The organism is Lactococcus sp. LG1074 (genome assembly GCF_017309525.1).
Classification (GTDB): domain Bacteria; phylum Bacillota; class Bacilli; order Lactobacillales; family Streptococcaceae; genus Lactococcus; species Lactococcus petauri.
Genome location: NZ_CP071293.1, coordinates 1,784,833 through 1,996,656 on the forward strand (window position 1 = coordinate 1,784,833; position 211,824 = coordinate 1,996,656).

The 211,824-nt window shown below is 39.0% G+C and carries 180 protein-coding genes, 24 tRNA genes, 12 rRNA genes, 5 pseudogenes, 1 riboswitch and 1 other annotated feature (1 of these 223 only partly in view); of the genes and pseudogenes, 37 read left to right on the forward strand and 184 right to left on the reverse strand.

The features are described 5' to 3' along the window. Window positions 1-780, reverse strand: a pseudogene (locus tag J0J36_RS08910) (PTS mannose/fructose/sorbose/N-acetylgalactosamine transporter subunit IIC) (it extends 63 nt beyond the left edge of the window). Window positions 781-928: 148 nt separating this feature from the next. Here J0J36_RS08910 and J0J36_RS08915 point away from each other — a divergent pair. Beyond that, entirely contained in the window at window positions 929-1,702 is a 774-nt protein-coding gene (locus tag J0J36_RS08915) for a sulfite exporter TauE/SafE family protein (RefSeq protein ID WP_019291824.1), read from the forward strand. Between the two features lie 210 nt (window positions 1,703-1,912). On the opposite strand, the gene rpsD is transcribed toward J0J36_RS08915, so the two are convergent. The 3 genes from rpsD to J0J36_RS10620 all read right to left on the reverse strand — a co-directional run bounded on the left by rpsD (window position 1,913) and on the right by J0J36_RS10620 (window position 5,013). Further along, complete coding sequence (rpsD, locus tag J0J36_RS08920) at window positions 1,913-2,524, reverse strand: 30S ribosomal protein S4 (protein ID WP_003133217.1); 612 nt, start codon at window positions 2,522-2,524, stop codon at window positions 1,913-1,915. A gap of 492 nt (window positions 2,525-3,016) precedes the next feature. Then, window positions 3,017-4,336 carry an ISLre2 family transposase gene (locus J0J36_RS08925; protein WP_153925421.1) on the reverse strand — a complete coding sequence of 440 codons (1,320 nt, stop codon included), beginning with the start codon at window positions 4,334-4,336 and terminating at the stop codon, window positions 3,017-3,019. A 284-nt stretch (window positions 4,337-4,620) separates the two neighbouring features. Next, entirely contained in the window at window positions 4,621-5,013 is a 393-nt protein-coding gene (locus J0J36_RS10620; protein ID WP_242520618.1) for an ArsC/Spx/MgsR family protein, read from the reverse strand. Between the two features lie 82 nt (window positions 5,014-5,095). Between J0J36_RS10620 and J0J36_RS08935 the strand changes: the two are divergent. Further along, window positions 5,096-6,253 (forward strand): annotated as a pseudogene (locus tag J0J36_RS08935) (IS3 family transposase). A 10-nt stretch (window positions 6,254-6,263) separates the two neighbouring features. On the opposite strand, the gene J0J36_RS08940 reads toward J0J36_RS08935, so the two are convergent. From J0J36_RS08940 to J0J36_RS09020, 17 genes are all read right to left on the reverse strand, one after another. Beyond that, window positions 6,264-7,343, reverse strand: coding sequence for a hypothetical protein (locus J0J36_RS08940; protein WP_242520619.1), 1,080 nt, complete (start codon window positions 7,341-7,343; stop codon window positions 6,264-6,266). A 403-nt stretch (window positions 7,344-7,746) separates the two neighbouring features. Beyond that, window positions 7,747-7,820: transfer RNA gene (locus tag J0J36_RS08945), tRNA-Pro, on the reverse strand. A gap of 54 nt (window positions 7,821-7,874) precedes the next feature. Continuing rightward, a tRNA-Arg gene (locus tag J0J36_RS08950) sits at window positions 7,875-7,948 on the reverse strand. Window positions 7,949-8,068: 120 nt separating this feature from the next. Next, on the reverse strand, window positions 8,069-8,872 hold the full coding sequence (locus J0J36_RS08955; protein ID WP_019292582.1) for an energy-coupling factor transporter transmembrane protein EcfT: 804 nt from the start codon (window positions 8,870-8,872) through the stop codon (window positions 8,069-8,071). A 1-nt stretch (window position 8,873) separates the two neighbouring features. After that, the gene (locus J0J36_RS08960; RefSeq protein WP_019292583.1) at window positions 8,874-9,719 is read right to left on the reverse strand and encodes an energy-coupling factor ABC transporter ATP-binding protein; all 846 of its coding nucleotides are present in this window, start codon (window positions 9,717-9,719) and stop codon (window positions 8,874-8,876) included. Then, window positions 9,716-10,549, reverse strand: a complete 834-nt coding sequence (locus J0J36_RS08965) for an energy-coupling factor ABC transporter ATP-binding protein (RefSeq protein ID WP_019292584.1) — start codon at window positions 10,547-10,549, stop codon at window positions 9,716-9,718. The genes J0J36_RS08960 and J0J36_RS08965 overlap by 4 nt, the downstream gene beginning before the upstream one ends. A 65-nt stretch (window positions 10,550-10,614) precedes the next feature. Next, entirely contained in the window at window positions 10,615-11,109 is a 495-nt protein-coding gene (locus tag J0J36_RS08970; protein ID WP_019292585.1) for a DUF2325 domain-containing protein, read from the reverse strand. Then, a complete protein-coding gene (nrdG, locus tag J0J36_RS08975) occupies window positions 11,106-11,705 on the reverse strand; it encodes an anaerobic ribonucleoside-triphosphate reductase activating protein (RefSeq protein ID WP_019292586.1) in 600 nt (199 codons plus the stop codon). The genes J0J36_RS08970 and nrdG overlap by 4 nt, the downstream gene beginning before the upstream one ends. 190 nt (window positions 11,706-11,895) lie before the next feature. Beyond that, on the reverse strand, window positions 11,896-13,341 hold the full coding sequence (locus J0J36_RS08980) for an APC family permease (protein WP_019292588.1): 1,446 nt from the start codon (window positions 13,339-13,341) through the stop codon (window positions 11,896-11,898). Between the two features lie 213 nt (window positions 13,342-13,554). Then, entirely contained in the window at window positions 13,555-15,795 is a 2,241-nt protein-coding gene (nrdD, locus tag J0J36_RS08985; protein ID WP_019292589.1) for an anaerobic ribonucleoside-triphosphate reductase, read from the reverse strand. Between the two features lie 160 nt (window positions 15,796-15,955). Beyond that, complete coding sequence (locus J0J36_RS08990) at window positions 15,956-16,468, reverse strand: cysteine hydrolase family protein (RefSeq protein ID WP_019292590.1); 513 nt, start codon at window positions 16,466-16,468, stop codon at window positions 15,956-15,958. A 104-nt stretch (window positions 16,469-16,572) separates the two neighbouring features. Next, complete coding sequence (locus J0J36_RS08995; RefSeq protein ID WP_153925424.1) at window positions 16,573-17,934, reverse strand: APC family permease; 1,362 nt, start codon at window positions 17,932-17,934, stop codon at window positions 16,573-16,575. Window positions 17,935-18,081: 147 nt separating this feature from the next. Continuing rightward, window positions 18,082-19,035 (reverse strand): L-threonine 3-dehydrogenase, encoded by a 954-nt coding sequence (locus J0J36_RS09000; protein ID WP_019291514.1) that lies wholly within the window; start codon window positions 19,033-19,035, stop codon window positions 18,082-18,084. Window positions 19,036-19,101: 66 nt separating this feature from the next. Then, complete coding sequence (locus J0J36_RS09005; protein ID WP_014025448.1) at window positions 19,102-20,292, reverse strand: glycine C-acetyltransferase; 1,191 nt, start codon at window positions 20,290-20,292, stop codon at window positions 19,102-19,104. Window positions 20,293-20,519: 227 nt separating this feature from the next. Further along, window positions 20,520-21,527 carry a bifunctional threonine ammonia-lyase/L-serine ammonia-lyase TdcB gene (gene tdcB / locus J0J36_RS09010; RefSeq protein WP_003133199.1) on the reverse strand — a complete coding sequence of 336 codons (1,008 nt, stop codon included), beginning with the start codon at window positions 21,525-21,527 and terminating at the stop codon, window positions 20,520-20,522. 24 nt (window positions 21,528-21,551) lie between these two features. Further along, window positions 21,552-22,646, reverse strand: coding sequence for an alanine dehydrogenase (locus J0J36_RS09015; protein WP_019291512.1), 1,095 nt, complete (start codon window positions 22,644-22,646; stop codon window positions 21,552-21,554). Window positions 22,647-22,824: 178 nt separating this feature from the next. Then, window positions 22,825-23,670: an aldo/keto reductase gene (locus J0J36_RS09020; protein ID WP_019291511.1), complete on the reverse strand. Its 846-nt coding sequence runs from the start codon at window positions 23,668-23,670 to the stop codon at window positions 22,825-22,827. Between the two features lie 119 nt (window positions 23,671-23,789). On the opposite strand from J0J36_RS09020, the gene J0J36_RS09025 reads away from it, so the two are divergent. The 7 genes from J0J36_RS09025 to J0J36_RS09055 all read left to right on the forward strand — a co-directional run bounded on the left by J0J36_RS09025 (window position 23,790) and on the right by J0J36_RS09055 (window position 29,412). Next, the gene (locus J0J36_RS09025; RefSeq protein WP_003133193.1) at window positions 23,790-24,269 is read left to right on the forward strand and encodes an S-ribosylhomocysteine lyase; all 480 of its coding nucleotides are present in this window, start codon (window positions 23,790-23,792) and stop codon (window positions 24,267-24,269) included. A 14-nt stretch (window positions 24,270-24,283) separates the two neighbouring features. Continuing rightward, the gene (locus J0J36_RS09030; protein WP_014025452.1) at window positions 24,284-24,433 is read left to right on the forward strand and encodes a hypothetical protein; all 150 of its coding nucleotides are present in this window, start codon (window positions 24,284-24,286) and stop codon (window positions 24,431-24,433) included. Next, a complete protein-coding gene (locus tag J0J36_RS09035; RefSeq protein ID WP_040087054.1) occupies window positions 24,430-25,443 on the forward strand; it encodes a Gfo/Idh/MocA family oxidoreductase in 1,014 nt (337 codons plus the stop codon). Before J0J36_RS09030 ends, J0J36_RS09035 begins: the two co-directional genes overlap by 4 nt. Before the next feature lie 97 nt (window positions 25,444-25,540). Further along, on the forward strand, window positions 25,541-26,383 hold the full coding sequence (locus J0J36_RS09040; RefSeq protein ID WP_153925427.1) for an ABC transporter ATP-binding protein: 843 nt from the start codon (window positions 25,541-25,543) through the stop codon (window positions 26,381-26,383). Beyond that, the gene (locus J0J36_RS09045; RefSeq protein ID WP_019291508.1) at window positions 26,376-27,878 is read left to right on the forward strand and encodes an ABC transporter permease/substrate-binding protein; all 1,503 of its coding nucleotides are present in this window, start codon (window positions 26,376-26,378) and stop codon (window positions 27,876-27,878) included. The genes J0J36_RS09040 and J0J36_RS09045 overlap by 8 nt, the downstream gene beginning before the upstream one ends. Before the next feature lie 96 nt (window positions 27,879-27,974). Then, a complete protein-coding gene (locus J0J36_RS09050) occupies window positions 27,975-29,243 on the forward strand; it encodes an NAD(P)/FAD-dependent oxidoreductase (protein ID WP_019291507.1) in 1,269 nt (422 codons plus the stop codon). Between the two features lie 83 nt (window positions 29,244-29,326). Next, a tRNA-Leu gene (locus J0J36_RS09055) sits at window positions 29,327-29,412 on the forward strand. 270 nt (window positions 29,413-29,682) lie between these two features. Here the strand turns inward: J0J36_RS09055 and J0J36_RS09060 are convergent. Together J0J36_RS09060 and J0J36_RS09065 are read right to left on the reverse strand one after the other, a co-directional pair. Continuing rightward, a complete protein-coding gene (locus J0J36_RS09060) occupies window positions 29,683-29,886 on the reverse strand; it encodes a hypothetical protein (RefSeq protein WP_019291506.1) in 204 nt (67 codons plus the stop codon). 213 nt (window positions 29,887-30,099) lie between these two features. Further along, window positions 30,100-31,197, reverse strand: a complete 1,098-nt coding sequence (locus J0J36_RS09065) for a glycosyltransferase (protein WP_019336046.1) — start codon at window positions 31,195-31,197, stop codon at window positions 30,100-30,102. A 257-nt stretch (window positions 31,198-31,454) separates the two neighbouring features. Between J0J36_RS09065 and J0J36_RS09070 the strand changes: the two genes are divergently transcribed. Further along, window positions 31,455-32,489 carry a YdcF family protein gene (locus J0J36_RS09070; protein ID WP_165719071.1) on the forward strand — a complete coding sequence of 345 codons (1,035 nt, stop codon included), beginning with the start codon at window positions 31,455-31,457 and terminating at the stop codon, window positions 32,487-32,489. Between the two features lie 34 nt (window positions 32,490-32,523). On the opposite strand, the gene J0J36_RS09075 is transcribed toward J0J36_RS09070, so the two are convergent. The 25 genes and pseudogenes from J0J36_RS09075 to rlmH form a co-directional block, all read right to left on the reverse strand. After that, the gene (locus J0J36_RS09075; RefSeq protein ID WP_019291504.1) at window positions 32,524-33,318 is read right to left on the reverse strand and encodes a TraX family protein; all 795 of its coding nucleotides are present in this window, start codon (window positions 33,316-33,318) and stop codon (window positions 32,524-32,526) included. Window positions 33,319-33,533: 215 nt separating this feature from the next. Beyond that, a complete protein-coding gene (locus J0J36_RS09080) occupies window positions 33,534-34,703 on the reverse strand; it encodes a class I SAM-dependent rRNA methyltransferase (protein ID WP_019291503.1) in 1,170 nt (389 codons plus the stop codon). Window positions 34,704-34,751: 48 nt separating this feature from the next. After that, complete coding sequence (gene pgk / locus J0J36_RS09085; protein WP_019336047.1) at window positions 34,752-35,948, reverse strand: phosphoglycerate kinase; 1,197 nt, start codon at window positions 35,946-35,948, stop codon at window positions 34,752-34,754. 92 nt (window positions 35,949-36,040) lie between these two features. After that, the gene (locus tag J0J36_RS09090; RefSeq protein ID WP_029343540.1) at window positions 36,041-36,526 is read right to left on the reverse strand and encodes a hypothetical protein; all 486 of its coding nucleotides are present in this window, start codon (window positions 36,524-36,526) and stop codon (window positions 36,041-36,043) included. Between the two features lie 385 nt (window positions 36,527-36,911). Next, window positions 36,912-36,997 (reverse strand) — tRNA-Leu (locus tag J0J36_RS09095). Between the two features lie 39 nt (window positions 36,998-37,036). Next, window positions 37,037-37,108: transfer RNA gene (locus tag J0J36_RS09100), tRNA-Gly, on the reverse strand. A gap of 70 nt (window positions 37,109-37,178) precedes the next feature. Continuing rightward, a tRNA-Thr gene (locus J0J36_RS09105) sits at window positions 37,179-37,251 on the reverse strand. Window positions 37,252-37,262: 11 nt separating this feature from the next. Then, a tRNA-Leu gene (locus tag J0J36_RS09110) sits at window positions 37,263-37,344 on the reverse strand. 46 nt (window positions 37,345-37,390) lie between these two features. Next, window positions 37,391-37,463 (reverse strand) — tRNA-Lys (locus J0J36_RS09115). A 38-nt stretch (window positions 37,464-37,501) separates the two neighbouring features. After that, a tRNA-Asp gene (locus J0J36_RS09120) sits at window positions 37,502-37,574 on the reverse strand. A 2-nt stretch (window positions 37,575-37,576) separates the two neighbouring features. After that, window positions 37,577-37,649: transfer RNA gene (locus J0J36_RS09125), tRNA-Val, on the reverse strand. Between the two features lie 4 nt (window positions 37,650-37,653). Continuing rightward, window positions 37,654-37,769: ribosomal RNA gene (gene rrf / locus J0J36_RS09130) — 5S ribosomal RNA — on the reverse strand. 84 nt (window positions 37,770-37,853) lie between these two features. Continuing rightward, window positions 37,854-40,753 (reverse strand): 23S ribosomal RNA (locus tag J0J36_RS09135). A 166-nt stretch (window positions 40,754-40,919) separates the two neighbouring features. Next, window positions 40,920-40,992, reverse strand: a tRNA-Ala gene (locus J0J36_RS09140). Between the two features lie 110 nt (window positions 40,993-41,102). Beyond that, window positions 41,103-42,651, reverse strand: a 16S ribosomal RNA gene (locus J0J36_RS09145). Together the 16S, 23S and 5S rRNA genes with 8 tRNA genes alongside form the textbook arrangement of a ribosomal RNA operon. Window positions 42,652-42,957: 306 nt before the next feature. Beyond that, window positions 42,958-46,794: pseudogene (locus tag J0J36_RS09150) on the reverse strand (PolC-type DNA polymerase III); the annotation flags it as partial. 438 nt (window positions 46,795-47,232) lie between these two features. After that, window positions 47,233-47,880 (reverse strand): annotated as a pseudogene (locus tag J0J36_RS10745) (PolC-type DNA polymerase III N-terminal domain-containing protein); the annotation flags it as partial. Between the two features lie 105 nt (window positions 47,881-47,985). Next, complete coding sequence (locus tag J0J36_RS09155; protein WP_019291560.1) at window positions 47,986-48,360, reverse strand: hypothetical protein; 375 nt, start codon at window positions 48,358-48,360, stop codon at window positions 47,986-47,988. Between the two features lie 467 nt (window positions 48,361-48,827). Beyond that, window positions 48,828-50,678 carry a proline--tRNA ligase gene (locus J0J36_RS09160; protein ID WP_153925430.1) on the reverse strand — a complete coding sequence of 617 codons (1,851 nt, stop codon included), beginning with the start codon at window positions 50,676-50,678 and terminating at the stop codon, window positions 48,828-48,830. A 26-nt stretch (window positions 50,679-50,704) separates the two neighbouring features. Then, window positions 50,705-51,952 carry an RIP metalloprotease RseP gene (gene rseP / locus J0J36_RS09165; RefSeq protein WP_153925433.1) on the reverse strand — a complete coding sequence of 416 codons (1,248 nt, stop codon included), beginning with the start codon at window positions 51,950-51,952 and terminating at the stop codon, window positions 50,705-50,707. A gap of 176 nt (window positions 51,953-52,128) precedes the next feature. Next, window positions 52,129-52,923 carry a phosphatidate cytidylyltransferase gene (locus J0J36_RS09170; protein ID WP_019291563.1) on the reverse strand — a complete coding sequence of 265 codons (795 nt, stop codon included), beginning with the start codon at window positions 52,921-52,923 and terminating at the stop codon, window positions 52,129-52,131. Further along, window positions 52,920-53,657, reverse strand: coding sequence for an isoprenyl transferase (locus J0J36_RS09175; protein WP_019291564.1), 738 nt, complete (start codon window positions 53,655-53,657; stop codon window positions 52,920-52,922). Before J0J36_RS09175 ends, J0J36_RS09170 begins: the two co-directional genes overlap by 4 nt. A gap of 199 nt (window positions 53,658-53,856) precedes the next feature. Continuing rightward, window positions 53,857-54,192 carry a preprotein translocase subunit YajC gene (gene yajC / locus J0J36_RS09180; protein ID WP_014025468.1) on the reverse strand — a complete coding sequence of 112 codons (336 nt, stop codon included), beginning with the start codon at window positions 54,190-54,192 and terminating at the stop codon, window positions 53,857-53,859. A gap of 74 nt (window positions 54,193-54,266) precedes the next feature. Further along, on the reverse strand, window positions 54,267-54,914 hold the full coding sequence (locus J0J36_RS09185) for a DNA alkylation repair protein (RefSeq protein WP_153925436.1): 648 nt from the start codon (window positions 54,912-54,914) through the stop codon (window positions 54,267-54,269). Beyond that, window positions 54,911-55,390, reverse strand: coding sequence for a 23S rRNA (pseudouridine(1915)-N(3))-methyltransferase RlmH (gene rlmH, locus J0J36_RS09190; RefSeq protein ID WP_153925439.1), 480 nt, complete (start codon window positions 55,388-55,390; stop codon window positions 54,911-54,913). Before rlmH ends, J0J36_RS09185 begins: the two co-directional genes overlap by 4 nt. 303 nt (window positions 55,391-55,693) lie before the next feature. On the opposite strand from rlmH, the gene J0J36_RS09195 reads away from it, so the two are divergent. The 4 genes from J0J36_RS09195 (at window position 55,694) to J0J36_RS09210 (ending at window position 59,628) form a co-directional block, all read left to right on the forward strand. Beyond that, window positions 55,694-56,911, forward strand: coding sequence for a S1C family serine protease (locus J0J36_RS09195; RefSeq protein ID WP_019291567.1), 1,218 nt, complete (start codon window positions 55,694-55,696; stop codon window positions 56,909-56,911). A 96-nt stretch (window positions 56,912-57,007) separates the two neighbouring features. After that, on the forward strand, window positions 57,008-58,006 hold the full coding sequence (locus J0J36_RS09200) for a glycosyltransferase family 4 protein (RefSeq protein ID WP_206886708.1): 999 nt from the start codon (window positions 57,008-57,010) through the stop codon (window positions 58,004-58,006). Window positions 58,007-58,018: 12 nt separating this feature from the next. Next, the gene (locus J0J36_RS09205; protein ID WP_019291569.1) at window positions 58,019-59,353 is read left to right on the forward strand and encodes a glycosyltransferase family 4 protein; all 1,335 of its coding nucleotides are present in this window, start codon (window positions 58,019-58,021) and stop codon (window positions 59,351-59,353) included. Between the two features lie 50 nt (window positions 59,354-59,403). Next, entirely contained in the window at window positions 59,404-59,628 is a 225-nt protein-coding gene (locus J0J36_RS09210) for a DUF1797 family protein (protein WP_003133519.1), read from the forward strand. A gap of 28 nt (window positions 59,629-59,656) precedes the next feature. Here J0J36_RS09210 and J0J36_RS09215 read toward each other — a convergent pair whose 3' ends face one another. The 4 genes from J0J36_RS09215 to tgt all read right to left on the reverse strand — a co-directional run bounded on the left by J0J36_RS09215 (window position 59,657) and on the right by tgt (window position 64,921). Next, window positions 59,657-60,706, reverse strand: a complete 1,050-nt coding sequence (locus tag J0J36_RS09215; RefSeq protein ID WP_153925442.1) for a BMP family protein — start codon at window positions 60,704-60,706, stop codon at window positions 59,657-59,659. A gap of 158 nt (window positions 60,707-60,864) precedes the next feature. Next, on the reverse strand, window positions 60,865-61,614 hold the full coding sequence (locus J0J36_RS09220; RefSeq protein ID WP_153925445.1) for a tRNA1(Val) (adenine(37)-N6)-methyltransferase: 750 nt from the start codon (window positions 61,612-61,614) through the stop codon (window positions 60,865-60,867). Between the two features lie 84 nt (window positions 61,615-61,698). Then, window positions 61,699-63,666 (reverse strand): alpha-amylase family glycosyl hydrolase, encoded by a 1,968-nt coding sequence (locus J0J36_RS09225; RefSeq protein WP_165719072.1) that lies wholly within the window; start codon window positions 63,664-63,666, stop codon window positions 61,699-61,701. A 106-nt stretch (window positions 63,667-63,772) separates the two neighbouring features. Then, window positions 63,773-64,921, reverse strand: a complete 1,149-nt coding sequence (gene tgt / locus J0J36_RS09230; RefSeq protein ID WP_003133524.1) for a tRNA guanosine(34) transglycosylase Tgt — start codon at window positions 64,919-64,921, stop codon at window positions 63,773-63,775. A 134-nt stretch (window positions 64,922-65,055) separates the two neighbouring features. Between tgt and J0J36_RS09235 the strand changes: the two genes are divergently transcribed. Continuing rightward, entirely contained in the window at window positions 65,056-65,790 is a 735-nt protein-coding gene (locus tag J0J36_RS09235) for a DUF975 family protein (protein ID WP_019291574.1), read from the forward strand. Window positions 65,791-65,800: 10 nt separating this feature from the next. Here J0J36_RS09235 and J0J36_RS09240 read toward each other — a convergent pair whose 3' ends face one another. The 40 genes from J0J36_RS09240 to J0J36_RS09435 all read right to left on the reverse strand — a co-directional run bounded on the left by J0J36_RS09240 (window position 65,801) and on the right by J0J36_RS09435 (window position 105,839). After that, window positions 65,801-66,979 (reverse strand): MFS transporter, encoded by a 1,179-nt coding sequence (locus tag J0J36_RS09240; protein ID WP_153925450.1) that lies wholly within the window; start codon window positions 66,977-66,979, stop codon window positions 65,801-65,803. 548 nt (window positions 66,980-67,527) lie between these two features. After that, the gene (polA, locus tag J0J36_RS09245; protein ID WP_019335280.1) at window positions 67,528-70,143 is read right to left on the reverse strand and encodes a DNA polymerase I; all 2,616 of its coding nucleotides are present in this window, start codon (window positions 70,141-70,143) and stop codon (window positions 67,528-67,530) included. A gap of 56 nt (window positions 70,144-70,199) precedes the next feature. Continuing rightward, window positions 70,200-70,315: ribosomal RNA gene (gene rrf, locus J0J36_RS09250) — 5S ribosomal RNA — on the reverse strand. A gap of 84 nt (window positions 70,316-70,399) precedes the next feature. Next, window positions 70,400-73,299, reverse strand: a 23S ribosomal RNA gene (locus tag J0J36_RS09255). 166 nt (window positions 73,300-73,465) lie between these two features. Beyond that, window positions 73,466-73,538 (reverse strand) — tRNA-Ala (locus J0J36_RS09260). 110 nt (window positions 73,539-73,648) lie between these two features. Further along, window positions 73,649-75,197: ribosomal RNA gene (locus J0J36_RS09265) — 16S ribosomal RNA — on the reverse strand. 346 nt (window positions 75,198-75,543) lie between these two features. Further along, the gene (locus tag J0J36_RS09270; RefSeq protein WP_017369493.1) at window positions 75,544-76,257 is read right to left on the reverse strand and encodes a YebC/PmpR family DNA-binding transcriptional regulator; all 714 of its coding nucleotides are present in this window, start codon (window positions 76,255-76,257) and stop codon (window positions 75,544-75,546) included. A gap of 39 nt (window positions 76,258-76,296) precedes the next feature. Next, window positions 76,297-77,382, reverse strand: coding sequence for a nucleotidyltransferase (locus tag J0J36_RS09275; protein WP_153925453.1), 1,086 nt, complete (start codon window positions 77,380-77,382; stop codon window positions 76,297-76,299). Continuing rightward, on the reverse strand, window positions 77,370-78,101 hold the full coding sequence (locus J0J36_RS09280; protein ID WP_019291521.1) for a class I SAM-dependent methyltransferase: 732 nt from the start codon (window positions 78,099-78,101) through the stop codon (window positions 77,370-77,372). The genes J0J36_RS09275 and J0J36_RS09280 overlap by 13 nt, the downstream gene beginning before the upstream one ends. Next, window positions 78,102-78,461: a ribosome silencing factor gene (gene rsfS / locus J0J36_RS09285; RefSeq protein ID WP_019291522.1), complete on the reverse strand. Its 360-nt coding sequence runs from the start codon at window positions 78,459-78,461 to the stop codon at window positions 78,102-78,104. Between the two features lie 26 nt (window positions 78,462-78,487). After that, on the reverse strand, window positions 78,488-79,081 hold the full coding sequence (gene yqeK, locus J0J36_RS09290) for a bis(5'-nucleosyl)-tetraphosphatase (symmetrical) YqeK (protein WP_019291523.1): 594 nt from the start codon (window positions 79,079-79,081) through the stop codon (window positions 78,488-78,490). Continuing rightward, window positions 79,074-79,667, reverse strand: coding sequence for a nicotinate-nicotinamide nucleotide adenylyltransferase (locus tag J0J36_RS09295; protein WP_153925455.1), 594 nt, complete (start codon window positions 79,665-79,667; stop codon window positions 79,074-79,076). Before J0J36_RS09295 ends, yqeK begins: the two co-directional genes overlap by 8 nt. 3 nt (window positions 79,668-79,670) lie before the next feature. Next, window positions 79,671-79,979 carry a ribosome assembly RNA-binding protein YhbY gene (yhbY, locus tag J0J36_RS09300; RefSeq protein WP_017369498.1) on the reverse strand — a complete coding sequence of 103 codons (309 nt, stop codon included), beginning with the start codon at window positions 79,977-79,979 and terminating at the stop codon, window positions 79,671-79,673. Window positions 79,980-79,993: 14 nt separating this feature from the next. Continuing rightward, entirely contained in the window at window positions 79,994-81,229 is a 1,236-nt protein-coding gene (gene hflX, locus J0J36_RS09305; protein WP_153925458.1) for a GTPase HflX, read from the reverse strand. 2 nt (window positions 81,230-81,231) lie between these two features. Then, a complete protein-coding gene (gene yqeH / locus J0J36_RS09310; RefSeq protein ID WP_029346086.1) occupies window positions 81,232-82,338 on the reverse strand; it encodes a ribosome biogenesis GTPase YqeH in 1,107 nt (368 codons plus the stop codon). Window positions 82,339-82,518: 180 nt separating this feature from the next. Beyond that, complete coding sequence (locus tag J0J36_RS09315; RefSeq protein ID WP_206886709.1) at window positions 82,519-83,643, reverse strand: site-specific integrase; 1,125 nt, start codon at window positions 83,641-83,643, stop codon at window positions 82,519-82,521. Window positions 83,644-83,686: 43 nt separating this feature from the next. Then, a complete protein-coding gene (locus tag J0J36_RS09320) occupies window positions 83,687-83,893 on the reverse strand; it encodes a hypothetical protein (protein ID WP_017371010.1) in 207 nt (68 codons plus the stop codon). Window positions 83,894-84,201: 308 nt separating this feature from the next. Further along, window positions 84,202-84,450, reverse strand: coding sequence for a hypothetical protein (locus J0J36_RS09325; protein ID WP_206886710.1), 249 nt, complete (start codon window positions 84,448-84,450; stop codon window positions 84,202-84,204). Window positions 84,451-84,461: 11 nt separating this feature from the next. Continuing rightward, window positions 84,462-84,971, reverse strand: a complete 510-nt coding sequence (locus J0J36_RS09330; protein WP_206886711.1) for a hypothetical protein — start codon at window positions 84,969-84,971, stop codon at window positions 84,462-84,464. Window positions 84,972-84,987: 16 nt separating this feature from the next. Next, window positions 84,988-85,236 carry a hypothetical protein gene (locus tag J0J36_RS09335; RefSeq protein ID WP_206886712.1) on the reverse strand — a complete coding sequence of 83 codons (249 nt, stop codon included), beginning with the start codon at window positions 85,234-85,236 and terminating at the stop codon, window positions 84,988-84,990. A 110-nt stretch (window positions 85,237-85,346) separates the two neighbouring features. Beyond that, window positions 85,347-86,390: a phage tail tip lysozyme gene (locus J0J36_RS09340; RefSeq protein WP_206886713.1), complete on the reverse strand. Its 1,044-nt coding sequence runs from the start codon at window positions 86,388-86,390 to the stop codon at window positions 85,347-85,349. Next, window positions 86,391-88,418 (reverse strand): hypothetical protein, encoded by a 2,028-nt coding sequence (locus J0J36_RS09345; protein WP_206886714.1) that lies wholly within the window; start codon window positions 88,416-88,418, stop codon window positions 86,391-86,393. Next, window positions 88,418-90,976: an ATP-binding protein gene (locus J0J36_RS09350; protein ID WP_206886715.1), complete on the reverse strand. Its 2,559-nt coding sequence runs from the start codon at window positions 90,974-90,976 to the stop codon at window positions 88,418-88,420. The genes J0J36_RS09345 and J0J36_RS09350 overlap by 1 nt, the downstream gene beginning before the upstream one ends. After that, window positions 90,969-91,337, reverse strand: a complete 369-nt coding sequence (locus tag J0J36_RS09355; RefSeq protein WP_019299226.1) for a hypothetical protein — start codon at window positions 91,335-91,337, stop codon at window positions 90,969-90,971. The genes J0J36_RS09350 and J0J36_RS09355 overlap by 8 nt, the downstream gene beginning before the upstream one ends. A 9-nt stretch (window positions 91,338-91,346) precedes the next feature. Further along, on the reverse strand, window positions 91,347-91,577 hold the full coding sequence (locus J0J36_RS09360; protein WP_019299225.1) for a TcpD family membrane protein: 231 nt from the start codon (window positions 91,575-91,577) through the stop codon (window positions 91,347-91,349). 28 nt (window positions 91,578-91,605) lie between these two features. After that, window positions 91,606-92,898: a conjugal transfer protein gene (locus J0J36_RS09365; RefSeq protein WP_206886716.1), complete on the reverse strand. Its 1,293-nt coding sequence runs from the start codon at window positions 92,896-92,898 to the stop codon at window positions 91,606-91,608. A 65-nt stretch (window positions 92,899-92,963) separates the two neighbouring features. Then, entirely contained in the window at window positions 92,964-96,185 is a 3,222-nt protein-coding gene (locus J0J36_RS09370; protein WP_206886717.1) for a VaFE repeat-containing surface-anchored protein, read from the reverse strand. A 191-nt stretch (window positions 96,186-96,376) separates the two neighbouring features. Next, complete coding sequence (locus J0J36_RS09375; RefSeq protein ID WP_206886718.1) at window positions 96,377-97,384, reverse strand: hypothetical protein; 1,008 nt, start codon at window positions 97,382-97,384, stop codon at window positions 96,377-96,379. A 23-nt stretch (window positions 97,385-97,407) separates the two neighbouring features. Continuing rightward, the gene (locus J0J36_RS09380) at window positions 97,408-97,707 is read right to left on the reverse strand and encodes a helix-turn-helix transcriptional regulator (RefSeq protein ID WP_017368496.1); all 300 of its coding nucleotides are present in this window, start codon (window positions 97,705-97,707) and stop codon (window positions 97,408-97,410) included. Between the two features lie 72 nt (window positions 97,708-97,779). Continuing rightward, window positions 97,780-97,959 (reverse strand): hypothetical protein, encoded by a 180-nt coding sequence (locus J0J36_RS09385; RefSeq protein WP_206886719.1) that lies wholly within the window; start codon window positions 97,957-97,959, stop codon window positions 97,780-97,782. A gap of 125 nt (window positions 97,960-98,084) precedes the next feature. Then, entirely contained in the window at window positions 98,085-98,345 is a 261-nt protein-coding gene (locus tag J0J36_RS09390) for a hypothetical protein (protein ID WP_017368494.1), read from the reverse strand. A 288-nt stretch (window positions 98,346-98,633) separates the two neighbouring features. Then, the gene (locus J0J36_RS09395; RefSeq protein ID WP_206886720.1) at window positions 98,634-99,938 is read right to left on the reverse strand and encodes a replication initiation factor domain-containing protein; all 1,305 of its coding nucleotides are present in this window, start codon (window positions 99,936-99,938) and stop codon (window positions 98,634-98,636) included. A gap of 351 nt (window positions 99,939-100,289) precedes the next feature. Next, the gene (locus J0J36_RS09400) at window positions 100,290-101,906 is read right to left on the reverse strand and encodes an FtsK/SpoIIIE domain-containing protein (RefSeq protein ID WP_206886721.1); all 1,617 of its coding nucleotides are present in this window, start codon (window positions 101,904-101,906) and stop codon (window positions 100,290-100,292) included. 16 nt (window positions 101,907-101,922) lie between these two features. Further along, window positions 101,923-102,429, reverse strand: coding sequence for a hypothetical protein (locus tag J0J36_RS09405; RefSeq protein WP_206886722.1), 507 nt, complete (start codon window positions 102,427-102,429; stop codon window positions 101,923-101,925). Window positions 102,430-102,431: 2 nt separating this feature from the next. After that, window positions 102,432-102,773 carry a hypothetical protein gene (locus J0J36_RS09410; protein ID WP_206886723.1) on the reverse strand — a complete coding sequence of 114 codons (342 nt, stop codon included), beginning with the start codon at window positions 102,771-102,773 and terminating at the stop codon, window positions 102,432-102,434. Between the two features lie 195 nt (window positions 102,774-102,968). Then, entirely contained in the window at window positions 102,969-104,384 is a 1,416-nt protein-coding gene (locus J0J36_RS09415) for a polysaccharide deacetylase family protein (RefSeq protein WP_206886724.1), read from the reverse strand. A 123-nt stretch (window positions 104,385-104,507) separates the two neighbouring features. Beyond that, a complete protein-coding gene (locus J0J36_RS09420; RefSeq protein ID WP_206886725.1) occupies window positions 104,508-104,807 on the reverse strand; it encodes a helix-turn-helix domain-containing protein in 300 nt (99 codons plus the stop codon). A gap of 224 nt (window positions 104,808-105,031) precedes the next feature. After that, a complete protein-coding gene (locus tag J0J36_RS09425) occupies window positions 105,032-105,403 on the reverse strand; it encodes a DUF86 domain-containing protein (RefSeq protein ID WP_019299211.1) in 372 nt (123 codons plus the stop codon). Then, entirely contained in the window at window positions 105,393-105,713 is a 321-nt protein-coding gene (locus J0J36_RS09430) for a nucleotidyltransferase family protein (RefSeq protein ID WP_017370970.1), read from the reverse strand. The genes J0J36_RS09425 and J0J36_RS09430 overlap by 11 nt, the downstream gene beginning before the upstream one ends. Window positions 105,714-105,767: 54 nt before the next feature. Further along, window positions 105,768-105,839: transfer RNA gene (locus J0J36_RS09435), tRNA-Trp, on the reverse strand. Window positions 105,840-106,592: 753 nt separating this feature from the next. Here J0J36_RS09435 and J0J36_RS09440 point away from each other — a divergent pair. Next, entirely contained in the window at window positions 106,593-106,919 is a 327-nt protein-coding gene (locus J0J36_RS09440; protein ID WP_206886726.1) for a helix-turn-helix transcriptional regulator, read from the forward strand. A gap of 4 nt (window positions 106,920-106,923) precedes the next feature. Beyond that, a complete protein-coding gene (locus tag J0J36_RS09445) occupies window positions 106,924-107,322 on the forward strand; it encodes a hypothetical protein (RefSeq protein ID WP_206886727.1) in 399 nt (132 codons plus the stop codon). 44 nt (window positions 107,323-107,366) lie between these two features. Here J0J36_RS09445 and J0J36_RS09450 read toward each other — a convergent pair whose 3' ends face one another. The 6 genes from J0J36_RS09450 to rpsB form a co-directional block, all read right to left on the reverse strand. After that, complete coding sequence (locus tag J0J36_RS09450; protein ID WP_242520620.1) at window positions 107,367-108,119, reverse strand: DnaJ domain-containing protein; 753 nt, start codon at window positions 108,117-108,119, stop codon at window positions 107,367-107,369. 191 nt (window positions 108,120-108,310) lie between these two features. Further along, window positions 108,311-108,688: a type II toxin-antitoxin system RnlB family antitoxin gene (locus tag J0J36_RS09455; RefSeq protein ID WP_206886728.1), complete on the reverse strand. Its 378-nt coding sequence runs from the start codon at window positions 108,686-108,688 to the stop codon at window positions 108,311-108,313. Window positions 108,689-108,709: 21 nt separating this feature from the next. Continuing rightward, window positions 108,710-110,095, reverse strand: a complete 1,386-nt coding sequence (locus J0J36_RS09460; protein ID WP_206886729.1) for a viroplasmin family protein — start codon at window positions 110,093-110,095, stop codon at window positions 108,710-108,712. Window positions 110,096-110,535: 440 nt separating this feature from the next. Continuing rightward, window positions 110,536-112,266: a septation ring formation regulator EzrA gene (gene ezrA, locus J0J36_RS09465; protein WP_017369501.1), complete on the reverse strand. Its 1,731-nt coding sequence runs from the start codon at window positions 112,264-112,266 to the stop codon at window positions 110,536-110,538. A gap of 215 nt (window positions 112,267-112,481) precedes the next feature. Beyond that, complete coding sequence (tsf, locus tag J0J36_RS09470) at window positions 112,482-113,510, reverse strand: translation elongation factor Ts (RefSeq protein WP_003133160.1); 1,029 nt, start codon at window positions 113,508-113,510, stop codon at window positions 112,482-112,484. Window positions 113,511-113,586: 76 nt separating this feature from the next. After that, the gene (gene rpsB / locus J0J36_RS09475; RefSeq protein ID WP_003133158.1) at window positions 113,587-114,360 is read right to left on the reverse strand and encodes a 30S ribosomal protein S2; all 774 of its coding nucleotides are present in this window, start codon (window positions 114,358-114,360) and stop codon (window positions 113,587-113,589) included. A gap of 272 nt (window positions 114,361-114,632) precedes the next feature. On the opposite strand from rpsB, the gene J0J36_RS09480 reads away from it, so the two are divergent. Further along, complete coding sequence (locus tag J0J36_RS09480; protein ID WP_019291938.1) at window positions 114,633-115,673, forward strand: lactonase family protein; 1,041 nt, start codon at window positions 114,633-114,635, stop codon at window positions 115,671-115,673. 155 nt (window positions 115,674-115,828) lie between these two features. Then, window positions 115,829-118,522 carry a bifunctional acetaldehyde-CoA/alcohol dehydrogenase gene (gene adhE / locus J0J36_RS09485; protein WP_019291939.1) on the forward strand — a complete coding sequence of 898 codons (2,694 nt, stop codon included), beginning with the start codon at window positions 115,829-115,831 and terminating at the stop codon, window positions 118,520-118,522. A 31-nt stretch (window positions 118,523-118,553) separates the two neighbouring features. On the opposite strand, the gene J0J36_RS09490 is transcribed toward adhE, so the two are convergent. The 12 genes from J0J36_RS09490 to J0J36_RS09545 all read right to left on the reverse strand — a co-directional run bounded on the left by J0J36_RS09490 (window position 118,554) and on the right by J0J36_RS09545 (window position 129,424). Further along, a complete protein-coding gene (locus J0J36_RS09490; RefSeq protein WP_153925461.1) occupies window positions 118,554-119,597 on the reverse strand; it encodes a SepM family pheromone-processing serine protease in 1,044 nt (347 codons plus the stop codon). Continuing rightward, window positions 119,587-120,084 (reverse strand): pantetheine-phosphate adenylyltransferase, encoded by a 498-nt coding sequence (coaD, locus tag J0J36_RS09495; RefSeq protein WP_019291941.1) that lies wholly within the window; start codon window positions 120,082-120,084, stop codon window positions 119,587-119,589. Before coaD ends, J0J36_RS09490 begins: the two co-directional genes overlap by 11 nt. Further along, a complete protein-coding gene (gene rsmD, locus J0J36_RS09500) occupies window positions 120,074-120,613 on the reverse strand; it encodes a 16S rRNA (guanine(966)-N(2))-methyltransferase RsmD (RefSeq protein ID WP_019293304.1) in 540 nt (179 codons plus the stop codon). The genes coaD and rsmD overlap by 11 nt, the downstream gene beginning before the upstream one ends. 98 nt (window positions 120,614-120,711) lie before the next feature. Next, on the reverse strand, window positions 120,712-122,058 hold the full coding sequence (locus J0J36_RS09505) for a glucose-6-phosphate isomerase (RefSeq protein ID WP_003133148.1): 1,347 nt from the start codon (window positions 122,056-122,058) through the stop codon (window positions 120,712-120,714). Window positions 122,059-122,206: 148 nt separating this feature from the next. Then, window positions 122,207-124,849, reverse strand: a complete 2,643-nt coding sequence (locus J0J36_RS09510; RefSeq protein WP_019291943.1) for a valine--tRNA ligase — start codon at window positions 124,847-124,849, stop codon at window positions 122,207-122,209. A 91-nt stretch (window positions 124,850-124,940) separates the two neighbouring features. Continuing rightward, window positions 124,941-125,111, reverse strand: a binding site (T-box leader). 33 nt (window positions 125,112-125,144) lie between these two features. Next, window positions 125,145-125,759 (reverse strand): FusB/FusC family EF-G-binding protein, encoded by a 615-nt coding sequence (locus J0J36_RS09515; RefSeq protein ID WP_019291944.1) that lies wholly within the window; start codon window positions 125,757-125,759, stop codon window positions 125,145-125,147. A gap of 124 nt (window positions 125,760-125,883) precedes the next feature. Continuing rightward, a complete protein-coding gene (locus tag J0J36_RS09520; RefSeq protein ID WP_003133144.1) occupies window positions 125,884-126,132 on the reverse strand; it encodes a DUF1912 family protein in 249 nt (82 codons plus the stop codon). Window positions 126,133-126,188: 56 nt separating this feature from the next. Then, complete coding sequence (locus tag J0J36_RS09525) at window positions 126,189-126,482, reverse strand: MmcQ/YjbR family DNA-binding protein (protein ID WP_050810940.1); 294 nt, start codon at window positions 126,480-126,482, stop codon at window positions 126,189-126,191. 1 nt (window position 126,483) lies between these two features. Then, entirely contained in the window at window positions 126,484-126,993 is a 510-nt protein-coding gene (locus J0J36_RS09530; protein ID WP_019291945.1) for a GNAT family N-acetyltransferase, read from the reverse strand. A 39-nt stretch (window positions 126,994-127,032) separates the two neighbouring features. Beyond that, window positions 127,033-128,538, reverse strand: coding sequence for a 23S rRNA (uracil(1939)-C(5))-methyltransferase RlmD (gene rlmD, locus J0J36_RS09535; RefSeq protein WP_153925464.1), 1,506 nt, complete (start codon window positions 128,536-128,538; stop codon window positions 127,033-127,035). Window positions 128,539-128,638: 100 nt separating this feature from the next. Then, window positions 128,639-129,031, reverse strand: coding sequence for a VOC family protein (locus J0J36_RS09540; RefSeq protein WP_019291947.1), 393 nt, complete (start codon window positions 129,029-129,031; stop codon window positions 128,639-128,641). A 27-nt stretch (window positions 129,032-129,058) separates the two neighbouring features. Beyond that, complete coding sequence (locus J0J36_RS09545) at window positions 129,059-129,424, reverse strand: helix-turn-helix domain-containing protein (protein ID WP_019293310.1); 366 nt, start codon at window positions 129,422-129,424, stop codon at window positions 129,059-129,061. A 140-nt stretch (window positions 129,425-129,564) separates the two neighbouring features. On the opposite strand from J0J36_RS09545, the gene J0J36_RS09550 reads away from it, so the two are divergent. The 5 genes from J0J36_RS09550 (at window position 129,565) to J0J36_RS09570 (ending at window position 133,809) form a co-directional block, all read left to right on the forward strand. Continuing rightward, a complete protein-coding gene (locus J0J36_RS09550) occupies window positions 129,565-130,383 on the forward strand; it encodes an aldo/keto reductase (RefSeq protein ID WP_019291949.1) in 819 nt (272 codons plus the stop codon). Between the two features lie 16 nt (window positions 130,384-130,399). Continuing rightward, window positions 130,400-131,581, forward strand: a complete 1,182-nt coding sequence (locus J0J36_RS09555; RefSeq protein WP_153925467.1) for an MFS transporter — start codon at window positions 130,400-130,402, stop codon at window positions 131,579-131,581. Window positions 131,582-131,704: 123 nt separating this feature from the next. Further along, window positions 131,705-132,538, forward strand: coding sequence for a recombination regulator RecX (recX, locus tag J0J36_RS09560; protein ID WP_019293313.1), 834 nt, complete (start codon window positions 131,705-131,707; stop codon window positions 132,536-132,538). A gap of 82 nt (window positions 132,539-132,620) precedes the next feature. Next, window positions 132,621-133,469 (forward strand): MurR/RpiR family transcriptional regulator, encoded by an 849-nt coding sequence (locus tag J0J36_RS09565; protein ID WP_019291952.1) that lies wholly within the window; start codon window positions 132,621-132,623, stop codon window positions 133,467-133,469. 31 nt (window positions 133,470-133,500) lie between these two features. Next, window positions 133,501-133,809 (forward strand): DUF960 domain-containing protein, encoded by a 309-nt coding sequence (locus J0J36_RS09570; protein ID WP_019291953.1) that lies wholly within the window; start codon window positions 133,501-133,503, stop codon window positions 133,807-133,809. A gap of 33 nt (window positions 133,810-133,842) precedes the next feature. Here the strand turns inward: J0J36_RS09570 and J0J36_RS09575 are convergent, their stop codons facing one another. From J0J36_RS09575 to J0J36_RS09595, 5 genes are all read right to left on the reverse strand, one after another. After that, on the reverse strand, window positions 133,843-134,610 hold the full coding sequence (locus tag J0J36_RS09575) for a metallophosphoesterase (RefSeq protein ID WP_040087034.1): 768 nt from the start codon (window positions 134,608-134,610) through the stop codon (window positions 133,843-133,845). 108 nt (window positions 134,611-134,718) lie between these two features. Further along, entirely contained in the window at window positions 134,719-134,964 is a 246-nt protein-coding gene (gene rpsR, locus J0J36_RS09580; protein ID WP_003133134.1) for a 30S ribosomal protein S18, read from the reverse strand. A 119-nt stretch (window positions 134,965-135,083) separates the two neighbouring features. After that, complete coding sequence (gene ssb, locus J0J36_RS09585; protein WP_017369521.1) at window positions 135,084-135,578, reverse strand: single-stranded DNA-binding protein; 495 nt, start codon at window positions 135,576-135,578, stop codon at window positions 135,084-135,086. Between the two features lie 37 nt (window positions 135,579-135,615). After that, window positions 135,616-135,909, reverse strand: a complete 294-nt coding sequence (gene rpsF, locus J0J36_RS09590) for a 30S ribosomal protein S6 (RefSeq protein ID WP_003133129.1) — start codon at window positions 135,907-135,909, stop codon at window positions 135,616-135,618. Between the two features lie 185 nt (window positions 135,910-136,094). Then, the gene (locus J0J36_RS09595; protein ID WP_019291955.1) at window positions 136,095-136,307 is read right to left on the reverse strand and encodes a hypothetical protein; all 213 of its coding nucleotides are present in this window, start codon (window positions 136,305-136,307) and stop codon (window positions 136,095-136,097) included. 214 nt (window positions 136,308-136,521) lie between these two features. Continuing rightward, window positions 136,522-136,698, forward strand: a riboswitch (Lysine riboswitch). 75 nt (window positions 136,699-136,773) lie between these two features. Here J0J36_RS09595 and J0J36_RS09600 point away from each other — a divergent pair. Continuing rightward, a complete protein-coding gene (locus tag J0J36_RS09600; RefSeq protein WP_019291956.1) occupies window positions 136,774-138,237 on the forward strand; it encodes an amino acid permease in 1,464 nt (487 codons plus the stop codon). Between the two features lie 31 nt (window positions 138,238-138,268). Here J0J36_RS09600 and dnaX read toward each other — a convergent pair whose 3' ends face one another. Genes dnaX through J0J36_RS09625 form a run of 5 tightly spaced genes read right to left on the reverse strand, consistent with a single transcriptional unit; the run spans window position 138,269 to window position 141,670 of the window. Beyond that, the gene (dnaX, locus tag J0J36_RS09605) at window positions 138,269-139,927 is read right to left on the reverse strand and encodes a DNA polymerase III subunit gamma/tau (protein ID WP_019291957.1); all 1,659 of its coding nucleotides are present in this window, start codon (window positions 139,925-139,927) and stop codon (window positions 138,269-138,271) included. Window positions 139,928-139,939: 12 nt separating this feature from the next. Next, complete coding sequence (locus tag J0J36_RS09610; RefSeq protein WP_003133126.1) at window positions 139,940-140,560, reverse strand: hypothetical protein; 621 nt, start codon at window positions 140,558-140,560, stop codon at window positions 139,940-139,942. A 12-nt stretch (window positions 140,561-140,572) separates the two neighbouring features. Next, on the reverse strand, window positions 140,573-141,052 hold the full coding sequence (locus J0J36_RS09615; protein WP_003133125.1) for a GAF domain-containing protein: 480 nt from the start codon (window positions 141,050-141,052) through the stop codon (window positions 140,573-140,575). Window positions 141,053-141,108: 56 nt separating this feature from the next. Beyond that, the gene (locus tag J0J36_RS09620) at window positions 141,109-141,402 is read right to left on the reverse strand and encodes a hypothetical protein (protein WP_019291958.1); all 294 of its coding nucleotides are present in this window, start codon (window positions 141,400-141,402) and stop codon (window positions 141,109-141,111) included. Between the two features lies 1 nt (window position 141,403). After that, window positions 141,404-141,670 (reverse strand): DUF2089 family protein, encoded by a 267-nt coding sequence (locus J0J36_RS09625; protein ID WP_019291959.1) that lies wholly within the window; start codon window positions 141,668-141,670, stop codon window positions 141,404-141,406. Between the two features lie 139 nt (window positions 141,671-141,809). Here J0J36_RS09625 and J0J36_RS09630 point away from each other — a divergent pair, with 139 nt between their 5' ends. Further along, window positions 141,810-142,079 (forward strand): chorismate mutase, encoded by a 270-nt coding sequence (locus J0J36_RS09630; protein WP_019291960.1) that lies wholly within the window; start codon window positions 141,810-141,812, stop codon window positions 142,077-142,079. Here the strand turns inward: J0J36_RS09630 and J0J36_RS09635 are convergent. The 12 genes from J0J36_RS09635 to argR form a co-directional block, all read right to left on the reverse strand. Then, on the reverse strand, window positions 142,072-142,503 hold the full coding sequence (locus J0J36_RS09635; protein WP_019291961.1) for a hypothetical protein: 432 nt from the start codon (window positions 142,501-142,503) through the stop codon (window positions 142,072-142,074). The two genes, J0J36_RS09630 and J0J36_RS09635, sit on opposite strands and share 8 nt — an antisense overlap. A 64-nt stretch (window positions 142,504-142,567) precedes the next feature. Continuing rightward, window positions 142,568-143,908, reverse strand: coding sequence for a type I glutamate--ammonia ligase (gene glnA, locus J0J36_RS09640; RefSeq protein ID WP_019291962.1), 1,341 nt, complete (start codon window positions 143,906-143,908; stop codon window positions 142,568-142,570). A gap of 56 nt (window positions 143,909-143,964) precedes the next feature. Continuing rightward, the gene (locus J0J36_RS09645) at window positions 143,965-144,330 is read right to left on the reverse strand and encodes a MerR family transcriptional regulator (RefSeq protein WP_153925471.1); all 366 of its coding nucleotides are present in this window, start codon (window positions 144,328-144,330) and stop codon (window positions 143,965-143,967) included. An 86-nt stretch (window positions 144,331-144,416) separates the two neighbouring features. Further along, window positions 144,417-144,851, reverse strand: coding sequence for a low molecular weight protein-tyrosine-phosphatase (locus tag J0J36_RS09650; RefSeq protein ID WP_019291963.1), 435 nt, complete (start codon window positions 144,849-144,851; stop codon window positions 144,417-144,419). A 96-nt stretch (window positions 144,852-144,947) separates the two neighbouring features. Further along, window positions 144,948-145,946 (reverse strand): Holliday junction branch migration DNA helicase RuvB, encoded by a 999-nt coding sequence (ruvB, locus tag J0J36_RS09655; RefSeq protein WP_019291964.1) that lies wholly within the window; start codon window positions 145,944-145,946, stop codon window positions 144,948-144,950. A 37-nt stretch (window positions 145,947-145,983) separates the two neighbouring features. After that, window positions 145,984-146,574 carry a Holliday junction branch migration protein RuvA gene (gene ruvA, locus J0J36_RS09660; protein WP_019291965.1) on the reverse strand — a complete coding sequence of 197 codons (591 nt, stop codon included), beginning with the start codon at window positions 146,572-146,574 and terminating at the stop codon, window positions 145,984-145,986. Beyond that, a complete protein-coding gene (locus J0J36_RS09665) occupies window positions 146,574-147,536 on the reverse strand; it encodes a glycosyltransferase (RefSeq protein ID WP_019291966.1) in 963 nt (320 codons plus the stop codon). The genes ruvA and J0J36_RS09665 overlap by 1 nt, the downstream gene beginning before the upstream one ends. 19 nt (window positions 147,537-147,555) lie before the next feature. Continuing rightward, a complete protein-coding gene (mutL, locus tag J0J36_RS09670; RefSeq protein WP_153925475.1) occupies window positions 147,556-149,442 on the reverse strand; it encodes a DNA mismatch repair endonuclease MutL in 1,887 nt (628 codons plus the stop codon). A gap of 170 nt (window positions 149,443-149,612) precedes the next feature. Then, window positions 149,613-150,278 (reverse strand): hypothetical protein, encoded by a 666-nt coding sequence (locus J0J36_RS09675; RefSeq protein ID WP_153925478.1) that lies wholly within the window; start codon window positions 150,276-150,278, stop codon window positions 149,613-149,615. 69 nt (window positions 150,279-150,347) lie between these two features. Next, on the reverse strand, window positions 150,348-152,855 hold the full coding sequence (mutS, locus tag J0J36_RS09680) for a DNA mismatch repair protein MutS (protein WP_153925481.1): 2,508 nt from the start codon (window positions 152,853-152,855) through the stop codon (window positions 150,348-150,350). A 109-nt stretch (window positions 152,856-152,964) separates the two neighbouring features. Beyond that, complete coding sequence (locus J0J36_RS09685) at window positions 152,965-153,306, reverse strand: YlbF family regulator (RefSeq protein ID WP_019291970.1); 342 nt, start codon at window positions 153,304-153,306, stop codon at window positions 152,965-152,967. Further along, window positions 153,296-153,742: an arginine repressor gene (gene argR / locus J0J36_RS09690; RefSeq protein WP_019291971.1), complete on the reverse strand. Its 447-nt coding sequence runs from the start codon at window positions 153,740-153,742 to the stop codon at window positions 153,296-153,298. Before argR ends, J0J36_RS09685 begins: the two co-directional genes overlap by 11 nt. Before the next feature lie 374 nt (window positions 153,743-154,116). On the opposite strand from argR, the gene argS reads away from it, so the two are divergent. Then, window positions 154,117-155,805, forward strand: coding sequence for an arginine--tRNA ligase (gene argS / locus J0J36_RS09695; RefSeq protein WP_019291972.1), 1,689 nt, complete (start codon window positions 154,117-154,119; stop codon window positions 155,803-155,805). A gap of 38 nt (window positions 155,806-155,843) precedes the next feature. On the opposite strand, the gene J0J36_RS09700 is transcribed toward argS, so the two are convergent. From J0J36_RS09700 to J0J36_RS09720, 5 genes are all read right to left on the reverse strand, one after another. Next, entirely contained in the window at window positions 155,844-156,728 is an 885-nt protein-coding gene (locus J0J36_RS09700) for an NAD(P)-dependent oxidoreductase (RefSeq protein WP_040086946.1), read from the reverse strand. Between the two features lie 10 nt (window positions 156,729-156,738). Continuing rightward, window positions 156,739-156,945 (reverse strand): hypothetical protein, encoded by a 207-nt coding sequence (locus J0J36_RS09705; protein WP_019291485.1) that lies wholly within the window; start codon window positions 156,943-156,945, stop codon window positions 156,739-156,741. A gap of 52 nt (window positions 156,946-156,997) precedes the next feature. After that, window positions 156,998-157,080: transfer RNA gene (locus tag J0J36_RS09710), tRNA-Leu, on the reverse strand. A gap of 47 nt (window positions 157,081-157,127) precedes the next feature. Continuing rightward, window positions 157,128-157,496 (reverse strand): DUF1634 domain-containing protein, encoded by a 369-nt coding sequence (locus J0J36_RS09715; RefSeq protein WP_019291484.1) that lies wholly within the window; start codon window positions 157,494-157,496, stop codon window positions 157,128-157,130. After that, window positions 157,493-158,338, reverse strand: a complete 846-nt coding sequence (locus J0J36_RS09720) for a sulfite exporter TauE/SafE family protein (RefSeq protein ID WP_019291483.1) — start codon at window positions 158,336-158,338, stop codon at window positions 157,493-157,495. Before J0J36_RS09720 ends, J0J36_RS09715 begins: the two co-directional genes overlap by 4 nt. Before the next feature lie 109 nt (window positions 158,339-158,447). Between J0J36_RS09720 and J0J36_RS09725 the strand changes: the two genes are divergently transcribed. Together J0J36_RS09725 and zwf are read left to right on the forward strand one after the other, a co-directional pair. Continuing rightward, on the forward strand, window positions 158,448-158,627 hold the full coding sequence (locus J0J36_RS09725) for a hypothetical protein (protein ID WP_019291482.1): 180 nt from the start codon (window positions 158,448-158,450) through the stop codon (window positions 158,625-158,627). A gap of 23 nt (window positions 158,628-158,650) precedes the next feature. Next, window positions 158,651-160,138 carry a glucose-6-phosphate dehydrogenase gene (gene zwf / locus J0J36_RS09730; protein ID WP_153925484.1) on the forward strand — a complete coding sequence of 496 codons (1,488 nt, stop codon included), beginning with the start codon at window positions 158,651-158,653 and terminating at the stop codon, window positions 160,136-160,138. Between the two features lie 174 nt (window positions 160,139-160,312). On the opposite strand, the gene J0J36_RS09735 is transcribed toward zwf, so the two are convergent. From J0J36_RS09735 to mreC, 6 genes are all read right to left on the reverse strand, one after another. Continuing rightward, window positions 160,313-160,840, reverse strand: a complete 528-nt coding sequence (locus tag J0J36_RS09735; protein WP_019291480.1) for a YqeG family HAD IIIA-type phosphatase — start codon at window positions 160,838-160,840, stop codon at window positions 160,313-160,315. A gap of 71 nt (window positions 160,841-160,911) precedes the next feature. Then, window positions 160,912-162,042: a molecular chaperone DnaJ gene (gene dnaJ / locus J0J36_RS09740; RefSeq protein WP_029343495.1), complete on the reverse strand. Its 1,131-nt coding sequence runs from the start codon at window positions 162,040-162,042 to the stop codon at window positions 160,912-160,914. 211 nt (window positions 162,043-162,253) lie between these two features. Beyond that, complete coding sequence (locus tag J0J36_RS09745) at window positions 162,254-163,489, reverse strand: CHAP domain-containing protein (RefSeq protein WP_019291478.1); 1,236 nt, start codon at window positions 163,487-163,489, stop codon at window positions 162,254-162,256. A 179-nt stretch (window positions 163,490-163,668) separates the two neighbouring features. Then, window positions 163,669-165,039, reverse strand: a complete 1,371-nt coding sequence (locus tag J0J36_RS09750; protein WP_019291477.1) for a CHAP domain-containing protein — start codon at window positions 165,037-165,039, stop codon at window positions 163,669-163,671. A 141-nt stretch (window positions 165,040-165,180) separates the two neighbouring features. Then, window positions 165,181-165,687 carry a rod shape-determining protein MreD gene (mreD, locus tag J0J36_RS09755; RefSeq protein ID WP_019291476.1) on the reverse strand — a complete coding sequence of 169 codons (507 nt, stop codon included), beginning with the start codon at window positions 165,685-165,687 and terminating at the stop codon, window positions 165,181-165,183. Between the two features lie 2 nt (window positions 165,688-165,689). Further along, complete coding sequence (mreC, locus tag J0J36_RS09760) at window positions 165,690-166,547, reverse strand: rod shape-determining protein MreC (RefSeq protein ID WP_019291475.1); 858 nt, start codon at window positions 166,545-166,547, stop codon at window positions 165,690-165,692. 119 nt (window positions 166,548-166,666) lie between these two features. Here mreC and J0J36_RS09765 point away from each other — a divergent pair, with 119 nt between their 5' ends. Continuing rightward, complete coding sequence (locus tag J0J36_RS09765) at window positions 166,667-167,119, forward strand: NUDIX domain-containing protein (protein ID WP_019291474.1); 453 nt, start codon at window positions 166,667-166,669, stop codon at window positions 167,117-167,119. A 24-nt stretch (window positions 167,120-167,143) separates the two neighbouring features. Here J0J36_RS09765 and rpiA read toward each other — a convergent pair whose 3' ends face one another. The 4 genes from rpiA to J0J36_RS09785 all read right to left on the reverse strand — a co-directional run bounded on the left by rpiA (window position 167,144) and on the right by J0J36_RS09785 (window position 170,402). Next, entirely contained in the window at window positions 167,144-167,815 is a 672-nt protein-coding gene (rpiA, locus tag J0J36_RS09770) for a ribose-5-phosphate isomerase RpiA (protein WP_019291473.1), read from the reverse strand. 76 nt (window positions 167,816-167,891) lie between these two features. Then, complete coding sequence (locus tag J0J36_RS09775; RefSeq protein ID WP_029346083.1) at window positions 167,892-168,983, reverse strand: ABC transporter permease; 1,092 nt, start codon at window positions 168,981-168,983, stop codon at window positions 167,892-167,894. After that, window positions 168,973-169,689 carry an ABC transporter ATP-binding protein gene (locus J0J36_RS09780; RefSeq protein ID WP_019291471.1) on the reverse strand — a complete coding sequence of 239 codons (717 nt, stop codon included), beginning with the start codon at window positions 169,687-169,689 and terminating at the stop codon, window positions 168,973-168,975. The genes J0J36_RS09775 and J0J36_RS09780 overlap by 11 nt, the downstream gene beginning before the upstream one ends. A 2-nt stretch (window positions 169,690-169,691) precedes the next feature. Further along, the gene (locus J0J36_RS09785; RefSeq protein ID WP_019291470.1) at window positions 169,692-170,402 is read right to left on the reverse strand and encodes a pseudouridine synthase; all 711 of its coding nucleotides are present in this window, start codon (window positions 170,400-170,402) and stop codon (window positions 169,692-169,694) included. A 130-nt stretch (window positions 170,403-170,532) separates the two neighbouring features. Between J0J36_RS09785 and mnmE the strand changes: the two genes are divergently transcribed. After that, window positions 170,533-171,897 (forward strand): tRNA uridine-5-carboxymethylaminomethyl(34) synthesis GTPase MnmE, encoded by a 1,365-nt coding sequence (gene mnmE / locus J0J36_RS09790; protein ID WP_019291469.1) that lies wholly within the window; start codon window positions 170,533-170,535, stop codon window positions 171,895-171,897. Window positions 171,898-171,937: 40 nt separating this feature from the next. On the opposite strand, the gene J0J36_RS09795 is transcribed toward mnmE, so the two are convergent. The 6 genes from J0J36_RS09795 to J0J36_RS09820 form a co-directional block, all read right to left on the reverse strand. Beyond that, complete coding sequence (locus J0J36_RS09795; protein WP_019335734.1) at window positions 171,938-172,192, reverse strand: hypothetical protein; 255 nt, start codon at window positions 172,190-172,192, stop codon at window positions 171,938-171,940. A gap of 34 nt (window positions 172,193-172,226) precedes the next feature. Then, window positions 172,227-174,233 (reverse strand): ATP-dependent DNA helicase RecG, encoded by a 2,007-nt coding sequence (gene recG, locus J0J36_RS09800; RefSeq protein ID WP_019291467.1) that lies wholly within the window; start codon window positions 174,231-174,233, stop codon window positions 172,227-172,229. A gap of 88 nt (window positions 174,234-174,321) precedes the next feature. Beyond that, window positions 174,322-174,663: a zinc ribbon domain-containing protein YjdM gene (locus tag J0J36_RS09805; RefSeq protein ID WP_003133078.1), complete on the reverse strand. Its 342-nt coding sequence runs from the start codon at window positions 174,661-174,663 to the stop codon at window positions 174,322-174,324. A gap of 48 nt (window positions 174,664-174,711) precedes the next feature. After that, window positions 174,712-175,665, reverse strand: a complete 954-nt coding sequence (locus tag J0J36_RS09810) for a DUF6287 domain-containing protein (RefSeq protein WP_019291466.1) — start codon at window positions 175,663-175,665, stop codon at window positions 174,712-174,714. A gap of 141 nt (window positions 175,666-175,806) precedes the next feature. Beyond that, window positions 175,807-176,817 carry a type I glyceraldehyde-3-phosphate dehydrogenase gene (gene gap, locus J0J36_RS09815; RefSeq protein ID WP_003133076.1) on the reverse strand — a complete coding sequence of 337 codons (1,011 nt, stop codon included), beginning with the start codon at window positions 176,815-176,817 and terminating at the stop codon, window positions 175,807-175,809. 217 nt (window positions 176,818-177,034) lie between these two features. Beyond that, complete coding sequence (locus J0J36_RS09820; protein ID WP_019291465.1) at window positions 177,035-177,511, reverse strand: DUF536 domain-containing protein; 477 nt, start codon at window positions 177,509-177,511, stop codon at window positions 177,035-177,037. A 128-nt stretch (window positions 177,512-177,639) separates the two neighbouring features. Between J0J36_RS09820 and J0J36_RS09825 the strand changes: the two genes are divergently transcribed. Beyond that, on the forward strand, window positions 177,640-180,246 hold the full coding sequence (locus J0J36_RS09825) for a cation-translocating P-type ATPase (protein ID WP_153925486.1): 2,607 nt from the start codon (window positions 177,640-177,642) through the stop codon (window positions 180,244-180,246). A gap of 92 nt (window positions 180,247-180,338) precedes the next feature. Here J0J36_RS09825 and J0J36_RS09830 read toward each other — a convergent pair. From J0J36_RS09830 to cls, 11 genes are all read right to left on the reverse strand, one after another. Then, window positions 180,339-180,422, reverse strand: a tRNA-Leu gene (locus tag J0J36_RS09830). Between the two features lie 30 nt (window positions 180,423-180,452). Beyond that, window positions 180,453-180,524 (reverse strand) — tRNA-Gln (locus J0J36_RS09835). Between the two features lie 7 nt (window positions 180,525-180,531). Then, window positions 180,532-180,604: transfer RNA gene (locus J0J36_RS09840), tRNA-His, on the reverse strand. 11 nt (window positions 180,605-180,615) lie between these two features. Further along, window positions 180,616-180,686 (reverse strand) — tRNA-Trp (locus J0J36_RS09845). Window positions 180,687-180,693: 7 nt separating this feature from the next. Next, a tRNA-Tyr gene (locus tag J0J36_RS09850) sits at window positions 180,694-180,774 on the reverse strand. A gap of 39 nt (window positions 180,775-180,813) precedes the next feature. Further along, window positions 180,814-180,886: transfer RNA gene (locus tag J0J36_RS09855), tRNA-Val, on the reverse strand. A gap of 4 nt (window positions 180,887-180,890) precedes the next feature. Then, window positions 180,891-181,006, reverse strand: a 5S ribosomal RNA gene (rrf, locus tag J0J36_RS09860). Window positions 181,007-181,090: 84 nt separating this feature from the next. After that, window positions 181,091-183,990 (reverse strand): 23S ribosomal RNA (locus tag J0J36_RS09865). Between the two features lie 166 nt (window positions 183,991-184,156). After that, window positions 184,157-184,229: transfer RNA gene (locus J0J36_RS09870), tRNA-Ala, on the reverse strand. A gap of 110 nt (window positions 184,230-184,339) precedes the next feature. After that, window positions 184,340-185,888, reverse strand: a 16S ribosomal RNA gene (locus tag J0J36_RS09875). A gap of 300 nt (window positions 185,889-186,188) precedes the next feature. Beyond that, the gene (gene cls / locus J0J36_RS09880; RefSeq protein ID WP_019291487.1) at window positions 186,189-187,637 is read right to left on the reverse strand and encodes a cardiolipin synthase; all 1,449 of its coding nucleotides are present in this window, start codon (window positions 187,635-187,637) and stop codon (window positions 186,189-186,191) included. 260 nt (window positions 187,638-187,897) lie between these two features. On the opposite strand from cls, the pseudogene J0J36_RS09885 reads away from it, so the two are divergent. Further along, window positions 187,898-188,568 (forward strand): annotated as a pseudogene (locus J0J36_RS09885) (MgtC/SapB family protein). A 238-nt stretch (window positions 188,569-188,806) separates the two neighbouring features. Here the strand turns inward: J0J36_RS09885 and rpsI are convergent. Together rpsI and rplM are read right to left on the reverse strand one after the other, a co-directional pair. Continuing rightward, a complete protein-coding gene (gene rpsI, locus J0J36_RS09890) occupies window positions 188,807-189,199 on the reverse strand; it encodes a 30S ribosomal protein S9 (RefSeq protein WP_003133537.1) in 393 nt (130 codons plus the stop codon). A 16-nt stretch (window positions 189,200-189,215) separates the two neighbouring features. Then, window positions 189,216-189,662 carry a 50S ribosomal protein L13 gene (gene rplM, locus J0J36_RS09895; protein WP_003133539.1) on the reverse strand — a complete coding sequence of 149 codons (447 nt, stop codon included), beginning with the start codon at window positions 189,660-189,662 and terminating at the stop codon, window positions 189,216-189,218. 180 nt (window positions 189,663-189,842) lie between these two features. Here rplM and rnhC point away from each other — a divergent pair, with 180 nt between their 5' ends. Together rnhC and lepB are read left to right on the forward strand one after the other, a co-directional pair. After that, window positions 189,843-190,721 carry a ribonuclease HIII gene (gene rnhC / locus J0J36_RS09900; RefSeq protein WP_019291500.1) on the forward strand — a complete coding sequence of 293 codons (879 nt, stop codon included), beginning with the start codon at window positions 189,843-189,845 and terminating at the stop codon, window positions 190,719-190,721. Window positions 190,722-190,731: 10 nt separating this feature from the next. After that, entirely contained in the window at window positions 190,732-191,406 is a 675-nt protein-coding gene (gene lepB / locus J0J36_RS09905) for a signal peptidase I (protein ID WP_153925488.1), read from the forward strand. 14 nt (window positions 191,407-191,420) lie between these two features. On the opposite strand, the gene J0J36_RS09910 is transcribed toward lepB, so the two are convergent. The 8 genes from J0J36_RS09910 to J0J36_RS09945 all read right to left on the reverse strand — a co-directional run bounded on the left by J0J36_RS09910 (window position 191,421) and on the right by J0J36_RS09945 (window position 199,508). Beyond that, window positions 191,421-191,912, reverse strand: a complete 492-nt coding sequence (locus J0J36_RS09910; protein WP_046401282.1) for a DUF2127 domain-containing protein — start codon at window positions 191,910-191,912, stop codon at window positions 191,421-191,423. Continuing rightward, on the reverse strand, window positions 191,899-192,714 hold the full coding sequence (gene purR, locus J0J36_RS09915) for a pur operon repressor (RefSeq protein WP_019292793.1): 816 nt from the start codon (window positions 192,712-192,714) through the stop codon (window positions 191,899-191,901). Before purR ends, J0J36_RS09910 begins: the two co-directional genes overlap by 14 nt. Before the next feature lie 180 nt (window positions 192,715-192,894). Next, window positions 192,895-194,985: an elongation factor G gene (gene fusA / locus J0J36_RS09920; protein ID WP_019292792.1), complete on the reverse strand. Its 2,091-nt coding sequence runs from the start codon at window positions 194,983-194,985 to the stop codon at window positions 192,895-192,897. A 169-nt stretch (window positions 194,986-195,154) separates the two neighbouring features. Then, window positions 195,155-195,526, reverse strand: a complete 372-nt coding sequence (locus tag J0J36_RS09925; protein ID WP_003133546.1) for a PqqD family protein — start codon at window positions 195,524-195,526, stop codon at window positions 195,155-195,157. Next, a complete protein-coding gene (locus J0J36_RS09930; RefSeq protein ID WP_003133548.1) occupies window positions 195,519-197,459 on the reverse strand; it encodes an OPT/YSL family transporter in 1,941 nt (646 codons plus the stop codon). Before J0J36_RS09930 ends, J0J36_RS09925 begins: the two co-directional genes overlap by 8 nt. A 214-nt stretch (window positions 197,460-197,673) precedes the next feature. Beyond that, on the reverse strand, window positions 197,674-198,141 hold the full coding sequence (rpsG, locus tag J0J36_RS09935; RefSeq protein WP_003133550.1) for a 30S ribosomal protein S7: 468 nt from the start codon (window positions 198,139-198,141) through the stop codon (window positions 197,674-197,676). A 19-nt stretch (window positions 198,142-198,160) separates the two neighbouring features. Beyond that, window positions 198,161-198,574, reverse strand: coding sequence for a 30S ribosomal protein S12 (rpsL, locus tag J0J36_RS09940; RefSeq protein WP_003133552.1), 414 nt, complete (start codon window positions 198,572-198,574; stop codon window positions 198,161-198,163). A 313-nt stretch (window positions 198,575-198,887) separates the two neighbouring features. After that, entirely contained in the window at window positions 198,888-199,508 is a 621-nt protein-coding gene (locus tag J0J36_RS09945; protein WP_019292791.1) for a helix-turn-helix domain-containing protein, read from the reverse strand. Between the two features lie 297 nt (window positions 199,509-199,805). On the opposite strand from J0J36_RS09945, the gene J0J36_RS09950 reads away from it, so the two are divergent. Beyond that, entirely contained in the window at window positions 199,806-201,092 is a 1,287-nt protein-coding gene (locus J0J36_RS09950; RefSeq protein WP_153925491.1) for a serine hydrolase, read from the forward strand. 29 nt (window positions 201,093-201,121) lie between these two features. Here the strand turns inward: J0J36_RS09950 and J0J36_RS09955 are convergent, their stop codons facing one another. The 10 genes from J0J36_RS09955 to J0J36_RS10000 form a co-directional block, all read right to left on the reverse strand. Continuing rightward, window positions 201,122-202,510, reverse strand: coding sequence for an APC family permease (locus tag J0J36_RS09955; RefSeq protein ID WP_019292789.1), 1,389 nt, complete (start codon window positions 202,508-202,510; stop codon window positions 201,122-201,124). A 41-nt stretch (window positions 202,511-202,551) separates the two neighbouring features. Further along, the gene (locus J0J36_RS09960; protein WP_019292788.1) at window positions 202,552-203,448 is read right to left on the reverse strand and encodes a GRP family sugar transporter; all 897 of its coding nucleotides are present in this window, start codon (window positions 203,446-203,448) and stop codon (window positions 202,552-202,554) included. Between the two features lie 280 nt (window positions 203,449-203,728). Further along, window positions 203,729-204,268: a class I SAM-dependent methyltransferase gene (locus tag J0J36_RS09965; protein ID WP_019292787.1), complete on the reverse strand. Its 540-nt coding sequence runs from the start codon at window positions 204,266-204,268 to the stop codon at window positions 203,729-203,731. Next, the gene (locus tag J0J36_RS09970; RefSeq protein WP_153925494.1) at window positions 204,261-205,205 is read right to left on the reverse strand and encodes a TIGR01212 family radical SAM protein; all 945 of its coding nucleotides are present in this window, start codon (window positions 205,203-205,205) and stop codon (window positions 204,261-204,263) included. Before J0J36_RS09970 ends, J0J36_RS09965 begins: the two co-directional genes overlap by 8 nt. Window positions 205,206-205,277: 72 nt before the next feature. Beyond that, window positions 205,278-205,350: transfer RNA gene (locus tag J0J36_RS09975), tRNA-Asn, on the reverse strand. A gap of 38 nt (window positions 205,351-205,388) precedes the next feature. Then, window positions 205,389-205,460, reverse strand: a tRNA-Glu gene (locus J0J36_RS09980). A gap of 6 nt (window positions 205,461-205,466) precedes the next feature. Continuing rightward, window positions 205,467-205,582 (reverse strand): 5S ribosomal RNA (rrf, locus tag J0J36_RS09985). Window positions 205,583-205,666: 84 nt separating this feature from the next. Next, window positions 205,667-208,566: ribosomal RNA gene (locus J0J36_RS09990) — 23S ribosomal RNA — on the reverse strand. Window positions 208,567-208,732: 166 nt separating this feature from the next. Further along, window positions 208,733-208,805, reverse strand: a tRNA-Ala gene (locus J0J36_RS09995). A 110-nt stretch (window positions 208,806-208,915) separates the two neighbouring features. Further along, a 16S ribosomal RNA gene (locus J0J36_RS10000) occupies window positions 208,916-210,464 on the reverse strand. Window positions 210,465-210,781: 317 nt separating this feature from the next. Here J0J36_RS10000 and J0J36_RS10005 point away from each other — a divergent pair. Further along, a complete protein-coding gene (locus J0J36_RS10005) occupies window positions 210,782-211,570 on the forward strand; it encodes a ParB/RepB/Spo0J family partition protein (RefSeq protein WP_019292465.1) in 789 nt (262 codons plus the stop codon). The last annotated feature ends 254 nt before the right edge of the window (window positions 211,571-211,824 follow it).

Consider the following 211,824-nt stretch of genomic DNA (forward strand, 5'->3'; position numbering starts at 1 on the left):
TGTAGCAGCTACAGGTTGTGGTGCTGCAGCTTCTTTCACTTTATTTTGTTGATTAATTACCGCGATACCAGCAAGTGCAAGTCCAATAAGGGCGACTCCAAGTACTGAAAAAGTCTCAGAAAAGTAAGCCATTAAGGCAAAACCGATGATAAAATAAGACCAATATTTTTTAATCGGGAGATAGTGAAGCAAAATTGCAATACCCATAGCAGGAAGGATTGCTCCTGCCGCTTTTAGTCCATTCATTACCCAAACAGGTATTGCTTCATTAATAAGATTAACGACATGATCACCGAAATAAAGACCAATAAATACTGGAATCATCCGTGATAATGTCCACGAAAATATTCCAAATACGTTGCTCATTTCCACACCACGAGCATTGCCGACTTCAGCAAATTTGGCTGCTCGCTTTTGCCAGAATAAATTAACCATACGACCCAAAATATCCATTTGTGTGAGCAAAAGTCCAATCGGAATAGCGATACCAATGCCGTATTCTACACCTTTACCTGAAAGAATGGCATAGGCTGTTCCCATAATAGCTCCGCTTAAAAAATCAGGAACAGTAGCCCCACCATAAGTTGCGACGCCAAGTGTCATCAACTGTAGCGTTGCACCGACCAGAAGTCCTGTTGTAAGATCTCCCATAACAACCCCTGTAAATGCAGCTGCAAAAAGTGGCGTGTAAGGACCGATTTAAATAGAAATCTGATCTAGTACACCAATGGCTGTATAGACCAGAAGAACAATGATGATTCCAATGGAAAGTGTATCCATATTTCCTCCTCCGCCTTCTTTTGAAAGCGTTTTTATATTTTAGATAATCCTATTGTAGCGAAAACGAAAATATTTGTCAATTATTTTAAAATAAAACACCAAACGAAATTAATTTTCGTTTGGTGTTTTTTTATGTTATACTGTTCGTATGAATATTTTACAATTTTTTCTCTATCCTTTTATCATTATCATAGCAAATGTGATTGGAGCAATCAGTGGCATGGGTGGTGGATTAATCATCAAACCCCTGCTGTCCCTACTTGGATTTCACTCACTGCCTGAAATCGTATTTTATTCTAGCGTGGCTGTCCTTGTTATGGCACTTTCTTCAACAGCGCGCCAAATTAAAAACGGCATCAAAATTAACGCTCGAAATGTTACTTTTTTGTCTATCGGTTCCGTGTTAGGCGGAATGCTCGGACAGCGGGTTTTGCAATTTTCTTTTAAAATTATTGGAAATGAAAATACAGGTCAACTCCAAGCTTTCCTACTAATTATTTTATTATCTGGCGTTTTACTCTTAGGACGATTAAACATTCAGTTTAATAAACAACTCAATACTCTTTATTTCTTATGTGGACTGTCTCTTGGAACCATATCTGTATTTCTAGGAATTGGGGGAGGTCCTTTCAATGTCGCTCTTCTTTTACTGATTTTCCCTCTAAAAATCAAAGAAGCAACGACCTACTCTATCGTTTCTATTTTGTTCTCACAAGTTTCAAATTTAGCTACAACTTTAATTTTTTCGAATGTATTTGCATATGATTTAAACATCTTATGGGTAATCATTCCTGCTGCATTTATTGGAGGACATCTTGGCGCATTACTTAGTGGAAAACTTAGTGATCGGAGTATTAACAGACTCTTTAATATCGTAGTTATCATGATAATGCTTATTACTCTAATACCAGTATTGTTTTAATAGCTCTATCAATTTCAGTATAATTAGGAATACTATTTCATAGCTAGACTAATTTAATTTTTCCTTTCCATATCAGTTCGATAAAAACACTGACAAACAGTGTTTTTTATTTTCATTAAGTATAACTGAACCTAAAGTTTATGAAGTAAATCTTAAACAAAAAAACTCTAAGTCAATCTGACTTAGAGTTATAACTCGTGTGAAACGAGATTACATCATTTTGTTGTAGAATTCGACGATAAGTGCTTCGTTGATTTCTGTGTTGATTTCATCGCGTTCTGGAAGACGAACGAGTGAACCTTCAAGTTTATCAGCATCGAATGATACGAAGTTTGGACGTCCTTTAGTTGCTTCAACAGCTTCAAGGATTGCAGGAACTTTCATAGATTTTTCACGAACTGAAATAACTTGACCAGGTGCTACGCGGTATGATGGAATATCAACGCGTTTACCATCAACGAGGATGTGACCGTGGTTTACGAATTGACGTGCTTGACGACGTGTAGTTGCAAGACCAAGACGGAATACAACGTTATCCAAACGTTGTTCAAGCAAAGTCATGAAGTTGAAACCAAGAGTTCCTTCTTTAACACGTGTAGCTGCTACAAACAAGTTACGGAATTGACGTTCAGAAACACCGTAAGTGAAACGGAGTTTTTGTTTTTCAGCCAATTGCAAACCGTATTCAGAAAGTTTTGAACGGTTGTTAGGGCCGTGTTGACCAGGTACGTAGTTACGACGTGCAAGTTCTTTACCAGAACCTGTAAGTGAGATGCCGAGACGGCGTGATTGTTTCCAAGATGGACCAGTATAACGTGACATGTTAATGTCTCCTTCAAATTTTTTTGAAGAATATTGACAGCCTCGAATTCGTGCATTTCACTTTCGCCTTACAGCTTCGGTTACTTCGTAACAAGGGAAATGTTGACGAGTTTTCTAGCTGACTGCTATATTCAACTTTACTATTTTAGCAAAATTATTAAAAACTGTCAACATGACAAGTGAATCAGTACGTGTCTATATTTTTCGTGCTCAAAAAAATATCAAAGTTTCTCTAACTAGAACAGAAAAAGACTGAAATCTGCTTTCTCCCTCGCAAATTTCAGCCTTGATTTTTTACTTCTTTTGGTGTAAAATAATCAAAGTCGATTATCGCAAGTGCAGTTTGCTTTAATCACGTGCCTCGAGTTGTCCGCTCGGGGCTTTTTTTCTTGATTTATTCTATACCTTAATTATACTAAAGTGCACACAAAAATGCAACCTTTTTAAGTACAAAGGCTGTTTTTTTATTACTTTTTTCTCTTTATGGATCGCTTAAAAATACCTTGCTCGTCCTGATTTATTGGCTTGCTTCACCTGTCTTATTCCAGATGAGCGATCTCCCCTTTTGAGAAAGTGTTGAACACTTAAACGTTCTAAATCTTTATATTTTTTATACTTTTCTCGCCAGTCTCCAAAGAAAAGATCATGAAGTTTACCTTCCGCTTTATCAAGAATCATTTGTCCCATGATAAGTGCACCCTCCACGGACCAATGTCGTGCTTGTTTTTTCATACGATATGACAGTTTCGTATGGTTACTTTCCATGATACCAATACCGGCAGAAGACAAACCACGGCTTTCTGGAGATTTCGTATAGGCAAAATTTCTTAATAACTTTCGAGAAAATGTCACAAAACTTTCCCCAAAGGATTCCTCTTTTTCAGGAATAAGTGCAGAGGCTCTATTCAATATCTCTTTTACGGCTTTCTTATCATGTTGTGCGATAGCCTGAAAAAGCCCTTCCTCAAAAGTTAAAGGAAAAGGTTTCATCATTTTTGAAATTTCTTTTCGAAGATGGTATTTGTCCCAAAAATGAACATGTTGGCAAGAAAAGGTTTTAACGATTTCATCAAACACATAAGGAGTATAGCCATGTCCCATATCTGAATTGGTAATGAGGAGTGTATCCTTTGTGATTTCATAATGATTGTACAGATAATCCATCACTTTTTCTCTGGCCGCTTTATTGCTGGTTGACCATATTTCATGGTGATGAACCGTTTTCTGACGCTTCCCATATTCTTTTTCAAGTCCCTCATGGATAAGAAAGTGTGAAAAATCTGTTTTCTTTTTCTTATCATTGGCTTCTGGGGTACTTAAAAGAAGACCGTCACCTTCTATATAAAGTACTTTAACCTCCTTCTTGATAAATTCTTCTTCGTCAAAAAAGCGATAATCTTCACGTTCTTTATAAAGTTGAGTCGCTAGTTTACGAGCCTTACACACCGTATCTTTACTGATATCCAGCTGAAGAAGTTCTTTGAAATGCGCAGCGGCTTTTCTACACGTTAAATCAACAGCTGTAACAGCTATTTTGTAAAGGAGTTCTTTAGAGTATCGGCTATAAGGCTCTAAACCAAGATATTCATCCACAGGATAACGGCGTTTTCCTTTTTTAACATAGCACCTTCTCACAAGGACAACTTCTCCAAAAGTGAACATGACACGCCGCTCTGCCGTTTCCTTATAAAACCAACCTTCTTTTTCTAATAGAGCCCCCTGTTCACGATCAACTTGTTTCATCTTTTTGATAAACTTTTGAATATACAGTTCTCTTATTTCTATTTGAAAAGTTTCTTCGCTAAATGACATTGTAATTCTCATTTCTAAAAATAATATCCCTATTATTATAGGCAGGAGATTTTTTTCATCAAAAAATTTTTGTTTCGCTTTTAATTTTTCATCTCTTCTTATAAGTTTTTATTTTTGTTAGTGTTTTTATTTTAGTAAAGGACAGATTTCCGACCGCTGGAAAACCCGAAGAGCGGAATTTCAGTCCTTCGGGTACCGAAAAACGGATTTCCGTTCTTCGGACAACAAAAAAGCAAAGTGCAGATTTTTGACCCACACTTTGCTTTTTTATCATCAAATACAAATTATTCCAATAGTACACTTTTCAATTTCATTCTGCGATAGCTTTGGGGAATAAATTGGCGTATCTCGTCGTCATTAAATCCTATCATTAATCTATGCGTATCAAAAATAAGGGGAAGTCGTAATAATTCTCGATGTTCTAAAAGAAAGGAAAGAGCTTCATTAAAACTCAATGCCTTACATTTTCTCAACAACTCCTCAGTCTGAGTATTCATTCTGATATTATTTTTCAAAATATCTGAAAAACCCTTTTCAGATAGAGACAGAATTTGAGAAAGGTCTTCTTTAGACAACTCTTTTATTTTTTTCATCTGGACTTCAATTCCAGTTTCTTCAAACCATCTCTTCGCTCGTTTACTCGATATATCACTTGTTCCATAATACAGAGTAATCATGACTTGGAGCTATACTATAAAAGTGGACAGAAAATTGTGTGTTATAATCTGTCTATTAAGACACAAAAATGAAAGGACTTTTATGTCAGGTTTTAAACGTTACGACGAGGAATTTAAGCAATCTCTCGTTAATCTCTACCAAACAGGTAAAACTCAATCCGAACTCTGTAAAGACTATGGTGTCTCCCCTTCTGCACTTGCAAAATGGATCAAGCAGTACTCTCAAGTTCGTCTTGAAGATAATACGGTCTTGACTGCTAAACAGATTCAAGAATTACAAAAAAGGAATGCCCAACTCGAAGAAGAAAATCTTATCTTAAAAAAAGCAAGTGCCATATTCATGCAAAACTCCAAGTGAGATTAAAAGCAGTCTATAGACTCCGATTTGAACACACGACAGTTATGCTCTGTCGTGTTTTACATGTCAATCGTTCCACCTACTATAACTTCATAAACAAGAAGCCCTCAAAACGTGAAATAGAAAATCAACGCTTGAGAAAATTACTCCTTGAGATTTATATGAAAGCCAAGAAAAGAATTGGAACGAGAGCTTTTAAAATCATTCTCCTGCGTGATTATGGCGTTAATATTTCTGAGGGGCGTATCTTAAGACTTCTCAAGTCTATGACACTCCCTAAAATGTCAACGATTAAACCTAGAGTTAAATCAAAACACTCTCCTGCATTTTCTTCTGATAATCTCCTTAAACAAGAATTTAATCCTAAGTCCCCGAATCAAGTATGGACAACTGATTTCACTTATATTTCTATAGGACATAGACGGCATGTTTATCTCTGCGCCATCCTTGACCTCTACTCTAGAAAATGTATTGCTTGGAAAGTAAGTGACAGGATTGATGCTAAACTTGCCTGTGACACATTAGGGATGGCTATAAATAAGAGGAAGCCTAAGGAACCAATCATTTTTCATTCGGATCAAGGTAGCCAATTTAAATCAGCTTCCTTTAGAAAAATATTAGATGAGCATCAATTGCTTGCTTCTTACTCCAAACCTGGATATCCTTATGATAATGCTGTCACTGAGGCCTTTTTCAAGTACCTCAAACAACGGGAAATAAACAGAAGAACTTATCACTCCATTCAAGAAGTTCAACTCTCTTGCTTTGAATACATCGAACAGTTTTATAACAACTATAATCCTCATTCCGCAAACAATGGTTTAACTCCAAATCAGAAAGAAGAAAACTATTTTAAGAAAATATAGCTCATTTTGTGTCTAAATATTTGACATTAGTCCAAGTTATCTTCACTTATTTTTTTAGGCACTTCACTATTAAAGGTGATATTGGAGGCTTGATACATAATCCTTGCTAAATCTAGGTGTATTACGACTAACATCATCAGAAAAATAAGTTTTATCGCTGTTGGCAATATGTTGATAAATAACTTTTCTCCTTTATTTTTACTCTCTTTTTTTCTCCGACCTAACTTTTCCACGACATAAACCAGCATCATCAACCAAATATAACTAAAGGATAGGAGTAGTCCAACATTTATCATAAAATTAACACAATAGATGCGTGAAATGCTTCCTAATAAATAGGTAAGTAAAGCAATGGATACAAAAATACAAGTTGCATACCCCTTGCCGATAAAGTTATTTATACTCGCTACGATAGAATAGCCATTTTGTCGTAAAATATGAATTTTTTTATGAACTGAAAAAATCCAAAAACTCAACATCACCGTAAAAAAGGTTATGCCAATCTTTAAATAGCTTGAAATATTGTAAATGTCCCTACCCGATGATAATTCATAACTTTCACTTTTTTCAAAATCTGCAAAATCTTTGTAAGTATAGTTCTCATCAAAAGCTTTGTTATAAGTATTTTTAATCTGCTCTACCGTATCTTTATATTTGTTTTTATCCTCTGTTTTTATAAAAACTTGCCACTCAAATTCATTTTTATTTTTTAAATTATCTATACCGTCTATAGTTAAGACTGATTTACTCAATGGAGGGCTGTACACGCTTTTTTGATGCGTCTGAGGTACATACAAGGTTATCTCTGCTTTTTCTAGGAACTTAAAATTGATCCCTTCTTTGATAAAGTACCCTTGGTCTACAACTTTATAGAGTGTAAATAATCCCTCCTGTTTTGAAATTTTTTCTATAATATCAATCGCGCTGTCGTTCTCTTTTTTATTCGTTATTTTTTTAGGTTTTTTTACAGGAGAATAACTATCCGTATATCTAAAAAAGTCTGTCACTTTATCTCTTGAATATTGCTCTACCTGAAAAATAAACATTCCAAATAAAATGCTGAGTAGAAGAATAGCAAGATTAAATTTTAAAATTCTTTTTTTCAAAAAAGCCTCATTTCAGTTAGTACTTTTATTCTCAAGGTCTGTTTTCTACTATTTTTTGATCTGTTCTGCAATGTTGACTTCACATCCTCCTATTCACAATAAATTTTATTCATGGCACACTATTATCCGTAAAAAAATATGAAATATAACAAAAAAAATCAAAAAAACTTTTTAACTGCTACTTCTAGAATTGCAATACTTCTTGATATCTCCTATTTGCTTTATTCTATATAGCACGCCCTGATACTAGAGTGACAATATTAATACCAAATCAAAGCAAAACAAAAAATAGACTCTAAAGAATCTATTCTTTAACTCACTAACTCCAACCACAATACAGGCTCAGTTTTCATTTCCAACAAAAAAACTCATCTACGAAAGATGAGTTAGGGTTAGTCGGTAATCGGGAAGACAGGATTCGAACCTGCGACACCTTGGTCCCAAACCAAGTACTCTACCAAGCTGAGCTACTTCCCGAAGGTATGAAAATTTTTTACAATAATAAAACGGGCAAGCCCGAATTAATTATTATGCACCCGGCAGGATTCGAACCTGCAACCGCCTGATTCGTAGTCAGGTACTCTATCCAGTTGAGCCACGGGTGCGTTTTTTAACTACTTGATTATTATAGCAAATCAAATTTGCGAATGCAAGAATAAACTCATAATTAAACAAAAAAAAACCGAAATTATTCAGTTTTTTTATTCTAAAAGTAGCTGTGCGAATTAACGACTAAAGGTATTCCATGACAGTAAGAGAGCAGCCAATATAAAAATACTCAGTAATAAAATAAAATCATTTTTCGACCATTTGAGCTGACGATATTTACTGCGCCCATCGCCTCCTTGATAGCCTCGTGACTCCATGGCAACTGCTAAATCTTCTGCACGGCGGAAGCTCGAAACAAAGAGCGGAATCAATATCGGGATAATCGAGCGGACTTTTTGCAAGAGATTCCCTTCACCAAAATCCATACCTCTTGCCTTTTGGGCATTCATAATCATGGTTGTATCGTCCATCAATGTTGGAATAAAGCGAAGTGAAATCGAAAGCATAAGTCCTAATTCATGTACCGGTACCTTGATTTTCTTCAAAGGTGCTAAACCAGTTTCAATACCATCTGCCAAGGTTAGCGGCGGCGTGGTCAATGTGAGTACTGTTGACATAAAGATAATTAACACAAAGCGGAAGAAAATATAGAGTGCGTTAATTAAGCTCTCTGTTGATATTTTCAATATCCAAAATTGAAAAATAATATGTTCTCCAGGTGTAAACAGCATCTGAAAAATAACTGTAAATAAAATCAAGCCAATCATCGGTCTTAGACCTTTAAGGAAATAAGAAATAGAAATTCCTGATAAAAGGACACCAGCAAAAGTGTAAAGAATTAAGAGTAAATAGCCTAACCAGTCATGTGCAAAGAAAATCACGATAACAAAAATAAACATGACTAAAAGTTTGCTTCGAGGATCCAGACGATGAATCAGCGAATTTCCAGGGATGTAACGTCCCATAAGCATATTTTGCATTCTACTTTTTCGCCTCCTTCAGCATTTGAATCAACTCTTGACGTTTGATAGGCAAGCGGTCAAAGACCACACCTCGCTGCTCTAACTTGACAGCAAATTCTGTTGTTTTAGGTACACCAAGCTCATGCTGCATCAAAAATTCAACATTTTGAAAAACGTCTTGAGGACTACCTGATGAAATAACACGTCCTTTTTCTAAGAGATATACCTTGTCTGCATATTCGGCCACGTCATCCATATTATGTGTGACCAAAACAACTGTCTGTCCTTCTTGATGCAGGTGACTAAAGAGCTCCATCATCTCGATACGGGCTTTGGGATCCAATCCAGCAGTGGGTTCATCAAGAACTAAAACTTTAGGTTCCATTGCTAAAATTCCCGCAATGGCAACACGGCGCATTTGTCCACCTGATAATTCAAAAGGCGATTTTTCAAAGTTTTTTTCTGCTAGACCGACAAGCTCGAGCTTTTCACGCGCAATTTTAAGCGCCTCTTCTTGCGAAACACCAAAGTTTTGTGGACCAAAAGCAACATCTTTCAAAACCGTTTCTTCAAAAAGCTGACTTTCTGGAAACTGGAAAACAACCCCCACCTTTTTACGTGCTGGCTTGATTTCTTTTTGTTTACTGCTGGCCTGAATGACAATATCATCAATATTGACCTTACCTTCTGTAGGTTGCAACAGGCCATTAAGATGTTGTAATAGTGTTGATTTCCCTGAACCTGTATGGCCAATAAGGGCAGTATAACTTCCTTCTGCCACCTCTAAATTGATGTCAAAGAGCGCTCGACTCGCAAAGGGAGTATTCGGTTGGTAAGTGAAATTTACCTTATCAAATTTAATCATTTTCTCAGTCTTTCTGCTAAGAGTTCTGCCAGTTCTTCTTCATTTAAATATTTTTCTGGCAAGTTAAAGTCCGCTCGTAAATCCTCGGCTAAGTTCGATGTGAAAGGCATATCTAAACCAATATTAATCATATCCTCACCAGAACCAAAAAGTTCCTCTGGCTTGGCGGATTTGATAATTTTACCCGCACGCATGACCAATACACGATCAGACAGGGTAGCTTCATCAAGGTCATGAGTAATCGAGAGCACTGTAAGATTATATTCTGCCTTAATTTCACGGATAACGCGCATGATTTCAGCACGTCCTGTCGGATCAAGCATGGAAGTTGCCTCATCAAGAATAATAATTTCTGGACGCAATGCGATAATCCCTGCAATAGCAACACGCTGTTTTTGTCCACCAGATAATCGTGCAGGTTCCTTGCCTTTAAACTCTAGCATATTGACTTGTTTTAAAGCCTGGTCCACACGCAAAATCATCTCTTCACGAGGAATACCCTGATTTTCCATTCCAAATGCGACGTCGTCCTCAACAGTTGCTCCAACAAATTGATTGTCAGGGTTTTGGAAAACCATTCCTATTTTTTGACGAAGTGCCCAAACGTTCTCCGAACTTAAAATTTGTCCGTCAATTTTTATATTTCCAGATACATTTTCAAGTAAACCGTCAATAGCACGAGCTGTGGTTGACTTTCCTGAACCATTTTGACCAATGATAGAAACCCACTCTCCTGCTTGGACAGCAAAAGATACCCCATCTAAAGTGGGCGCTTCTTGATCTTCTTCATATTTGAAAGTTAGATTTTCTACTTCGAGGATTTTATTCATAAAACTAATTATACCAAATGACTTGCATTTTCGCTATCTCTCATTTTTGCAAAAAAGCCCTGATGTCAGGGCTTAAACATTTTTGCAAAATCAACTTCCTCTTCAGTAACTTTGAAGTCCTTCAGAGCCGATTTTAAGGCAAGATTTTTTGCTTTCTTGGGTAGCTGGTACTTTTCTTCAGAATTGTTCGTAGAAGGATTAGCCAACTTTTGTTGCGGACTTTTTTTTCTTGGCATTTTTGGCTTCATAGTTTTTTCGGACAACTTTATTTCCGGAAAGGCAAGCTTAAGCTTTTCAATAATCTTTTCTACACCGAAATTACTGCCTATCCAGAAAGGTGTATCACTCGCTTTTGCTGCTTCTTTTGCAAATCGAACTGAAGCATGAGCGACATTGAGGTTCCGAATCATCACAAAGTCAGCTTGCGCCACTAATTGGTCAATTTCGGAACGCCTAGGTTTTTTCTTGTCAAAACCGAGAAAGCCAATTTCTACAGCTGCTAGTCCTTCACGTAAGTCATGCCAATAGCCTGATTCACAAATTACTAACACAGTTTTCATATTAGCTTTTCCTTATGAATTTGTTCTACAGCTGCTTTACCGTCATTAAGTTTTTCCCAGATGACTACTCGATGCTCAGCGAGGGATTTTTTCACATCAATAATTCGTTGATTTGAAGAGCCTCTAAATTGGAGCAATAAGTTTTTCTTACTGAGTTTAAAGCGACCGTCAACAAGTATATCAATATTTCGCAAAAGCTCAAGTTTGGTTTCATCCTCTTGTAGAAGCTCTTCCCAAGTATAACCCGTCCAAGACCAAATATCCTTTTCAGGAAGTTCTGCGCGTATACGTTTGACCAGCGGTAAAGCAACGCCAGTATTGAGGAAAGGCTCACCACCAAGTAATGTCAATCCCTGAACATAAGACTGGCTCAAGTCAGCCATGATTCTTTCTTCTAATTCTTTTGTATATGGACTACCGTAACGGAAATTCCAAGTTGCTTGATTATAGCATCCTTCGCAGTGGAATTTACAGCCGGATAAGTAAAGCGAGCAACGTACACCTTCACCATCAACAAAATTGAAAGGCTTATAATCTGAAACATAGCCCTGTTCCAAATCCGCAGCAAGCCACTCTTGTGGTTTTGGATTATTCATCTGCCATTACTCCTATCTCTATTTTATCTAAAATTTCACAATTCATCCTCTTAATCACAATGAAGAGGATATCATGCAGACAAGCCTGATAAAGCTTGACGTTCCTCATTAGACCCTTTAGGGCAATGAGAGTAGCGTATCAAAAAATGAGCAATTTCTTCCGAAACTACTCATTCTATTATACTACTTTTTAGACTAAATCATTTGATTTTTTTTGCTCACGACGCGCAATAAATGGAAGGAGCATCCCTAAAAGAATCAAGACAACTGGTGTCAAAATGTTCGAAGTCAATTGGAACCACCAAGCCGAAGGGTCGGCAGCAAAATCTACTTTTGGTACCATACCAAGGACACATGCTACTAAAGTGAACAAGAAACACCAGATACCAGCAAACATCGCCAAGCGTTTTTGCTTGATAAATTTGTATTCAGAAGTAAAGTGTTTAATCGCACGATTAAGCATGATAAAGGCGAAGAATACCCACATGTAGCGCATTGGCATCACCACTGAGTTTAAGTTTGTCAGCCATTTGACCAATTCGTTCATGTTTCCTATTCCAAGCAAAGGCATCAAAATAACGATACTTACCAAAATTCCTGTCAATACGAAACCATTGATCAGTGTTCCTTTGGCAGTCGTTTTACGTAGCCAAGCTGGAACAAATTGTGCATCTGCATCCGCAAGCAAAATACGCAATGGCGCATCTATTGAAAAGGCAAGCGCAGCAATTTGACCGATACCTTGTGTAAAGGCATAAACATACATCAGGCTATTGCCAATACCATAGTGTTCGCCAAGCATTTGAAAGGCAGCATAGGCACCATTGGCCATGAGGTCATCAGGCAAGTTACCACTTGTAAAGAGCATACCCATCGCAACTGAGCCAAGAACGGCACAGACACCGACCATTGCAGCAAGCATAAACATTGCTTTTGGAAACTCACGTGCAGGACTCTTCATTTGGTTGACATAAGGTGAAATTTTTTCTGCCCCACCAACCGCAAAGACTAGCATAGAGATTGTTGTGAAGTAACTGAAGTCAAATTTAGGGATATACGTGTTGATATTTCCCATATCTGGTGTTGCGATTGCAAAGTCTTTTGCAATAAAAGGAACGCTGACAGCCATCACGATAAAGAGCAAGCTCATGACAAACATTGCTGTTCCTGCAAGTCCCCCAATAACTTTAAGCGTGTTTAAACCTTTTGTTGCAAGCCAGAGGAAGAGAAGGAAAATAATCAATGAAATGATGGCAACCATCGGAACAGACATCAAACTTACAAGCTGTCCATCTCCACGACCAATCCAACCAAAGGCAATCAAAATTGCTTGAGGTTTTTGGGCCAGATAAGGGATATGCACAACCCAATATGTCCAGGCTGCATAGTAGGCAAGACGTTTTGTTGAAGTTTGTTCAACCCACGAACTTACGCCTCCTTTACTGTCTTTAAAAGTTGAGCCTAACTGCCCAACAATAAGTGCATAAGGTACAAAGTAAAGCGCCAAAATCAAAATCCATGAGGTAACAACTGTGATCCCTTGCTGGGCGAAGTTATTGACCACATTTCCCATGCCCCAAACCATGTTGAAGGCGATAAATGCGACGGTAAACCATCTAATTTTTTTAGTGTCCATATTACTCCTTAAAATTTTTTATCACTCTGCGGACAAGACAAAGTAATTTTTTACGCGCCTTTTACAAATGTAAAAAAGCGGTTGCATTAAAATTATAAAATAAAACTTAAACACTGTCAATATTATTCTTGAATTTTCACTAAAATTTTAAATTTGTCCCTGCTTTTTTATCTTTTCATAAAAAAAAATGAATCCTAAGATTCACTTTTTACTTTATTTTACAAACTTGCTCTTTGCATGATCTACAGCTTCACTGTCAATGCTCTCGCCATCTTCAAGAACACCTACAGAGCCATTCATATGTTTGACACGCGCTGATATTTCTTTATGACGGCCATGAACCATAGGGCGAGCTTGAGGGTTACCTAGGTACCCACATGTTCGTTTTACCACATCACATGTTTGTGGGTTAGCATTGTCACATTGGGGACATTTAAAGCCACGCTCAGTCGCAGTAAAGTCTCCTTCGAAACCACACTCATAACAATGGTCAATCGGTGCATTTGTTCCCAAATAGCCGATACGATCATAAGCAAAGTCCCAAACGGCTTCAAGTGCACGAGGATTTTGTTGAATCATTGGATATTCCGCATAGTGGATAAAACCTCCGTTGGCATAAACGGGATAATCTTTTTCAAATTCCAATTTTTCAAATGGAGTTGGATTTTTACGCACATCATAATGGAAGCTGTTCGTATAGTAATCTTTATCGGTGATATCCGCAACAGAACCAAATTTCTCCTTATCCATACGACAGAAACGGTCTGTCAGACTTTCACTTGGTGTAGAGTAAACAGAAAAATGATAACCGGTTTCTTTACTCCAGTCTTTACAATCTTGGTTCATACGTTTTACGATTTCCAAAGTAAAGTCTTTTGCTTCCTTGTTATTTTCCCACGTTGGTCCATAGAAACTTGTTGCAACTTCATAAAGGCCGATATAGCCAAGGGAAACTGTTGCACGTTCATTTTTATAAAGCTCATCGACTGAATCTTCAGCTTTCAAGCGACCCAAGGCCCCATTCATAAAGAGTATAGGGGCATTTTTGGGTTGGGCTTCTTTTGTACGGTTAACACGGAAAACCAAAGCATCCTTAGCAATGGCAATGCGTTCATTAAAAATTTCCCAGAACTTTTCTTTATCGCCTGCCGCTTCAAGTGCAATACGTGGAAGGTTTACCGTTACTACTCCGAGGTTATTACGGCCCGCAGTTACTTCGTTGCCCTTTTCATCTTTCCAACCATGAAGGAAGCTACGGCATCCCATACTTGCTTTAAATGAACCTGTTAACTCGACAATCTTGTCATAAGACAAGATATCTGGATACATACGCTTTGTGGCACACTCTAGTGCCAAGTTTTTAATGTCATAGTTTGGCGTACCGACTTCAAGATTCAAACCACGCTTCAAGGTGAAAATTAATTTAGGGAAAATAGCTGTACGATGCTCTTTTCCTAAACCTCCGATACGGACTTTCAGGATAGCTTTTTGGATTTCACGTGCATACCAGTCTTCTCCTAAACCAAAACCAACTGTAACAAAAGGTGTTTGCCCATTTGAAGTAAAAAGCGTATTGATTTCATATTCCAAAGATTGCATCGCATCATAGATATCTTTTTTAGTTTTTGCTTGAGCATAGGCTTCACGTTTTTCCGGTTGCTCAATCCACTCTTCCGCATCTTTTAAATGCTTCGCATAGTTTAATTTTGCATAAGGTGCTAAAATTTCATCAGCACGGTCAAATGAACAGCCGCCGTATTGTGAGCTAGCTACATTTGCAATAATTTGTGAAGCTTGAGCAGTTGCTGTTTGAATGGACTTAGGTGAATCTACTTGAGCATTCCCTAATTTAAAGCCATTTTCAAACATATTTTTAAAGTCAATCAAACAACAATTTGACATCGTTGTGAAGGGAGAATAATCTAAGTCATGATAATGAATTTCCCCTTTTTGGTGGGCATTCGCTACATGAGGAGGGAGCATCTTTAAACCAATGGCTTTAGAAACAGCACCTGCAGTTAAATCACGCTGTGTATTGAAAACATCGCTATCCTTGTTGGCATTCTCATTGACAACCGTTTGGTCCTTGTTGATCAATTTTTCGATGGTAAAGTTAATGTCTGTTGCCTTACTTCTTTCAAGATCACGTTGTGTGCGATAAGTTGTGTAAACTTCCGCCCACTTTGTTTCACCAAGTTCCATCAACAGATGTTCCACAATACTTTGAATTTCATAAATCTTAACATTATCCGTAAAACGTGTGAATATTTCGTGCACTACACGATCGCAGATTTCTGCTATACGCTCCTCTGAAGCCGGAGGTACTATTTCGTCCCCAGCTTTTTGCAACGCCTCAAAAATTTTGCTGCTGTCAAACTTTACGGAGCGACCATCACGCTTAATCACACTGATTTCTCGATCTGTTACAACAGTGCTTTCCTCAACCATTTTCATTGTTTCGTTCCCCCATTTTTTAATTCCTTGTGCTTCTATTCTATCAAATAAATTTTCCTTTTTCCACTATATCTAGTATCATTTTTTATGAAAACAAAAGAAAGCACACTATATATAGTGTTGAGGCCAAAAAATAAAAAAAGAGCTATTTTTGCTCTTTTTAGTCATTAATCACATTAATTTGACAAGATTTCATTGTTTCTAAAGCTGCACGATGACTTTCTGGAGTTACACCCGCACAACATGAGGCATCAACAGTAATTTTTACTTCTGGAGCAAATGACTTAATCAATAAAGCATTTGAAACCACACATATATCCGTACAGATACCAATGAGTTCCACTTGCTCCACATTCTCATTGCGGATATATTCTGCAAGCTCTACTGAACCAAAGATATTTTTTTCGAACACACGTTGAAAGCCAACTTGTGCTTCCTTACGTATTTCCCAACCCTGAGTACCTTTTTGACAGTGAATTACTGGCAAGTTTTGTCCTTCTTGAGTTGTTAGGTAATCTTCAAAGTGTGTATCTTGTGTAGCAAGTCGTTCATTTTCAGCGTAAGACACCAACTTCTCGATAACCTTTGGAACAATGGCTTGCGCTTCTTTTGTGCCCAAAGAACCATCTATAAAATCATTTTGAAAGTCAATCAATACCAGTAATTTTTTCATAAGCAAATTATAGCAAATTTACTTTAAAAAGCAAATGCTGATAAAAAATAAGCTCTCCTTCCAGCTCCAAAAGAAAAACTCCGTACTCGGAGTTTTTTTCTATATTAACGATGGTACTTCTTGTCTAGATGGTTGTATACAGGAAGACCAATTAAAGTAAAGACAACACCAACCAAGGCTGGAACTTGGTTACTCATATAGTCTGAACTAATCAAGGTCATGACTAAGATGAAGACACCACCAATGATTGCAATAATTGGAATAACTGGATAAAGTGGTACTTTATATGGACGGACTAATTCTGGTTCGCGCTTACGTAAGATAAAGACCGTTATGAAAACCATAGTGTAGAAAATCCAAATTACAAAGACCAACATATTTGTTAAGAAGTCAAAAGCATCGCTTGAAAGCATTGTTACAACTAACATGATTGCTGCAATTGCAACTTGCAGAATACCTGAGTTTACGGGCACGCCGCTCGCTGAAAGCTTTTTAAACGTTCTCCAGAAAGGGAAAGATTTCTCTGTTGCCAAAGCGTATGATGCACGCATTCCTGTCATTGAATAACCATTAATTGTACCGTAAACAGAAATTAAGATACCAATTGTGACAAGTTTACCTCCCATACCACCAAAAATTGTATTGGCAACAATAGCAGGGAGATTCGGATCATTTTCCATCAAGGTTGGAATACCTAAAGTACGAATATAAGCTGCATTGATAAAGACATATACAAACATGATAGCAACAATACCAAGAATAATCGCACGAGGCAAATGTTTAGCAGGGTTTTTCATTTCACCGGCAATATTACCAGCATAAATCCAACCGTCATAGGCAAACATAGTTGCTAAAAGACCTGAACCAATTGCAGACGCCAAGGATAAGTTTTCTCCTGCTGTAATAGGAAACAATTGGAAATCAACACCACCAGGACGAAGTAACCCAACAACAACAATCAAGGCAATCGGAATTAACTTAATCACTGTTGTAACGGACTGAAGGCCTCCCGCAGCTTTAGAACTAATGAAGTTAATTAAGGTAACTGTAATTGCTGCAATTACACCGACTATTGCAGTGTTAGCTGCGCTCACATTCATCCCAAACAAATTTAAAAATTGTGTACCAAATACAACAGAGAGTGCTGCAATATTTGCAGGGAAATAGATAATAGACTGTGCCCAACCTAAGAGAAATGACCAACGTTTACCAAAACCACGTTGAATATAGCGAATCATCCCACCTGTTTCAGGGATAGCAGCAGCAAGTTCTGCAGCAGTTAATCCCCCACAAATTGAAATGATACCACCAAGTATCCAAACCAATATGTGCAATCCTGGTTGGCCTGTGAGTTCCGCAACTCGTCCAGCCTTGAAGAATACACCTGCACCAATAACCGTACCCATTACTGTTGTAAGGGCAGGGAAGAAACCAAGCGTTCGCTTCATTTCATTTTTTTGTTCCATAAGAGCTCCTCTTTCAAAGATAAATTTTTGATAAGATTAATAATAACAATGCTGACTCCTAACATCAGCATTAGAGAGTAATCTTGTAACCGATTACTCTCTTATTTTAACATAATTTTAGATTTTGTGATGGGATGAACTTAGTTTTTAGCCTTTTAATTTTTCTGTAAGTTTTTCAAGCATTTCTTTCGTCATTGCATCTAAATCATATTTAGGATTGAAGCCCCATTCTTCTTTGGCACAAGTTGCATCGATAGAGTTTGGCCAGCTGTCTGCAATACCTTGACGGACTGGATCTACATCATAATCCATTGTAAAGTCTGGCATGAATTTTTTGATTGACGCAGCAATTTCTTCAGGCTCAAAACTCATCGCAGTAATATTAAAAGCGTTACGGTTTACTAATTTGTCTGCAGGGGCATTCATCAAGTCAACAATAGCATCGATAGCATCAGGCATGTACATCATATCCATCTTTGTTCCTTCAGCGATAAAGCTTGAGTAATGACCATTTTTAATTGCCTCGTAATAAATATCTACAGCATAGTCTGTCGTTCCTCCACCAGGCAATGTTTTATAAGAAATCAAACCTGGGAAACGTACACCACGTGTATCAACACCAAATTTAGTGTAGTAGTAATCACAAAGCAATTCCATAGAAACTTTAGTCACACCGTACATTGTATTCGGACGTTGAATAGTTACTTGAGGTGTGTTGTCCATTGGAGTGCTTGGTCCAAAGGCAGCAATAGATGATGGTGAGAAGTATTGGAGGTTAAGTTCACGCGCTGTTTCTAAGGCATTAACCAAACCACCCATATTCAAATTCCAAGCAAATTGTGGCTTTGCTTCTGCAACAGCTGAAAGAAGTGAAGCCAAGTGGATAATTGTATCCACACCATTATCTTTAGCAATTGCCATCATTTTGTCACGGTCCATGACGTCCAAAATTTCAAAATGTCCGTCAGTCACAACTGGATTACCTTCAACTTCACGTACATCTGTTGCGATAACATTATCAACCCCAAGATCTTTACGAAGACGTTCTGTTAATTCTGATCCGATTTGTCCGAGTGCGCCTGTGATGAGTACTTTTTTCATTATATTTTCTCCAATATATTTGTTGTATGCTTACTTGTAATAGAAAGTTTTTATTGCCCCAAGAAATTAAATCAAGCCGATCTCTTTACCTACTTTGGCAAAAACAGCAACAGCTTCATCTAACATTTCTTTCGTATGCGCTGCTGTAGGCATCGCACGTACACGTCCTGTTCCAAGTGGTACAGTTGGGAATACGATAGGTTTAACATAGACGCCATTTTCAATCAATTTCTTAGAAAACTCTTGTGTTTTTGCTTCATCTCCAAGAATCACTGGTGTGATTGGTGTTTCAGATACACCTGTATCAAAGCCGGCTTTTTGTAATTCTTCTTTGAAGTATTTTGCGTTGTCCCAAAGTGTTTCGACATATTCTGGATGATCATGCATTAAGACAAAGGCTTCTTTTGCTGCTGCAGCTGCACCCGGTGTCAATGAAGTTGAGAAAAGGAAAGGACGTCCTTGTGATTTAAGCCAGTCAACCAAAAGTTTTGAGCCCGCTACATAGCCACCTACTACACCAATCGCTTTTGAAAGAGTACCGATTTGGAAGTCAATCTTATCTTGCAAGCCAAAATGTTTTACTGTACCGGCTCCGCCGCCCATAACACCAGAACCATGCGCATCATCAACATAAGTAATCAAATCATATTTTTCAGCGATTTCAACAATTTCTGGCAATTTAGCAACGTCCCCATCCATTGAGAACACACCGTCTGTGATGTACATTACTTTATTGTATTCACCAGACTCAGTCGCTTCTTTTGCTTTTGCTTCAAGGTCAGCCATATCTTGATGCTTAACACGGATAATTTTAGCACCTGAAAGACGACATCCGTCAATAATTGAGGCATGATTTAGTTCATCTGAAAGAATCGCATCACCTTTTTTCATTACGGCGCTAATCGCTCCCATATTACAATTGAAACCTGATTGAAACGCAATCGCGGCTTCTGTGCCTTTAAATTCAGCGATTGTTTTTTCCAATTCAATGTGTATATCTAAAGTGCCGTTGATAGTACGTACTGCACCAGCACCAGCTCCATATTTATCTGTTGCATCTTTTGTTGCTTGAATTAATTCAGGACGTGTCGCAAATCCCAAATAGTTATTTGAAGCAAGGTTAATCATCTTGTTGCCCGCAACTGTAATCTCAGGACCATTAGCGCTATCTAAAACGTCAATTGTGTTGAGCAAACCCTTTTGTTTAAGGTCTCCAAGCCCATTTTCGAGGAACTGTGTTAAAACTTTTGAAGTCATTCTATAACCTTCTTTCAATTTTTAGTTACACTTTTTGTAACCGTTTACAGTAAGTTTAACACTTTTTTTTTACTCATGCAAGAATTTTTTGCACTTTGATTAAATTTTAATTTAAATTACATGTCTTTGTGAATTTCGTGATATCAGAGTAAATTATCTCACGATTAAAAAAAGACTGAACTATACAAAAAAGGACTTTGAAATTCAAAGTCCTTTTGTTTTAAGAATTATTGATCATTGTCATTGGCAATGAGAAAATGATCCACAACATCTTCAATACGGGCCAAGTCAACATTCCCTCCTGAAACGATAGAAACAACTTTTTTGCCTTTCACATAATCATCAACTTTACCTGAAAGAATAGCTGCTGTTGCAAGAGCGCCAGCACCTTCCACCACAATTTTCGTACGTTGAATCAAATCTTTAATGGCTAATTCGATTTCTGCTTCCGTTACAAGAACCATATTATCAACGATTTGATTGACTACTTCAAAAGTCAATTCACCTGGATAAGCCACATGACAGCCATCTGCAATCGTTGGTGCTTCATCATGGTGCACTTTCTTACGTTCTCTAAAAGATGCAGTCATACCATGGCAATTTTCAGCTTGCACACCAATAACTTGGATATTAGGGTTAAAAGATTTCAAGGCAACCGCAACACCTGAAATCAAACCACCACCGCCTACTGGCACCAATACTGTGTCAACATCCCACAGATGATCTAAGATTTCTAGACCGATTGTTCCTTGTCCAGCCATTACTTCTGCATCATCATATGGAGGAATATACGTAATATTATTTTCCTTAGCGTAAGCTTCACAAAAGGCCTTTGAGTCATCAAACTGTTCACCTTCAAGCATTACTTCTGCACCATAGCCACGTGTGGCATCAACCTTAGCTTGAGGTGCACCTTTTGGCATAACAATGATACTCTTGATACCGAGAAGTTTGGAAGTTAAAGCCACACCTTGAGCATGATTCCCAGCTGAACACGCAATTACTCCACGATCTTTCTCTTCTTGAGATAATTGAGCAATCTTATTGAAAGCGCCACGGAACTTGAATGAGCCTGTTAATTGCATATTTTCAAGTTTCAAGTAAACTTCGCCACCTGTTTTAGCAGTCAAAAACATTGACTGAATCAAGGGTGTTTCACGTGCATATTGTTTAACAGTGTTTTGAGCTTTTTTAATATCTTTAATTGTAATTGGCAGATTTGCTAAATTTGGCATAATTCTTTTTCCTTAGATTTCTTTTTAGAGTTCCGTATAAGTGACATCAATTGAATCAGCAAGTGCTTTAGAAACAACTTTTCCTTTATAAACACTCAACCCAGATAAGAGTTCTTTTGATTTCAGCGCCTCATCTAAGCCTTTGACTGAAATATCCTTAAGGAAAGAGATATTGCCCTGAGCCAAAGCAATTGTCGCTGTACGAGGTGTTGCTCCTGGCATATTTGGCACAGCGTAATGAATTATGCCGTGTTTGATGAAGACTGGATCCGCATGGTTTGTTGCATGATCGATTGTTTCAACAGTTCCTCCTTGGTCAATAGCGATGTCCACGATAACAGAACCTGGTTTCATAGATTTAACCATATATTCTTTGACTAATTTTGGTGGTTTAGCGCCAGGGATTAAGATTGTTGAGATAAAGACATCTGCAAGTTTAATATTTTCTTCCAATGCTTCTGTTGTTGATTTAACGATTTCAACTGTTTTTCCTGCATAGCGTTCTTTAAGTTGGGCGATACGCGCATCACCAAGTTCAATGATAATAACCTTACATCCCAAAGCAACAGCCATATCGGCAGCATTTTCTGCAGCATTACCTCCACCGAAGATAACAACTGTACCAGCCTCGATACCTTCAATACCAGGAAGAAGAATTCCTTCCCCTTCATGTTGTTTTTCAAGATAATATTGCCCAATATTAACTGCACGACGTCCCGCAATAGCTGACATTGGTTTAAGCAACTCAAGCACACCATTGATTGAGATATTTTCACCGGAAATAGCTGTTACTCCGACTTCCATCATTTTTTCCACACAAGCTTTATTGGCTGCCAAGTGTAAGAATCCCCAAATAATTTGGCCTGGTTTGAAGTATTTATATTCAGATTCCATTGGTTCTTTGACTTTAACAATCAACTCTGCTTCCCAAGCAGTTTCTGTATCAACGATTTGTCCCCCAGCCGCTTCATAAAGGTCATTTGTAAAACCACAACCTGCACCAGCATTACTATCGACAAGTACTTCATTACCTGCTTCAACGAGAATTTTTACGTTTTCTGGAGTCATCCCTACACGCGCTTCACCTTGTTTTGGGTCTTTAATTACACCAATTTTCATTTTGTTTCTCCTTTGTGAATTCTTTATCAATTAAATGATAGCACTTTCATATCCATTTAGCAATTATAATTGTGAAATAAAACACTTTTTTAACGTTTTATTATTCTTCCTGTCTATATTCTGTCAATTATAAAAAAAGACACTCAAATCTTACAATTTGAATGTCCTTAAATTTATTTTAGTGGTCCACTTCGTCTGGATTGCGTGCCAGACCTGCTTTCCCATGAAGACTGTCAATAAAGGCGATATCTTCTTCGGTCAAATCAAAATCAAAAATATCCGCATTTTCTTTAATACGGCTTGCCGTCACAGACTTAGGTAAAGGAAGATAGCCTTTGTGTAAACTCCAACGTAAAACGACTTGGGCAACTGTTTTACCATATTTATCTGCAATATCCGTCAATTCAGTAACCGCAAAGATTTTACCTGTGCCAAGTGGGCTATAAGCTTCTGTCAAAATATCGTGTGCTTTATTGAAAGCTACAACCTCTTCTTGCTGATCCGAAGGATTAACCATAATTTGGTTGACAACAGGTTTAATTTCAGCAACTTCCAGTAAAGGTTCTAAGTGACGTGGATGGAAGTTAGACACCCCGATAGCTCGAACTTTTTTGTCCCATACGCCTTCTTCCATTGCTTTCCAAACCGCAGCATTGCGCTCGGCAAAGTTTGGTCGAAATGCTTTTGGATTTGGCCAGTGAATAAGATAAAGGTCCACGTAGTCTAAACCTAGTTTTTCCAAGCTTTCATCTAGTGCTGCTCGGGCATCTTCTGTTGTACCAACAGCCCAAAGCTTCGTTGTAATAAACAAGTCTTCGCGAGCAATTCCACTGTCTTTAATCGCGCGTCCCACCGACTCTTCATTGCCATAGACAGCTGCTGTATCAATATGACGATAGCCAACTTCTAAGGCCGTTTTTACAGCTTGATATGCTTCTTCACCATTTTTAGATTGCCATGTTCCAAAACCAACTTTTGGAATTGTCATACCATTTGCGAGAGTGTAAGTTTCTGTAAGTGACATAATTTCTCCTTTTCTTTACTTTCTAGCTTCATTCTATCACTTTACGAGGTCAGACAAAAAAATTTTGGTTCAAAAAATGGTAAAATAGAAGAATACTAAGAATACTGGAGGTAGAAAATATGGCTGAAGTAGAATCATTCCAGCTCGATCACACAAAAGTTTTAGCACCTTACGTGCGCCTAATTGGGACAGAGACTGGTCCTAAAGGTGACATCATCACCAACTTTGATGTCCGTTTTGTGCAACCTAATCACGGTGAAATCCCGACAAGTGGGCTACATACTATCGAACACTCAATGGCAAGTTTGATTCGTGACCGTATTGATGGCATGATTGACTTTTCTCCTTTTGGATGTCGTACTGGCTTCCATATGATTATGTGGGGCGAACCAACTGCTGAGGAGATTGCTAAAGTGATCACTTCATCTTTGGAAGAGCTCGCAGGAGACAGTTTCACTTGGGATAATGTCCCAGGGGTTGCCGAAAAAGAATGTGGAAATTATCGCGATCACTCATTATTTTCAGCAAAAGAATGGGCGAAGAAAATTTTAAGTGAAGGTATCTCCTCGGATGCTTTCGAACGTCGCCTTGTAAAATAGAGAGAAAGAGAACCATGGGAAAGTATCAATTAGATTATAAAGGGCAAGCCTCTGTCCAAAAATTCCACGAAAAAAATTCAAATAAAAAGACAGATAAATTGTCAAAAATCGAAGAATTAAAAAAACAACACCAAGCGAAAAAGAAAAAAGAGAAGAAAGCATGAAAAAGTTAAACATTGCTTATGTTGGTTTTGGGAAGTCCACCAATCGCTATCATATTCCTTATGTTAAAATCCGTGAGCACTTCAACATTGCGCGCGTTGTCAACCGTAGCCTAGGCAAACGTCCTGAGCAAGCTATTCTTGAGGCTGAAGGAACTATTTTTTCAACAGACATCAATGATATTATTCAAGATGATTCAATTGATTTAGTCATTGTCGTCACTCCAGGTGCTGCACACTATGAAACCAGTAAAAAGCTTTTACTGGGTGGAAAAAACGTTATCTGTGACAAACCGTTAGTAGAAACGTTAGAACAAGCCGAAGAATTAGTTGGTATCGCTCAAGAAAAGAAGCTCTTCTTTATGCCTTTCCAAAACCGTCGTTTTGACAGTGATTTTTTGACAATCAAAAAAGTTTTGGATACGGGTTACCTAGGAGATTTGCTTGACATTACTGTCACTATGGATCACTATCGTCCAGCAGATGCAACTGCTGGTAAAAACTTTGATGGCGCCTGGTATGGCCATGGTGTACACATGGTTGACCAAATGGTTTCACTCTTTGGACAGCCAAAAGATGTACAATACGATATTCGTTCAACACGCGATTCAAATGCTGTAGATGATTACTTCTCTGTAAACTTGCTTTACACCGATTTCCGAGCAACAGTTCAAGCCACTGAACTGGCTGCACTCAAACGTCCCAAATGGGTGCTTTATGGTTCTAGAGGAACTTTAATTAAAGAAAACGTTGACCAACAGGAAAATGATTTGAAGGTGGGAATCTTCCCGGGAAGTGACGGTTTTGGGGCCGATGCACCGCAAGATTTTGCTCAATTGACATACTACAATCAAAATGGCGATCGCATTGAAAAGTCAATTCCTACGGTTTCAGGCGATTATGGTCGTGTCTATGATGCAGCTTATGAGTCACTCGTGAATGGAGCTGAAAAACTCGTTTCGGATGAGCAAATTTTGACAGTTATTGAAACTTTAGAAAATGGCTTTAAATAAAAAGTCCTCTTTGAGGGCTTTTTCTATACCCTTCCATCCATAAAAATAGCAATCCATTTCCTGAAAGAACTGAAAGATAAAATGTTAAAATGACACTATGACTATTACATTTAAAAATGTCACTAAAAAATACGGAGACAAAGCCGTACTTTCAGATATCAACTTATCCATTGAAAGTCACGAGTTTTTTGTTCTCGCAGGCTCTTCTGGTGGCGGAAAAACAACATTACTCAAGATGGTTAACCGGCTCATCGAACCCAATAAAGGGCAGGTCCTCATTGATGATCAAGATATTCAAACAATTAACTTAAGAGACTTGCGTCTTCAAATAGGATATGTGCTTCAACAAATTGCGCTCTTTCCTAACATGACCGTTTTAGAAAATATTGGTATCATCCCGACAATGAAAGGTTGGAGCAAAAGAGAAACGCGTGAGCGCGTACTCGAACTCCTTCCTTTAGTGGGTCTAGATGCTGAAAAGTACCTTAACCGATACCCTCATGAACTTTCTGGAGGTGAAGCACAACGGATTGGTATTTTGCGTGCTATCGCCTGTAAACCAAAGATTATTTTAATGGACGAACCTTTCTCCGCTCTGGATCCTATCTCCCGTAAACAGCTACAGGAACTGGTCAAAGATTTGCAGAAAACCTTAAAAATCACAACGGTTTTTGTTACCCACGATATGTCTGAAGGAATGGCGATGGCTGACCGTATCGCAATTCTCAAAGACGGCGAACTTCAACAGGTGGGACGTCCCCAAGAAATTTTAAATGCCCCAGCAAATACTTTTGTGGCGGACTTCTTCACTGATTATCAGCAAGACTTGTCTCAATATAAATTAAAAAATCTTGAACAAGTCCTTGCAACTCATGATTTTTCGGAAGAAATGCCTTTGGGGGAAATCTTAAATAGTCTGGAGGACGATGCTCATGAATAATTTGATTTCTACCTTTCAACAGCAAGAGCACCAGTTTTGGCTTGCTCTTCTAGAGCATATCCAAATTTCCTTGGTTTCTCTTTTTATCGCTATTTTAATCGCTCTTCCCCTTGCTTTACTTTTAAGACGTTACCCCAAAATTGCTGAGCCCGTACTGCAACTTACCGGAATTTTCCAAACGATTCCAAGTTTGGCCTTGCTTGGATTATTGATTCCTTTTATTGGGATTGGTTCTTTGCCAGCTATTGTCGCATTAGTTGTCTATGCTCTTTTTCCTATTATTCAAAACACCTACACCGGTCTTCAGCAAATTGATCAGTCTTTAATTGAAGCAGCAACTGCTTTTGGGATGAACCGACGGGAGCGCTTGATGAAGTTTGAGCTGATACTTGCTCTTCCCTTTATTATGGCTGGTATTCGTACAAGTGCTGTCATGATTATTGGAACAGCAACTTTAGCTGCACTTATTGGAGCAGGCGGACTCGGAAATTTCATCCTCTTGGGCATTAACTCCAATGATGTTAACCTTATCCTGATTGGAGCGATTTCTTCTGCTTTATTGGCCGTTATTTTCTCAACCTTACTCCGCTTCTTGGAAAAAGCAAAAATTCGGACCATTCTGATTAGTTTCTTTGCTGGTCTTTTACTCTTGCTAGGGTCGTATTATCAACCTCAATCCAATACTCATCCACAGATTACCATTGCTGGAAAGCTCGGAGCTGAGCCGACACTTTTGATAAATATGTACAAGGAAGTCATTGAAAAGAACAGTGATATCGAAGTCACACTCAAGTCCAACTTTGGAGATACAACTTTCCTTTACAATGCTTTAAAATCCAATAAAATTGATATTTATCCTGAATTTTCTGGAACAGTCTTAACGACATTCTTGAAAAAAAACACAACCTCCACCGATCCCAAAAAAGTTTACGAAGAAGCACGCACAGGTATTGCTAAACTTGATAACTTTGCCTATCTTACACCTATGGAATTTCAGGATACTTATGCTTTAGCTGTGAAAAATAGCTACGCCCAGAAACATCACCTTAAAAATATTTCTGATCTCCAAGGGCTTCCTTCAGTTAAAGCTGGCTTTGACTTAGAATTCGCACACCGCCAAGATGGCTATATTGGCATTCAAAGTTTATATGGACTAAATTTTGATGTGAAGACAATGCAAACAAGTTTGATCTACAATGCCTTGAATAGTGATAGCATTGATTTAGCCCAAGTTTATTCCACAGACAGTCAAATCAAACAATATGAACTGACCGTCCTGAATGATGATAAAAATCTTTTCCCACCATATCAAGCAGCTCCTTTGATGAATAAAAATCTCCTTAAGAAATACCCCCAATTGGAGCAAATTTTAAACCGACTTTCAGGAAAAATTACCAATCAGGAAATGATTGATATGAATTACGCCGTCAATGTTGAGCAAAAAGATCCTGCTGCCGTGGCACATGACTTTTTAGTGAAACACAGTTTGATTTAAAGGTTGAGCTTAAGAACTCTTACATAAGGGTTCTTTTTATATATTTCATAAGCGAGCGCAAGAAATCAGCACCTGAAACTATGCTATAATGAAGTTATGAAAAAATATGATGTAATCGTTGTTGGAGCCGGACCTTCGGGTATGATGGCAGCAATAGCTGCTGCAGAAAATGGTGCACATACAGCTTTAATTGATAAGAACAAAAAAGTAGGAAAAAAACTGTTGATGACGGGAGGCGGACGATGTAACGTTACCAACAGCCATTCGGTGGACGAAATTATCACCCATGTCCCTGGAAATGGCCGCTTCTTGCACAGTGCTTTTGCTCAATTTTCAAACTTAGATATTATTGACTTCTTTGAAAAAAATGGTATTCCACTCAAGGAGGAAGACCATGGTCGAATGTTTCCTGTAACCGATAAATCTCGAACAATTGTTGAGGGCCTTTTCAGTAAAATAGAGGAGCTTCATGTGGACTATTTTCCAAACGCTGCTGTAACTGAACTCAATATAGAACATGGTGCTATTACAGGACTTGAAACAGAAACAGATAGCTTCACAGCCTCCTGTGTTGTCTTATCTACTGGCGGACGCGCCTATCCCTCGACAGGTTCCACTGGTGACGGTTATAAATTAACACGAAGTGCTGGTCATACAATCACAACACTTTATCCGACAGAATCCCCATTAATTTCTTCTGAAACATTTATTAGTGAGAAAACTTTACAAGGTATCTCTCTTCGAGATATCCGATTAAGTGTACTTAATGCTAAAGGGAAAATCATCATTGAACATCAAATGGACATGCTCTTCACGCACTTTGGTCTCAGTGGCCCTGCAGCACTTCGCTGTTCTAGCTTTATCAACCAAGAACTAGCTAAAGGCGCAGAAAGTGTGACTGTCCAGCTGGACAGCTTCCCTGACATATCTGTAGCACAACTCTTAAACGACTTGAAAAATACTGCGCGTGACAATGGCAAGGCTGTTAAAAATGCTTTTGCAGCGCTCACGCAGGAACGCTATTTACTTTTCTTACTGGATAAAGTTCAAATCGACGCAGATATACCTGCAAAGCAATTGACCGAAAAACAGTTGGAGAAATTTTCTCATATCCTTAAAGCATTTCCAATCCAAATCGATAAAACTTTTCCGATTGAAAAATCTTTTGTCACTGGTGGAGGCGTTCAACTTAAAGAAATTAATCCAAAGACAATGGAAAGTAAATTAACAGCCGGTCTATATATGACTGGGGAATTGCTCGACATTAACGGTTATACGGGTGGCTATAATATCACTTGTGCTTTTGTGACTGGTCATGTAGCAGGTACCCATGCCGCAGAAATGGCCTCTTATATGAAATACTGAACATACTTTATAAAAACATCTAAAAGTTAAGTTCATTCTTGCATTCTTTCTCGTGAAATGGTATTATATTAAAGTACCAATTCGCGGAAGTGGCGGAATTGGCAGACGCGCAGGATTAAGGATCCTGTGGCCTATCTTGGCTGTGCGGGTTCAAGTCCCGCCTTCCGCATCTATATAAGAATTTAAGCACCAGTCTTGTAAGACTGGTGCTTTTCTTTTTTTATTACTAAGTACGCTACAGTGGACAATGGATAAAAATATAGATACAAAAATAAACCACAACCTTGATTAGGTTGTGGTTTTAAAATAGAAATTAAAAAAATTTTCATATTTTTTCTTCGAAAAAGAAGCCTCTTAATCTTGAACAATTGCTGTATACACCTAAATTTTGTCATTCAAATTTGATTACCTCTGAGTATTGCAAGATAATGCAATCTAATTAATATGAAGGTTTTTCTGTAATCGTTGCTGCCAATTCTACCAATGCTAACACTGGTTTACCTCTAAGCGTAAGGTAGAGCTTTCTTGTGCCTTTTTCATCATTAATGAGGAAATGTAAACCAACGCCTGATACAAATTTCAGAATATGGAAGACGATACCAATATTAATGAAATAAGAAACGATAATCAAGAAGTTTTGCATATTATTTCCTCACTTTTATTGTTTTTGTTTATCTGCGTAATTTATTATATATAAAAGCAATATAGATTACAAAAGATATGCAAATCTTTTTAAACATTTCTTTTGCATTACTTGGAAATAACTAAAAAACGCTAAACTATGACTAGTTTATGCGTTAATATTTAGATAATTTGTAACAAATCAGCTGTGGCCTGTCGTTTCCCCCCCTCTTTTTTAAGTGTGCTTCCATTTCATATCTTTACCTGTCAGGAAAGACCATAGAGCCGCGGCATAGAAAATCAAGAGAAAGATGGCATAGACAATTTCGGGGAAATAACTGAGTGCCACAAGGCGACATTTCCAGCCTTGATCCCAAACGGTAGTCACTTGAACGAAGAGATAAAGTATGAGAAGTACGATAGAAGTTATTCTAGACCATCCCAAAACCGCTCCCTCACTAAGCACTACCTGAATCAAATAAATCGTAAAGGCAAAAAGAACAATCGGAGTGATAGCAAGCGCCATATACAGCCCGATTTGTTGCACCCAATAAATCATCCGCATCCAAGGTGGCATTTTTCTGCCATATTCTTTAATATTTTGTAAAGCACCAATATACCAGCGTTTACGCTGATGGTAAAGCGAGTTATAATCTTCCATAACATCAGTTATGGACTTCACACCTACATGAGGTACTGAAAAGCCTAAAACGAGGATAGCCAAAGTCAGCTCATTATCCTCTGTCATGCTATCGACATCATAGTAGCTTCCCCCCTCTGGTAATAGCTTACCTTCTAAACGTGCTCCCTTAATTTCTTTGAGAACATCCCAACTAATCAAGCTAGCTGTTCCTGACAAAACATAAACTTCAGCTCTTTTGTGAACTAAGCGGGCAAAGCGAGCAAATTCCATTTGTTGTAAAATCCCAAGTAAGTTGGTTGAATTACGTCCAACAAAGATAGAACTGACCCCACCCACACGCGCTTCTTCTATCATTTTTTTCTCAGCTTTTTCGATGAAATCAGGCTCTATCATCGTATCCGCATCCATAACTAAAACAGCAGAGCGTTGAGCATCTAATGTCGGAGAAAGTTTTTCTAGTGCCCAGTTAAGTGCACCTGCTTTTTTCTTCTCATTTTTCCCTGGCATAACCAAAACTTCTGCCCCAGCGGCCATAGCTTCTACAGAGGTCAAATCCGTTGTGTTATTGGGTACGACAAAGATGCGATCAGGTAATCTCGTTTGTTCATAAATGCTGCTTACCGCTTCTCCTATACTCCCCGCTTCATTCCATGCGGGAATCATTACAACGATATATAGCGTTTCCTCCATAAGAAAAAGTCCCTTCATTCTGTACGATCTGTTTGAACAATTATAAACATTACTTTTAAGTAACTAAGATAACAAACATATATCCATTGTAATATTTTTCTTAGTAAATTCAAAACATCTTCCCAGCATATGGACTTTTCTTAGGCAATTTTAAGTTTTTGTTTCTCACAGTAGTCCTTAGCGTCAGCGAGTAATACAAAATACTAGTTTACCAAGGCGCGAACATGGTATACTAATTTTATCTATTGGAGGACTTTATGCTATATCTACTCTTTTTTCTCGCTATTTCTGGGATAGGCTATTTGCTAATAAAATTTAAAGATCGCAGTATCTTGGGCGGGCTGCTTTTTGCTGCTGGGTTGATTCTCTCATTTTTCACCCTTTTAATCCTTGGACTCGTTTTCCTTGATAAAACCTCCTCTCATGGTTCAATGCTTGCTTTAGCAATTTTTTATTTACTTCTCCCTCTCATCTTTTTAGCTGTATGCATCTATCTCATTTTCAATTCACAAACGATGCGTACTAAAGAAGGAAAAAGTTTAACTGCAAAGCTCTCCGCTGCCATGGGCTTAAATTTAATCATCAGTTTCCCTCTTTTTCTATTTTTAATCACGGGTATGTTCAAACTACCACTTTTTCTGGATATAATTTTGTTATTTATCCTCTTACTTGATTTAATACTGTCCTTCATCTTTATTGCTTACCTCTTTTATTCTTGGATGTACCAGATGCTGCCGCTTAAAAAGCATATTGACTATATTATTGTACTTGGGTCTGGTATTTCTAGTGAATACGTTCCACCGCTTCTTAAAAGCCGCTTGGACAAAGGGATTGAATATTTCTACAAAAATCCGAATGCGAAATTTGTTGTGAGTGGTGGGCAAGGTGCTGATGAGCCTGTTTCTGAAGCTTATGCTATGCGTAAATACCTCCTCTCTCAGCATATTCCTGAAAATATGATTATTTTAGAAGATCAATCAACTACAACTTATGAAAATATGCTTTTTTCAAAACAGCTTATTGAAGAAGATTGGCTCACAAGATTTGAGGGTGGCCACCCAGCGCCAAGTATTATCTTTTCAACCAATAATTATCATGTGCTCCGTGCACGTTTATATGCCCGTAGAGTGCATCTTAAGGATGAAGGGGTTGGTGCACCAACAGCACTTTATTTCTTACCCACAGCCCTCATACGTGAATACGTGGCCCTCTTATCACACAATAAAATATGGGTTATGAGCCTCATTGGTTTTGTTTTCTTCGCTTTATTATATAGCTTTTTACCAATATAAAAACACACGGTTAATGAATGACCGTGTGTTTTTGTTATACTACACCTACCAAGGCATAACGTAAGATGTACAGAATAAGCAAATGTGCGGGATAAAAATAATAGAAAAGATCTCTTTGCCACTGTGCGCCATTGCCACCACGTTGACCATTGTAGAGATAAATGAAAGGTAAAACAGTAATAATCATAAATTCATTTGAAAAACTGAGTACCTGGTAAAGCGTACCTGCTGCACTGCCTGTAAAATAGCCCACCAAACTCCATATAAGCAAAAGAAGACTAAAAGTAATAATCCCTGCTGAAATTTTTGCCCATCTTCTTCGGAAAAAATAGAAAATGAGGACCAATACAAGCTCATATGGGCCACCCTCACTCAACAGGATAAGGGGCAAAAGTAATATAATGACTAAACTATATGAAAAGCACTTAAGCTTCGTCCCTTGATTTTTACGAATAATATCAATTGCCCAGATTAAAGCAAATAAGAGCGCCAGCGTCATGAAAATATTTTGACCTGCAAGAAGTAAAAATATATCAAATTGCCCATATGGGTCCTCAAAACTGCTCCGTGTCAGCAAGTTGAAGCTAATATTGATGGCATACATTAGTAGACCACCACCTAGAAGCCTTAAAAAATATTTTTTTCGACTTCTTGTATAATGAAAGCCTTCGACCATCATAAAGACAAATAGAGGTGCGACAAATCTCCCTAAAAAGCCTATCCAGGTAGGTAAGCCCAAATAACTTCCAAGATAAATGTTAATATGGTCGATAACCATAAATACTATACCTATAATTTTTAAATCATAGCTAGAAAAAATTTTTTTCATACTCTGTTCTCCCTTATTTGTGAAACAGATTTTCTAGAAGAAACCAGCCTAGATGAAGATAGTTAAGAATCAAGAGAACTACTTTTACTGAGACGGCTTTTTAAAAAAAAACTGATACCTTTTTATTATAAAGGAGAATTGTACATCCTCTCTTACATTTCAGTAATTTATGGCTTATTAAAAAACTGCTGGAGCAACTTTCCAACAGTTTTTTCTTATTTTTTGATTTGAATAAACAAGACTTTCAAATAATCACCTTCCGGGAAAGAAGAAGCCACCTTGAAGTCGGCAGGCAAGTGCTCTTCCTGAAAAATATCAAATTTAACTTTTTTATTTTTCAGAGCCTGTTCTACCATTGTACGGAATTTCTCACGGCTAACATTAGCAGCATTTGTAGACGCAATCAAAAGTCCTTCTTTATTTAAAATATCGATTGATTCTTGAACGAGTTCCCCATAATTCTTTGCCACCGAAAAAGTTTTCTTCTTGTTGCGAGCAAAGCTTGGTGGATCTAAAACTACAACATCATAACTTAATTCTTTTTTCTTGGCATAATTAAAATAGCCAAAAACATCCATAACATAGATACGTTGACTCTCTGAATCAATGCCATTCATTGTAAATTGTTCTCGCGTTTTATCCAAAGAACGTTTGGCCAAATCTACTGAGGTTGTCTGACTTGCTCCTCCAAACGCTGCTGCAACCGAAAAAGCGCCTGTATAACTAAACATATTAAGAAGAGTCTTACCGGCCACTAAACCACTTGCTAAAGTACCACGCACTTCTTTCTGATCTAAGAAAATCCCTGTCATCAGCCCTTCATTCATATATGTTGCATAGGTCACACCATTTTCCATAACGGCCAATGGTTCTGGGGCAATTTCACCGCCTATATGTCGCGTTTCAAAACTTAGTCCATCAAAACGAATTTTTTCATAAATTCCTTTGATTTCAGGATAAACAGAGCGAAAGGCAGCTATAATGTCTGTACTTTGCGTATAGATAAAAGGATTGTACCAGCTAAAAACAGCATAATCAGCATAATAATCAACAGTTATACCGCCTAAGCCATCGCCTTCACCATTAAAAATCCGGAAAGCTGTTGTTAGGTCATCTTGGAAAAAAGAAAGACGTGCGCGCTTAGCTTCCTCAAACTTCTTTTCATAGAAACGCTGATTTATATCCTCTGGGATTTGACTTAAAAGCCAACCAGCGCCTTTATTTTGCTTCGATAAATAGCCTCTTCCTAAAAAGTTTTCTTTTTCATCAACAAAGTCAATAAACCCATCTTCCTGTGGAGTAGACTTTAAATCTTCGGTAACAATTAAGGGAAAAGCGCGACGAAGCTTAAGTGCAGCCTGCTTTTTTACTGTGATTTTCTTCATAGTATTATTGTATCAAAAAAAACAGACCATGGTCTGTTTTTTATTGCATTATTTTTCTGTAAGAGCATCAAGTCCTGGAAGAACTTTACCTTCGAGAAGTTCCATAGAAGCACCACCACCTGTAGAGATCCATGAGAATTTATCTGCACGGCCAAGGTTGATTGCTGCAGCTGCTGAGTCACCACCACCGATGATTGATTTTACACCTGGTTGAGAAATGATAGCATCCATAACACCAATAGTACCTGCTTGGAAATCAGGGTTTTCAAAGACACCCATAGGACCGTTCCAAACAACTGTTTTAGCACCTTCAAGCTCTTTAGCAAAACGTTCAACTGATTTAGGACCAGCATCAAGGCCAAGGAAACCTGCATCGACTGCTTCACCTTCAGTATCTTTCACTTCAGTGTAACCAGCAAAAGCATTTGCTTCTTTTGAGTCTACTGGCAAGATAAGTTTACCGTCTGCTTTTTCAAGCAATTCTTTTGCCAAGTCAAGTTTGTCTTCTTCAACCAAAGAATCACCGATTTCGATACCTTGTGCTTTGAAGAATGTGTACGCCATACCACCACCGATGATAACTTTGTCTGCTTTACCAAGCAAGTTTTCAATAACACCGATTTTATCTGAAACTTTTGAACCACCAAGGATCGCTACGAATGGGCGAACTGGGTTTTCAACAGCTTCTTGGATGTAAGCAATTTCGTTTTCAAGCAAGAAACCAGCTACTGCTTTATCCACGTTAGCAGAAATACCTACGTTTGAAGCGTGCGCACGGTGAGCAGTACCAAATGCATCATTTACGAAGATACCATCTCCAAGTGAAGCCCAGTATTTACCAAGTTCAGGATCATTTTTAGATTCTTTTTTACCATCAACATCTTCAAAACGAGTGTTTTCAACAAGCAAGATATCGCCATCTTTTAATTCAGCAATAGCAGCTTCCAATTCAGCACCACGTGTAGTTCCTGGGAAGACCACTTCTTTGCCCAATTTTTCGCCCAAAGCTGCTGCTACTGGAGCAAGAGATTTACCAGCTTTATCTGCTTCTTCTTTAACACGACCAAGGTGAGAGAAGAGAATTGCACGTCCGCCTTGTTCAAGTACATACTTGATTGTTGGAAGAGCTGCAGTAATACGGTTATCATTAGTAATTACACCATCTTTAAGTGGGACATTGAAGTCCACACGAATAAGAACTTTTTTTCCTTTAAGATCTACATCTTTAACAGTCAATTTTGCCATTTTCTGGAAATCTCCTATAAATTTTTATTTAGTAATAAAGTAATTATATCACAATTTAGGCAAAACTTTCTCTCCAAGCATTATCAATAAACTCACTGCTGATCATACAATATTTTCGTTATTTTTTCTTTCAAACGATACTTTTCCATACGATGCAATTCATCGCCCGCGAGATAACTTTTCAGGAGCCGTCGGTAACGTAAACTTAAGTTTTCAAAAACTTCTTCTAGTAAACTTCCAGAAATCAGCGTATGTTCTGGACTGGCCGCTTTACCTTTTAAAGCATCCGAATATTCGTATATGTCTAAGCCAGTCCCACAATCAAAACCCCTTTTAAAAGCCCGCTCCCTTCTTTTAATATCAATAAGTCTCTGCTTATAGCGCACCTTAAAATGGCAAAATAAATTTCTTTGTGTCACACCGTCGCTAAGCAAGTCATATAATACCAAGCGCCCTTCCTGCTGATAGTCATCAATCGTCCAAAAATTTATCGGAATTAAACGACTGCTTTTCCACACAATATGTTGGACAGAATGAAATATTTCTTCCAGCTGCTCCATATCTAAATTATGCTCCATCCTTATATTTTTTCTCCCCTCTAGAATAACTTCCAACTTATCGTAATTTATTATGTTCCCCCTTCCTTTTGTGATATGCCCTACTCCTATATAGTAGAATACCATAGCTTCAATTAAATACAATTATCAAATTATTTTTATTTTTTAAATTTCTAAAACATAATCGAAATTATGGACATTTTTTAAGTTACAGAATATAAATTGACATTTTATCAAAAAAACTAGAATATTAGCACGTATCTTTTCATCTTAGAGTAATAAATAACAATTCTCTGATATTTAACAAACAAACTTATTCGTCAATAAAATAACTAGGTCACTAACCTAGTTATTAATAAAAATTATATAAAAAAACCAAGAGTCATAAAACTCTTGGTTTGACTGATGCCGAGGACCGGTTTCGAACCGGTACGAAGGTTACCCTTCGCAGGATTTTAAGTCCTGTGCGTCTGCCAGTTCCGCCACCCCGGCAAAATATGGAAAATCCCCCAACTAAGGGAGAACTAACAAAGCGAACGACGAGATTCGAACTCGCGACCCCAACCATGGCAAGGTTGTGTTCTACCCCTGAACTACGTTCGCAACGCTTAAAGAAAGAAAAACTTTCTAAATACCTCTAGCTGCACTACACTAGGTCCAACAGTTAAAGGAATGCCGACTACATGATTCGAACACGCGACCCTCTGATTACAAATCAGATGCTCTACCAACTGAGCTAAGTCGGCTATAAAAGAAATGCGGATGAAGGGACTTGAACCCCCACGCCCTAAAGCACTAGAACCTAAATCTAGCGTGTCTGCCAATTTCACCACATCCGCTTGACAAGTTCTTTTACGCTTTATACCTCAACCTATTGTTAAAGTATGACCCGTGCTGGGCTCGAACCAGCGACCCTTTGATTAAAAGTCAAATGCTCTACCAACTGAGCTAACGAGTCTATTTCTTTTATTACCTTTCAAGTCTATCAACTTGAAACGGTTCCGACGGGAATCGAACCCGCGATCTTCGCCGTGACAGGGCGACGTGATAACCGCTACACTACGGAACCTATGGGAGTTAACGGGATCGAACCGCTGACCCTCTGCTTGTAAGGCAGATGCTCTCCCAGCTGAGCTAAACTCCCAATCACTTGGCATTTACCCTATCTCGCAGGGGGCAACCCCCAACTACTTCCGGCGTAATAGGACTTAACTTCTGTGTTCGACATGGGAACAGGTGTATCTCCTATGCAATGAATACCAAATCATGGTCTGAATGTATTGAACACTCAAAACTAAATAACAATCTCTTGATAAATAAGTAAAGCTGAACTCATATGTTCTATTACTTGGTAAAGTCCTCGAGCTATTAGTACTGGTCCGCTCCATCCCTCGCAGGACTTCCACTTCCAGCCTATCAACCTGATCATCTCTCAGGGCTCTTAATTCATAAAGAATGGGAAATCTCATCTTGAGGTGGGCTTCGCACTTAGATGCTTTCAGCGCTTATCCCTTCCCTACATAGCTACCCAGCGGTGCTCCTGGCGGAACAACTGGTACACCAGCGGTAAGTCCACCCCGGTCCTCTCGTACTAAGGGCAGATCCTCTCAAATTTCCTACGCCCGCGACGGATAGGGACCGAACTGTCTCACGACGTTCTGAACCCAGCTCGCGTGCCGCTTTAATGGGCGAACAGCCCAACCCTTGGGACCGACTACAGCCCCAGGATGCGACGAGCCGACATCGAGGTGCCAAACCTCCCCGTCGATGTGAACTCTTGGGGGAGATAAGCCTGTTATCCCCAGGGTAGCTTTTATCCGTTGAGCGATGGCCCTTCCATGCGGTACCACCGGATCACTAAGCCCTAGTTTCCTACCTGCTCGAGTTGTAGCTCTCGCAGTCAAGCTCCCTTATACCTTTACACTCTACACATGATTTCCAACCATGTTGAGGGAACCTTTGGGCGCCTCCGTTACTCTTTAGGAGGCGACCGCCCCAGTCAAACTGCCCGACAGACACTGTCTCCCACGCCGATTATGCGTGTGGGTTAGAGCAACCATGAAGCAAGGGTAGTATCCCAACAGCGACTCACTTGAAACTAGCGTCCCAAGGTCAAAGTCTCCTACCTATCCTGTACATGCTTCACAGGTACTCAATATCAATCTGCAGTAAAGCTCCATGGGGTCTTTCCGTCCTGTCGCGGGTAACCTGCATCTTCACAGGTACTAAAATTTCACCGAGTCTCTCGTTGAGACAGTATCCAAATCATTACGCCTTTCGTGCGGGTCGGAACTTACCCGACAAGGAATTTCGCTACCTTAGGACCGTTATAGTTACGGCCGCCGTTTACTGGGGCTTCAATTCAGAGCTTCGCCTAAGCTAACCCCTCCTCTTAACCTTCCAGCACCGGGCAGGCGTCACCCCCTATACATCACCTTGCGGTTTAGCAGAGAGCTGTGTTTTTGATAAACAGTTGCTTGGATCTTTTCACTGCGGCTGTATTTCTACAGCACCCCTTCTCCCGAAGTTACGGGGTCATTTTGCCGAGTTCCTTAACGAGAGTTCTCTCGATCACCTGAGGCTACTCGCCTCGACTACCTGTGTCGGTTTGCGGTACGGGTAGTATTGAATTAAACGCTAGAAGATTTTCTTGGCAGTGTGACATCAAGGGCTTCGCAACCGTAGTTGCTTCCCCATCACAGCTCAATGTTAAAGGAAAATGCATTTGACACATTCCACACCTCACTGCTTAGACCAGAATCCATTAACTGGCTCCCTTTAGCCTACTGCGTCCCTCCATCACTAACAATACTAGTACAGGAATATCAACCTGTTGTCCATCGACTACGCCTTTCGGCCTCGCCTTAGGTCCCGACTAACCCAGGGCGGACGAGCCTTCCCCTGGAAACCTTAGTCTTACGGTGGATAAGATTCTCACTTATCTTGCGCTACTCATACCGGCATTCTCACTTGTAATCGCTCCAGCACCCCTCACGGTATACCTTCATCGCTGATTACAACGCTCTCCTACCATTTAATTAATATTAAATCCACAGCTTCGGTAATATGTTTAGCCCCGGTACATTTTCGGCGCAGGGTCACTCGACTAGTGAGCTATTACGCACTCTTTGAATGATAGCTGCTTCTGAGCTAACATCCTAGTTGTCTGTGCAACCCCACATCCTTTTCCACTTAACATATATTTTGGGACCTTAGCTGGTGGTCTGGGCTGTTTCCCTTTCGACTACGGATCTTAGCACTCGCAGTCTGACTGCCGCACATGTGTATTAGCATTCGGAGTTTATCTGAAATTGGTAACCCGAGATGGGCCCCTCATCCAAACAGTGCTCTACCTCCAATACACTTAAATTGCGACGCTAGCCCTAAAGCTATTTCGGAGAGAACCAGCTATCTCCCAGTTCGTTTGGAATTTCTCCGCTATCCACAAGTCATCCAAACACTTTTCAACGTGTCCTGGTTCGGTCCTCCAGTGCGTCTTACCGCACCTTCAACCTGCTCATGGATAGGTCACTAGGTTTCGGGTCTACATCATGATACTAAAGCGCCCTATTCAGACTCGCTTTCGCTACGGCTCCGCCTCTTCAGCTTAACCTCGCATCATAACGTAACTCGCCGGTTCATTCTACAAAAGGCACGCTCTCACCCATTGACGGGCTCGAACTTCTTGTAGGCACACGGTTTCAGGTGCTATTTCACTCCCCTCCCGGGGTTCTTTTCACCTTTCCCTCACGGTACTGGTTCACTATCGGTCATTAAGGAGTATTTAGGCTTGGGAGATGGTCCTCCCGGATTCAAACTGGATTTCGCGTGTCCAGCCCTACTCAGGATACTGCTAGGTATAAAGTCTATTTCAAATACGAGGCTATTACTCTCTTTGGCTTACCTTCCCAGGTAATTCTTCTATAGACTTTAAGTCCACGTTGCAGTCCTACAACCCCAAGAAGCAAGCTTCTTGGTTTGGCCTGTTTCCCGTTCGCTCGCCGCTACTTAGGAAATCGTTTTTACTTTCTCTTCCTGCAGGTACTTAGATGTTTCAGTTCTCTGCGTTACCTTCTCGTAAGCTATGTATTCACTTACGGATACTATGCATAACATAGTGGGTTTCCCCATTCGGAGACCTAGGGATCAATGCGTACTTACTGCTCCCCCTAGAATATCGTCGTTAGTCACGTCCTTCTTCGGCTCTTAATGCCAAGGCATCCACCGTGCGCCCTTATTAACTTTGCCATTAAAACAAGTATAAGTTTTTTCGAACTATTTAAAATAATTCGCAGCTTTACAGAAATGTTTTACCATTTCTCGGTTTATTTATCGTTATAAGATATTGTTATTTAGTTTTCAATGATCAATTCCTATTTTAACGTCTTCGTTGACAAGATACTGTCGTATCTTATGGAGCCTAGCGGGATCGAACCGCTGACCTCCTGCGTGCAAAGCAGGCGCTCTCCCAGCTGAGCTAAGGCCCCTTCTCTCAACGCAATCTTCTCTATCTTGCATCAAAAGACTGCTTGTTTGGTCTTTATAGACCCCTCAAAACTGAATAAAGTAGAACAACATCTTTTTTTATATTCCTTAGAAAGGAGGTGATCCAGCCGCACCTTCCGATACGGCTACCTTGTTACGACTTCACCCCAGTCATCGGTCTTACCTTAGGAAGCGCCCTCCTTGCGGTTAGGCAACCTACTTTGGGTACTCCCAACTTCCGTGGTGTGACGGGCGGTGTGTACAAGGCCCGGGAACGTATTCACCGCGGCGTGCTGATCCGCGATTACTAGCGATTCCGACTTCATGCAGGCGAGTTGCAGCCTGCAATCCGAACTGAGAATGGTTTTAAGAGATTAGCGCACCCTCGCGGGTTGGCGACTCGTTGTACCATCCATTGTAGCACGTGTGTAGCCCAGGTCATAAGGGGCATGATGATTTGACGTCATCCCCACCTTCCTCCGGTTTATCACCGGCAGTCTCACTAGAGTGCCCAACTTAATGATGGCAACTAGTAATAAGGGTTGCGCTCGTTGCGGGACTTAACCCAACATCTCACGACACGAGCTGACGACAACCATGCACCACCTGTATCCCGTGTCCCGAAGGAACTCCTTATCTCTAAGGATAGCACGAGTATGTCAAGACCTGGTAAGGTTCTTCGCGTTGCTTCGAATTAAACCACATGCTCCACCGCTTGTGCGGGCCCCCGTCAATTCCTTTGAGTTTCAACCTTGCGGTCGTACTCCCCAGGCGGAGTGCTTAATGCGTTAGCTGCGCTACAGAGAACTTATAGCTCCCTACAGCTAGCACTCATCGTTTACGGCGTGGACTACCAGGGTATCTAATCCTGTTTGCTCCCCACGCTTTCGAGCCTCAGTGTCAGTTACAGGCCAGAGAGCCGCTTTCGCCTCCGGTGTTCCTCCATATATCTACGCATTTCACCGCTACACATGGAATTCCACTCTCCTCTCCTGCACTCAAGTCTCCCAGTTTCCAATGCACACAATGGTTGAGCCACTGCCTTTTACATCAGACTTAAGAAACCACCTGCGCTCGCTTTACGCCCAATAAATCCGGACAACGCTTGGGACCTACGTATTACCGCGGCTGCTGGCACGTAGTTAGCCGTCCCTTTCTGGTTAGATACCGTCACTTAAGTAATTTTCCACTCTACTTAACGTTCTTCTCTAACAACAGAGTTTTACGATCCGAAAACCTTCTTCACTCACGCGGCGTTGCTCGGTCAGGGTTGCCCCCATTGCCGAAGATTCCCTACTGCTGCCTCCCGTAGGAGTCTGGGCCGTGTCTCAGTCCCAGTGTGGCCGATCACCCTCTCAGGTCGGCTATGTATCATCGCCTTGGTAGTCCTTTACACTACCAACTAGCTAATACAACGCGGGATCATCAAGTAGTGAAGCAATTGCTTCTTTCAAATAAGAATCATGCGATTCTCATTGTTATGCGGTATTAGCGTTCGTTTCCAAACGTTGTCCCCCGCTACTCGGCAGATTTCCCACGCGTTACTCACCCGTTCGCCGCTCTTCATAAAAATAGCAAGCTATCTTTAATCATCGCTCGACTTGCATGTATTAGGCACGCCGCCAGCGTTCGTCCTGAGCCAGGATCAAACTCTCATTTAAATTTAGTTCATCAAATGAACTGGCTGTTGTTTTGTCTTTCATTATTGAATTGACAGTTGGTATACAAGAAGTTAACTTCTCGCATATAGTCATTCTACTTTATTCAGTTTTCAAAGGTCTATCGCTCTCGTAAGAGATACGCTCTCTCGCGACAACTATTATATTCTATCAAACTCACTTTGTTCTGTCAAGAATAAACTGTGATTTTTCTCCCTTTTTTTTACACTCGTTCGGAAAACCCCGCCGTTGTCACGTTTAAAGACTATAAAAAAACAGACACCATTGTGTCTGGTTTCCTGTTTTTTATTAAAAGAGGTCTTCAAAGAGACTTAATTGATTATCTTCTGGCATTCCTTGGAGGATTCCCATAGATTTCATATTGTCAACAACTGTTTGTGACACGCCTCCTCGTTTACGAAGTTCCATAATACTCAAGAACTCTCCTTCTTTACGGGCTTCAACAAGTTGTTTTGCAACGTTTTCGCCCAAGCTATCCATTGTGATAAATGGTGGAATCAATGTATCGCCATCGATAACAAATTCTGTAGCTTCACTGCGGTAAAGGTCAATTTTACCAAATTTATAGCCGCGTTCAAGCATTTCGTTACAAAGCTCAAGCGTTGTCATTAAAGAGACCTCAGTGTTGGTTGCATCGAAACCTTTATCACGAATCTCCTTCATCTTCGCCTTGACTGCATCTAAACCTGCTCCCATCGTTGCAACATCAAATGTTGTTGCACGAATAGAAAACCATGCACAATAGTAAAGAATTGGCTTATGTACCTTGAAATAAGCAACACGAAGAGCCATCATAATATAGGCAGCAGCATGGGCTTTCGGGAACATATATTTGATTTTCGAACAAGATTCAATATACCAATCTGGGACACCATGCTCACGCATCGCATTAACATAGGTTTCTCTTTCTTCTGCCCCAATCTTGCTCCACATCCCTTTACGCACTCGTTCCATAATATTAAAGGCCATGGATTCGTCTAAACCAGCATGTATCAAGTAAACCATAATATCATCCCGACAACCGATAACGCTGGACAAGTCAGCAATTCCTGAGCGTATTAATTCTTGGGCATTACCTGCCCATACGTCCGTACCATGTGAAAGTCCTGAAATTTGCAATAAATCTGCAAAAGTTTTAGGTTTAGCTTCAGCAATCATGTTCATTGAAGTGAAGGTCCCCATCTCAGGAATACCTAGCGTACCAAGTTTTGCGCCTAGTTGTTCCTCCGTAATTCCCAACGATTCTGTACCTGTAAAGAGTTTCATTACTTCCTCATCGTCCATGGGAATATCTTGTGGGACAATCCCCGATAAACTTTGGAGTTTTCGAATCATCGTCGGATCATCATGTCCAAGAATATCAAGTTTTAAGATGTTATCATGAATCGCATGGAAATCAAAGTGGGTAGTTTGCCATTCCGCACGCACATCATCAGCTGGATATTGTACAGGTGTAAAATCATAGACATCCATATAGTTTGGAATAACGATAATCCCGCCCGGGTGTTGTCCAGTTGTACGTTTAACACCTGTTGAAGTCATGGCTAAACGATCAATTTCAGCATTGCTATAAAACTGATTGTAATCTCGTTCATAACCTTTGACAAAACCAAAGGCTGTTTTTTCGGCTACCGTACCAATTGTTCCCGCACGAAAAGCATAGTCTTCTCCAAAAATATCACGGACATCCAAATGGGCCAAAGGCTGATCATCCCCCGAGAAGTTCAAGTCAATATCGGGTACTTTGTCACCTTTGAAACCAAGGAAAGTTTCAAAGGGAATATCATGACCATCTTTTACCAACTTATGTCCGCATTTTGGACATTTTTTATCAGGCATATCATAACCTGAGCCGTAGCTCCCATCATCATAACATTCAAAATATTGACATTCCGGGCAGCGATAATGCGGTGCAAGAGGATTAACCTCGGTAATACCAATCATTGTAGCTACAAGTGATGAACCCACTGATCCACGAGAACCTACTATATAACCACGTTCATTTGAACGCCGTACAAGTTCTTGCGAAATAATATAAACCACGGAGAAACCATTCCCTATAATAGAACGTAACTCTTTTTCCAAACGCGCATCTACAATATCTGGCAAAGGATTGCCATACCACTCGTGCGCTTTCTCATAAGTCAAACGCGTGATGCGCTCCTCAGAACTTTCTCCACCTTCAAAGGTCATTTTCGGTGTATAAAGATCATCTCTTACAGGTGTTAATTCTTCAAACCGCTCTGCCATTTCTTGCGTATTGGTGATGACAATTTCACGCGCTGTGGCTTCGTCTAAGAAGCTAAATTCGTCCAACATTTCATCTGTCGTACGGAAATGCGCTTCGGGTAAAGGTAGAGGTTTTGCATGCTCCCCTCTTCCTTGATTCCAGTTGATTTCTGCCCCTTGACCCAGCGAACGTATAATAATCTCACGATTTATCGCATCTTCTGGGTTAAGGTAATGAGCATCACCAGTAGCTAAGACCGGTTTGCCTAACTTCTTGCCGAGCTTAATCAAGTCTTTCAGCGTTTGTTGCAGCTCTTTCTCACTCTTAAAATTACCCCCGACAACAAGAGATTGATACAGCGCTGGCGGCATAACTTCAATAAAGTCATAAAACTTGGCAATTTCTAAAGCTTCTTCAAAGGTTTTATTGGTTATTGCATCGAAAACTTCGCCTGATTTGCAGGCTGAGCCAACAATGATGCCTTCTCTATGTTCTTGCAAAACGGAACGCGGAATACGTGGTACACCAGCAAGATACTTAACATTAGAATAACTTACAAGTTTAAATAAATTCTTCAAACCTGCTTGTGTTTGAGCATAAAGTGTAACGTGTTTTGGACGGACTTTCTTATAAGAATCTTCCGCTACGAGTTTGTCGTTCAAGTCAAGCAGTGATGTCCAGCCAAAACGATCGCGAACTTCATTAAGGAAGACAAACAATAAACGTCCCGTCGCTTCCGCATCATAATTGGCCATGTGGTGATGCTCTAAACCAATCTGAAACTTTTTCGTCAATTGTCCCAAACCAAAACGCTTCATCTCTGGGTACAGATTACGAGCGAATTCTAAAGTATCCACTACAGGTTGCTTAATGATAGGTAAGCCATTTCGCTGATAATTCATATTCATAAAGCCTACGTCAAAAGTAGCATTATGGGCTACCAAGATACTGCCTTGACAAAATTCTTGAAAGGCTTTTAAAACATCATATAGAGGCTTCGCATTTTTTAAATGATCCTGTGTAATACCTGTTAATTCTGTTGTAAAATCACTAATGGCATAACCAGGGTTAATAAACTCATCAAACTCGCCGATGGGATTTCCCTTATGCATCTTCGTTCCGGCAATTTGAATCAAGTCATTATGGACAGCAGATAGTCCTGTCGTTTCCACGTCAAAGACAACATAAGTTGACTCATACATGTTGACATCTTCTTCATTGAACACAATAGGGATCTTGTCTTCTACCAGATTTGCCTCTACGCCATAGATAATTTTTACACCATGTTTTTTCCCGGCTTGATGGGCTTCAGGATAAGCTTGAAGACCCGCATGGTCTGTAATGGCAATTGCTTTATGACCAAATTTCGCAGCTTGAGCAACAAGCTTACTTGCAGGAGGCATCGCATCCATGGTTGACATATTCGTATGGCTATGGAATTCCACACGTTTATCTCCTTCAGCTGCCTTATCTTTCCGCACTCTTTGTGTCGGTATTTCTTGTAAGTCACTCATCTGTAGAACAAGATCTTTTTTATAGTCATCATGCTGCACTGTGCCGCGTACCCGCGCCCAAATGCCTGTAAGCTGCTTAGCCACAGCAATTTCTTCATCTCCACGAACCCATTTTGAGATATAAAAGCTGGATGTATAGTCAGTCATTTCAATCTCTAACAGATGGCTAATATTTCCTGTCTTGCGTGATTTAATCTCGCGCAGCTCACTCTTGAAGATATAACCTTCAAACACCAAAGAGCCATGAGTAGAAAATTCACTGACCGAACGCATCGGTGTGATTGGCTCAGAATTCTTAATTTCGCGCCCTATCTGAATTTTATCTGATTTTACAGCACTAATTTGTGCCGCAACTCGGCTACAATCTTCTTTTTTAGCAATCTCAACGACATCATTTGCGGTCATGACTAGATCGTCTTTATAAACATCATGTGCAATATTTCCACGCACACGCAGCCAAATGCCTTGTTCAAATTGAATCGAGCCATCTTCACTTGTATTGGCCGCTTTGACTTTCTCAACGATGGTGTTAAATTGAGCTATTTCATTGTCTTTGCGCCCCCATTTAACAACTTGGAAGATGGAAGTTTCATCCGCAATCTTCATCTCCAAAACATGATTGACTTTTCCTGTACCATTGCTGGCAAACTCACGATGATGCGCATCAAAGACGTAACCTTCAAAAACAACGCCACTTCCCTCGCCAGCGATAAAGCTCATCGAAGTCACGGGGCTTGTGCCGTTAATTTTACGTCCAAATGAAATTCCTTCTGACAAGGCTGTATCAATTTTTTCAGGAGCTTTTTCAGTTTTGGCACTAGCTTCATCTGTGCGTTGCTTTTTGAGTTCACTTATCTGCTGTTGCGAGGCTGACTCTGCAGCCAGCATGTTATGCACTTTACGCTCATGTGCTTCTCGTTTTTCCAAGGTTAACTTTTCGTCAACAACAGGGCGAATAGTAAGTGCTCCAAAGCCAAAATCCTTTAACTTTTCTTCTAAGATAGGGAAGTCTTTTTTTACAAAATGATCCAACTGAGGATTATCTTCGACCAAAAGATTGATCTGAACGCCTCGTTGCTCTATCTGATATTTTTTAAAGATATTCGCAAAAGCTGTATCTGCTAAGTCTGGTAAAGTCAATGCAAGCTGATAATAATCGTTAAGCATCGCCTCATCAAATTCAGGTTGGTCCACTGTTATCGAAAGTTCCGTCTCAGCGATAGTTGAAAAAGCAGACTCAATCAATCCAGACAAAACCTTCCACTGTTCAACTGGCAAGATTTTCTCAAATTTTAATTGGAATTTCCAAAGCTTCCGTTCCGTATGTACTTCGACATTTTCAATTTCTCCACTGGAAAAAAGAGCCGATTCGCGAATTTGGTTTGGCATTTTTATTTGATCCATCAGTTTTTCAAAAAGATTTTCCATTTTTTCTCCGCATATCTCTATTTTTTCTGTATCCTCCATTATAACAAAAAAGCAACATCTGTGCTTTTTATCGGAAATTATTATGAAGTTAAAAAGGCTGAAAGTGATGTCAGCCTTTTTAATTTTAGAAAAAACACGTAAATTTCACTTAAAAACATCAGCCTTTCGCCCTAGGATAGCAAAAAGTATTCCAAAGATAAGAGCGGGGAGAGCAAAACTTAACAAGTCTATAGCTAGAGTGTCAGGAAAATCAAAACCAGACACAAGCATGTGATTGAAAAGCTGACTGAAAAAATGGGTGAGCAATAAAAATGATAAAAAAATTAACTTTAGGATGTCAATTTTCCGAGGTCCAAGCATAAAAACTGCTAATAAGAAAAGACCTGAAATGGCTAGACTTAATAATTCTGTCGTCAGATTGAGGGGAAATTCGAGGAAAGCCACAAGCCCCCATTGCACAAATCTCCTCAAAAAATTGGTGCCTAGCATAAATGCTAAACCCCAAAAAAATAATTTCATAATATTACACCTCACCTTTGGGATATTATAAGTTCTTTTAAAGAGTTTATAAAGGATAATTAACAGCAAAATAATAAAGCCGATCGTTACTATTAAGCCATAAAGTTGTTATTTTATTTAATTTCATCAACTTAATACACCTAATAGTAAATTCATTTTTTAGTACAAATATACCAGATATAGGCCAGAATTATTTTAGGTATTTTACATCGCTTTGCAAGCCTTTCAGTATTAACTTTATTTTTTCCCATGATAATCTTTGCTTAATTTCTTAATAGAATAAGAGGAACTTCCTCTAAATATATTTTTGCTCTTAATATTTTATTAAATTATTTAAAGAAATTGTAACATAATCTTTTCCTTTCAAGAAAAGATATAAAAAAGATTGAGACAATTCCAATCTCAATCTTTTCATTTATACTTTAAAAACTTACCAGATAAGTTTTAGAGGCTTAATCTGTGATATCTTATTTCGTCAAAATCTCAATCGTATTGACAAGTTCTTCTTTATTGATTTCAACAACTTCACCTGTTGCACGAATTTTAACTTCAACGATACCTTCACTTGCTTTTTTACCGATTGTTACACGAACAGGTAAGCCAATCAAATCACTGTCTGCGAATTTAACTCCTGCACGTTCATTGCGGTCATCCACAAGAACTTGATAGCCTTTACCACGAAGGGCCGTTTCTAGTTCAGCTGTTACAGCCATCGCTTCTTCATCTTTTGTATTGACAGGTACCAAGTGAATATCAAATGGTGCAAGCTCTTTAGGGAAGTTGATTGCCCAGCTGAATTTGTACTCTTCACGTGGTGTTTTCTCTACGTAAATGCGGGCAAATTGTTCAAGAATTGCTGAAAGCAAACGGCTCACGCCGATACCATAACAACCCATAACGATCGGCACTGCCTTACCATTTTTGTCAAGAACGTTAGCGCCCATTGAATCTGAGTAGCGTGTGCCTAATTTAAAGATGTGTCCAATCTCAATACCACGCGCAAACTTAAGTGTGCCACGACCGTCAGGAGACATTTCGCCTTCGTTAACCGTACGTAAATCAACAAATTCGTCTACTTCAAAGTCACGACCAAAATTAGCATTACGATAGTGGAAACCATCTTCATTTGCTCCGATGATAGCATTCTTAACCGCTTGAACTTCACGGTCAGCAATAATCTTAACGTCTTTCAAATCGATAGGACCAAGTGAACCAAAGTGAGCTCCAGCTAAGTTTTCAACATCTGCTTCTGTAGCAGGTTCAACAAAACTTGCACCTAAGTAGTTTTGGAGTTTAACTTCATTCAACTCATCATTACCGTGCATCAGTACTACAACCAACTCTTCATCAGCACGGAAAACAAGTGTTTTAATCGTTTCAGCAACGTCAGCTTCTAAAAAGGCAGCAACTTCATCGATTGTCTTCGCGTCAGGTGTTGCAACTTTTTCAAGCTCTAAAGTTTCCGTATAGCTAGCGATATTTTCAAACTTGTTTGTTGCCATTTCCAAGTTAGCAGAATAGTCACCACCGTCAGCATAAACGACTGTGTCTTCACCTGCAACAAGCCATTTGGCAAGTTCTTCTTGGATTTGCTCAATGACTGTGTTTGGAATTTCGTCAATTGATTCAATAGAATTTCCAAGAACCAACCATTTTTCCAGATCCGTGCGATCAGCTGTGATAGCCATAAACTCTTGACTATCTTTACCGCCCATTGCACCACCGTCACCAATGATTGCTTTGAAATCAAGACCCGCACGACTAAAGATTTTTTCATAAGCACGCTTGTAGTCGTTGTAAGTTTCATCAAGACTTTCATAGTCCGCATGGAAACTATAACCGTCTTTCATGATGAATTCACGACCGCGGAGCAACCCATAACGTGGACGTTTTTCATCACGATATTTCGATTGAATTTGGTAAACGTTTAAAGGAAGTTTTTTATATGAAGTAACTTCATCACGTACCAGGGCCGTCATTGTTTCTTCATGTGTAGGACCTAGGATAAAGTCGGAATGATCGCGGTTTTTCAACTTGTAGAGATCTTCCCCATAAGTATCGTAACGTCCTGATTCACGCCAGAGATCTGCTGTCAAAAGTGCAGGAGCCAAGAGTTCTACTGCACCGATTTCTTCAAATTCTTCGCGCATGATTGTTTTAAGTTTTTCAAGCACACGATTTGCCAATGGCAAGTAAGCGTAAATACCTGCAGAGATTTGACGGACATATCCCGCACGAACTAAAAGAGCATGTGAGATAACTTGTGCATCGCTTGGCATTTCGCGAAGCGTTGGTATAAGCATTTTTGATTGTTTCATATTTTATTCCTTAAATTTTTCGTTTCTTATCTAATAAAGGCTCGGAGGATATCATTCCAAGTCACAGCAATCATCAAGACCACCATAAAGACAAGACCAACAAGTGTTAAGATTCCTTCTTTTTCTTGTGAAAGTGGTTTGCCTCGTAGGGCCTCAACAATATTGAGGACAATTTTCCCTCCGTCAAGGACGGGGATTGGGATTAAATTTACGATTCCCAGATTAATTGAGAGCATGGCAAGTAAAGCGATAACAGATACTAGACCTTCTCGGGCTGCTTGCCCACTTAAATCATAAATGGCAACGGGTCCACCAAGTTTATCAAGACTTGGCTGTGCAATGAGGTTACCTAAAGCTTTAAATATCAACGTTGTTGCGTTAGCAGCCTGAGTAAAGCCACCCGTTAGCTTATCTAAAAAGCCAGTTTTGATTGTTTGAGTGATACCAATGCGGTATCTTCCGTCAATTTTTTCTGGCTTGAGCTCCAGTGTCTTCGTCGCACCTGCACGTTCGATATCCAGCTTGATTTCACTGCCATCATTTGCACCGATCCTTTGGACAACTTCTTCCCAGTTATTGGTTTTTTCACCATTGACTGCTTGGATTTTATCCTTTGACTGTAAACCTGCCGAATAAGCAGGGGTGCCAGATTGGACTTGTCCGATTTGATTTGTATTAGAAGGTACACCACCTTGCATAAAAGTGATGATAATAAAAGCTATAATCCCTAAAATAAAGTTATTTAAAGGACCAGCAAAATTTGTTAAAATCTTGCCGAGAACGCTGGCACTTTGATATTGTACGTCGCGTGGAGCGATACGAAGTTCCGTGCCATCCGCTTCGATAATTGTTGCATCATGGTCAACTGAATAACGTTTTGTTTCACCAAAAACTTCTCCTTCGATGAAAAGTGCTTCTTCAAAATCGTATTCAGTGACCAGCATGGGGACACTATTTTCCAAAGTCACCCGCTCAGAAAGATTAATTTTAACCACCTGATTTTCAACAATCATCAAAGATGCCGGGGTTCCTTTTTTTATTTCCGTTGTATCATCGCCCCAGCCCGCCATGCGGATATAACCTCCAAGAGGAAGTATACGAATGCTATAAAACGTGCCATCTTTGGCTTGATGTGCAAAAATTTTGGGGCCCATTCCAATGGAAAACTCGCGGACTAAAATCCCCGCGCGCTTAGCAAAGAATAGATGACCATACTCATGTACAACAACAATAATACCAAAGACAATGATAAATGTTACCAATGTTTGAATCAATAAAGATCCTCCCTTAATCTTCTAGCTTTTCATCAGCTTGTGAGCGAATAACTTTAAAGGTGTATTTATTTCTTATTTTCTTTGAAATAAAACCCTCCTTAACACTCTATTTTACCTAAAGCGTAATAAAATGTGAAGTGAGAGTATTTTTATTTCGTATTATTTTACCTCAAGGCTTAGAACAAGCCTAATAAATGCATAATTGGGAAGACAAAGATTAAATTATCAAAGCGATCAAGCACGCCTCCATGTCCCGGTAAAAGTTTCCCTGAATCTTTTACCCCATAATGACGTTTGATGCTTGACTCTACCAAGTCACCAATTTGTCCTACGATAGAAAAGACAATAGTAAAGAGAACAAGTTTTACGAAGCCGATTTGAGGCAAGTCATTTTTATAAAAAATAAACATCAAAATTGCAACGACTACTGCAGATAAGATACCTCCAATAGAACCTTCTACCGTCTTATTTGGTGAAACATCGGGGATTAATTTTCGTTTCCCAATTGATTTCCCGACAAAGTATGCCCCAATATCTGTAGACCAAACAATAAATAAAGCCAAGAAGACGACAGCTAATCCACTTTCACGTGCCAAGAGTAAGCTTTGAAAGCCAATACCTACATAAAAGGCTGAGAGAAAAGGAAAGCCAATATCTTCGAAACTATATGAACCTTTGGAAAAAACCATAGCGGTCAACATGCCAAATAAACAAAGCATGAAGAGAAGAGTACTTCCTTCAACATCCATGCCAAAGAAATATTTTCCAATCGGCAAAGCCAAGCATAAGGCCGCCATAGTTGATAATATTCCTTCAAAAGACATCAATTGTAGTTTGTGCATCTTGAACAGTTCATTCATCGCTATAATAACCAACAATGCTATTAAAATTTGAAAATAGGCACCGCCTGCCAACATTAGGCCAATAAAAACGGCTCCTCCGATAATAGCAGTGATTATACGCTTTATCATTTTACTCCTCCATATCTGCGATCACGTTTTTGAAACTCTAAAATAGCAGCATCTAAAGCTGCTTCATCAAAATCTGGCCAAGCTACGTCTGTAAAATAAAGCTCACTGTAGGCAGCCTGCCAAGGTAAAAAGTTAGACAAACGTAATTCCCCTGATGTTCGGACAATCAAATCAGGATCCCGTAAATCTTCAGGTAAAATTGCTGTCTGTAAATGAGCAGAAAGTTCTTCTTCTGTAATTTCCGCCAAATCTTTGCCACTTTTTGCCAACTCTTGAACAGCCAAAAGGATATCCCGACGTCCGCCATAATTCATGGCAAAGTTAAGAGTCATTCCTGTATTATTGGCTGTTTCAGCAGCTGCACGGTCAATTGAATTTAAAGTTGCTTTCGGTAAACCTTCGCGCTCACCAATCATCCGAATTTGGATATTTTCTTCATTAAGAATTGGAAGATATTTACTATAAAAATCAATGGGCAAACTCATGATAAACTTGACCTCATCCATAGGACGAGACCAGTTTTCTGTCGAAAAAGCATAAACAGTCATTACCTTTACACCACGTCTTTGTCCGTGGATAGCTGCCGTCTTTAGGGCATCCATTCCGGCCTTATGCCCAAAAATTCTTGGTTTCCCTTGACTTTTAGCCCAACGGCCATTTCCATCCATAATTATTCCAATATGCCGTGGCACTGGAATTTGCTCTTGCGAGTTATTTTTTAAGTTATTAAACATAGCACCTCACAGTTAGTACTCCCATTTTATCATATTTTGGATAAAAACACAGGTAAATTCGATACATTTTGCTCTGAAGTCACTGCAGCAATGGCTCTCTAAAGAGAAAAAGACCTGTTTTTTACAATACAATCATGGTGTTTTCGAAAAACAAAAAACCTATCACGAGTGATAGGCTTTTAAACTTATCTTTTACTGCTTATTCTTCGATTGGGTTATCTTCTTTTTTAGTTTCTTCAACAACTGTTGTTTCAGAAACTGTTGGTGCTGCAGCAGTATTGTTTTTTACTGTTTTAACAGCTGCACGATCAAAAGTTAAAATAACGCCTTCACAATCTAATTCAATCGTTGCATCAGCTTCATTCATACCACTCAAGACACCGTGTAAACCACCAATAGTTACGATTTCTGCGCCAATAACCATTGAGTTCAATTGTTCTTGACGTTGTTGTTGAGCTTTCTTTTGGCTACGGTTCATGAAGAACATCATCCCACCTACAACAACAACCATAAAGATCAAAGACATAACATTCATTTATTAAATTCTCCTTTAAAACATTGATTATCCACAGACAATAGGACTATTATAGCACATTTTGTAAGGGCTGTCTATAAATACTTGGACGCTTCACGCAAAGACAAATTTGCAAGTTTTTCTTCATTTTCTGAAAGAAAGTGGGCGACCCATTTTGGATGCGTCTTCGAATAATCTCTTAAAGCCCAGCCGATAGCCTTATTAATAAAAAATTCCTTTGACCTCAGATTATTTCGAATTACGGAGGACAGGAGTTCTGTATCTGTCGCTTCTTTAAAACCAAGCTGACAATCAATTGAGATACGACGAATCCAAAAATTTTCATCTATTGACCAATTCAAAATATCTTGTGATTTTATCTTTCCACTAAGCAAGAGAGTTCCCACCAACTCATCCAAACTATCCACTGTTTCCCACCAAGATTTGGTCGTTGCTAGCTGATAAATTTGGGGTAAATCTGTAGTCTTTAGATACTTCTTCATTTTTCGAAGATAGTCACATGCCAAATATTGAAATTCTCTTTCTTCTTCTGACCACAAACGATTAACAAGTTGCCAATCGATTATCTTTTCTTCAGCTTTTTCCTTTAAGAAACTTTTTGATAAGTCGCGACGAACCGGTGTTGAAATCCCTAAAAATTTAAACTGGTTGCGCAAATAAGCTTCTTGCTTCTTTGCCTTTTCTGTATCAGCATGGGCCTGAAAGTCTTCTATGATTTTCATTTATGATAGGCATTCCCTCTATTTATCATTTGTGCGCGATAAATTTGCTCAATAAGCACAAGCCGCATTAATTGATGGGGTAAAGTAAAACGCCCAAAAGATAGTTGTAAATCACTTCGTTTATAAACAGCATCAGATAGCCCCAGAGATCCTCCAATAACTAAAACTAAGTGACGCGTACCATAAATTTCACAGTTCTTCACAAATTCGGCCAGATTCTCACTGGTCATTAGCTTGCCTTGAATGGCAAGAACTGCCAACTTATCCCCATCATCAATTCGAGCCAATATTTTTTCACCTTCTCGATTTTTTACTGCTTCTTTTTCCTTGTCTGAAGCATTGTCGGGAATTTTTTCATCCGGCAACTCAATAATTTCCACAGGATTCATCGTGCGCATACGCTTTTGGTATTCGGCTATGCCATCCTTGAGATACTTTTCTTTAAGCTTTCCTACAACAATTAATTTTATCTTCATTCTTCTATTTTATCTTTTTCCCCAGTTGAAAGCAAAATGAAAGCTAGATTTATCAACATTTTTCACAACTTATCCACATTCTTATGGAAAAGCTGTGAATTTTATTCACTTGTTCACAATTATTATTGAGTTCTACACAGAAGTGTGGAAAACTTCTTTTTCCATTTCCATTTTAGTGGCTTTTAAGGTATTATATAAATGTGAGTATCCCGCAATTATAAGTATTATATTAAAGATTATTTAAGGAATGTACATTATACTTGTGTATAAATATTTCTTACTGGAAAAGGAGATTCTTGTACTATGGCAAAAAAAAATATCGCCTCATTACTTATTACAGGCGTAGCCGGGGGTGCTATCGCTCTCGGAGGTAGTGCTATCTACCAAAATATGACCAACACGCCGTCATCTAACAACACTTCGGACAATTCTGTAAGTACAGTTAACGTCCAAGTAAATACAGATACTACAAAAGCAATCAAGAAAATTTCGAACACTGTTGTTTCCGTTCTTAATTACCAAAAATCGTCCTCAAGCAACGATTTTGAGAAGATTTTCGGCGGAGGCGATACAAGTAGCAATGAGAGTAATACGCCACAGCTGGCTGGAGAGGGTTCTGGTGTTATTTACAAAAAGGATGGCAATACAGCATATATCGTCACCAACTATCACGTTATTGAAGGTGCTTCTTCCTTAGAAGTTCTCATGGCCGGCGGTCAAAAAGTTACTGCTGAAGTTGTTGGTTCTGATGCTTATTCTGATTTAGCTGTCCTCAAAATTGATGCTAAGTATGTCAAAGAAACAGCAACATTCGGCAACTCTGACAAACTTACTGTTGGTGAGCCCGCTATCGCGGTGGGTTCTCCCCTTGGAAGTGAGTATGCAAACTCAGCAACAGAAGGAATTGTTTCAAGTCTAAATCGCAATGTTACACTGCAAAACAGCCAAGGCCAAACAATTAATGTTAACGCTATTCAAACCGATGCAGCTATTAACCCCGGTAACTCTGGTGGTGCACTCATAAATATTCAAGGACAAGTCATCGGGATTACCTCAAGTAAAATTACCTCAACACCAAGCGGAACAAGCAGTAGTGGTGTCTCTGTAGAAGGTATGGGATTTGCGATTCCAGCCAATGATGTCGTTAACATTATCAATAAGTTGGAAAAAGATGGCAAAGTTATTCGACCTGCTCTCGGTGTACAAATGGTCAACTTGTCAAGTCTTTCCCAAAACATGTTAGCTTCACTTAACCTTCCTGAAAACGTGACTAACGGTGTTGCTATCGCTGAAGTTCAATCAGGAATGCCTGCTGCCAAAGCTGGACTCAAGCAAGGCGACGTTATTGTCAAAATCAATGATGACGAAATCACTTCAAGCGTGAACCTTCAAAGTACACTTTATAAGTCTTCAATTGGTGATACGATTAAGGTAACTTATTATCGTGACGGAAAACAGGCTACTGCGAATATCAAATTGGATAAAACAAGTAGTGATATCAACTTTGACAAACAAAATTAAAAAATTACATCCCCTTGAAACAGGGGATTTTTTGATAAGGAATTATAATAAATATTTATTTTTTGTTAATAGAATTATGGTAAAATAGTGATAAGCATGAAAATATTACTTTATTTAGAAGCCGAACAAATTTTGAGCCGCTCAGGAATTGGTCGTGCAATGAAACATCAACAAAGAGCATTAGATTTAATGCAAGTAGAGTGGACCCAAAATCCCAATGAGGACTATGACATTCTCCATCTCAATACTTATGGGCCTCAAAGTTGGCGGATGCTCAAAAAAGCCAAAAAAGCTGGAAAAAAAGTTATCTTCCATGGACACTCTACAGAGGAAGATTTCCGAGATTCATTTATCGGTTCTAACTTAATTGCACCTCTGTTTAAACGCTATTTGATGCGTTTTTATCGTAAAGCTGATTTGGTGATCACGCCTACAGACTATTCAGCTGGACTTTTACGTGGGTACGGCTTGACTTGTCCTATCTTGCCCATCTCCAATGGGATTGATTTGAACAAATATCAAGCTAAACCTGAGAAAGAGGAAGCTTTCCGTCAATATTTTAAGATTAAAGACGAACAAAAAGTGGTCATTTGTGCCGGACTTTATTTCAAACGGAAGGGCATTGACGATTTCGTTAAAGTTGCCGAAAAAATGCCAAATGTTCAGTTCATCTGGTTCGGCTATCAAAACCTTTGGACCATCCCTGGATGGGTACGTCGAATCGTTAAAAAGAACCATCCTGATAATGTACGCTTCCCCGGCTATATCAAAGGGGATATCTATGAAGGAGCAATGACTGCTGCTGATGCCTTCTTCTTTCCTTCACGTGAGGAAACCGAAGGTATTGTAGTTTTAGAAGCACTGGCCAGTCATCAAGATGTTGTGGTACGTGATATACCAGTTTATAAAGGATGGCTCGATACCACATCAGCTAGTTTAGCCACAGATGTTGATGGTTTTGTAGCTGAGCTCGAAAAAGTACTGAACGGCACAATTGATAAAACAGAAAAAGGCTATCAAGTTGCACAAACACGCGCCATTGGACATGTCGCCGCTGAACTCGCTGCTGCTTATCGCCAAACTTTGGAGTTATAAAAGAGAAAGACTATGAGAATCGGAATTTTTACAGACAGCTACTTTCCACAAATTAGTGGTGTGGCTACAAGTATTCAAAGCTTAACTATTGAGTTAGAAAAACTCGGACATCAGGTTTTTATCTTTACTACAACAGATCCACACGCTGATGTCGATCATGAGCCTGAAAATATCATACGTTTCCAAAGTGTGCCATTTGTATCACTTGCTGAACGTAAGATTGTAATCAAGGGAGTTTTTGCTGCTTATCAGATTGCACAAACTTACCAGCTTGATATTATCCACACACAAACAGAGTTTGGTATGGGACTCTTAGGAAAAATGGTCGCACAACAGCTTCAAATTCCTGTCATCCATACTTTACATACAAAATATGAGGACTACGTCCATTATATTGCTAAGGGGCATTTGATACGCCCTAGTATGGTGAAGTATATCATCAAAAACTTCCTTCGAGGTAGTGAGGCTATTATTTGCCCCAGCCAAATGGTCTTAGATACTGTCAATGGCTACGGTATCGACTTACCTAAACGAATTATTCCTACAGGGATTGATTTGTCTCGTTTCAAACGAGATGAAATTACTCACGAGGAGATTCAAGATCTACGTCATAGCTTAGGACTTAAAGATGATGAAACAATGCTTCTTAGCCTCTCACGAATTGCGGCGGAGAAAAACATTCAAGCAGTTGTAGCAGCCATGCCACAGTTGGTTGAACAAATTGCTGTAAAATTGGTCATTGTCGGAGATGGTCCATATATGAAGAATCTCCAAGATCAAGTGGCTGAGCTAGGGATGGAAGAATACGTTGTCTTTACAGGGGCTGTAGAAAATACCAAAACGGCTTACTACTATAAAGCTGCAGACTTCTTCATTTCAGCCTCAACTTCTGAAACGCAAGGTTTAACTTATCTTGAAGCACTAGCTGCCGGCACACGTGTTTTAGCAACCGTAAACCCATATCTCACAGAGCTTATTGATGATAAGGAGTTTGGCCGACTCTTTGCTTCTGATGAAGAAATCGTTGATACGGTCGTCGCAGCGGTACAAGAAAGTCAAACACTTGATCAAGAAAAATTTGCTAAAAAATTGTACGAAATTTCTGCAGAAAACTTCGCACAACAAGTCTATAACTTCTATCAAGACACCATTGTTGAATATCAAGCACGTAAAAATTCTGAGCATTTTTTAGAAGAATTTGATGTGGTTACTCAAAGATGGTCAAGACAAATGAAACGTTCTATTCGTAGAGAAAAAATTAGGGCGCAATATTTAACAAAAAAAGCAACTAAACTCGCTAAAAATCTACAGAATTATGTTAAAATAGATAAAGAAAATATGAAATAAGGCTTGTGGGACAATTAAAAGGTCCCTTAAAATAAGCATTGGAGGAAATAATGAAATCACATTTGATGGCAATCATGGATCGTTTGAATCGTTTGATTGAAACGGCTGATCCAAAAGAAACTTACAACTTTGAGCGCGAAGGTGAAGTTATTGCAACTGTAAGCTTCGTGCCAGAAGAAACTGCCTTTTCTATCAAATATCCAAAACAAAAAGATGTTGCTATCTTTGATGATATCGACCTTGTAGCGATTGAACTTTACGATATGATTTATTAAACAAAAAAACCATCTTTGATGGTTTTTTTTATTTTTCCGGTACTGTAACTTTACCATCAATAATATTTTGTTTTGCTACTTCAACTTCTTTCCAAGTTTTATCTGACAAGTTGTCTTTGGCAAGGCTAACCCCTCCATTTTTTAGGTTGTAGTTAAGAACTTGTCCGTCAGGAAATTTACCATCCTTGGTTTTGTTCGCAATATCTTTTACAGCAACACCAACTTCTTTAACAGATGAAGCCAAGACAAAGTTCGAATATTTTCCGTCTTTAGATTTATAATTTCCAAGATACTCTTGATCTTGGTCTACTCCAATAACCCACACTTTATCTGCTTCATTTTTTGTAGCATTAAGAGCTTTAGCTTCAGAAAAGACACCGGCACCAGAACCACCTGCTGCTTGATAAATAACATCATTACCTGAACCATACATTGCTGCAGCTATTGTTTTGCCTTTGGCTGCATCAGTAAAAGTACCCGCGTACTGTACTTCAATTTTTATATCAGGGTTAATTGATTTTACCCCAGCGGTGAAACCTTTTTCAAATGCAGTGATAATATCCGATTGCATCCCGCCTACAAAACCAACTTTATCTGTTTTGGTGGTTTTTGCTGCAGCTACACCTGCAAGATAAGCTGCTTCTTGATCTGCGAAAGTTGCTGAGGCAACATTGTCTTGATCTTTTATCACTGAATCAATAATTGTAAATTTTGTATCAGGATTATTTTTTGCTGCCTGCGATGTTGCTTCTTGGAGGTCGAATCCAACACCGAATACTAAACCATAACCTGCCGAAACAGCGGAGTTAAAGTTGGTTGTATATTCAGAAACAGCACTTGCGTTAAAGTAGTTGATACCTTTTGATTGTGACAAACCGTTTTCCTTGCCCCACTCTTGTAGGCCTTCCCAAGCGGATTGATTAAATGAACGGTCATCTACCCCACCTGTACTTGGAACAAGTGCTACCTTTAAGTCTGTTGCAGCACCCGCTGATTCACTATTACGTCCACGACAGCCAGCTAGAATAGTTACGGAGGCAAGTGCAAGTGCACCAAGTGTTAAAATTCGTTTATTCATTAAATAAAATTCTCCCAAAATTTAATAGATACCTACTATAACATAAGAATAGATTTTTTGAAAATATTTTCTCGTAAAAATCGTCTTTTTGTAAAATTTTACATTTTTTCTTATAAAAAAATACCAGATAATCTCTGGCATAATCAATCTTAAAACGTTTATGCTTTACCATAATAGATTTTACGAATTTCTTCTGTATAAGCGCCATCCTCTCCGTGTACAATCAAAGGTGGAAGAAAAACTTCTCCCCCAGCTTTCCCGTCTTTAATCGCATCAATCAGTAGTATATTTGCTGCTTGATTGGCTTTCGGATAAACAAACTGAATGCGTTTGGGAATCAGATTATGAACCCTCATTTTATCTATAATCTCAAAAAAACGATCGGGACGATGGACCAGAGCCAAATGACCATTTGTTTTTAAAAGACGCTTGCTGGTTTCAAAAATTTCATCAAGATTTGTCGCTAACTCATGGCGTGCAAGTGTGTAATGGTGATTATTATTAATATGGCTCGCTTCATCCAGCTTAAAATATGGTGGGTTACAAAAAATTAAATCAACTGTTGAGGTATTGATATAGTCTAAAGACTTGTTCAAGTTATCATTGATAACAGTCATTTGTTCTTGTAAGCCATTTAGTTTAATGGAGCGCTGTGCCATTTCTGCTAGACGTTCTTGCAATTCAATTTCTGTAATATGTGCATTAGTCATTGAGCTGGCAAAAAGGCCCACTGCTCCATTTCCCGCACACATATCCACAATTTTTCCTTTTTTTGGAAGGCGTGGAAATCTTGCAAGGAGAATAGCATCAATCGAAAAGGAAAAAACCTCTCGACTTTGAATAATCTGGACATTCGATGCCGCGATTTGATCTATACGTTCACCAGCTTTTAATTCGATTTTAGTCATTCTTCTATTATACAATTTTCATTTCTAAAATTCTTGATGAAAAGCAGATAGACAAAAAAAGCGAGACAATGCTCGCTCTAACTTTTACAATTGAAAGACCATCGCTGTGCGTGCAGCTAATGAAAGTTTAAGTTTTCCCGTTTCTTTTTGATAAGAAAAGCTTGATCGAGGACCAAATCCTCCATATTTTCGATCATCTGTATCGAGAAGAAATGTCGGAGGATTAGGCACATCGAGCTGGAGTCGTTGTTCCATGGTCGGATGGAAATTAAGAACGAACAGCAAATTTCCCTTACGATAAGCTAAAAGCTTATTCTCATTTTTTATCCAGTATTGTTGCAAGCTATCACTTTGTTTCAAAAAGTGATAGTTTTTTTCTAAAGCAATCATGTCATGATCGAACTTGAGCAGGTATTGGTAACGCAAATGCTCCTTTGCTGCGAGAGACCATTGACGACGAGCATGTTGAAAACTATCATGATTGCCTTCTCTTGGAAAATCCAACCACTCTGGATGACCAAATTCATTTCCCATAAAGTTGAGGTAGCCTTCTCCGGCTAAACTAAAGGTAATCAAGCGTACTATTTTATGCAAGGCAACGGCGCGATCAACCACCATTGATTCACTGTGGATATCCATCGCATCATAGATTGCTTCATTGGCCAGCCACATCATGAGCGTCTTATCTCCAACCAAAGCCTGATCATGACTTTCCACATAGCCAATGTTCTTTTCTCCGGGACGTCGTGTGGTTAATTCCCACCAAAGTTGCATTAAATCAAGGTCCTCATCAGATTTTTCTTTAAATTGCTTAATCCAATAATCCGGCACCCCCATCGAAAGGCGATAGTCAAAACCAATCCCTCCCTCAGAGATAGGAAGTGCCATTCCTGGCATGGCTGACATATCTTCTGCAATCAGTGTTGCCTGTGGATTCACTTGATGGACAAGTTCAGTAGCCAGCATAAGATAAACAACTGCTTCAATGTCTGTCTCTGCTGAAAAATACTTCTTATAACTATCAAAGCTTGTCCCTAGTCCATGATGATGATACAACATACTCGTGACCCCATCAAAGCGGAAACCATTAAAATGATAAGTCTCTAACCAAAACTTGAGGTTAGATAAAAGAAAGTGAATAACTTCATCTTTACCATAGTTAAACAACTTTGTGTTCCAAGCTGCATGTTCGCCACGCGCGCCTTGATGAAAGTACTGATCACTACTTCCATCAAAAAGATTCAGACCGTCTCCAACATTTTTTACAGCATGTGAATGGACCACATCCAATAAAACACGAAGTCCCATCCCATGTGCTGTATCAATCAAAGCCATCAAATCTTCAGGTTTTCCGAAACGGCTTGATATTGCAAAAAAGTTAGAAACTTGATAACCAAAGCTTGCATATAAAGGATGCTCCATAATAGCCATAAGCTGAATCGTATTATAGCCCGCTGCCTTAATACGAGGTAAAATATCCCGTGTAAACTCTTGATAAGTATTTATTTTATGCTCTTCACTAGAAATTCCAATATGAGCTTCATAAATAAGTGGTGCTTCCTCTTCTAAGAGAGGCGAAGAATGCTGAAATTGATATTGTGGGGCAACAATCACACCGTCCAGTTCGAAATGTTCATTTTGAACAGCATAGAGCGCATAAGAAGGCACTCTATAAACTTCAGCTCCGTTGATAACAAGTTTAACCTTTACCTTGGAACCAAGTGGTAAATCTCCTGGTACAGCTATTTCCCATACACCACCATAAGCTGCCTTTAGTTCATGTTTGTCTGTCCAATCGTTAAAGTCCCCTACTAAAAAAGCTTTTTCAGCATGAGGCGCCCATTCACGGAAAGTCCAATACTCTTTTTCTTGTTGAAAGCCAAAATATTTATGACCATTGGCAAAATCTGTAAGTTTCCCCTCCATTCCTAGCAATCTCTTCTTCGTTCTTGAAAATTCAAATAAGCGGTAGGATAAGTCCTCCTTATATGGTTCTAGGTATGGATCATACTGCAAAATATTTAACATTCTGAGAAACCTCCTCTTAATCATGGTGACAATCTTTCCCTTATTTTACCATTTTTAGATGTTGGATTATATTTTTATGAGGGATTTAAACAAAAACAGAGAAAACGTAAATTTTCTCTGTTTTTTATTTTTAAAAGTTCTTAGCATTTGGCTTATTATAGCCGTATTTTTCACAAAAATCTTCTCTGAATTCTAGAAGATTATCATCCATGATAGCTTGACGAACATTTGTCATCAAGTTAATCAAGAAATGTAAATTATGGTAGCTTAAAAGGCGCAGACCAAAAGTTTCGTCAGCCTTGAATAAATGACGCAAGTAAGCACGGGTGTAGTTTGAGCAGCAATAGCAATCACATTCTGGATCAAGGGGTGTGAAGTCAAGCTCATATTTGGCATTTTTAATATTCACACGGCCGAAACTTGTCATTGCGGTACCATTACGAGCAATACGTGTGGGTAGCACACAGTCAAACATGTCTACACCACGAATGACACCGTCAATCAAACTATCAGGTGCACCAACACCCATCAAATAACGTGGTTTATCTTCTGGTAAAAGCGGTGTTGTAAAGTCAAGTACGGCATTCATCTCAGCGTGAGACTCACCTACAGCAAGTCCGCCAATAGAATAACCAGGGAAATCCATGCTGACGAGATCACGCGCAGATTGGCGGCGTAAATCTTCAAAGCCAGCACCTTGCACGATACCAAAAAGTCCTTGATCATGTGGGCGTTGATGCGCTTTTAGGCCACGCTCTGCCCAGCGGGATGTACGTTCCACAGAAGCTTTGACGTAATCATAAGGTTGATAGAAAGGTGGACATTCATCAAAGCTCATCATGATATCAGAACCTAAATTATTTTGGATAGAAATCGCTTTTTCTGGATTGAGGAAAAGTTCGCGACCGTCGAGATGGCTTTTAAACTTAACACCCTCTTCACTGATATTTTTCTTGTTTTGTACTAAAGAATAGACTTGGAAGCCACCACTATCTGTTAAAATAGGCTGATCCCAGTTCATAAATTTGTGCAAACCGCCTGCTTGAGCAACAAGCTCATCGCCTGGTCGAAGCCACAAATGATAGGTGTTGGCAAGAATAATCCCAGAACCCATCTCTTTAAGTTCTTCTGGGGATTGTGTCTTAACCGTGGCTTGTGTTCCTACAGGCATGAACATAGGTGTTGGAAAAGTCCCATGTGGCGTTATAATTTCACCGAGACGCGCGCCTGTATGTTTTTCTTTTTTAATCAGTCTGTATTTTATTGCATGTTCAGTCATGTAAACTCCTTTAAACTTCTACAAGTATACCAAATTTCTTTGATTTTTCCCAGCCAGTCTATAACCTCCTTTCTCTAAAAGTTTTTGGTTGTGAAGCCCCGTCTTTTATGGTATTCTAAGAAATGGAGGATACTATGAAGTTTAAAGATTTAAAAGAAAGAGCTAAGGATGCTCTGAGAGAAAACTTTGGTGCCAAATTACGTTTGTTCTTAATTCCAATTTTCTGGGGAATTATCTCAACAAACATGACTTACCAATCAAATTATAATTCCAATATGGATACAGTCAATAATTTTGATGCCAATACTATTACAACAGGACTATTACTTTCTATACTCATAGGAATACTTATCGGCGGGCTGATTGGCCTTATGATTTCGGTCATTATAGATGTTATCACTGTGGGTGCGCGTTTCAACTATATTAAAATATACCGTGGCGAAAGAGAAAATCCACGCTTTAAAAATGTCTTTACTCCTTTTAAAGACGGCAGTTGGACAAAAATATTTGTTCTTCACTTAGTGACTGCACTCCTCATTGGTCTTTTAACAGTGACGATTATTGGTATCCCTTTTGCTATCTATCTTGGCCTAGGTTGGTCACAAAAAGATTACATTCTTTTTGACCAATTAGAATCTGGGACTTATACTGGTATTTGGGGCGTGCTCAATGCCTCTGCTCAAGTAATGCGTGGCTCACGTGGGGATTATTTCCTCTTCTTGTTGAGCTTCATCTTATGGTATATCCTCTCAGGTATTACTCTAGGTCTTGCTAAATTCTGGACAACCCCATATATCGAAATGTCTACTATCGCTTATTATCAAAACTTAATCGATACGAAGAGAAGCATGAATCAAACTGCATATTAAAAAGAAGCTCTTACTGAGCTTCTTTTTTTACTTTTTTCCCATGGGTGAAATAATAGATTACAATGATTAAAACTATAAATATTGCTGATGCATAATACAAATTACGATAACCTAAAAATGGAACGAGAAGCCCCATGATGAAAGGACCAAAACCTACACCCATATCTAAAAAGCCAAAAAATGTCGATGTGGCTACACCTAAACGATCAATGCCTGAGCTACGTATTGCAATAGCTTGACCAAAAGGTGAAAATGAACCATAACCCAGTCCAATAAAAATAGCTGCCACCAGTAGAATGATTGAAGACTGTGCCCAACCGATCAGTACCAAGCCAATTGCAAAAAAGATAAAGACAGGGTACATCACATAATTATCACCTTTGATATCAAAGATACGACCAGTTACAGGGCGTGAAACCAATATTGCTAAGGCATAAATAAGGAAGAACAGAGATCCGGCTGTTGCAAGCCCAATTTCTGAGGAATAAGTATTCATAAATGCCAAAATACTTGAATAAGCAATACCTATCAGCATCCCTATTACAGAAATAGAAACAGCTTTCTTTTCAAAATAATTTGACCAAGAAAATTTCTTCTTAATACTTTCTGAACTAGCTACAGTTGTATGAGGCGCTTTAATAAAGAAGATACCAATAAGTGCAAGTAGCAAGAGCACATTTGAAAGATGAATTAAGAGTGTAAAACCATATTTACCATAAAGAAACATGGAGAGGAAAGGACCGATAGCTGAAGACATCGTTACCGATAAAGCATAATAACCGATACCTTCCCCTCGCCGAGAAGAAGGAACCGTTGCTCCTGCTAAAGTCCCTGAAGCTGTTGTTGCTATACCAAAACCAATACCATGTAGGAAACGAAGAACGAGCAAGCTCTCAACACTTGGTACAAGATAGTATACCAAACCAAAGAGCAAATAAATGCTTGTTCCCATAAAGAGCATTTTCTTAACACCCCATTTTGCAATGTTGTTCCCCGCCCAAAGACGTGCAAATAAGCTACCTACAATGAAAAGACCTGTCAAAATTCCGGCTGTACCCGCAGAAGCATTATACTTTGCCATCGCATGTGTACCAATAACAATCGTTGGAATATAAAATACTAAATAATATATAAAATTGAGTAGCATATTAATAATAAAACTTGGCGTCCATAACTTTTCTTTTTTCATTTTTCTCCTTCACTTGTATCCGCTATCAATCAAATAAAAAGCAGGAAAACTCCCGTTTCCGAGAGCTTATCCTAGCATTTTTTGATTATAGCTTAATTTTAGTTACATATTATTATATCATTTTTCTGCCTATTTTAATTTCCTGAAACTTCACATTTGCCTCACCTGTTCGTCTACATAAGTTTTACGAACAACAAAGGAGAGTTTTAAAATTCATTCGAAAGACTGATTGTCCCTAGATTTTAGAATGTTATAATAAAGATATAAATAAATCGAGAGGGTTAACGACTATGCTATTCTTATTATTCTTTATTCTATGCACTTATCTATTTCTCAAGGGCTTTGTTAAGTTCATCTTGCCATTGCTTCTTTTTATCTTCCTTGCAAAACTTTTTCTGGGCGGACTCTTTCTCTTCTTCAATACTCATTTCCTTTTCACACTAGCGATTATTGCCTTCTTCATCTGGTTAATTCGTACGGTAAGCAGTCAAAACTACTAAAAAAACACTCTCTATTGTTAGAGAGTGTTTTTTTCTATTTTTAAAAATTTATTTTGCTTCATACCAGCTGTCGCCCGTATTTTCATCTGCAAGTAAGGGAACATTTAACTCTACTGCAGATTCCATAGTTTGTTTCACCAAGTTTTGAACCGCCGTAAGTTCTTCCTTAGGTACTTCAAGAATAATCTCATCGTGAACTTGTAGCAATAATTTGGCTTTAAACTTGCCTTCTGACAATGCTGCATCAAGATTAATCATGGCAATTTTCAAGATATCTCCGGCTGACCCTTGAATCGGGGCATTAATTGCTTGACGTTCTGCACCTTGTCGCACCATAAAGTTGCGATTATTGATTTCTGGCAGTTTACGCCGGCGATTAAACATCGTGCTTACATAGCCTTTATCCTTGGCTTCACGTTTTGTTTCCGCTATATAATTGGCAACTCCAGGATAACGCTCAAAGTAAGCTTGGATCATCTCTGCTGCTTCCTTATTGGAAATACTCAAGCGTTTAGCGAGTCCATATTCTGTTTCTCCATAGGAGATACCAAAATTGACAGCTTTCGCATTGCGACGATCGTTAGGCGTAACATTTTCAGGCTTGTCTATGTTGAAAACACGCATTGCTGTACTGCTATGAATGTCAGCACCATGATTAAAAGCATCAATAAGATGTTCATCTTTAGACATATGTGCCAAAACCCGAAGTTCAATTTGCGAATAGTCGGAACTCAAAAGAATATTATCTTCAGCTGCGACAAAAGCTTTACGAATCAAGCGTCCAGCTTCTAGGCGTACTGGAATATTCTGCAGATTTGGATCAATCGAGGAGAGACGACCTGTTTGCGTTAAATCTTGAACATATCGTGTATGGATACGGCCATCTTCAGCTATTTGCGGAATCAACCCTTGCACGTAAGTGGATTGAATTTTTGATATTTGACGATATTCGAGTATTTTGGCTACTAGTTCATAGTCTTGAGCCAAGTTTTCTAAAATATCTGCTGCTGTTGAATAGCCTGTCTTTGTTTTTTTCCCATGCGGCAACTGTAATTTTTCAAAAAGAATGACTCCAAGTTGCTTAGGCGAATTAATATTAAATTCTTCACCTGCAAGTTCATAAATTTTTTCAGTTAAATCAGCAATCATCTTCTGATTTGCCGCACCAATTTCTTCTAAGGTGCTCACTTCAGCAGCTATTCCTGCTATTTCCATTTTAGCTAACACGTTGGCCAAGGGAAGTTCCATTTCTGTCAAAAGATGATATTGTTCATTTTCCTCGAGATTTTGGATCATTACCGCTTTCGTTGTAGCTAAGACATGAATTTTACCTGCCAAATGTTTGAAAAGAATTTCATCTTCAGGAATACGACGTTTTGCTCCTTTGCCGTAAACTTCTTCATCAGTAGATATATACTTGTTAGCAAATAATCGACCAATAGTTTCAACCTTATTATCTTCTGTTGTAGAAATAAGATATTTAGCTAACATACTGTCGTACTTGGCTGTCGGTAGTTCAATACCTAAGCGATGAAGCAAAACTTTATTTTTCTTAAAATCATATGTATTTTCAGGAAAAGGGAAATTCTTTAGGAGTTCTGTATTCTTTGATACAAAAACTTTTTCTTCATTTCCCCAAGCAAACCCAATGATATCTTCTTTGTGGTAATTCTCATTTAAAATTTCAATATAAAAGAAATCATCTTTGTCCACTAAAATATCTGTTGCATCTTCCACAACTTCAAAACTAAGCGTAACTTCATCTGCTTCTGCCGTTTCAAGTTTGGCTTTGAATTGCGCAAATCCCATCTCATCATAAAACTTGATCAATTCTGCTGCATCCACAGGCTTAATCAAAGTATCAGCAAGATCAATTTCAATCGGAGATTTCGTATCAATCGTTGCAAGAGTACGAGATAAAAAGGCCATTTCACGGTCAGCAATAAGATTTTCCTTCATCTTACTTTTCTTAAGTGAATCAATATTCTCATAGAGATTATCAATAGATCCCCACTCTTGAAGCAACTTCATAGCCGTCTTTTCGCCGACTTTTGTTACACCTGGATAATTATCCGAGCTATCACCCATCAAACCTTTAAGATCAATAAACTGTTGTGGCGTTAAGCCCGTTTTTTCCAATAAATAAGCCGGTGTAAAGCTTTCAAACTCAGCCACACCTTTTTTCGAAATTTCGACTGTCGTATTTGAGTCCACTAACTGAATCAAATCCTTATCCCCAGTTACGATTGTAACATCATAATCGCCAGCTTCAGGGAGTTCAGCCATTTTATCTAAAGTACCAATAATGTCATCTGCTTCATAGTTTTTAAGCTCATAATGATTATAGCCTAACTTTTCAATCAGCTCCTTAATAAAAGGCAATTGTTCGCGGAATTCATCCGGTGTACGTGCTCGCCCATCTTTGTAAGCAGAAAACATTTCCGTTCTAAAGGTTGTTTTTCCTGCATCAAATGCAATCAGAACATGATTAGGTTCTAATCTTTCGACCAAATTATTAAGCATAAGATGAAAGCCATATATCGCATTGGTATGTAAGCCACTCGGAGCCACAAAACGATCTACTTGATTATAGAGGGCGAAAAAAGCCCTGAATGCTAATGAAGAACCATCAATAAGCAGTAATTTATTTTTCTTGTTTTCCATAACTCCTATTATACCTTAAATTTATAAAAAAAAAGAAGCCTTAGCTTCTTTACTTCACTTGGCATTTACCCTATCTCGCAGGGGGCAACCCCCAACTACTTCCGGCGTAATAGGACTTAACTTCTGTGTTCGACATGGGAACAGGTGTATCTCCTATGCAATGAATACCAAATCATGGTCTGAATGTATTGAACACTCAAAACTAAATAACAATCTCTTGATAAATAAGTAAAGCTGAACTCATATGTTCTATTACTTGGTAAAGTCCTCGAGCTATTAGTACTGGTCCGCTCCATCCCTCGCAGGACTTCCACTTCCAGCCTATCAACCTGATCATCTCTCAGGGCTCTTAATTCATAAAGAATGGGAAATCTCATCTTGAGGTGGGCTTCGCACTTAGATGCTTTCAGCGCTTATCCCTTCCCTACATAGCTACCCAGCGGTGCTCCTGGCGGAACAACTGGTACACCAGCGGTAAGTCCACCCCGGTCCTCTCGTACTAAGGGCAGATCCTCTCAAATTTCCTACGCCCGCGACGGATAGGGACCGAACTGTCTCACGACGTTCTGAACCCAGCTCGCGTGCCGCTTTAATGGGCGAACAGCCCAACCCTTGGGACCGACTACAGCCCCAGGATGCGACGAGCCGACATCGAGGTGCCAAACCTCCCCGTCGATGTGAACTCTTGGGGGAGATAAGCCTGTTATCCCCAGGGTAGCTTTTATCCGTTGAGCGATGGCCCTTCCATGCGGTACCACCGGATCACTAAGCCCTAGTTTCCTACCTGCTCGAGTTGTAGCTCTCGCAGTCAAGCTCCCTTATACCTTTACACTCTACACATGATTTCCAACCATGTTGAGGGAACCTTTGGGCGCCTCCGTTACTCTTTAGGAGGCGACCGCCCCAGTCAAACTGCCCGACAGACACTGTCTCCCACGCCGATTATGCGTGTGGGTTAGAGCAACCATGAAGCAAGGGTAGTATCCCAACAGCGACTCACTTGAAACTAGCGTCCCAAGGTCAAAGTCTCCTACCTATCCTGTACATGCTTCACAGGTACTCAATATCAATCTGCAGTAAAGCTCCATGGGGTCTTTCCGTCCTGTCGCGGGTAACCTGCATCTTCACAGGTACTAAAATTTCACCGAGTCTCTCGTTGAGACAGTATCCAAATCATTACGCCTTTCGTGCGGGTCGGAACTTACCCGACAAGGAATTTCGCTACCTTAGGACCGTTATAGTTACGGCCGCCGTTTACTGGGGCTTCAATTCAGAGCTTCGCCTAAGCTAACCCCTCCTCTTAACCTTCCAGCACCGGGCAGGCGTCACCCCCTATACATCACCTTGCGGTTTAGCAGAGAGCTGTGTTTTTGATAAACAGTTGCTTGGATCTTTTCACTGCGGCTGTATTTCTACAGCACCCCTTCTCCCGAAGTTACGGGGTCATTTTGCCGAGTTCCTTAACGAGAGTTCTCTCGATCACCTGAGGCTACTCGCCTCGACTACCTGTGTCGGTTTGCGGTACGGGTAGTATTGAATTAAACGCTAGAAGATTTTCTTGGCAGTGTGACATCAAGGGCTTCGCAACCGTAGTTGCTTCCCCATCACAGCTCAATGTTAAAGGAAAATGCATTTGACACATTCCACACCTCACTGCTTAGACCAGAATCCATTAACTGGCTCCCTTTAGCCTACTGCGTCCCTCCATCACTAACAATACTAGTACAGGAATATCAACCTGTTGTCCATCGACTACGCCTTTCGGCCTCGCCTTAGGTCCCGACTAACCCAGGGCGGACGAGCCTTCCCCTGGAAACCTTAGTCTTACGGTGGATAAGATTCTCACTTATCTTGCGCTACTCATACCGGCATTCTCACTTGTAATCGCTCCAGCACCCCTCACGGTATACCTTCATCGCTGATTACAACGCTCTCCTACCATTTAATTAATATTAAATCCACAGCTTCGGTAATATGTTTAGCCCCGGTACATTTTCGGCGCAGGGTCACTCGACTAGTGAGCTATTACGCACTCTTTGAATGATAGCTGCTTCTGAGCTAACATCCTAGTTGTCTGTGCAACCCCACATCCTTTTCCACTTAACATATATTTTGGGACCTTAGCTGGTGGTCTGGGCTGTTTCCCTTTCGACTACGGATCTTAGCACTCGCAGTCTGACTGCCGCACATGTGTATTAGCATTCGGAGTTTATCTGAAATTGGTAACCCGAGATGGGCCCCTCATCCAAACAGTGCTCTACCTCCAATACACTTAAATTGCGACGCTAGCCCTAAAGCTATTTCGGAGAGAACCAGCTATCTCCCAGTTCGTTTGGAATTTCTCCGCTATCCACAAGTCATCCAAACACTTTTCAACGTGTCCTGGTTCGGTCCTCCAGTGCGTCTTACCGCACCTTCAACCTGCTCATGGATAGGTCACTAGGTTTCGGGTCTACATCATGATACTAAAGCGCCCTATTCAGACTCGCTTTCGCTACGGCTCCGCCTCTTCAGCTTAACCTCGCATCATAACGTAACTCGCCGGTTCATTCTACAAAAGGCACGCTCTCACCCATTGACGGGCTCGAACTTCTTGTAGGCACACGGTTTCAGGTGCTATTTCACTCCCCTCCCGGGGTTCTTTTCACCTTTCCCTCACGGTACTGGTTCACTATCGGTCATTAAGGAGTATTTAGGCTTGGGAGATGGTCCTCCCGGATTCAAACTGGATTTCGCGTGTCCAGCCCTACTCAGGATACTGCTAGGTATAAAGTCTATTTCAAATACGAGGCTATTACTCTCTTTGGCTTACCTTCCCAGGTAATTCTTCTATAGACTTTAAGTCCACGTTGCAGTCCTACAACCCCAAGAAGCAAGCTTCTTGGTTTGGCCTGTTTCCCGTTCGCTCGCCGCTACTTAGGAAATCGTTTTTACTTTCTCTTCCTGCAGGTACTTAGATGTTTCAGTTCTCTGCGTTACCTTCTCGTAAGCTATGTATTCACTTACGGATACTATGCATAACATAGTGGGTTTCCCCATTCGGAGACCTAGGGATCAATGCGTACTTACTGCTCCCCCTAGAATATCGTCGTTAGTCACGTCCTTCTTCGGCTCTTAATGCCAAGGCATCCACCGTGCGCCCTTATTAACTTTGCCATTAAAACAAGTATAAGTTTTTTCGAACTATTTAAAATAATTCGCAGCTTTACAGAAATGTTTTACCATTTCTCGGTTTATTTATCGTTATAAGATATTGTTATTTAGTTTTCAATGATCAATTCCTATTTTAACGTCTTCGTTGACAAGATACTGTCGTATCTTATGGAGCCTAGCGGGATCGAACCGCTGACCTCCTGCGTGCAAAGCAGGCGCTCTCCCAGCTGAGCTAAGGCCCCTTCTCTCAACGCAATCTTCTCTATCTTGCATCAAAAGACTGCTTGTTTGGTCTTTATAGACCCCTCAAAACTGAATAAAGTAGAACAACATCTTTTTTTATATTCCTTAGAAAGGAGGTGATCCAGCCGCACCTTCCGATACGGCTACCTTGTTACGACTTCACCCCAGTCATCGGTCTTACCTTAGGAAGCGCCCTCCTTGCGGTTAGGCAACCTACTTTGGGTACTCCCAACTTCCGTGGTGTGACGGGCGGTGTGTACAAGGCCCGGGAACGTATTCACCGCGGCGTGCTGATCCGCGATTACTAGCGATTCCGACTTCATGCAGGCGAGTTGCAGCCTGCAATCCGAACTGAGAATGGTTTTAAGAGATTAGCGCACCCTCGCGGGTTGGCGACTCGTTGTACCATCCATTGTAGCACGTGTGTAGCCCAGGTCATAAGGGGCATGATGATTTGACGTCATCCCCACCTTCCTCCGGTTTATCACCGGCAGTCTCACTAGAGTGCCCAACTTAATGATGGCAACTAGTAATAAGGGTTGCGCTCGTTGCGGGACTTAACCCAACATCTCACGACACGAGCTGACGACAACCATGCACCACCTGTATCCCGTGTCCCGAAGGAACTCCTTATCTCTAAGGATAGCACGAGTATGTCAAGACCTGGTAAGGTTCTTCGCGTTGCTTCGAATTAAACCACATGCTCCACCGCTTGTGCGGGCCCCCGTCAATTCCTTTGAGTTTCAACCTTGCGGTCGTACTCCCCAGGCGGAGTGCTTAATGCGTTAGCTGCGCTACAGAGAACTTATAGCTCCCTACAGCTAGCACTCATCGTTTACGGCGTGGACTACCAGGGTATCTAATCCTGTTTGCTCCCCACGCTTTCGAGCCTCAGTGTCAGTTACAGGCCAGAGAGCCGCTTTCGCCTCCGGTGTTCCTCCATATATCTACGCATTTCACCGCTACACATGGAATTCCACTCTCCTCTCCTGCACTCAAGTCTCCCAGTTTCCAATGCACACAATGGTTGAGCCACTGCCTTTTACATCAGACTTAAGAAACCACCTGCGCTCGCTTTACGCCCAATAAATCCGGACAACGCTTGGGACCTACGTATTACCGCGGCTGCTGGCACGTAGTTAGCCGTCCCTTTCTGGTTAGATACCGTCACTTAAGTAATTTTCCACTCTACTTAACGTTCTTCTCTAACAACAGAGTTTTACGATCCGAAAACCTTCTTCACTCACGCGGCGTTGCTCGGTCAGGGTTGCCCCCATTGCCGAAGATTCCCTACTGCTGCCTCCCGTAGGAGTCTGGGCCGTGTCTCAGTCCCAGTGTGGCCGATCACCCTCTCAGGTCGGCTATGTATCATCGCCTTGGTAGTCCTTTACACTACCAACTAGCTAATACAACGCGGGATCATCAAGTAGTGAAGCAATTGCTTCTTTCAAATAAGAATCATGCGATTCTCATTGTTATGCGGTATTAGCGTTCGTTTCCAAACGTTGTCCCCCGCTACTCGGCAGATTTCCCACGCGTTACTCACCCGTTCGCCGCTCTTCATAAAAATAGCAAGCTATCTTTAATCATCGCTCGACTTGCATGTATTAGGCACGCCGCCAGCGTTCGTCCTGAGCCAGGATCAAACTCTCATTTAAATTTAGTTCATCAAATGAACTGGCTGTTGTTTTGTCTTTCATTATTGAATTGACAGTTGGTATACAAGAAGTTAACTTCTCGCATATAGTCATTCTACTTTATTCAGTTTTCAAAGGTCTATCGCTCTCGTAAGAGATACGCTCTCTCGCGACAACTATTATATTCTATCAAACTCACTTTGTTCTGTCAAGAATAAACTGTGATTTTTTTAAAAAATTTTACCTTTGTTCGGTTTATCCCCCATTTACTGGGCTTTACGCCATTTATTTTTTTTGTGATTTCCTGTTAATTAAGATAAGAACATCGTTATGTAAATAAAAAATGGCCACTTGGCCATCTTTTTATTTACATATCCACATTATGATAAACTTTTTGAACATCGTCGTCGTCTTCTAAAGCATCTACCAAACCTTCGAAGGTTTCTAAATCTTCACCAGAAAGTTCAACTTCGCTCTGTGCAATCATCTCAAGTTCAGTTGTTGTAAATTCAGTAATACCTTTTTCTTTGAGAGCAGCAATTGCTTTGTGTAAATCTGTAGGTTCTGTATAAACAATAATTTGTCCTTCTTCCGCAGAAACATCACGGACGTCAATTTCTTGTTCAATCAAATATTCAAAAATCTCGTCAGCATCATCACCAGCAAAGACGATCACACCTGTATTATCGAACATGTAGCCTACAGAACCTTCCGCACCAATATTCCCACCATTTTTATGGAAAATTGTGCGGATATTAGAAATTGTACGGTTTACATTTGAAGTTAACGTTTCACAGATAATCATTGATCCATTCGGTCCGAATCCTTCATATCGTCCAGAAACGAAAGCTTCTTCTGCTCCACCTTTAGCTTTGTCAATCGCTTTATCAATAACATGCTTTGGAACTTGTGCTTGTTTCGCACGTTCAATAACAAACTTGAGCGCTGTATTTGACTCTGGATCTGGCTCCCCTTGCTTTGCGGCTACATATATTTCAACACCAAATTTTGCATAAACTTTTGATGTTGCTCCGTCTTTAGCTGATTTTTTTGCGGCAATATTGGCCCATTTGCGTCCCATGGGACACCTCCTATTTTCAATTTATTCTTAAATATTATATCACAAAATCAATGGTTTGCGCCCATGGTTCTGTTCTTTAAAATTACGATTTCCTAATTGATAAATATCATCTGATTTTTGCGTAAGTAAGTCCCATGATTCTTTTCCAATGCGAGTCACAAGCTTATCCTTCACTTTAGCCAGATGTTGTTGTCCTTGCTTTGTAAAACCTAAAACATGAATGTTTTGAGGCAACTGAAAATCACGTGGAATATCCAATAAAACATAGGTCAAAAGCCGTCTTACACGTGCTCTAGTATATCGTTTTGTATGCACTGCCTCTATCAATTCATCGACAGTATTCACTTGCTTGATGGCTGTTTTTATCCGACTTTCCAACTCTGTATTCATTTGAAAAATAAGGCTCAAATCATGGGAGATTATCTTATACTTAAGCAAAGTGAAATAATTATCCCAAGAAACTCTGGGGTGCTGATAGAGTTGTTTTAAATTTTCCGGCACAAAATTCAAAATATCTTGTTGGTCGATATTTGTTCTAATAGCTGTTGCTGAAGCAATTTCACCAGATAAACTACGAGAATGAAAATCGTTACTACGCTGAATGGCTTGTAGTCTTATATCTTTGCCCGCACTGGCTTTGGCATAAGCAAGAGCCAGGACATGGTTGGGTGTATTTCCATCAAAATGTAAGCCTGAGAATTTCTGCCACATCATCTGAGTTTTTTCGGGATAACTCAATGTATCAGGTAAATCTTTAATGAAGTTCTCCATTTCGGTTGACTTCTCTTCATAAAGATTCACGATTTTTTGATAATCAAGGGTAGACTCCGAACCAAAAACAAGTTCACCAATCCCCATTTTATCAAGAATATCCACTGCTGCCTGTGCAAAAAAATCAGCAGCTTGGACAGCTCCCATGACAGGAAGCTCAACCACGATATCTGCACCATTTTTTAGAGCCATTTCAGCTCTTGTCCATTTATCAAAAAGAGCCGGTTCACCCCTTTGCATAAAATTACCAGACATGGCAACGATTTTTATACCATCGCCTGCCTGATCTAATAAATATTTATGTCCATTGTGAAAAGGGTTGAACTCAGCAACAATTCCTATTATTTTTTGCATACAAAGAACCAACGTAAGCTTTCTTCTTCAGGTTTTTCATCTTCAAAATCAGCATATACTTCTACTTTAGAAAATTTTTGAAGTCTTGTCAAATATTCCTTTATTGGGTACGTTCTCTCTTGATGTACTTCATCTTTACGCACAAATTTTCCATCGGAATCTTTAACAAAGAAAGTCAATTCATGGACGACTGAATGAGGGTAATCCCCTACAAAAGAATCCCAGAGAAAAGCAAAATCTTCATCGTTTTCGTGATAAGAGTAACCTGGAAAGACCGAATCCACTTGATATGTCGAATGGACATCAAAGATAAACACACCTTCCGCATTTAAAGAATTATAAACACCATCAAAAACGCGTTGAACTTCAGAAGCATTCGACATGTAACAAAGCGAATCCGAATAGCAAGTCACAACATCAAATGTGGTTTCTCCTGATAATTCACGCATATCTCCGGCAGCAAAAGTAATTTTTGCCCCCATCTGACGTGCACGTTTATCTGCAATGGTCAGCATTTCCTCTGACAAATCAACACCGGTTACTTCATAGCCTGCTTGACTAAATCTTATCGAGAGAATCCCTGTACCACATGCCAATTCCATGATATTTTGCGTTTTTGCTGGAAAATGTCTTTGACTAAACTCAAACCACAAGTCATAGAGCTCCTCATCCATTACGGAATCATAGACCCGGGCAAATTCCTCATAAGAAGCCGTCATTTATTCAGAAATCCATTCATTAATATCAACAAGTGGTGCATCTGACCATAGTTTCTCTAAGTTAAAACGCAAGCGTGAATCATGGTCAAAAACATTGACAATCACGTCACCTAAGTCAACTAAAACCCATCCTGTACGGGCATCCCCTTCGATATGTCCTGCTACTTGCACACCAAGTTTATCCGCTTCTTCAGCAACATTATCGACAATCGCATCAATCTGGCGCGTATTCATTGCTTCAAGGACAACGAAATAATCTGCAACGCCTGACACAGCAGCGACATCAAGTGCTACAATATCTAAAGCTTTTTTATCATCGGCTGCTTTTACAACTGTTTCGAGTAATTGTTTTGAATTCATTTTATTCCTATTTTCTATTTTTATTATTATTTTTTAAGATATTTGATAAATGCGTTATATGTTTCGATACTTTGGGGGTAAATTTTTACACGAAGTTCAGCCAGATAATCAATAAGTCGCATTGTCTCAAAGGCAACTGCCATATTCAGAGAGTAATCCGCGATAGCTCGCGCTTCAATAACACCCGGGAAATCACGTCCCTCTTCAATATAGTCCGCCACATAAAGTACTTTTGCTAAGTCAGACATCGCTGCATCCCCTACAGTGTGCACCTCGATTGCATGTCGAATTTCGGTATCTTTCAAACCTAAATCTTCTTGCATTTTATAGATGCCCACTGTACCATGCCATATGTTATTGCCCCAATTTTTCAAATCAGGATTCAAGTTATACTTTTCAATCAGTTCTAAAAAGATGTCATCTGCTGTTTCTTTTGCGTAATCATGCAACAGAGCAGCAAGACTTGCTTTATGCACATTTACATCATATTTTTCAGCAAGTGCAACTGCTGCTTTCTCTACTCCTAGGATATGTTGGAAACGTTTTTCAGACATTTGAGCTTTTATCTTCGCAAGTAGTTCTTCTCTTGACAAGTTTACTTCTGGATAAAAATCAAACATAAAGTCCCTCTTTCTTAATATAAGCAAGTACTTCGGGTGCTAACAAGAAATTTGGAACAAGCCCTCGGCTAAATTGTTCACGTATCATATTACCAGAGATATCCATTCCCGGTACATCCACCCACAAAATAGGATAACTTGTCCCCGCGCGGAAGCGTGGTCGACGTACGCCAACCAGCTGTACTAATTCTAAAAGTTGCTCAATATTTTTCCAACTTGGTAAACTATTGATTAAATCTCCCCCAATGATAAAGTAAAAATCTGTATTGGGATGTTCTTCCTTGAGGGCCTTTACTGTTTCATATATGCCTTCATCTGCTTGGCAGCGGCATTTGTTCAATACAAGACCTTCTTTCCCTTCCAGTGCTAGCTCTAACATGCGGGTAACATGCCCATCGGTATTATGTTCCGGAAGAAACACAACTTGTTCTAAATTCAGCTGCTGACGCACTTGATCAGCGATTGTTAAATGTGCGATGTGTACAGGATTGAAACTTCCCCAAAAAAGACCGATGGCACGGCGAACACGAGCATTTTCCTCTTGTAGATCCACCTTAGTAAAAGGTGTTAGAAGTTCAAGCGACATAACTTATACCTTTTTTACATCTTCTGAAATTTTACGATTTTCTTTACGATCACTAACCTTAAAGACTACTACATTACGTCCGATAATTTGGACAACGTTGAGCCCCATTTCATCAATCATCGCTGCAACATCTTTGGCAGTTTCATCAGAGTTTTGTAAGATGTTAACTTTAATTAATTCACGCGCATCTGCAGCGTGGCGAATACTTGTAAGAATTTCGTTCGACAGTCCAGATTTTCCGATTTGAACTATGGGGCGAATATTTACTGCGAGGCTTCGCAGGTAACGCTTTTGTTTTCCAGTTAATTCCATTTTAATTCTCTTTTCTAATAATTATCCAGCTTCCAGGTCATGCTGGGAGCAATGATCCCTTTAACTTTATAAGCTGTTTCACCTTCAACAACTTCGTTGACCATGGCTATTTTTTTCAGTTCAGGTAGTTTATAAGCCATTGCATAAGGCAAATCTAACTCAAAAGCAACAAAGAGCTCATGCAATTTTTCTAAAATTGCCGTACGCAACCACTGGACACCTTCGTCTGACTTAATCGAAAGCTGTACTGCTGGTGTCAAAGTAGGTGCAAAATCCTTAGCAATATCCATCTTATTATAGACATTTAACACAGGAATACCTTGAATATCCATTTCTTCCATCAATTTTTGGACTGTTTTTTCATGGACTTCATGATGGGGATTACTCGCGTCAATGACATGGATGAGTAAATCCACATGAGTCGACTCTTCTAAAGTCGACTTGAATGCCTTAATCAGCTCCGTCGGCAAATCTTGAATAAAACCAACTGTATCTGTAAGACTGACTGTAAAATCCTCTTTTATTTTTACCAGATTGGTTGTTGCATCTAGTGTAGCAAAAAGTTCATCTTTTTCATATTGCGTTTTTTCAGTCAAAGCATTCATTATGCTTGACTTCCCGGCATTCGTATAGCCAATCAATCCGATTTTAAAGATAGAGCTTTCTTTACGCTTTTTCCGAATCGTTTCACGGGTTTTTTCAACTTTTTGGAGCTGTTTATCTATATTTTCAATACGTGTCCGAATATAACGACGGTCTGTTTCAAGTTTACTTTCACCAGGACCTTTGGAGCCGATACCTCCTCCTTGACGACTGAGCATGATACCTTGGCCGACCAAGCGTGGTAACAAATAGCTAAGCTGAGCTTGTTCGACTTGAAGCATCCCTTCATGAGACCGCGCCCGCAATGCAAAAATATCCAATATCAATTGCATCCGATCAATAACTTTGATTCCTAAAGCTTCTTCCAGATTAATGTTTTGGCGAGGTGTCAGACGGTCATTGAAAATAACCGTGTCTATTTCTCCGACTTCAATTGCCCACCTCATTTGTTCAAGCTTGCCGCTTCCAATCAGAAATTTAGTATCGTATTTGTCCCGCTTTTGTGTAAAGGCATCAATCACAAGCCCCCCTGCTGTTTTTGTGAGTTCAGCAAGTTCAAGCATCGAGCTTTCAAAATTTTCGCTATTTTCAAAGGTCTCTACGCCAACGAGTAAGACACGTTCTTGTTTTTCTTCTAGATTTATCATACTTATACCAATGCCTTACGCAGAACTACGTCTACACCTTCTGGTACCCATGCTGCCACAACGCCACGTTCCGCAACCCGAATCCATCCTAGACCAGAGAAGACAATATCTGATTTTTCTTTGACAGAAAATTCTTTACGGATGAGTTTTGGGAAGTCCGAAAGATTTTTCGCACGTGGCGGTTGAAGTAAACCACCCGCATGTTTTTCATAAAATTCAGTAGCTCCTTCTAATTTTGTACGATGAATATCTAACTCATTGTCACAAAAAACAGTAAGCCCTTGTTTTTCACCTTGTATATAGTCAAAACGTGCAAGCCCCCCTAAAAATAGAGTTTGCCCTGCATTAAGTTGATAAGTTTTAGGCTTGATTTCTTTTTTAGGTGAAACGAGTTTCAGGTCTTTTGCTTCAAGATAGTGCGCCATTTGTCCACGATGAATAATCCCCGGTGTATCAATAAGCAAGCTATCATCATCAAGAGGAATCTCAATCTTATCTAAAGTCGTCCCTGGAAAACGGCTAGTGGTAATCACATTGTCATCCCCTGTGACAAGTTTGATAATGGCATTAATTAATGTAGATTTACCCACATTCGTTACACCAACTACGTAAACATCACGACCTTTACGCATTTTCTCAATTTTTTCCATGAGTTCTCGAACATCATCTTGATTTTTAGCTGAAGTTACAAGAACATCAAGAGGACGGAGACCAGCTTTCTTTGCTTGCTCCTTGAGCCAAGCGCTCATTTTACCAACTTTTAATGAGTGCGGCAGAATGTCTTTCTTATTGGCTACTAAGAGAAGGTGATTATTGCCCGTAAAACGATGCAAGCTTGGGATTAAGGAGCCATTAAAATCAAAGATGTCAACAACATTCACGATTAACGCATCATGCTCACCGATTTCGCTCAAAAGGCGCAAAAAATCATCGTCTGTCAAGCTGACATCAGCGATTTCATTATAGTGACGAAGGCGGAAGCAACGTTGACAGTACAGTGCGTCATCTTCTCCTCTTTTCGCTAGCGCTCCTGCAGGCAGGAAACCCAAGGCATTTTTATCTTTTGTTTGAATCAATGCACCGCAGCCAATGCAATGCAATTCTTCCATAATATTTTCAGTTTCATTCATAGGCCTATTTTAACACATTTCAAGTTATTATTCTCCCCTATTTACCTCTAACCTCCTCTGCTTCTACATCAGGACATTATTTTTGAGTTTCGAAAATTGATAACTTCCTACGTGTTCCTCTCATCTCCTTTAATTTTTGGTTAGTTTCTTGGTTAGTTTTTAAAAAGTTAAGTCATTCAATTTCGTTAATAAACTACTTTGAATATTTTCTGTCACATGACTATAAATTTGTAATATCATCTTTTCATCAGAGTGCCCCACACGTTCCATTATCGCTTTAATAGGAATATTCATTTCAACTAATAAAGAAATATGCGAATGTCTAAGCATATGTAAATTATACTGTCCTTCTCCTAAAATCTCTGTACATGCTTTTTTAAAAACTCTAGATAAAGTATCAGGTCCGTAAGTTTGCTTCTTAGTTCCAACAAATACAAAATTTTCATCTTTATGCTCACTAGCAAAAAAATCTAATATTTCCATAGACCTATTATCCAGCATTAAACTTCTGTAAGAATGGCTAGTTTTCGGAGATAACAACTCTCTTTTTCGAGCAGGAACACCATGAATATTTAACGTATGCCTAATATGTAACTTCTGATTATCAAGGTCAACATCTTCCCATTTTATCGCCAAAAGTTCACCTATCCTCAATCCTGTCAAAAACAAGAACTCAAACATCAACGCTTTTCTGAAATGCCACTTATCTTGATACAAATAATCAAGAAGTTTTCTCATATCTCTCTTGTCTAAGAATTTCTCTTTTTTCCGTTGAATTTGTTCGTGAGTCAACTTGACTTTAGGCAAAACTATATTTTCTATTGGATTATTTTTAACATAACCTATTCTCTTTGCATAAGAAAAAAGCAATCTGTAGTAAGTTTTCCTTAAACTAAGAGTTGCAGGCGCTAAACGTAATCCCATGAAGAACTTCTGCACTTTAGCAGTAGTTACTTCTCTTATTTTTAAATTACCAAATTCCTTTAAAAAAATATTAAAAGCACTTATTTCTACAAATTGAGAAGATGCTTTTAATTCTTGATCCCGTATAATTCGCCATTCATCAAATACTTCTTGAACTGTGGGTAAAATTTCACTTTTGTTAGCTGTACTTTCTTTTGTCCTCTTCTCAATCTTCTTCGAAAGTCTGTTTTTAGCTTCTGACTGCGATACTCGACTTTTCGAATTCATGGTAACAGTTACTTGTCGCCACTTTCCTTGATTATCATCAAAATATTTCTCAAAATAACGATATTTCCCATTATCTAATTTTTTATAAAACATTTTTCTCCTTGTTCTCCAAGCAAGAAAATGTGTGCACTTTGTATTATAACATTTTCCTACGCTGTTCTTGCTTATATTCCATGTACTTATAGTACCCCGACAAACTTACCCGTCTTAAGCCCTGTGAAGGTTCTAAGATATACTTTGAAAATTCATTTCTTTCCATTTCTGTTAAATGTTTTTCTACAGTTTTTACCGACCACTGAAAAATTGAAGCCAGTTGATATTTTGTTTTTAAGTCTACAATCATAAATCTCCCCCTATATACAAAAAAACAAGGGCGAGATTTCTCCCACCCTTAATATTCACCGATTTTATTTTAACTACTATAATTCTTGTCTTACAATTTCCCCCTCCTTATCTCTTTTGATAATAAATTTCTCTATTATCTCATTTTTACAGTAGGCTATCGCCCCTCCTGTATAATTAAAATTTTTATCTAATGAAAAAGACACATAATCATACTCAGGATAAATAGACCTCTCAGGTAAATCTGAACAGTACAAGCTCACAAATCTATTTCCTCTTAATCAGTAAACAATCATTTCCCCTCCAATTTTATCGGTCAACAACTTTCCAAATTGCAGAAGACGCATTATCTAAGCTCTCTTCACAAAAACCATGACCAGTAAAGTCCCAAACAATCTCCTCGCCAAGAATTTCTTCTGCTTGACGAACTAATTTATTAAATGCCCCTTTACCTCGTGTCAAAAATTCATATGAATCTTCAAATTGTCCGCTCAAGCGAGTAATAGAATAAGCAATATTATTGAGTACATTTTTATTTTCTTCTGTAAGTTGTTTCATAATCCCTATCTTTAAACCTCCAATTTCAGTTGATAAGATTTTCCATTAATCCAATGCATAGACCCTAATTGCCTAGCTTTCTGCAATGTAGAATTTATCGAAAGACCATTTTTCTCTAAATCTTCCGTATAACCTCTCACGTATCGAACACAGTTATCTAAGAAATTCAAAAAGACTTCCAAACGTTGACTATATCTTTTATCTAAGCTCACTAAGAAGCTCACAAACTCAGACATAATACTAATTGCTCTATCATCTTTACTTTGATAATCAACTATATTTTTTTCTAATTTCCCCCATGCTTCCTTTGATAACGTCATAGTTGACTGGCGCATAAGTTCAATTTTTCGTTCATAAGTAACCAATTTCTCGCACCATTGAATGACATCAGATAGTCTAGCATAAGGAGGTAGAGATAATTCCTGTTCAATTTCTCTTAACCGTTTATCAAAGGCAATATACTTCATGTTCCACTGACTTTCTGCATTCTTTACTTGATTACGAAGCCGTGTTAAATCCATAAAACGCTCCCTAATTCTATTGTGGGTATTGCTTTTGCAACTCCAATAAATCTTCTGGATACCATTCAAACCATTCCGAATAATCTTTACCGTCCATAGCTTGTGCTTCTTCTTCATTATCGGGATCAACCCCATACTTAGGTGTTCCAACTGGTCGGGCATAAATACCTACCCAATTCCGCTCACCTTCCCACATACTATCTGGGACAAACTTCTTATTTTTCAAATCAATAAGCGCCAAACGGCGCATTTCTTTTACTTCCATGATTTCCTCCAATATAAAAAGACTTGCCTTACCATGACAAATCTTTGTTAATCTATACAATAAAAATGAGTAGTTGACTCATCTCTTATTCTGTTCATTTTATTCCTCCTTTATTTTCCAATGACATAATGAAATTGACTTGCTTCTTCTTTACTGAAAGAGCGGTAATCAAGGACACCAAGTCCTGCTACATTACTTTCTGAAATCAAAATGGAACCATCACTTCTTACTTGCTCCACAAAAGCAACGTGACCATAAGTAGTATCTGAGCCTGCCTGTCCTGGACTAAAACTTAACGCTGAATGCACTGTAGGTTTGTTTGTAACTGTGTAGCCTGCCACATTCATCCAATCGCCACCATTTCCCATATAGGGGCTGTAACTTATCCCTAATTGTTGCGCTCGATAATATACGTACCATGTGCATTGCCCCCAAGGATAAGAGCTGACATGAGGATATGCTCCAATATTAGGATAAGGTTTTGGTACAGAAAAACCGGGAGGAACACTTGCACCGGGACTAGAACCACCACCGGAACTAGAATGAGTAAGCAAATCATACCAATACTTCGCATGTTCCTGCCGTTTTGCTGTTGTACCAACACCTCCACGTTCCCATTTTGCACGGATATTTTCTGTAGTTTCATTTATATCTGTACCTTTAATGAGCTCCTTAATCAAGGAAGAGTCTGAGCCATCATGATTAAATAAAAACTCGAGTTGAAGTTCTAAGTCCTGCCATTTCTTCCCTTTTTCTTTTGCAAAGTGAAGTAAATTTACTCGCCTTCCCAAGTCTACTTGATAAAGACCAAACGCATAACCCCCAACACTACTATCCATAGCTAATTTTTCATCATAAGCACGGTCACTTTGAATACGTGTAGGGTCAACCCCTGACTCCTCTTGCATATTCCCAAGTAAAGAAGCTGCTCCTTGCTTTGTACCACCTTCTTTGAGAACCCTATCCCAAACAACTTTAGCAACCCCCGCCTGAGGATTATTAGGGTCAATATTTCCTTCACTCTCAGAGCTTTGCGAAAGAACCCCTCCTACCATGACAAAGAAGAATAAAGCAACCATTAGGAGAGGAAAAAAAAGAGGCAAGAGTGCCACAATAATTTTTCTTTTAAGTTTCCGCTTTACAGTTTTCATCATCTACCTTTCTTCGAATGGGTTTCTGCTAGGTTCTTGTGTAATAGGATTAGGTTTAAACTTCTTCACAAGATTTTCCTTGTCCTTAGTTTCCTTTTGCTTTTGCTTTTTAGAATGCACTTTTTGAGGTTTACTTTCCTGAGAAACAGAAGGTGCTTTTAATTCTTTCCCTTCTCTCTTCTTCTCATCTCCCTCAAATACAAAACGTTGCCCTTTTTCCTTGCTCTCCTTGTCTTTTGGCTGTAATTCTAACGATTTATCTTTAGGTTTAAATTCTTGACTTTGAATGTTTTTATCTGAGGTATCTTTAGATTTCATCTCTAGTCTTTCTTTTTCCTGTGGTGATAAATTAGCTTTTTCTCTAAGTTGTTTCAACTCTAAACCTTCTTTAGTATTTGGTTTAGGTTTTTTACTGTCCAAGAAGGGTGCATTTGCTTTCTTCTCGAGTTCCAGTTTATTCTGTTTTTTCTTAGAAAGATATGGATTTTCTTGCTTTTTATCATTTTTAGCTGTACGTTTTTCAAAGCGGTTCATTCTCTTTTCAGCTTTCTTACGCTCCTTTTCATCTTTTGTGGGATCAGCTAAAGTATTTAAGCTACTTTTATATTTACCCAAGCGCTTCTGATTTCCATGATTACGTAAAGCCGAGCGACCAACTTTATTATCAAGAGCCTTAAAACCTTGACCTGCTGAATAACCACCTGCTAAGGCAAGTTGTTGCACGGGTGCTAAAGCCTTCTGTTTTGCTTGCCCAAATGCATGGTTCATACCTTGAACCACACGATTATTTTCTAATTTAGAAAGGTTTGCTTGGAAAATTGAAGCAAGGAAGGCTCTATTTTTCCAAAGCAAAACATAAATAATTATTTTTGCCACCGCAAGAAACAAAGCATTAGAATTTTTGCCACCGAGTGCGCCATCTAAAATATTATTGAGCATAATAAAGAGAGTCGTTCCTCCACCCAAAACTGTTGCACCAGCTCCTAAGAGAAAACTTTTCACTACAATATTTTTCATTGCCAACTGAGAAAATTCAAAGAAGGAAAGAAGAGCTACTGTAGGCGCAATAATAAATAAGACAAGTAAGAGTGTTTTCACGAATACAACCGCAACTTTAAAAGCCAATATCACAAAAGAAAAGACTAAATTATTTACAACAGCGCCTAGTGCCACTGTAAATTTTGAGCCAAATAAATTTCCTGTTAAATACTCTGAACCACTCTCTTTACGAATTTTCTCAACTTCGCCTGAGTCATTATCACTATTTAACAGGTCATTAATATTTTTATTGTTTGTGCCATATTGACTTTCCTTTTCAAAATTCATGTCTTTAAAAGGCTTTAAAACCATGATTTCAAAAGAATTGCCTGCTTCTGTAGAAACACCTTCTATTTTTATCTTATCAACTACACTTGTCACAATATTTTCCGATTGCACATTAATTTGTTTCAATGCTTTTGTACCGAGTGTAAAGTACCCAATATTAAACATTAAAATTAATGCAATCGTTCCAAGCGTTCGAGGAAAATTTCCTTTAAAATAAGATTTTATGAGAAGCCACAATATACCTAATGCCATTAAATAAAGAACTGGATTTTTTGCATTAAAAAAACTTAAATAAATTGTTTTCCCGTTGGTAAAAACCTTATCCGCATAAGTGTCAATGATATTAAACTTATCTAATCGGCTACTGATCCAGTCCGTCATTCGATAAAGCAGTTTTGCAAAATAAAAAACTCCCTGTACCATGTTATTTGTGACGGTTTTAATCGGGTTGTCCGTATCAAGATAAGAGGTATACATATAATCGGGGTCTTTATCCCCCAATTTATGTTTTCCTTTTTCAGAATACTCAGTGTCTACTTTTCCCGAGTCATTGATATTATTTCCTACATTAGGTTTCTCTATCTCCTTTCCTTCGCCATCTTCCATAGTTGGAGGGTCAAAAGGTAAGCTGTTATCCGCATGAACAACAGCGCCAAAACTGAAAAGGCAAGTTAAGAGAAAAAATACATAAACTATTTTTTTCATTAAGCTACCTCCAAATTCCTCGCTGATTTCAAAGTATCGTCTTTTGTATTGAACAGCTCACACATTTCAGGAACAACACCATCTATTGTTACACGTGCAATACGTCCAAAAGGGTCTTTAATAATTGCCTGCCCTTTAGACATGGTACTTACCCATTTTTTGGATTTTTCGTCTACTGGTACTTTTAAGAGTTTCAATATCGCATCAATTTCTTTTGGTTCTTTGAAACAAATAAGCATACCAAAACTTGTGTCATCATCTGACTCATCTTTATCTTTTACAGACTGACTCGCTTGAAGAGTGAAATCATCATAAGAACGTCCTGTACGACGTTTTTCTTTCAAAATACTTGCCCCAATTTCAGAACCTTCCAAGAACCACGCTTCATCAAAAATCGTTGCTGTTTTTTCATGACGGTTACGTTTTCCAAACCATGAACAGAAATACCCTAAGGCATACATAACAGCCATTGAATTCTTTTCTGACTCACTCATGGATTTTGTATCTTTTGGAAGATTTAAACCTTGTACACCTAAAACAGTGATACGGCTGTCTAAAGAAATTGCTTTGTTTTCACCATAAGAAAAGACAAGAGATAGAGTTGAGCGACTTCCATTTTTCAAGAAATATTTCGCTACGTCCACAACTGCCTTTTCTTTATCGTATGTCATAGCTTCAAACACAGAAAGCAAACCAACTTTTTCACCTTTTTTTCTTTTTTCTAAATAGGTATCTAAGTAGTCAGGCAAAGCCGTATCAAACTCAATTTTTTTGTATTTCTCAGGCAATACATGATTGATTAATGTTTTTGAAAGTTCAATTGCATCATCACCTTCAAGGAAAACAATCGGATCAAGTGCGCCTTTATTTTCTTCATGACTGGCATTTAATGAGATAAAATCAATCTTTTCAATATAGCGCATAACAATCTGCTTACGCTCCCATGAAGCCAATTCTTCTTGACTTGCACCCATAGGAGGTTGAGGTGCATTTTTATAGGCTTCATACACTAGACGATATTGTGGCTTCATTTCGTCCTTAGGGTCGATATAAAGCATGAGCGATTTCATTAACGACATATAAGTAAAGCACAATTTATTAAAGAAAGACTTCCCAGAACCCGTTTCACCCGTTGTTGAGAGTGTAGGATTATCTGTTTGCTTACCTGCTATCTTTTCATTCAAAGCAAAGATATTCAAAAAGAATGGCTTGTTTGAATTGTTCAAAGCACGATTAAAATCACCATTATAGTTGTGGCTTGTATCATCAATTCTTCCCATATAAAAGCCAACGTCAAAACCAATCTTAGAAGAAACAAAGAAAAGATTTTCTGAAAAAGCAGCCAAAGACATCGGCTGTATCCAGTTTTTATCCCGAGGAGTCAATTCTTCACCAATACGCATTTTATGATACAAATAGGGTTGGTCTGCGGTTGCAGGAGAAAGCTGAACATCAATAGACTTTGTTTCACGCATGAGAGCGTCCTGTTTCCACTCTAACTCTTCTTGTGAATTCGCGGTAATATCAATAACCATCAAATAATCAAGATAAGTTTCTCCTGCTTGACTGCGCCGTATTGTATCTTCTTGAATAGCAACAGAAGTTGCCACATCACTTTCTTGTACAGAGTCCTTTTCATAAGCTTCATCTTGTGCATTTTTTGAAGTCGTTCTTGCTCGAACAGCTCGATTGAGTACCGAAAACCAACCTCTTTTGGTTGAAAAGCGCCAAGTCACTGTTTTAGGAACACTAAAAGGCAAGGTATCTAAACGTTCTGCCAAATGGAAATAACTTACATTGTTTGGATTATATGATACTGCCAAAGCCTTGTTAAACGTTTTGCCATACTGATTTTCAAGTGTATAAATACCATCTGTAAAATACTCTACTTCAACTTCTTCTAAGTTATTCGCAGAGTTCAATACAAGGTTTATTTCATGTTCTTTAACATGTGGCAGTCCTTTAATGGCTTGCCAACGGGTCACATAAACCGTTTGTTTTGTCGTGAGCGGTTTAGCATCAAAAGGCATAAGGATATTTTCTAAGGTATTGTTCAATTCCTCAAATTCAAGAAACCAATCCTCAGAATAATATTCTTTCCCTATCGCTCCTACTAATGCTTGCCCATAAAAATCTACTGCACTTTTAACTGTTTTTGAAAGATTTGTGGAAACATGTAAATTTCTCAATGGAAAAACAATGAAATGTCGAAGTTCTTCCGTTGCTCCAACTTCACGTTCTAATTTATCCAAAGACTCATTCATGACCATTATTGCCATTTCATATGTATCCTCAGATAAGTCCTCAGCCAAAAGCTGATACATTTTAAATACTTCTAACTCCATAGGAATATCTAAAAGTTGACCTGATTGATAAGGCACAGTTTCTTCAAGTGTTGACTCAAAAATTGATTTTGCATTTTCTTTCGCTTGATCATCTGTCCTTGACAAGATAACAGAAGGTACTTCAAAAATTGCATACACATTTCCGTTTTCTTTTAACACCATATTATTATGATAAGCGATAATATCGCTATATTTTCGACTCATTTTATTCATTTCCCTTTCTCTTGTTTCTTGGAATAAAGACTCCTTTATACCATGTTCCTCTTCTACCATAGACTATAAAATTAAGAATCGCTTCCCATAAATACCGAGGAAAAGGCTTGCCATCTGGACGGTAGTTTGAAAAGACAAGACCTATACCATAACTCGAAATACCTGCCCATGGTAGTCTAAAATTAAGTGGAAGAGGAAGCCAGTTAAATAAACCAAACCACAAAATAATAAAAGCGACAATCGCATAACCAAATGTCGCAAATTTGTAAGATTTTCTTAAAATCCAGCCTTCCGCAAGCTTTTGAAATCGTAGTTGTTCCTCTAAGGCTCTCTTAGGGGCATATAAATGTTTGTCTTCCATAAAAACCTCCTACAGCTTAAATTGTCCTGCCATCCAGTCAATAATACGTTTGAATACTCCTGCAAGTAGATTTAACGTTTCTGTTGGGAATGTCGCAAACATCCAAACCAATATTGCCATAACAATAACAGCAACAATTTTCATGACTTGACCTTTTAGAAAGCCCTGAATAATTTTAACGACAAAGAGCGTAATAACCGCCCCTGAACACATTCCCCAAAATGCTGTAAATAATCCCATATTTTTTTTACCTCTTATTCTTTATTTTTTATTTCCCTAAATCTTTTGTTGTAATCACATTAGAAAAATCTTTTGCAAAATAAGTTTGTCCCGTTTTTTCAATCGTAAATGTGAAATTTTCAGGAACAACCCCTAAATTATTTGAAAAACTAGCTTGTACAACTGCTTTATAGCTGTTGTCTGCATTTTTCTTATAGTAACTATAATCAATTGATTTAAGTTTCTCACCGCTTGAAACACTTAATCCACTCGCTAAAAGGTTCAAGTCATTTTGATTTGTACTCTTTGCGACTAAAACACTTTTAACAAAAGTATCAAGCTTTTCTGCTTCACTACTTGGCAACTCAGTAGAAGCTGTAAAATCAATTTGTGGAGCTTTCTCCCCCGCAAAGATTTTCGGAACATCTTCTAAAGTTGGAAATGATGAAACATAATATTTTCCGTCCACTTCTCCATAAGGAACATTAAAAACCTTCTGTACTGTTTTTTCATTAACTTCTTGTTTTGCTTTTACTTTTCCTTTAGCAGGAATTGTTTTCACTTCCTCAGTTGTGATTTTAACCAAGAATTTTGCCGTATCTTTTGTAATAGATAACAGTTTAATGTCATTTAAACGGCTCGGATTACGCTTCATACCTTGAGAAGCAAGGGGCAAATTTTTCCCATAATAAGCTTGTAAGGCTTGAAGTTGTTTGTCTTGTTCTTTAGGCTGAGATGAAAAGTTAAGATAAGCCCTCGCAAAATCTTCCGCAAAAAATTGTGCTTCATAATTTGTGGCACGGCTAAGGTCAGAAATAGCACTCACCGAAGCCTTACCTTCTTGAATAATTGTTTTACCTTCCTCTCGAACAGTCGTCTTTGCATGAGTATAAGCAATGCTTGCCCCAATGCCAACAAGCAAGGTCATACTTGCTAAACTTGCAAGAAGTATTCTTGCCCCTTTTTGCGAGTAAGGCTTAGGAAGAGTAGGACGTTCATAGTTTTGTTTTTGAAGTTTCACCCCTTTGTTCTTATTTTCTTTGCCCGATTTAAAGAATTTTTTCTTTTTTCGAGGTGCTTCATATTTTAAATCAGATTTTAAATTTGCTTCAGTAAAATCTTCCTTTCTTTCTTTACTCTCAGCTTCCGAGATTTTGCTTAAGTCCTTTTCAATAGGCTCTAACTTACCGCCTACTTCATCAAATGCTTGAAGTAAGTTATCAGACTCATCAGACGTTAACTCATAAGCAATACTCTTCGCCTTGATCCCTTGCTTTTGTGCAAGAAAAAGGAGCGCTTCTTTATCCACGCTCAAATCCCTTGCCAATTCATAAATTTTCAAGTTTCACCTCCATTTTATTTATGCCACCCTCCCACCACTGCACCGCTTTTCGCAGTTAATATTTATTATTTTTGTTTTTTATTAAAAAGACCTTTGATTTTGTCACGTTGCCAAACTACCATTGCAATAAGAACCATACCAAGCCCCGCTAAACTCCAAATGGCTTTTTCTTCACCTGTAGAAGGAAGAATACTCTTTGGAGTGTCAGGTGTTTTTGGTGTAGGAGTTGGTGTTTTTGGCTTAACGGTAAATGTTTCACTTTCATCATTCTTATCGTGATGATGGATGATAGGGCGGTTTTTTTCTGTTTCCTTGCCTACCCAAGCATCCTCATACAAGGTAATCTTATGCCCTGCATATTTTGCTGTATCAATCTTGACAGGCACATCAACCGTACCTGATGAACCCTTAGCTGTAAAGGTTAGCTCACCATCCACATCAATCACTTTTTTCAAGTTATGGTCATAGGCTTGCTTGATTTTTACCGTGTACTCTGTACCTTCGACCAAATCCTTATAATAGAATTTGTCCGTGATAGAATTTTTACCGACTTCAAGCTCTTTCGTTTGTACTTCGGTGTGACCGTCCGCATCCGCAACTTTTACAGTTTGAGAAGGATTTTCCTTAAAGTTATTTTCTTCTACAACCGTGTTCCCTTCTTTGTCACTCACAAGCTCTGTCACAGTATATTCCTTGTTTTCATCTTGTGAATTGTCAATAAGTGGAAAGTCCAGTTGTACTTCCGCATTCCCTTCTTTGTCCGTTGTAAATTTCTTCGTTGCAGTCACAGGCTTACCATCTTTACCCATGACAGGTTTTCCTGTGCCTTTATAAACCACCGTACCTGTAAGCGTGTATTCAGTGTTAGGCAGAAGGTCTGAAATTTTCGCCAAGTCTGTAACTTGTGCATGACCAACACCCAATGTCTTATCACCATCTGCTTTGTCTGTCGCAGTTGTTGTGATTTTTGGTTGAGCTTGCATTTTATCTGTAAAGATACCGAGATTAACCTTAAACATCAAATTGTTATCTACTAAACTCGAAGCATCAACTTTAATTTTATCAATCACTTGCCCTGTGACTGTATCTGTAAAGGTTGCAGTATAAGATAAAGGATTGTCTTTGTCGTCCACTTCATCTTCAATCGATACATCCACATCATTAATTGGTTTTAAACCGTTTGGTGTTTTTGTTTCTGATAGAGTATAGTCGCCAATAGCAACACCATCTTTGGAAGGGTTTCCTGCTTCTTCATTGGCTTTACCATCAAAGACCGTTAAACCATTTACAGTAAAGCCGTTAGAGTCTACTCCTGTACCAGAGATGGCTTTAATCGGATTACCCTTTGTCCCTTCTTTAGGTGTGAGTGTAAACTCTGCACCATTCAGACCTGTAAGAGAGCCATTAACTTCTTGCGATTTGCTAAACATGAAGCTAAAGACATTAACCTTGTTTGAAGCCTTGTCTTTATCCGCAAAGTCATTTGTCGCAACATCTACTTCACTCTTATCATCAAAGACTACTGGAATTTTCTTAGAAGATTGAGAATAACCTGATGAAGTGCGTAGCTCTTGCCAGTAGAAAGCTTTGCCATTTTCTTTCAACGGTAAGTTTTGAACACCAACTTTGTTAGAGTCGTCAATGGTCAACTCTACCTTCTTATCATCTGCTTTTGTACCAAATGTAGGTGTAATTGGAAGATTTTCAGTTGAACCTGCTGTTTTGTCTGTCAGCCCTTCCGACCATTCAACAGCTTTACCGTCCGCATGGAAAAGACCATAAGTAACACCTTTAAGTGTAGCTTCACCTTGTGTTTCGGAAGAGTCAGTGTCAGCATCCACCTTTGTTAAAGTCGTTGATCCTGTAGGAATATCTTGTGTAGCTACATCATCTTGATAGTTCTTTGTCGTACCATCAAACTTAGAGTTTTCATCAAAAGTCACAGGAATTTTCACTGCATTTAAAGCAAAACCAGCTGGAGCTTTTGTTTCCATGAAATAATATGATTTGGTGTAATCAAGGTTCTTGACACCAAGTTTCGCATCTTCACCCATTTTCAAGACCACATTTGTATTGTTAGCTTTCGTACCTGCGGTAGAAGTAATCGGATAACCTGCGTGTCCGTCCGTCCATTTCACAGGCTTGCCATCAGAAGTATAGAGTGTAAATTCTGCGCCTGCCATTTTCTTATTGGCAAAAGCATTGTTTGTGGAAGTTTTTTGAAGTGTCACTTCACCTAAGCCTATAGTTTTGACTTCAAGTTGTCCTTTTAATAACGCTGGGTCAGTTGTGGCATAAAGTGTTTGTCCTACCTTTCCATCTGGATTGATTGTGCCATAAATATAACTTGGTTGGAAATCAACATTAGTGTAATTACGAACTTTAACCACACCATCTTTGCCAATAGCTGATGGAGTAGCAGAAACTACTAAGGAATTTCCTTCACGTTTTGCCGTCAGACCTTCGGAAGCTTGAATTTTATCAAAAGGTAATCCATAACCGCCTGCCCCTCCTGCAAGAACTCCTGCTTTATCTGTAGCAGTTGCACTTGAACCTGCAATAACAGTCAAAGGATTAGGGTTAAAATCAGGATTTTTAGAACTTTGGACTGCTTGTTTCAAAATTGTAGTTGCATACTTGACAACCTCAGATATATCCGCACCTGTAGACTCTAAACCTGTAATTTTATGACCACCTACCACGTTATTCAGTTTTGAAGTATCAACTTCTGAAACTTTAGGAAGGAGTCCTGAAACTTCATTTTGTCCTGCTTCAACCAACCATAAAGCAAACTGTGTCGCAAGGTTAATGTTTTTGTCTGCTTCCGCATTATTCACTTCACCAATGTAAGTAATATTATTTACAAGATTACGTTGATACTCTGTCATGTCGTTCCACAATTGATAGACAGCTTCACTTTGCCCTGCTTTAGTCGCATAAGCACCATTAAACACATCTACAAAAGGTTCTAAACAGAACGTTGTCGCCCCATTAACTTCCATGAAATTTGCGGAAGCATCATGCCCATTCGACCACTTGACCGTACCTGTACCTGAGAACTTATAGTTAACTGGTCCATTGTCTGGCAGTGTAATAGAACGAGAAGGACTCGAAAAAGGAGAGAGATTAATAACATCTGCTTGTGCAAGACCTGCGACTGTACCGCCTACAGTAAGTAATAACATAGCAGTTGTCACAAAATGTTTTCCCGATTTACGTAATCGAAAACGGGTTTGCTTTTCTTCTGTAAGTGCTTTTTGTAATTTTTTCTTTTTAAATTTAGACATAAATGCCTCCTGTTTTTCTTTTTTATTCTGCGCAAAATAAAAAAGCCTGTCTTGGCTCAGGCTTTTCTCTAAATATTAATTATTAATGTTGCATACTCCCACCTCCTAACTACAAACCTTTTTATGCCTTGTTCAAGGGCAAAGAAAAACGATAGTTTCATAAAAACTACCGCTTTATTTTTTTATATTAATTAATAAGCACCTGATGAATAATCTCCGTCAAAATCAGCATTTGCATTCATCCAAATTGCAGCCGCACGACCTGCTTCTGCTAAAGAGCTAAAACCACCTTGTGACCAAACGATAACACCGTTTCTTCTTACCCAACCAGTAAATGTTTCCGCAGGAGGTGGAGTTACAGTTCCACCGCCATTATTTCCGCCTGTATTGCCATTACCGCCTGAGTTACCTCCTCCTGTTGGAGGGGTTACTGTATTACCGCCACCTGTGCTTGGTGGGTTAGGGTTTGAAGCATTCCCACTTCCTGTGTCCCCTCCTCCTACAGGAGTTTGTGGAGCAGGTTGGTAAGCATTGTTATTTGAAACACCACCATTATCTGTAGGTGCAGGATCAGTAACAGCTTGACTGTCTGCCTGTGTCTGATTAGCTTCTGAATTATTGCTTTTGGCTGTCTGATTTGAATTGTCTACAGCTTTTGCAGTCTGAGCTGATTTTTTAGCTTCTTCTGCTTTTTTGGCTTTATCCGCTTGTGCTTTTGAAGTTGAAATATCTTTATTCAATTTCGCCTTCAAAGTTTTACTATAATCAGAAGTCAATTTATAAACAGCAGTTTGTGCTTTTTTCAATTTATCCGCATTTGTAGCATTCTTTTGATAATCCGCAACTGCTTTTTTAGCTTCTGTTTCAAGTTTTACACGATTTTTAATACCGTCTAATTCTTTAGTCAGTTGTTTTGCGGTCTTATCATCTTTTACATGAGAGATAGCTTTTTTAGCAAGTTCCAAATTATTTGCAGTTGGAGATTTTTGAGCAGTAAGAAGAGCTGACTTAGCTTCTTTTACCAATCCTTCATTCACTTTTTTTGTGTTTTCAATTGCTTGTTTTTTATCTTTTTCTTGTTGGACTTGCTTTGCTTTCTCTGCTTGTACATTTTGATTATGTACTACACCTGCTCCAACACTTGCTATTAGAAGTGCGACAACTCCACCTACAACAACTTGTTTTTTGCTTAATTTCATAAATTTTCTCCTAAAATAGTTTGTTAATCAATATCTTCAAAGCTGATAACTAATTTTTTATTCATAGCTACAGCTATTTCCGCAAGCGATTTAATCGAAGGGTTCACGTTCTCACGTTCTATAGCACCAATATTTTGTCGCTTTTTACCGCTTAAGTCTGCTAGCTCCTGTTGAGTTAAGCCTTTTTCAAGACGAGCCGTATTCAAATTGAGCGCTAACTCTCGCTTAGCTTCTGAGAACGCCCAGTCCTCTCTATAGTCCTTATCCATTTCAAATAATTCCTTTGTCGCTGTTTGCCACTCTTTATCTGTTACCTTATTCAAAATGCCCTCCTTAATTACTATATGCATATTATATCATGCATTGTATTTCAAGTCAAGAAAAAGCATATTATATCATTCTTTTGTTTTTAAAGCAGTTTCTGTCGCAATAAGTGCTTCCTTTAATTTTGAGCCTGCAATAAATGCCATACGGTCAAACTTAGAACTTCTCTCTCCCAGATATAAGACATCTAAATCAATTTTATTTGCCAATTTTTTAATTTTTTCAAGTTCCTCTAATTTGTTATTGTTCACTTTTACTCCTTTTTATTTAAGCTTGCACCCTGCAAGAGCTTTTTTTTATTTTTAAAACAAGAACAAGGAGTCGAACCTTGAACTTGTGAGAACTTCTTTATAAAGAACTCCACCCTCATTGATTTTTAGAGTTGAGTATTTAGGGCTTTTTGACCCATGCCATAAGCACGTTTGCCTACTGCTTCAAGTTGGTTATTGATATTATAATAGTTCTTAAGAACACCATTGATAGCTTCATAATCTGAACCTGTCATTACATCTTTATTTGCTTTAAGATAAGCATTTAAATCACCTGCTGAAGTCCACGCTTCATCATATTTTTTTGCAGTCATTAACTCACCGAGTTTTTGAATTTTACCTTGTGCTTCTTTTTTATTATATGCCATGATATTTACCTCATATTTTCTTTTATTTTTTAGCCCTCCCAACCTTTATAAAGTAGTTCATCATAACGTTTTTGATAGAGCCTAATAAAGTGAAGTCGTCTTTTGACATTATAATTTTTTGCTTTTTCAATATATTGTCTTGCTTCCTCACTATCAGGCGAATAATGCCGTGAACACAGGCAGTCTATTTTTAAACGCAACTCTTGGCACTCAGGAAGGTCAAGACGGCTTGCAATATGCTGTCTTAAGCGGTCAGAGTATTCTCTTCGCTTTTGATTTTCTTCTTGCCTACTCACTTCTACCTTCCCCCATTCCTATTGCTTCAAGAAGTTTACGACCCTTAGAAGTAGACCTTGCTTGATACTGGAACTCTTTATTCTTCAAATATTTTGTTTCTTCCTCAATCCGCAACTCTTCTTCTTCTGAAAAATCATAACTTCTTATAGAGTCCATTAAAAAATGTACCCCAGTGTTCTTGTTTACCGCATATTCAATACTTAATTCTCTTAAAAGTTGACGTGTAATCCAACGTCTACGTTTTTCTGGTGAAATTTCTTTAGGCTCAGTAATAAACTTATAGCGTTTAGAACTTCCTAAAACATCTAGCCACTCACGGTCTAAATCTCCCTCATCATCATAAAACGTAAGATAACTTGAAATGATACACACCGCTACTTCGAATAAGTTTGACTCCTTAAAAGCATAATCATATATGACTTGTTTTGCCTTATCATGACTCAAACGTACCTCATAACGATTTTTAAAACCGTAAATTTGTTGCACATCTTCTACGGGTAATTCTCTTTTCAGTGCTTGTTCTTTGTCTTTCTCGTAAAATTCCATAGCTATTGTGCCACCTCTTTTACCAAATGCTAAAGACAACCCTTTAGACTGAAAAAGACCACCTACAGGAGAGAATGCTTCATGTGGTTCAAAGTGTTTAAATAAAGTTTTGACTTGATTATTTCTCACTTTCCCCCACAATTTGAATAAATCATAATTATATTCAGGGTTATAGCGTTCATCTAAAGCAATATCAAACTGAGTAAAATTAAGATAATCTTCTACAGCTTCCTCATCTATTTCACCTTCAATTTGTGTCGCTTTTACTGCATAAGAACGACAATCTCTTAGAAATTCTCGCCATGTGCGATCCTGCTCTTTTAAGAACGTTTCAAATAAACGGCATCCACTCCCTGTCATTTCAATCAGAACACCCATATCAATATTTTCTTCATGTTCAGTATCTTCAATCTGATAATAAACTTTAATATTGCCATGTTCGATACGGCAAGGATAACCTTGACCTCCCCCTCGCCCTACATTGAACTTATCCAATGGAATTTGAAGGAGTTTTTTTACAACATTTTCATATTGAAAAGTTTTAAAACGAATTTTTAAATAGTCAATCAAAACTGTAACATCAGCTTTTGGCTTTATGTTCAAGTAAGCAACGAGTTTTTCTTCTTTTTCTGCCGTTAATGTTTTACGCCCATTTTCTACAGCCGATACAAAGCCCTTACTCACCCCCATAATTCTTGATACATCATTTTGAGAAAGCCCAAAAGACTTTCTAACTTTTAATAAATCCACTTTCAACCTCTCTATATTTTTAAGGGGTATACCTCAATAAACCCTGTAAGCTACTAGGGTTGTTGTATTGGTATACTACTTGTACCCCGTGTTACCAAACGGGGTACCGCAAACACTCGCTTAGCCCAGACTACGTCTGGACTAAGACTCTTTCTAATGGCTCTTTCTCTCGCACTCAGACGCTACTTCACGACAAAAAAAGACCGTAAAGCTGTACGGTTCTCCGCTTCGCACTCACTCCGGGGCTTTCGCCCCTCGTTCGCCACGTCAGCGTTTAACCTACACTTTATCGGCTTTCTTTGTCTATAGCTTACCTTCGCCACTTCGAGAGAAGCCAAAGACGAGTCGTTTTTAATGTCGACTCACAACTTCATTGATAATATTATCCAAGGTATCAGAACTACTTTCCTTCACCTTAAGAATTTCTTCAAATAACTCCTTATCTTTCAAGGAATAGTCTTTTGAAGCAAACTCATAGCTACTTTCTATCAGTTTACTTTTTATTTTTTTGAGTAATCTCACATCAGAATTTAGCGCATTTGCCATCTCTTCAAGTGTAAATTTCTCCTCAATTACAATACTAGGTGACGTTTCTTTTTCAATACGTGGCAAAGATTTAAAGTCCATATAAAAACTATAAGTTTCTGCATCAGGCAAAAGAGGTGCATAAAATTCTCTTGCACTCCCTCCAAAAATACCATAATAGCCACGTCCAAAAATCTTTTGACCTGTATCTCCATCTTTTTCAACGTACTTAAAGTGTTTTTGCTTATTTTCTTCACCAAATAGCGTGTCATAACTAAACTGTGCCAATCGCCCTAAAGTTATACGAGTCATCATATTATCCTTAAGAGTAGATGGTAAATCATCAGCTTTTACATTTTGAGTCGAAATAACAACATAAACACCAGCTTGACGTCCTTTAAGAACGATTTGCTTCAAAGCACTCATAACTTTCATGGAGTCAATAACACCGCCATAAGGCAAATCTTCTAAAGCAGAAACAAGAGAAGGTTCTTCATCAATTAAAATAAAAAGAGGCTTCATGTCATACTTATAAAAAGCACCCAATTCTTCCTCATTTTGTTCTTCTGACCTTTGGCGCATGATTTCATAACGCTGTTCCATTTCTTCTTTGAGGTCAATTAAACGTTGCCCCATTTCTTCTGTCGTATAAGTAACCCGACCTTTTAGAACATTAAGATTTTCTAGTTTTACAAAATCTGACTGCTTAGGGTCAAGAATTTCTACTACACCTATACGTAACAAACCAGTCAAGAGTGACCTTAAGAACACCGTCTTACCTCCTCCGGTACCACCTGCTACAATCATATGAGGATCATGCACAAAATCCCAAAAAACACCTTCTGCAAGCTTCACACCCTGTTTAACATCTGCCACAACATCTTTAGCAGAAATACGACTACGTACAGAGTCTATCGCATAAGAGTACACGACATAACCCTTCTCGTCCGAAGTTCCCATAAGGTCACCTGAGAACATTGTTTCAAGTATGCCCCCTAGTTTAAGAAATTGTTCCTGGAACTTAATGCCTTCAAGTTGAAAACTTGCTCGAAGCTCATATTTTTCTTGCTTAAGATAAACCTTAGGAAAGTATATTTTAGGCTTTCCTTGCCTATTATTACCGTTTCTTTCTTTCGTAAAATAGAAATTATTTTGGTACATAAAGCGCCATAAAAGAAAATGTCTATATTTACGTATAAAGAAAAAACTCTTTTTCAAGAGTATGCGATACAGCCAATATGAAAGCAAGAACCCAAACAGAATAAGCCCAAAAGAAAGCCCCCCAACAAGAGCAATCTTAGCTTTTCCGTAAAGCAGATAGAAAGCGCTACTTGCGCCCCCTGTCACTAAAAACACTGGAACAGCAACAAGAGCATACAATCTTAAAGGAATGCGACGGTCACGCTTTTTTAAACGGTGACCTTTTGGAAACAATTTGTTCATGTTTCCCTCCTATCCTTTATTTATTTTTGGGCTTAGACTGTTCTTCCTGTGTGTTTGTACGTGGTGATTCAGAGTTCGTATTTACATTGGAACTTGAACCTGTCACAACTTTAACACCTGATGCCTTCAAAGGGAAAGTAATTTTAGGCACACTTTGTACACGTCCATTACGTCCAACAACTTCATGATTTGATTTGAATACAGAAGCTGTCACAGGTTCAACAAGTTCAATTTCACTGCGGAAAGGAACTGTTGTTTCATCAAAGTCAAGAGGAACTTTAATATCAATTTGTTTCGGATAATTTGGTGAAGCAATCATAATATATTTACTACCAATTTCACCAGTAGGAACTTCTTTTAATGTTCCTTCTGCATTTTGTTGTTCAAATCTTTCCCCTGTAGCTTCATCAATAAACATCATTTCAGGAACATTTTCAACACCTAAATAAGTCATAGTGCCAAAAAGTTTTTTAGGGTTTTGTGTAATCGTACGATTGAATTGATTAAGTCCGTATTTTGCCATTGTTATTTTCCTCCTTTGATTTTGACTTCATTTAAACGTAAAGCCATTTGGTTTTTTGTAACACCATTTTCTGCATAGTTAAAGTCAATAAGTGTTGGTTCATGTCCTTCGACTTCAATTTCTACCAATCCACCAAGAACAGCTTTTCGCAACTCGTCTTTTTTAGGTACTTTACCAAAGCAGACGATATGGAAGTTTTTCTCCCCGTCTCCTGCACCTGATAAAACTGTATGTTCAGGCATTTCAGCCGTACGTGCTACAGTTTCATATTCTGGTAAAACATAAATCTTACCGTCATTTGTGAGTTCTTTTAATTCCATTACAGGAACTTCTTGTAATTGCATATTATTCTCCTTATGCTCTTTATTTTTTTTAATGTTTAACGTCATTTCTGACCATGTTGCTAACAGGAGTCGAACCTGCACCAAAAATTAAAAAGACCTTCTGTACTAACCTTTATACGATAACAACAAAAAAAGTACCACTAGTTGAAAACATAGGGTACCTTTTATTTATAATTTTATTCATTATTTACTTAACTATTTCACTGCATCAAAATATTGTTTCCCATTTTCAAGATTGCCTCGAGACTCAATTAATTGGTTGACTGTAACAAAGGTATAACCTTGTTTTTTCAAGTCAGTAATCACTTTTTGCGCTCCATCAACAGATGAGTCATAGATATCGTGCATAAGTATGATAGAACCATCGTAAACCTCACTCAATACTGTCTGCTCAATACTGTCTGCATTCTTACTTTCCCAATCAAGAGAATCTACACTCCACTGGATGACTGGATTATTAACAATCGTTGTAATTTGTGGAGTAGTTGCTCCGTAAGGTGGTCGTGTGCCTTCTGGATCTTTCCCAATTGTTTGTTTGATAATATCTCTAGTCATATTAATTTCCTTTTGAGCTTCCTCAATTGGTAGTTCAGGTAAATTTAGATGATTATAAGTGTGTGAACCAATTTGATGTCCTTCTTGATAAGCTTTACGTACAATCTCTGGATAGAATTGCACTCGATTTCCTAGAACGAAGAAAGTTGCTGGCACATTTTCTTTTTTCAATATTGATAATAAACGTAGTGTAGTTTCAGGAGATGGTCCGTCATCAAAAGTTAAAGCAACTAACTTCTTCTTACCTAGACTCTTTTCACCTTTTTTATTCTGGGAATTAAGTGCCTTACTGCTACTTTGTGAATCATTTAAAGAATCTGACTTAAGATATTCTTCTTTTACAATACCATCCAATTCATTGAAAGGAATCTTTACAGATGATACTGGATTTGAACGCGAACCAATTTGATATGGCTTAAAGAAAAGTATCAAATCGTTATTATCCAATAGAAAATTCTCAAAATTTTCTTCTTTAGGATACAATCCTTCTTTCAAGTCAGATACTTCTTCTTTATTTTCCTTATAAATTTTTTCATTGCTCAATTTATCATATGCAATTTTTGAAATTTCAGACAAACTTGATGTACTACTAAGTATATCTGTAATATATAATGGGCTACCTGTTTTTAAATTATAACTCTTTGTATGTACACTGTTTATTGGATTTGCCATGCTTTTATTCATAATCATTGAATTAAATTTAAAACCCACAATATTTTCTGATAAGCGATGTGTTTCAAAGTTCTGATAAAATTCACTCATGACTTTTTGATTTTCAGGATAGTTTACCTTAAATGCTGCAATTTCTCCATCAGTAAACGCTTCTAATCCCTGACTAATATCTTCATTTTTCACTTTTGGATAATCGGCAAACACTCTATATGATTTGCTATTTTCTTGTTTTGTCTCAATATCAATCCCCTTCAAAGCCTTACTTCTTTCGAAATAATTTTCTTCATGAGTTAATTTATCATTTTTTATCCACAATATTCCCATTATAATTATACATAAAATAATAATACCAAATATCAAGATATTCCAATTCTTCTTTGTCACTTTTTCTCACCTACTGTTTTATTAATAACTAACTTATGTCAATTACAAAATTAATTTTAACTGAATCAATCCTTAATATCAAATATAAACCTCTAGGAAACTCGAAAATATTCAATAGCTTTATTAAATGTTCAACGCTTCACTCGCCATAGCTCCTGTACAGCCGCCCATATCCGCAATCACTTCTAATACTTCTTGAAAGTATTCTTCTTTACTCACTAGATCAGTGTGACCTGTTAAGTAATCAATCGTAACGTTATAATAGCATGCAAACTTTCCTAATAATTCTATATCAGGAACACGTAAGCCCGTTTCATATCTTGCATAGCTTGTAGGAAGTAGTCCTAAAGCTTCGCATACTTCTTTACGCTCTAAACTTCTTGCACGTCTTAACCCAATTAAATTTTGAGAAATTGATATCATAGTATTCTCCTTTAAAAACTATATGAAATCAAAAGAACCAAATAATTTATAGATAATCCCTGTTTCAATTGAAAAATAATCTGTTCAATTTCTGTATTTACATCTACAGAGATATTTAATAAAAAAAGTTGTTCATACTTCTGTACTTTATCTTCTAATTTTTCAATATTAATAAATAATTGTTCTCTATTCGAAATCATAAAAAATCCAATAAAAAAACAGCCTTAAAGCTGTTTATTTCTTCTTTCTTTTTGAATAATCATTTGTAAATCTGCTATATTACCTCTTAGCTCTAATTTTAATAATGCTGAAACCTCGCTCCAGTCTATACGGTCATATTCATGTACACCCATATTTCGATAACCTTTAATAGCTCGCCATGGAATATAGTTATACCGCTCCTGTAACTCCTCAGAAATGCGACCAACCGCAAGCATTTCTCCCATTTGTTCTAAGCTCTTAGAAATACCTTTTTGATATAGGCTATCATTAAATAAACGTTCTTCTGAGTTATCAATTTGACTAAAAAATTCAAGAGCTTCCTCTGCATGATATACCATTTGCTCTAAATAGTATAAATCACGGTTATGCTGCATAAATTTCTTCTCTCTCCTGTTCAATATTTTCTAAGATTTCATCTGTGCCTGGTACTTTTTTATTCATTACAAAAGCCTGTAATGAAACTAAGTCTACTTTCTTTCCTAAACTATCTTCTAGTTCATCAAGCAACATGTACTTAGTTGTCAGTGACATTGAATTATCAAATTTCACATACAATAAATCAATATCACTATCTTCTCTTGCTTCACCTCTTGCATAAGAGCCAAATAAATAAACTTCTTTCAAATTATATTTTTTCGCAATAGGTGCTACTTTTTTTGTAATTTCTTCAATAGTTAAAATCATGTTGTCTCCTTTCAGAAGTATCTCTTTCTACTCTTAGTATATCACAAAGTAGAACAGGTACAGAGGGATTTGAACCCCCACAGCAAGTTTTGGAGACTTGCGGACTAGCCATTATCTTATGTACCCATAAAAAACTTATAGCTCTTGTCCTAGGTAGTCATTATCACACCTACAAGGAAATATAAGTTTTTACTTCATTCATAATAAAAAAGCCCTAATTTTCAAGGCTTTCTTTTTATCTTATTGTCTATTAAAATGAATACCAAAAAAAGTATTCATAAGTTAACAGACAGTTTTTTCGTCTATTAACCTTCCGCCATTGTCTATCATCACGACAGTCAACCTATTCCAAGACTTAATAAAGGAATAAGAGCGGTAGGATCTGAACAGCGACTGCGATAACCCCTTAGCTGTGAGTGGGTACAGTATCGGTTTTAAAATGAAAATTTTGTTTTCCTCGAAATAATACCCCTTGTATTACCTGTTAGACAGAAGCAAGCGTTACTCTAAGCATACTTGACTTCCCAAAACTTTCCCGACTTCTTCAAGCGTACAACTTATACACTCCTAGAATAATCTAGGTGGCTGTCTTCATTTCTCGTCCTATAACAATTTACGCTCTGCTAAGCGTGCTGTAAGTAGCAACCCTTTATAAGCATTTGTCGCCATTGGCTTTTCTCCTTAAAAATTGTTATAATAATAATGTTCTATGTTATTAAATAACAACTTGCAAGAAGCTCCACTCACTGGGGCTATTTGCTTATTCTTTTGTAGTTTTTTAATGCTTCACGTTAACTACATTTATCATTTTAACGCAACAGGTTAATTTTGTCAACTGATAACTATATTTTTTTTAATTATTTTTAAGGAGGTCTCAAAATGTTTTACGAACGCCTAAAATCTCTCGCAAAAGAAAACAAAAAATCTTTTAACGAAATCGAAGCCGATTTAGGTTATTCCAAAAATTCTATGTATCATTATAAAAAAGTAAATCCTAGTAATGATAAACTGACTAAATTAGCGGAATATTTTAATGTTAGTACAGATTATCTCCTCGGAAATACTACTGCTAAAGATTATGACTCTAAACGTCTTGATGAAAGCATTGAAAACTCAAAAAGTTTTGATGGAAGCCCCCTAGATGATGAGGATAAAGAAATTATCCATAACTTAATAAAGGATTATCTCGAGAGTAAAGGAAAGTAATTTTTTGATACATAAAGTATGGCGATTTTGTAAAGACGAAAATGTTACCCTTCTTTACGACTATACAGGAACTTTAAAATCTAAAGGAAAATATATCCATGATAACGGAAATGATTATATTATTGTTCGAGCAGGACTTCCTGAATTAGAAGAATTAAAAGTAATCTTACATGAATTAGAACATGTTAGACATGGCGATATAGGATTTTATAATTCTTTACAAATACTTAAAGTAGAAGCTTCAGCAAATAAAGATGGAATTGCGGATTTAATATCTTTACTAGCAACTGAAGAAATACCTCAGCCTAACTATTTAAAAATTGCGGAATATCTTGGAGTTGATCCTGAGTATTACAAACCTGTAATCTGTGAAGCTTTACAAAAATACCAAGCAGAATACTAAAATTTAGGTAAGGAAAAAGAGTAGAAATTTAATCTACTCTTTTTTTATTTTTTCATAATGATTTCCCATGCTTCTTGAATTTCTTTAAACTTTTCACTTGCTCCTTCTTCGTGGTTCAAATCTGGGTGATATGCTTTTGCTAGTTTACGGTATACTTTTTTTATTTCACTTAGTGGAGTTTGTGGAGTAACTCCTAAAACTTTATAGGGATCATACGTATTATAAGATCGGCTCTCATTTTTATCTGAGTAGCTATTTTGTTGTTTTTCCCATTCTTGATATGCTTCTTGACTTCTTCTAGTATACTCTCTTTGTTGTTCTTCAAATCTAAAACGTTCTGCTTGAGCTTTTTTCTCTTGCGACCTCAGATAGGCTTCTGTAAATAATGAAAATGGAATTTGACTTAAAACAAAATACCACGTATTAATGAAATAACTGTAAATATACCATCCTATCCATTTATCAACAAAATACCTTGCAGAATAAAAGAGGGCAACTAAACCAATTGCTAAAACAACAATAGGAATAATACCACCCGAAAAGAGAGCTAATATTAATAATATGAGTGATAGAAAAGCATATCTTCTAACAACGTATAAAAACGAGAATAGTATAACAATGAAAGTTACTAAAAAGGATAAGAAAAAACCCACAACTGGCACATGATATAAAAACTTATCTGAAAAGTAAGCTGTAGCTCCTACTACAATCATAACACCTATTAAAGTAACAAAAACATTATATCTTTTTATCTCAAACTCTTCCCTAACTTCTACTTGATGCTTATTTTCTTCCATAAAATTTTAAACTCTCCTTATATTGAAATTATATCATAGTTATAAAGTAATCTCTTTAACCCTTACAATATAAAAAAATAGACAAAAAAGTCATCAGAAATATATCTCCCAATGACTCTTAAGATTATTTTTTTAGTATACTCTTATTTAAATCTACTTCTATAATCAATTTTCAAAATATATAATTAAAACTAGATAGCAATTCCTGAAAAAATTATATCTTTCTCAACAGAATTTAAGGGAGTATTTTCTATAACTTCCTTTTCTTCTCGCAGTATGTTACTTACCTTTACCCTCAAAGAATCTGTTCTATCTAAAGAAATTCTTTTTCTACTACCTGTCTTAATCACACCATTTTCTATACTTAATTCTGTAAATCTATTAGTTGTATTCCCTACTGAAGTGAGGGAGTCAATTAAAATTTTTGCGTTAGATTTAGAAAATAATAAATCAGCTTGTTCTCTTATTTTGTAAAATGGTGCAAACTCAGAAGTACCAATTACTAAATAATCAAAACTAGATGACTCTAAAGAAACAATAATTAAATCTTCTTTTTTAGTAATTTTCATTCTGTCCTCCACCTTTCTATTTTATTTATAAATTATATAATATTTATCCATGATCTCACATGCATCTTTAATTTCAGTTCTTACTGTTTGAATATCTTCAATTATGGCTGTATCCACAGAGTCTTGCGCCCAATGAAAATATTTATGCCTTCTACTTCTATAAAACTCATACAGGCTTTCAACGTAATCTCTTTCTACATCCGAAAATTTATCTTTATGTTTTTCTTGAATATGTCGGTTTTCATCAAAAAAGCTAAATGTGTTAACGCCCTTTGCATTTGCTGTTTCTAAACCAGCTTTACTTAGTGTTTTATGCAAGAAATATTCCAAAGCTCTAAAAGCTGGAAATATCAAATAAGTATAATCATGTTGTTCCATTGAGGTTTCATAATTTTGTACAGCTTGATATAAAGCATTGTTTACTTCTTGTTCTGTTATTCTATAATTAGGTAACAATTGTTGAAAAGTAGACTCTACAACACTATATGAAACATTATCCTCTTGCAACTCATTCATCGTGTTAATAACTTCTTCAGCATTTGGAAGTAACTGAATAAAATATGACATAACATGATACATTAAATTAGAAGGCTTCCCTTGAATTTGCAAAGTACGATGTTTAAAATAATAATTTACTCTCAAACATTCTGAAAGATGACTATATACAAAACTTTCCATTATCTGTGTTTTAGAAGTTTTTAATAAAAACTTATCTGAGAAAGACTCCTCAATCAATTTATTTACTATTTCAACTTCTTCTAATGGAATATTTTTTAACGTAACGCTTCCATCTTTATTCTCTGTATGGCTTCTTTCACGTATTGCATTTTTTGCCAATAGATCCGCACTTTCATTATATTCATCACCTGTATGCGCATCTACTTTCTCAAAACGAATATCTATTGTTGATTTTAATTCTGTTATTCTAGAGAAATAATATTTACTAATTGGTTTATTTGTTGACCACGAACCATTAGCCCATTTTTCAATACCTTCATAATCAAAATAAATAACTACTTGCCTAAAATCATTTTCAATTGCATATTCTATAGCCCTTATTGTAGCACATATCTCTCCGGCAACATTATTAGATACCATAAATTCTGGATTATTACCTGAAAAAGAGAATTCAGTAATATAATTTCTAGCATTATCTAAGATGACAATACCTGAACCATATTTATCTATTCCTTTAGAATAAGAGCCATCTACGTATGCTAAAACAGTTTCTTGGGTAATTTCTAAATCAAGTGATTCAGAACTATTTTCCAAATATTCTCGAGCTTCCTCTTTTGTTTTAAAGCTCTTATATTCTGCGCCCTTAAATCCTTGAATTTTTGGTTGCACAGTAGGCCAATCCATAAAAATCCCAGTATCTCTGCCTTTTCTTATTGCATAGTATTTCATGAAACAACTCCTAATTGAAAGTATAACTAAACTATTCTACCATATTTTAATACAATGTACAATATAACACTTTGAATTCTGGGTAAATTGAATACTTTATCACCAACTTTTTTTATTATAACATGTGGTTTAGAATTTAGTCAGTTTCATTATAAAAAATTTATAAAGTAAAAAGCTACTAATTTTATAATCAGTAACTCTTTATTTTACAAATTTTATACACACTTTTTTCTGCTTGGTTAGTTTTTTGGTTAACTTCAAATTTCCTCTTCCGCAATCAAATATCTACTGCTATATAAACCCATTTTCTGTTAAAGGCCTATTATAACATATTTCATACAATAACCATTTGTCCTTTTATTCGAGACTTGAGCTTGTTAGGAAAGGACATTTTAAAATGATATAAAATAAAAAGACGTAAGTTTCCTTACGTCTTTTTATTAACGATAATCTGGTTTTTCTTTGTGATTATTGTATACATTTGCAATACGTTCTGCTGCTCCTGGTTCAACCATTTCTAGAGCGTTTGAAATTTCGTTAAAAGCTCCATCATAGTTGCGCGCACGATCAAAGAGTTGTAAGCTTCGAGCAATGGCTCCAGCAATACGTTCATCACTTGCTTTATAACGATTAGCATATTGCATCAACTGTTCTGCAAGAACGGCATGATCTACTAAATCATCTGTTGCATCTTTCAAGGCTTCCATATCTTGAGTAGATGTGTCAAGTTGATGGTTCACTACATCAATATTAATACGTACTTTACCTAATTCTTTAAAGAGGGCTTCTAAGCGCTCACTTGTCGCAAAGAAGAGATCTAAATAATCTTTCGGTAAACCTGGAAGGTTACGTTTTTCCACATAACGCTTGATGATGCGTAATTCTGAGTCAAAGCGATCAGCAGCTTCTTGTGCAACTTTTTCTTGCTCACGTAAGTTAGCAAGTCCTTCACTAATACTAATTTGGTTCTTTTCGATATCTTCCAAAGCTTCAATAATTGAATTTACATTTCCACCTAAAGCAGAGTAAGGTTTTTGTTTTTCTTTAACTGCTTCAAGCACACTGTCAACTTCCCCTTCGAGGATATCAAGATGTTCAGAGTAGCTACGTACAGCTGCTTTTTCATTGTCAGACAGCAAATATGACTGCATCGTGTGGTCGATTTCTAACAAAAGGTTTTTGTTGTTTGCACGTGTGTGTTCGATATAGCTTCGGAGAATATTGACGCGTTTTTCTACGCTACGACGTGCTTTATATTCACGCTCAAAAATGTCATAAATACCGTTAATACGGTCATTAATTGAAGAAATACGGGCTTCCGTTGCTTCAAGTTCAAAACTGTCAAGAAGGGCTTTAGCTTCCTCCAAATCATCTTGGATAGCTTTCATTTCATTCTCAAGGTTAACACTTGCAGGAAGTACGTAATCTTCCTCTTCGAACTTATGAACTGTTTCTTCTAACTCTTCAATTTGTTTTGGCAACTCTTTATCGACAACAACAAGCAAGTCTGGGATTTGCTCTGTAATTGCACGCAAAGCAATTGTATGTTCTTCCGCAGTTTCTAACACTTCGGCTGCTTCAATCGGATCCCCTGTTGAGTTAAGCGTAACAAACTGTGAAAATTCTGTTTCTATGTTTGCTAAGTGACGGTTAATTTCGTCAATAACTGTACCATATTTTTCTTGGTTATCAGTGATTTCATCGCGGAGTGTTTCATAAAGGTCAAGAGATTCTTGAATTTTTGTCGAATTACGTTTTTCTTGTTCGACCAACTCTGCAACACCTGCACGAATCGCTTCGACTTCAGATTCCATAACTTCGATTTGTGCTTCGCTATCATCAGCAGACTCACGTGCACGGAAAAAATGGAAGGAGTCATTCAATTGCTCAGCTTCAAAAATATGGTTTTCTAAATCAGCAAATGAATCTGATGACAAATCAATCCATTTTTGGTTCCACTCACGGAAAATGGTCTGTGACTGTCCAACGAGATGCATCTTCTTGACGGCATCTAATTCTTCTTGCACAGGTAAATCAAAAAGCAGCTCTTTGCGCTCTTCCAACTCAAGAATACGATTTTCTGTTTTCTTACGCATTACCATTGAAAATACATAGAATCCAACGACAATCACTATGAGAACGCCCAAAAGAATAATTATTGTACTTGACATCTTCTCTCCAAAACTTTAGGTAATTTTATCTTTTTATTTAAACTTATTTTTAAATACAAAGTTTCACTCTTTATTATAGCACATTATATTTGATTTTACATCACTTTTCTACATTTTTTAGATTACACACACTATAAGTTTAAAACCATGAAAAAGAAGCGCTTCACACAAATAGTCATAAAAAAACAGCTCTAATGAACTGTTTTTTTTTATAATTAAGCAAGACCTGCTGCTTCAGCAACTTCAGCCGCGAAGTTATTTTCTGCTTTCTCGATACCTTCACCCACTTCGTAACGTGTAAATGCTACAACTTTAGCCCCTTTAGACTCAAGGAAAGCTTCTACTGTTTTGCTGTCATCCATAACATAAAGTTGTCCAAGAAGTGTGTAGGCTTGGTCGACTTTAGTGTTATCAATGATGAATTTTGCAACTTTACCAGGGATGATTTTACCCAAGATCGCTTCTGGTTTACCTTCAGCCAAAAGTTCTTCTTTCATTTCTGCTTCAGCATTTGCAAGAACTTCTTCAGTCAATTGGCTACGTGATCCGTAGGCAAGATGTGGAAGCATTGGTTTGTTTACCAATTTGCGGCTTTCGTTATCTTCATCGATTGTGTGGTTTAATTTAGCTAACTCATCATGAACAAACTCAGCATCCAACTCTTTGTAAGAGAGAACAGTTGGGTTCATCGCAGCGATATGCATTGCAACTGCTTTAGCCAGCTCAGCATCTCCACCTTCAACAACTGTAACTACACCGATACGACCTTGGTTGTGTTGGTAAACACCAAAGGTTTGCGCATCTGTTTTTTCGATAAGTTGGAAACGACGGAATGAAATTTTTTCACCAATTGTCGCTGTAGCTTGTGTGTAAGAATCTTCAAGGCTGATACCTTCTGCAGTTGTCAAAGCCAAAGCTTCTTCATTAGTTGCAGGTTTTTTCTCTGCAATAAGTTCAGCTGTTTCTTTAACGATAGCAACGAATTGTTCATTTTTAGCAACGAAGTCTGTTTCTGAGTTCAATTCGATAAGTGCTGCAGTATTACCATTTACAGCGATACCTGTCAAACCTTCAGCGGCGATACGGTCAGCTTTTTTCTCAGCTTTCGCAATACCTTTTTCACGAAGGAGCTCAGCGGCTGCTTCCATATTTCCATCAGTTTCAACAAGTGCACGTTTAGCATCCATGATACCTGCACCAGTTTTTTCACGCAATTCTTTTACTTGAGCTGCTGTTACTGCCATTGTATAATTCTCCTATTATTATATTTTATAAAAAAACAGGGAGGCGTAGGGCCTCGCCTGTATTATTCATTACAAATTATTTGCCTTCAACGATTTCAGCAAGTTCTTCAAGTGATTCTTCTGAAGCAGCAGTATCTTTAACCGCAAGTTCAGCTTCTACTGAATCTTCGCCTTGACGACCTTCGATGATAGCGTCAGCCATTTTAGCAGTGATCAATTTAACTGCACGGATAGCATCATCGTTTGCTGGGATAATAACGTCGATTGGATCTGGGTCAGCATTTGTATCAACCATTGCTACAACTGGGATTCCCAATTTTTGAGCTTCTTGGATAGCGATTTGTTCATTGTGTGGGTCAACAACGTACATCACATCTGGGATGCGAGGCATGTCAGCGATACCACCGATGAATTTTTCAAGACGTTCGCGTTCTTTGTTCAAAAGAACAACTTCTTTCTTAGGCAATACTTCGAAAGTTCCGTCTTCTTCCATTTTGTTGATTGATTTAAGGCGTGCTACACGTTTTTGGATAGTATTCCAGTTAGTGAGCATACCACCAAGCCAACGGTGGTTTACATAGTATTGACCAGCACGAAGTGCTTCTTCTTTAACAGCTTCTGAAGCTTGTTTTTTAGTACCAACAAAAAGTACTACAGCACCTTCAGATGAAGCGTTACGTACATAGTTGTAAGCATCGTCAACAAGTTTAACTGTTTTTTGAAGGTCGATAACGTGGATACCATTACGTTCTGTGAAGATGTATGGTTTCATTTTTGGGTTCCAACGACGAGTTTGGTGACCGAAGTGAACACCAGCTTCAAGAAGTTGTTTCATTGAAATAACTGACATATTAATGTCTCCTTTTAAAATAGTTTTTCCTCTTTTAACTGTCAGCCAATGCCGCTACACAAGTGCACTACGACACTGTCAAGTCAAAATGTGAAATTATTGCCCATAGACAACAGTACTATTATACACTAAACACTCCCTTATTGCAAGAGCTTGTTGTGTCATTTTGTTGGCTGTCCTATCTTCGCAAATTCCAAGAGATTTAGTTTCCTGAAAACGCTCATTTATGATAAAATAATTATACGAATATTAAATGTTAAAGGAGCCAAGATATGCGTGAAAAAATTCTAGTTGGCGGTTACACTAAGCGTGAATCAAAGGGGATTTATAGTTTTGACCTAGATATTGCAAAGGAAGAACTTTCTAATCTAACTGAAGTTGCTCATGTTCAAAATGCTACTTATTTTGCTTTGGACAAAACAAAACAGCACCTTTACACTTGTGCTGCAGATGAAAATGGTGGCGGTATTGCTGCTCTCAGCTATAAAAGAGGTAAAACAGAGCTTCTCAACTATGTTACTAGTGTTGGCGCACCTCTGTGCTATGTAGCCGTTGATAATAAACGTGGTTTTGTTTACGGTGCCAATTATCACTTAGGGGAAATCCGTGTCTACAAAATTCAAAAAGATGGGTCGCTTACCTTAACAGACACTGTAAAACATGAAGGCGAGGGATCAAAAGTACACCCTGGCCAAGAACGCCCTCACGTGCATTACACAGATCTTACACCTGACGGACGCTTAGTTACTTGTGATTTGGGTACAGATGAGATTACAGTTTACGATGTTGTTGGTGAAGAAGGCAAGCTCTCTCTTGTAAGCCTCTATCGTATGCCTGCAGGTACTGGAGTACGTCATCTTACTTTCCATCCCAATGGTAAGATTGCTTATGCTATTGGTGAGTTTTCTTCTACTGTAACTGTTCTCAGCTATAATGAAGAAAAAGGACGCTTTGCTGCACTGGAAACAATCAGTACTCTTCCAGTAGATTTTGAAGGCACAAAGAGCGCATCTGCTCTCCGTCTTTCTTCCGATGGTGCATTTCTTTATGCTTCAAATCGTGGACATAATTCTATCGCCATCTACAGTGTGAGCCCCTTAGGGACAAAGATAACTTTAGAAGATATTGTAAAAACTGAAGGGGAAACGCCCCGCGATTTCAATTTCAACAGTACAGAAGATTTTATTATCGTAGCACATCAAGATAGCGATAATATTAGTCTTTTCCGCCGTAATAGGAAAACAGGAATGCTCACACTTAAGCAAAAAGATTTTTATAGCCCAGAGGGCACATGTATTTTACCAACACTCTAATGAAAACCGCCCTTAAGGCGGTTTTTTTATCATTAAAATGCAGATAGTATTTTATCAAAAAAAGTTTGTGTGGTTTTACACAATATTATTTGACAGCACTTTCAAAGTTTGTTAAAATAATAACGTGATAAATTTCACAAAGGAGAAATTTAAATATGTCAAGCAAGAATACCAAAAAAGAACTAACAACCGCTGATAAAGCTGTACTTGCGGAAAAAGCAGAGCAATATACAGACGGTCTTGTCAAAAAAGCACATCAAGCCGCTTTACAATTTGAAGGCTACACACAAGTGCAAGTAGATAAAATTGTCGCAGCAATGGCCTTAGCGGCAAGCGAACATTCCCTGGAACTTGCGCACGAAGCTCATAATGAAACAGGGCGAGGAATCGTTGAGGATAAGGATACTAAAAACCGCTTTGCTTCAGAATCTGTTTATAATTCAATTAAAAATGATAAAACAGTAGGAGTAATCAGCGAGAACAAAGTTGCTGGCTCAGTAGAAATTGCAGCCCCTTTGGGTGTGCTTGCAGGAATTGTACCAACAACCAACCCTACTTCTACAACAATTTTCAAATCACTTTTAACAGCAAAAACACGAAATGCTATCGTATTCGCCTTTCATCCTCAAGCCCAAAATTGTTCCTCTCATGCCGCACGTATTGTCTACGAAGCTGCCCTAAAAGCTGGGGCACCTGAGAACTTTATCCAATGGGTCGAAGATCCAAGTCTTTACAACACTACTGCACTTATCCAAAACCACGGTATTGCTTCTATTCTAGCTACAGGTGGACCCGGAATGGTTAATGCAGCACTCAAGTCAGGCAACCCTTCACTAGGAGTGGGAGCAGGTAATGGTGCCGTCTTCGTTGATGCTACTGCAAATGTGGATCGTGCAGTTGAAGACCTGCTACTTTCTAAACGTTTTGATAACGGCATGATTTGCGCTACCGAAAACTCTGCTGTAGTTGCTGCAGAAATTTACGATGAATTCCTCGAAAAACTTCAAGCTCACGGTGCTTACAATGTTCCAAAGGAAGATTATTCAGCCATCGAAAAATTTGTTTTTGTTGAGCGTGCGGGTGAGGGCTTCGGAGTAACTGGTCCAGTTGCCGGCCGTCCTGGCCCATGGATTGCTGAACAAGCAGGCGTAAAAGTACCTGAAGGAAAAGATGTTCTTCTCTTTGAATTGGAAGAAAAAAACATTGGTGAAGCTCTCTCTTCTGAAAAGCTTAGCCCGCTTTTGTCAATTTACAAATCTACCTCACGCGAAAATGGTACCGCCATCGTTCAGAAACTTTTGGCTTATCAAGGCGCTGGGCATAATGCGGCTATCCAGATAGGTGCACAAGACGATCCTTTTGTGAAAGAATATGCTGATGCTATTGGTGCTGCACGTATCTTAGTTAACCAACCAGATTCTATTGGAGGCGTTGGTGATATCTATACTGATGCAATGCGTCCATCGCTGACTTTAGGAACTGGTTCATGGGGGAAAAATTCAATCTCACACAATTTGAGTACATATGATCTATTGAATATCAAAACAGTGGCACGTCGTCGTAATCGCCCACAATGGGTTCGTCTGCCAAAAGAAATTTACTACGAAAACAACTCTATTTCTTACCTACAAGAAATGCCTAATATCGAGCGTGCTTTTGTCGTCACAGACCACGGCATGTTGCAATTTGGCTTTGTCGACCACATGCTTGAGCAATTGGCCGTTCGTGAAACACAAGTTCAAACTTCAATATATGGTTCTGTAAAACCTGACCCAACACTTTCACAAGCGATTGAAATTGCTCGACAAATGGCTGATTTTAAACCTGACACAGTTATCGCACTCGGCGGTGGTTCTCCACTTGATGCAGCAAAAATTGGCCGCTTGATTTATGAATACTCTGTTCGTGGAGAGGTTGACCTCAATGATGACGTTGCACTAAAAGCTCTCTTTGAGCAGTTGGCGCAAAAATTCATCGATATTCGTAAACGTATCGTCAAATTCCCGCATCAAGATCAAACGCAATTGGTATGTATTCCGACCACTTCTGGTACAGGTTCTGAAGTAACGCCCTTTGCTGTTATCACCGATGATGAAACCCATGTTAAATATCCTTTAGCTGATTATCAACTTACACCTCAAGTAGCTATTGTTGACCCTGAATTTGTTATGACCGTGCCAAAACGTACTGTGGCTTGGTCAGGTATTGATGCCCTCAGTCACGCGCTTGAATCCTATGTTTCAGTCATGGCTTCGGATTATACTAAACCATTATCACTTCGTGCCATTAAGTTAATCTTTGATAATTTGACAACCTCATATCACTACGACCCATCAAAGCCTTCTAAAGAAGGACAAGTCGCACGCGCCAATATGCACAATGCAGCAACCTTAGCTGGTATGGCCTTTGCCAATGCATTTCTCGGTATTAATCACTCCCTAGCCCACAAAGTGGGGGGTGAGTTTGAATTACCACATGGTTTAGCTATCGCTATCGCTATGCCTCACGTCATTAAATTTAACGCTGTAACAGGAAACGTTAAACGTACACCATACCCACGTTATGAGATTTACCGTGCCCAAGAAGATTACGCTGAAATTGCGCGTTATATTGGTCTTACAGGTAAAGATGATGCGGAACTCGTAGACAAACTTATTAAGGAAATTAAAAAATTGACGGACAGCATCGATATCGATGTCACTCTATCAGGAAATGGTGTTGATAAAAACCACTTGGAGTGTGAACTCGATAAGCTTGCAAACCTTGTTTATGATGATCAATGCACACCTGGAAATCCACGCCAGCCAAGTATTTCAGAGCTTAAAACACTCTTACAAGATCAATATTAAGCATAAAAAAAGCTGTAAATTACAGCTTTTTTTATTTTTCGAGATAATCTAGCGCATCTTGAATTGTCTTTACAGGTACAATTTTCATATCTGTATTCAACTTTTTAGCTGCCGCAAGTGCATCTGTGTAGTTATTTGTTGTACCAGAAGCCTTTGTCTGTTCTTCCGTTTCATCTGGGCAAAGGAAAATTTTTGCGCCCGCATTACTTGCTGTAGCAACTTTTTTATCAACGCCACCTATTTGCCCGATGCTGCCATCCTCATTGATCGTTCCAGTACCTGCAATTTCGCGTCCTTGACGTAAATCTTTGCCTGTAATTTGGCTATATATTTCCAAGGTAAACATCATACCAGCACTTGGCCCGCCAATACTTCCAGCATCGATTTTAACTTTAGGGTCTGTCACAACCTGGGTATGATCTACTAAACCAATACCAATCCCTGTTTTACCATTACTCAACTTAATGTACTTACCTGTGGCTTCATGATTACTGCCATCCACACGTGTATATTTGATGGTAACGTTATCCCCAACTTTTTGTTGCGATACATAATCAATCATCTCAGTTGAAGATTTGAAAGTATGTCCATTAACTGCCGTTATCGTATCTGAAAGTTGTAAGGCATTTTTAAAGGTTGAATCCTCAGTGATGCTCAAAACATAAACACCTTGATACTTCATCTCATAAAGTTTCCCTGCCAACTTAAAGGCCTGATAAATAGCCGTGTTTTGCGCTGTCTGCATATAAAACTGGTTGACCAAGTCAAATTGCTGATTGGTCATTCCACCCGTCATCTCTTCACTACTCACAACAGTGGCAAAAGAGTTCGACTTGGAATAAAGCATACTTGCTGCATTGGCGCGAACCATTTCAACTGTCGTTAAATAAAAGTTGCCTTTATGTTCGTCTTTTTTCCCTGCAACATCAACCATTTGGTTAACTGGAATGGTTCCTCCTGGCTGCTCGATATAGTAAGGTAAGGGGAAGAATAAACCCACTACAATAAGAAGCGGTAGCGCGATGGCAAAGAATAGCTTTAGTTTTTTATGCTTTTTTATTTTTTCATTTTTCATGTGCTTTTTTCTCATTCAATGTTTCAATAACATTTGCAGGTAACCATCGACTTAGGTCTTGACCAAAATGATAAAGTTCACGCATTCGGGTAGAACTAATATTTTCGAGTTCTGGTTTTGCAGTCAGTAGAATGGTTTCGATCCCTGTCATTTCACGGTTAAAGTAAATCATATTTTTCTCATAGTCTAAATCAGCCGCATTGCGAACGGACCGAACAAGCGCTGTTACCTCAAGTTTCTCCGCAATATTTACTGTCAGATCACTCGCATGTGCAATGACTGACACATTGGTTAATTGTAAATCTGCTAAGGCTGTTTCGATTAGAGCTACACGTTCTTCTAGACTGAACAAAGGATTTTTAGCTTCATTTTTAAAAATACCGATATAAAGCTTATCAAAAAGCTTACTGGCACGTTCAATGATATCAAGATGGCCTTTTGTGACCGGGTCAAAAGTGCCCGTAAATAAACCGATTTTATCTTTCATAGATGGTTACCTTTGAAATTCCATATACTTTTTCTTTACTTAACGACAAGTGACCGATATTTTCCGGAAGTGTGACCTCCTTATCCGTCTCACAAACCACGACAGCATCATCTGCCAACAAGTTTTTTTTCTGCATTTCTTCTAGGTTAGCAACAATACTTTCTTTCGCATAAGGTGGGTCTAATAAAACTAAGTTGAACTGTCCAGAAAGATTAGCCAAAGCACGTTCTGCTGGCATTTTAAGAAGTTGAAACTTTTTCTCTTCCTTGGTCATCTTAATATTTTCTGCAATCACCAGCTGTGCTGAACGGTCTTTTTCAACCATTACAGCATTGTCCATCCCACGTGATACAGCTTCTATAGCAAGCGAACCCGAACCTGAGAATAAATCCAGAACTCGTCCACCTTCAAAATATGGACCAATCATATTAAAAATTGCTCCTTTAACTTTGTCTGTCGTTGGACGTGTTGTTTTTCCTGCCAATGTTTTCAGTGGTCTACCACCATAATTTCCTGCTACAACTCTCATTGTTCTATTATAGCACACTGTGTCTTCTTCGCCCACAAGCATCAAAAAAACCACAGTTCAATGATGTACTGTGGTTTTTGTTTTTATCTCATTTTTGATTAAAGACGTGCGTTCAATTCAGCACTCAATTCTTCAAATCCTGGTTTGCCAAGAAGTGCAAACATGTTACGTTTGTAAGCTTCAACACCTGGTTGGTCAAATGGATTGATACCATTCAAGTAGCCTGAGATCGCAATTGCAAGCTCAAAGAAGTAGATAGTGTAACCTAAAGTGAATTCATCTTGCTCAGGCAAAGTAACGATCATATTTGGAACGTCACCATCTGTGTGTGCAAGGAGAACACCGTCAGCTGCTTTTTTGTTGACAAAGTCAACATCTTTACCTTGCAAGTAGCCAAGACCATCAAGATCTGCTTCAAGTTCAGGAATGTTAATGTTCTTACGTGGTTTTTCAACACGAATAGCTGTTTCAAATACAGAACGTGTACCTTCTTGGATAAATTGACCCAATGAGTGTAAGTCTGTTGAGAAGTTTGCTGATGTTGGATAAATACCTTTTTGATCTTTGCCTTCAGATTCACCTGCCAACTGTTTCCACCATTCTGAGAAGTATTGCAATGATGGCTCATAGTTAATCAAGATTTCTGAAAGTTTACCTTTGCGGTAAAGGATATTACGAAGCGCTGCATAAGCATAAGCATCATTTTCACGTACGTCTGTGGCTGTATATTCTTTGCGCGCTGCGTTAGCACCTTCCATAAGAGCTGTAATATCAGCACCTGATGCTGCGATAGGCAAGAGACCAACAGCTGTCAAAACTGAAAAACGTCCACCAACTGAATCCGGCACAACAAAAGTATCCCAGTTGTTTGCATCAGCATTAACTTTAACGGCACCTTTTTCTTTATCTGTTGTTGCATAGATACGTTTATTTGCTTCTTCACGGCCATATTTTTTAACCAAAAGTTCTTCAAAGACACGGAAAGCAATTGCTGGTTCAGTTGTTGTTCCTGATTTAGAGATAACATTAACAGAGAAATCTTTATCTGCCACATATTCTACCAAGTCTGAAAGATAGCTTGAAGAAATTGAATTTCCTGCATAAAGAATTTGTGGTGCTTTACGTTCTTCTTTTGATTGAAGATTAACAAAGCTGTTGTTCAAGAAGTCAATTGCAGCGCGGGCACCAAGGTATGAACCACCGATACCGATAACAATAAGAACTTCTGAGTCAGATTGAATTTTGCTTGCTGCTTTTTGAATGCGTGCAAATTCTTCTTTATCATAGTCTTCTGGAAGATCTAACCAACCGATGAAGTCAGAACCAGCACCGGTTCCTTCACGAAGAAGTTTATCTGCGCCATCAACTTGCCATTGAATTTCGTCAAGTTCTTTATCAGCTACAAATGGTTTCAATTTAGAATAGTCAAATTTAATATGTGCCATCTTATATCTCTCCTTAGAGTTTTTTTCTTTGTTTATTTTATCACTTTTCCATAGGTTTAACAAGAAATGAAAATTTAAGATATTGTAAACCTATCTATACCAAAAAGAAAAAGTTCCCACAATTAGGAACTTTTCCACGTCTCATAAACTATTTTTGTAACTCTTCAATACGGGCTTGTGTGCTTTCAAACTTCTCTTGATAGTCTGCTAATTTAGCACGTTCTTTATCTACAACTTCTGCTTTGGCATTTGCCACAAATTTTTCATTAGAAAGCTTACGGTTAACCATATCGAGTTCTTTCTGCCATTTGTCTAGTTCTTTATTGAGACGAGCAATTTCTTCCTCGATATTAATCAAGCCTGCTAATGGAAGGTAGATTTCCGCACCAGTAACAACTGCTGACATGGCTTGTTCTGGTGCTGCCACATCCGCTGCAATAGTTAACTCGCTTGGATTAGTGAAACGTCTGATATAAGGCGCTACCTTGTTCAGGAAGGTTTCTTTGTCTGATTTGATCATCATTGGCACGGCTTTTGATAAAGGCGTATTCACTTCCGCACGAATATTACGTACAGCGGTAATGATTTCAATGAGCATGGCAACTCCATCTCCAGCTTCTGCATCATCAAATTCTGGACGTACTTCTGGATATTCAGTCACCACAATAGATTTGCCTTCAGCTGTCGGAAGTTTTTCGAAGATTTCTTCTGTGAAGAAAGGCATGATTGGGTGTAGCAGACGAAGCACTTGATCAAGGAGATGCACAAGTACTGAACGTGTGACGTCTTTTTCTGCTTCATCATCGCCAAACATTACTTCTTTAGTCAACTCAAGATACCAGTTGGCAAACTCATCCCAAATGAAATTATACAGAATATGACCTGCAACACCAAACTCAAATTTATCCATTTGTTCCGTAACACGCGCAATTGTATCGTTCAAACGTGTGAGAATCCAGCGATCGGTAACATTACCTGCTGTTTTCGCTGCCACTTGGTCAAGATGAGTAGAAATTTCTTCTGCTGTGATATCTCCTGCATTCATCAGGATATAGCGTGAAACATTCCATATCTTATTGATGAAATTCCAAGCTGCATCCATTTTGTCGTAGCTGAAACGCACATCTTGTCCAGGAGCTGAACCATTGGACAAGAACCAACGCAAAGCATCGGCACCATATTTTTCAATCACATCCATTGGGTCAATACCATTCCCCAAAGATTTGGACATCTTGCGTCCCTCTTCATCACGAATCAAACCGTGGATAAGTACATTATTAAATGGTGCTTTTCCTGTAAACTCAAGTGATTGGAAAATCATACGCGAAACCCAGAAGAAGATGATGTCATAGCCCGTAACCAAGGTCGATGTAGGGAAGTAACGTTGGAAGTCTTCTGCCTTTTCATCCGGCCAGCCCATAGTTGAGAAAGGCCATAAGGCTGAAGAGAACCATGTATCAAGTACGTCTTCATCTTGAACCCAACCTTCACCTTCTGGGGCTTCCTCGCCAACATACATTTCGCCAGCTTCGTTGTACCATGCAGGAATTTGATGTCCCCACCAAAGTTGGCGTGAAATAACCCAGTCGTGTACATTTTCCATCCATTGGAGGAAAGTGTCGTTAAAACGTGGAGGATAAAACTCAACCGCATCTTCTGTTTTTTGATTTGCGATTGCATTTTTAGCCAGCTCTTCCATCTTAACGAACCATTGTGTCGATAAGCGAGGCTCAACCATCACGCCTGTACGTTCTGAGTGCCCAACGGAGTGCATCATTTTCTCAACTTTAACTAAGTTGCCGAGCTCATCTAATTTTTTAATGATAGCTTCGCGGGCCTCAAAACGATCCATACCATTAAATTCGCCTGTGAGCTCGTTCATTGTACCGTCAGCATTCATTACATTAACTTGTGGCAAGTTATGACGTTGACCAACCAAGAAGTCGTTAGGATCATGGGCAGGGGTAATTTTAACCACACCTGTCCCTTTTTCCATATCTGCGTGTTCGTCACCAACAATAGGAATTTCTTTGTTAATGATAGGGAGAATAACACTTTGACCAATGTATTTGGCATAACGTTCATCTGCTGGGTTAACAGCAACAGCAGTGTCTCCAAAGAAAGTTTCTGGACGCGTTGTCGCTACTTCAAGTGCACCTGAACCATCCGCCAAAGGATAAGTTATGTGATAGAAGGCACCTTCGACATCCTTATGGATAACTTCAATATCAGAGAGCGCAGTCATGGCCTTTGGATCCCAGTTAATGATAAACTCACCACGGTAAATCCAGCCCTTTTTGTAAAGTTGAACAAAAACTTTGCGGACTGCAGCAGACAAACCTTCGTCTAGAGTAAAACGTTCACGGTTATAATCAACAGAGATACCCATTTTACCCCATTGTTCTTTGATGGTTGAGGCATATTCGTCTTTCCATTCCCAAACCTTGTCTAAGAATTTCTCACGGCCTAAATCATAACGGGAAATACCATCTTCAGCTAAACGTGCTTCCACTTTGGCTTGCGTTGCAATTCCTGCATGGTCCATACCTGGCAACCAGAGGGTATCGAAACCTTGCATACGTTTTTGACGGATGATAATATCTTGCAAGGTTGTATCCCAAGCATGTCCTAAATGGAGCTTCCCTGTTACGTTTGGTGGTGGGATAACGATACTATAGGGTTTTGCTTTTTTGTCCCCTGAAGGGGCAAAAACACCTTGTTCGAGCCATTTTTCATAGCGCCCTGCTTCGACTTCAGCAGGATTAAATTTTGTTGATAATTCTTCTGTCATTTATTTTTCCTTTCGGTATGAAAACAGTTAATAATGTCGAGGGAGAAGTTCAAGAGTATGTCAATAAAAAAATACCGCACCTAAACATCCAAAATAGGACGCTCACGCGCGGTACCACCTAAATTCCTGCCTTTTTTAAAGCAGACACTTAATTTTATTTAACTGACCACAATGCAACCTTCACAAGTTTCATCTGAAATCTCACAGCGACCGATTTCTCTCTCAAAGACTAGACTTGTTACTCCTCATTTAGTGTTTTTATTCTATCAGATTTGTCAGTTTTTTGCAAGGTCGCTCAGCGTTCTTTGATTATTTCTAAGAAATGCTCTAAACCTTCTATTTTTTGCATTTGTCGATTACAGTTCACACTATCAACACAGATATATGTTCCGTTCTTAGTATAGGTACCATCAGAACCTCTTTTAGTGGTTGCTAAAAACTGTGTCACTTGGCTTGTTTTTTGACAAATCGCACAGATATTTTTTATACTTCCAGAAGTCGTCCCATAAAAACCTCGTCCGTCACTTGTCACGATATATTTTCGCTGACTGGAAATTTCATTCCAAGCAAAATAGGTGATTTCTTTCATGTCCCAAGATGCTTGCGCTGGAACTTTAAGCTTTTTAACCTTCTTAAAAATCTTTTTAATCTGACTTTCAGATGGTAAAGCAAAAGGTTCAACTAAATTCTTTAAATGGAGCAAATCTCGTTCTGCTTGCTCTTTAGTTGTTTTACTGTCAGCAATTCTCTCTAAAAAGTCCCCGACTTCTTTTGCTTTCGAGAGCTCTTCTATTTCAGCTACAGTTTGAGCATAAACTGCTTCTACCGTGGCTTTATCATTAACCGAATGGTAGACATTGATGAGGTCAAAGGTAAGGTATTTTATTCTGTTGTATTCGTATGCTTTCATTTTTTCTCCTTAACTATCCGCTAAGTGAGAATATTGTTAACTTAGCGGTAAACTTACGCGAGAGCAGTTACTCGCACTTGTTTACCAACCATAGGATTTAATTTCATAAAACCCTCCTTATTACTTAAAAAGTTTTGGTACCTAAGTCTGGTACGTCGTGGAAATCTTTACCTGCTTTATAGTTTTCAAATTTCCCTTGAATAAATTGATAGGCATCGAGACGACTTTCATAACGAATAGCTGCTTCTTTTGCTTCAATTTTTTTATCTTCATGCGCAATTTTTTCTGCGGCTTTCATTGCAATTTCTGAAAGTTGAACCTGTTGGTCCACCCACTCACTAAAATCTTTTAAAAATTTTTCTTTATATTCCATTTTTATTCTCTTTTTGGTTTGATTAAATGATAACTGTTCTCAATCATCTGTTTCGCTTACTTCTCTGAAACGTCACCACCAAAATGAATATCATTCCAGTGCGTTTTATTCATGTGCCAAGCTGGTCGTATTGAGACAAAAGATTCACGCAGTTCCTCATTGACTGAAGGTAAACCTTTGACAGCCAAAACAAGCTCGCCTTCACGCTCCGAGATGTAGACAAAAGATTTTTTATTTTTTAGATGCTTCACTACAATCGTCGCTGGCCCTTTTTCCAACTTTGCAAAAGGTGTATCTGCAAAAGTTGGACCAAGCGCTAAGCAAAACTCTAGCCAGTTTTCTTTATCCATCTTATTCTCCTAAAAGGAGTTGATAAGCGAAGCGATCTCCTTCGTAGAAAACCATGCCGCGCTTTTCAAAGCCCTCACGTTCAAAGACTGCCTGCATCACTGCATTAGCTGGATGCGTATCCACGCGGAAGTCCTTATATCCGCGTGCTTGCATCAGAGTAAAGATGTTTGAAAAAAGATATTTTGTCAGACCCAGACCACGGTATTGGTCAGACAGTGCTAAACAATGGACAGTGACATAGTCTAAGCTATCATTTAACCACTCACCGTTATAAATTTTCGTATATTGCGTATCTTCGCCAGTAATGATCGCGCAAAAGCCTGCAACTTTTTCATCTACAATCAGAACGTAACCTACAGCTTTGTGAAGAAAATTTTCAATATCACTTTGTGCGGGGTACTCTGCTTGCCATTGATCGCTGCCTGATTTGCCCAGAAATTCACGCGCCTGAGCAATAATCGGCATAATAGCTACGATATCTGCTGTGGTTGCCTTTCTTAAATAAATCATGTTTTTTCTCCCCGCTCAAACTAAAAGCACTATTTTATTTTATTTTCTTTTTCTACGTGGCTTGTCATATTGTTGCTTTGGTTTTTCCGCACGGAAAGGTGCTGCCAAAGGTTGGGCAAGTTTACGCATTTTCACTACCGCTTCAGTACGCGCTGTATGTGGGAACATGTCGACAGATTGGATATATTCGATGCTGTAAAATTGCGAAAGAATCACTAAGTCTTTTGCCAATGTTGAAACATTACAAGACACGTAAACCAGTTTTTCTGGTGTATAAGTGGTGATTGTTTCCAACAAAGCATCATCCAATCCTGTACGCGGTGGATCAACGATAAGGGCTGTGGCTCTATGGCCTGACTTATACCAGTTAGGAATGATACGCTCCGCCTTACCTACTTCATAGTGACAGTTTTTAAAGCCAAGACGTTTTGCATTGATTTTAGCATCTGCGATAGATTCTGGCGTAATATCCATTCCGTGGACAGATTTTACTTTCTTGGCCACACCAAAACCGATTGTCCCAACGCCACAGTAGGCATCAATCACACGGTCATCTTTTTTCGGATTTAGCGCACGTACAGCTTCACCATAGAGCACATTAGCTTGTTCTGAATTGAGTTGATAAAAAGCACGTGGTGACAACTCAAAGTCATAATCCAAAACGCCTTCGGTAATCGTTTCTTTTTCCGCAAAAAGCATCTGTGTACGGTCACCATAAATTTCGCTGGTTTTCTTCGGATGGAAGTTGGCTGATACAGAAACAACCTCTTGGAACTCTTCCGTCAAGTCAGATAAAATATTATCCATCTTCACCAAGTCTTTGCGTTGACGTTTTGAGAGCTCTTCACGTGGGGCAGGCCAAACCTGTCCATCTAGACTAATGCGTGCAGATGTCACGAAAATAATTTGGACTTCACCTTTTTTTTGGCTGCGTCGCGCAACGATGGTGCGAATCCCCATGACTTTACGCTCATCATAAACAGGTAAATTGTATTTTTCAATCAAACGGCAGATACGATTAGCGATATTTTGAATGACTTCGTCTTGAACCAAGCAATTCTCTAAATTCACCAAATGGTGTGTGCCTTCTTTGTACAATCCAGCAATGACATCGCCATTGTTTAGACGACGCACTTGAAATTGCAACTTATTACGGTAACGCAAAGGATTTTCCATACCAAGTGTTGGCAGAAGTTCGTACTTCTTCCAACCTGTTGGACGGTATTTTTCAAGTGCTTGACGGAGCAAATCACGCTTAAACTCTAATTGTTGCGGATAAGCAAGATGCATGATGTGTGAGCCGCTCAGCTCATGGTAAACACGATCTTCAGGCTTAACACGGTATTTTGACTTTTTATTTATCTTGACAACTTTTGCGCGTGAAAAATTGCGGGCATTTTCTGTAATTTCTGCCAAAATTTCTTCTGTAGGCAGTGCATAAGGCACAAATACCAAGCGCCCATGATAAGAGGCGATTCCTTCGCCATTGATACCCATACGCTCGATATTGAGTGGGATTTTTTGTCCAATTTTCAGATTAATCATATCCCAATTTTAACATAATTTCCCTATAATTGGACCACTAAAATCCAAGGATTCTCCTAATTGTAAAGAAAAATCCCAGTACCTTCACTGGAATTTTTTTCTATTCATGTAATTCTATTGGCAATTCATCAGGATCATAGAAGAAAACCATCTTTTTATTGGTAATCTCATCCACGCGCAGTTCTTCAACTTTAATTCCTTGATCCGATAAATAAGCCATGTCTGCTTCAATATCATCGGTCTGTATTGCCAAATGGCGTAAACCTTTCGCCTCTGGATAGGAGACACGCTCAGGCGCATTAATTTTAATGAAGAGCTCTATTTCCGTACTGTCATTCATTTGAAGATCGATTTTCACATCCCCTTTATCCGGACGATGGCTTTCTCTGATTACTGGAAATCCCAGAATATCTACATAAAAGTGTCGTGATTTTTCGTAATCACTCCCTATAATAGCGATATGATGTATGCTCTTAAAATTTGGTGTATACATGTTTCCCTCTATCTTATCTTCTAACTCTTAAGCCTTAAGCTCATCTTCTTCCAAGATGCAGACTTCTTCTCCTTGAGCTTTGAGATTACGGACGTGATCTTCCCCCCAAGAACAAAGATTATCTAAAATGTTATTCAAGCTTTCACCATATGGGCTAAGCGAATATTCAACTTTTGGCGGCACTTGATTGTAAACGGTGCGGACAATGATATTATCCAGCTCTAATTCACGTAATTGTTGTGTAAGCATTTTTTGACTGATCCCTGGAATACTTCGTTTAAGTTCCCCTGGACGGCGGGGTTGGTGTCTGAGGTTACACAAAATGATAGATTTCCATTTTCCACCAATGACGTCCATTGTGGCTTCTACACCTATGTTATAAGTTTTTTCCAAAAAAATTTCCTTTCTAAATCCTTTATTTCAAACAAAACTAACTTTTTTGTATGTATATGACAAAAAAGTAGGTACTATTCAACAAGTTATTTTTATTATATACTATTTTTTGTCAAAAGAAAACCTAAGGAGAAAAGACAATGAAACTTAACAATACAACACATATCCCCGAATTAGGATTAGGCGTTTTCCAAATCTCAAATGAGGAAACTGCTGAAGTCGTAAAAAACGGAATCATCAATGGCTATCGTTTGATCGATACCGCCCAAATTTATGGTAACGAAGAAGGCACAGGACAAGGGATCAAGGCTGGCCTTGAAGACACAAATCTTACACGCGAAGATCTCTTCATCACATCAAAACTATGGGGCAGCAACCTTTCTTATGAGGAAACCATTCAAAGCTTTGAAACAAGTTTAGAAAAATTAGGTCTGGATTACCTTGATCTTTATCTCATTCACTGGCCAGGTACTGATTATGGGTTTGAAGCTTCTTGGAAAGCTATGGAAGACCTCTACAAAGACGGACGTATCAAAGCTATTGGTGTAAGTAACTTCCAAAAACATCACTTAGAGCGTCTCTTTAGCTATGCACAAATTATCCCTGCAGTAAATCAAATCGAGCTTCACCCTAAACTTGCTCAAAAAGAACTGCATCACTTTTTAGAAGCACACGATATTAAAGTACAAGCTTGGTCACCATTGATGCAAGGACAACTGTTAGCCAATGAAACAATTAAAACAATTGCTCAGAAACACAATAAATCAACAGCACAAGTTATCCTTCGTTGGCATTTAGAGCAAGGTATTTTGGTTAACGTGAAATCTGTCAAAATAGAACGTATGCGTGCCAACCGTGATATCTTTGATTTCTCTCTGGATCAAGATGATATGGAACTCCTCAATAATCTTGATGAAAATCTTCGCGTGGGACCAGATCCAGAAACATTTAATTTTTAAAAAATAGGAAACCTTCATGAAAAAAATTTCACCAAACCTAACCTTATTGGCTTTAGCCATTAATGCCTTTGCCATAGGTTCAACAGAATTCATCAGTGTTGGTCTTATGCCGATGATTGTGAACACTTTTAATATCAATTTATCTCAAGCAGAACTTACCGTCTCTTTATATGCCTTAGGTGTGACTATTGGAGCACCTCTTCTTACGATTGTTACAGGCACATGGAATCGACGCTCATTAATGTTAGCTATTATGCTACTCTTTATCAGCGGTAATCTCTTATCTGCTTTTGCTCCAACTTTCCTCCTGCTCTTAGTTGGACGTATTTTAGCATCATTAGCACATGGTATCTTTATGTCGGTGTCAACACTTATTGCTGCAAATGTAGTTCGTCCTGAAAAACGTGCTTCTGCTATTGCTTTGATGTTTACAGGACTTACTGTAGCAACTGTTATCGGTGTGCCTTTGGGAACTTTTATCGGACAACATTCTACATGGCATATGTCCTTTATCTTCATTGCTGCAATTGGATTGATTGGATTATTAGCGAGCATCTTTTTAATTCCGACAAACCTCCCTATACCAGGCAAAGTAAACTTAAGTGGTTTTGCGAGAATTTTCCGCAATAAATACATTATGACTTCTTTCTTTATTACTGCTTTTGGTTACGGTGGTACCTTTGCTGCTTATACTTATTTAGCTCCTTTATTAGAAGATACCTTTAATTTCAGCTCAAGTACTGTTGTTGTCGTTCTGGTCGCTTACGGTATAATGGTAGCAATCGGTAATACTATCGGTGGACATTACTCAAATAAAAATATTTTACCTGTATTACTCAAAATGTTTGGTGCTTTAACTGCAAGTTTGCTTATCCTTTTTATAGCAGCACTAATGGCTTCTCAGTGGCTTGGATTACTTGCAACGCTCTTGCTGGGTTTATTTGCCTTCATGAACGTGCCTGGTTTACAACTCTATGTTGTCCAACTGGCTGAAAAATTTACTCCCCAAGACATCACTCTTATTTCAGCTTTTAATATTTCAGCTTTCAACATTGGTATTACACTGGGTTCATTTACGGGGGGCGAGGTGGCAAAAGTAAGTAGTGTTATCTATACACCACTTGCAGGGATTGTTATTGTCCTCCTTGCTATGCTTCTCATTATTGGGGCTCAAAAACAAAAAGTTGCTATCAAATAAATCACTCCAAGATAAAAAACAAAGACAACTTTAGAAAAAGCTACTAGTTCATTCGCTAGTGCTTTTTTCTTAGATCCAAAAAATCTATTTCCCCTTCATCCGGTACTCTGTTATAATAAAGTTATGATAAAAATCAAGGAAATCACAAAACTCAAAAAGCTTTATAAAGTTATACTAACAGAGCCTTTTTCATATAAGGACTGGGAGGAAGCTAAAGATAAAATTTACGTCTGTGAGGATACAGTTGTAAAATATATGCTGACGAGGGATAAAGCCTTTTCTACAGCTGAGCTGGAGCAACTGTTAGCTTTTGATAATTTTGCACAAGGTAAATCTTTAGCACTTTACTTTATTTCCTTCAAAGCTCGGACATCATCAGAAGTCAAAAAATATCTCTCTGACCATAATATCCAACCAATTCAAATCGAAGCGATCATTGACAGCCTTACTAAAAATGGTCTCCTCAACGACCGAGCTTATATCGAAAGTTATATCCAGGGAAAAGTACGCACAGCAAGTGCTGGTCCTTATCAGATCAAACAGAAACTCCACCTAAAGGGGCTAGATTTACAACTTATTGATGAGGGTATAGCGCAAGTTTTTAATGAAGAAAAACAAATTGACGTGGCTGTCGCTCTTGCGGAAAAGATAGTCCACCAAAAAGCAAGTCGTCACACTCTACAGCAGCTTAAACAAAAAATCATACAAGGACTCACTGCTAAGGGTTTTTCCTATGCCATTAGCGCTATAGCTCTTGAAAGTCTAGAACTTGAAGTGGATGAAGAAAATGAGTTAGAGCTCCTTTACACTGAACTCGACAAAAGTGCCCGTAAATACAGTAGAAAATACGAAGGCTATGAGCTTAAGCAACGCATCACCCAAGCCTTAGCCCGTAAAGGATTCGACTTTAGTGATATTTCTAGCGCAATACGAGACTATGATTTTGAAGAGGAATAAATCAACTTTCTCTTTAAAAGCATTTCCCATTTTCCACCTCAAAATTGTGTTATGATATAATAAAAGCAAGACTGGAAAGCATATGACACAATCTCTCATCACACGTATCAACTCTTATTACGATAATCTCAGTAAATCTGATCAAGCCATTTCAAATTACTTGATTGAAAATATGGACACAGCTGCCCGCTTGTCCATTCAAGAATTCGCAAAAAATACTAAAGTATCTACTGCAACCATTTCGCGTTTTGCCAAAAAAATCGGTTTTGATTCATTTCAAGATTTAAAGTTAGCTATCCACAGCACCGAAAAATTTAAATCCGACAACTTTTTCAGCGAACTATCGCCAGAAGATAGCTATAAAGATATTCTTGCCAAGAATTTTACAAGTAATATTTCTTCTCTCAATGCAACATTGCAGCTGATAGAGAGCGAAACTTTGGATAAGGTTATGAATATCCTCCTATCCGCCAAAACATGTGGTTTTTTTGGTCTGGGTGGCTCTAATGCCGTTGCTTTAATTGCTTACCATAAATTTTTGCGTATGCCACTGCAAACGGTATATCATCAGGATTTTCATTATCAACAAATGTTGGCTTCTAAACTGACCGAAAAAGACTGTGCTTTTGTTATTTCACATACTGGTAAAAACAAAGATACACTGAAAATCGTTGATATTTTGAAGAGCAATCACGTTCCTGTGATTGCCATTACGTCATTTGCCAACTCAGCCTTGGTGAAAAAAAGCGACTTGGCACTTATTTCAATCGCTGAAGAAATATCTTTTCGACCTGAAGCTGTCGCTTCAACCGTCTCTCAAATTAGTCTTCTAGATGCCATCTTTTTGATGTACGGGATGAAAGCTCAGGATTCAATCGAAGATACTTTGGAAAACATTCGAGAAGTGATCAGCCAAACCCGTTTAAATTAAACTAGAAAGTTAATGATAAAGGAGGACCAAAATGGCATTTACTGAAACAAAAGGACGCTATGCAAGCTATGGAACTGTCTCTAGTATTCCTGGTGAAATCATTGACAGTTTTTGGTTCATCATTGACAATCAGCTAAAAGGCGTTATCCCGCTTGAGCCTCTTATCAATTTTGAATTACTCAACCAAAAAGGACTTCTTTCTGTGAAATTTTCACAGCCGCACAATCCTTTAACCATTACAGTTGATTTCCAATACCCTTTTAATAATTCTTGGCCTCGGCATTTCCATGCTGTTGATAATAATGGTAAAGAAACCATTATCTCTTCACAAGAACGTTAAACAAAAGTCTCCAGATAAAATTCTGGAGACTTTTTAAATTTCATAATAGACGATTTCTGGAGGAACACCAAATCTGATTGGTAAAAAGGTTAAGCCAATACCGGCATTGACAAAAAGTTTTGTATATTTCCCTAATAAGTATAGACCAGAATCATACACCTTTGAGCCATCATTACGTAAGCGCAAATTACCAAGACGAATTTGCCCACCATGACTATGTCCTGCAACGACTAAATCATATTTTTCAGGAAATTCTACTTGCAAAATCGTATCCGGCTCATGAATCATTAAAATCGAAAACTTTCCTTGCTCAGGGACCATACTAAAATTTGGTTGTCCTTCACGTAAATCATCAAGTCCGGTTAATACTACTGTTCCTGACATGAGTGATTGGTTGGTAAGTACAGTAAAACCCGCTTCCTTTAGAAAAGTTCTTATATAGTTAGCATCCCCTTCATGCGAAAAATCATGATTACCCAAAATCGCAAATTTTCCTAAGGGTGCTTCAAGTTCTGCTAAAATTTCTTTTACCTTATCAACATCATGCGCTTGCGCCCAATCGACTTTATCAAATAAGTCGCCTGTGAACAAGATCAAGTCAGGTTGTGTTTTATTTATGTGTTTTGAAAATTTAAAAAAGCGGCGTGGATGTGTGTGCCAATTAAAATGTGTATCGGTAAAGTGTGCAACTTTCAGCCCGGCTGTGTTTGAAATTTTCACTTGTCGCACACGCATTAAATGCGGTTCAACGAAAATACCATAAGCCAAAAGGCAGAAAAGTAAAATTATAATCCATGTCATTGCTTTATTTTACCATATTCAGATTTTTTATTCTTCATAATGAGATTCACGCTCCTTATTGTATCAAAGCACATAACAAAAAAACACCCGAAGGTGCCTAGTTATTTCTTAGTTTTCGTCAGAAGCTACGAATGGCAAGAGAGCCATAACACGTGCGCGTTTGATAGCTGTAACCACTTTACGTTGGTTTTTAGCTGAAGTACCAGTTACGCGACGTGGCAAGATTTTACCACGTTCTGAGATAAAACGTTTTAAGAGTTCAGTGTCTTTATAATCAACAACTTCGATTTTGTTAGCTGCGATAAAGTCAACTTTTTTACGGCGTTTGAAGCCACCACGTTTTTGAAAAGCCATAGTGTGTTTCTCCTTATATTATTGTATGATGTTGTTGAGTAGAAAAGTCAATACGGATACCGCTTTTATACTCAACGAATAGGGCTCAGATAGACTGCCTTATACAGCTGCCTTACTTATTAGAATGGAAGATCATCATCTGAGATTTCCATTGGTGAGCCACCAAATGGATCTGCATCACGACCAAAATCAGGTGTTGAATTTCCTGCTGAGCTGTTAGAGCCAGCAAAAGGACGATTTTGTGATTGTTGTTGCTGTGGTGCAGAATATGAACCAGAGCCACCTTCACGTGCGGCACGACTTTCAAGCATTTGGAAGTTATCAGCCAATACTTCAGTCACGTAAACACGTTGACCTTCTTTGTTCTCATAATTTCGCACTTGAATACTACCTGTTACACCAATCAAGGCACCTTTTTTAGCCCAATTTGCCAAGTTTTCAGCAGATTGGCGCCAGATGACACAGTTAATGAAATCAGCTTCACGTTCGCCTTGCGCGTTTTTAAAACGACGGTTAACAGCAATCGTAAATGTAGCAACCGCAGTATTTTGCGGTGTGTATCGCAGTTCAGGGTCACGCACAACGCGTCCGACCAAAACAACATTATTAATCATGATGCTTCTCCTTTAAATTTGTCCAGCTAAACTAGAATTAAGCTTCTACTTTAGTGATCATGTGACGAAGAATGTCGCCGTTAATCTTAGCAAGACGGTCAAATTCGCTCAAAGCTTCTGAATCAGTAGCAGCTTCAAGAGTTACGATGTGGTAGATACCTTCGCGGAAGTCTTGAATTTCGTAAGCGAGTTTGCGTGTTTCCCAGTCTTTAGACTCAAGATTAGCAGCACCGTTGTCAGTCAAGATACTATCGAAACGTTCAACGAGGGCTTTCTTTGCTTCTTCTTCAATGTTTGGACGAATAATATAAAGAATTTCGTATTTTGTCATTGATTTTTCCTCCTTTTGGACTAATGACACAGGTTGGAGCCTGTGTAAGTTATGAGTTTTTACTCACAAGTATATATTCTATCAAATTTAGCTACATTTTGCAAGTTGATTTATCTTATTTATTCTATTATAAAATAAAAAATAACCCTCTGCCTCTGCAGAAGATTTCTCATCATTTTTTATTATTAAGCGACTACATCAAGCACATTAGCTGGAATGTAGCGATACTCACCTTCTTTCGATTGATAATAGCCAAGCTTTTTCACGATAAAATGCAACTTGCAACGGCTATCAAAGCGCTGGTATAAGTGGGAAATTTCCCCTTCCTGGCTACGGGTTACGCATACTATTTTTTCTCCCGCGTAAGTTGGAGATACATATTTTGGGGTAAACGTCATTGAAAACCACCTCCAGATATAATTGAGATGAAAACGCAATCATCTCTTCTTATACTATAACTCTTTTTAATCTCTAAAACAAATGTCTAGATTTTTAATGGCTAAACATTAAAAAATCTGTAATTTTAAACAACAGCATGTATAATTATTCAAATCTAGTAGGCTCGTCCTTGACATCCCTCTCAAATTAATCTAAAATATTCATAAATACTTAATAAACGATAGAGGTCGCAACCAATAATAAGCTAAGCAGAGCTAGAGCATGCTGAGAAGTTTAGCCCAGGAGCGGTTGCCGAAAGAGAAGTTATGCTCACCGACTTTTCTTGGTTTAGCGGGAAATACCTGTTAAACTGTCGTGGTCTAACTATGACCATGATGCGCTATTCGGATGAAAGATCTTTCTGACGTTTAGCAATCTCTAGGGATTGCTTTTTGTATTAATATTTATAAATTTAGGAGAGAAGTAATGGATAATACTTCAAATAATGAGGCCACGCCATCCACGCAAGTTAAACGTGGCCTTAAACATCGTCACTTAACAATGATTGCCTTAGGAGGAACTATTGGTACCGGGCTATTTGTTGCATCAGGCGCAACGATTTCTCAAGCTGGACCTTTAGGCGCGTTAGTTGCCTATGTCGCCATTGGGCTCATGGTTTTCTTCCTTATGACGTCTTTAGGTGAAATGGCTTCCTATCTTCCAGTATCAGGCTCTTTTGCTTCTTTCGCTGACCGTTATGTAGATAAAGCTTTCGGCTTCGCTATGGGATGGAACTATTGGTTTAACTCAGCAATTACTGTAGCGGTTGAGGCAGCTACAGTTGGTGTTATTATGCAGTTCTGGTTGCCCCATGTGCCCACATGGATATGGTCGACTATTGTGATTGCGCTCATCCTCTTGGTTAACCTCATTTCAGCTAAAGCTTATGGTGAAGCAGAATTTTGGATGGCGACAATTAAAGTCATCGCTGTTATCGCCTTTATCGTGATTGGTCTCGCAACAATTTTTGGAGTTATGAGTTATAAGCCAGATGTGGCACGCAATCTTTCTGCTGGAGGAAATCATGGTTTTGTCGGTGGTATTGGAGGTATGATTGCTGTCTTCATGATTGCAGGCTTCTCTTTCCAAGGTACAGAAATCGTTGGTATCGCAGCCGGCGAGTCAGAAAACCCTGAGAAAAATGTACCCTCAGCGATTAAACAAGTCTTTTGGCGGATTATTATTTTCTATTTCCTCTCAATATTCGTAATCGGTGCCTTGGTTTACTATAAAGACCCAAGTCTTCTCCGTGCAGCAACCCAAAGCGACATTACCGTTTCTCCATTTACCTTGGTATTTGAACGTGCTGGCTTAGCTGCTGCTGCATCCGTTATGAATGCTGTCATCTTAACCTCGGTTATTTCATCTGCCAATTCTTGGTTATATGCTGCTTCTCGCATGCTTTTTGGTATGGCAAAAGAGGGGCATGCACCGAAAATCTTCGCTAAAACAAATACAAGCAACGGGGTACCAATTTATGCAATTTTAGCGACTGTTGCCATCGGTCTTTTGGCCTTCTTAACAAGTATCTTCGGAACTGAGATTTATTTCTATTTGGTCGCTGCTTCCGGTTTATCTGGTTTCTTGGCTTGGATTGGAATTGCTATCTGTCATTTCCGCTTCCGCCGTGCTTTTATTAAACAAGGTCACAAACTTTCTGAGTTAGGCTACCATGCTAAATGGTTCCCTATTGGGCCAATCATCGCTCTTATTCTTTCAATCATTATCGTTATCGGGCAAATTACTACCGTAACGATGAATGCGCAAAGCATCATTACAACCTACCTTGCTTTACCTCTCTTCTTGATTTTATATTTCTCTTACAAAATCGTGAAGAAAACAAAACTTATTCCGCTTGAAGAAGTTGATTTAAGCCGTGATATTGATTAAAACGAATATAAAAACGCCATAAGGCGTTTTTTTAGTCGTTGATTATCTTCACTTTTTCACCAAAAAATTCTTTGGCCTTACTTACAAGAACTTCTTCTTCTTCTGGCTCAGATTCCGTATCTTTTGTAACATGCTGCTCCCCTTTTTTAAGGCTTAAGACATACTCTTGACGTACAGCCTGCCAATCTTGCTCTGCTAAAGCAATAATCTCAGGCGAAAATCCCAATATTGATGACATTAAATTGCCAAAAGTTAATTGTAGGTTTTCATTTTCCGTAACACGCTTTGCTAAATTACCATGAGGAAAAGTAACTACCACAAAATTGCTTGAGGCTGCCACGGGGGCAGTATTATTGATTAAGGCACGGTCTGAAGGTTTGGTAAAGCTGGAAACAATCTCAGGCCATGCACCAAAAACTGCTTGACGAGCTTCGTTGGTCGCTTCCTTTAAAGCTTTAAAAACCAAATCTTGATTTACAGTGTACTTTTCGGTGACTGTTTTCGTTTTCACTTGCTGCTTAATTTGAACTTCTTGACTGACAGTGGATACCACCGTTTGGCTGCCCGTTTCTGCCACTTTAGCTTTTAGCTCTGCAACTTCTGCTTTTAAAGCCTGAAGCTCATGGTTCAAACTTTCCGGAACTTCCTTATCTTCCGCAGAAGAATAAGCACCTGCATCTACAAGACGCATCGTCATCACATCAGCAGCAATTTTACTCTGTGTTGTTTCTTTAATAATTTTCAGAGACTCAATCGCAATATTGATCCATTGGTAAAGACGAGGTCGTGGGATTTCATTATTTTCCCGCAAAAGCAAATCACGGAAATAAGTTAAGAGATCTTCCGTAAAACGTAACATATTTTTACCTTCAAGAAAGATTTTCTCCAAAGCATCAAGTGCAGTTGGTCCATCTGAAGCGATCAATGCTGCAACATAAGAGACAAGCGCTTCATTGGCAATGGAGCCTGTCACTAAAAGAGCATCCTTCTCTGCAAGCTTGCCATCAGAAAAACTTAAGGCCTGATCCAATAAACTCAAGGCATCACGCATTCCTCCCTCGGCAGATTTTGCAATGACATCAAGTGCCGCATCTTCAAACTCAATCTTCTCATCAGCTAAAACTTCTGCTAAGTGCTGACGAATATCATTTGTTGTGATAGCTTTAAAAGCAAATCTTTGCACACGACTAATAATTGTTGCCGGAATTTTTTGAAGCTCAGTTGTTGCTAAAACAAAGACAACATTATCTGTAGGCTCTTCCAAGGTTTTCAGTAAAGCGTTGAATGCTCCCGTTGAAAGCATATGAACCTCATCGATAATATAAACCTTATAAGTTGCGCGACTGGCTGCATAGGTTGATTTATCTCGAATCTCACGGATTTCGTCAACCCCATTATTCGAAGCAGCATCAAGTTCAATCACATCTTCAAGGCTGCCTTGGGTAATAGCTTGACAAATATCACAAGTGTTACAAGGCTCTCCCTCTTTCTGATTAGGACAGTTAATTGCTTTGGCAAAAATTTTTGCCGCGGAAGTTTTTCCTGTCCCACGTGGACCACTAAAAAGATAAGCGTGGGAAATCTGCCCATTAACGATAGCATTCTTTAAGGTTGTGGCCACCACTTCTTGGCCAACCATCTCATCAAATCTTTGACTACGGTATTTTCTATATAAAGCTTGGTAAGCCATTTTTCATTCCTTCTAATAAAGGTCTGGCTCTGCGCCAAGACCGAGCTCTTCATTGATTCGGAAAAGAACATCACGCGCCAGTATAGACTGATCAATATCGGCAGCGTTATAATTTTTCATTGCCTTGTAAATAGCCCAAACGCGAGCGCGGATGACTGTTGCCTTATCGGCTTCAGCGGCGGAGAAAAATATCTTTCTTTGTTTCTCATCAAATATTTCCCATGCAATAGTCAAATCACAGGCTGGATCGCCAACTATGGAAGCTGTTGTTTCAGCCACTCCCGAAAATTTGTCGGCCATCTTCCACACGGTATCTAAGTTCAAATCCCCATGTAACACGACCGCGGGCTTAGTCCATGGATTTTTAGAAGCTTTATCCCAATACAAGCGCAGACCTTCTACAGGTGCAATTCTTTTCATTTGATCCAACAGTGTCAAAAATTCAGCTTCGATGACCGGCAACATTAAGGCTGGGCTTTCGGCTCCCGTTGCTTCTAATTGGTGCAACTGATACACAAAGTTACCCAAATCTTGAGCAAATGCTTTAGGTTGAGCCAAAGCATTAAAACCTACAGGCTTCACCTCACTGGTACCAAATTTATCTGCTATAAAGTTATTTACTGTTTCCTTCATTGTTTACCTCGCTCAAAAAAATTTCCAATCAGTCATATCTGACAAAATGTGGCAAAATTCTTCAAGATATTTTTGATCGACATCATCATAAAAGGAAGTTTCTGAAGCATCCAAATCTAAAACTCCTTTTAATTCGCCATCTTTAATAATCGGTACTACAATTTCTGACAGTGCTCGGCTGTCACAAGAAATATAGTTTTTATGTTCTTTAACATTGTCAACAATCAATGTTTGGCGTTTTTCTGCGGCTTCACCACATACTCCAGCGCCTAACTTTATTTCGACACAAGAAACCCCACCTTGAAAAGGACCTAAAATAAGTTGTTCGCCGTTGTACAAATAAAACCCTGCAAAGACTTGATTAGGCAAGAAGTCATTAAGAAGAGCTGATGCGTTGGAGAGATTTGACAATGTATAGTTTTGTGTTGAAAGTAAACCTTTCAATTGTAGGTTAAGGAGTTCATATCCTTCAATTTTTTCGCTTTTATTCATCTTATAATTATAAACTTAACCCACAATAGAGTCAATACTTGCGGTTAAATTATCTCTTATTTTCTTTTTGAAATATCTTTGGCTTTCATTTTCTCTAACTCTTTATTTATCTTGCTTTTTCTTGACTCTTTTCCTCCTTCATACAGCATGATTAAGACAAAGAGTCCAACAAAGGGCATCACAATATCTTTAAAATTAAACCCGAGAGCACCTCTGTATAAGAAAACACCTACAGCGGCCAAGAAAGCAAGCGGAAGTATGGCACCCAAGTACTTATTTTCCCTATAACCCGCTAATGTCTGAAATGCGATAATGACTCCAATTATTGCTATATCCATTAAATGATTCATCTCAAATCTCCCTATGTTTTCTTATAATCTCTTTTGCACTGCTCAGACTCACTTTTTCATCAATAACCATTTGCATAATACTCACTTCAAAGGAATCCTTTTTAGTGTCATTCAGAGCAATTTTCTCAATTAAACGGTCTACACGCAACCGCACTGTAGGATAACTCACCCCATAATACCTGGCCAACTCTTTCAAAGAACCCGATGCAAAAATAAATTGTTTGATAAATTCTTGTTCTTCATCTTCCAGATTAAAAAACCAATCCATAATTTCTCCAACCTTAATATTATTTATTAAAGTTTAACATTATTAAAGTCGAAAGACAAACTTTTTCATTTTAATAAATGTAGATTGCTTTTTTTATTTAAAAATTGTCCTCCAGAAGCTTTTGTGTCATAATAAAAATATGACTTTAGAAAAAACCCGTAAAGAAATTGATGCACTAGACGATCAAATTATTGCGCTTTTAGAAAGACGCATGTCCTTGGTTGACGAGGTAATCACAGCTAAGGCAGAAGAAAATAAAAATGTCTACGATGCGGATCGAGAATACTTTATTCTCGAAAAGATAAAAAAAAAGACAGAGAAACTCCAATACGAGCCAGCTATCCACTCTATCTATAAAGAAATTATGAAACGTTCCCGAGAATATCAAGAAAAAAATCGCTTTAAATAGCGATTTTTCCTTTCATACTTGAACGTAATGCCATATATTCTAATTGTGGCAAGTCCAAGAGAACTACCTTGCTACTTTCGATTAAACCAGCCGAGAGTAGAGTATTCAAAAAGCCCTTAATTTCAGTTGTACCTAATTCAAGACATTCTACGAAAATGATATGTTGAGGAGCTTTCAGTTGATCAAGCAATACCTCAAAATCTTCTGGTTGAAGTGCAACTTCTGGGTCTTTGCGATTAACAACCGTCAAATCTTCATTCTCCGACAAGTATTTGGATGCAAAGTCCTCAAACAGGTCACCATCAGCAGCTGCTTCCTGCGGTCCAGATACTGCATAAGCTCCTCTCTCCAACATTGCAAGTTTTGCAACCTGTCCATAGTCTAATTTATCTATAATATTTTTTAAATTTTCTTTTATATCCATATGTATAGTTTAGTCTTTTTAGTATAAAAATTCAAAAAAAGCATCTTAAAGATGCTTATCTCTTTTAGTAAAGTTCCAAATAGTTATCGATTTCCCATTGACTTACAAATTGTGCATAGCTCGCCCATTCGATTTTTTTAGCTTCCACAAAGTTAACCAAAACATGCTCACCTAAGGCAGCTGTTACTACTTCATCTTCACGTAGTGCCTTCACAGCATTGTGTAAAGTCGACGGCAAGTCTGTAATACCATGTGCTTTACGTTCACTTTCGGTCATTACATAAATATTCGCTTCAACAGCTTCTGGTGCGGCGATTTTATTTTCAATCCCATCAAGACCAGAGGCAAGGAGAACAGCCATTGTCAAGTAAGGATTGGCTGATGGATCTACTGAACGAAGCTCGACACGTGTAGACATACCACGGGATGCTGGTACGCGAATTAGCGGTGAGCGGTTACGACCAGCCCAGGCAATGTAAACTGGTGCTTCATATCCGGGCACTAAACGTTTGTAGCTGTTAACTGTTGGGTTAGTGATGGCTGTATAGTTATAAGCGTGCTTGAGCAAACCGCCAATAAAGTAGTTTGCAGCTTCCGAAAGTCCCATATCACCTGCTTCATCATAGAAAGCATTTTGCCCATCTTCTGTGAAGAGCGACATGTTGCAGTGCATACCAGATCCATTAATACCAAACTTAGGTTTGGCCATAAAGGTTGCGTGTAAACCATGTTTACGTGCGATTGTTTTTACCACAAGTTTAAAGATTTGAATATTGTCACAAGCTTTCAATGCATCGGCATACTTGAAGTCAATCTCGTGTTGCCCAACAGCTACTTCATGGTGGCTTGCTTCTACTTCAAAACCAAGGTCAGTAAGGACATTTACGATTTCGCGACGTGTATTTCCTGCCAAGTCGGTCGGTGCGAGATCAAAATATCCACCTTTATCGTTTACTTCCAGTGTTGGTTCTTGATTTTCATCAAGCTTGAAGAGGAAAAATTCAGGTTCTGGACCAAGATTGAATTTTTTAAAGCCTAATTTTTCCATATTTTTAAGATTACGTTTCAATACGCCACGTGGATCTCCTGGGAAAGGTTGTCCTTCTGCTGTATAAACATCACAGATAACGCCAGCTACTTTTCCGTACTCATCTCCCCAAGGGAAGATAATCCATGTGTCCCAATCTGGATAGAGGTACATATCTGATTCATTGATGCGGACAAAGCCTTCAATTGAACTGCCATCAAACATCATCTTGTTGTCAAAAAGTTTGTCTAACTGTTCATCAGTTGCTGGAACTTCTACGTTTTTAAGTGTTCCTAAAATATCGGTAAACATTAGACGTAGAAACTTAATATTTTTTTCTTTGACATCACGACGGATGTTTGCTGCTGTGATTCCCATAATACGGCTCCTTTTAAGAATAAACGATGCTTCAATTTCTTTGATGTAAGTTTTTATTACATACGCGGCTGGTTAAAATGAGTTGATGTTGGATGTCCGAAGCGCCCTTGCTGTGCAAATTCACGTTCTAAAGCAAGATGTACTTCACTGATAGAGAGATTTTTCATAGCTTTTTTCTGTCTTTGAGCATAGATACGCTTAATATCAGCGATATTATTGCCTTCTGACAGTAAATCAGCAATATCAAAAACAATCTCAATATCATTAAGAGAGTACATCCGACGGTTACCTTCGTTACGCTCTGGAAAAAGTAAACGTTGTTCCTCATAATAGCGAATTTGTCTTGCACTCAATCCTGTTAGTTTCATAACAGTACCAATAGGTAGCACTGCTAGGGAGTGTCTCAATTCACGTTCTTTCACCCGTCATCTCCTCAACTTCAACTCTATGGCCATATTATAAACCTAGTTTTATCTCTTGTCAAAGGTTTATGTCACATCATATAACATCAATTGCCATTATTTTCTAAAATATTTAAACAACCCTCTTTTACCAAGCGATAAGTTTCCTCAAAATCTCCCGTATACCAAGGATCTGGGACTGATTTATTCAAAAGCATTTTTATTTTATATTTTTGATCTGCAGGAGCCATTTTCTCTAAATTTTCTTTGTTAGATTCATCCATTGCAATAATTTGATCAAAATATTGGAAATCTTCCCGTGAGATTTGTTGGCTCCCTTTGGCAGCATCAAATGGGATGCCATACGTAGTTAAAAGAGAACGTGTCCCTGGATGGATGGGATTCCCGTGTTCCCAGCTCGATGTGGCTCTACTTTCCACCTCGAAATTTTTCCCCTCTTTTTCAACTAAGTCCTTCATGACAAACTCAGCCATGGGACTTCGACAAATATTACCTAAGCAGACAAATACTATTTTTTCCATATCTTCATTATAGCACAGCTATGAGCATAAAAAATATCATATAATGGAAATTTACTTAAGTAAGACATATAAAAAATACTCCATACGGAGTATTTTTTATTTCTCTTGATAAGGATAGCCCAAATGTTCATAAGCTTTGGGTGTCGCTTTACGCCCTTGCTTAGTTCTCATGATAAACCCTTTTTGAATCAGATAAGGCTCATACATATCTTCAACAGTCTCTTGGTCTTCTGCTATATTAACCGCTAGCGTTCCTAAACCTACAGGACCTCCATTATACATTTCGATCATTGTGCGTAAGATTTTTTGGTCAATATAATCAAGTCCCGCATTATCCACATCTAAAATCTGAAGTGCTTTATCTGTGATTTCTTTATCTACGCGACCGTCACCCATAATTTGTGCAAAATCTCGAACGCGCTTCAGCAGGCGATTTGCGATACGTGGTGTGCCTCGGCTTCGCAATGCAATCTCAAGCGCTCCTTGATCCACAATCTCCACTTCAAATATATCCGCTGTCCGTTTGACAATTTCCTCCAAGTCACGTTCAGTGTAATATTCCATATGAGCTGAAATTCCAAAACGCGCACGCAGAGGATTGGAAAGCATCCCAGCTCGCGTTGTTGCCCCCACTAATGTAAAAGGCGGCAAATCCAAATGAACTGAGCGACTGCCATCGCCAGATCCGAGCATGATATCAATATAGAAGTCTTCCATGGCAGAGTAAAGAACTTCTTCTACTTGCATAGGCATACGGTGGATTTCATCAATAAAAAGCACATCTCCTGGCTCAAGTTCGTTTAAGATAGCGACCAAGTCACCTGGTTTTTCAATTGCTGGTCCCGATGTTTGTTTGATATTCACCCCCAGCTCATTCGAAATAACAAAGGCCATGGTTGTTTTACCTAATCCGGGAGGGCCAAAAAGAAGCACGTGATCCAGTACTTCTTCACGTAGTCTTGCTGCTTTGATAAATATTTCAAGTTGTTCTTTAACCTTGTCTTGACCGATGTATTGATTGAAAAATTGAGGCCTTAAAGACTTCTCAACCATCATTTCATCTTCAAGTGGTGTTGGTGATAAGTTTTCGTTCATTGTTTTTATTATAACAAAAATCCGTATTGTACGGATTTTATTTCATCATTAATTTAAGGGCGGCTTTGATATACTCTTCACTGGTCAATCCAGATTCAACTTCAAGTTTCTTCTGAATTTTCTTAAGCTCGGTTGCTTTATAGCCTAGGGCTTGCAAAGCTTCAATCGCTTCAATAAGAGCTAGATTTTCATTTTTAGCCGTAGTTTTGACTATTTCAGCTGAAGTCGTAGCATCAAACTTACCAGCTAAATCCAGAACCATCTGCATCGCTGTCTTTTTACCGACACCTGGAAATTTCGTCAAATACTTGATATCGCTGTTGTCGATCGCATGAACAAGACCCACATTATCATCTGCAGCGATGATTGCTAAGGCAGATTTTGGTCCAATGCCTGATACACTAATCAAACGTAAAAATAAAGCTTTCTCTGCATCATCCATAAAGCCATATAAACTATGTGCATCTTCCCGAATCACTTGGTGCACATATATTTTAATCTCTTGGTTCATCATATGCGACCAAGCATAAGGATTTGCTACATTGATGAGATAGCCAATACTTGCGACATCAACAACGATATATGTTGGTGTAATTTTAACTAACTTGCCTTGGAAGTATTCGTACATTAGTCCTCATCACCTTCTGTGTTAATAAAGTCTTGGATAATAAAACGTGGGCGTGCTTTAACTTCGAGGAAGATCTTACCAATATACTCACCAATAATCCCAAGAGCCAAGAGTTGAATTCCACCCAGACCAATAATAGCAACCATGATTGAGGCCCAACCAGTCGTTGGAAAGCCTCCGATGAAATGACGCGCTACAACATAAATTCCAGCTACAAAAGCAAGAAGGAACATAGTCAATCCAGTCCAGAAAATAAAGCGCATCGGTGTTGCTGAAGTTGAAGTAATACCATCAATCGCAAAACTCACCATCTTTTTGAGAGGGTACTTACTTTCCCCTGCAAAACGTTCCCCACGTTTATAGTAAACATTTGTTGATTTATATCCCACAAGAGGGACCATGCCACGTAAAAAGAGGTTTACTTCCTCATACTCAGCTAAACCATTTAAGGCGCGACTGCTCATCAGGCGAAAGTCTGCCGAATTGGGCACAGATTCACTGCCTAGTTTCTTCATCAAGCCATAAAAAGCCATAGCTGTACGGCGTTTAAATGCCGTATCTGTGTCACGATTATCACGTACGCCATAAACTACTTCGTAACCTTTTTCGTACTCTTCAAGCATCGCATCAATCGCATTGATATCGTCCTGTAAGTCCGCATCCATTGAAATAACGGCATCTGCTAAGTCTTTAACTTGCATCAAACCTGCCAAGAGCGCATTTTGATGCCCTCTGTTGCGTGAGAGATTGATACCACTAAACATCGGATTGGCCGCATGTTTTTCTTGAATTTTTTCCCAGGTACTGTCTCGCGAACCATCATTAACATAAACAACACGGCTTTTTTCATCAATCTTGCCAGCTTGCTTCAAAGCTGCATATTTCTCTTCAAGGCGGCGTGATGTTTCATCAAGTACCAATTCTTCGTTGTAACAAGGGACTACCATGTATAAAGTTGTCATTTTTCTTCTTTTCCTATTTTTAATTTATATTCTTCCAACTTGCGGCTTTGGAAAGATGTGTTTCTTGACGGCGTCGGAACATTTTTTCTAAGTCTCCGCCATTAAAATGGACAATTGTTGGACGTCCATGCGCACAAGAGTAAGGGTTCTCACAAGTAGCAAGTTCTTTGACTAATGCCCGCGCTGATTCAACATCAAGCGGATAGTTTGCCTTAATCGAACTCTTACATGCCACCATTGTTGCTAAATCATGTCGATATTTTTTGACTGAGAATTCTTTTGTCAAAAGGATTTCATCAATCATCTCATAAACTGTTTCTTCTAAGTCATTTTCTTGAAGCCAAGTGGGATGCTCACGTAGAATTAATTGATTTTCTCCATATTCTTCAAGGAACAATCCTGCTTCTTCCAAAATAGATTTTCGATCTAAAAACATCAAAAAATCATTCTTAGGTAGACTAAAAATGTAAGGGGCCAGTAAAATTTGTTGGTCCATGCTTACTTCACCAATTTTATCGCGCCAATATTCATATTTTATCCGCTCTTGGGCGGCATGTTGATCAATAATATAAAGTCCATCTTGCGCTTGGCAAAGCAGGTAAGTAGCATGCAGTTGTGCCAGATATTCCAAATCAGGAAAGGCCGTTTTTTCTTCTATTTTCTCTGGGCTTTCAGCCTGTTGTTTTTCTTCGATCACAGTTTCTTCGAAAATAGAAGGTGTGCGGGCTTCATCTGGAGGAACAACCTTCTCCTGAGGCATGCTGTACTCCTCATGTACCTGAGTCTTATTCACAAAGAAATCCTGACTTACCTTATCGTAATAAAGGTTTGTTGTTTTGCTCTCACTTGTAACTTCTGGTTGTTCCTCTACTTTCGCCCGCCGTGAATTAAGGTTTTCCAATGCATCAGGAATTAAAGTTTGCTCTACAAAAACACTTTGAATAGCTTCTGTAATCAAACGCATTAGTTCACGCTCTTTTGATAAGCGTACTTCTTGTTTCGTCGGGTGCACATTAACATCGGCTAATTGCGGATCAATCTCAATAGAAAGCACAACAATAGGAAAACGCCCCACCATCAAACGGTTACCGTATCCTTCAAGGATTGCACGGTTTAGCAAGAAATTTTTGATGAAGCGGCCATTTATCATCAAGGTAATGTAATTACGGTTAGCGCGTGTTAGCTCAGGCAAACTCACGTATCCCGAAATCGTAAAATCTAAATCTTCCGCTTCTACTTTTAACATTTTTTTGGCAGTTGAAAGGCCGTAAACACTGGCAATAACCTGACGTAGATCACCATTTCCCGCCGTTTTCATCAATTCTCTGCCTTCATTGATCAGTGTGAAAGAAATCTCGGGATGAGCCATACTTTGACGATTAATGACATCCGTAATGTGGCTAAGTTCTGCTTGCAAGGAACGAATATATTTTAAGCGTGCCGGCGTATTGTAGAAAAGATTTTGTACAGTAACCTTGGTCCCTTCTCTTTGGGCAATTGCTTCTAATGTGTCCACTTTTCCACCATGACTAATCAAGCGTGTGCCTGACTCTTCATCTGTCACACTTGTCTCAATAGAAAATTCACTGACTGAAGCAATTGAAGGCATCGCTTCTCCCCGAAATCCAAGAGTACGGATTTTAAACAAATCCGCTTTATTTTTGATTTTACTGGTTGCGTGCCGCTTCAAAGACTTAGCAACATCTTCTTTTTCAATCCCCGTTCCATTGTCAATCACTTCAATGAGTCGTAAACCACTCTCTTGAATTTTCACAATGATACGCGTTGCACCGGCATCAATTGAGTTTTCTACTAATTCTTTTACAACGCTAGCAGGCCGTTCTACCACTTCACCAGCTGCTATCTGATTAGCAAGTGATTCATCAAGTTCGATTATTTTTCCCACTTATTCAGACCTCCGCATCAAGCGACTGTTTCTCTTTTTCATAGTCAGTACTTATTATAGCATATTTTAAAGAGAGAAATTTGAAAGCTGAAGAGTTTCTTGACAACAAAGAGAACCTCTCCTGAAATACACCGGAGAGGTCTCTCATATTATCACTTCATTAATCTATTTTAATACTGAAGCTGATCCATGTTACTGAATATAGCTGCGCCAAGAATCATAAAGAAAAGCAAGAGAAGTACGATAACTACTGCACCAATGATAAAGGCAACTAATCCGGCACGATTCCAACCGTCCATAACCTTACGAAACTCTTCTTCATCACGGTAGCGATTGTCTGGATTTTGTAGAGCCCAACGTTCTCCATTAATACCGAAAACAATAGCCCAAACAATACCAAAAATCCAGCCAAGCCAAGGAATACATACAAGTAAACTGAGCAAACCGAGATAAGAGCGATTAGCTACACCAAAGAAGACGGGCATAGCCATTGCACCCCAGTTCCATTTTGGAGTTATTCCTGATTTGACACGGTTGTCTGCCAAAAATGGCTCATCTGCATAATCAAATGGAGAAACTTGAGGTGCTTCAGTTTCTTCTTTTTCAGGAAGAATCTCGTCTTTGGATGCTACATCGGGAGCTGCAACCTCTTCTTCAATTGTAGTTTCCACGATTTCCACAGGCTCCGAAACAGGCGAGACAGAGTGCTCTATTTCTGATACTATAAGTGTTTCTTCCTGTTTACCTTCAGGAGTTACGCCAACACCATCTTCTTCCATAGTTTCAACTTCGGGGACTTCAGGTGTTTCTACGATTTTATCTTTATCTTCCGCCATACACTCTCCTTTTAACACTTCTATATTTATTCACTTTATTCTAACAATTTTACTATTAAAAACCAAATCTTACAGCCTGTCTTTGAGATTCCATAAAAAGTTCAAAGCTTCGCGTGCTGTCATATTATCGACATTCGTTTCTTTTAGCATCTCAATCAACTCTTGATGGTTATCTTCAAAAGTGAAAAGGCTCAATTGCTCTTTTTCAACTTCGGGTGCCTTGCTCATCACAGGCTTATTCTCCAACTTTTGTAAAATAATATCGGCACGTTCAAGTAATTTTGTTGGCAATCCTGCAATTTTAGCCACATGAATACCATAGGATTTGTCTGCTGGTCCTTCCGTAATCTTATGCAGGAAAGTCACATCACCGCCTTTTTCTAAGGTGGCAACGTGAACATTTTCTAACTCCTTAAGATTATCTGCCAACTCCGTCAACTCATGATAATGCGTCGCAAAGAGTGTTTTAGCATGAATATTATCATGAATATACTCAATAATCGACTGCGCCAAAGCCATTCCGTCATAGGTTGCAGTGCCTCGTCCAAGTTCATCAAAAATAATTAAAGAATGCAGCGTAGCATGTTGTATAGCATGATTGGCTTCCATCATTTCTACCATAAAGGTCGACTCTCCTGAGATTAGATTATCACTTGCACCAATACGTGTAAAAATCGCATCAAATATTGGAAGTTCAGCAACCTCAGCTGGTACGAAAGAACCTAGCTGTGCCATAATAACAATCATCGCAAATTGACGCATGTAAGTTGATTTACCAGACATATTTGGCCCAGTGATGAGTTGAATTGCGGTTTGGTCCGGTAACTTAATGTCATTGGGGACATATTCTTGTGCCCCAAGAACGCTCTCAACCACAGGATGACGCCCTTTTATAATGTTAACCTTACGTTCTGGAGTAAAAATTGGACGGATATACTGATATTTTTCGGCAACAGTCGCTAAGCTTTGCAAACAGTCGATACTGGCAATTGCTTTTGCTAATTTCTGCAGGCGCGAGATATATTGTTCAGTTTCTGTACGTACTTGCGCAAAAAGATCATATTCTAAAATACTTGATTTTTCACGTGCCTCAAGCATAATTTCTTCGATTTCAGCCAACTCTTTTGAGCCAAAACGCTCTGAATTTTTCAGCGTGGCTTTACGATAAAAGTGGTCAGGAACACTACCAAGCTGACTCTGCGTAATATGGAAATAATAACCATCTTTGCGGTTAAAATCAATTCTTAATGTCGAGATTCCGGTGTCGGCTTTTTCTTTCGCTTCCAACTCTGCTATCCACGAGGTACCATTTGTTAAAGCTTCGCGATACTTGTCCAGTTGCTCATTATAACCTGACTTAATGACACCCCCTTCAGTTATGACACGTTGCGCCGATTCATCTATTGCCTGACGTATCAAGGAGATAAGCTCTGGAATTTCATCCAGTTGAGAGATCAAGGGTTCTAGGGCTGGATTGTTCATGGTCAGTAAAACATTTTTAATGCCTGGGACATTAGATAAGGAATTTTCTAACTGTAAATAATCCACGGGAAGAACTTTACCAAAGGACACACGGGAAGCCAAGCGCTCAAGGTCGTAAACTCCCTTTAGAGCCTCAATCAAATCTGCCCGTTCAAAGAAATTGTCCACGAAAAGTTGTACAATATCCGCACGTTTATTGATTGCGCTGGCAGAAATCAACGGACGATCTACCCAGTTACGGAGTAAACGTGTGCCCATAGCTGTTTTGGTTTCATCAAGCAACCAATAGAGTGTCCCATGTTTTTTTCCTTCGCGTTTATTTGCGGTTAACTCTAGAGAAGATTTCGTTGCAAAGTCCATTTGCAGAAAGTCTTTTATTTCATAGTGTTCCACTTCCTGTAAGTGACTTAAATCCCGTAACTGAGTGCGATTAACATAGGCCAAGAGCTTTGAAGCCACTTGATTTTCCAAAGGAGTAAGTGTGGAAGCAACGTCTTCATACTCGTATTGCTCTGAAACCATCACGTTCAACTGTTTTTCAAAGACTTTCCTGTCATCATCTGATAGCTCATAACCGACGACAATCTCACGTGCCTTTAGAGATGATATCTCACTGAGGGCTGCTGAAAAATCAGAGAACTGTGTTGCTTTAAATTCGCCTGTAGATAGATCCATATAAGCCAAGGAAAATGTTTCAGAAGCTTTATCCAAGGCCACCAAAAAGTTATTTTCCGTTGTTAAGCCCACATCAACAGCTGTTCCTGGTGTGATAACTTGAGTGACGGCACGTTTGACAATACCGACAGCTGTTTTAGGGTCTTCCATTTGCTCTGCCACGGCAACTTTATGGCCTAAATTCACAAGCTGCTCGATATATTGATCTGCTGAATGGTGAGGAACACCTGCCATCGGAATCGGATTTTCTGCATTCTTATTGCGCGAAGTCAGAGACAATTCTAAAATTTGGGCTGCATTCACCGCATCTTCATAAAAAAGCTCGTAAAAATCTCCCATACGAAAGAGCAAGAAAGCATCCGGATAATCAGCTTTGATATCAAGATATTGCTGCATTCCTGGTGAAATTTTTTCAGACATATAATTCTTCTTTCTTTTGAAAATCGTTTGCTTCTATTATAACATACAAAAAGCCAGCTTAAGCTTGTAGGTAAAAACAAAAAGGACACAAGATCCTTCTCCTAGCGACCTAATGTCCTAAAGCTTCATTAACTTTACTTTCAATTTCACCTGTTACATGATTCAAAAGAGCATCAACAGGCTGCATTTTTAAAAGATAATCCTCAACTAAGGGATCGTTTTTTAAAGACTTGTGTATCTTTTGTGCTGCATTAGATGTTTCTTTAAAGGCCTGTATTTTACCTATTTTTTGATAGAGAACGGCTTCCTTCTGCAGCTCCTTCATTTTACTTTGTTGCTCAAACAGCTCTCTTTCTTCCTGTAAGGTATTTTCTGCTTTTTGAAAAGCCTTAACATAATCCAAATCAAGAATATGTGCAATCAATTTTTCTTTACTTGCATTATAAGGCATCTTCAATCTCCAAGGCTAAGCTTTCTGCAGCCGCTTCATCCTTACAAATGAGCAGTAAAGTATCTGCACCAGCCAAAGTCCCTAAAATTTCTGGGCGTTGCTCATCATCAAAAGCATTCGCCAAAAGATCTGCCTCACCCAGATGCGTGTGTACAACTACATTAACACTGGCAACATCAACTTTCAGTACAAAGTTAGTCAGATATTGTTGCAGCAAAGATTGTGAAGGCGAGTTAAGCTCTGTCAAAAAAACATAAAAGCTCTTACCGTCTTCACGCTTTTTAATAATATGCAGCTCACGAATATCACGTGACAGACTCGCCTGCGTAATCTTTACCCCTCTAGATTCTAGGACACTTTGAAGCTCTTCCTGTGTCGCAATCTTATTTTCAGAGATAATTTGTTTAATTAAATTTAATCGTTCTTCTCTTTTCATAGTCTCATTATAGCATAAAAATACTCAACAAAATACAGGAATGAAGGTACATTTGTCATTATTTTAAATTATTATTTATACATATTTTACCTCTTAGGATAAAAATATATGCACCTATCCCCATAACACCAATGAATAAAGAGACCTCTTCCTTGCTTCAACCATTCCACTTTCTAATCAAAAGTGTATAAAAATACAAAATATATCTTTTATAATTTTTTCAGTCCGTAAATTCAACACATCACACAAAAAAACATCTCTGAAAAAGAATGCTCCTTATCCTATAATTTATTTGGCTCACTTCACTCATAAAGCTTAAAATTTAACACAATAAGCACTATACTTTTTTATTTCTATTATGGTATAATTATTCCATGAATGAAAAACTATTAGCAGCAAAATCTTTGTTCGCCGTACTCGATGGTGCGCTTGAACTCGAACAAATCGAAAATTTGCTTGAAAAACCAAAATCATCAGAAATGGGCGATATCGCATTTCCAGCTTTCAGTTTAGCCAAGACTTTGCGCAAAGCCCCACAAATCATCGCTGGTGAAATCGCTGAGAACATTGATGCTACTGGCTTTGATAAAGTAGTTGCTACTGGTCCTTACGTGAATTTCTTCCTTGACAAAAAAGCTGTTGCCACAGCAGTTATCAACGAAGTTATCACTGAAAAAGAAGACTATGGCGACCAAAATATCGGTCATGGTGCTAATGTTCCTATTGACATGTCGGCTCCAAATATTGCCAAGCCTTTTTCTATTGGTCATTTGCGCTCAACTGTTATCGGAGACTCGCTTTCAAAAATTTATGAAAAGATTGGTTACAATACAATCAAAATCAATCACTTGGGAGATTGGGGCAAACAGTTTGGTCTCTTGATCACTGCTTATAAAAAATACGGTGATGAAGCGACAATTACTGCCAATCCAATCGATGAGTTATTGAAGCTTTATGTACAAATCAATGCCGAAGCTAAAGAAGATCCCGCGGTAGACGAAGAAGGTCGCGCTTGGTTCCTTAAAATGGAACAAGGTGACGAGGAAGCCCTTCGCATCTGGAAATGGTTCTCTGATGTCAGCTTGATTGAATTTAACCGTATTTACGGTAAATTAGGCATTGAGTTTGATCACTTTACAGGTGAATCTTTCTACTCTGATAAGATGGATGCCGTTGTTGAAGACCTAGAATCTAAAGGCTTAATGCACGAATCTAAAGGTGCGATGGTTGTAGACCTCGAAAAATACAACCTCAACCCAGCCTTGATTAAAAAAACTGACGGTGCAACATTATACATTACACGTGACTTAGCAACAGCAATGTACCGTAAAGCAACTTTTGATTTTGTAAAATCACTTTATGTTGTTGGTGGCGAGCAACAAAACCACTTCAAACAATTAAAGGCAGTACTCAAGGAAGCCGGTTATGACTGGTCAGACAACATGACACACGTGTCCTTCGGTATGGTAACGCAAGGCGGGAAAAAATTCTCAACACGTAAAGGTCACGTTGTTAAGTTAGAAACAACACTTGACGAAGCGGTAGAACGTGCTTTGAAGCAAATCAACGATAAAAATCCTGACTTGCCAAACAAAGAGCGTGTTGCACAACAAGTTGGGGTGGGTGCCGTGAAGTTCTACGACTTAAAAACCGACCGTAACAATGGTTATGACTTCAACCTTGAAGAAATGGTTTCATTTGAAGGTGAGACTGGCCCTTACGTACAATATGCGTATGCACGTATCCGTTCAATCTTACGTAAAGCAAACTATGTACCGCAACCAGTCAATGTTGAAGAGACACCAGCTGAAGCTTGGGAAATTGTGAAGCTACTCCAAGACTTTGGTAACATTGTTAAACGTGCTGCCGATAAGTATGAACCTTCTATCATTGCGAAATACTCAATTTCCTTGGCACAAGCTTTTAACAAATATTATGCACATGTACGTATCCTTGAGGACAACGAAGGGCTTCAAGCACGTTTAGCACTTGCTAATGCAACTTCTCTTGTCTTAAAAGAAGCATTGCGTCTGCTTGGTGTGGAAGCACCAGAGGAAATGTAAGTTTTCAAATAAAAAAATAGACCACATGGTCTATTTTTTTATTTATTCGGTCTCACGCCTTCTGGCCACCAAAGTTTAATCAGCGCCTGAGTGCCATCATTTTCATATCCTTCTTCTGCTAAACGATCATAAAGTTTTTTCGCTCCTGCTGTGGCAGGAAGTTCAATTCCCATTTTTTCAGCCTCAGCTAAAGCAATTCCTAAATCTTTAATAAAATGTTTAACGAAGAAACCCGCACTAAAGTCCTCACGTAAAATACGCGGTGCATAATTAGTCATTGACCAAGTAGCTGCCGAGCCTCCTCCTACTGTTTGAAGAACTTTTTCCACATCTAAACCAGCTTTATCTGCATAAACCATCAGCTCTGTCATTGCAGTCATCGTTCCTGCAATAGCAATTTGGTTGGCCATTTTGGTATGTTGACCCGCTCCTGCTGCTCCTTGACGTGTAATCGTTTTGCCGATAGCTTCAAAGTAAGGCAAGAGATGTTCATAGGCTTCTTCCTCACCACCTACCATAATTGTTAAGCTGGCATTCTTTGCCCCAATATCACCTCCCGATACCGGAGCATCTAAAGCCGAAGCTCCCGCTTCTTTTGCAGCATGATAAATCTCTTGAGCCAAAGCCGGCTCTGATGTCGTCATATCCACCAAAAACGTGCCGTGTACATCTGCCTTAAATACACCTTTTTCGCCGAAATAAATTTCGCGAACATCTTTGGGATAGCCTACAATAGAAAAAACAATATCCGTTACTTCTGCAATTTCTTGCGGTGTCGCGCAGTAAGTTGCTCCACGCGCTACTAAAGAATCAGTTTTTGCTTTTGTTCTATTATAAACATACAGTTCATTGCCTGCATCAAGTAGATGACCTGCCATTGCTGCGCCCATTACTCCTGTACCGATAAATCCGATTTTTGCCATGATTTCTCCTTTATTTGTTCAATCTTCTTTGCCTTGCTACTGTTCGACGTAAGGCTTTAATCTTTTGATTACGATAATCTTCTAATTTATAGCTTTTCAGCAATTTTTCAATCCCAACACGTGTTAAACCCACTTCCTCTCCTATACTTGCTAGAGCACGGAGGGGATTTTCATCTATACGCTCCTGTAGCTCTTCTTTTGTCAATCTTCTTGCCATATCTTCACCTCTTAAATAAAAAATCCCGCCTAAGCGAGATTGTAACTGGTTATGGGGGAGAGGGGATTTGAACCCCCACACCCTTACGAGCACATGCACCTGAAGCATGCGTGTCTGCCATTCCACCACTCCCCCAGCACTACCTATAATACCAGTTTCAATAGTGTTTTGCAAGAAATAGCTTACGCACCTGTATGCCCTAAAAGGATAGCTATAATCAATACAGCGAGTACCATCATCGTAATAATGACATACATTTTATCACCTTCTTTTGCAAAGGCAAAAATAGAAGCAACTACCCGAAGGACAGGTGTTAAAATCAAAAGAAACAGACCAGTCATAAGCCAAGCGAAGGCTTTAAAAGCGACAAGCCCCTCTGCAATTTCCGACAAGCCTCGAGGATAAGTCGTCCCTGGGTAACCAGAATGCCCCGTGAAAACAAACATAATTAAACCAATAATGATAATTGCCGAGCTAATAAATACACCCGCTCTTAAAATTTTTCCTATTCTGAGTTCAATTTCAAGTAATTTTTCTTTTTCTTCCGTCATAAACCAAGTCCTTTAAGTATCATTTGTAAAGCCATAAGACCAATTACAGGAATAAATATCAAGCGAATCGTCCGAGCAGGCAAATGTGGCATAATACGCGAACCAATAGCTGCGCCAGCTACAATTCCTATCGCTAAAGGTCCTGCTAAGGACGGATCAACATAGCCGTTAAAGAAGTAGACCGTCGCTGAAGCTGCTGCAGTTACCCCAATCATGAGATTTGAGGTTGCAGTTGACGGTTTTAATGGCATTTTCATCGTTGTATCCATAGCTAAAACCTTAAATGCCCCCGAACCTATTCCTAAAAGTCCTGAAGCTATTCCTGCACCAAACATAATCGATGCACCAGCTGGGACTTTTTCCACTTGATAAGCGACCTCTTTTCCTGTTTGCTTATCAAAGTAAGAAGAATTAAGCTTCATCTTTTCTGCCCATTTGTCTGAGGTAACATTTTGCAAGACTTTTTCACCTTGATGTAGCTTACGCCACATATTATAGGCTTGAAAAATCAATAAACAAGCAAAAAGTATATTTAATACCGCAGCATTAAACAGTCCGGCCAAAATCGCTCCTAGTAATCCACCAATTGTGGTAAAAATTTCTAAAAACATGGCGACCCGAACATTAACCAGATCATCTTTCAAATAAGAAATGGCAGCACCTGAACTCGTTGCAATAACAGCGACAATACTTGCACCGATTGCATATTTTATATCAACCCCAAAAAAAGAGGTAATAATCGGTGTGATGATAATTCCACCACCGAGACCTAAAATGCTTCCTACAATACCGGCAACAACGCCAAGTATGAGCATGCAAAGTGTAAAAGTTAATAAAGACATATTCCTATTCTATCACTTTCATTCGAAAGAATCTCAGTTGGAGGGCGCAAAGATATTTTTGTGATATAATTTTCTTAGTAGTAAATTTTTCTCATATAAGGAAATCATTATGAATCGTAAAGAGCTTGAAGAGAGACTTCAAAAAGAATTAAACTTACCTTTTTATCGTGCTAAAATTGCTGAGCGTGATTATACTGAAGCTGAGTATCAAGATATAAAGACCCAGTTAAATAAAGACTATCTGGATTATGTTGATACTTATATCGACTATGCTGAAAATGATGTTTGATAATCAATAGAAAGAAGAGACTTATGAGTAAACAAGTACTTTTTACCATGTTCGGGGCTACTGGTGACCTCGCAAAACGGAAACTTTATCCCGCCCTTTTCCAACTTTATAAAAAAGGCGAAATTGCAGAAAATTTTGCAGTGATTGGTACTGCTCGTCGCCCATGGACCGATGAGTATTATCGCCAAATCGTTATGGAATCTTTAGCTGGTTTAAGCAGTGACCAAGAAGAACTCAATAACTTCTCGAGCCACTTCTACTATCAAAGCCATGATGTAAATGACAGCAGTCACTATCATGCCCTCAAGGAGCTCGGAGATGAACTCCGAGAAAAGTATAATACTGCTTGCAACCAAGTTTTCTATCTGGCTATGGCGCCACAATTTTTCTCAATCATTGCTAACCACCTCAAATCAGAAAAGATTCTGACAGGTAAAGGTTTTGAACGTGTGATTATCGAAAAGCCTTTCGGAAGTGATTTGGAAACAGCTCAAGAACTGAATACTGCACTTAAAGATGTCTTTTCAGAAGATCAAACCTTCCGTATTGACCACTATCTCGGAAAAGAAATGATTCAATCCGTTTCGGCTATCCGCTTTGCCAACCAAATGTTTGAATCCATCTGGGACAAGGACCACATCGATAATATACAGATTACTTTTGCTGAAAGTATTGGCGTTGAAGATCGCGGTGGTTATTACGAAACGAGCGGCGCGCTCAAGGATATGATTCAAAATCATGTGCTTCAAGTTTTGGCTTTACTGGCTATGGAAAAGCCTCAAACTTTTACACAAAAAAACATTTTGAACGAAAAGGTTAAGGCCCTTCATAGCATTCGTAAATATTCCAAACAAGAAGCGCTTGAAGCTTTCATCCCTGGACAATATATTGAGGGTAAGATTGACGGTAAGAACTTTGTAGATTATCGTTCTGAACCCTCTGTAGCTCCAGATTCTAACACAGAAACTTTTGTCGCTGGAAAATTCCTTATTGATAATGACCGTTGGGCTGGTGTTCCTTTCTACGTACGTAGTGGAAAACGTCTGACAGAAAAAGGAACACGAATTAACATTGTTTTCAAACAAGACCCTAATAATATTTTTGATACAGATCTTGGGGAAAACATCCTTACCATTTATATCCAACCTACTGAAGGTTTCTCCCTTACAATTAATGGGAAAGAAGTTGGCCAAGGATTCAATATCGCGCCTATCAAATTGGGCTACCGTCATGATGCAGCAATTTTAGGAAATTCTCCTGAAGCTTATGAAAAACTCTTGCTTGACGTTTTACATGGTGATGGCACTAACTTCTCCCACTGGGAAGAAGTTTCCCGTTCTTGGGAACTTATTGATGTTATCCGCCAAGCATGGGATGAAGCGCATCAAGATCTTCCGAAATACCCAGCAGCAAGCATGGGACCACAGGAAGCCTTTGAACTTCTCAAAAAAGATGGAAGACAGTGGATCTGGCAACCTGATCAATGGTATAAAGAACGCGGTTTAATGTAAATAAAAAAAAGAAACTTCATTGAGGTTTCTTTTTTTCCACACATTTATTCACAGTTTTCCACATTTTTGTGAATAAGGTGTGTAAAACTGTGGAAAACTTGGGATAAGTAGAACAATACAGTGGAAAACCTCAGGAAAAGTCCAATAATAGAAAATAACTCTGCCTCTGCAGAGTTATAATCTTGTATTCCATTTAGGATAGCCGTATTTCCGAATCAACTTTTTCCACACACGGCGTTCACGCCAGCGGTTAAACTTGGTACTCCAACCATCAGACTCTACCAATTGTTTCACAAGAATACTGCGAACCCCAGCACGGTGTGCAGCTCGAATATCTGTCATTAATTGGTCACCAACCATAATGACATGGTCCGGTCGTTCGTTAAGTTTAACTAAGGCTTTATTTATTCCCCAAGCAAAAGGTTTCATCGCACGCGAAACAAAATCAACATCAAACTTAGCTACCGCACGTTTGACACGGTCATGTTTATTATTTGAGACAACAATAACCTTTATACCATTTGTACGCATTGTTTGTAGCCATTGATGCAATTCGGGTGTTCCATCGGGATTATTCCAAGCAATAAGTGTATTATCTAAGTCCACCATAATTCCTCGAATATCTCGCTTTTTTAAGTTTTCCACATCCAAGTTATACACAGCTTCTAGAAGATAGTCTGGTTTATAATTCACAAGTTTCATAAAAACATTATACCAAATACAGCAGCATTTACCTAATTGATAAACAAAAAAACTGTCTAACGACAGCTTTTTTATTTAAATTTATCGAAAAATCCTTTTTTCTGTTCTGATACATTTTGTCCGCTAGCTTTTGCAAACTCACGCAAAGCATCACGTTGAGCATCATTCAATTTTTCTGGTGTTACAATATTAATCACAACGTGTTGATCACCTTGACCACTACCACGTAATTTAGGTGCACCTTTACCTTTAAGTCGGAAATTAGTACCTGTTTGCGTACCAGCAGGAATCTTCAACTTCACATTACCGTGAACAGTTGGAACTTCAATCTCATCCCCTAAGGCTGCCTGAACAAAGTTCAATGGCATCTTGTAATAAATTTCGCTACCATCACGTTCAAACTTATCACTTGCAGCAACTTGGAAACGGACATAGAGATCACCGTAAGGGCCACCATTTGTCCCAGCATCACCTTGACCTTGGAGGCGCATTTGTTGACCTGATTCCACACCAGCCGGTACTTTTACCTTAACTGTGTGTGCCAATTTTTCGTGACCTGTACCGTGACATGTTGGACAAGGAGATTTGATTTCCTTACCTGTACCATGACAAACATCACAGACGACATTTGTTGACATACGCCCTAATGGAGTGTCGCGAATAACTTGTGTTTGTCCTCGTCCATGACATTTATGACATGTTTCAGCATGAGTACCTGGTTTGGCACCTGAACCTGCACAAGTGTGACAAAGCTCTTCGCGATGGTATTTGATTTCTTTCTCAACACCAAAAATAGCTTCTTCAAATGTCAAATTGATACGATATTGTAGGTCATCTCCTTGACGTGGTGCATTTGGATCAGCTTGGCCACCGCCTCCACCAAAGAAGCTTGAGAAAATATCCTCAAAACCGCCAAAGCCGCCTGCACTTTGGAAACCGTCAAAGCCAGAGAAACCACCTTGACCTCCGCCAAAACCACCATTAGCACCTGCAGCACCATATTGATCGTAGCTGGCACGTTTTTGTTCATCACTTAAAGTTTCATAAGCTTCTTGAACCTCTTTGTACTTGTCTTCTGCACCCGGGTCTTTATTAATATCTGGGTGATACTTTTTAGACATCTTTCGATAAGCTTTTTTAATTTCGTCTTGGCTGGCATTTTTATCCACACCTAGGCGTTCGTAAAATTCTGTGTTATTCATATGATTTAAACCTTCTTGACATGGAATTTTTAGAGATTTACTTGGTTTTTCAACCACTTACTCTCTAAAAGTAGACTATATTCACTTCTACCATAATCTATTTTAGCATTTTTTATGACTTTTGGCAAAAAAATTAGCACTCTTATATAAAGAGTGCTAAATCCTAGAGATAAAAAATACAAACCGTAGTTTGTATTTAAATTTTATTTAATTATGGTCGAATGAAACTTACACCAGCTGTTGAACATTCACGTGTTGTTCCCCAACCGCCGTTGAAGTTTCCTTCAATAACTGTCATTTTTGAACCAGATACAGAAAGAACAACTGCAACGTGTCCTACGCCGCCTGCGCCTTGATTACCTGGAGGGAATACAGCAATTGTACCTGCTGCAGGTCCACTGTTTGCATAAGCCACCCAGTCACCAGCATTTCCCATGTATGTTGGCATGTTACCACCAAAGTAGTCCCAAACAAATGCAGTACATTGACCAGCTGGATAAGGGTTAGTACCACTGTGTCCTGGGTCTGGATCTGGATCTGGTGTTGGTATCGGAGTTGGATCTGGTGTTGGCGTTGGTTTAGAAGAATTACCATTGCCACCTGTATTATTTCCAGTAGATGGTGTAGACGAATTGCTATTGTCAGCAGTATTATTAGCAGCTGGAGCTGGATTAGAAGCTGCAGGTGCTGCAGCTACAGCTTTTTCTTGTTGAGCTACTACAGACTTCGCTGCTGCTGCTTTTTCTGCTGCTGCTGCTTTTTCTGCTGCTTTTTCTGCTGCTGCTTTTTGGCTCAATAAATCTTGTTTTTTGCCTTCTGCAGTAGTTACTGTAGCTTGGTAGTCTAACTGAGCAACTTTGAGAGCAGCTTCTTGTGTCGCCAACTCATTAGCTTGTGCGTCTAACTCTTGTTGAAGTTTTGTTGCTTCAGCATATTTCTTTTGGTTATCAGCTAACTTCGTTTGAATAGCTTTTTGGTCAGCTTGTTGTTGCTCAATCATTGACTTGTTAGCGCCAGCAACAGTTGCCATTGCTGTCATTTTTTGAATCGCATCTGTTAAAGATTTTGAGTCTAGTACAGCAGACATATAGTTTGTTGCTGAACCATCAGTTTGTGCACTACGTGCTTGAGCTTCAAGGGCAGTATTGCGCTCCTTGATACTCTCACTCAACTTTTGAATCTGTTGTGATTGTTCCTTTTGTTGAGCCATCAACTCATTAACTTTTTTAGTCATTGATGTTTGCTTTGATTTTAAAGTGCTTACTTGTGATTGAATTGAATCAACTTGTGATTGCGCTTTAGCAGCTTCATTCTTTGCATTAGCGATTTTTGAATCTTGTTGTGCAATTTTTGAATCTGTTGAATCAGCCTTTACGGCAGCAAAAGGTGCGCCAGCCGTAAGCACGACTGTCGAGAGCATCAATGCTGTAATAAGTTTTTTCTTCATAAAATTTTAAATTTGCCTCCCTAGGTAGTTCGGTGAATATAGTATATTGTATCATGTGCCTTCACCTGTTTTGTAACAAATCAATTACAGTTACGTTTAAGTTTGTTTCTGTCGGTTTCTGTTTTTTATCAATGCACAAAAAAACAAGAAATATTTCATTACTTGTTTTGAGTTATTTCTTATGGACGGATGAAACTTACACCTGCAGCTGAAACTTCACGAGTTGTGCGGATACCGAGGCCTCCACCATTAGGACCTGAGAAGTTTGTTTCTGAGACAGTAAGTTTATCACCATTTACAGCTGTGACCACAGCAACGTGACCTACGCCACCTGCGCCTTGGTTACCTGGAGGGAATACCGCAATTGTACCAACTGCTGGTCCACTATTTGCGTAAACTACCCAGTCACCGGCGTTACCAGCGTAAGTAGGAATACTTCCACCGAAGTATTCCCAAACACCCCAAGTACATTGTCCCCAAGGGTAAGGATTGCTCAAGCTTGTTCCTGGAGTACTTGATGAACCTGAACCACCAGATACATTATTATTGTTAGTATTATTTGAACCAGTATCAGTAGTTGTAGTTGAGTTTGAACCAGTATTCGTAGTTGTTGTGTTGTTGTTTGATGCTGGTTTGCTTTCTTCTACAGCTGGCGTTGATGCTGCTGGTGCAGAAGCCGCTGGAGTAGTCTCAACAGGTGCTGTAACAACAGGTACTGTTTCTGTATTTACTGTACTTGCATCTGATTTATTTTCGCTCTTAGATGCTGCAGCTTGTTCTGTTTGTGCTTTTTGAGCAGCTTGAGCAGCTTGTTCAGCTTTAGCTTGTTGAGCTTCCACTTCTGCAGCTTTTTTAGCTGCAGCTTCTTGGGCAGCTACTGCAGCTGCTTTTTGATCAATCAAACTTTGTTTTTTACTCTCAGAGTTAGCAATTGTTGTTTGATAATTTAACTGAGCAACTTTGAGGGCGGCTTCTTGGCTTGCCAACTCGTTACTTTGTGTTTCTAACTCTTGTTGAAGTTTTGTAGCTTTAGCGTATTTTGCTTCATTATCTTTCAACTTAGCTTGAATAGCTTTTTCATCTTCTTGTTGCTTTTCAAGCATGGCTTTGTTAGCACCAGAAACGGTTGCCATCGCTGTCATTTTTTGAATTGCATCAGTCAAAGATTTTGAATCCAAGATAGTAGACATATAGTCTGTCGCTGAACCGCTTGTTTGAGCGCTACGTGCTTGTGCTTCAAGAGCTGTGTTACGTTCTTTGATGTCTTTGTGCAAACGAGCAATCTCTGCTGATTGTTCTTTTTGCTCCTTCATCAATTTATTTACTTCATTTGCTGTTGAAGTTTTTTTAGATTGTAAGCTATTTACTTGTGATTGAATCGCATCTACTTTTGCTTGCGCTTCAGCAGAAGAACTTTTAGCAGCGCTGATTGCTGCATCTTGCTTTGCGATTTGATCGTCTGTGCTGTCCGCTTTTACCGCTCCAAGGCTTGCACCCGAAGATAAAATGACTGTCGACAACATCAATGCTGTGATAAGTTTCTTTTTCATAGTTTTCTTTTCTTCCCGTTTTCTATAATTTATAAATATAACGCCAAGATAGTCCCAAGTATAACACTCTTTTATAACTTAATCAAGTCAATTTAATTTCTTTAAGAATACTTTTTTTACCCTTTGATTACAAAAAGATGTTCACCGAAGGCGATACATCTTTTCTAAAGGCCATTGCAGCAGTATTGCAAAGGCAATATTTAGGGCTAACGTTGGTGCAAGTTGCCTAACGATAAATGAGACAAAATTGACATTGACAACACCGACTAAGTTAACAATAAGCGTACTTAAAACTTGAAAAGCAAAAACAATGATAATCACTGTAAATAAACGTGTCCAACGATTGGTAAAGACAACCGTTTGGATTTGATAAACGAAAAGAGCAATAAGAGGTAAAATCAAACTTGCAATACCAAAAATTCCCAAAAAGTAGCTGTCATAGATAATTCCCAAAAGAACACCTACGATAAGAACATAGCTATGACGGTGCTGTGTCACAGTATATACCATAAAAATGAGCAACAAGTGGCTTACAGGCATAATACTTCCACCAGACAAAGCCGTAAAGAAATGCGTCAGCTGCCCATCAAGCAAGAGTAGGAAAAAAAGAAATAAGGGACTAAAAAACTGGAAGCTAAAACGACTCATATTTAGTTGCCTCCAATCATGCCTTGAATCACAAAGACAAACCGGATATCATACAAATTGCTGGCAGGTTTCACATATACTTTACGGTTCAAGCCTTGATCTGTTTCTTTAACATCAATTACGGTTCCAAGCAAGAGACCACGCGGCGAATCACCTCCAAGACCGCTAGTAACAACTTGGCTTCCCTTTTCGATATTACCTTCCCCTACTAAAGAAGTGACAACATAAGCATTCTGATCATCATCATAACTCGCAAGAAGTCCATTTACTGGATCACTCGGGCTACCAAGGCGAACGGGGATTTTAGCGTCAATACCTTTATCGGAGCTCAACAAGGAAACTTTAGAGGAATTTTCGTTTACCTGACTTACACGCCCAATAACACCCCCATTAGCCATGACGAGTTGACGGTTTTTGATGCCTTGTTTACTGCCGCTATCAATTACGAGCGTATCTGCCCAACTGGCCGGATTACGGGTAATCACATTTGCAGAAATACTCTTATAGTCTGTTAATGTTTCTTGAAGCTTCAATGCTTCTTTTAATTCTTTATTTTCAACTTCTAGACTTTCTTGGTTATTTTTTGAACTACTTAAGTCTGCCACCTGCGTTTTTAGGGACTGATTTTGCTTGTATGTATCAAAAAGATTGCCCACTTGATTGGCTTTGTCTTGAACAAAGCGGATCGGTGCACCAATGATTCTGTCTATGGTTCCTGTACCATCATTAATAATTTGTGTCATCGTTGATGGATTTTTATTATTTTTAAAATTATCAGCCGAGATGAAGATTGCTGTAAATGCTGAAATAACAATAATTAAGGCGATAATAATCATTTTACTAAGATTGAATTTTTTCACTGTTCATATTTCCCTTCGCAAGAGCTTTGTTTAGCCTCTTTATTTTATCAAAATTGTCAACTTTTTGATAGAATATAATTAAATTTTCTTCTATAAAATTATATCGGAGGTCCGTAAATATGACACAACAAGAAATTCCAGTCTTCGGTGAAAAAATTGCCGGAGTTGATTACCAATACCGCTATGGAGTGTATGGTATTGTTTCACGTGAAAACAAGAGCCAAATCTGTCTTGTGCAAGCACCAAACGGAGCCTTTTTTCTCCCTGGTGGAGAAATTGAAGCAGATGAAAACCATGCTCGCGCCTTAGAAAGAGAACTTCTGGAAGAGTTAGGTGCGACTGCGACTTTAGGACGTTATTTCGGACAGGCCGACGAATATTTTTATAGCTCACATCGGGATAAATATTTTTGCAATCCTGCTTATATCTACGAGACTTTGGAAGTTCATTTTGATCAGGCTCCTCTTGAGGATTTCAATAAAATTTTCTGGTTTGACGTTCCGACTGCTTTGGTTAAACTCAAGCGCGGTTCTCATAAGTGGGGCGTAGAACAATGGCTTAAGAACAAATAAAAAGAAGGAGCACACTCCTTCTTTTTATTTTTCTATAAGTTTAACTCCGCCTTGTCCTGCAACAATAACTTTTTTGACCATGTTATTAAACAAACCATGTTCGACAACTCCCACTGTTAAATCAAGCTCTTCAGCCAGCTTTTCTGGCTCAGTAATCTTCTCAATATGCAAATCAATAATATAATGTTGCATATCAGTGATGAGCTTGTCTTGGGCATTCATCCGCCATGTTGGTGCATAACCAGCCGCTGCAAATTTTCGGAACAACTGCTCTGATCCGTAAGGGATAACTTCGACAGGAACTTTAAAACTGCCAAGATTTTCTGAAAGTTTACTTTCATCAACAATCCAAATATAATCTTTAGAATATGTTGCAACGATTTTTTCCATCAGCAAGGCCGCACCACCACCTTTAATACCATTAAGGTCAGTATCAATTTCATCTGCACCGTCTACTGTCAAATCAACATAATCCACTTCATCAATTGATTTTAAAGGGATATTAAGACTTGCAGCTTGCTGACTGGTTACATTTGACGTCGTTACTCCAACAATATCTAAACCTTCTTCTTTAACACGGCGCCCCAATTCTTCCACAAAGAAAGCTGCCGTTGAACCTGTTCCCAATCCAACAATCATACCAGACTTCACGTACTCAGCTGCTTTTATACCTACTTGTTTTTTTAAATTTTCCATTTGTAAAATCCCTTCAAATACTCTTCTCAATCATTATAACAAAAAAGCGAAAATAACTCGCTTTTTATTTGAATATCTAAGTTTTTCTTAAACCTTTCAAAGCCACTACATTAGCTACATAAAATACAAGAGCAAGCATTCCTAAAATAAACAGGTTGTTTCCAATTTGAGAGAAACCTTCGCCTTGTTTCACTACTTTTTGAAGTGCATCAACGCCATAATACAGAGGCATAAGATGTGCAATCCAGCGTAAGGGCGCTGCCATTGTGTCGACATTAATAATACCTGAAAAAAGGAATTGTGGTACGACAGCTATCGGAACAAACTGAATAAATTGAAATTCAGTTTTCGCAAGGGCAGACAACAAAAGTCCAATCAACAGCGCAATCAGAGCAATCAATAAATTAATCAACAAGACTAATATAAAGTTCCCCAAAATCTGCATTTGTAAAACATAACGTGTCCAAAGTACAATTAAGCTTGTTTGAAGTAGTGCGAGGAAACCGTAGGCTAAAGTATAACCTGCCACAATTTCAGTACGTCTTACAGGTGTAACCAGCATTCGCATAAGTGTACCACTGCTTCGTTCATTAACAAGTGAAATGCCTGATATTAAAAAGACAAAGAAGAAAACGAAGAAACTTACCAGCAGTGGCGCTAGATTATCAAACATACTCAGGGAACTGTCACCATAAAGATAATGACTTTTTATATTCAGAGCTAGTGTTTCTAACGAGTCTTGCGGCACTTTTTCTGCAGAACTTTTTGCTTGGTTTTCTCGCATACTCGCTGGGATCTTTTGAGCAATTTGTCCAATCATCTGAGTAAGTGCCTGTGTTTTTGACGTATCTCTATTTGCATAAGTTACTTCTATTTCATTTCCTACCAGCTGTATCAGAGCATCTAAATTGTGAGTATTTACTATTTCTCGAGTGTTTAACGTTTCTCCTATTTCAATCACTTTTAGTTTTTCGTTCTGCTTGAGAACTTGTGCTAAAACAGGTTGGTTTTCTTGTAGACCTACACGATATTTTATATCCGAAGGAACTTGAAGAAGAAAATATAAAAGACTGATAATGCCAAGGGGAGCAAAGAAAAGTAAAGCCAAGCTTCGTTTATCTCTCAACCTTTGTAGCAGTATACGTTTAAAAATCGCTTTAATTCTCATCATAATCACCTGCTTGAATAAAGGCCTCTTCCACAGTAGTAACATGAAACTGGGATTTAAGGGCTTCAGGACTACCTTGGGCCACAAAGTGCCCGTCTCTTAATAAAACAACTCGATCACACCGCTCTGCCTCTTCCATTACGTGTGTCGTCAATAGAATAGCTTTGCCCATCTCTGCTTGTCGCTTAAGCTCTGTCCATATTTCCTGTCGAAGTTCTGGATCAATACCAACTGTGGGCTCATCTAGGCATAAGAGAGGAGCACCCGTCTGGAGAGCAATTGCTAAAGATAAGCGACGCTTCATTCCGCCAGAATATTTCGAAACAGCCTTGGACAAAGCTGATGTTAACCCAACGGTTTGAGCAGCTTTGAGCAGCTCCTCTTCACTTATTTTTCCTTGCAAGGCTCCAAAAAATTCCATATTTTGTTTCCCTGTAAGTTCTGTAAACAAGGCATCCGACTGTGCCATATAGCCAATTTTGCACAACACTTTGCGGTTAGGAATCGAGATATCAAGTAGTTTGATTTCTCCACTATTAGGAGCAACAATCCCGAGTAATGCATTCATAAAAGTTGACTTTCCCGAACCTGAAGGACCGATGAGTCCAACAATTTCTCCTGCAAAGAGACTTAAAGATAGTTTTTTTAAAATCTCTTCTTTTTCAAATTGGACACTTAGATTTTTTACAGAAACTATTTCTTCCATAGCTACTCCTTGAGTTTTAAAATTTCCTCTTCTGTGAGCGGACGGTATGCTCCCTTAGTTAATTCCGGATCCAATCTTAAACTTCCCATACGTAACCGTTTGAGATAAGTTACCTTCATCCCTACAGCTTCAAACATTCGTTTGACCTGATGAAATTTACCTTCATGAACAATCAGGCGGATTTCACTTTTATTCTCCTCTGATTTCTCAATAAAAAGTTGACCTGGTTTGACGTTTTCTCCAGATTTCAAGGTCAAACCTGCTGCAAATTCTCGAACAGTCTCTTGTGTAACCTGGCCTTGGATTTGAGCAAAGTATTCTTTTTCTACATGTTTTTTAGGGCTCAGAAGATTATGGCTCAGTGGCCCATCATTTGTTAGCAACAGAAGGCCTTCTGTATCTTTATCTAAGCGCCCTACAGGGAAAAGATCTTCGCGAAAATCTTTTCCCTGTAATAATTCGACAACTGTTTTGTCCTTATTATCCTTCGTTGCCGAAACAACACCAGCGGGTTTATTAAGGAGGTAATAATAAAATTCTTGATAACCTATGGGTTGCCCATCATAATTTATAGAATCTTTATCTGGCTCAACATGTAGTTTGCCGTCTTTCACTTTCTGATCATTCACTGTCACTTTTCCTGTCTTGAGAATCACCTTAACTTCTTTACGTGATCCCAGCCCGGCTTCCGCCAAATATTTATCCAATCTCATACTCTTATTTTACTAGAATTTTGCTTAATATGGATAAGATAAACCTTTAAGAAAGAGTTGACGAATCTTTATTTTTATGACGACTTGTTATATAATAAGGCATACTGAAATTAGTAATTAGGATAAAAATATGATAACAAAAGAATTTGATACTATAGCAGCCATCTCCACACCTTTAGGTGAAGGAGCAATTGCTATCGTCCGATTGTCTGGTAGCGATGCTGTCTCAATCGCTAAAAAGGTCTTTCAAGGGAAAGATCTCGATAAAGTTGCTTCACACACCATCAACTATGGTCATATCTTTGACGAGGACCGTCTCGTTGATGAAGTTATGCTCTCTGTAATGAAAGCTCCAAAAACCTTTACGCGTGAAGATCTTGTGGAAATTAACACACACGGCGGAATTGCTGTCACCCAAGAAATTTTGCAACTCCTGCTGCGCTCTGGCGCTCGCCTCGCTGAACCAGGTGAATTTACTAAACGTGCATTTTTAAATGGACGTATTGACTTGGCGCAAGCCGAATCCGTAATGGATTTGATTCGTGCTAAAACAGATCAGGCAGCCAATATTGCTGTAAAACAGCTCGATGGAAGCCTCTCTAACTTGATTAACAACATTCGTCAAGAAATTTTAGAATCGCTCGCGCAAGTGGAAGTCAATATTGATTATCCCGAATATGATGACGTTGAAACGATGACAAGTCAAATGCTTCTGGAAAAAACAGCCCATTTTGAGCAACTTCTGGAAACACTTCTTGCCACAGCTAAACGCGGTAAGATTCTGCGTGAAGGTTTGAGAACAGCAATTATTGGCCGGCCAAATGTTGGTAAATCAAGTTTGCTCAATCAACTTTTACGTGAGGAAAAAGCCATTGTTACCGACATAGCCGGAACAACACGTGATGTTATCACAGAGTTTGCCAATATTGGTGGTGTGCCCCTTGAGTTAATTGATACTGCTGGTATACGAGAAACTGAGGATATCGTCGAAAAGATCGGTGTTGAGCGTAGTCAAAAAGCCTTAGAAGAAGCCGACTTGGTCTTACTTGTGCTTGATGCTTCGTCACCTTTAACTCCCAAAGATCTGGAATTGTTGGAACTTTCTTCTTCGACAAACCGTATCGTCTTGCTAAATAAGACCGATCTACCAGAAAAAATTGAGCTCGAAAAACTCCCTAAATACTTTATCAGAATTTCTGCCTTAAAAAATGAAAATCTTGATGCCGTCGAAAAACAAATACGCGCGCTATTTTTCTCTGGGGAAATTGAAGCAAAAGATGCAACGACTCTCTCCAATGCGCGTCATATCGGCCTAGTCGAACAAGCTTTAGATGCTTTGAAGGAAGCAAATAGAGGTTTGGCAATGGGACTTCCTGTGGACCTCATCCAAGTAGATATCACACGTTGTTGGCAATTGCTTGGTGAAATAACTGGAGAAGCTGCACCGGATGAACTGATTACTCAGCTTTTCAGTCAGTTCTGCTTAGGAAAATAAAAAAACATAAGTAGGAGATATTCTACTTATGTTTTTTTATTCACTGCCAGCCCATGAATAAGGCCAGAAGAATCGATGCTGATCCGATAAATGAAAGGAAACACAAGGCAAAGCCAAAGGTGAAGATACTTGTGCCATCTCCTTCATAGGATCTTCTTGTGCGCTTTCCTTTATAGGCAAACATACTGCTTAAGGAAAGGAGAGTGAAAATAAGCTGCAAGGAAAGAAACCGCCATTCGGCAGAAAAGTTTAGCAAAGAGAGTCCACCACCTAGAAATGCTAAGAGAAGTCCCATTTTATCATCCTTTCTTGAATTCATAATTGAAACGTTAATCAAAACCACCGTCAACATCCAAGTCTGCAAGCATCATCTGATATTCTGGACGGTCAGGTGTTTTAAAAATTTCCTGCGCTTCTTGACGTGCCACTTCTAAAATATTGTAGTCATTCACTATATCAGCTGCTAGAAATTCTGGTAACCCTGATTGACGTACGCCAAATATTTCTCCGGAGCCGCGCATCTTCAGGTCTTCTTCAGCTAAACGGAAACCATTCTGCGTTTGACACATTATCTTCATCCGGTTTTTACCTGATTCTGTCTTGGGATTGGCAACGAGAATCGTATAGGACTTCTTACTCCCCCGTCCTACACGGCCCCTTAACTGATGCAACTGAGAGAGACCAAAACGATCCGCATCCATAATCACCATAATCGTTGCATTTGGCACATCCACACCAACTTCAATAACCGTTGTGGAAACCAGAACCGACAAATCCCCTGCTTTAAAGGTCTGCATGATCTGGTCTTTTTCTTCATTTTTCATTTTCCCGTGCAGTAAACCTATGCCTGTTTCTTCGCCAAAGTATTGGTTTAGTTCTTCATAAAGAGCTACAGCATTCTTTAAATCTAAAGCTTCTGATTCTTCAATAAGTGGTGAAATAAAATAGACTTGTGCCTGCTGCTCCAGTTCTTCTTTTATCCATTTCAAGACCTCTGGAAGTTGCTCGTGTTTTACCCATCTGGTCGTAATCGGTTGCCGCCCTTTAGGTAATTCGTCGATAATGGAGACATCCATATCACCAAAAGCTGTGATCGCCAAGGTCCGAGGAATTGGTGTCGCAGTCATCATAAGTACATCAGGATTTTGACCCTTTTCGCGTAAGACTTTCCGTTGGTTAACCCCAAAGCGATGTTGTTCATCGGTAATGACCAGCCCCAAATCATAAAAATCAACCCCTTCCTGAATTAAAGCGTGCGTTCCCACAACCATTTGCGTCTGACCATTTGCTAAACTTTCTAGTATCGCTCTTCGCTCCGCAACTTTTAATCCCGAAACAAGAAGACTAATTTTTAGTTCAGGAAAAAGATTTTGTAAGTTAGCAAAATGTTGTCGCGCTAAAATTTCAGTCGGAACCATTATAGCAGCTTGAAGTCCAGATAAAACTGCTGCATACATTGCTAAACTAGCAACAACTGTTTTACCTGAACCGACATCACCTTGTAAAAGACGGTTCATATGGTAAGCTGAAGACATATCTGCTAAAATTTTGTCTAAGGATTTTTGTTGGGCTCCTGTCAGTTCAAAAGGAAGATTTTTAATTTTTTCTTCCATCAACCGCTGGTCAAAAATAACCCTTCGTCCAAAGCGTTGTGCTTTCTCTTTATGCTTCAAAGCCTGCAACTTCAGTTGAAAGTAAAAGAGTTCTTCAAACTTCACGCGCCTTAAAGCTTGCTTGTGCATCTCCATATCATCTGGAAAATGCATGGCACGTACCGCTTCCTGCCGGGGCATCAATCGGTACTTTTTCAATAAATAGTCTGGCAGATTCTCGTTTAATTCCGATAAAAGCCCACTCTCAAAAGCCATTTGAATTGTTTTCACCAAGCTGGATTGCTTCATCCCTGCGGTAAGATGATACACGGGGGAAAAGCCATCTTCTGCTTGTGTTAATATTTTCATGCCCAGCAGTTGCTGCTTTTTTTGTTCCCATTTGCCATAAACCGCAACCTCTTTTCCAACCTCAATCTTATCCGCTAAATAGGGCTGATTAAAAAAGCTCACAGCAACTACAGCTTCCCCTTGTTTGAGTTTAAAAGTAAGTCTGTTGCGTTTAAATCCATAATACTGGACATTAGCGGGTGTTACCACTTCACCAATCACCGTTGCTTTTTCTCCGTCTACTAACTCAAAAATGGAGCGTCCAGCAAAATCTTCATAACGGAAAGGAAAATAAAGCAATAAATCCTGTATTGTGGAAATGCCAAGCTTTTGATAATTTTCAAAAGATTTAGGTCCAACACCTTTCAGGTATTGTATACTGTCTGTTAGTTTCATAAGTTCATTATAGCAGAAAAGCTGTTTTACTACCTTCTCCTTTATACTCAAATAAAAAAAAACGACCAGAAGGTCATTTTTCTATTGCTTATGCTTTCTTGACAACAGATCCCTTCAATCCAATGGCCCCAAAACCATCAATTTTTGAATCAATATAGTGTTCATTTTTCCCAAATTCATTGATACGTATGTTTTTAACTTTTGTACCTTTTTTAATGGGCTTTGGCATTCCCTTTACTGGAAGATCTTGTATGATAATTACAGCATCCCCATCAGCTAAAGGTTGTCCGACACTGTCAAGCACAACAAATTTATCTGCTTCTAAATCTGCTTGTGTAAATTCGTTGCCGCATTCTGAGCATCCAAATGTCGTGTCTGAGAGTTCATAAGTATATTCACTTGAACAAGTTGGGCATTTAGGTGTTTCCATTATTTCTCCATTCTTTGGTTTTAATTGTTGGTAGTGTTTATTATGTGTTTAATCTACTTTATAGTAAATTGCTTTTTGTACTGCTAATTTTTGTCTCTCTGGAAGACTTTGCGCACTAGGACCAAAAGTGTTGGACAACCAAATACGAGGTTTCGCTTTGTCTGTATCCGCCCAATCATAACCTGTTGGAATAAAGGAGAGTCCCGCTCCAGCAGGAGAGCCTTCAGGATTGCTATTTACCATAAGGAATCCTTGATTTTGCGGATTATCTGCTGATAGAGTAGTCAGAATAAGTCTGGTTTTCTGTTCACCCTCCACTATGTAACACTGATTAGTTTCAAAAGTTAGTGTGCTGCCTGCCAAATTTTTCCAAGTGCCTTGCACACTTGAATAATCTCCTTGAGCAATTTGTTCTAAATTCATCTCAGCATTTAAGCTTGTCAATCTGGCAGAATCGATTAGCCTGGCAGCTATTTCTTCAGTAACTTGTTTAGCTGTGGGGGTTTCAAAATAATCTGCAAGGACCGTATCTATCTTTGTTACTTGCTCTTCTGTTTCCCATGTTTCAGCATTGATGTAGTTATATTTAATCATCGTTTGGTTAATTTTCACATTAACCTTATGGATAATTTTGTTTGAATCATACCACTCTATTGTACCATCATCAATATCCCCTGTCATTGCCATATGGTCCGATGATAAAATTGTGGACTGAGGATTTAATTTAGCATAGGACTGAGCCAATAAAGCAATTTGTTGGTTAAGAGCTAAACTCTTCCATTCCGTTAAAGCTGTCTGTATCGGATCTGATTTACTCCCTTGAGTTGAACTCATCTTCATCATTGAACTTTCTGAAGTTTTATGATGATTTAAAGCCCGCGAGGTATCTTTTTTAGGTGTTGAATAGACAACAACAATCAGGAATATAGCTATGCCAACAAGTAAAAGACCCGTAAGGATACTTCCAAAAATAACTCTTCGCTTTTTCGAATTTTTATCCATAATCCAATTCCTGCTTTCTCAACCACTACTCCCTATAGTGTACTATATTATGAAAAAAATCTCAAAGACGCTCTAAAAAAATAAAGACAACAAAAAAACAGAGGAGCTAAGCTTCTCTGTTTCTAACGTTAAATAACAGAATTATTTAGCGATTTTAGCGAAGTATTCAAGTGTACGAACGAGGTTAGATGTGTAAGACATTTCGTTATCGTACCAAGCAACTGTTTTAACCAATTGAACGCCGTCAGCTGTAGTAACTTCAGTTTGAGTAGCGTCAAAGAGTGAAGAGTTAGAGATACCTACGATATCAGATGAAACGATTTCGTCTTCGTTGTAACCGTAAGATTCGTTAGATGCTGCTTTCATAGCTGCATTAACTTCTTCAACAGTAACTTCTTTATCAAGAACTGATACAAGTTCTGTCAATGAACCAGTTGGAACTGGTACACGTTGTGCGTGACCTTGAAGTTTACCATTCAATTCTGGCAATACAAGACCGATAGCTTTAGCAGCACCTGTTGAGTTAGGTACGATGTTTTCAGCTGCAGCACGTGCACGACGGAAGTCACCACCACGGTGTGGGCCATCAAGAGTCATTTGGTCACCAGTGTAACCGTGGATAGTTGTCATTGTACCAACTTTAAGACCGAAGTTTTTGTTCAAAGCATCAGCCATTGGTGCGAGACAGTTAGTAGTACATGATGCACCAGAGATAACTGTTTCTTCACCAGTCAAGATTTCGTGGTTAGTGTTGAAAACGATAGTTTTAACATCGTTTCCACCAGGTGCTGTGATAACAACTTTTTTAGCACCGTTAGCGTGCAAGTGTTGTTCAGCTTTTTCTTTAGTTGCGAAGAAACCAGTTGCTTCAAGAACGATTTCTGCACCATCTTCAGCCCAGTTGATGTTAGCTGGGTTAGCTTCTGCAGTAACTTTTACAAATTTACCGTTAACTTCGAAACCACCATCTTTAACTTCAACTTCACCGTCGAAACGACCTTGAGTTGTGTCATATTTCAACAAGTGAGCAAGCATTGCTGGATCTGTAAGGTCGTTGATTGCTACTACTTCAACACCTTCAACGTTTTGAATACGACGGAAAGCAAGACGACCGATACGTCCGAAACCGTTAATACCAACTTTAACTACCATGAGTAAGTCTCCTTATAGGTTTAAAATTTTGTTTATAGAGAAATTCTCTATCACTAAGTTAATCATTTAACTTACTCTTACATTTTAACACTTTTTTGAGATTTTGCAAACATAAAAGCCGGAAAATAGGCACAACCGTGGGAACGAAGAGGAAAACGTTTACATTTGTCTACTTCCTTATATTTCTAATAAAAAAATAACAGTTTTGCCACTGTTATTATTTTCCGAAAAGTTTGGCAAAGAAGCCTTTTTCTGATTCAGCCTTCATTTCAAGTAAAAACTGATTATTATCACTCAAAGATTTTTCCATCAGTTCTTGTTGACGGTTGATTTGCTTATCTTTTTCTGCAATTTGTGCATCTTTGGCCATCAATTGCTGATTTAGACGGTCAATTTCTGCATTCTTGTCTTTCATCAGGTTTGAAACCAACTCAAAAACAGCTGTGTCCGTTGGCGCTGTTGAAAGTTCTTGTGTTTCATCTTTACCATCAACAACTTCCGCCTGCGCTGTCACAACTTTGCCATAAAGGCGTTCAAGTTCATGAATACCGCCTTCATTAATTACAGTAACATTTTTTTCATTTTTCTCTACATATTGCTCGTCTAGCTGCTTGATGCGTTTATTCATCGCTTGGCGAGTCACACCAAAAAGTTCTGCAAGTTCACTTACTGTTTTCGTTTCCATATCTACCATAATACCACATTTTTAGCTATTTATACAGCTTTTTCTGAATGCTAAATCGTTTTGTAATAAATGATAAAAATATTATAATTCTATTATAAAATATTTTATAAATATGACAAAAGTAGAATAGAGGATTTATGAATTATAAGAAAAGTAATATAAAAAAGATTAAAGAGTACTATAAAACAAGCGCTTCAGAGGGTTTAAATAAAAAACAAGTTACTGCTCACCGAGCCAAATACGGCAGCAATGTTTTTCAAGAAGCCAAAGAAAAAAGTATTTTTCAAAAGCTTTTGAAACATCTACTTGAGGTAATGAATCTTGTTTTAATCATTGTCTCAGTTCCTGCTTTTTACCTATCGATGGATACTGGGAACTTCACCAAACCAATCGTTATTCTGTTAATCGTGGTCATCAATGTCATCGTTGCCCACATGCAAGAGGAACGTGCCGAAACCGCCTTATCCGCCCTCAAGAAATTATCGGCTCCAAATTCTGTGGTTATACGTGAAGGGAAGCTCAGCACAATTCCTTCTGAGCAATTGGTTGTCGGTGATTTGCTTCAACTGAGCGCTGGAGAACAGGTTGGTGCTGATGTTCGTCTCCTTTCAGCAAATAGCTTACAAGTCGATGAATCCTCCCTAACAGGGGAGTCTGAACCAATAAAAAAAGATGCTTCACGTGAGAACCTCGAAGATGTGCCTTTGGGAGACCAAGTGAACATGGTTTTCTCGGGAACAAATGTGCTTAACGGTACAGCTCAGGGCATTGTTGTAGCTACAGGAATGAAAAGTCAGATGGGACAAATTGCCCAACTTTTAGAAGACCAGGTTAAAGGGAAAACACCTTTACAAAAACGTATTGATTCTCTGGCAAAACGCCTTGCTGCAATTGCTTTTGGTGCAGGGGCAATCATCTTTATTGTCAACTTATTGCACGGTGGCATTCCCTTCAGTGAAAATATGATGACGGCTGTTATTCTTGGTATTGCTGCCGTGCCGGAAACTCTTCCTGTCATCGTGACCTTATCACTCGTTTATGGTGTAGAAAATATGGCATATAAAAAAGCCATTATTCGTAACATTCCTGCAGTTGAAACCCTGGGAAATGCTTCGGTCATTGCTTCCGATAAAACAGGAACACTTACTCAAAACCAGATGACTATTCAAAGACTCTGGGTACAAGGAGAAGAGATTTGGCATAAGGACCAACTCTCTGATAAGGAAAAAGATTTAATTTACAAGTTTGGTTTAGTATCTAATGCAACAGCCGTAAAAGATGAGGGGAAATGGGTCACACACGGCGATCCAACAGAAACAGCCATCATCAACTTCCTTATCGCACATAACTCTTATCATCCTGATAAAAATCCCCCGCGTCTCTTAGAACTTCCTTTTGATTCGACCAGAAAAAAAATGACGGTTGTTGTATCTAACGAAAGCGGGGGCTACCTGGTTATTACAAAAGGAGCCTTTGATCGGCTTGTCCCTAATCACTTTAGCAAAGCACATAATATTCACGACACCTTTGCAGAAAATGCCTTGCGTGTCCTCGCTCTTTCCTACAAAGTAATTGAAGAGATTCCAGAAAACCATCAAAGCTTGGAAGAAGACCAAACATTCTTAGGAATAATTGGAATGATTGATCCTCCAAGACCCGAAAGTAAACATGCTGTAGCCGAAGCCCGTACTGCTGGAATTATTCCTGTAATGATTACAGGGGATCATGCCTTAACTGCTAAAGCAATCGCACAGGAACTTGATATTTATCGTGAAGGAGACTTGGTCGTAGACGGAATTACCTTGGCAAACATGACGGATGAGGAGCTCAAGGAAAAGATTGAAAAAATTTCAGTCTATGCACGTGTCTCGCCTGAAGACAAGCTCCGGATTGTGAAAGCATGGCAAGATAAAAAACATATAGTTGCCATGACCGGTGACGGTGTCAATGATGCTCCCTCTCTACGAGCAGCAGATGTCGGAACCGCAATGGGAATCGCCGGAACAGAAGTGGCCAAAAATGCCTCTGACATCATCTTAGCCGACGATAACTTTGCAACTATTGTTAGTGCAATTGCTGAAGCCCGCCGTGTTTACATTAATATTAAAAGAACAATTTATTATCTTCTTTCTGCCAATGTTGCCGAAATCCTTATTATGCTATTTGGAGCTATTATTGGTTGGGGTCTGCCACTTACAGGTATGCAGCTTCTCTATATTAATGTTCTCGCAGATGGTATTCCTGGATTTGGCTTAAGTCGAGAAACCTCTGATAAGTATATTATGAAAGAACCACCAATCGATGTAAACGAAAGTCTCTTCTCTAGAAGTGTTTCACAACGTATTCTCACATCCTCCACAACCTTTATCATTATTTCACTTATCGGATTCTATATTGGTAGATTTGTAGAGATAGCGGGAACTACTCCAAGTATGCAAGTCGGACAATCGATGACATTTCTCGTTCTTGCCCTCGCTTCAACCTACCATATCTTTAATGCTCGGAGTAACGATTCTATATTTAAAGATGGTTTATATTCAAATAAAACAATTTTCTGGACAACCATTATATCCTTAATCATAACCTTTGTCTTCACACTTACACCCTTACGAACATTCATTGATGTAGTGCCTCTCACAACAACACACTGGCTTATCGCTATACTCCTCTCTCTTGTGATTTTCATCGTGATAGAAATTGAAAAGTTCATTATCAAAAAACTCAACAAAACTTTTCTTGCCTAAACATATTACACCACTTTTACTTGTTATGAAAGTGGTTTTTACATTTAGATAAAAACAAAAAAGACCTAAGAATACTTAGATCTTTTATTTTATGCCGAAGGCCGGGGTCGAACCGGCACTCCCGTGAAGGAACCAGATTTTGAGTCTGGCGCGTCTGCCTATTCCGCCACTTCGGCAACAGACTTTTCTCAAATAAAATATTTGAACTGGGGTAGCTGGATTCGAACCAACGCATGAGGGAGTCAAAGTCCCTTGCCTTACCGCTTGGCTATACCCCATTAAAAGGGCGGATGACGGGAATCGAACCCGCGAGTGCCAGCGCCACAAGCTGGTGTGTTAACCACTTCACCACATCCGCCATAATACAAACACGGGCAGCAGGAATTGAACCCACACCAAAGGTTTTGGAGACCTTTGTACTACCTTTATACTATGCCCGTAAAACTATGGAAGGGGAGGGATTCGAACCCCCGAACCCGAAGGAGCGGATTTACAGTCCGCCGCGTTTAGCCTCTTCGCTACCCTTCCGATATTTAATTGTCATTGAATATATTATAACATATTCAATGGGAGTTAACGGGATCGAACCGCTGACCCTCTGCTTGTAAGGCAGATGCTCTCCCAGCTGAGCTAAACTCCCAATCACTTGGCATTTACCCTATCTCGCAGGGGGCAACCCCCAACTACTTCCGGCGTAATAGGACTTAACTTCTGTGTTCGACATGGGAACAGGTGTATCTCCTATGCAATGAATACCAAATCATGGTCTGAATGTATTGAACACTCAAAACTAAATAACAATCTCTTGATAAATAAGTAAAGCTGAACTCATATGTTCTATTACTTGGTAAAGTCCTCGAGCTATTAGTACTGGTCCGCTCCATCCCTCGCAGGACTTCCACTTCCAGCCTATCAACCTGATCATCTCTCAGGGCTCTTAATTCATAAAGAATGGGAAATCTCATCTTGAGGTGGGCTTCGCACTTAGATGCTTTCAGCGCTTATCCCTTCCCTACATAGCTACCCAGCGGTGCTCCTGGCGGAACAACTGGTACACCAGCGGTAAGTCCACCCCGGTCCTCTCGTACTAAGGGCAGATCCTCTCAAATTTCCTACGCCCGCGACGGATAGGGACCGAACTGTCTCACGACGTTCTGAACCCAGCTCGCGTGCCGCTTTAATGGGCGAACAGCCCAACCCTTGGGACCGACTACAGCCCCAGGATGCGACGAGCCGACATCGAGGTGCCAAACCTCCCCGTCGATGTGAACTCTTGGGGGAGATAAGCCTGTTATCCCCAGGGTAGCTTTTATCCGTTGAGCGATGGCCCTTCCATGCGGTACCACCGGATCACTAAGCCCTAGTTTCCTACCTGCTCGAGTTGTAGCTCTCGCAGTCAAGCTCCCTTATACCTTTACACTCTACACATGATTTCCAACCATGTTGAGGGAACCTTTGGGCGCCTCCGTTACTCTTTAGGAGGCGACCGCCCCAGTCAAACTGCCCGACAGACACTGTCTCCCACGCCGATTATGCGTGTGGGTTAGAGCAACCATGAAGCAAGGGTAGTATCCCAACAGCGACTCACTTGAAACTAGCGTCCCAAGGTCAAAGTCTCCTACCTATCCTGTACATGCTTCACAGGTACTCAATATCAATCTGCAGTAAAGCTCCATGGGGTCTTTCCGTCCTGTCGCGGGTAACCTGCATCTTCACAGGTACTAAAATTTCACCGAGTCTCTCGTTGAGACAGTATCCAAATCATTACGCCTTTCGTGCGGGTCGGAACTTACCCGACAAGGAATTTCGCTACCTTAGGACCGTTATAGTTACGGCCGCCGTTTACTGGGGCTTCAATTCAGAGCTTCGCCTAAGCTAACCCCTCCTCTTAACCTTCCAGCACCGGGCAGGCGTCACCCCCTATACATCACCTTGCGGTTTAGCAGAGAGCTGTGTTTTTGATAAACAGTTGCTTGGATCTTTTCACTGCGGCTGTATTTCTACAGCACCCCTTCTCCCGAAGTTACGGGGTCATTTTGCCGAGTTCCTTAACGAGAGTTCTCTCGATCACCTGAGGCTACTCGCCTCGACTACCTGTGTCGGTTTGCGGTACGGGTAGTATTGAATTAAACGCTAGAAGATTTTCTTGGCAGTGTGACATCAAGGGCTTCGCAACCGTAGTTGCTTCCCCATCACAGCTCAATGTTAAAGGAAAATGCATTTGACACATTCCACACCTCACTGCTTAGACCAGAATCCATTAACTGGCTCCCTTTAGCCTACTGCGTCCCTCCATCACTAACAATACTAGTACAGGAATATCAACCTGTTGTCCATCGACTACGCCTTTCGGCCTCGCCTTAGGTCCCGACTAACCCAGGGCGGACGAGCCTTCCCCTGGAAACCTTAGTCTTACGGTGGATAAGATTCTCACTTATCTTGCGCTACTCATACCGGCATTCTCACTTGTAATCGCTCCAGCACCCCTCACGGTATACCTTCATCGCTGATTACAACGCTCTCCTACCATTTAATTAATATTAAATCCACAGCTTCGGTAATATGTTTAGCCCCGGTACATTTTCGGCGCAGGGTCACTCGACTAGTGAGCTATTACGCACTCTTTGAATGATAGCTGCTTCTGAGCTAACATCCTAGTTGTCTGTGCAACCCCACATCCTTTTCCACTTAACATATATTTTGGGACCTTAGCTGGTGGTCTGGGCTGTTTCCCTTTCGACTACGGATCTTAGCACTCGCAGTCTGACTGCCGCACATGTGTATTAGCATTCGGAGTTTATCTGAAATTGGTAACCCGAGATGGGCCCCTCATCCAAACAGTGCTCTACCTCCAATACACTTAAATTGCGACGCTAGCCCTAAAGCTATTTCGGAGAGAACCAGCTATCTCCCAGTTCGTTTGGAATTTCTCCGCTATCCACAAGTCATCCAAACACTTTTCAACGTGTCCTGGTTCGGTCCTCCAGTGCGTCTTACCGCACCTTCAACCTGCTCATGGATAGGTCACTAGGTTTCGGGTCTACATCATGATACTAAAGCGCCCTATTCAGACTCGCTTTCGCTACGGCTCCGCCTCTTCAGCTTAACCTCGCATCATAACGTAACTCGCCGGTTCATTCTACAAAAGGCACGCTCTCACCCATTGACGGGCTCGAACTTCTTGTAGGCACACGGTTTCAGGTGCTATTTCACTCCCCTCCCGGGGTTCTTTTCACCTTTCCCTCACGGTACTGGTTCACTATCGGTCATTAAGGAGTATTTAGGCTTGGGAGATGGTCCTCCCGGATTCAAACTGGATTTCGCGTGTCCAGCCCTACTCAGGATACTGCTAGGTATAAAGTCTATTTCAAATACGAGGCTATTACTCTCTTTGGCTTACCTTCCCAGGTAATTCTTCTATAGACTTTAAGTCCACGTTGCAGTCCTACAACCCCAAGAAGCAAGCTTCTTGGTTTGGCCTGTTTCCCGTTCGCTCGCCGCTACTTAGGAAATCGTTTTTACTTTCTCTTCCTGCAGGTACTTAGATGTTTCAGTTCTCTGCGTTACCTTCTCGTAAGCTATGTATTCACTTACGGATACTATGCATAACATAGTGGGTTTCCCCATTCGGAGACCTAGGGATCAATGCGTACTTACTGCTCCCCCTAGAATATCGTCGTTAGTCACGTCCTTCTTCGGCTCTTAATGCCAAGGCATCCACCGTGCGCCCTTATTAACTTTGCCATTAAAACAAGTATAAGTTTTTTCGAACTATTTAAAATAATTCGCAGCTTTACAGAAATGTTTTACCATTTCTCGGTTTATTTATCGTTATAAGATATTGTTATTTAGTTTTCAATGATCAATTCCTATTTTAACGTCTTCGTTGACAAGATACTGTCGTATCTTATGGAGCCTAGCGGGATCGAACCGCTGACCTCCTGCGTGCAAAGCAGGCGCTCTCCCAGCTGAGCTAAGGCCCCTTCTCTCAACGCAATCTTCTCTATCTTGCATCAAAAGACTGCTTGTTTGGTCTTTATAGACCCCTCAAAACTGAATAAAGTAGAACAACATCTTTTTTTATATTCCTTAGAAAGGAGGTGATCCAGCCGCACCTTCCGATACGGCTACCTTGTTACGACTTCACCCCAGTCATCGGTCTTACCTTAGGAAGCGCCCTCCTTGCGGTTAGGCAACCTACTTTGGGTACTCCCAACTTCCGTGGTGTGACGGGCGGTGTGTACAAGGCCCGGGAACGTATTCACCGCGGCGTGCTGATCCGCGATTACTAGCGATTCCGACTTCATGCAGGCGAGTTGCAGCCTGCAATCCGAACTGAGAATGGTTTTAAGAGATTAGCGCACCCTCGCGGGTTGGCGACTCGTTGTACCATCCATTGTAGCACGTGTGTAGCCCAGGTCATAAGGGGCATGATGATTTGACGTCATCCCCACCTTCCTCCGGTTTATCACCGGCAGTCTCACTAGAGTGCCCAACTTAATGATGGCAACTAGTAATAAGGGTTGCGCTCGTTGCGGGACTTAACCCAACATCTCACGACACGAGCTGACGACAACCATGCACCACCTGTATCCCGTGTCCCGAAGGAACTCCTTATCTCTAAGGATAGCACGAGTATGTCAAGACCTGGTAAGGTTCTTCGCGTTGCTTCGAATTAAACCACATGCTCCACCGCTTGTGCGGGCCCCCGTCAATTCCTTTGAGTTTCAACCTTGCGGTCGTACTCCCCAGGCGGAGTGCTTAATGCGTTAGCTGCGCTACAGAGAACTTATAGCTCCCTACAGCTAGCACTCATCGTTTACGGCGTGGACTACCAGGGTATCTAATCCTGTTTGCTCCCCACGCTTTCGAGCCTCAGTGTCAGTTACAGGCCAGAGAGCCGCTTTCGCCTCCGGTGTTCCTCCATATATCTACGCATTTCACCGCTACACATGGAATTCCACTCTCCTCTCCTGCACTCAAGTCTCCCAGTTTCCAATGCACACAATGGTTGAGCCACTGCCTTTTACATCAGACTTAAGAAACCACCTGCGCTCGCTTTACGCCCAATAAATCCGGACAACGCTTGGGACCTACGTATTACCGCGGCTGCTGGCACGTAGTTAGCCGTCCCTTTCTGGTTAGATACCGTCACTTAAGTAATTTTCCACTCTACTTAACGTTCTTCTCTAACAACAGAGTTTTACGATCCGAAAACCTTCTTCACTCACGCGGCGTTGCTCGGTCAGGGTTGCCCCCATTGCCGAAGATTCCCTACTGCTGCCTCCCGTAGGAGTCTGGGCCGTGTCTCAGTCCCAGTGTGGCCGATCACCCTCTCAGGTCGGCTATGTATCATCGCCTTGGTAGTCCTTTACACTACCAACTAGCTAATACAACGCGGGATCATCAAGTAGTGAAGCAATTGCTTCTTTCAAATAAGAATCATGCGATTCTCATTGTTATGCGGTATTAGCGTTCGTTTCCAAACGTTGTCCCCCGCTACTCGGCAGATTTCCCACGCGTTACTCACCCGTTCGCCGCTCTTCATAAAAATAGCAAGCTATCTTTAATCATCGCTCGACTTGCATGTATTAGGCACGCCGCCAGCGTTCGTCCTGAGCCAGGATCAAACTCTCATTTAAATTTAGTTCATCAAATGAACTGGCTGTTGTTTTGTCTTTCATTATTGAATTGACAGTTGGTATACAAGAAGTTAACTTCTCGCATATAGTCATTCTACTTTATTCAGTTTTCAAAGGTCTATCGCTCTCGTAAGAGATACGCTCTCTCGCGACAACTATTATATTCTATCAAACTCACTTTGTTCTGTCAAGAATAAACTGTGATTTTTCTCCCTTTTTTTTACACTCGTTCGGAAAACCCCGCCGTTGTCACGTTTAAAGACTATAAAAAACAGACACTTTGGGGGCTGGTTTTCTATTCTATAATATTGGACTCAGTAATCGTGAAAAGTTTTGCTTGATTTTAAGCCAGAGGGATTGTTGAGCAATTTCTTCATCTGTAAGTAGACTTGAATCTCTCAAATCTGCCTCAAAAGTCTTTCTCATCTCCTCTGCTACTCCTTCATCATAGCAAAAAGCACTTATCTCAAAATTTAATTCATAACTGCGTATATCTTGATTAGTTGTACCAAAAACACCTAATTTTCCATCCATTACAAGAGTTTTAGAATGTATAAAGCCATTTGTATAATTGTATATTTTTACGCCTTGTTTATGCAGATAATTTGCGTAATACTGCGTTGCTCGAAAAATAAATGGATGATCAGGCATATCGGGAATCATTATCCTTACATCAACACCAGAATTCGCCGCTGCAATAAGTGCCGTTATCATAGAGTCGTCAGGTATCAAATAAGGCGATTGAAGCCAAATATAGTCTTCTGCATCCATAATCATTTTAATAAAACCTGTTCTTAAGGTTTTATTATCATTTTCTGGACCGTTAGCCACAATCTGGATATCAATGTTCCCCTCTTCTTCTGGTACCACAAAATATGTATCTTTTCGTTCAAGTTTCTCTCGAGGGTCTTTAACGGAAACATTCCAATCTCGAATAAACGTTTCTTGAAGACCGAAAGCTGCTGTACCAACAATTCTGCCATGTGTATCACGCCAGAAACCAAACTTTTTACTATTGTAAATATATTGATCACCAACATTAAAACCACCAGTCCAGCCAATTTGACCATCTATCACTACGATTTTACGGTGTAAATGATAGTTAAGCCGCGTTTTCATTAGTGCATTACGCGAAGTGATAAAGGCTGTAACTTTCCCGCCGGCTTCCTCTAATGGTTTAAAGAAATCTTTTTTCGTTTTTCCTCCCCACGGGTCGTAAACCACCCTTACTTCAATACCTTCTTTAGCTTTCGTAATCAAATGATCACGAAAAGCAGTTCCAATTTTGTCATTAAAAAATGCATAGTATTCTACATGAATATTGTCTTTGGCATTTTTTATATCTTCAAACAAAGCTGAAAATTTATCTTCGCCATTTAGATAAAATTGTACATTATTCCCACGACAAAGCGGTGTTCGCTCCATATTATTAAAATACCTTTTAAGTAATTTTTCGTGGGGGGTCATATCTTTGGGCCCAAATTTTTCATTGTTTTCATGAACTCTTTGGCCAAGAATGGACAGGTTGTATTTGTTTTCTTCTTCAAAACGACGTGTTGTTGTTCGATCAAGTCCTCGTCCTAGGAAAAGATAGCCAAGAAATCCAATACCTGGTAAAAAAACTAAGAACATAAACCAAGCCAAAATACTGGCAATAGACCTCGGTTTACGAAAAATCGTCACAAGGGCAAGCACCGTGTTAATCGTTATCAGTGTTCCAATAAAACTATAAATTGTCGCAAGTGACATAAAATATTTCTCCCTAAAATAATCCTCTATAAAATAATATTGTTCATCCAATTATACCAAAATTGATTGAATATTGAACGTGTGCTAGACATTAATTTACTATTGTGTAAAAAAACGCTTGAACTTTCCACCTCTACAGAGAATATACTATATATATTTAGTCCAATATAAGTTATTCATTTTTTATAAAAATTACTGTTTTTCTTATTAAAATAGCGATATAATGTAAGGTAGGTTTTAAATGACAAGGAGGAATTTTTATGCAAATTACTTTCTTAACACAAATTGATTGGTTGATTCGTTTAATATTAGCAGGAATTTGTGGCTATGCTATTGGTTATGAAAGAAATAGCCGTTATAAAAATGCTGGCACACGTACTCATTTAATTGTTGCTTTGAGTGCTGCCTTGATGATTATCGTCTCAAAATACGGCTTTATGGACATCATTAGCACTCATGGGATCAATCTTGATCCTTCCAGAATTGCTGCTCAAATTGTAAGCGGAATTGGTTTTTTAGGAGCAGGACTGATCTTTGTTCACAATCAATCCGTTCGAGGCTTAACCACCGCTGCTGGCATTTGGGCAACTTCTGGTATTGGTATGGCTATTGGTTCTGGATTATATTTTATAGGTATTGTAGCTACTTTACTCATTTTACTTTTTCAAATTATTTTACATCAAAATTATCGGTGGATAAAAACAACAACAAGCAATCATCTTATTGTTCAATTAGAAGATACTGAAGGTCTTCGCCTGTTGCAAAAACAAATGAAAAATGAACATATCAAAATCCTGAGTATAAAAGTTGAAAAAAATCAAATAATTGTTTGAAAACTGATCTATATCTGAGCTTACCCAAAACTTATGAACTTGCATCACTGGTAACTCTTTTAGAGTCAAACGAAAAGATTAAATCAATTGAATACTAATCTTAAAAATAGAGCCCCTTCCTAGGGGTACTTTTACTCTTCGAAATCTTACTCCGCTCTTAGTATTCGTATTAAGACGGTCTTTATGATAAATATTGCTTAAATGGAGCTGCTACAATAAATACCAAAAAGACACCAGTAAAACTCTGGTGTCTTTTTGGTATTTATTGTAGCAGATTGAATGTTACACCAATCTCCACCAAATAATTGTTCGAAACGTTGATATATCTGAAACAGATTAACGTTTTGAGAATTGTGAAGCTTTACGGGCTTTCTTAAGACCAGCTTTTTTACGTTCAACCATACGAGCATCACGTGTAAGCAAGCCAGCGCGTTTCAAAGCACCACGGAAGTCTGGATCCACTTCAAGCAATGCACGAGCGATACCGTGACGGATAGCTCCTGATTGACCTGATACACCACCACCGTTTACGTTTACGAGTGTGTCGTAGCTACCTTCAGTTTGTGTAGCTGCAAATGGTTGGTTGATAACAAGGCGAAGTGCTGCTTGTGGGATGTAGTCTTCTACATCACGTTTGTTAATTACGATTTTACCTGTGCCGGGTACGAGACGTACACGAGCAACTGAATTTTTACGGCGTCCTGTGCCAGCATATTGTACTTGTGCCATTTAGTGCGTTCCCTCCTTAGATAAGACCTGAAATATCAAGAACTTCAGGTTTTTGTGCTGCGTGTGTGTGTTCACCACCAACAAACACTTTAAGTTTCATGCCTTGAGCACGTCCAAGAGTGTTGTGTGGAAGCATACCTTTAACTGATTTTTCAATCAAACGTACAGCGTTTTTCTCACGGAGTTCACCAGCAGTGATTGATTTCAATCCACCTGGGTGAAGGCTGTGACGGTAGTAAACTTTATCAGTTGCTTTTTTACCAGTAAGTTTTACTTTATCAGCATTGATAACGATAACGAAATCACCTGTATCTGTGTGAGGAGTGAAAGTTGGTTTGTTTTTACCGCGAAGCACGCTAGCAACTACAGCTGACAAACGACCAAGAGGTACATCAGTTGCGTCAACCACGTACCATTTACGGTCAACGTTTGAAGCGTTAGCCATGAATGTTGTTTTCATCATTTGGGTTAAGTTTCCTTTACTTAGAATTTGTTTACGGCAGGTGTAAGAGTCCTGCAAATATTTTTGGGTTTCCGGGGCCACAAAAATGGGGTAAACAATACCGTTTATCATAATACCACATATGTCAAGTCTTGTCAAGATTCATTTTTAATTTTTTTGCTTTTATGTTAAACTATTACCATGAATGTAGTTCTTACTTTAGACTCCAAAATGTTAGATAGACTTATTCTTAAGTTCGACAAATATAAGAAGGCATCAAAAAACCAATATATTGTTTTTTATGCAAAGCTACCTAAAGCTACTATTTCTGTATATACGTCAGGAAAAGTTGTCTTTCAAGGAGAGGATGCTGAACGTATCGCTCAACAATTTGGGCATACTGCTTCATCACGTCCACAGCAACAAGAGAACATAATCGGTACCGATGAAGTCGGCAATGGTTCTTATTTTGGTCCCTTAGTCGTTGTGGCAAGTTTTGTCAATACTGAAGATGTACTTTTATTAAAGAAGCTCGGTGTCGCCGATTCTAAAAAAGTTACCGATGAAAAAATCTATCAAATTGCTCCTCAATTAATGGAGAATATCACACATGTGCCTTTGATTGTTGAACCCACAAAATATAACCAAGTCATTGATTCAGGTTACAATGCTGTAAGTATCAAAGTAGCCTTGCATAACCAAGCTATTTATCTCCTCGAAAAACGTGTTTCAGAAAGTATTGAATATATAATTGTTGATGCCTTTACGACTGAAAAAAATTACCAAAAATATTTATTAGCCGAGCAAAATAAAGTGAACGGTAAAGTTACCCTTTTACCTAAGGCTGAAGACCAATTCTTAGCCGTTGCTTGCAGCTCTATTATTGCCCGCTACCTCTTTCTAGAAAATCTCAAAGCTCTTTCTCTAGAAGCAGGGTATAAGTTACCAAGCGGCGCCGGAGCAGCTTCTGACCAAGTAGCTGCAAAGCTAATACGTCAAAACGGTTCTGAGTCCTTGAAAAGATATGCAAAATTACATTTTGCTAACACGAAGAAAGCAATAAACATAGCTCAAATATAGAAAGTTAAATATGGAAAATACCACACAAAACAAACAACCCAATGCCTTCACACGATTCGTTAAAGAATGGGGCATCTTTATCGCAATTATCACTATCGCAATCCTCTCACGTATCTTTATCTGGTCACTTGTCGTTGTTGATGGTCATTCAATGGATCCAAACTTAGCTGATAAACAACGCCTGGTTCTTATTAAAACTGCAAGCATTAACCGCTTTGATATCGTAGTTGCTAAAGAAACAGAAACAGTAAATGGGCAAACCGAAACAAAAGACGTTGTAAAGCGTGTGGTTGGTATGCCGGGTGATGAGATTAAATTTGATAAAGATCAACTTTACATCAATGGAAAGAAAACTGATGAGCCTTACTTGGCAGACTTTAAAAACCAGCTTTCTAATAATGAACTCGAAAAGACTTATCAAAATTACGCTTTGACTTCTGAACTCTCTGAAGCCAATCGCGCTTACTTTGTTCAACTTGCGCAACAAGCTCAAGCCTTTACCACGGATGCAACAGGCAATCCAACCTTTACGATTAAAGTACCTGAGGGAGAGTATCTTCTCTTAGGGGATAACCGTATTGTGTCGAGAGACAGTCGAGCAGTAGGAACCTTTAAACGTTCTGATATTGTTGGTCGAACCATGTTCCGTGTGTGGCCAATTAATAAAATTTCTACCCTTAACTAATAAAAAAACTTTGTCTAGATAGACAAAGTTTTTTTCATATTTTTATATTCTAGGTAGGTAAGGAGAATCAGCAAAACATCAAAAACTGAGACAAAAAGCATAAAATTAGAATGATATTGCAAATAATCCGTCAGTTGGTAAACAATAAAGCATAAAAAAACCAAAATTGATAATGGATACGCCCAAAGAATCTTTTTCCATAAAAGCACCAAAGTCACAAGCTTGATTAAACCATGTACTAGAAGATAAACAGCAGCAAGGTATTGTGTACTAACAGTAAAATGATACCCCAAATTTAATAGGAAATGAGCTATAAAGTCGCTTGGATCTTCTTTTAATTCTCCTCGAGTAAACCAGCCCACAATACCAGACATGCGCTCAGGTGTAATAAAGAAAAGAAAAATACCACCAAGAACTTCGCCTAAGGCAAATAGTGACTTTAGTAACAATACGATATCAAAGCTTAAATCAATAACACCTTGCTTGTTTGCTTTATTTCTCTTCAAATATATTACCTAGCTCTACTTCAATTGTCCGCTGGGCAACATCTATCTGATCTACCTTGAGGATTGATTTATAATCATCTACCAACCGCTCTCCCTTGAAAGGCCCTTCCAGAAAGACAGCCACACCAGATAAGAAACAATCAAATTCGTGAACAAGACTCTTCATGCCATTAATCGTTCCAGCTCCTTTCATAAAGTCGTCTACAATCAATACACTTTGGCCAATCGATAAACTCCGCTTAGAAAGTGTCATATTTTCAACACGGCTGCTTGAACCTGACATATAATTCACGTTCAAAGTTGCCCCTTCTGTAACTTTAGGATCACGTCGAACAATAACAAAAGGAACATCTAAAATTTCCGCTACAGACTGTGCAATCGGAATCCCTTTTGTCGCAATTGTCATCACGACATCAATTTGTTTATCACAATACTCATGAGCAATAATTTGACCAATTTTTTTTAGATTAGCAGGGTGACCTAAAATATCAGAAAGATATATATAACCTCCAGGTAAAATACGGTTTTCTTCACGCAAAAGGTCCGCAAGTTCCAACGCACGATCCCGAGAAACTTCATCAGATATATAGGGTGTGAAACGTACGCCTCCTAAACTTCCAGGAAAAGTTTCGACAATTCCAATATTTTGATCTTCAAAGACACGCTTAATAAAAACAAGGTCTTCAGAAATCGAGGATTTGGCTACTTCATAGCGTTTACTAATTTCGTTCAGATTCAACATTCTATTGGGTCTGTTCAATAAAAAATTAGTAAAGTCCACTAAACGTTCGTTTCTTTTCATATTAATCACCCTTTTCTTTTTGTTGGTTTAATTATAACGTAGAAAAACCGAACAATCAAGCAAAGCATTCAAATTTAATCATAAAAATTACAGTATCTGGGATATATTTTCGAATAATTCAAAATAAAAAAAGCAATACCTTAAAGATATTGCTTTTTTATTAGTTGAAATAATCAAAGATTATTCAGCATCGCCACCGCGACCGTTTTTCTTGATAATTTCTTCTTGTACTGATTTAGGTACATCTTCGTAGTGGTCAAATGTCATCATGAATGTACCACGACCTTGTGAAGATGAACGAAGAGTAGTTGCATAACCAAACATTTCAGCAAGTGGTACAAATGCATTAACGATTTGTGATTTACCATGTGCTTCCATGCTGTTTACACGTCCACGACGAGCTGTTACGTGACCCATAACATCTCCGAGGTTTTCTTCAGGAACTGTGATAACAACTTTCATCATTGGTTCAAGGATTGCAGGTTGTGCAGTCTTAGCAGCTTCTTTCATAGCGAGTGAAGCCGCAACCTTGAAGGCAGTTTCTGATGAATCGACATCGTGATATGAACCATCATAAAGTTTAGCTTTAATATCAACCATTGGGTAACCAGCAAGGACACCGTTAGCCATAGTTTCTACCAAACCTTTTTCAACGGCTGGTACGAATTCACGTGGAACCACACCACCGACGATAGCATTTTCAAACTCGAAACCAGCACCTTCTTCGTTCGGTGTGAATTCGATCCATACGTCACCGTATTGACCTTTACCACCTGATTGACGTTTGAAGAATCCACGTGCTTGAGTAGCTGCACGGAATGTTTCACGGTATGATACTTGAGGTGCACCAACGTTAGCTTCAACTTTGAATTCACGTTTCATACGGTCAACAAGGACATCAAGGTGAAGCTCACCCATACCAGAGATAACTGTTTCACCAGTTTCAACGTTTGTTTCAACGCGGAATGTTGGATCTTCTTCAGCCAATTTAGTAAGGGCAACACCCATTTTATCTTGGTCAGCTTTTGATTTAGGTTCAACAGAAAGTTGGATAACTGGTTCTGGAACTTCGATAGACTCAAGGATGATACGTGCTTTTTCGTCAGTCAATGAGTCACCAGTTGTAGTGTTTTTCAAACCAACAGCAGCGGCGATATCGCCAGCATAAACTGTTTGGATTTCTTGACGAGTATTCGCGTGCATTTGGAGGATACGTCCGATACGTTCACGTTTACCTTTAGAAGTATTCAAGACGTATGAACCAGCATCCAATGTACCTGAGTAAACACGGAAGAATGAAAGACGTCCAACGAATGGGTCAGTCATGATCTTGAAGGCAAGAGCCGCAAATGGAGCATCATCAGATGCTGGGCGTTCGTCTTCTTCGTCTGTATCTGGGTTAACACCTTTGATTGCAGGGATGTCCAATGGGCTTGGGAGGTAATCAATAACCGCATCAAGCATCATTTGAACACCTTTGTTCTTGAAGGCAGAACCTGCAAGCATTGGGTAGAATTCAACGTTGATTGTTGCTTTACGAATAGCGGCTTTCAACTCTGCTTCAGTGATTTCTTCACCTGCAAAGTATTTTTCCATCAAGTCTTCGTCTGTTTCAGCGATAGCTTCGATGAGTTTTGTACGCCATTCTTCAGCTTGTTCCATGTATTCTGCTGGGATTTCTTCGTCACGGATATCTGTACCAAGGTCGTTAGTATAGATTTCTGCGCGCATAGTTACCAAGTCAATGATACCCACGAAGTCTTCTTCAGATCCGATTGGGATTTGAATTGGATGAGCGTTAGCGCCCAAACGATCGTGCAATGTAGAAAGTGAATAGAAGAAGTCAGCACCGATTTTATCCATTTTATTAGCAAAAACGATACGTGGAACTCCATAGTCAGTTGCTTGACGCCAAACTGTTTCAGTTTGTGGTTCAACACCTGATTGAGCATCAAGTACAGTTACTGCACCGTCAAGAACACGGAGTGAACGTTGTACTTCGATTGTGAAGTCCACGTGACCTGGTGTATCAATAATGTTTACACGGTTGCCTTTCCATTGGGCAGTTGTCGCAGCAGAAGTGATAGTGATACCACGTTCTTGTTCTTGCTCCATCCAGTCCATTTGTGATGCACCTTCGTGAGTTTCACCGATTTTGTGAATTTTACCAGTATAGTAAAGGACACGTTCAGTGGTAGTTGTTTTACCGGCATCGACGTGAGCCATGATACCGATATTACGAGTATTTTCAAGTGAAAATTCGCGAGCCATAGTTTTCTCCTAATTAATTTTTAGTTTTACACCCCATTATATCATAATAATAAAGGTTTTTATAGTTCTATTTTTATCTTTCAACTATTTTTAAATAAAATTTAAGCTTTTTTCAAAAAGACTTACTTCTTCTTCATGAAAAATTTTTATCAAAAAAAGAAAAAGGAGACTATTCCCCTTTTTCAACAATCTCAATCCATCTTTCGACAGATTCTAAATGATTAAGGTACAGGAAAAGACGCTCATAGAGTTGTTGAGAGGCTTCCTCGTGCTGTGCACTTAGTGCTTCTCCTATTTCCTTTACAGTTGTTTTACCATCGATCATGCTAAAAACAAGTGTACCATATTCATCCAAAGACATGTACGTACGTTGAGGTATTTTCGCCCCCATCTTACGCATAAGATTTTGTGTCCAATGTTTTTGATCTTTATAAATCCGAATCCGACCTTCGTGCCATTCAAATAACACTTTATCTTTTTTCCGGAAAATCATATTCAGATTTTCATCTGAAATATCATCTTTTTTCTTTTTATTACTCATCTGACTTCTCGGCAGCCGGAGCTTTCTTGATTGACATCAATGGTGCTACAATCGCAATGATTAAGATAACCATGAGTACCCAAGCCATGGCGTTAGAACCTACAAATCCCGTAGGTGTTCCTGGAGTTACGACTCCTGAAACTTGAAGGATAATACCCAACAAACCAATAATTGATGCACCGGCAACTAAACCTGACGATAAAGAGACACCTGATGACATACGTTCTTCTTGAACAGCTTCTGTATCTTTTTTACCAAGAACTTCCACCAAAATACGAACTAAAGCACCAATAAGAATAATTGACGTTGTTGAAATTGGAAGGTAGAAACCAATCGCAAATGTCATAACTGGAACTTTAATCATGTAAAGGATAATACCAAACACGATACCAGCAATAATCATATGCCATGGAAGTTCTCCACCGATGATACCATCAGTCAAAGTTGCCATCAAGTTTGCTTGTGGTAAGGCGAACTGAGCTGCATCACCCGTTAAAGCTAATTGATCACGAAGTAATACGATAACACCTGTTACCACTACAACACCAAGAACAGCAGCAACAAGGAAGAAACGACGTACTTCATATTTATTACCACCAGTGATGAAAGTAACTTTTTGAGCTTGTGTATAACCACCAGCTACTGAAATCGCTACAACGATGAAGGTACCGAAGAGCAAGAGTGATTTAAGGTCTGCACTTGATGTCCAACCCATTGTCAAGAAAACAAGAGTCAGGATAACAAGAGAGGCAATTGTCATACCAGATACTGGCAAGTTAGATGTACCGATTGTACCTGTCAAGCGTCCTGCAACGATGATGAATAACATTGAAAGAACGATTGAAAGAATACCAGCAAGGAAAGTCATGGCTATGTTCCCACCAGAGATAATGAAGCCAACAACAAATGTTGCAACAATACCAATAAGGATAGCAAAGATACCAAGTGAATCACGTTCTCCAGCTTCGGCATTTTTACGTCCATCGAGTGTTGCTTTAACAGAGTTAATGATTGTTGGGATAAGACGAATTGCCCCAATCATACCACCTGAAATCATCATCCCCGCACCAATGTATTTAACATATGATCCAGAGATTGCGGCAAAATTCATAGCTTGGATTGGAGTAGATGGGTCATTCCAAACATGATGACCGTTTCCAGCCATTTCTGAGAAGTAACCAATCAATGGAGCGATACCAAAGTTAGCAAGGATTGAACCAGCAAACATCATTACTGCAACCTCAAGCCCAACAATAAAGCCGATGGCAGCAAGCATTGGATTTACTTCAATTTCAAGTTTCCATTTATAGAATGTTTCGTTTGTATAGCTTACAACGTTGTTCACAACACCAAAAACTGCTGAAGTGAATGCAGTAATAAGACCACCAACACCGAAACCGATACCCATGTATTTAAGTGAGTTACCACCTGTTGAAGAAGCAACAAGCGTTTCCGAAATTGCCATTGCTTCGGGATAAACAAGTGTGCCATGTTCTTCAACTAAGAGATAGTCTTGAACAAATGACAAAATACCAAGAGATACAAGAACCGCAGAAACACCAACAATTACACCTTCAAAGAAAGAGACTTGTTGTCCGATAAGGATAACTGCTGGTAAGACAAAGATAAGACCTGAGGCAATTGACTCACCACCAGTTGCCATTGACTGGAGGATATTCTTCATCAGGAAGTTATTTTTACGGATAAAAATTGACAAGAGTCCTGAACCAAGAATAGCCCCTGGGATACCTGCAGCTACTGTTAAACCAGCACGCATTCCTGAATAGGCAGTAGATGCTGCGAAAAGAATGGCCAAAATAATACCAATAACAATTACAACTGGGTTGCCAGCACTCTTTTTGCGTCCATCTTCATAAGGGAGGTAATCTTTCCCTGCGACACCGCCATAGGCGGTTTTAGACAATTTTTTCATATTGTGTAATATACTCCTTAAGTTTGAAAGTGTTTTCGCCTTATTTTACTACAAATTCATCAAATCTGCAAGGTGTTTAAGTGTTTTTTGTAGCTTTTTTCTCATATTTTTGTTATGTAAATGTGTATATTTTTTTATTTTCTTATCTTTGAAAATAAAAAAACTTGACCATAAAGTCAAGCTTTTTCTAGAATAATGACCAAGGGTCATCTTCTTACCAACGGAAGTGAGCGAACGCACGGTTTGCTTCTGCCATTTTGTGTGTGTCTTCACGTTTCTTAACTGCAGCACCTGTGTTGTTTGCAGCATCAAGAATTTCTTTTGCAAGACGGTCTTGCATAGTGTGTTCACCACGGTTACGAGCGATTGTTACCAACCAACGGAGTCCGAGAGTTGTACGACGTTCTGGACGAACTTCAACTGGGACTTGATAGTTAGAACCACCAACACGACGAGCGCGAACTTCAAGAACAGGCATGATATTTTCCATAGCTGTTTCGAAAACTTCAAGTGGGTTGTTTCCAGTAGCTTCTTCAATTTGTTTGAAAGCTCCGTAAACGATATTTGTAGAAACGCCACGTTTACCATCAAGCATAACGCGGTTGATAAGACGTGTTACTACTACTGAGTTGTACATTGGATCTGCCAAAACTTCACGTTTTGGGGCACGATTTTTACGCATTCTTCTTATCTCCTTTCAATTACGCTTTTGGTTTTTTAGTACCGTATTTAGAACGGCTTTGTTTACGATCTGTTACACCAGCTGTATCGAGTGCACCACGAACGATGTGGTAACGTACCCCTGGCAAGTCTTTTACACGACCACCACGAAGAAGTACAACGCTGTGTTCTTGCAAGTTGTGACCGATACCTGGGATGTATGCTGTAACCTCGATAAGGTTAGACAAACGTACACGAGCGAATTTACGGAGCGCTGAGTTAGGTTTTTTCGGAGTCATTGTTCCAACACGAGTTGCAACACCACGTTTTTGTGGGCTTGCTACTTTAGTTTGGAGTTTTTTACGACTGTTATAGCCGATGTTCAATGCAGGTGAGTTAGATTTTTCCACTTTAGAGTGACGACCTTTACGCACCAATTGGTTAATAGTAGGCATTTTTCTGTCTGCTTATCCCTTTTATTTACGGAGAACCGCAAAGCGAAATAAAACGAATAAACAATCCTTTCTGTTTTTTTATAAAGTTGGAATGTCAGTATATGGTCGCTTAATCCAAGTTCTGACAAGAAGTTTGGCAACTTATACAAGTTCTCCTTATTAGGACCAAATATAAAAAGTACCGTTTAATATCATATCAAAATTTCAACACTCTGTCAACTTTATTTTGCATATTATTAGAGAAAAGTATTTCTTTACAAATTTTTTTGCATTTTCTATACTGACACGCGCGCTTAATTGCCTCATATCTGGGTTAATGAATAAATGATGTAGCAGGATAACCGAAAAATAAAATAGCGATAATTAGGGCAACAAATAAAAAATCTAAAAAAATTACGAGAACAATAGTCAGTATGCGCCCTATCTTATTATAGGGATTAATACTGAGGCCATAACCGAATACTTTTGGCACCCAAAGGGGAGAACCCATTATTCCTTTATAATGCTGATAAGCAAGTTTATTAAAGCTTACAGTCACATGTAAAAGGAGAATGCAGAGGAGGAAGATAATTATTGTAATACCATTTAGTAAAGTTACGTTGTTCTGAGATAAAGGAATGAGTAATAATGATAAGAGGAGGATAAGGCTGGTCAATATAATCAATAGTATTGAGTACTTCTTGTTCGCTTTCTTCGTATTGATTAACTCATAATCCTTCTTAACTTTCTTCATAAACTGCGGGTCTCCTTTAATAATATCAAGTGAAAAATCATAATAATTACTTAGTTCTATCAGCATCGGAACATCTGGAAAGTTTTTCCCGTTCTCCCAGTTGGAAAGGGATTGTCTTGAGATATAGAGTGTATCAGCAACTTTTTGTTGCGTTTCTCCTTTTTTCTTCCGTTCCTCTACTAAAATAGTGGCTAAATTCATCTTTACTCCTTTCATGCCCCATCATGATATATTAAAAAGAATAGAATGTCTAGCAAATATTTCTTGCATGCCTATCTAAGAGGGTAAAAAGAGCTATTGTAAATGAAGTTTACCGATACTGTAAACTTCATTTACTTCTGTAAAATAATAAATATTTGCATAGATTTTCCTAAAAGAGAAGAAATGTTTTACGTGAAACCATTGACTCGCTGTTGAAGCATCTATTAGTGTGAGTTTAACACATATTATTTTTGAAATACATTAGACCTTATTTCGCTGGTATGATAAAATAGAAACATGAAAAAAATCGTAATCACTTTCCTCTCCTTACTGCTTTTATTCTCTCCTTTGGCTACTATAAATACTCAAGCTGAGGATTTTTCTGTGGCAGCAAAATCTTCTATCGCCGTAGATGCAAGCAGTGGCAAAATCCTTTATAGCCAAAATGCAACGGATTCAAGCACGCGCATTGCTTCAATCACTAAACTTTTAACGGCCTACTTGGTTTATAAGAGTGTCGATGAGAAAAAAATTGCTTGGGATACAAAAGTACCTATTTCTGACTATGCTTATAATTTAACAATGAACAGCAACGCAAGTAATATCCCACTTGCTGAGGGAACTGAAGTCACGGTTAAAGATTTACTTAATGCCTTGCTTTTACCCTCAGCTAACTCCGCTGCTATAGCCTTGGCAGAAAAAATTGCTGGTTCGGAACCGAAATTTGTTGATATGATGATGGCTCAATTGAAAGAATGGGGCATTACAGATGCTGAGCTTTATACTTCTTCTGGCCTCCCAAACAGCGAGCTCGGTGAAAATATTTATCCAGGATCTACTGAAAATGATGCCAATACAATGAGTGCTCAAGATGTTGCCATCATGTGTACACATCTCCTCAAAGATTATCCCGAAATATTGAAAATCACCAAAAAAACAGAACTTCCATTTGATAAGGGAGGTCAATCTGAAACTACTTTAGCAAATACTAATCAAATGTTGCCTGGGTTTACAACAACACGTGCCGGTGTAGATGGCCTTAAAACTGGTTCAACTTCATTTTATGTCGACTGCTTTGCTGCTACAACAGTTCAAAATGGGTTCCGTATTATTACGGTTATTTTAGAAGCTAAAGACCCTTCTGTAGATAATTCAACACCTTTTACACTCACTAATGATCTTATGAACCAAGTTTATGCTTCTTGGACAAATGCAGATATTATTAGTAAGGATGAGCAACTCAGCGATTTCGCTAGACTTCCTGTACGAGACGGAAAGAAAAACAGTATTGATCTTATAGCTAAAGATAACTTCTCCGCTGTAGTCCCCTTAAAAAATGGTACAGCCGACATAAATGCAATTGAAATTACCTTTGATCGCGATCCTAAAACAAATATCGAGGCTCCCATCAAAAAAGGAGAAGAGTTAGTTCAGGCTACAGCTACACAAAAAGATAAGCTCGGCTATCTCCCAGGTTTTTCAGGTTATCATTTTCCTCTTACAGCTAAGACAGATGTGGAACGTGCAAATGTCTTTGTCGTGATGTGGAATAAATTCGTCCGTTTTGTAAACGAAAAACTCTAATAAAAAACTTTCTTGTACAAGAAAGTTTTTTATTTTATAGAATTTTCTAGTTTAGAATGACGATAACTGTAAACAAAGTAGAAACCAGCTGCAAACATAAGTAAAATTAGAAGAAAAAGCCATATTTGGGTATGATAGTGGACGATTAAAAAGCCATTGACAATAATTGATAAGATAGGAATCAAAGGTACTAGTGGAGTTTTAAACTCATGAGGTTGTGGCAACCCTTGTTCCTTACGAAGCTTTAACAAACCAAGAGCTAATACAATCAGATATAACAATGTAGATAAGCTCAAAAACTGACTGAGATAAGACATAGGAACAAAGCCAGCTATCAACATTGAAGTACCTCCAATAACGAGTGTAGCATTAATTGGTGTTTGGTGCTTAGCTGAAATTTTACTGAGCTTTGGAGGTAAAAGCCCATCACGACTCATAGAGTAAAGTAAGCGTGATAAGGCATAGGACATGGTGAGAGCAACACTGAGCAAAGTAATCACCGCTATAATAGAAATATAAGTCGCTGCCCACTCAACTCCAAGATAAGCAAGAGCAAATGCAATAGAGTTTGTGACATTTAGCTTATAATAAGGCACTGTTCCTGTAAGCACCAATGTCACAATAATATAAAAGACTACAGCAACAAAAAGTGAACTAATTACGCCATAAGGAATATTTCGACGGGGATTTTCAGCCTCATCTACCGCTGTCGACACTGTTTCGTAACCAATAAAGGCAATAAAGAGCATCGAAGCACCTGGTAAGATACCCGATTGACCACCGATTAAGGAACCCAAGCCAAAAGGTGCAAAGTTAGACCAATTTGCAGGTTCCAGATAAAAAAGACCAACAATAGCAAAAACAATTAATGCTGAAAATTTTAAAACAACGAGAGTATTATTCAAATGTGACACTGTTCGGGTGTTTAAGAAAATCATCACCGTTATGGCAGCCACTACCAACATTGGAATTAAATCAATAGAAAAACCTGAAGTATGGCCAAATGAGCCTTCAAATCTGGAAGGAAGTTGCAAATGCAGCAAGCCTTTGAAATAACCACTCCATGACTTTGCAACGATTGCAATTGTTGTAAAAAATTCAATTGCCAAAAGCCAGCCTACGATCCAAGCAGGAAATTCTCCAAAAACAGCATAAATGTAGCCATAAGGCCCACCTCGGCTTGGTACACGTGAAGCAAACTCAGCAAAGATTAGAGCTGACAACCCTACAGCAATCCCTGCAATAATAATGGATATAATAAGCGAAGGCCCAGCAATCAGGGCTACACCAACACCAGTAAAAGTAAAAATACCTGCTCCCACCATTGATCCTAGACCTAATAAAGTTAAGTCCATCGAATTAAGAGTACGTTTCATTTCACTTTTTTCTTGAACTACTCTTTTACGAAAAATGTTCATATCACTCCTCTATCATCATATTTTTACATTTCTTCAGCACATCAATTATTGATACCTTTTGCTTTGACAATAGCAAGTAAGATTGCTCCAATAATAAACAATACTGTACCTATAGTAATGTAGGCTAACTCCTTTTTTGTTTTTTTCTCGCCTAAAAAGAGAATACCTCCAATTGTTGAAATGATTACTCCTAATTGGGAGAAGGAAAAAGCAATAGCATTCCCTGCCAGTGAAGCTGCGAGTAACATAAAAACATTACCCACGCCCCACATTAGTCCAACAAAAATATTTTTAAAAACAACTGCTTCCATTTTTATATCACCACCAGAAAGAACAAAAGCACCTACAACCATTCCGATTGACATTGGAAAAATAATTGTTAATGTATCAAAATGAATATTGAACCACAGAGCGGATAAATTATTAAACAAAATCACATAAGATACATAAGCTAAAGTCGAGTAAGCTAAACAAATCAAACCTCTAACATAGTGATGTTTTTCTACAGCAATGGTATTTTCAGGATCTCTTTTTGCAGAAAAATAGAAACCAACGATTAAAGCTAAAATGGCAATAAACCCTAATGTATATTGAATATTTTGGGTCCACTCATGGAAAATGAAGACACCGATTAGTGCTGCCAAAACGAGTTGGGACCCCGCAGATAAAGGACCAGCTACGGATACACCGAGATATTTCATAGAGTGAAACTGTCCACTTTGACCAATTGCCCAAATAAAGCCACCAATAAAACCAATAAGAAAAATAGGAAAACTTAATTGAGGTTGACGGATAAGAAATACTATCAGAGCAAAGACAAAGGCTCCAAAAGTCATCCCCAAAGTTTGTTGTTTTGCTGTTCCACCGATTTTATTTGATACAAAACCAATGGATCCCCATGCGAACATTGGGACGAGAGCGAGTAAAATTCCTTCCATTTCAGCCTCCAAAATAAATATTAACTAAAAATCTTCTTATTTTAACATTATTATACATAAATATCAATGCATTCTTCTTATCTATTTTTTAATTTGATGCACTTTTTAACCTACTATTTTAAATGAGTATTAATAGCTAGTCTTTTAAGCCTTAAAGTATTGATGGAAAGTTCTAACTACTCTTCCATTCTTTTAAAAGTTTATTTTTGACTCATTTTTATCACACTTTCATTCTAACAAAATAAAGAATCGAAAAAAATAAAACACGCAAATACGTGTTTTATCGCTTTTCAATACAAATCAAAAAAGGTGGTGTATGGATCTGGTTCAGAGGCTCATATTTCATCACATGCCATTGTGCTTGGGGAAGCTCACTTGCCCAAGCAAGAACAGCATTTTTTTCACTTTGACCACCTTCGTGTCCGTAATAAACAACAAGCATAATCTGCCCGTGAGGTAGAAGTTTTTCTTTTAGGATGTCTAAAGCTCTTAAAGTCGTACTGGGCTGTGTAATAACCGATTTATCTGCCCGAGGCAAATAACCTAAGTTAAAAATAGCAGCTTTTACAGAATCCTTGACATATTTATCAATACTCTCATGGCCATCTAAGATTAACTTAGCTTCTAGTTTTTTTTCTTGCAATAAAGCTTGGGTTGAAACTAAGGCTTCCTTTTGCACATCAAAGGCATATACCTTATCCGTCAAACCTGCAAGAAAAGCTGTATCCCAACCATTCCCCATGGTCGCATCAACGACCACATCACCAGACTTAATTGTTTTAGATAACATCTGATGTGCCATCTCAATTGGTCTAAGCATAGGTAATTGACTCCACTTTTCTAATATTTTTACAGCCTTGAACAGAGCCACGTCGCTCCATTTCACGATCAATCGTATTCAAGACTTCCCACTTATTTAAAGACCACATCGGACCAATCAAAGCCTCACGGGGTGCATCCCCGGTGAGCCGATGAATAACAATTTCTTTAGGTATCATCTCTAGCTGATCACAGATAATCTTTACATATTCTTCTTGAGACAAGAGTTGTAAACGTCCATCATGGTAATCACGTTGCATTCGCGTATTTTTCATTAAATGCAGTAAATGAAGTTTGACACCCTGAATATCCGAATCTAAAATCATGCGGCGTACATTTTCTAACATCATTTCATGGCTTTCACCAGGTAATCCATTGATCAAATGGACACAAACATTAATATTATGCTCACGTAAACGAGCTACGGCATCCGTATAAGTTTGGTAATCATGTGCTCTGTTAATTAAATCACTTGTCTTTTCAAATGTTGTTTGAAGACCTAAGTCAATCCAAACTTCCATACGCGTATTAAGTTCCGCCAGATAATCAACCACATCTGGTGGAAGACAATCAGGTCGTGTTCCGATAGATATACCCACAACATCCGGCTGGTTCACAGCCTCTTCGAAACGTTCACGTAAAACCTCAACTGGAGCGTGAGTATTGGTAAAGTTTTGAAAGTAGGCGATATATTTTTTTACACCAGGCCATTTTTTATGAAAAGCCTCAACTTCCACACGAAATTGCTCTGCAATTGGTGCATCAGGCTCTAATATCAAATCACCAGAACCAGATACGGTACAAAATGTACAGCCGCCATGTGCAACAGTCCCATCCCGATTGGGACAATCAAAACCAGCATCAATGGGAACCTTAAAAATTTTTTCTCCAAAAGTCCCTCTTAAATATTCGTTCCATGTGGTATAGCGTTTTTGCATAATATATTACTTCCTTCAGTATCTACTATTATAACACAACAAAAAAAAACAGCCACAGGCTGATCTACTTGACTGCGGATGTCGGGCTCGAACCGACGACAACACGATTAACAGTCGTGCGCTCTACCAACTGAGCTAATCCGCATAAAACAAAACCCGATCATAAATCGGGATTTGAGAATATAGTCCGTACGGGATTCGAACCCGTGTTACCGCCGTGAAAAGGCGGTGTCTTAACCCCTTGACCAACGGACCATATAAACTTGGCATTTACCCTATCTCGCAGGGGGCAACCCCCAACTACTTCCGGCGTAATAGGACTTAACTTCTGTGTTCGACATGGGAACAGGTGTATCTCCTATGCAATGAATACCAAATCATGGTCTGAATGTATTGAACACTCAAAACTAAATAACAATCTCTTGATAAATAAGTAAAGCTGAACTCATATGTTCTATTACTTGGTAAAGTCCTCGAGCTATTAGTACTGGTCCGCTCCATCCCTCGCAGGACTTCCACTTCCAGCCTATCAACCTGATCATCTCTCAGGGCTCTTAATTCATAAAGAATGGGAAATCTCATCTTGAGGTGGGCTTCGCACTTAGATGCTTTCAGCGCTTATCCCTTCCCTACATAGCTACCCAGCGGTGCTCCTGGCGGAACAACTGGTACACCAGCGGTAAGTCCACCCCGGTCCTCTCGTACTAAGGGCAGATCCTCTCAAATTTCCTACGCCCGCGACGGATAGGGACCGAACTGTCTCACGACGTTCTGAACCCAGCTCGCGTGCCGCTTTAATGGGCGAACAGCCCAACCCTTGGGACCGACTACAGCCCCAGGATGCGACGAGCCGACATCGAGGTGCCAAACCTCCCCGTCGATGTGAACTCTTGGGGGAGATAAGCCTGTTATCCCCAGGGTAGCTTTTATCCGTTGAGCGATGGCCCTTCCATGCGGTACCACCGGATCACTAAGCCCTAGTTTCCTACCTGCTCGAGTTGTAGCTCTCGCAGTCAAGCTCCCTTATACCTTTACACTCTACACATGATTTCCAACCATGTTGAGGGAACCTTTGGGCGCCTCCGTTACTCTTTAGGAGGCGACCGCCCCAGTCAAACTGCCCGACAGACACTGTCTCCCACGCCGATTATGCGTGTGGGTTAGAGCAACCATGAAGCAAGGGTAGTATCCCAACAGCGACTCACTTGAAACTAGCGTCCCAAGGTCAAAGTCTCCTACCTATCCTGTACATGCTTCACAGGTACTCAATATCAATCTGCAGTAAAGCTCCATGGGGTCTTTCCGTCCTGTCGCGGGTAACCTGCATCTTCACAGGTACTAAAATTTCACCGAGTCTCTCGTTGAGACAGTATCCAAATCATTACGCCTTTCGTGCGGGTCGGAACTTACCCGACAAGGAATTTCGCTACCTTAGGACCGTTATAGTTACGGCCGCCGTTTACTGGGGCTTCAATTCAGAGCTTCGCCTAAGCTAACCCCTCCTCTTAACCTTCCAGCACCGGGCAGGCGTCACCCCCTATACATCACCTTGCGGTTTAGCAGAGAGCTGTGTTTTTGATAAACAGTTGCTTGGATCTTTTCACTGCGGCTGTATTTCTACAGCACCCCTTCTCCCGAAGTTACGGGGTCATTTTGCCGAGTTCCTTAACGAGAGTTCTCTCGATCACCTGAGGCTACTCGCCTCGACTACCTGTGTCGGTTTGCGGTACGGGTAGTATTGAATTAAACGCTAGAAGATTTTCTTGGCAGTGTGACATCAAGGGCTTCGCAACCGTAGTTGCTTCCCCATCACAGCTCAATGTTAAAGGAAAATGCATTTGACACATTCCACACCTCACTGCTTAGACCAGAATCCATTAACTGGCTCCCTTTAGCCTACTGCGTCCCTCCATCACTAACAATACTAGTACAGGAATATCAACCTGTTGTCCATCGACTACGCCTTTCGGCCTCGCCTTAGGTCCCGACTAACCCAGGGCGGACGAGCCTTCCCCTGGAAACCTTAGTCTTACGGTGGATAAGATTCTCACTTATCTTGCGCTACTCATACCGGCATTCTCACTTGTAATCGCTCCAGCACCCCTCACGGTATACCTTCATCGCTGATTACAACGCTCTCCTACCATTTAATTAATATTAAATCCACAGCTTCGGTAATATGTTTAGCCCCGGTACATTTTCGGCGCAGGGTCACTCGACTAGTGAGCTATTACGCACTCTTTGAATGATAGCTGCTTCTGAGCTAACATCCTAGTTGTCTGTGCAACCCCACATCCTTTTCCACTTAACATATATTTTGGGACCTTAGCTGGTGGTCTGGGCTGTTTCCCTTTCGACTACGGATCTTAGCACTCGCAGTCTGACTGCCGCACATGTGTATTAGCATTCGGAGTTTATCTGAAATTGGTAACCCGAGATGGGCCCCTCATCCAAACAGTGCTCTACCTCCAATACACTTAAATTGCGACGCTAGCCCTAAAGCTATTTCGGAGAGAACCAGCTATCTCCCAGTTCGTTTGGAATTTCTCCGCTATCCACAAGTCATCCAAACACTTTTCAACGTGTCCTGGTTCGGTCCTCCAGTGCGTCTTACCGCACCTTCAACCTGCTCATGGATAGGTCACTAGGTTTCGGGTCTACATCATGATACTAAAGCGCCCTATTCAGACTCGCTTTCGCTACGGCTCCGCCTCTTCAGCTTAACCTCGCATCATAACGTAACTCGCCGGTTCATTCTACAAAAGGCACGCTCTCACCCATTGACGGGCTCGAACTTCTTGTAGGCACACGGTTTCAGGTGCTATTTCACTCCCCTCCCGGGGTTCTTTTCACCTTTCCCTCACGGTACTGGTTCACTATCGGTCATTAAGGAGTATTTAGGCTTGGGAGATGGTCCTCCCGGATTCAAACTGGATTTCGCGTGTCCAGCCCTACTCAGGATACTGCTAGGTATAAAGTCTATTTCAAATACGAGGCTATTACTCTCTTTGGCTTACCTTCCCAGGTAATTCTTCTATAGACTTTAAGTCCACGTTGCAGTCCTACAACCCCAAGAAGCAAGCTTCTTGGTTTGGCCTGTTTCCCGTTCGCTCGCCGCTACTTAGGAAATCGTTTTTACTTTCTCTTCCTGCAGGTACTTAGATGTTTCAGTTCTCTGCGTTACCTTCTCGTAAGCTATGTATTCACTTACGGATACTATGCATAACATAGTGGGTTTCCCCATTCGGAGACCTAGGGATCAATGCGTACTTACTGCTCCCCCTAGAATATCGTCGTTAGTCACGTCCTTCTTCGGCTCTTAATGCCAAGGCATCCACCGTGCGCCCTTATTAACTTTGCCATTAAAACAAGTATAAGTTTTTTCGAACTATTTAAAATAATTCGCAGCTTTACAGAAATGTTTTACCATTTCTCGGTTTATTTATCGTTATAAGATATTGTTATTTAGTTTTCAATGATCAATTCCTATTTTAACGTCTTCGTTGACAAGATACTGTCGTATCTTATGGAGCCTAGCGGGATCGAACCGCTGACCTCCTGCGTGCAAAGCAGGCGCTCTCCCAGCTGAGCTAAGGCCCCTTCTCTCAACGCAATCTTCTCTATCTTGCATCAAAAGACTGCTTGTTTGGTCTTTATAGACCCCTCAAAACTGAATAAAGTAGAACAACATCTTTTTTTATATTCCTTAGAAAGGAGGTGATCCAGCCGCACCTTCCGATACGGCTACCTTGTTACGACTTCACCCCAGTCATCGGTCTTACCTTAGGAAGCGCCCTCCTTGCGGTTAGGCAACCTACTTTGGGTACTCCCAACTTCCGTGGTGTGACGGGCGGTGTGTACAAGGCCCGGGAACGTATTCACCGCGGCGTGCTGATCCGCGATTACTAGCGATTCCGACTTCATGCAGGCGAGTTGCAGCCTGCAATCCGAACTGAGAATGGTTTTAAGAGATTAGCGCACCCTCGCGGGTTGGCGACTCGTTGTACCATCCATTGTAGCACGTGTGTAGCCCAGGTCATAAGGGGCATGATGATTTGACGTCATCCCCACCTTCCTCCGGTTTATCACCGGCAGTCTCACTAGAGTGCCCAACTTAATGATGGCAACTAGTAATAAGGGTTGCGCTCGTTGCGGGACTTAACCCAACATCTCACGACACGAGCTGACGACAACCATGCACCACCTGTATCCCGTGTCCCGAAGGAACTCCTTATCTCTAAGGATAGCACGAGTATGTCAAGACCTGGTAAGGTTCTTCGCGTTGCTTCGAATTAAACCACATGCTCCACCGCTTGTGCGGGCCCCCGTCAATTCCTTTGAGTTTCAACCTTGCGGTCGTACTCCCCAGGCGGAGTGCTTAATGCGTTAGCTGCGCTACAGAGAACTTATAGCTCCCTACAGCTAGCACTCATCGTTTACGGCGTGGACTACCAGGGTATCTAATCCTGTTTGCTCCCCACGCTTTCGAGCCTCAGTGTCAGTTACAGGCCAGAGAGCCGCTTTCGCCTCCGGTGTTCCTCCATATATCTACGCATTTCACCGCTACACATGGAATTCCACTCTCCTCTCCTGCACTCAAGTCTCCCAGTTTCCAATGCACACAATGGTTGAGCCACTGCCTTTTACATCAGACTTAAGAAACCACCTGCGCTCGCTTTACGCCCAATAAATCCGGACAACGCTTGGGACCTACGTATTACCGCGGCTGCTGGCACGTAGTTAGCCGTCCCTTTCTGGTTAGATACCGTCACTTAAGTAATTTTCCACTCTACTTAACGTTCTTCTCTAACAACAGAGTTTTACGATCCGAAAACCTTCTTCACTCACGCGGCGTTGCTCGGTCAGGGTTGCCCCCATTGCCGAAGATTCCCTACTGCTGCCTCCCGTAGGAGTCTGGGCCGTGTCTCAGTCCCAGTGTGGCCGATCACCCTCTCAGGTCGGCTATGTATCATCGCCTTGGTAGTCCTTTACACTACCAACTAGCTAATACAACGCGGGATCATCAAGTAGTGAAGCAATTGCTTCTTTCAAATAAGAATCATGCGATTCTCATTGTTATGCGGTATTAGCGTTCGTTTCCAAACGTTGTCCCCCGCTACTCGGCAGATTTCCCACGCGTTACTCACCCGTTCGCCGCTCTTCATAAAAATAGCAAGCTATCTTTAATCATCGCTCGACTTGCATGTATTAGGCACGCCGCCAGCGTTCGTCCTGAGCCAGGATCAAACTCTCATTTAAATTTAGTTCATCAAATGAACTGGCTGTTGTTTTGTCTTTCATTATTGAATTGACAGTTGGTATACAAGAAGTTAACTTCTCGCATATAGTCATTCTACTTTATTCAGTTTTCAAAGGTCTATCGCTCTCGTAAGAGATACGCTCTCTCGCGACAACTATTATATTCTATCAAACTCACTTTGTTCTGTCAAGAATAAACTGTGATTTTTCTCCCTTTTTTTTACACTCGTTCGGAAAACCCCGCGGTTGTCACGTTTCATCACTTATTTTTTTTGTGTTTTATTCTCGTTTTTGTCATTTTGTGGTATTATTAGCTCATGGAAGAAAAAATTTATCTACTAAATATAGAAGATATTAGTAAAAATCCTTATCAACCCCGCAAACATTTTGATCACGATAAGTTAAAAGAGTTATCACATTCTATAGAAATTAATGGTGTTCTTCAACCCATTATTGTTCGTAAGAGTAATCTTTTTGGCTATGAACTTCTAGCAGGAGAACGGCGTTTGCGTGCATCAAAACTGGCGAAGCTGGATAAGATACCAGCGATTATTCGTTCTTATTCTGATAAGGATATGATGGTGCTCTCTATTTTAGAAAATTTGCAGCGTGATGACATGAGTCCATTAGACGAAGCTGAAAGCATCAAAAAAATTTTAGAAAAAAGCTCATTGACTCATGATGAAGTTGCTCAACATCTCGGAAAATCTCGTTCCTATATTTCAAATCTCTTGAGAATTTTAAAGCTTCCTCAAGAAATACTTCATCTATTAGAAGAGAAAAAAATTAGTTTAGCTCACGCCCGGACACTTCTTGCTGAAGAAAATAAAGAAAAACAAGTTTCCTTAGCTCATAAAGTCATTCAGGAAAAACTTAATGTGCGACAACTTGAAGATATCATTTACCAAAAAGTTGCCACTAAAAAAACGAATAATAAAAAAAGCATTTATATAGAAGAAAAGGAAAAAGAAATTGCAAGATGTTTAGGTGTAAGTAATAAAATTTCATATAATGAAAAGCACCAAAATGGAAAACTAGAGTTGCATTTTGACAGTTTAGAAAAACTCGAAGAACTCTTGAATAAACTCACAAAAAATCCACAGTGAATTCACTGTGGATTTTTTATCCCAAGATTTATTCACAAAAATTTTGTTTTCCTTTTTTGTGGAAAAGTTTAGAAACGCTTGTTATAGCCTTCGCCTCCTGTGGAAAACTTTTTATCCTTCCACATTATCCACATTTTTGGGGATAGTTATCCACTTCTGTGGAAAAATCGTATTTTTTTTCAACAGCGGTGGATAAATAGTTATCAACATGATATAATAGGTTCTACTTAATTTTAATATATTAGAGGAAAAAT

Bases quoted from the DNA above. Each gene is read 5' to 3' on its own strand.
- J0J36_RS08915 (WP_019291824.1), top strand. From the start codon at position 929: ATGAATATTTTACAATTTTTTCTCTATCCTTTTATCATTATCATAGCA.
- rpsD (WP_003133217.1), bottom strand. From the start codon at position 2,524: ATGTCACGTTATACTGGTCCATCTTGGAAACAATCACGCCGTCTCGGC.
- J0J36_RS08925 (WP_153925421.1), bottom strand. From the start codon at position 4,336: ATGTCATTTAGCGAAGAAACTTTTCAAATAGAAATAAGAGAACTGTAT.
- J0J36_RS10620 (WP_242520618.1), bottom strand. From the start codon at position 5,013: ATGATTACTCTGTATTATGGAACAAGTGATATATCGAGTAAACGAGCG.
- J0J36_RS08955 (WP_019292582.1), bottom strand. From the start codon at position 8,872: ATGCAAAATATGCTTATGGGACGTTACATCCCTGGAAATTCGCTGATT.
- J0J36_RS08960 (WP_019292583.1), bottom strand. From the start codon at position 9,719: ATGATTAAATTTGATAAGGTAAATTTCACTTACCAACCGAATACTCCC.
- J0J36_RS08965 (WP_019292584.1), bottom strand. From the start codon at position 10,549: ATGAATAAAATCCTCGAAGTAGAAAATCTAACTTTCAAATATGAAGAA.
- J0J36_RS08970 (WP_019292585.1), bottom strand. From the start codon at position 11,109: ATGAAAACTGTGTTAGTAATTTGTGAATCAGGCTATTGGCATGACTTA.
- nrdG (WP_019292586.1), bottom strand. From the start codon at position 11,705: ATGAATAATCCAAAACCACAAGAGTGGCTTGCTGCGGATTTGGAACAG.
- J0J36_RS08980 (WP_019292588.1), bottom strand. From the start codon at position 13,341: ATGGACACTAAAAAAATTAGATGGTTTACCGTCGCATTTATCGCCTTC.
- nrdD (WP_019292589.1), bottom strand. From the start codon at position 15,795: ATGAAAATGGTTGAGGAAAGCACTGTTGTAACAGATCGAGAAATCAGT.
- J0J36_RS08990 (WP_019292590.1), bottom strand. From the start codon at position 16,468: ATGAAAAAATTACTGGTATTGATTGACTTTCAAAATGATTTTATAGAT.
- J0J36_RS08995 (WP_153925424.1), bottom strand. From the start codon at position 17,934: ATGGAACAAAAAAATGAAATGAAGCGAACGCTTGGTTTCTTCCCTGCC.
- J0J36_RS09000 (WP_019291514.1), bottom strand. From the start codon at position 19,035: ATGAAAAAAGTACTCATCACAGGCGCACTCGGACAAATCGGATCAGAA.
- J0J36_RS09005 (WP_014025448.1), bottom strand. From the start codon at position 20,292: ATGACTTCAAAAGTTTTAACACAGTTCCTCGAAAATGGGCTTGGAGAC.
- tdcB (WP_003133199.1), bottom strand. From the start codon at position 21,527: ATGCCAAATTTAGCAAATCTGCCAATTACAATTAAAGATATTAAAAAA.
- J0J36_RS09015 (WP_019291512.1), bottom strand. From the start codon at position 22,646: ATGAAAATTGGTGTAATTAAAGACCCAAAACAAGGTGAAGCGCGTGTA.
- J0J36_RS09020 (WP_019291511.1), bottom strand. From the start codon at position 23,670: ATGTCACTTACAGAAACTTACACTCTCGCAAATGGTATGACAATTCCA.
- J0J36_RS09025 (WP_003133193.1), top strand. From the start codon at position 23,790: ATGGCTGAAGTAGAATCATTCCAGCTCGATCACACAAAAGTTTTAGCA.
- J0J36_RS09030 (WP_014025452.1), top strand. From the start codon at position 24,284: ATGGGAAAGTATCAATTAGATTATAAAGGGCAAGCCTCTGTCCAAAAA.
- J0J36_RS09035 (WP_040087054.1), top strand. From the start codon at position 24,430: ATGAAAAAGTTAAACATTGCTTATGTTGGTTTTGGGAAGTCCACCAAT.
- J0J36_RS09040 (WP_153925427.1), top strand. From the start codon at position 25,541: ATGACTATTACATTTAAAAATGTCACTAAAAAATACGGAGACAAAGCC.
- J0J36_RS09045 (WP_019291508.1), top strand. From the start codon at position 26,376: ATGAATAATTTGATTTCTACCTTTCAACAGCAAGAGCACCAGTTTTGG.
- J0J36_RS09050 (WP_019291507.1), top strand. From the start codon at position 27,975: ATGAAAAAATATGATGTAATCGTTGTTGGAGCCGGACCTTCGGGTATG.
- J0J36_RS09060 (WP_019291506.1), bottom strand. From the start codon at position 29,886: ATGCAAAACTTCTTGATTATCGTTTCTTATTTCATTAATATTGGTATC.
- J0J36_RS09065 (WP_019336046.1), bottom strand. From the start codon at position 31,197: ATGGAGGAAACGCTATATATCGTTGTAATGATTCCCGCATGGAATGAA.
- J0J36_RS09070 (WP_165719071.1), top strand. From the start codon at position 31,455: ATGCTATATCTACTCTTTTTTCTCGCTATTTCTGGGATAGGCTATTTG.
- J0J36_RS09075 (WP_019291504.1), bottom strand. From the start codon at position 33,318: ATGAAAAAAATTTTTTCTAGCTATGATTTAAAAATTATAGGTATAGTA.
- J0J36_RS09080 (WP_019291503.1), bottom strand. From the start codon at position 34,703: ATGAAGAAAATCACAGTAAAAAAGCAGGCTGCACTTAAGCTTCGTCGC.
- pgk (WP_019336047.1), bottom strand. From the start codon at position 35,948: ATGGCAAAATTGACTGTTAAAGATGTAGATCTTAAAGGAAAAAAAGTT.
- J0J36_RS09090 (WP_029343540.1), bottom strand. From the start codon at position 36,526: ATGGAGCATAATTTAGATATGGAGCAGCTGGAAGAAATATTTCATTCT.
- J0J36_RS09155 (WP_019291560.1), bottom strand. From the start codon at position 48,360: ATGAAATTATTTTTTTGGGGTTTAGCATTTATGCTAGGCACCAATTTT.
- J0J36_RS09160 (WP_153925430.1), bottom strand. From the start codon at position 50,678: ATGAAACAATCAAAAATGCTTATACCAACGCTTCGCGAAATGCCAAGC.
- J0J36_RS09170 (WP_019291563.1), bottom strand. From the start codon at position 52,923: ATGATAAAGCGTATAATCACTGCTATTATCGGAGGAGCCGTTTTTATT.
- J0J36_RS09175 (WP_019291564.1), bottom strand. From the start codon at position 53,657: ATGTTTAATAACTTAAAAAATAACTCGCAAGAGCAAATTCCAGTGCCA.
- yajC (WP_014025468.1), bottom strand. From the start codon at position 54,192: ATGAATGTTATGTCTTTGATCTTTATGGTTGTTGTTGTAGGTGGGATG.
- J0J36_RS09185 (WP_153925436.1), bottom strand. From the start codon at position 54,914: ATGAAAATCATAGAAGACTTTCAGGCCCATGCTGATACAGAAAAGGCA.
- rlmH (WP_153925439.1), bottom strand. From the start codon at position 55,390: ATGAAGATAAAATTAATTGTTGTAGGAAAGCTTAAAGAAAAGTATCTC.
- J0J36_RS09195 (WP_019291567.1), top strand. From the start codon at position 55,694: ATGGCAAAAAAAAATATCGCCTCATTACTTATTACAGGCGTAGCCGGG.
- J0J36_RS09200 (WP_206886708.1), top strand. From the start codon at position 57,008: ATGAAAATATTACTTTATTTAGAAGCCGAACAAATTTTGAGCCGCTCA.
- J0J36_RS09205 (WP_019291569.1), top strand. From the start codon at position 58,019: ATGAGAATCGGAATTTTTACAGACAGCTACTTTCCACAAATTAGTGGT.
- J0J36_RS09210 (WP_003133519.1), top strand. From the start codon at position 59,404: ATGAAATCACATTTGATGGCAATCATGGATCGTTTGAATCGTTTGATT.
- J0J36_RS09215 (WP_153925442.1), bottom strand. From the start codon at position 60,706: ATGAATAAACGAATTTTAACACTTGGTGCACTTGCACTTGCCTCCGTA.
- J0J36_RS09220 (WP_153925445.1), bottom strand. From the start codon at position 61,614: ATGACTAAAATCGAATTAAAAGCTGGTGAACGTATAGATCAAATCGCG.
- J0J36_RS09225 (WP_165719072.1), bottom strand. From the start codon at position 63,666: ATGATTAAGAGGAGGTTTCTCAGAATGTTAAATATTTTGCAGTATGAT.
- tgt (WP_003133524.1), bottom strand. From the start codon at position 64,921: ATGACTGAACATGCAATAAAATACAGACTGATTAAAAAAGAAAAACAT.
- J0J36_RS09235 (WP_019291574.1), top strand. From the start codon at position 65,056: ATGAAGTTTAAAGATTTAAAAGAAAGAGCTAAGGATGCTCTGAGAGAA.
- J0J36_RS09240 (WP_153925450.1), bottom strand. From the start codon at position 66,979: ATGAAAAAAGAAAAGTTATGGACGCCAAGTTTTATTATTAATATGCTA.
- polA (WP_019335280.1), bottom strand. From the start codon at position 70,143: ATGGAAAACAAGAAAAATAAATTACTGCTTATTGATGGTTCTTCATTA.
- J0J36_RS09270 (WP_017369493.1), bottom strand. From the start codon at position 76,257: ATGGGACGCAAATGGGCCAATATTGCCGCAAAAAAATCAGCTAAAGAC.
- J0J36_RS09275 (WP_153925453.1), bottom strand. From the start codon at position 77,382: ATGCAAAAAATAATAGGAATTGTTGCTGAGTTCAACCCTTTTCACAAT.
- J0J36_RS09280 (WP_019291521.1), bottom strand. From the start codon at position 78,101: ATGACGGCTTCTTATGAGGAATTTGCCCGGGTCTATGATTCCGTAATG.
- rsfS (WP_019291522.1), bottom strand. From the start codon at position 78,461: ATGAATTCAAAACAATTACTCGAAACAGTTGTAAAAGCAGCCGATGAT.
- yqeK (WP_019291523.1), bottom strand. From the start codon at position 79,081: ATGTTTGATTTTTATCCAGAAGTAAACTTGTCAAGAGAAGAACTACTT.
- J0J36_RS09295 (WP_153925455.1), bottom strand. From the start codon at position 79,667: ATGTCGCTTGAACTTCTAACACCTTTTACTAAGGTGGATCTACAAGAG.
- yhbY (WP_017369498.1), bottom strand. From the start codon at position 79,979: ATGGAATTAACTGGAAAACAAAAGCGTTACCTGCGAAGCCTCGCAGTA.
- hflX (WP_153925458.1), bottom strand. From the start codon at position 81,229: ATGATAAATCTAGAAGAAAAACAAGAACGTGTCTTACTCGTTGGCGTA.
- yqeH (WP_029346086.1), bottom strand. From the start codon at position 82,338: ATGGAAGAATTGCATTGCATTGGCTGCGGTGCATTGATTCAAACAAAA.
- J0J36_RS09315 (WP_206886709.1), bottom strand. From the start codon at position 83,643: ATGTTTTATAAAAAATTAGATAATGGGAAATATCGTTATTTTGAGAAA.
- J0J36_RS09320 (WP_017371010.1), bottom strand. From the start codon at position 83,893: ATGATTGTAGACTTAAAAACAAAATATCAACTGGCTTCAATTTTTCAG.
- J0J36_RS09325 (WP_206886710.1), bottom strand. From the start codon at position 84,450: ATGAAACAACTTACAGAAGAAAATAAAAATGTACTCAATAATATTGCT.
- J0J36_RS09330 (WP_206886711.1), bottom strand. From the start codon at position 84,971: ATGGATTTAACACGGCTTCGTAATCAAGTAAAGAATGCAGAAAGTCAG.
- J0J36_RS09335 (WP_206886712.1), bottom strand. From the start codon at position 85,236: ATGGAAGTAAAAGAAATGCGCCGTTTGGCGCTTATTGATTTGAAAAAT.
- J0J36_RS09340 (WP_206886713.1), bottom strand. From the start codon at position 86,390: ATGATGAAAACTGTAAAGCGGAAACTTAAAAGAAAAATTATTGTGGCA.
- J0J36_RS09345 (WP_206886714.1), bottom strand. From the start codon at position 88,418: ATGAAAAAAATAGTTTATGTATTTTTTCTCTTAACTTGCCTTTTCAGT.
- J0J36_RS09350 (WP_206886715.1), bottom strand. From the start codon at position 90,976: ATGAATAAAATGAGTCGAAAATATAGCGATATTATCGCTTATCATAAT.
- J0J36_RS09355 (WP_019299226.1), bottom strand. From the start codon at position 91,337: ATGGAAGACAAACATTTATATGCCCCTAAGAGAGCCTTAGAGGAACAA.
- J0J36_RS09360 (WP_019299225.1), bottom strand. From the start codon at position 91,577: ATGGGATTATTTACAGCATTTTGGGGAATGTGTTCAGGGGCGGTTATT.
- J0J36_RS09370 (WP_206886717.1), bottom strand. From the start codon at position 96,185: ATGTCTAAATTTAAAAAGAAAAAATTACAAAAAGCACTTACAGAAGAA.
- J0J36_RS09375 (WP_206886718.1), bottom strand. From the start codon at position 97,384: ATGAAATTAAGCAAAAAACAAGTTGTTGTAGGTGGAGTTGTCGCACTT.
- J0J36_RS09390 (WP_017368494.1), bottom strand. From the start codon at position 98,345: ATGGCATATAATAAAAAAGAAGCACAAGGTAAAATTCAAAAACTCGGT.
- J0J36_RS09400 (WP_206886721.1), bottom strand. From the start codon at position 101,906: ATGAACAAATTGTTTCCAAAAGGTCACCGTTTAAAAAAGCGTGACCGT.
- J0J36_RS09405 (WP_206886722.1), bottom strand. From the start codon at position 102,429: ATGGCAAAATACGGACTTAATCAATTCAATCGTACGATTACACAAAAC.
- J0J36_RS09410 (WP_206886723.1), bottom strand. From the start codon at position 102,773: ATGCAATTACAAGAAGTTCCTGTAATGGAATTAAAAGAACTCACAAAT.
- J0J36_RS09420 (WP_206886725.1), bottom strand. From the start codon at position 104,807: ATGATATCAATTTCTCAAAATTTAATTGGGTTAAGACGTGCAAGAAGT.
- J0J36_RS09425 (WP_019299211.1), bottom strand. From the start codon at position 105,403: ATGCAGCATAACCGTGATTTATACTATTTAGAGCAAATGGTATATCAT.
- J0J36_RS09430 (WP_017370970.1), bottom strand. From the start codon at position 105,713: ATGATTTTAACTATTGAAGAAATTACAAAAAAAGTAGCACCTATTGCG.
- J0J36_RS09440 (WP_206886726.1), top strand. From the start codon at position 106,593: ATGTTTTACGAACGCCTAAAATCTCTCGCAAAAGAAAACAAAAAATCT.
- J0J36_RS09450 (WP_242520620.1), bottom strand. From the start codon at position 108,119: ATGGAAGAAAATAAGCATCAAGTAGAAGTTAGGGAAGAGTTTGAGATA.
- J0J36_RS09455 (WP_206886728.1), bottom strand. From the start codon at position 108,688: ATGAAAATTACTAAAAAAGAAGATTTAATTATTGTTTCTTTAGAGTCA.
- J0J36_RS09460 (WP_206886729.1), bottom strand. From the start codon at position 110,095: ATGAAATACTATGCAATAAGAAAAGGCAGAGATACTGGGATTTTTATG.
- ezrA (WP_017369501.1), bottom strand. From the start codon at position 112,266: ATGTCAAGTACAATAATTATTCTTTTGGGCGTTCTCATAGTGATTGTC.
- tsf (WP_003133160.1), bottom strand. From the start codon at position 113,510: ATGGCAGTAACAGCAGCTCAAGTAAAAGAATTGCGTGAAAAAACTGGT.
- rpsB (WP_003133158.1), bottom strand. From the start codon at position 114,360: ATGTCAGTTATTTCAATGAAACAACTTCTTGAAGCTGGTGTTCACTTC.
- J0J36_RS09480 (WP_019291938.1), top strand. From the start codon at position 114,633: ATGCGTGAAAAAATTCTAGTTGGCGGTTACACTAAGCGTGAATCAAAG.
- adhE (WP_019291939.1), top strand. From the start codon at position 115,829: ATGTCAAGCAAGAATACCAAAAAAGAACTAACAACCGCTGATAAAGCT.
- J0J36_RS09490 (WP_153925461.1), bottom strand. From the start codon at position 119,597: ATGAAAAATGAAAAAATAAAAAAGCATAAAAAACTAAAGCTATTCTTT.
- coaD (WP_019291941.1), bottom strand. From the start codon at position 120,084: ATGAAAGATAAAATCGGTTTATTTACGGGCACTTTTGACCCGGTCACA.
- rsmD (WP_019293304.1), bottom strand. From the start codon at position 120,613: ATGAGAGTTGTAGCAGGAAATTATGGTGGTAGACCACTGAAAACATTG.
- J0J36_RS09505 (WP_003133148.1), bottom strand. From the start codon at position 122,058: ATGGCACATATTAAATTTGACTATTCTAAATTGAAACCATTTGTAGCT.
- J0J36_RS09510 (WP_019291943.1), bottom strand. From the start codon at position 124,849: ATGACAGAAGAATTATCAACAAAATTTAATCCTGCTGAAGTCGAAGCA.
- J0J36_RS09515 (WP_019291944.1), bottom strand. From the start codon at position 125,759: ATGAAAGCATACGAATACAACAGAATAAAATACCTTACCTTTGACCTC.
- J0J36_RS09520 (WP_003133144.1), bottom strand. From the start codon at position 126,132: ATGGAATATAAAGAAAAATTTTTAAAAGATTTTAGTGAGTGGGTGGAC.
- J0J36_RS09525 (WP_050810940.1), bottom strand. From the start codon at position 126,482: ATGGATAAAGAAAACTGGCTAGAGTTTTGCTTAGCGCTTGGTCCAACT.
- J0J36_RS09530 (WP_019291945.1), bottom strand. From the start codon at position 126,993: ATGATTTATTTAAGAAAGGCAACCACAGCAGATATCGTAGCTATTATG.
- rlmD (WP_153925464.1), bottom strand. From the start codon at position 128,538: ATGATTAATCTGAAAATTGGACAAAAAATCCCACTCAATATCGAGCGT.
- J0J36_RS09540 (WP_019291947.1), bottom strand. From the start codon at position 129,031: ATGTATACACCAAATTTTAAGAGCATACATCATATCGCTATTATAGGG.
- J0J36_RS09550 (WP_019291949.1), top strand. From the start codon at position 129,565: ATGAAACTTAACAATACAACACATATCCCCGAATTAGGATTAGGCGTT.
- J0J36_RS09555 (WP_153925467.1), top strand. From the start codon at position 130,400: ATGAAAAAAATTTCACCAAACCTAACCTTATTGGCTTTAGCCATTAAT.
- recX (WP_019293313.1), top strand. From the start codon at position 131,705: ATGATAAAAATCAAGGAAATCACAAAACTCAAAAAGCTTTATAAAGTT.
- J0J36_RS09565 (WP_019291952.1), top strand. From the start codon at position 132,621: ATGACACAATCTCTCATCACACGTATCAACTCTTATTACGATAATCTC.
- J0J36_RS09570 (WP_019291953.1), top strand. From the start codon at position 133,501: ATGGCATTTACTGAAACAAAAGGACGCTATGCAAGCTATGGAACTGTC.
- J0J36_RS09575 (WP_040087034.1), bottom strand. From the start codon at position 134,610: ATGACATGGATTATAATTTTACTTTTCTGCCTTTTGGCTTATGGTATT.
- rpsR (WP_003133134.1), bottom strand. From the start codon at position 134,964: ATGGCTTTTCAAAAACGTGGTGGCTTCAAACGCCGTAAAAAAGTTGAC.
- ssb (WP_017369521.1), bottom strand. From the start codon at position 135,578: ATGATTAATAATGTTGTTTTGGTCGGACGCGTTGTGCGTGACCCTGAA.
- rpsF (WP_003133129.1), bottom strand. From the start codon at position 135,909: ATGACAAAATACGAAATTCTTTATATTATTCGTCCAAACATTGAAGAA.
- J0J36_RS09595 (WP_019291955.1), bottom strand. From the start codon at position 136,307: ATGACGTTTACCCCAAAATATGTATCTCCAACTTACGCGGGAGAAAAA.
- J0J36_RS09600 (WP_019291956.1), top strand. From the start codon at position 136,774: ATGGATAATACTTCAAATAATGAGGCCACGCCATCCACGCAAGTTAAA.
- dnaX (WP_019291957.1), bottom strand. From the start codon at position 139,927: ATGGCTTACCAAGCTTTATATAGAAAATACCGTAGTCAAAGATTTGAT.
- J0J36_RS09610 (WP_003133126.1), bottom strand. From the start codon at position 140,560: ATGAAGGAAACAGTAAATAACTTTATAGCAGATAAATTTGGTACCAGT.
- J0J36_RS09615 (WP_003133125.1), bottom strand. From the start codon at position 141,052: ATGAATAAAAGCGAAAAAATTGAAGGATATGAACTCCTTAACCTACAA.
- J0J36_RS09620 (WP_019291958.1), bottom strand. From the start codon at position 141,402: ATGAATCATTTAATGGATATAGCAATAATTGGAGTCATTATCGCATTT.
- J0J36_RS09625 (WP_019291959.1), bottom strand. From the start codon at position 141,670: ATGGATTGGTTTTTTAATCTGGAAGATGAAGAACAAGAATTTATCAAA.
- J0J36_RS09630 (WP_019291960.1), top strand. From the start codon at position 141,810: ATGACTTTAGAAAAAACCCGTAAAGAAATTGATGCACTAGACGATCAA.
- J0J36_RS09635 (WP_019291961.1), bottom strand. From the start codon at position 142,503: ATGGATATAAAAGAAAATTTAAAAAATATTATAGATAAATTAGACTAT.
- glnA (WP_019291962.1), bottom strand. From the start codon at position 143,908: ATGGGAATCACAGCAGCAAACATCCGTCGTGATGTCAAAGAAAAAAAT.
- J0J36_RS09650 (WP_019291963.1), bottom strand. From the start codon at position 144,851: ATGGAAAAAATAGTATTTGTCTGCTTAGGTAATATTTGTCGAAGTCCC.
- ruvB (WP_019291964.1), bottom strand. From the start codon at position 145,946: ATGAACGAAAACTTATCACCAACACCACTTGAAGATGAAATGATGGTT.
- ruvA (WP_019291965.1), bottom strand. From the start codon at position 146,574: ATGTACGAATACTTCCAAGGCAAGTTAGTTAAAATTACACCAACATAT.
- J0J36_RS09665 (WP_019291966.1), bottom strand. From the start codon at position 147,536: ATGACAACTTTATACATGGTAGTCCCTTGTTACAACGAAGAATTGGTA.
- J0J36_RS09675 (WP_153925478.1), bottom strand. From the start codon at position 150,278: ATGGCGGAAGATAAAGATAAAATCGTAGAAACACCTGAAGTCCCCGAA.
- mutS (WP_153925481.1), bottom strand. From the start codon at position 152,855: ATGTCTGAAAAAATTTCACCAGGAATGCAGCAATATCTTGATATCAAA.
- J0J36_RS09685 (WP_019291970.1), bottom strand. From the start codon at position 153,306: ATGCCTTATAATGCAAGTAAAGAAAAATTGATTGCACATATTCTTGAT.
- argR (WP_019291971.1), bottom strand. From the start codon at position 153,742: ATGAAAAGAGAAGAACGATTAAATTTAATTAAACAAATTATCTCTGAA.
- argS (WP_019291972.1), top strand. From the start codon at position 154,117: ATGAATGAAAAACTATTAGCAGCAAAATCTTTGTTCGCCGTACTCGAT.
- J0J36_RS09700 (WP_040086946.1), bottom strand. From the start codon at position 156,728: ATGGCAAAAATCGGATTTATCGGTACAGGAGTAATGGGCGCAGCAATG.
- J0J36_RS09705 (WP_019291485.1), bottom strand. From the start codon at position 156,945: ATGGCAAGAAGATTGACAAAAGAAGAGCTACAGGAGCGTATAGATGAA.
- J0J36_RS09715 (WP_019291484.1), bottom strand. From the start codon at position 157,496: ATGACGGAAGAAAAAGAAAAATTACTTGAAATTGAACTCAGAATAGGA.
- J0J36_RS09720 (WP_019291483.1), bottom strand. From the start codon at position 158,338: ATGTCTTTATTAACTTTTACACTTTGCATGCTCATACTTGGCGTTGTT.
- J0J36_RS09725 (WP_019291482.1), top strand. From the start codon at position 158,448: ATGAATCGTAAAGAGCTTGAAGAGAGACTTCAAAAAGAATTAAACTTA.
- zwf (WP_153925484.1), top strand. From the start codon at position 158,651: ATGAGTAAACAAGTACTTTTTACCATGTTCGGGGCTACTGGTGACCTC.
- J0J36_RS09735 (WP_019291480.1), bottom strand. From the start codon at position 160,840: ATGAAACTTGTGAATTATAAACCAGACTATCTTCTAGAAGCTGTGTAT.
- dnaJ (WP_029343495.1), bottom strand. From the start codon at position 162,042: ATGAATAACACAGAATTTTACGAACGCCTAGGTGTGGATAAAAATGCC.
- J0J36_RS09745 (WP_019291478.1), bottom strand. From the start codon at position 163,489: ATGAAGAAAAAACTTATTACAGCATTGATGCTCTCGACAGTCGTGCTT.
- J0J36_RS09750 (WP_019291477.1), bottom strand. From the start codon at position 165,039: ATGAAAAAGAAACTTATCACAGCATTGATGTTGTCGACAGTCATTTTA.
- mreD (WP_019291476.1), bottom strand. From the start codon at position 165,687: ATGAGTCGTTTTAGCTTCCAGTTTTTTAGTCCCTTATTTCTTTTTTTC.
- J0J36_RS09765 (WP_019291474.1), top strand. From the start codon at position 166,667: ATGACACAACAAGAAATTCCAGTCTTCGGTGAAAAAATTGCCGGAGTT.
- rpiA (WP_019291473.1), bottom strand. From the start codon at position 167,815: ATGGAAAATTTAAAAAAACAAGTAGGTATAAAAGCAGCTGAGTACGTG.
- J0J36_RS09775 (WP_029346083.1), bottom strand. From the start codon at position 168,983: ATGAGAATTAAAGCGATTTTTAAACGTATACTGCTACAAAGGTTGAGA.
- J0J36_RS09780 (WP_019291471.1), bottom strand. From the start codon at position 169,689: ATGGAAGAAATAGTTTCTGTAAAAAATCTAAGTGTCCAATTTGAAAAA.
- J0J36_RS09785 (WP_019291470.1), bottom strand. From the start codon at position 170,402: ATGAGATTGGATAAATATTTGGCGGAAGCCGGGCTGGGATCACGTAAA.
- mnmE (WP_019291469.1), top strand. From the start codon at position 170,533: ATGATAACAAAAGAATTTGATACTATAGCAGCCATCTCCACACCTTTA.
- J0J36_RS09795 (WP_019335734.1), bottom strand. From the start codon at position 172,192: ATGGGACTTCTCTTAGCATTTCTAGGTGGTGGACTCTCTTTGCTAAAC.
- recG (WP_019291467.1), bottom strand. From the start codon at position 174,233: ATGAAACTAACAGACAGTATACAATACCTGAAAGGTGTTGGACCTAAA.
- J0J36_RS09805 (WP_003133078.1), bottom strand. From the start codon at position 174,663: ATGGAAACACCTAAATGCCCAACTTGTTCAAGTGAATATACTTATGAA.
- J0J36_RS09810 (WP_019291466.1), bottom strand. From the start codon at position 175,665: ATGGATAAAAATTCGAAAAAGCGAAGAGTTATTTTTGGAAGTATCCTT.
- gap (WP_003133076.1), bottom strand. From the start codon at position 176,817: ATGGTAGTTAAAGTTGGTATTAACGGTTTCGGACGTATCGGTCGTCTT.
- J0J36_RS09820 (WP_019291465.1), bottom strand. From the start codon at position 177,511: ATGGTAGATATGGAAACGAAAACAGTAAGTGAACTTGCAGAACTTTTT.
- J0J36_RS09825 (WP_153925486.1), top strand. From the start codon at position 177,640: ATGAATTATAAGAAAAGTAATATAAAAAAGATTAAAGAGTACTATAAA.
- cls (WP_019291487.1), bottom strand. From the start codon at position 187,637: ATGTCACTTGCGACAATTTATAGTTTTATTGGAACACTGATAACGATT.
- rpsI (WP_003133537.1), bottom strand. From the start codon at position 189,199: ATGGCACAAGTACAATATGCTGGCACAGGACGCCGTAAAAATTCAGTT.
- rplM (WP_003133539.1), bottom strand. From the start codon at position 189,662: ATGATGAAAACAACATTCATGGCTAACGCTTCAAACGTTGACCGTAAA.
- rnhC (WP_019291500.1), top strand. From the start codon at position 189,843: ATGAATGTAGTTCTTACTTTAGACTCCAAAATGTTAGATAGACTTATT.
- lepB (WP_153925488.1), top strand. From the start codon at position 190,732: ATGGAAAATACCACACAAAACAAACAACCCAATGCCTTCACACGATTC.
- purR (WP_019292793.1), bottom strand. From the start codon at position 192,714: ATGAAAAGAAACGAACGTTTAGTGGACTTTACTAATTTTTTATTGAAC.
- fusA (WP_019292792.1), bottom strand. From the start codon at position 194,985: ATGGCTCGCGAATTTTCACTTGAAAATACTCGTAATATCGGTATCATG.
- J0J36_RS09925 (WP_003133546.1), bottom strand. From the start codon at position 195,526: ATGAGTAATAAAAAGAAAAAAGATGATATTTCAGATGAAAATCTGAAT.
- J0J36_RS09930 (WP_003133548.1), bottom strand. From the start codon at position 197,459: ATGAAAAAATTGTCTAAAACCGCCTATGGCGGTGTCGCAGGGAAAGAT.
- rpsG (WP_003133550.1), bottom strand. From the start codon at position 198,141: ATGCGTAAAAATCGTGCCCCAAAACGTGAAGTTTTGGCAGATCCAATG.
- rpsL (WP_003133552.1), bottom strand. From the start codon at position 198,574: ATGCCTACTATTAACCAATTGGTGCGTAAAGGTCGTCACTCTAAAGTG.
- J0J36_RS09945 (WP_019292791.1), bottom strand. From the start codon at position 199,508: ATGAATTTAGCCACTATTTTAGTAGAGGAACGGAAGAAAAAAGGAGAA.
- J0J36_RS09950 (WP_153925491.1), top strand. From the start codon at position 199,806: ATGAAAAAAATCGTAATCACTTTCCTCTCCTTACTGCTTTTATTCTCT.
- J0J36_RS09955 (WP_019292789.1), bottom strand. From the start codon at position 202,510: ATGAACATTTTTCGTAAAAGAGTAGTTCAAGAAAAAAGTGAAATGAAA.
- J0J36_RS09960 (WP_019292788.1), bottom strand. From the start codon at position 203,448: ATGGAAGGAATTTTACTCGCTCTCGTCCCAATGTTCGCATGGGGATCC.
- J0J36_RS09965 (WP_019292787.1), bottom strand. From the start codon at position 204,268: ATGCTTAGACCAATTGAGATGGCACATCAGATGTTATCTAAAACAATT.
- J0J36_RS09970 (WP_153925494.1), bottom strand. From the start codon at position 205,205: ATGCAAAAACGCTATACCACATGGAACGAATATTTAAGAGGGACTTTT.
- J0J36_RS10005 (WP_019292465.1), top strand. From the start codon at position 210,782: ATGGAAGAAAAAATTTATCTACTAAATATAGAAGATATTAGTAAAAAT.